Genomic DNA, 230,686 nt, shown 5'->3' on the forward strand with positions numbered 1-230,686 from the left:
GGAAACCTCACGAGCCGTACGGGAAGAGAGAGGGGCGTACGAGGCCCCTCAGGCCGGGAGCGCGGCGGGCGGCGTGGTCGGCCAGCACATCCTGATCAGCCCGCCGTCCTCCCCGGCGGAGACCTCGACGTCGTCGACCAGGCCGCTGATGACCGCGAGGCCCATCTGGTCCTCCTCGGCCTCGGCCTCGTCGGCGGCACCGATGGCCCCCGGCGCCTTGTGACCGGGCGCCACGTGCGGAGCCTCGTCGCCGACCTCGATGGAGAACTGTTTCTCCTCTTCGGTCAGCAGCACCCGTACCGGCGCCGAGATGCCATTGCTCTGATGCAGTCCGACGGCCCGGGTGCAGGCTTCGCCGACGGCGAGCCTGACCTCGTCGAGTACGGCCTCCTCCACTCCGGCCCTGCGCGCCACCGCTGCCGCCACCAGTCGGGCGGTCCTGACGTGCTCGGGCAGCGCGCTGAAGCGGAGTTCAACGGTGGCCATGCATCCCCCTTGGAACTCGGGCGTGCGATCAGGGGGCCGGGCCGCACGGCCCGGTCCCCCGCTCTTACTTCAGCCGTCCGGGCGCCAGGGCCCGGAAGCGGGGTCAGTCGGTGGCCGCCACCGCTTCCTCGACCGAGGTGTGGATCGGGAACACCTTGGTGAGGCCGGTGATGCGGAAGATCTTGAGAATGCGCTCCTGGTTACACACCAGGCGCAGGGAGCCCTCATGGGCCCGCACACGCTTCAAGCCTCCGACCAGCACGCCGAGCCCGGTGGAGTCGAGGAAGTCCACGCCCTCCATGTCGACGACGAGGTGGAAATTCCCGTCGTTCACCAGCTCGACCAGCTGCTCGCGCAGCTTGGGCGCGGTATATACGTCGATTTCGCCACCGACCTCGACGACCGTACGATCGCCGACGGTACGGGTCGACAGGGACAGGTCCACGGATCCTCCAGCACCTTGCTATCGAGCGGTCGCCCCATGGGACACCTCGGCAGAGCCCCGGGACGGTTCGCCAGCCGCGATGGCATTCAATCACTTACCGGCAGGCGTGCACGACGCCTTGGCCCCATTGTCCGTCACGCCAGTGACACACTCGGTGCCAATGGCCAAGAATCACCGATCCGATCGATCCCCGGCAGACGCCGTGTCCCGCCTCGCGCCGGGCACGGTGCTGGACCGACTCGCCTCCGGACCGAGCCGGGTTTCGCGCATCACTCATACGGAGCACTTGCCCCCGCGAGAGGGCCGCCATGCCGTCTGGCCGGACCGGATCCGTGCGGAGGTCGTCGCCGCCGTGCGGGACGCGGGCATCGAGCATCCCTGGGCCCACCAGGCGCTCGCCGCCGAGCACGCCCTGGACGGCGATTCGGTGGTCGTCGCCACGGGCACCGCGTCGGGCAAGTCGCTCGCCTATCTCGTCCCGGTGCTGTCCTGTCTGCTGGACGGCGCCGAGGCCCCGAACGGACGGGGGGCGACCGCCCTGTACCTGGCGCCCACGAAGGCCCTTGCGGCCGATCAGTGCCGGTCGGTGAAGGAACTTTCACAGCCCCTGGGCAAGGCAGTCCGCCCCGCCGTGTACGACGGCGACACACCGCCCGAGGAACGCGAGTGGGTACGCCAGTACGCCAACTACGTCCTCACCAATCCCGACATGCTGCACCTCGGCATATTGCCCTCACATCCGCGCTGGTCCTCCTTCCTGCGTGCCCTGAAGTACGTGGTCATCGACGAGTGCCACACCTACCGAGGCGTCTTCGGCTCCCACGTCGCCCAGGTCCTGCGCCGCCTGCGCCGCCTGTGCGCCCGCTACGGCTCCTCTCCCGTCTTCCTCCTGGCCTCCGCGACCGCCGCCGAGCCCTCGGTTGCCGCCCGCCGCCTCACCGGGCTCCCGGTGGTCGAGGTGGCGGACGACGCCTCCCCGCGCGGCGAGCTGGTCTTCGCCCTGTGGGAGCCACCGCTGACCGAGCTCCACGGTGAGAAAGGTGCACCCGTTCGGCGTACGGCGACCGCCGAGACCGCCGATCTGCTGACCGATCTGACCGTGCAGGGCGTGCGCTCGGTCGCGTTCGTCCGCTCCCGCCGCGGCGCCGAGCTGATCTCGGTGATCGCCCAGGAGCGGCTCGCCGAGGTCGACCGCTCCCTTGCCCGGCGCGTGGCCGCGTACCGCGGCGGTTACCTTCCCGAGGAACGCCGCGCCCTCGAAGGCGCCCTCCACTCCGGAGAGCTCCTCGGCCTCGCCGCCACCACCGCCCTCGAACTCGGTGTCGACATCTCCGGCCTGGACGCCGTCCTCATCGCCGGCTACCCGGGCACACGGGCGTCGCTGTGGCAGCAGGCGGGCCGCGCCGGCCGCGCCGGACAGGGCGCCCTCGCGGTCCTGGTCGCCCGCGACGACCCACTGGACACGTTCCTCGTCCACCATCCCGAAGCCCTCTTCGACCAGCCGGTGGAGTCCACCGTCCTCGACCCGGACAATCCATACGTCCTCGCCCCCCATCTGTGCGCGGCGGCCGCCGAGTCGCCGCTCACGGAGGAGGACCTGGAGCTGTTCGGACCCGCGTGCGAGGAGCTGCTGCCGCAGCTGGAGGCTGCGAAACTGCTGCGCCGCCGGACCACGGCCTGGCACTGGACACGCCGGGAGCGGGCCGCCGACCTCGCGGACCTCCGCGGCCAGGGCGGGCGCCCGGTCCAGGTCGTCGAGGCCGGCACCGGGCGGCTGCTCGGCACGGTCGACGCGGGCGCGGCGCACACGACGGTGCACGAGGGCGCGGTCCATCTGCATCAGGGCCGTACGTATCTGGTGCGGTCACTCGACCTGGAGGACTCCGTCGCCCTGGTCGAGGAGGCCGATCCGCCGTATTCGACGGTCGCCCGCGACACGACCTCCCTCTCCGTCCTGGAGACGGATCTCGAGGTGCCCTGGGGCGAGGGCCGGCTCTGCTACGGCTCCGTCGAGGTCACCAACCAGGTCGTCTCCTTTCTGCGCCGACGTCTCATCACCGGTGAGGTGCTGGGCGAGACGAAACTCGACCTCCCTCCTCGTACGCTGCGCACACGCGCCGTGTGGTGGACGGTCACCGAGGAACAGCTGGACGAGGCCCGGATCAGCCCGGAGATCCTCGGCGGCTCCCTGCACGCCGCCGAACACGCCTCGATCGGCATGCTCCCGCTCTTCGCCACCTGCGACCGCTGGGACATCGGGGGTGTCTCCGTCCCGCTCCACCCGGACACCCTTCTGCCCACGGTCTTCGTGTACGACGGCCATCCGGGTGGCGCGGGCTTCGCGGAGCGGGCCTTCCGCACGGCCCACGCCTGGCTGGCCGCCACCCGCCAGGCCATCGCGTCCTGCGAGTGCGAGGCGGGCTGCCCTTCCTGCATCCAGTCCCCCAAGTGCGGCAACGGCAACGACCCACTGCACAAGAGGGGCGCCGTAAGACTCCTCACGGTGCTGCTGCGCGGGGCGCCGGCGGTTCCGGCGGACCGGCCCTCGCCCTCACCTCGGCAGTGAAGGGGCCCGAGACCGACGCCACCGTGACATCGGAGACCTCCCCGGCGACGACGCACCGTACGAGCCGGTCACCCTGGGCCACCACCACCCGGCCCGCCCTGGTGCAGGCCGCATCGCCTCCCTCCATCCAGTGGTCGGCGGCCGCCAGCGCGGCCAGGTCGGCCGCAGCAGCCGCACGGTGACGGGCCAGCACGGCCTCCCCTTGCGCCAGCAGCACGGTGAAGACGGCGCAAAGCGCTCCGATCAGACAGACGACCCAGACGGTCGCCGAACCGCGGTCCGAGCGGACACCCGCTGCTCGGGCCGCCCGGACGCCCTGCGCACGGCCGTTCAGCGCCGAGATCAGCCCAAGCGGGGAGCGGACACCGCCGGACCGGCGCACCCCCGCCGACCCAGGCTCCACGGGCGACCCACGCTGGGAGACCATCCGCCGCCCGTCCGTCACCACCCGCCCGTCCGTCACCACCCGCTGGTCCGTCATCACCCGCTGGTCCGCCTGACCACGCGGGTCCCTCGCCGGGCGGTGGTCCATCGGCTCGCGCCCGAACGCCACCGCCCGCCGGCCCACCCCACGCCCGCCCTTCACCGCCCGTGGGTCCACCGACCAACGCCAGTTTTCAGTCCCCCGCTCGCCCACCGGCCCACGCACGTCTATCACCCCCTCATCCACCGGCCCGTCCATGTCCGTCACCCCTCCCCCACTCATCCATGGCCCCGCTCACACCACTTCATCGGTTCGCAACCGCCCACCGGTTCACGTCGCCTCACCGATTCACCCCCACGGTGTCCTCCGCCATCGCCACGGCCTCGTGACGCAGTTGGAGAGACAGCGCACCCGGGCCCGGTGGGTGGGCGACCACCACCACGCGCACCAGGTCGCCCTGTCGGCTCACCGTGACCTTCGCTCCGTCCGGCGCGGCCTGCCGGGCCACTCTGCGGACCACACCGGCCGGCTCCTGCCGTGCCGCGGCCCGGGCCCCCGCCCGGGCCGCGTCCACGCACTGGATCTGCGCGGACGCGGCCAGCAGAGCCCATAGGAGGGCCGCCGCGAAGAGGACCAGGGCGGGCAGCGCGACCGCGGCCTCCGCCGTCACAAACCCTCGGTCCCGACCGCGATCCCGTCCCCGGCGCGTCGAGGAGCCGTCACATCCGGACACCGAGGGCCCGCTTCACGATGTCCTGCAGTTCCGCGCTGACCTGCCCGCTCGTCAGCACCTTGTAGAGAACCGCCGCGAAGGCCACCGCGGCGATGATCCCCACCGCGTACTCGGACGTGACCATGCCCGAATCCCGCTGCACCGCCGACCGCACTCGGCGCACCAGCGCCCGCGTCCGAGCCCGTACTTCTGCCGCCTTGTTCATACCAACCCCCGTCAGTGGACGTTCCATTGCTGTGCCGTTGATCTGTTCGAATCGTTCGATCGCCGTTCGTCACATGTCCTCCGCCGTCAGTGGCCACCTCCTCCCAGAAGCCCGCCCGCGAGCCCGATCACCACGGGCAGCACCCCGACCGCGATGAACGCCGGCAGGAAGCACAGCCCCACCGGGGCGGTGACCATGACCCCCGCGCGGCGCGCACGCGCCGTCGCCGTACGGCCCCACTCGGCGCGGGCCTCCGCCGCAAGGCGACCGACCGACGCGGCCGCCGGTACACCGGAATCACCCGCACGTTCGAGGAGACGTGCCAGTGCCCCGGCGCCGGGCAGGGACGCGAGCCGCCGCCAGGCCTCGGCCGGTTCGCCACCGAGCCGCACCTCGGCCGCGCCCCGCGCCAGTCGCTCCCCGACCGGCCCCCGCAGCGCCTCGCCCACCGCCCGGGCGGCCGACACGGGGCTCGCGCCGGCCGCGATGCACGCGGCCAGCAGGTCGGCTGCCAGCGGCAGTTGGCGGGCGGCCACGGCGGCGTCGTACTCCTGCGCGAGGTGGGCTCGCTCCTGCCGTGCACGCCACCGCGCCACGCCGACTCCGACGGCCAGCCCGACCACCGCCCCACCCCACCCGCCGATCAGCACCCAACCGGCCCACGACGCCGCCAGGCCCGGCAGCCACCGCTGTGGGACGCTCCGCGGCAGTCGCAGTCCGGCGCGCCGCCCGGCAGCCGGCGTCTCGCCAAGCCACCGCACTCCGCCCGGCCTCCGACTCCGCCACCGCACTCCGCCCTGCGCCTCACCTCCCCACCGCGACCCGCGCCACCACCGCATCCCGTGCGGTGGCGCGCCCCGCAGCTCGGTCCGTGCACCGCCCGCCCCGACCCTTGACTCCACCGGCTCCTGGGGCGCGCCGCCGGACAGCAGCGCCGCCAGCCGCCACCGCACCCTCCGCTCGCGCCGTGCGACGGCGAGGATCCACGCCGACCACCACAGCGCCGGAATCCCGCACAAGACCCACAGCCTGTGGACAACCCCGGCGCTCATGCCGCCTCCGCCCCTCGCACGATCCGCAGGACCCACCACAGCCCCGCGCCCTCCAGCACGCCACCGGTCGCGAGGCAGGCCAGTCCGGCGCCCGTATGCAGCAGCACATGCAGCGGGTGGGCGCCGAGGGCGGTGCCCAAGAGCAGGCCGAGGACGGGCAGCCCCGCGAGCAGGACCGCCGTCGACCGGGCGCCCGCCAACTGGGCGCTCAGATCCGCTCGTTGGTCGCGCTCGGCGCGCAGGGCCGCCTCCAGCCGGTCGAGTCCGGCGGCCAGCCCCGCACCCCGGTCCACGGCCACCCGCCAGCAGGCCGCGAGCCCCGACAGGCCATCTGCCCCCGGCTGCCGTGCAGCGATCGCGAGCGCGCCCGGCACGTCCCCGCCGAACCGTGCCGCCGCCAGCACCGCCGCCTGGGCTTCGCCGAGTCCGTCGGAGTCGTGGGCGGCCCGCAGCAGCGCCTCCCCCGGCTGCCGTCCCGCGCGCACCTCCCCGGCGAGCGACGCGCACAGCGCGATCACCGCCTCACCGCGCCTCTCCCGTGCCTGCCGTGCCTCCCGCGCCAGCCGCACCCTGCGCAGCACGGGTACTCCCACGGACCCCATCAGGAGAGGCAGCAAGGACGCGCCGAGCACCGCGACGAGCACGCCCACGGCGAGCGACCACCATTCGGCCGTCAGCCGCCGCATCCGCCCGAGGATCCGTCCCCAGGGCGGCGGGCCGGCCCCAGCGGTCGCGCCGCGGCCCGCGAACAGCACCCGGGCGCGGTGCGGCCCCGTATGCGAGCCGCTCATCATCCAAGCCGCCGCGCCCGCGCACACCAACCCCGCAGCGACCGACATCTGACCGATCCCCGTCACAGCCATGCCCTCCCATCACCCTTCCGCCGCTTCCGGCGCCCGCCTGCATCGCTTCCGCGGCTTCCCTCGCCCGCCCGCGTCACTTCCGTTGCCTCCGCACTCGCTTGCGGCACCATCCGCGCTCGCTTCCGGCACCTCAGTACTCACTCGGATCGTCACGTGGGCGGTCACTCGGATCTCCTCCGCCGCTTCCGTTCCTCAGCAGCTCCCGCAGCCGCTCCCAGCCCCGCTCGCGCACGAACGCCTCCGTCCCCCAACGCAACGCCGGCACCGTCACCACCAGCCCCGACGCGTCCCGTTCCAGCACATGCACCTCGGCGATCCGGCGCCGCCCCGCCCGGTCGCGCACAAGGTGGAGAATCACCGACAGCGCGGCCGCCAGCTGGCTGTGCAGCGCGGCCCGGTCCAGGCCCGCGGCCGTGCCGAGCGCCTCGAGCCGGGCCGGCACCTGCGCGGCCGCGTTCGCGTGGAGGGTCCCGCAGCCGCCCTCGTGTCCGGTGTTCAGCGCGGCCAGCAGGGACACCACCTCCGGACCGCGCACCTCTCCGACCACGAGCCGGTCGGGTCTCATCCGCAGCGCCTGGCGCACCAGGTCCTGGAGCTCGACGAGGCCCACCCCCTCCTGGTTCGGGGGCCGTCCCTCCAGGCGCACCACATGCGGGTGGTCGGGGCGCAGCTCCGCCGAGTCCTCGGCCAGCACGATGCGCTCCGTCGGTCCCACCACGCCCAGCAGGGCGCTCAGCAGCGTGGTCTTGCCCGTTCCGGTGCCTCCGCTGATCACATAGGAGAGCCGGGCGGCGATCAGCGCCCTCAGCACACGGTCCCCGCCCGGGGGCACCGTCCCGGCCGCCACCAGTTCGTCCAGGGTGAACGCCCGCGGCCGTACGACGCGCAGGGACAGACAGGTGGAGCCGACCGCGACCGGCGGCAGCACCGCGTGCAGACGGGTACCGTCCGGAAGCCGGGCGTCGACCCATGGTCTGGCGTCGTCGAGCCGCCGCCCCGCCACGGCGGCCAGCCGCTGGGCGAGGCGTCGTACGGCCGCCGCGTCGGGAAAGGACACCCCCGTCAGCTCGAGTCCGCCGCCCCGGTCCACCCACACCCGGTCGGGTGCCGACACCAGGACGTCGGTCACGGACGGGTCGGCGAGCAGCGGCTCCAGGGGGCCGCTGCCGACCAGCTCGGAGCGCAGCTGCCGGGCCGCACCCAGCACTTCCGCGTCTCCGAGCACCCGTCCCTGCTCGCGCAAGGCCTGCGCCACGCGCGCGGGAGTCGGCTCCGCTCCGCTCTCCACCAGCCACTGCCGCACTCCGTCCAGCAGCCGTGCGCGTTCACTGCTTCCGGCCACGCGCTCGGGCTCCGCGCCCGTGCGCGGACCGGCCCCCGTGCCGCGGTCCGTCCACACCGCGGTGTCCCAGCCCGTGCTCAATGTCGGTCACCCGCCTCGGCCAGCGCTCGCTCCCAGAACGCCGCGCAGAACCGGGCGAGCGGCCCCCTCGCCGCTGCTCCCGGCGGTACGGAACCGTCCCTCGGCGGCGGCTCGTGCGGCACTTCGCCGAGCAGCGGCAGTCCCAGCAGCCGCGCCACCTCCCGGTCGTCGAGTCCCGGCGCGTACGGTCCCCGTACCGCGATCCTCAGGTCGCCCAGGACCATGCCGACGGCCGACGCCACCCGCCGCGCGGCCGCGATCGCTCGTAATTCGGCTGGAATCACCAGCACCCCGACGTCCACCTGGGCGAGGATTTCGGCGGCCCCCTCGTCGACGCGGCGCGGAAGGTCGACGACGACCGTGCCGCCTCGCCGCCGGCCGGCGGCGAGGACCGCCCTGACCGCCTGGGGCGGGACGGACACGGTGTCGCCGCGGTCCCAGCTAAGCACCCGTAGGGCGTGCAGTTCGGGCAGCGACTCCTCCAGGGCGCCACCGCCGACGCGTCCGCGGGAGGCGGCGAACGCCGGCCAGCGCAGCCCCGCCGTGGTCTCCCCACCGAGGAGTACATCGAGTCCGCCGCCCAGCGGATCCGCGTCCACGAGCAGCGTGCGCCTGCCCTCACGTGCCGAGGTGACGGCCAGGGCGCAGGCGAGCGTGGACGCACCGGACCCGCCGCGGCCGCCGATCACGCCGACCGTGAGCGCCGGGCGGCCGACCCCTTCGGCCACGTCGGCGATACGGTCGACGAGCCATTGCTCACCGTCGGGCAGCATCAGGACGTGGTCGGCGCCGATCTCCACAGCGCGCCGCCAGACCCCGGAATCGTCCTGATCCCGCCCAACCAGCACCACGCCGCGCCTGCGCGCGGCCCCGCGCAGGCGGCGCACGGCGTCGTCGCCGACGATGACGAGCGGTGCCGTCTCCCAGCCGCCCCGGCGCGCCGGAAGGCCCGGATGGACCTCCGGTCTGGCGCCCGCGGCCGCGCACAGCCGCAGCAGGTCGTCGAGGAGCTCGGCGTCCTCGGTGATGATCAGCGGTCCGCTCCGCCGCTCCTCGGCGGTGTCCGGCCCGTCGTGTGTGATGGCTCCCGCCACGATCTCCAGCCCCCTTCGCTGCTGCGTCCGCCCGGTCCGCGGGGTCACTGGAGCCCCGCGCTTCCCGCTCGTGTGAAGAACCGGCAACCGGCTTACATATGAACGGCCGATACGAACCGGCCATACACGCCAGACAAACCCGGACGGGCCATGAACTCGCCGCCGGTGCGACGCGTTGGAATCACGGTGCAGCGATCCCGGAAATCATGTGGATCTTGGCCCATAACTGTGGACAACTCAGTGATTGTGAATATCGCGTTCACTCCCGCCGGGATGGGCGGGGAGCTTCCACAGAGCAGCACGGCGACCACGGACAGTGACAGACTGGGGTGCGCCGAGGCCGGGACCACGAGAGGAAACAGCGGCTCGGGGGGCGCGCCGCACAGAGCCAGAAACCCACCCGGACATGCGACGACCCCCGCCGGGGGGGAGAGCGGGGGTCGTCCCCACGGCCGACTCGGGGGGGGAGGAGTCGGACCGGGTTAGCACGGTCGCGAACGATCCGTGACTTCCATGGTGTACCCGAGAGCCCTCTCAGGCAAACCCACGCGCCACACCTTACGCCGAATGGTGGGCGCATATGCTCACCCCCGTGGAAAACCACTCCTTGGCCCGCACGGCGGCCTTCTTTGATCTGGACAAGACGGTCATTGCGAAGTCGAGCACGCTCACCTTCGGCAAGTCCTTCTACCAAGGCGGCCTGATCAACCGCCGGGCCGCCTTGCGTACCGCATACACCCAGTTCGTGTTCCTGGCGGGCGGCGCCGACCACGACCAGATGGAGCGGATGCGCGAGTATCTGTCCGCACTGTGCCGTGGCTGGAACGTCCAGCAGGTCAAGGAGATCGTCGCCGAGACGCTCCACGAACTCATCGACCCGATCATCTACGACGAGGCGGCCTCCCTGATCGAGGAGCACCACACCGCCGGCCGCGACGTGGTGATCGTGTCCACCTCGGGCGCCGAGGTGGTCGAGCCGATCGGCGAGCTGCTCGGCGCGGACCGCGTGGTGGCCACCCGGATGGTCGTGGGGGACGACGGCTGCTTCACAGGCGAGGTGGAGTACTACGCCTACGGGCCGACGAAGGCAGAGGCGATCAAGGAGCTCGCCCAGTCCGAGGGATACGACCTCGCGCGCTGTTACGCCTACAGCGACTCCGCGACCGATCTGCCGATGCTGGAGTCCGTCGGCCACCCGCACGCCGTCAACCCGGACCGGGCCCTTCGGCGCGAGGCACTCGCGCGCGGATGGCCGATCCTGGACTTCCACCACCCGGTCCGGCTGAAGCAGCGGCTGGCCGTGCCGCCACGGCCGGCCCTGCTCGCGATGGCGGCGATAGGCGCGGCCGCGGCCACCGCGGGACTCGTCTGGTACACGAGCAGACGCCGCCCACCGGCCGTATGACGGCCCGGTACGCGCGCGGGGCGCACATGAGCGCCCGATTCGCACCTCTTTGCGCATAAAAGTAAAGAACTGCGCGAAGGGGGTTCCGCTCATCCCGGCCCAGGAGTACAAAGGGTTTAGCGGCCCGCGAGACCAAAGGAACACCCGAAGGGATTGCCTTTAAACACGCAATTGGCCCACGGACCCAGCATGAACGCCGAGCACCCACGCGACGTCGACCCGTCGATTACGGGCCAGCCGCACCAGGCGCGGGCAACAGTTCCCCGCCTGATGGGCACATATCGAGGACGCTTGGTAACCCGGTGAGCATGCCAGCGGCGGTACGAGCCCTCGTACCGCCGCAACCACGTGAAAGGCCCTCGGGGGAGGGCCTTTTCTCCTGCCTGGGGTCTCCTGCCTGGGGGACGCCGGCTACGCCGCCCCGCGCTGCAGCGCCTCGCAGACCGCGGTCGACTCGCGAACCCCCAGCTCGACCGCCTTTCCGCAGTGCGCGATCCATGCCGCCATGCCCTCGGGGGTGCCGGACGCATAGCCGTCGAGCGCGGCGGCATAGGCCGCGCGGCCCAGCTCCGCGTGGCCGACCTCGGCGGAACAGACCGCCTTCGGGTCGAGACCGCTGCCCACGAGGACGATGCGCTGAGCCGCACGCGCGACCAGGCCGTTGTGGGAGCCGAAGGGCCGCAGGGCGAGCAGCTCTCCGTGGACGACGGCAGCGGTCACCAGGGCGGGGGCCGTACCACCCGCGATGATCAGCTGGGAGAGCCCCTCCAGGCGGCCGGAGACCTCCGCTGCATCCGGCAGCGGCAGCTCCACCAGCGGCTCGTCGACCGGCTCCCCCTCCTGCCGAGGGCGCCCCACGCGGGGATCGGACTCCGCGGCGGCCACCAGATGCAGCCGCGCCAGCACCCGCAGGGGCGACTGCCGCCAGATGGACAGCAGCTGCCCCGCCTCGGCGGTCAGCCTGAGGGCGGCACCGACCGTCCGGGCCCCGTCGTCACCGCTGAAGTCGGTGCGCCGGCGCACCTCCTCCAGAGCCCAGTCGGCCCCGGACAGCGCCGCCGAGCCGCGTGCGCCGCGCAGCGCCGCCTCCGAGGTGATCTCGTTACTGCGGCGCCGCATGATCCGGTGCCCGTAGACCCTGTCCACGGCCTTGCGCACGGAATCCACGGACTCGGCCACGCCGGGCAGCCCCGCCAGCACGGCGAGCGGGTCGGCGGTCGCACCTGTCGTACTCATGAGTACGACATTACGCACCCGCGCGCCCCCTCCCTCGAAGGAGTGGCCTTCTTCACGTCGCTTGCAACGCACAGCCACCATGCGACTACGGTTGGTGAACATGAAAATTGCTTTCGTCGGGAAGGGCGGCAGCGGCAAGACGACCCTGTCGTCCCTGTTCATTCGTCATCTCGCGGCCACCGGAGCGCCCGTCGTCGCAATCGACGCGGACATCAACCAGCACCTCGCGACCGCCCTGGGACTGAGCGAGGACGAGGCCGCGGCGCTGCCGGCCATGGGGGAACGGCTGAGACTGATCAAGGACTACCTCCGGGGCTCCAACCCCCGGATCGCCTCCGCCGAGACGATGATCAAGACGACGCCGCCCGGCGAGGGCTCACGGCTGCTGCGGGTACGGGAGAACAACCCGGTCTACGACGCCTGCGCGCGCCCGGTGGAACTCGACGGCGACGTCGTCCGTTTGATGGTCACCGGCTCCTTCACGGACGCCGACCTGGGGGTCGCCTGCTACCACTCCAAGACGGGAGCGGTGGAGCTCTGCCTGAACCACCTGGTGGACGGCCGCGACGAGTACGTGGTGGTCGACATGACGGCCGGCTCGGATTCCTTCGCCTCCGGCATGTTCACCCGGTTCGACATCACGTTCCTCGTCGCCGAGCCGACCCGGAAGGGGGTCTCCGTCTATCGCCAGTACAAGGAGTACGCCCGGGACTTCGGGATCGTCCTGAAGGTCGTCGGCAACAAGGTGCAGGGTCAGGACGACATCGACTTCCTCCGCGCCGAGGTCGGTGACGACCTGCTCGTGACGGTCGGGCACTCCGACTGGGTGCGCTCCATGGAGAAGGGCCGCCCGCCACGGTTCGAGTTCCTGGAGGACGCGAACCGGCGCTCCCTGCGCGTCCTTCAGGTCGCCGCCGACACCACGTACGACCTACGGGACTGGGAGCGGTACATGCGCCAGATGGTGCACTTCCACCTGAGGAACGCCACCAGTTGGGGCAACGAACGCACCGGGGCCGACCTGGCCGCACAGATCGACCCAGGGTTCGTCCTCAGGGAGGGTCTGGTGGCCGCCGTGTAAGACGACGGCCGCCCCGCCTACGGCCTGATCGGCAGCGCCCCCGGGGCCCCTTTCGGTTCCGGGGCGGGGCGGGCCGCCAGGAAGGATTCCCAGCCCTCCTCGGGGGCCCGGCCCACCTTCAGCGTGCGCAGCTTCCGCAGGAGCTGCGGGTCCTGTGCGTCCAGCCAGTCCACGAGCTGGTGGAAGGAGACACACCGCACCTCGGACTGGGTGCAGAGCCGCTCGACGACCTCCTGGACGGCGCGCATGTACGTGCCGCCGTTCCAGGACTCGAAGTGGTTGCCGATGACCAGGGGGGCCCGGTTCCCGTCGTACGCGCGCTGGAAGCCCTGGAGCAGCCCATCGCGCAACTGGTCACCCCACTCGGCGAACTTGTCCGGATCACCCTGGGTCCGGGCGCCCGACTGGTCGGCCCTGAAGTTGTAGTCCATCGTCAACTGCTCGTAGGAGTGCCCGGGGAAGGGCACGAGCTGCATCGAAAGGTCCCAGAGACCCGCCTTCTTGCCGGGCCAGACCTGGTTGCCGACGCCGGAGGTGTCATAGCGGAAACCCAGGTCGCGGGCCGCCGTCACGAAGTTCTTCCGGCCCTCCAGACAGGGCGTACGGGCGCCGATGAGCTCCCTGTCGTAATCGAAGGGCAGCGAGGGCTCGTTCTGCAGACCCGCGTTGGTCTTCCAGGACTTCACGAACTGCTTCGCCTGGTTGATCTCGTCCTTCCACTCCTCGGCCGACCACTGGCCGACCCCTCCGTCGCTGCCACAGAAGTGGCCGTTGAAGTGCGTGCCGATCTCGTTGCCCTCCAGCCATGCGAGGCGCAGCTGGCGGGCGGTGTCCCTGATGCCCTGCTCGTCGTTGAAGCCGATGTCGGAGCGGCCCGCGGAGTGCCGGGGCGGCCGGTACAGGTCGCGTTTTTCCTCGGGCAGCATGTACACGCCGCTCAGGAAGTAGGTCATCGTCGCGTTGTTGGCCTTGGCGACCTTGCGGAAGTGTGAGAACAGCTTCCGGCCGTCCTCACCGGCCCCGTCCCAGGAGAAGACCACGAACTGCGGGGGCTTCCGGCCGGGCCTCAGCCGCTCGGGACGGGGAAGGTGCGGCTGCACACCGGTGTCCGCGGTAGAGCCGTCACCGATCAGGCGAACCGCGCTTCCCGGTCCCGGGGCACCGGGAGCCTTCATCGCGTCCTGACGGGAAGCGGTACTGCCGACCGAACCATCGGCGAAGACGGTGGCACAGGCCGCAACCAGTGCGGCGCCCGCGGCGATCCTCTGGGTGGCGGCCATCTTCCGCCCACCTTCTTCCTTCGGTCGGGGCCACGCAGCTCACGGGTCCTGCGCTGCGGCGGCAGTCCCCTCGCTGCGGCGGCAGCCCGCCTCAAGCGCAGCCCGCCCAAAGTCGCATGGGAGGTCGACAGAATCGGAATGACAAGCCGATAAAAATACCAATTCACTCCGAGGAGTGATTCTTTGCCCTGTTTGCTCCAATATCGGATACCTTTCCTTTACTTTGCATTACGCTCCATTTACCGAATGTTGAGTATCCCGCCGCTGTACGCCGTGACCCACGGCCGCGCCCCGCCCCCGGCCCGCCGGCCGGGACCCCCCATTCCGCGACCGCGCCGCCCCGGAGGAGACGGGAACATGCCCGCCTGCGTCCCCACTCGCGCCGCCGACTCGACTCGGACCAAGCGCGTACACCAGCCCCACAGTCCCCCGCCGTCCCGGCCGCCCCGCCGCTTCCGCGTCGCGAGCGCCGATCTGTCGGCCTCCATCGCGGTCTTCCTGATCGCCCTCCCCTTGTCCCTCGGCATCGCCCTCGCCACCGGTGCCCCGCTCCAGTCCGGCCTCGTCGCCGCGGCGGTCGGCGGACTCGTCGCCGGCCGGCTCGGCGGCTCCCCGCTCCAGGTCAGCGGCCCGGCCGCCGGTCTCACCGTGGTCACCGCCGACCTCATCGACCGCTACGGATGGCGTACGACCTGCGCCATCACCGTCCTCGCCGGCCTGGCCCAAGTGGGCCTCGGCTGCCTGCGCGTGGCACGCACGGCCCTCGCGGTCAGTCCCGCGATCGTGCACGGGATGCTCGCCGGCATCGGCGTCACCATCGCCGTCGCCCAGCTGCACATCGTGCTCGGGGGCACCCCGCACAGTGCCGTCCTGGACAACCTGCGGGCACTGCCCGCCCAGTTGGCCCACCTTCATCCGGCCGCCGTGACGGTCAGCGCACTGACCCTGGGCCTGCTGTTCGTCTGGCCGCGGCTGCCCGGACGGGCGGGACAGCTCCTGCGGAGGGTCCCGGCCGCGCTCGTCGCCGTCACCGGGGCCACCACCGCCGCCTCACTCGCCGGGCTCCCGCTGCCGAAGGTCGATCTGCCGTCCTGGCGCAGCCATGCGATGGCCGGGCTTCCCGAGGGCTCCGTGCCCGGCCTCGCCGCCGCCGTCCTGACCACCACCCTGGTGTGCAGTGTGCAGTCGCTGCTCGGTGCCGTCGCCGTGGACAGACTGGCAGCGGGGCGCCACGCTCACCCCGGCCGCTCGGACCTGGACCGCGAGCTGCTCGGGCAGGGTGCCGCGAACGTCGTCTCCGGAGCGCTCGGCGGACTGCCGCTCGCGGGCGTCGCCGTGAGAAGTTCCGCGAATGTCCGATCCGGCGCCGTCAGCCGGAACTCCACGATGCTGCACGGCGTTTGGGTAGTAGTGGCCGCGCTGCTGATGGCCCCGGTGCTCGAGCTGATCCCCCTCGCCTCACTCGCCGCGCTGGTGATGGCCGTCGGCATCCAGATGGTCTCCCTGCACCACATCCGCACGGTCACCCGCCACCGAGAGGCGCTGGTCTACGCAGTCACCACGCTCGGCGTCACGCTCCTCGGCGTCCTGCAGGGCGTGACCCTGGGCGTCGCCGTGGCAGTCGCCGTGGCCCTGCACCGCCTCACCCGCACCCGTATCACCCAGGAAGACAGGAAAGGAGTCCATCACGTACGAGTCCGAGGACAGCTGACCTTCCTCGCGGTGCCGCAGCTCAGCAGGGCGCTGCACCTGGTGCCCGCCGGGGCGGCCGCCGTCGTGGAGCTGGACGGATCGTTCATGGACCACGCGGCGTACGAGTCCCTGCAGGACTGGCAGCGGACGCACCTCGCGCAGGGCGGCACGGTGGCCCTCACCGGCCGCGCGGGAAACCCGGGGGCGGTGCCCGCCCCGGGTGCCCCCGCGCTCAAGGGACATCAGGAGCCCGTGGAGGCGTCAACGTGCCGGTGCCGGCCCTGGACGCCGTGGCGCAACCACCAGTGCGAGCGGCCGAGCGTGCCGCCCGCCGGCCATCCGGGCGGGTCGGCCGGCGGGTCCGGGCCGAGCGGGCTGCAACTCGCCCGCGGGATCAGCGCCTTCCAACGGCACACCGCGCCGCTGGTGCGCGGCGAGCTGGCCCGTCTGGCGCGGGAGGGCCAGCGACCGTCGCAGCTCTTCCTCACCTGCGCCGACTCACGGCTCGTGACATCGATGATCACCTCCAGTGGCCCCGGCGATCTGTTCGTCGTCCGCAACGTCGGCAACCTCGTGCCGCTGCCCGGCGCGGAGCGGGGGGACGACTCGGTGGCGGCCGCCATCGAGTACGCGGTGGACGTCCTGCAGGTGCACTCCATCACGGTGTGCGGGCACTCCGGCTGCGGCGCGATGCAGGCGCTGCTCGCCTCGGAGCCGGGCCATGCGCGGACCCCGCTCGAGCGGTGGCTGCGCCACGGGGTGCCCAGTCTGGAGCGGATGGCCGACGAGGAGCGGCCCTGGGCCCGTATCGCCGGACGGGAGCCGGCCGACACGGTGGAACAGCTGTGCCTGACCAATGTGGTGCAGCAGCTGGAGCACCTGAGGGTGCACGAGTCGGTGGCCCGGGCGCTCGACGAGGGCGCGCTCGAGCTGCACGGCATGTACTTCCACGTGGGCGAGGCACAGGCGTATCTGCTCTCCGAGCACCAGGACGGCGATGTCTTCGCACGGGTGGGAGCCGCGGAGGACGCACGCCGCCCGGCATGACAGCGGGGGAGGCGCGACCCCCGGGCCCGGATCGCCGGGCCCGGGGCCCCGCCGAGTGAACCGGGACGGCGAGGGCCGCGTGTCCTTGGACAGACCTGTCATGCACCCCACGCAGGCCCGACAGGTCTAAACCAATTTCCCTTCGGCCCTTGTCATCGAGCCCCCAGGTCTGGTGAGCTGTGGCCTGGGACACAACGGACACACCCTGGGAAGACACAACGGACACCCCGGGAAAGGGAGATGTCGTGAGCAACGAAAGCCTGGCCAACCTGCTCAAGGAAGAGCGCAGGTTCGCGCCCCCCGCCGACCTGGCGGCGGGCGCCAACGTCACGGCAGAGGCGTACGAACAGGCCAAGGCTGACCGGCTCGGCTTCTGGGCCGACCAGGCCCGGCGGCTGACCTGGGCGGTGGAGCCCACCGAGACCCTCGACTGGTCGAATCCGCCGTTCGCCAAGTGGTTCAAGGACGGCAAGCTCAACGTCGCGTACAACTGCGTCGACCGGCATGTCGAGGCGGGCCACGGCGACCGCGTCGCCATCCACTTCGAGGGCGAGCCCGGCGACAGCCGCGCCATCACCTACGCGGAGCTCAAGGACGAGGTCTCCAAGGCCGCGAACGCGCTGCTGGAGCTGGGGGTCCGGAAGGGCGACCGGGTCGCCGTCTACATGCCGATGATCCCGGAGACCGCGATCGCGATGCTGGCCTGCGCCCGTATCGGCGCCGCGCACTCCGTCGTCTTCGGCGGCTTCTCGGCGGATGCGCTCGCCACCCGCATCCAGGACGCCGACGCGCGCGTCGTCATCACCTCCGACGGCGGCTGGCGGCGCGGAAAGCCCTCCGCCCTGAAGCCGGCCGTCGACGAGGCGGTCGAGCGCGTGGACAACATCGAGCATGTGCTCGTCGTCCGCCGCACCGGCCAGGAGGTCGCCTGGACCGAGGGCAGGGACGTGTGGTGGCACGAGATCGTCGAACGGCAGTCCGCCGAGCACACGCCCGAGGCGTTCGACGCCGAGCACCCGCTGTTCATCCTGTACACCTCCGGTACGACGGGTAAGCCCAAGGGCATCCTGCACACCTCCGGCGGCTACCTCACCCAGGCGTCGTACACCCACTGGGCGGTCTTCGACCTCAAGCCGGAGAGCGACGTCTACTGGTGCACCGCGGACGTCGGCTGGGTGACCGGGCACTCCTACATCGTCTACGGGCCGCTGGCCAACGGCGCGACCCAGGTCATGTACGAGGGCACGCCCGACACGCCCCACCAGGGACGGTTCTGGGAGATCGTGCAGAAGTACGGGGTCACGATCCTGTACACGGCGCCCACGGCGATCCGCACGTTCATGAAGTGGGGCGACGACATCCCCGCCAAGTTCGACCTCGGCAGCCTCCGGGTTCTCGGGTCCGTCGGCGAGCCGATCAATCCCGAGGCGTGGATCTGGTACCGCAAGCACATCGGCGCCGATCGCACGCCGGTCGTGGACACCTGGTGGCAGACCGAGACCGGCGCGATGATGATCTCGCCGCTGCCGGGCGTGACCGAGGCCAAGCCGGGTTCGGCACAGCGGCCCCTGCCGGGCATCGCCGCGACCGTGGTCGACGACGAGGCGAACGAGGTGCCTAACGGGGGCGGCGGCTATCTGGTGCTCACCGAGCCGTGGCCGTCGATGCTGCGCACCATCTGGGGCGACGACCAGCGGTTCATCGACACGTACTGGTCGCGGTTCGAGGGCAAGTACTTCGCCGGGGACGGCGCGAAGAAGGACGACGACGGGGACATCTGGCTCCTCGGGCGCGTGGACGACGTGATGCTCGTGTCCGGGCACAACATCTCCACCACCGAGGTGGAGTCGGCGCTGGTGTCCCACCCCGCCGTCGCCGAGGCGGCCGTGGTCGGCGCGGCGGACGAGACGACCGGTCAGGCGATCGTCGCCTTCGTGATCCTGCGCGGCACGGCGTCCGAGGACGAGAACCTCGTGGGTGAGCTGCGCAACCACGTCGGCGCGACGCTCGGCCCTATCGCCAAGCCGAAGCGGATCCTGCCGGTGGCGGAGCTGCCGAAGACCCGCTCCGGGAAGATCATGCGGCGGCTGCTGCGCGACGTCGCGGAGAACCGTGAGCTCGGGGACGTCACGACGCTGACCGACTCGACGGTGATGCATCTGATCCAGGCGAAGCTGCCGGCGGCACCGAGCGAGGACTGAGCACCCTCACGACCCGACAGGGCGCCCGGCAGCGTGCCGGGCGCCCATGCTTTTCCCGCCTGGCGCTTTTCCCACCTGGCGCTTTCCCGCCTGACGCTTTCCCGGCCTTGGCACGGTTCCTCCCCTTGATCCGGAAGTTCCGCCGTTGATCCGTAGCGCGGGACCCCAGATCGTAATGATCAGGTAAAGTAATCAGCTCGAGGTGCGCCGGGAAGTCTGGTCGGCAAGCCGTCCGTGAGCTCGCGTGACGGCGGTCAGCTCGTCCCACCCGACCGGAGGCTTCCACCGTGGCCGCGCCCCGCGCCCGTAACCGCACGTTCCTCGGACGGCTCTCCCTGCCCGAGCGGACCTTTGTCGCAGATGCTCTGCGCACGGAGACCCTCGGCGGTGTGCTGCTCCTGCTGGCCGCGGTCGCCGCGCTGATCTGGGCGAACATACCCGCGCTGCACAGCGGCTACGAGAGCGTCGGCCGGTACCGCTTCGGGCCCGCCGCCCTCGGCCTCGACCTGTCCGTCCGGCACTGGGCCGCCGACGGCCTCCTCGCGATCTTCTTCTTCGTCGCCGGGGTCGAACTCAAGCGCGAACTGGTCGCCGGTGATCTGCGGGATCCGCGAGCCGCCGTACTGCCCGTCGTCGCCGCGCTCTGCGGCATGGCCGCACCCGCGGCCGTCTACGGCCTCACCAACGCCGCAGGCGGAGGATCGTTCGCCGGCTGGGCGGTCCCCACGGCCACCGACATCGCCTTCGCGCTCGCGGTCCTCGCGGTGATCGGCACCTCGCTGCCGTCGGCCCTGCGGGCCTTCCTGCTCACGCTCGCCGTCGTCGACGATCTGTTCGCCATCCTGATCGTCGCGATCTTCTTCACGGACCGTCTGAACCTCCCGGCCCTCGGCGGCGCTTTCGCCGGGCTCGCGGTCTTCTGGGTGCTGCTGCGCAAGGGTGTCCGCGGCTGGTACGTGTACGTTCCGCTCGCACTGGTCGTCTGGGGGCTGATGTACAACAGCGGCGTCCACGCCACCGTCGCGGGCGTCGCCATGGGGCTCATGCTGCGCTGCCACCGCCACGAGGGCGAGGAGCACTCCCCCGGCGAGCATATGGAACATCTCGTACGGCCCCTGTCGGCCGGTCTCGCGGTCCCGTTGTTCGCCCTGCTGAGCGCGGGTGTCGCGGTCTCGGGAGAGGCGCTCGGGGATGTGTTCGCCAAGCCGGAGACGCTTGGCGTCGTGCTGGGTCTGGTCGTCGGCAAGACGGCCGGCATCTTCGGCGGCACATGGCTCGCGGTCCGTTTCACCCGGGCCTCGCTCAGCAAGGGCCTCGCCTGGGCCGATGTGTTCGCCGTGGCTTCCCTGGCGGGTATCGGCTTCACCGTCTCGCTGCTCATCGGCGAACTCGCATTCGGCGGCGATCCGGCGCTCGCGGGCCGGATCAAGGCCGCCGTCCTCACCGGGTCGCTGATCGCGGCCCTGTGCGCGAGCACGCTGCTGAAGATCCGCAACGCCAAGTACCGCGCCCTGTGCGCGGAGGAGGAGCGCGACGAGGACCTGGACGGTGTTCCCGACGTCTACGCGCAGGACGCCCCCGCCCACCACCTGCGCATGGCCGAGATCCACGAGCGCAAGGCCGCCGAGCACCGCAGGCTCGCCTCACTCGCGACCGCCACGCTCGGTACGGCCGCGAGCGGGACACCGGCCGGGCCGGAGGCGGCTCACCGGGCCGACGCCCGCAACGACTGGCCGAGTTGAGGCCAGACCGGCACGCTTGCCGAAGTGGCGGGCGGGGCAAGCGGGGAGAACGGCCGTCCGGCATGATCTGACACATCCACAACTCCGTAGTGTCCGCGGAGTAGACACGCAGAGAGCAGGGAGACCGCGATGAGCGCACCCGACGGAAGCCCGGTCGGCGCCGAACGCAGCATCGGCCAGCTGTTCGCCTCGGCGACGACCGAATTGTCCGCGCTGGTGCACGACGAGATCGCGCTGGCCAAGGCCCAGCTCAAGCAGGACGTCAAGCGTGGCGCGACGAGCGGAGGCGCGTTCTCGGCAGCGGGCGCCGTGCTGCTGTTCTCCCTGCCCATGCTGAACTTCGCACTGGCCTACGGGATCCGGACCTGGAGTGGCTGGAACCTGGCCGTCTGCTTCCTGCTCTCCTTCGCCGCCAACGTGGTGGTCGCCGGACTCCTCGGGCTGACCGGCCTGGTGTTCGCCAAGAAGGCCAAGAAGGCCAAGGGACCGCAGAAGGTCGCCGCGTCGATGAAGGAGACGGCGGGCGTCCTGCAGCACGCCAAGCCGCACCCCCGCCGGTCCAACCCGACCGACACGGCGGCCGAAGCTGTGGCACGCTCGTCCTCATGACGGACCCGGCCCCCCATTCGGCGCAACCCATCTCGGTCGTACGGCTCGACGTTCCCGGCGGGAAAGAGGTGACGCACCGGGACGTCGCGGCCAACGGCGCGCGCTTTCACATCGCCGAGCTGGGCGACGGGCCCCTGGTGCTGCTTCTGCACGGCTTCCCGCAGTTCTGGTGGACCTGGCGGCACCAGTTGGTGGCGCTCGCCGAAGCAGGCTTCCGCGCCGTGGCGATGGACCTGCGCGGGGTCGGCGGCAGTGACCGCACCCCACGCGGCTACGACCCCGCGAACCTGGCGCTCGACATCACCGGCGTCGTCCGCTCCCTGGGCGAGCCCGACGCCGCGCTCGTCGGCCACGATCTGGGCGGGTACCTGGCCTGGACGGCGGCCGCCATGCGCCCCAAGCTCGTGAGGCGCCTCGTCGTCTCCTCGATGCCACATCCACGGCGCTGGCGTTCGGCGATGCTCGGCGACGTCAGGCAGACGGCCGCGAGCTCCTACATCTGGGGCTTCCAGCGGCCCTGGATCCCCGAGCGCCGGCTGACCGCCGACGGCGCCGCCCTGGTCGGCCGGCTGATCCGGGACTGGTCGGGGCCGCGGCTGCCGGACGACGAGGCCGTGGAGGCCTACCGGCGCGCCATGTGCATCCCCTCGACGGCGCACTGCTCCGTCGAGCCGTACCGCTGGATGGTGCGCTCGCTGGCCCGGCCCGACGGGATCCAGTTCAACCGGCGTATGAAGCGGCCCGTGCGGGTTCCGACCCTGCATCTGCACGGCTCGCTGGACCCCGTCATGCGCACGAGGAGCGCGGCGGGTTCGGGCCAGTACGTCGAGGCGCCGTACCGCTGGCGGCTGTTCGACGGGCTGGGGCACTTCCCGCACGAGGAGGACCCGGTGACGTTCTCCGCCGAGCTGGTCAACTGGCTCAAGGACCCCGAGCCCGACCGCTGACCGGCCGCTGCCGTGCGTCCGGCAGTGCCCCGAAGTCCCGCCTCCCGCGCCTCGAACCCGTTCGGTGACCGTGCGAATGCGCACGGTACCCGAAGGGGAACGGCTGTTCCACGACCGGCCACATGCCCGCCGCATAGGCCAATTGAGCGCCCGGAAGGCGGTTATCGACCATGGGGCGGGGGCAGACGTCGGGGTATGGGCTGGACGCACGACTACAGTGACGCAGCACGCGACCGCCGCTCGGCCACCGCGCCGGGCACCCACCAGCGGGGCGCCCCGCAGCTGCAGGACACGGACCCCCGGGTGGGGATCCACCACATTCTGCGCCGCCGGGCCCGTTGGGTCTCGGTACGACTGCGTCACTCGCGCGGTTGACCGTACGGGGCCCGGAAGCGGCCCGCCCGGTCCCCCGGCGTCACAGTGCGCAGCTGTCGCTGTCCACCTGCTGATTCGCCGTACGGCCCTTGGCGATGTCCGCCCGGACCTCGTCGGCGGTGAGCGCGTACCCCGTGTCGGCGTCGTCGAGGGACTTGGCGAAGACCACCCCGTAGACCCTGCCCTCGGGTGTCAGCAGCGGGCCGCCGGAGTTCCCCTGGCGGACGGTCGCGTACAGCGAGTACACATCGCGGCGGACCGTGCCCCGGTGGTAGATGTCCGGGCCGTTGGCCGTGATGCGGCCGCGGACGCGCGCGGGCTGGACGTTGTACGACCCGTTCTCCGGGAAGCCCGCGACGATCGCTCCGCTGCCGCCCGACGCGTCCGTGGAGGTGAACCGCAGCACCGGCGCCTTCAGGTTCGGGACGTCGAGTACGGCGATGTCGCGCCGCCAGTCGTAGAGCACGACCTTCGCGTCGTACTTCCTGCCCTCGCCGCCTATCTGGACGGTGGGCTCGTCGACGCCGCCGACCACGTGCGCGTTGGTCATGACACGGCGGTCGCCGAAGACGAAACCGGTCCCCTCGAGGACCTTGCCGCAGCCCTGCGCGGTACCCATGACCTTGACGATGGAGCGCTGCGCCCGGATGGCGACGGGACTGGCCGCGAGGGCCGGGTCGGGCGGCTGGACCTCGGTGATGGGTTCGTTCACGAACGGGCTGAAGACCTGCGGGAAGCCGTTCTGCGCGAGCACCGAGGAGAAGTCCGCGAACCAGGTGTCCGCCTGCGCGGGCAGGGCGCGGGAGACCCCGAGGAGCACCTTGGAGCCGCGCACCTCCTTGCCGAGCGTGGGCAGCGTCGTACCGGCGAGGGCGGATCCGATCAGCCAGGCGACCAGGAGCATCGCCACCACGTTCACGAGCGCACCGCCCGTGGCGTCCAGGGCGCGGGCCGGGGACCAGGTGATGTACCGGCGCAGCTTGTTGCCGAGGTGAGTGGTCAGGGCCTGGCCGACGGAGGCGCAGACGATCACCACGACGACGGCGACCACCGCGGCGGTCGTGCTCACCTTGGCGCCGTCGGTGGCGCTGTCCCAGATCACCGGGAGCAGGTAGACCGCGACGAGACCGCCGCCCAGGAAGCCGATCACCGAGAGGATGCCGACGACGAAGCCCTGGCGATAGCCCACGATCGCGAACCACACGGCGGCGACCAGCAACAGGATGTCCAGCACGTTCACTGCTTGTAGCCTCGCCTCGTCACTTTCCGGTCGCCGTCATCCGGCCGGAGGGCCGGCCCGTCGCGCAGTGGCAGCGGGGCACAGCATCCCCCGTAAGACCACAGCACGGAGGCCACCTTGTCATGAGCGCCAGTCGAGCGGGACCTGCTTGTCGCGGTCCCAGGGGCGCTCCCAGCCCGCGTAGTGCAGCAGGCGGTCGATGACTCCCGCGGTGAAGCCCCAGACGAGGGCGGATTCGACCAGGAATGCCGGGCCTCGGTGGCCGCTGGGGTGCAGCGCGGTGGCTCTGTTGGCCGGGTCCGTGAGATCCGCCACGGGGACGGTGAAGACGCGCGCCGTCTCGTTGGGATCGACGACTCCCACCGGGCTTCTCTCGCGCCACCAGCCGAGGACGGGCGTCACCACGAAGCCGCTCACCGGGATGTACAGCTTGGGCAGCACGCCGAAGAGCTGGACACCGCCCGGGTCGAGTCCCGTCTCCTCCTCGGCCTCGCGGAGGGCGGCCCGCAGCGGCCCCTCGGCCTTCGGGTCGCCGTCCTCGGGGTCGAGCGCGCCGCCGGGGAACGAGGGCTGCCCGGCGTGCGAGCGCAGCGAGCTGGCGCGCTCCATCAGCAGCAGCTCGGGGCCGCGGTCGCCCTCCCCGAAGAGGATCAGTACGGCCGACTGGCGCCCCGCCCCGTTCTCCGGCGGCAGGAAGCGGCTGAGCTGGAGCGGCTCGACGGTCCGGGTGACCTGCACTACCGGGTCGAGCCAGCCGGGCAGGCCCTCCGTGCTCAGCAGCAGTCGCTTGCTGTCGGTCTCGCTCATGTGGTCCGTATCACTCACGTGCGTCATCGCCACCCCCGTTCTGCCGATCCCAACGCCTTCGGCACGACCGATCGTTCCGCAGGTCCCTCGTGTGGGTGTCCGACCACCCGGTCCAGTGGACAGGGGCTCACCCGGTCCCCAGGACGACGTCCCTTTCCCGGGGCGCGGACCGGGCCGCCCACCGGGCCCCGCTCGGGCCTCACCCGGCCCCCAGCGGGGGCGCCGGGATGCCGCCCGCGTCCAGATACGCCTGCGGTGGTTTCAGGCGCTGGCCGGGGAAGCCGCCCTTCTCGTACTTCAGAAGCTTCTTCGCCTTCTCCGGGTCGGTCTCGCCCTCGCCGTACGCCGGGCAGAGCGGGGCGATCGGGCAGGCGCCACAGGCCGGCTTGCGGGCGTGGCAGATACGGCGGCCATGGAAGATCACATGGTGCGAGAGCATGGTCCAGTCGCTCTTCGGGAAGAGCGCGCCGACGGCCGCCTCGATCTTGTCCGGGTCCGTCTCGTCGGTCCACTGCCAGCGGCGGACGAGCCTCTGGAAGTGCGTGTCGACGGTGATACCCGGGCGGCCGAAGGCGTTGCCCAGCACCACGAAGGCGGTCTTGCGGCCGACGCCGGGCAGCTTGACGAGATCCTCCAGCCGGCCGGGGACCTCACCGCCGAACTCCTCCACCAGGGCCTTCGAGAGCCCTATCACCGACTTGGTCTTGGCCCGGAAGAAGCCCGTCGGACGCAGGATCTCCTCGACCTCCTCGGGGTTGGCCGCAGCGAGGTCCTCGGGAGTCGGGTACCTGGCGAAGAGCGCCGGGGTGGTCTGGTTCACCCGCAGGTCCGTGGTCTGGGCGGACAGCACGGTCGCCACGATCAGCTGGAAGGGGTTCTCGAAGTCCAGTTCCGGGTGGGCGTACGGGTACACCTCGGCGAGCTCGCGGTTGATCCGGCGGGCCCGGCGGACGAGGGCGGCCCGGGACTCGTTCCCGGGGGGCTCGGGGGTGACGGTCCTGGCAGGGGCGACGCTCTCGACGGCGACGGTGGCCCTCTTGGGGACGGCCTCGACGTGCGCCGCCTTCCTGGCCGACTTCTTCGCGGGGGCCGGCTTCGCGGGGGAGGTCTTCTTCGCGGGGGAGGTCTTCTTCGCCGTGGCCTTCGCGGGGGCCGCCTTCTTGGTGGCCGGCTTCTTGGCGACCGGCTTCTTGGCGACCGACTTCTTGGCGGTGGTCTTCTTGGCAGGCGTCCTCGCGGCGGCGGCCTTCTTGGCAGGCGCCTTCGCCGGCGCCTGCTCCGGCTTCTGCTCCACCGGCGCCGGCTTTTCCTGTTTTGCCGTTTTCTCTCCGCCTGCGGCGCCCTGTTCGCCCACAGCGGAATTGCGACGTACAACCACCCGCCCAGCCCCCTTGGCCTGTGCTCTCACCGGCGATTTGGACACCCGGCCAGCCTAAGGCCCGGCGCCGACATCCGCCGCGGAGCCCACGGATCGGGCCCCGATTGGACCCCTGCCGCGTACCCCGGCACATCCGTGCGGCATCCTTGTGACAGATCACACTGTTTGGACCGTCCGGCAAAATGGGGAACACGGTCCCCTGGTATCCAGGGGAGCAAGATCCCCTGAGCAGGTCGACAAGGAGAGAACTCGTGGACGACGTTCTGCGGCGCGCCCCGCTCTTCGCGGCGCTCGATGACGAGCAGGCCGCGGAGCTCCGCGCCTCCATGAGTGAGGTGACCCTCGCCCGCGGCGACTCGCTGTTCCACGAGGGCGACCCCGGCGACCGCCTGTACGTGGTCATGGAAGGCAAGGTCAAGCTTCACCGCACGTCCCCCGACGGCCGCGAGAACATGCTTGCGGTGCTGGGCCCCGGTGAGCTGATCGGCGAGCTGTCGCTGTTCGACCCGGGCCCGCGCACGGCGACGGCCACCGCGCTGACCGAGGTCAAACTGCTGGGCCTGGGCCACGGCGACCTCCAGCCGTGGCTGAACGCGCGGCCCGAGGTGGCCGCGGCACTGCTGCGCGCGGTGGCCCGGCGACTGCGCAAGACCAACGACCAGATGTCCGATCTGGTCTTCTCCGATGTGCCCGGCCGTGTGGCCCGCGCGCTGCTGGACCTGTCGCGCCGGTTCGGCGTGCAGTCCGAAGAGGGCATCCACGTGGTGCACGACCTCACCCAGGAGGAACTGGCCCAGCTGGTCGGCGCCTCGCGTGAGACCGTGAACAAGGCCCTGGCGGACTTCGCCCAGCGCGGCTGGCTCCGTCTGGAGGCGCGCGCGGTGATCCTGCTGGACGTGGAGCGGCTGGCCAAGCGTTCCCGCTGACGCCCGGTCCCGGCCGTCCGTACGACTGCGGGTCCCGTTCTCCGAGGAGGCGGGGCCCGTTTTCGTCACCGGGGACCGGCACAGTTGCCGCATGATCGTTTCACCGCATCGCCACGCTCGGGGCAAGGGCCTCGACTCACAGGGGTATATCCGGCGTGAGGGCGCCCTCGGACTCGTCCCGGACGCCTTCCGGCCCGTCGTCACCGCCGCCCGTGAGCGGCTGCCCGTCGTCTTCGGAGCGAGGATGACCAGCGCGTACCTCTACGGGTCGATTCCGCGCGGCACCGCGCGCGTGGGACGCAGCGACCTCGATCTGCTGGTCGCGCTGAGCGAGGAGCCCACCGAGGGGGATCGCGACAGCGCCCGGGACCTCGGGGACACGCTCGACGGGGAGTTCCCGCAGATCGACGGTGTCGGCACGCTCCTGTTCAGCCGTGCGCGCCTGGTGAGCGATCTGGAGAGGTACGACCTGGGCTGGTTCGTCGCCTGTCTGTGTACGCCGCTGCTGGGCGAGGACCTCGCGGACGGCCTGCCCCGCTACCGGCCCGACTCCCGCCTCGCCCGCGAGACGAACGGCGACCTCGCGCTGCATCTGCCGCGGTGGCGCTCACGGATCTCGGAGGCCCTCACCGAGGAGGCCCGTCGGGGCCTTGTGCGGGGTATCTCCCGCCATCTGGTGCGCACCGGCTTCACCCTCGTCATGCCCCGCTGGAACGGCTGGACCAGCGACCTCGGGGAGATGGCCGACGCGTTCGCCGCGTACTACCCGGAGCGGGCCGCCCGGATGCGCGCCGCGGCCGTGTGCGGTTACGAGCCGCACGGCGATCCGGCCGTCCTGCGGGCCTACGTCGACGACCTCGGGCCCTGGCTCGCCGAGGAGTACGCGCGCGTACACGGCGTCAAAGCGCCACGGCCCCAGCCGGGGCCCTAAGGGGTTCGTTCGGATCACCCCGGGGTCCGCGACCGCCCGGCGCCTGATCCGAACCGATCCGAACGAAACCCCCTGGCCGCCCCGGTCGCTCAGATCAGGCCGTGTTCCCTGAGGTAGTCCATCTGCGCCCGTACCGACAGCTCGGCCGCCGGCCACAGGGAGCGGTCCACGTCCGCGTACACATGGGCCACGACCTCGGCCGCCGTGCGGTGGCCGTCCTCGACCGCCGTCTCGACCTGTGCGAGACGGTGGGCCCGGTGGGCGAGGTAGTACTCGACGGCGCCCTGGGCGTCCTCGAGGACGGGCCCGTGGCCGGGGAGCACGGTGTGGACGCCGTCGTCGACCGTGAGCGACCTCAGACGGCGCAGGGAGTCCAGATAGTCCCCCAGGCGACCGTCGGGATGCGCCACGACCGTCGTGCCGCGGCCCAGGATGGTGTCACCGGTCAGGACCGCCCGGTCGGCCGGGAGGTGGAAGCACAGGGAGTCGGCGGTGTGACCCGGCGTCGGCACCACCCGCAGCTCGAGGCCACCCACGGTGACGACGTCCCCGGGGCCGAGCCCCTCGTCGCCGAGCCGGAGCGCCGGGTCCAGGGCGCGCACCTTGGTGCGCGTCAGCTCGGCGAACCGCGCGGCCCCCTCCGCATGGTCCGGATGGCCGTGCGTGAGCAGGGTGAGCGCGACCCGTCTGCCCGACTTCTCCACCGTTTCGATCACATGGCGCAGGTGCCCGTCGTCGAGCGGGCCCGGGTCGATGACCACCGCCAGCTCGGAGTCGGGCTCGGAGACTATCCAGGTGTTGGTGCCGTCGAGGGTCATCGCCGACGCGTTGGGGGCGAGGACGTTCACCGCGCGCGCGGTGGCGGGACCGCTGAGGACCCCGCCGCGCGGCTGGCCGGGGAGTGCTGCGGCGTCCGTCATGCGGGGGAGCCTTCCGTCGCGTAGGTCATGCGGGCGCTTCACCCGTCGGGATGTGCCTGGTGAACTCGTCGTGCCCGGGCCAGGCCAGGACGACCTGGCCGTCCTCCAGGTGGGCCCTGGCCAGCACCGGCGCCAGATCACGGCCGGGCGCGGCCTTGAGCGCGTCGGCGGCGGTGGCGTACGGCACCAGCTGGCGCAGGGTCGCGATGGTGGGCGGCATCATCAGCAGCTCGCCCTTGTCGTACGAGTCGGCCGCGTCGCGGGGGCGGATCCACACGGTCCGGTCGGCCTCCGTGGAGGCGTTGCGGGTGCGCTGCCCTTCGGGGAGGGCGGCCACGAAGAACCAGGTGTCGTAGCGGCGGGGCTCGAACTCGGGGGTGATCCAGCGGGTCCACGCGCCGAGCAGGTCGGAGCGCAGGACAAGTCCCCGGCGGTCGAGGAACTCGGCGAAGGAGAGGTCACGGGCGACCAGGGACGCGCGGTCCGCCTCCCAGTCCTCGCCGGTGGTGTCTCCGACGACCGTCTCGGGGGTGGGGCCGGCGAGCAGGACGCCGGCCTCCTCGTACGTCTCCCGTACGGCGGCGCAGACGATGGCCTGGGCGGATGTCTCGTCGACGCCCAGGCGGCCCGCCCACCACGCGCGCGTGGGGCCCGCCCAGCCGATGCGGCGGTCGTGGTCGCGCGGGTCGACACCGCCGCCCGGGTAGGCGTACGCGCCTCCGGCGAAGGCCATGGAGGCGCGTCTGCGCAGCATGTGCACGGCGGGGGCGCCGTCGGTGTCCCTCAGGAGCATCACGGTGGCCGCACGCTTGGGGGTGACCGGGGTGAGCGTGCCCTCCGCGAGCGCGCGGATCCGTGACGGCCACTCCGGTGGAAACCACTGCCCATTCGCCATGGGCGGAGGCTATCCCTTAGTGCGCGGATGTTCGAGAGGCAGTGATCGCCACACCCGGCGGGTCACCGGCCGCACCCGGCGGGTGCCCGCCGAACGGCGCCCCCCTGGAGGAGCCGTCCAGGGCCTGCGCCGGTCTTGCGGGGCCTGACGTCGGACGGACGCGATCACGCCTCCGTGAGCTCCACCTGGATCTCCACCTCGACCGGCGCGTCCAGCGGCAGCACCGCCACGCCGACCGCGCTGCGGGCGTGCACGCCCCGGTCACCGAGGACCTCGCCGAGCAGTTCGCTGGCGCCGTTGACGACGCCCGGCTGACCCGTGAAGTCCGCGGCCGACGCCACGAAGCCGACGACCTTCACCACGCGCGCGATGCGGTCCAGGTCACCCGTGACGGACTTGACGGCGGCGAGCGCGTTCAGCGCGCATGTGCGGGCCAGGTCCTTGGCCTCCTCCGCGGTGACCTCGGCGCCGACCTTGCCGGTCACCGGGAGCTTGCCGTCCACCATCGGAAGCTGCCCGGAGGTGTACACGTACACCCCGGACCGCACGGCCGGCTGGTAGGCGGCCAGCGGCGGCACGACCTCCGGGAGCGTCAGCCCGAGTTCGGCGATCCGGGACTCGACCGCGCTCATGCCTGCTTCTCCCGCTTCAGGTAGGCCACCAGCTGCTCGGGGTTGTTCGGCCCGGGCACCACCTGGACGAGCTCCCAGCCGTCCTCGCCCCAGGTGTCCAGAATCTGCTTCGTGGCGTGGACGAGCAGCGGCACGGTTGCGTATTCCCACTTGGTCATGGGCCGACTGTAGCCGCTGTCGCGGCCGGGGCATGCGGCCGACCACGGGCCCGTGCGCCCAAGGCCCGCGACCGGACGCGAGCCGGGCCGATCGGGAGGTGCGGGCCGAGGGCGACCCGGCAGACGACCGAGGATCCGGCCGGGCGGGCCCCTGCGCGGCCCGGCGTGGGCCGACTGTGACGGGCGTTGTCCACAGCCTCGCGCGTAGCCCGCGCGCGGACTGGTTAGGCTCGAAGACGTGAGCAGGCTCCAGGTCGTCAGCGGCAAGGGCGGGACCGGTAAGACGACGGTCGCCGCGACACTCGCGCTCTCCCTCGCGACCGAGGGCAAACGCACCCTTCTCGTCGAGGTCGAGGGCAGACAGGGCATCGCGCAACTCTTCGAGACGGAAGCGCTTCCGTACGAGGAGCGCAAGATCGCCGTGGCCCCGGACGGCGGCGAGGTGTACGCGCTGGCCATCGACCCCGAATTGGCCCTTCTGGACTACCTCCAGATGTTCTACAAACTGGGCGGCGCGGGACGGGCCCTGAAGAAGCTCGGAGCCATCGACTTCGCCACCACCATCGCGCCCGGCCTGAGGGACGTGCTCCTCACGGGCAAGGCGTGCGAGGCCGTCCGCCGGAAGGACAGAAGCGGCAGGTTCGCGTACGACTACGTGGTGATGGACGCACCCCCCACCGGACGCATCACCCGCTTCCTTAACGTGAACGACGAGGTGGCGGGCCTCGCCAAGATCGGCCCGATACACAATCAGGCCCAGGCGGTGATGCGGGTGCTGAAGTCCCCGGAGACGGCCGTGCACATGGTGACGCTTCTGGAGGAGATGCCCGTCCAGGAGACCGCGGACGGAATCACCGAACTGCGCTCCGCCGGCCTTCCGGTGGGCCGGATCATCGTGAACATGGTGCGGCCCACGATCCTGGACGAGCCCGAGCTGGACCTCGCGCACGCCGTGCCGCGGACGGCCCTCGCCAAGACCCTGTCGAATGCCGGGCTCGGCGGTGCGCGCCGCGGCGGGCTCGCGGAGCGGCTGGTGGACCCGCTGCTCCAGCAGGCCGACGAGTACGCGGAGCGGTTCGCCCTGGAGCGCGAGCAGCGCGCCGTGCTCACGGACCTCGGTCTGCCACTGCACGAACTGCCGCTGCTCGCCGAGGGCATGGACCTGGCGGGCCTGTACGAACTGGCCACGGAACTGCGTCAGCAAGGGATCTCATGAGTAGTCCGGACCCAGCCCCCACGCACGACGACAAGGCGTCCACGGACCACACGGACACGGGCTCTTCACGCGCGCTGAAGCACGTACCCGTCCTGGAGGTCGACCCGCTCCTCGACGACCCGAGCACCCGCATCGTGGTGTGCTGCGGCTCCGGTGGCGTCGGCAAGACGACCACGGCGGCGGCCCTGGGGCTGCGGGCCGCCGAGCGCGGCCGCAAGGTGGTCGTGCTCACCATCGACCCGGCCCGCAGGCTGGCTCAGTCGATGGGCATCGACGCGCTGGGCAACAGTCCCCGGCGGGTGAAGGGCATCGAGGACGCCGCGGGCGGCGAACTGCACGCCATGATGCTCGACATGAAGCGCACCTTCGACGAGATCGTCGAGGCGCACGCGGATCCCGACCGGGCGGCCGCCATTCTGGGCAACCCCTTCTACCAGTCGCTCTCGGCGGGCTTCGCGGGCACGCAGGAGTACATGGCGATGGAGAAGCTGGGGCAGCTGCGCGCACGGGACGAGTGGGACCTCATCGTCGTCGACACACCGCCCTCGCGCTCGGCGCTGGACTTCCTGGACGCCCCCAAACGGCTCGGGTCGTTCCTGGACGGCAAGCTGATCCGGGTGCTGATGGCCCCGGCGAAGGTGGGCGGCCGTGCGGGGATGAAGTTCCTGAACGTCGGGATGTCGATGATGACCGGCGTCCTGGGGAAGCTGCTCGGGGGTCAGCTCCTCAAAGACGTCCAGACGTTCGTGGCCGCCATGGACACCATGTTCGGCGGGTTCCGTACGCGCGCGGACGCCACGTACAAGCTGCTGCAGGCGCCGGGCACGGCGTTCCTGGTGGTGGCGGCTCCGGAGCGGGACGCGTTGCGCGAGGCCGCGTACTTCGTGGAGCGGCTGGCCGCCGAGGACATGCCGCTGGCCGGTCTCGTTCTCAACCGGGTGCACGGCAGCAGCGCCGCACAGCTGTCGGCCGAGCGGGCGCTCGCCGCCGCCGAAAATCTTGAAGACCCCCGCATTGTGGATCAGCAGGACGGGAAAGCTGGTCTTCGTAACTCTCCCGACACGTACGGAAGTTCAGAACCCCCCTCATCCGATGCATCTGTTCCCGACGCAGGCTCCCCCGCCTCCACGGACCAGGACCGGAGCATCGAGCAACTCACCGCGGGCCTGCTCCGGCTGCATGCCGAACGTATGCAGCTGCTCTCCCGCGAACAGCGCACACGTGACCGTTTCACCGCCCGCCACCCCGAGGTGGCCGTGGCGGAGGTGGCCGCGCTGCCCGGCGACGTCCACGACCTTGCGGGGCTACGGGACATCGGGGACCGCCTCGCGGCGAACGGACCGGAATACGCCGAGGAGCGTGAAGCGCGCGCGTAGGGGCTCCCGGGTGCCTGCCCTGCTCCCACGGCGCCTGCTACGGCGTCCGCGCTGCTAGTGGGCGTGACGTAGCGCATGTGTGAGGGCCTGAGTTGATGGCCCTTCTGGTCGATGCCGCATGCCCGGGCGGTGGGGGGGTGGCACATGCCCGCGAGGGCACGGCACAGCCGTACCTCGGGCACGCCTCTCAGACGCCGGCCGACGAGGAGATCGATCCCCCGGGCCATGCCACAACCGCTCAAGGACACACCGGAAACACCACTGGCCACAGTCCGACGGCCGACAGTCAACCCGCGGAAGTCCAACCGCAGACAGTGCAATCGCCCAAGGTTGAACGCCGAAAGTCAGGCAGCCCCGGAGCCGCGCCCGGCGGTGGCCGCGCTCAGCTCACCGCCGCGTAGCTCTCGTATGCCTCTTCCTCGTCGAGGGGCAGCAGGCCCGCTCCACGCTCATACTCCGTACGTGCGGTCTCCAGCAGGCGACGCCACGAGGTGACGGTCGGCCGCCTGCGCAGCAGTGCGCGACGCTCACGCTCCGTCATGCCACCCCACACGCCGAACTCGACGCGGTTGTCGAGTGCGTCGGCCAGACATTCGGTGCGTACCGGGCATCCGGTGCACACCGCCTTGGCCCTGTTCTGCGCTGCTCCCTGAACGAACAGTTCATCCGGATCGGTAGTGCGGCAGGCCGCCTGCGCACTCCAGTCGGTTACCCAGCCCATACCGGCGCCGTCCTCTCCCGAATCGAGGCTCCCCCACGGCGGCAGCGGCATATTCACCGCCGCCAGTTGAGGACGTTACGGAAGGTGGGCACAGCGCAACACCCCCTGCGGGCCCAATCTTGAATGGTCCGAACGGACTATGGGTAAGCGGCAGATCACCCGGGGGAGTGAGCTGACGACATACGTGACTTTGGGGGCGAACCAGCACACTTCAGTTGCGTCACAACGGACGCCCGGTGACACACGAGGCGGATTCGGACACGCACCCAACAAAAAAGTTGGAGGAACACCGGAACGATTCGGGGTCGCCGGACGTACTTGATACGTGGCCCTGCTGCTGTGACAGTTGTGAGCAGCTTAGGCCAAGGCCTAGACGCGTGTCCGGCGAATGAGAACGTAGGCTGCCCTCATGCCAAAGAAGCGCTCGGGCGGGGGGCTGTCCCCCGTGCAGCAGGCCGCCAAGTTCCTCGGGGTCAGTGTGCTCGCGGGGGCGGTGATGGCCGGCATCGCGCTGCCCGCAGCGGGTGCGCTCGGACTCGCGGCCAAGGGGTCGGTCCAGGGATTCGACGAGATCCCGTCCAACCTGAAGAGCCCGCAGCTGAGCCAGCGCACCACCATTCTGGACAGCCAGGGCGGCCAGATCGCCACGGTCTACTCCCGCGACCGCACGGTGGTGGACCTCAAGGACATCTCGCCGTATATGCAGAAGGCGATCGTCGCGATCGAGGACTCGCGGTTCTACGAGCACGGCGCGATCGACCTGAAGGGCGTTCTGCGTGCGCTGAACCAGAACGCGCAGAGCGGAGGGGTCGCCCAGGGCGCCTCCACGCTCACGCAGCAACTGGTGAAGAACTACTTCGTGGAGGAGGCCGGCGACGACCCGACGAAGGTCGCCCAGGCCACCCAGCAGACCCTCGGCCGCAAGGTCCGCGAGCTGAAGTACGCGATCCAGATCGAGGAGAAGCTCGGCAAGAAGAAGATCCTCGAGAACTATCTGAACATCACCTTCTTCGGCCAGCAGGCCTACGGCGTGGAGGCGGCCTCCGAACGCTATTTCTCCAAGCACGCCAAGGACCTCAAGCTCCAGGAGGCCGCGCTCCTCGCGGGCCTCGTCCAGTCCCCCACCCGGTACGACCCGGTGAACGACGAGGCGGAGGCCAAGAAGCGGCGCAATGTGGTGCTGCAGCGCATGGCCGATGTCCACGACATCACCCAGGCCGAGGCCGACAAGGCCAAGAAGACGGGCCTCGGGCTGAAGGTGAGCGAGCCGAAGAACGGCTGCATCACGGCGGTCAAGGGCGCGGGCTTCTTCTGCGACTACGTGCGCGAGGTGTTCCTGAACGACCCGATGTTCGGCAAGACCAAGGCCGACCGGGCGAAGATCTGGAACCGCGGCGGTCTGACGATCCACACGACGCTGGACCCACAGGCCCAGGAGTCGGTGCAGAAGTCGGTCAAGGGACACGTCAACAAGAGTGACGAGGTGGCCACCGCCGCGACCATCGTCGAGCCCGGCACCGGCAGGATCCTCGCGATGGGCCAGTCCCGTCCGTACGGCTTCGGCAAGAACGAGACGCAGATCAACCTCTCGGTCGACAAGGCCATGGGCGGCGGCGCGGGCTACCAGCCCGGTTCGACGTTCAAGCCGATCGTGGCCGCGGCCGCCATAGAGGGCGGCACGCCGGCGACCCAGGAGTACCCCTCGCCGTACGAGATGGAGTACCCGAGCCCGGTCGACGCCTGCGACGGCAAGAGGTGGATGAACTCGGAGAACGCCAAGCTCACCAACGAGAACGAGGAGGAGCACGGCCCGTACGGCATGAAGGAGGCGACCGCCAAGTCGGTCAACACCTACTACGTGCAGCTGATCAGCGACATCGGCATCTGCCCGGTGATCAACATGGCCGGGAAGATGGGCGTGCGCCGTGCGGACGGGCTGAGCATCGACCAGGCCCCGTCGATCGCCCTCGGCACCCAGGAGATGTCGCCGCTGACGATGGCGAGCGCGTACGCGACCTTCGCCGACCGTGGCACGTACTGCACTCCCGTCGCCATCGAGTCGATCACGCAGACCGTCGGCAACCAGAAGAAGTCGCTGGCCGTCCCTAAGTCGACGTGCTCACGCGCCATGTCGGAGACCACCGCGGACACGATCAACACGATCCTCAAGGGCGTGGTCGAGGACGGCACGGGTACGCAGGCCGGCCTCGGCAGCCGTCCCAGCGCGGGCAAGACCGGTACGACGGACTTCCGCTACGCGGCCTGGTTCGTCGGCTACACGCCGAACATGGCGGGCGCGGTCTGGGTGGGCGACCCGGCGCACAAGCGGCGCATGGTCAACATCACCATCGGTGGCACCCCCTACGCCAAGGTCTACGGCGGCCAGGTCCCGGGTCCGATCTGGCGCGACATGATGACGGGCGCGCTGGAGGGCAAGCCGGTCCAGGACTTCACCCTCGTCGACATCCCCGACAGCACCCACGACGAGGGGCAGGGCGACGAAGGGAACGACCAGGGGAACGGCAACGGCGGGCAGGGCGACGGCGGACTGATCGGCGGACTGATCGGCGGACTGGGCCACGGCGGCGCCCACGGCGGAACCAACGGGACGACGACCGGGGCGACCGGCGGCGGCCCGGCCCCGTCGCCCTCCTTCTCCATCCCGGAGGGGTGGTTCCAGGGCAACGGAAACGGCGGGAACGGTACCGGCGGGCCGCGGGGTTAGCTCCCGCTCAGGACGCCCCGGCCGGCGTCCGGTACGACGACGGGGGCGCCCCTCACCCGGAGGGGCGCCCCCGCTGCCATGAGCGCCGGGGCGACGGGTGGGCCGGTCAGCTCCCTGCGAGGAGCTGCTTGACCACGGCGGCGACGCGTCCGCCCTCCGCCTGGCCCGCGACCTTCGGGTTGACGATCTTCATGACCTGGCCCATGGCGCGCGGGCCCTCGGCGCCCGCCGCCTTCGCCTCCTCCACGGCCTGGGCGACGATCTGCCGCAGCTCGTCGTCGGACAGCTGCTTGGGCAGGTACGCGGCGAGCACCTCGCCCTCCGCCTTCTCCCGCTCGGCCTGCTCGGTGCGGCCGCCCTGGGCGAAGGCATCGGCGGCCTCCCGGCGCTTCTTCGCCTCGCGGGTGATCACCTTGGTGACCTCCTCGTCGGAGAGCTCGCGCTTCTCCTTGCCCGCGACCTCCTCCTTGGTGATCGCGGCGAGCGTCAGCCGGAGCGTCGAGGAGCGGAGCTCGTCGCGCTCCTTGATCGCGGCGTTGAGGTCTTCCTGCAGCTTCGACTTGAGCGTGGTCATGGCTCCGATTGTCGCAGGTGTGCCGGGGCGGCCGCCCCATGATTTCCGGTGGCGCGGAGGTGTTGCGACTCCCCAACTCGCCCACGCTGCCGCCCGGCCGCGGTTGTCCACAGGCGGGCGCGTGACGCGCCGGGATTCTGACACGATGGTCGTATGCGCGCGCGATACGGAGTGCCCCTGGGAATCACGGCGGTGGCCGCCGCCGGACTGCTGTACTCGGCCGGGTTCGAGGCCCGGTCCTTCCGGCTGCGCCGGGTGACGGTCCCGGTGCTGCCGCCGGGCATGCGCCCGGTGCGTGTGCTCCAGGTCTCCGACATCCACATGGTGGGCGGACAGCGCAAGAAGCAGCGCTGGCTGCGCTCCCTGGCGGGACTGCGCCCCGACATCGTGATCAACACCGGGGACAACCTCTCCGATCCCGAGGGCGTGCCGGAGGTGCTGGACGCGCTGGGCCCGCTGATGGATTTCCCCGGGGCGTACGTCTTCGGATCGAACGACTACTACGGCCCCAGGCTCCGCAACCCCGCCCGCTACTTGGTGGAGAAGGCAAGGGGCAGCCACGGTCTGAACGGCAATCCGCCCGTGGTCGGGGCCGTCCACAACCCCTGGGAGGACCTGCGGGACGGCTTCGACGCGGCGGGCTGGCTGAACCTGACGAACAAGCGGGGCACGCTGAAGGTCGAGGGCCTGGAGATCGAGCTGACGGGCCTGGACGACCCGCACATCAAGCGCGACCGGTACGCGCGGGTGGCGGGCGGCCCCTCGGCGTCGGCCGACTTCTCGATCGGTGTGGTCCACGCGCCGTACCTGCGTGCCCTCGACGCGTTCACCGCGGACGGCTACCCGCTGATCCTCGCGGGCCACACCCACGGCGGCCAGCTGTGCATCCCCTTCTACGGCGCGCTGGTCACCAACTGCGATCTGGACACCGACCGGGTGAAGGGTCTGTCCCGGCACACGGCGGAAGGCCTCACCTCCTATATGCACGTGTCGGCGGGCTGCGGGACGAACCGCTACACCCCGGTACGGTTCGCATGCCCGCCGGAGGCGACACTGCTGACGCTGGTGGGCAGGGGGTAGCGGAGCCACCGGCCCGGTGACTCACGCAGGGACGGCAGCCGACGCCGTAACCCGCTCGGACCACCCGTATCGCCCATTTCGCCCGGCCTGCTTAGCGTGAGGGCATGATCGGGCCGCTCCCCAAGGACATCCCGGACCTCCCTCCGGTGCCGGGCATGCCGGCGCTGCTGCCGTCCACCGTGCCCCCCACCGCCGTGTTGGCCGTCATACACCACCCGAAGGTGGCCGCCTACCGCCTGATGGTGGCCCTGACGGCCGCCGCCGCGGTGGCCGTCGACCTGCACCTCGGCAACCCGGCACGGGTGCTGAGCTACTTCACGATCCAGGTCGACGCACTGCTCGCGCTCGTCTTCATCCTGTCGGCGTGGCGGGCGTGGACGGCCCACCGCCCGCTCCCGCCCCTGATGGCCGGGGGCACGGTCTTCTACGCCCTGATCACCGGCCTCGTCTACCACGTACTGCTGGTGAACGAACCGGGCCCCTTCTCCATGACCGGCCAGACGGGGGCACCCACGGGCTGGGCAGCGCTCACCAACCAGATCCTGCACACCCTGATCCCGGTCGCGGCACTGCTCGACTGGCTGCTGCTGACGAGCCCGGTGCCCCTGGGCCTGCGCCAGGCGAGGACCTGGCTGCTGTACCCCCTGGCCTACCTGATCTTCTCCCTGATCCGCGGCGAGCGGCTCCCGCCGGGCACACCGGAGCGCTACCTGTATCCGTTCCTGGACGCGGGCCGGCTCGGCTACAAAAGCGTCCTCGCCAACGCACTCCTGCTCGGCCTGGCGTTCTTCGCCCTGGCCCTCCTCATGGTCGCCCTGGACCACGTCCGCCCGGACCCCACCCGCCGCCCGAAAACCGGATTTCGTCTCCAGCCGCCAGTGGGCTAAAGTAAACGTCGTCGCCGCGGCAAGCAGCGACATCGGGGTGTAGCGCAGCTTGGCAGCGCGCTTCGTTCGGGACGAAGAGGTCGTGGGTTCAAATCCCGCCACCCCGACAGTCAAGTAGCAGGTCAGAGGGCCCTTACCGTTTCGGTGAGGGCCCTCTGGCTTTGCTGCGTGTCTAACTGCGTGACTACCGGCACTCAGCCGGGTACCGCACAACGACGCCGCAGCCTCGAAGTGCTCGTACGCCGGCTTCCGGGCGCCGATTTCCTCCGAGATGCAGATCCCGTCAAAGAGCGACGCGAGTCCGGTCGCGACGAGCTTGGCCCGCTGGATGTCCCCCGCGCCGTTCCTCGCGACCCCGAGCGTCCACCCCCCTGTGCCCCGAAGTTCTTCGAGGCTCCTCCGAACCTCCGGGGCACAGCGCACCGACCGTGCGATGCCGTCGACGTACCCATGCCAGAGATCTTCAGGGTCGTCGCTGAGCCCTAGCGTCTCCCGCAGGTCCAGGAAATCCGAGGGGTATGCCCGCTCCCGGAGCCGATCGCAGATGACGGACTCCGCCTCTCGGGGCAGACGCCGCGAACGCACGAAGCCTCGTGCCCGGTCCTCCAGGCCCCCGCGCCGGTCGATCAGGGTGTTGTCCAGGTCGAAAAGTGCCAGCACAGAGCGACCGTACGCGACAGGCGCCCGACCCAGCTTCCGTACCGCTCGTTGTCCTGGTCTCTGTCCAGTGCCCCGACGGACGGCTCCCGGGGATCGCCGGTGTGCTGACTGATCACCCCCCGATGTCGGAGTCCTCCCGTGCCGCACCCAGCTGGTCCAAGAACCTGAGGATGGTCAGGGTGTTGGGGTGGTCTTCGCCCAGTACCCGCCGCCGTCGGGTCAGGGTGTCCTCGCCCAGGGTGCGGGCCTCCTCGGTCTGTCCCAGCGCCGCCAGATCGATGGCCAGGTTGGCGGCGGTGATCAGGGTGGCGGGGTGGTCTTCGCCTAGTACCCGGCGCCGTCGGGTCAGGGTGGCTTCGCCCAGGGTGCGGGCCTCCTCGGTCTGTCCCAGGTCCGCCAGCCGGATGGCGAGGTTGTGGGCGGTGCGTAGGGTGTCGGGGTGGTCTTCGCCCAGTACCCGCCGCTGCCGGGTCAGGGTGTCCTCGCCCAGGGTGCGGGCCTCCTCGGTCTGTCCCAGCGCCGCCAGCCGGATGGCCAGGTTGGAGGCGGTGGTCAGGGTCTCGGGGTGGTCTTCGCCTAGGAGTCGGCGGCGGCGCTGGAGGGTGTCCTCGTCCAGGGCGCGGGCACTGGCGTGGTCCTCGGTGTCGTCGAGAGCGCGGGCGAGGCAGTAGGCAGTCCACAGGGTGCCTTCGTGGTCCGGGCCGAGCCGCCGTAACCAGGTGTCGTACAGCTGCTGGAGGCGGTTCCGGGCGGTACGGGCCTGGCCGCGGTCCAGCAGATACCAGCAGGCATTGCGGACCACACCCCGTCCCGCTCCGCTGGTGATGAGGGCCGGGTCCACCGCGAGGAGATGGGGCAGCAGCACTCGCCAGGCGGGCCAGGTCGAGGCTGTCCGACGTCTCCGGGATAGGCCGCGGTCAGGAGGGCTTCGGCGTCCCGGCCCGCCTGCCGGCGTTGGTCAGGCGTGAGCTGATCACGCAGCACGGTCTGGGTCAGGCGGTGCAGCTGAAGGGTGCCGTCCTGTACCCTCGCCAGGCTGTGCCGGGTGATCGCGTGCAGCGCTGCGCTGCCGGCCAGGCGGGTGGCCAGGGCGTCGGCCAGGGGTGTGGAGACGTTGTCGGGGAGGTGGCCGGCGCAGGTGGTGACGGGAAAGGGTTCCGGGGCCAGCAGGGTCAGGGCGGACATGAGGGCGGCTGCGCCAGGGTGGTCGGATGCCAGGCGGGTGGTGGTCAGGCGGACCTGCGCGGCCAGGGAGACGGGGTAGCCAGCCGGGCGGCCCTCGGCCAGGACCTCGGCCGTGCTCCGAGCCAGTTCCGCGCTCAGGTCGGCAGCCGACAACAGGCCGTTGGTGAGGAGGGCGGCGGCCTGGGCGAGGGCGAGCGGGAGGTCATCCAGGGTCCGGGCGAGCTCGTCGGCATCAGTCTCACTTAGTGCGGCACCGTGGGCGTGGAGCAGGGCGACCGATTCGGCGCGAGTGAAGACGTCGACGTTCAGCGGGCTGGCGTGAGCCTGCCAGTCCGGACTGCGGGAGGTGATCAGCACGTGACCACCGCCCCCCGGGAGGTAGGGGGCCAGGATGGCGGGGTCTTCGATGTTGTCGAAGACCAGCAGCCAGCGAGAGCGGGTGCGCAGCTCACCCAACAGCACCTCCACGGCGTCGGCCGAGGGTGCGCCGGCAGGCGCCGCGCCGATACGGGTGGCGAGCTGGGCCAGCTGATCGGGGATCAGGGCGGGATCCTCGGCGGCGATCCACCAGGCCAGTTCGTACTCGCCGGCGAAGCGGTGCGCGTATTCGACGGCGAGCTGGGTCTTACCGACCCCGCCCCGTCCGTGCAGCGCCTGAACGGCGACACGACTGCTGGCCGCCAAGGTCTGACGTAACTGGACGAGGAGGGTGTCGCGGCCGGTGAAGGAAGCGTTGCGGGCGGGCAGGTTCCACACCCGCGGCAGCGACCCGGGCAGACGGGGCCCGCTGCCACCCAGCTGCCGCAACGCCCCCGGAAAGACCGGGGCAGCGGTCGGCCGACGCGGGCCGCTGACCGCCTCCAGCAGCACCCGCCGGGCGGCTTCCTCACCCAAATCGAACAACTTCGGGGCCAGCAGGGGGCGCAGGATCGGTGGTGAGACGACCTCGGCCACACAGACAGGAGTGATCTTCTCCTTCATCGCCACCATGGCGGTCCACTCTGGCGTGGTGAACCGCTCCGGCTCGAAGTAGGCCGGGGAGAACAACGCCAGAAACCGCCCCGCTTCCAAAGCGGCGTTCATCTTCAGGACGAAGTTGTCACCCGCACCCCAGTCCCAGTAATCCAACTCCACCTGGAAACCGGCATCGACCAACTGCCACGCCACCCACTCCGCCCAGGCCCGATCCGCCCCCGCATGACTGACGAACCACGCCCCGCCAGACACCCCAACGCCGCCCATCCCCATCCCCCGAAACCAGCCACCCCACTGAACCTCCGAGCCTAGAACCCCCCACCCCCAACCCGCCTGCGTTCACCCACACAAGCCAGGAATCGGGCACGATCCGGGACCACGCCGACCACGGATGACGACGGCAGGGGTTGTGTCGTTCGCGGCTCCACTCGTCTTGTGGCTCTGCTGACAGGGCCACACGGCGAGGCGGTGCCTGACGGGGAGTGCCCGCGGGCGGCCCAGTCTCAGTTGCGGTCTCAGTAGCCGCTCGTTCCAGGGTGTCCGCCATCGTCCATCGGGGTTGGGAAGCGCCTCTGACCAGGGGCGAACGTCGATTCGTGGACGCCTATGGACGCTCACGGAGCAAGATCGGACAACTCGTAATGCGTGTTTCCGACCTGCCGGCGGGGCACAGACGCCGACAGGAGTCGGCGGGCGCTCATGGGGGGCCAAACGGGGGGCCAAACGGCACAGCCGCGGCCAGACCGTCTTGGACGGTAATGGAGCTGTTCCCACGCTGAACGAGCAGCCCGACGGCCCCGAGGCGAGGTACCCGCCCCCCGTGATCGCGTTCGGGACGAAGAGGTCGTGGGTTCAAATCCCGCCCCCCCGACAGCCAAGTAGCAGGTCAGAGGGCTCTTACCGTTTCGGTGAGGGCCCTCTGGCTTTGCTGCGTGCCTAACTGCGTGACTATCGGTTCCTGAGTGTCTACGAGCGTCGCGGGTCGGCGCCGAAGATCCCGTCGATGACCACGGCGCCGGTCTGGATCACGGGCCGGATCCGCTTCCGGTACACCTCCTCGGTCACGGCGGTCCCCGAGTGCCCGACGAGCCGGGAGATCTCCTCCAGCGGGACACCACGGTCGGACAGCAGGTACACGAAGCTGTGCCGCAGCTCCCTCGGCGTCCACTCGTCGGCGTTGATCCCGTCGATGCCCTTGAGTGCCTGACGGAAGGCGCGCCGGACGTTGGCAGCGTCAAGCGGCTTGCCCACGGCCGAGGAGAGGACGAGGCCGTGCTCCTCCCAGTCGTCCCCAGCGGCGAGCCGATCCCACCCCTGTTCTTCGAACTGGTACCAGAGGGCTTCGACGCAGCGCGCCGGCAGAGCGGGCGTGCGCCGTGCTCGCGTGCCTAGAGCACCTGAGCTTCCCAAGCTGATGGCGTCGATGTGGCGGGCCTGAGGTCCGAGCGCTCGCTAGCCTGGCCGCGTGATCGTCTATCCCCTGTGGCACGTAGGCCACCAGAACGAGGCCGGGCCTGACGGGGCAACCGTGCACATCGACGAGGACGGCGTCTTCATCGATGAGCAGGACGGCGACGACGTCAAGTTGCTGGGCATCTACTCGACGGAAGAGAAGGCCGAGGAATGCATCGTTCGCGCCCGTCTGCTACCAGGCTTCCAGGACGAGCCCGAGTGCTTCGTCATCGTCCCCTACCTCCTGGACGATGACACTTGGGAGGACGGCTTCGTACGCATCCCCTCTGGGGAGTAGCGCATGGCTACGTTCGCCGTGCCATGGGCTACTCGGTCAGCACCGAACGGGCCACGGCTGTGCCGCTCCGTGCGATCAGTGAGTGAGTGTCCAACTGCGTGACAACGCCGACGAACAGCGGCGGACGAACGCGAACGTCTTCGGACCGTCAGTGCAGGTGAGTGCCACACCAGCCCGAGGCCAGGCGCGCACCCAAGTTGCTTCGGGACGAAGAGGTCGTGGGTTCAAATCCCGCCACCCCCAGTGAAGTACCAGGTCAGGGGCCTGATCCGCTTAGCGGGCCGGGCCCCTGAGTGGTTCCTGGAGATCGCTTGGGAGAAATCTGGGAGAAGGTCTTGGTCGGCTTCTCCCAGGAGCAGTCTCCGGTGCCGCAGGAAGAGCGGCGTTCACGCGCCCTCGGACTTGCGCGTTCGCTGGCTGCGGTGTGCGTCACGGACGAGGGGACCGGCTTCCCGCCGGAGTTCCTGTCCCGGGCGTTCGACCGCCTCGCCCGCGCCGAGGCCAGCCGCACCGGCGAGGGATCCGGTCTGGGGCTCGCCTTCGTCCAGGCGGTGGCCACCGTCCACGGCGGCACCGCCCACGCCGAGGACACCGGGCGCGGGGCCTGTGTCGTTCTCGTCCTGCCCTGTTGACCGGCACACGGGTCGGGTGGCCGCGTACGGCCGGGGGCGTGGCGCCGCCTCTTCCCGGCCCGCCGGCTCACCTGGCCCCGCTGTCTCCGCCCTGTACGACGAGATCAGCCGCTACCGGCTCTACGCACTCATCGCCCTCGGCGCCGGCGCCACCGCGGCGCCTCCACGGCCCGGCCCCGTCCCTGCGTGCCGCGCGCTCTGCGGCGGCGGCTGGGATCCTGGTTCCGTGGCAATCGATGTGACAGTGCGGCGGGTGATCCCGCTACCGCCCGAGCAGGTCGCCGCGTACGCCATGGACTGGCGTCACGACGCGGAATGGACCCAGGGCATCCGCACAGCGGAGCTGACCCGGGAGGCGGAGGGCGGCGGGTTCGGGTTGGGCGCCGAAGTCACCCGTACGGCCCGGTTTCTCGGCCGCCGCATCGACTACGTCCTCGGGGTGACCGCATACGACCCGCCGGGGCTGCTGGACATGGTCGCTTCGGCCGCACCCATGCCGATGCGCGTCACCTACTCGTTCGAGTCCCACCCACGCGGAACCCTGGCCGGTATCCGCGTTCGTGGCGGCCCCGGCGGCCTGCTCCGGCTGGCTGATCCTCTGACGTCCCGCCAGGTCCGCTCCTCTCTCACCAAGGACCTGCGCGATCTCGAACGCCGGCTCACCGATCGTGAAGGCGACATGTGATGGCGTACGACGAGGGACTGGCGGAGCGGATTCGGCAGCATCTGGGCCCCGACCCGGGCATCACCGAGAAACGCATGTTCGGCGGCCTCGCCTTCCTGCACAGGGGCAGCATGGCCGTGGGGGTGACCGGCGACGACCTCATGGTCCGAGTGGGTCCGAAGGCCACGGACGCGGCACTGGCCCGTCCGGGCGCTCGGATCTTCGACATGGCGGGCCGCCCGATGCGCGGCTGGGTCGTGGTCGCGGGCTCCGCCGTCGCGGAGGACGAGGCCCTCGGCGAATGGATCGACGAGGGGTACGCGTTCGCGGCCGGCCTGCCACCCAAGTGAGTCTTCACTGTCTCGGCGAGGCTTCCGGACGGACGACCGGCCGGCCATCGGAGCCCGTCAGCGGATTACTCGGCGGTCCGGCTGGTGAGTGATCGGAGCGCGGCGCCGACGGTCGCGCGCAGCGAACCGGCGTCGGCGCCGGTGCGGGAGCGCAGGTTCACGCCGTAGGCGAGCAGCGCCAGCAGGTCTGCCGTCACGCCCGGCTCGGTGCCGGCCGCCAGCTGGCCTTGGGCCTCGGCCCGGACGAGCGCCGCGCACAGCGCGTCCCGCAGCTCCTCGTGGTGCCGGTGGAGGAAGGCGCGCACCTCCGCGTCGCCGTTCTCCGCGCCGGCCTGCGCATTCGAGACCATGCAGCCCCAGCGGGCGTACTCGCCCGAGCACCGGACCTCGATCAGCGCGTCGAAGAACTCGGCGACGGCCGGCAGTCCGCGGCGGTCATCGGCGAGCCCACGGAACGCCGGCCTGGACCACTGCTCCTGGTAGCGGCGCAGCGCGGCGAGATAGAGCTCCTGCTTGCCGCCGAACGTGGCGTACAGGCTGGAGCGGTTGAGGCCGGTCGCGGTCACGACGTCCTGGATCCCGGTCATGGCGACGCCCTGTCTCCAGAACAGTCGGACGACGGTGTCCAGGGCCGCGTCCGGATCGAAGTGCTTGATGTCCGGCATGAGTCACCCCACCAACTTGAAACAACAGTTCCAAGATACCTGGCGCGTACCGGGGCGGCCCGCTATCTTGAAACGGTCGTTCCAAGTACCAGGTATCGTCCGAGCACGGGGAGACCGCCATGACCAGCCTCAACGCAGAACTGCGCGCGCTCAACGAAGCCCGACACCGCCACATCCCCGCCGAGATGCGGCAGGTCATGGACCGCGCGAACCATGAGCTCGCCGACTCCGGACAGGCCGGCCGCGCCCTCGCCGCCGGCGACCGGGCACCGCACTTCACCCTGCCCTCGGCGACCGGCGCGACGGTGGCCCTGGACCAGCTGCTCGCCCACGGCCCCGTCGTCCTCACCTTCTACCGCGGCGCCTGGTGCCCGTACTGCAACCTTGCCCTGCGCGCCCTCCAGCGGCACCACACCGACATCACCGCACGCGGAGCCCGCCTGGTCGCCGTCTCCCCGCAGATCCCCGATGAATCCCTCACTCTCACCGAGAAGCACGGCCTCGCCTTCGACGTCCTCAGCGACCTCGGCTCCGACACCGCGAAGCAGTACGGCCTCGCCTTCGACCTCCCCGAGGACCTCGCCGCCGCCTACGACAAGCTCGGCTTCGACCTGCAACGCGTCAACGACGGCCACCCGCGCACCCTTCCGTTGCCCGCCACCTACGTCATCGACCGCGACGGCGTGATCCGCTGGGCCTTCGTCGACACCGACTACACGGCTCGGGCCGAACCCGCCGACGTCCTCGCCGCGTTGGACGGCCTCGGCTGAACCGGCCAGGCCCTGAAACAACAGGAGCGCCCGGCAGCGGAGCGCCGTCGGCATCGTCAGCCGCCTCTCGTCGTCCCGGAGCGCCGCCACGACCGGGTGCGCCGAGCGTGGTTGCCCGGGGACACCGACCCGCGACGCTTCGAGAGACCTGGGAGAAGATCTTGGAACCCAGCTCGCAGACGCCCACGGACGCGGTCGCGGTCGCCCAGGCAGCAGGTGCTGCAGCACAGCTGCCGGAGCGTACAGAGTCACCGCAGTGTCACCGCAGTCAGACGATCGTTTAACCCCAGGTCAGCGGCATGAAGCCGTCGCCCCCGTCCGGATCTGTGCCGATGGCCACAGCGAACAGGACGCACGTGGGGTCATACTGAGTCATGACAAAGCCTCGTGCACCGAAGCGCCATCTGCCTACCAGCCCCTTCAAGGCCCCGGTCACACCGGTTCCCAAGCACTTCGCCGTCGGCGACCAGGTCACACACGACATGTACGGCCTCGGCCGAGTAGTCGGCATCGAGACCGGAGTCGCGGCGCTGGTGGATTTCGGCTCGGCGCAAATGCGGATCTTGAGCCCCTACGCCAAGATGACCAAGCTGTAGGACCGCTGTGCCCGGTCACGGCACACCAGGCCCCTTTTTTGAGGGGTCTGTAACGAAAGAGAGTTCTCCCATCGATCTGACGTCGCTGTTCTCCGCCCCGGAAGGGCAACCCCGCTGCTCCACTGCAGCATCACCGCCTCCGGCGACCAACCCATTCCAGGCCCCCGACTTCGGGGAAGACGAGACCTTGCCGCTCGAGGACGCACAGGAGCCTGCCTCGGGCCTACGTGCGGCGCGCCCCAAGGCAGCTTGGCCCCACGAATGACGGTGGCTCCGGCAACCGGCCGCGGGCCGTCGACGACCCGACGACACCGAGGCCCCACCTCACTCGTCCCCCCAGGTGAGCCCCCGGCCCGCCCCCAAATGATCGGAGCTTCGACCTGTTCGGGCCGTGTGTCGATCTGCGTGGCCAACGGCCCGGACCCCGCTTGAAGACGCCGTCCATGACCACAGCGCCGGTGGATCACGGGGTGGATCTGCTTCCGGTAGGCATCCTCGGTCACGGCCGTACCCGAGTGGCCGACGAGCCGGGGCGCAGGTGACCAGGCAACTGGCCTAAACGTGTGATATCGCCCACACTCACCCCACCGACCCTGAGCTCCTCCGCGGTCACAGTGAGTGGTCCTCGGCCTGTCGACGACCCCATCGGCGTGGCCGGCGGCCGCTCCGATGGGAAGTACGGACTCCGACCGCGGCCATGGGCGCGCCTGCGGGCCCGCATCGCCGGGCTGGTCGTGCTGGCGGGAGTTGCCTTGCCGGTCACTGGCCTCTGGTCGTACGCGTGACCCACGCTTCGGGGCCTGTGGTGGCCGTACCACACGAGGACGTCGCCGGTATGGGTCCTACCATTCGCTCAAGTACAGCAGTCGGCCGAGCTCTTGCCCGCGCGGATTGTGACCCCCGGTTTTTCTAGGCACGGGCGTTGCGCGCGAGCCACGGAGTGAGGGTCGTGTGCGGGATCAGTTCCCTGTAGGTCTCGTCCCCGGGCAGGGGGACGATCAGCCAGTGACCGGGCGGAAAGGCTCTTCCCTTCACACGGGCCAGACCGCCGTAGACGGACCGCAGGAACGCCGGGACCGAGTCTCGGGGGAGGTCCTCGAAGTCCACGTCGTCGACGGTGACTTTCGCGTCGTCCTCCGGGAAGAGCCGGACGGTCACGGCCGGGGAGCCCCCCAACTCGACGAAAGCCTCGTGCGGCAGCGAGCCGTCCGGGTCGAGGACGGTGAATGCCCCGGCCGCGGTGCGGCGGGACGTCTGGTCCGCGCCGATGTCGTGGGTCACGGCGAACTCCAGGCCGAACTCCCGCGCGATCTCGTGTATCGCCGTGACCGCGGCCTCGGTGGTCGGCAGATGTGGATGCTTCATGGTCCGATCCTGCCCGTGGGGCGTGGGAACGCGGACGCCGGTCCCCAGCGGCATGGTTGCGGTCCCCACCGGCATGGTCGCGGGGGCGTTGCGGCTGCACTTGGCCCACCGTGTGCGCTCGGCGTACCGCGGTGCTCGGCACCGGTCCCTCCCCTCGTGGGGACCGGTGCCGAACGGCGCGGATCGGCGGACGACCTGATCCCTGGTCGCCGCGACGGCGGCCCGGGGAAACCCCGGTTCCACGGATCGCTCCGGCTCCGGCTCCGGCGGCGAGAGCATCGCCCTGCTCCGTCGCGGTGGTGGAGACGACCGGCAACATATGCCGTGCGTTCCCGGTACGACGCCGGGCCGGTGGTCCGTCCGGTCGATGCGCACTGCTGCGCTTTCGGCCATGATCCTGCCAGCCAGGGGGTCCTCCCGAGGAGCTTCCGGTGTCGAACCGGAACCTTCGCCGCAGGTCAGGCGTATAGAGTGAGTTTTCCGGTCCGGATGTCCAACTGCGGGGGAAGTAAGGGGTGGAGGCCTTGAGTTCCGACTCAGGGGCACGCACAGCCTTCGCGGAACGTCTCGCGCTGCTCTACAAGGAGGCCGGCAACCCTCCCCTCAAGCGCGTGGCCGAGGCGGTCGACCGCCTCCAGCGGGTCGACGAACGAGGGCGGCCCGTACGGGTGTCGGCTCAGCGGATCAGCGACTGGCGACGTGCCAGAAACGTGCCCGCTCAGTTTGCCGCCCTCGCGGCGGTGCTGCACATACTGATCCCCCAGGCGCGGCGCGCGCGAGCCGCTCCGGTGTCCAAGGGCCTGTACGACGTGGCTCAGTGGCAGCGCCTGTGGGAGCGGGCGGTGGCCGATCCGGTCGGCGACCGCCCCGAGACGGCCGCCGAGGAGGAGGAACGGCCTCCGGCCGAGGACCCGGCCGTGGCCGGGGTGTGCCCGTACCGGGGGCTGGCTCCGTACCGGCGGCAGGACGCCGGGTGGTTCTTCGGCCGGGAGCGGAGCACGGACGCGCTCGTCGCCCAGCTCAGCGCGGCGGAGGAGACGGGCGGGCTGGTCATGCTCGTGGGTGCCTCGGGTGCCGGGAAATCGTCCCTGCTGAACGCGGGCCTGGTGCCCGCGTTGCAGAGGGGCGCGCTGAGCGACGAGAGCGGCCGGACGCGGGAGGTGCTGCACCTCGTACCGGGAGGGGATCCCCTGGGGGAGTTGATCCGCCACATCCCCGGACTCGCGCCCGTGGTCTCCGCCGCGAGAGAAGCCGTCGAGCGGCAAACCGTCTCTCCCAAGGAACTCAAAGAGGCCAAGGAGCTCAAAGAGCTCAAAGAGCCAAAGCAGTTCAAGGAGTTCAAGGAGTTCAAGGAGTCCAAGAATCCTGCCGTCAAGGGCTTCGCGCCCAAGGATCCCGGCACCCCGGGTTTCGCGCACGCGGTGCGGGAGGCCTTTGCGGGCTGGGCGCGTCGCGAGAAGTCCTCGGCCGCACGCCCGGTCGTCATCGTCGACCAGTTCGAGGAGGCGTTCACCCTCTGCTCCGACGAGGCGGACAGGCGCACCTTCATCCAGCTCCTCCACGCCGCCTGCTCACCGGCCGGCCTGGGCGATCGGGCCCCGGTGCTGGTGCTCCTGGGCATACGCGCCGACTTCTACGAGCAGTGCCTCGGCTATCCGGAACTGGCCGACGCGTTGCAGCACCGGCACATGGTGCTCGGGCCGCTGACCACCGCGGAGTTGCGCGAAGCGGTCACGGGCCCGGCCAAGGCCGTAGGACTGGAACTCGAGCCGGGCCTCGGGGAGCTGATCGTCCGAGAGGTGAGCGCCGACGGACCGCGCGGGGCCCACAACGCGGGCGTGCTGCCACTGCTGTCCCACGCCCTGCTCGCCACCTGGCAGCGCCGGAAGGCGGGCCGGCTGACGCTGGCCGGTTACCGCGCGGCGGGCGGGATCCAGGGAGCCGTGGCGGCGACCGCCGAGCGGGCCTGGTCCAGCCTCGACCCGGCGGCGCGCACGGCCGCCCGGCTGCTTCTGCTCAGGCTGGTCCGGCTGGGGGAGGACACCCAGGCCACCCGCCGCCGGGGGACGCGGCGCCAGCTGGCGGATGAGTCGACGGATCCCGGCAAGACGGAGGAGTCCCTCGAGGCGCTGGTGCGCGCCCGGCTGGTGACACTCGACGCGGAGACCGTGGAGATCACCCATGAGGCGCTGCTCCACGCCTGGCCACGTCTGCGCGACTGGATAGACGAGGACAGGAACGGCAACCTGCTGCGCCAGCGGCTGGAGGAGGACAGCCGGGCCTGGGAGGGCTCGGAACGCGACACGTCGCTGCTCTACCGGGGCTCACGCCTGGAACAGGCCCACACCTGGGCGAAGTCCGCCGGTGGCACCTATCTGACCCGCAGCGCCGTGCAGTTCCTGGCCGCCTCGGTCAGGCTGCGCAGGCGTTCGGTCCTGATCAGCCGCGCCGCCGTGGCGGCGCTGGTGGTGCTCGCCGTGTTCGCGGCCGGAGCGGCGGTGGTCGCGTGGCAGCAGCGAGACGACGCAGTGTTCGAACAGGTGCTCGCCGAAGCGGACCGGGTCCAGCACACGGACCCTTCGCTGGCCGCCCAGCTGGACCTGGTGGCCCACGACCTGCGGCCGGGCGACGAGGGAACGTACAGCAGGCTGATCTCGATCGTGAACGCTCCCCTGGCCACTCCTCTGCTCGGCCATCGCGGCGCCGTCTACCTCACCACGTTCAGCCCCGACGGCAAGACCATGGCGACGGCCTCCTACGACCGGACCGTCCGCCTGTGGAACGTGGCCGACCGCAGCCGCCCCGAGCCGCTGGGCAAACCCCTGACCGGACATACGAGCTGGGTGAGCAGTGCCGTCTTCAGCCCGGACGGACGAACCCTCGCCAGTGCCGGGGACGACGGCACGATCCGGCTGTGGGACGTGACCGATCCGGCCCGTCCCACCTCCCTCGGCAAGCCACTGACAGGCCACCAGGGCACGATCTACCTGGTCGCCTTCAGCCCGGACGGACACACGCTGGCCTCCGCCGGCGAGAATCACACCGCACGTCTGTGGAACGTGGCCGACCCGCGCCGGCCGAAACCGCTCGGCTCGCTGGGCGGCCACACGGCCGCGGTGCGCTGCGTGGCGTTCAGCCCCGACGGGCGCACGCTCGCGGCGGGAGGCGACGACCACACGATCCAGCTGTGGAACACGGCCGATCCACGCCACCCCGAGCTGCTGGCGAAACTCACCGGCCACACGGAACTGGTGCACTCGGTGGCGTTCAGCCCGGACGGGCGCACGCTCGCCAGCGGCAGCGCCGACGACACCATCCGGCTGTGGAACGTCTCCGACCCGGGGCGTGCGGCACCGATCGGTTCGCCGCTCACCGGCCACACGGGCCCCATCTGGTCCGTGGCCTTCAGCCCCGACGGAAGGCATCTCGCCGCCGCGAGCGCGGACAGCACGGCGAGTCTGTGGAACGTCAGTGATCCCGGCTCGCCCTCCCAGGTCGGCGAGCCGCTTGCGGGCGGCAGCGGCGAGATGTACGCCCTGGGGTTCAGCCCGGACGGCCGTACCCTCGCCACCGGCAGCGGTGACAGCAAGGTCCGCCTGTGGTCGATCCCGACGTCGGACATGACCGGCCGTAACGGGGTGTTCCGCCCGGACGGCAAGCTGCTCGCCACGGTCGCGAGCGACGGCAGGGTGCGGCTGTGGGACGTGGCGGCTCCCGGTCGGCCCACGCTCGTGGGCAAGCCCTTCATGCCCGCCGACGGCGGCCAGCGTTCGCTGGTGTTCTCCCCCGACGGCCGCACGCTCGTGGTGCTGACCGACGACGAGTCGGTGTACCTGTGGAACGTCGCCGATCCGGCCCACCCGGTCCTCACCGGGCCGCGCCTAGCCCTGCGGACCCGGTTCATGGGTTCGTATGCGCTGGCGTACAGCCCCGACGGGCGGATCCTGGCCACCGCCTACGACCAGCGCACCATCCAGCTGTGGGACGTCGGCGACCTCTCCCATGCCGTCGCGCTCGGCAAGCCGCTCACCGGCCACCGGGGCTTCATCAACGCCCTCGCCTTCAGCCCGGACGGACGCACGCTCGCCAGCGGCAGCGCGGACGGCGACATCCGGCTGTGGGACATGACCGACCCCGCTCACGTGGCCCCGTTCGGGCGGCCCCTCACGGAGCACTCCGGGCCCGTCAACGCGCTCGCCTACAGCCCCGACGGCCATACGCTGGCCAGCGGCAGCGACGACGACACCGTACGGCTGTGGAACGTCACCGACCCGCGCACGGCGACCGGGCTGGGCCCCCCGCTCACCGGGCACACCGAGGCGGTCACGTCGCTGACGTTCAGCAGGTCCGGCCAGACCCTGGCCAGCGGCGGCAACGACAACACGGTACGGCTCTGGGACGTCACCCGGCCGTCGTCGGCCACCCCCATCGGCCAGTCGATGAGCCCCTACGCCAAGACGGGCAACTTCCTGTCCTTCAGCCCCAACAGCCATGTGCTCGGGGTGTCGAGCGGTGCGGACACGGTCCGTCTGTGGCCCCTGGACGCCGACGAGGCCATACGCCACATCTGTTCGGTCACCCGGGGCGTGCTGACCCCGCAGCGATGGCACGAGTACCTCCCCCGGCTCTCGTACGACCCGCCGTGCGGGCGGTGAGAGAGCCGGGGCGGACCACGGTGGATTCCACGTGATCCCGCTCACAACTTCCCGCCGGGGCCGGGCACTCGCCTCCCGTCGCCCGAGCGGCGTTGTTACGCTGGACCACAGCCCGGTCGCTGGTGCATCCCCCGTCGCCAGCGGTCGGGCGCTTCCATGCCCGGGTGCGGGCGCCGTCGGGGACGCGGTTCCGGGGGCGGGGCGTGCCGGAAGTGCCGTTTCCCGCCCGGCGGCCCGCCGGGCAATGGGGTCCCGGCGGCCCGCGGGCTCCACTGCGCACCTCGTGCGTGAGGGCGCCAGGAGCCGTGAGGTCACCGGTCGAAGGGCAGCTCCAGCATCCGGATGGCGTTGCCGCGCAGCAGCTTGTACGTCACGTCGTCGGAAAGGCCGGCCACGTGCTCCGCGGCCACCTTCTTCGTGTGCGGCCACGTCGAGTCGACGTGCGGGTAGTCGGTCTCGAAGGTCGCGTTGTCCACGCCGACGGTCTCGATCGCCTCGATGCCGTGCCTGTCGCGGAAGAAGCAGCAGAAGATCTGCCGGTAGTAGTACGTCGACGGCGGCTCCGGTATCAGGCCCCTGACCCCGCCCCAGGCCCGGTGCTCCTCCCAGACGTCGTCGGCACGCTCCAGTGCGTAGGGAATCCAGCCCATCTGCCCTTCGCTGTAGGCGAGCTTGAGCCGGGGGAACTTCACGAGGACCCCGGAGAAGAGGAAGTCCATCATCGACGCCATCGCGTTGTTGAAGCTGAGCGACGCCTGGACGGCGGGCGGGGCGTCGGGGGACGCCGCCGGCATCTGCGACGAGGACCCGATGTGCATGTTGACCACCGTCCCGGTGTCCTCACACGCCGCGAAGAACGGGTCCCAGTAGCCGGAGTGGATCGACGGAAGCCCCAGGTAGGTGGGGATCTCGCTGAAGGTCACGGCCCGTACGCCCCGTGCGGCGTTCCGCCGGATCTCCGCGACCGCCAGTCCGACGTCCCACAACGGGATGAGGCACAGCGGTACGAGCCGCCCTTGGCTGTCGCCGCACCACTCCTCGACCATCCAGTCGTTGTAGGCACGGACACAGGCGAGTGCGACCTCCTTGTCGCCGGCCTCCGCGAAGGTCTGCCCGCAGAAGCGCGGAAAGGTGGGGAAGCAGAGCGATGCCTCGACGTGGTTGAGGTCCATGTCCTCGAGCCGGGCCTTCGGATCCCAGCAGCCGCGGCGCATCTGCTCACGCGTGATGCCGTCGAGGGTCATCTCGTCCCGGGAGAAGCCGACGGCCGCGATGATGCGCTTGTACGGGAACAGCTCGCCCTCGTACTCCCACCAGTCGGTGATCTGGCCCTCCGGGTCGGTGCTGAACCGGTACTTGCCGCCGACGTACCGAAGATCGCCGATGCCGGCGGTGAGGGGCTTCGGCCCCCTGTCCCGGTACTTGGCGGGGAGCCACGTCCGGAAGAGGTGCGCGGGCTCGATCACATGGTCGTCCACGCTGATGACCTTGGGCAGATCCCTGGTGCTTCCTTCCGTCCCCACTGCGTTCCCTCACAATCTGACGAGGCGTCAGATTCAAGGTAGACGGCCCCCACGGTGACGGCAAGGGGCCGCAGTCCCACCTCCACCGCTCCACCGTGCGGACGGGAGGATCGGCGGGAGCCCGGAAGAGTGGCACCGGCGGCACCGGAGTGCGACCCCCTGGGCCGCCCTTCCCGGCCGGCGTCGACGCGGGACCGACGGCGCCCGGCCGACGGGGCCCGGACGGTCGGAAATCGGGCGTATTGTCCGGTTATACACATTCCCGTTATGAACCATGCAGGTCGGGAACCCGCCAAGCGCCGCGTCCGCACGGGCGTGCCGCGGGCACCGCTCCCGGGTGGCGGTCGCGGGCGAGCGGCCCCCTCGGGGGCCTGTTGTGACACCTGGCCGGAGGATGTGATGTCCGGGATCGACGAGGCACCGGGTGGCCCCTGGTCAACGGACGACGCCCTCACGCAGGGCCTGGCGGACACCGTGCGGCGGACCGGGGCCTCCATCGGCGCCATCTATCTGGTCGAGGAGGGGGAGCCGGCGCTGCGCCTGGTGGCCATGTGCGGTCTGCCGCTCGAGTTCTCGGCCCCCTGGCGGCGTCTGCCGCTCACCGCCCCGGTGCCGGTCGCCGACGCGATCCGCGAGGACCGGCTGGTCTGGGTCGGGGGCCAGGAGGACATGGCCCGCCGCTATCCGCGCGTCACCGCCGTCCTGCCCTATCGGTTCTCCCTCGCGGCGATCGCCCTGACGGGGGCCCGCCGCTGCTGGGGAGGACTGGTGCTGATGTGGCCCGCGGACCACCCGCGCAGGGCCACACCCCGCGAACGCAGCCACATCGCCGGCAGCGCCGGCCGCCTGGCCAGGCTCCTGGACGAGGCTCCCCGCCCGCCTACCCTGCCCGACCAGCCCCGCACCGTCTCCGTCGACACCGAACCCGCGCGCCGGTCCGCCCGGACCACCCCGGCCGCCCCGACCGCCCTGGCCGCCGCCGACTACGCCGAACGTCTTCCCGAGGGCGCCGCGGCCCTCGACCTGGAGGGCAGGATCACCTTCATCACCGGCACCGCCGCCCGCCTCCTCGGCAGCAGCGCCGACCGGCTGCTGGGAACCCGGCCCTGGCAGTCGCTGCCCTGGCTCGACAACCCGGTGTACGAGGACCACTACCGCACCGCGGTGATCAGCCGCGCGCCCCTGTCCTACGACGCCCTGCGCCCGCCCGATCACTGGCTGACCTTCCAGCTCTACCCGGACGCCAGCGGCATCAGCGTCCGTATCACCCCCTCCGGGAAGCAGCCGGTGCCCCATGCCGCGCCCCGGCCCACAGCGGTGACCGCGACCGGCCGTCTGTACCAGCTGGTCCATCTGGCCGCCGCGCTCACCGAGACGGTGAGCGTGCGCGACCTCGTCGACCTGCTCGCCGGCCAGATCCTGCCCGCGTTCCGCGCCCAGGGCCTGGTCCTGTCCGTCGCGGACGCGGGCCGGCTGAGGATCACCGGCCACTACGGCTACCCGGCCGAGGCCGTGGAACGTCTCGACGGGCTGCCGCTGGACACCGGCCTCACCCCGGTCGGGCATAGCCTGGTCACCGGCACCTCCGCGTTCTTCTCCGGCCCCGAAGAACTGGCGCGCAGCTATCCCCGGGCGCCCTGGATGAGCGGCAAGGAGGCCTGGGCCTTCCTTCCCCTGGTCATCACGGGACGGCCGGTGGGCTGCTGCGTCGTGTCCTACGACCGCCCCCATGTCTTCACCGCCGACGAGCGGGCCGTCCTCACCTCACTGGCCGGTCTCATCGCCCAGGCGCTGGACCGTGCCCGGCTCTACGACGCCCAGCATCAGCTGGTGCACGGCCTGCAAGAGGCGCTGCTGCCCCGGGCCCTGCCCGCCGTCGCCGGCCTCGACGTGGCCGCCCGCTATCTGCCCGCCAGCCACGGCATCGACGTCGGCGGCGACTTCTACGACCTGCTGCGTCTCGACGGCACCACCGCGGCCGCGGTCATCGGCGATGTCGAGGGGCACAGCATCGCCGCGGCCGCGCTGATGGGCCAGGTCCGCACCGCCATCCATGCGCACGCGACCGCGGGCGGGTCACCGGACCAGGTGCTGGCCCGCACCAACCGGCTGCTGTCCGACCTGGATTCGGACCTGCTCGTCACCTGTCTCTACGTCCATCTCGACCTGGCCCGCCGGGAAGTCGCCCTGGCCAGCGCCGGCCACGTTCCGCCGCTGCTGTGCCGGGGCCTCCGGCGCGCCGAGGTCCTGGAGGTCGATCCCGGGCCGCTGCTCGGCATCGACGTGGGCGCCCGCTACCCCGTCGCCCGTGTGCCGCTTGACCCGGGCGCCGTCCTGGCCCTCTACACCGACGGCCTCGTGGAAGTCCCCGGCAACAACATCGACCACAGCACCGGGGAACTCGTCGAGTACCTGGCCTCCGCCCACGACCACGATCTGGAGGACCTGATCGAAGGTCTCGTGCACTGCACCTGGCCCACCGGCCGGCACACCGACGACATCGCCGTTCTGCTGCTGCGCACCCTGCGGGAGGCCCCTGCTCCGGGCTGACGCGTCCTGCCCGCCCGGCCTCCGGCGCGGCGGCTGCCGGCCGATGGCGGGCTCACTCCTCGTCCGTGTCCACCTCCGGGCGGGTCCGGCCGGCCTCGGGGAGTTCGGCGAGCTGCGACCGGACGTGCAGGACGTCGCCGATGAACAGGTCGTAGACGAGCACCCCGACCACTCCGCCGACGAGGGGGCCGACGATGGGGATCCAGAAGTAGTCACTGAACGTCCCCGCGAGGGTGCCGGGCAGCGCGAGGTCCTGCCAGCCGGCGAGCCAGGTGAACAGGCGGGGGCCGAAGTCCCGGGCGGGGTTGACGGCGTAGCCCGCGTTCGCACCGTACGACATGCCGATGGCGGCGACGGCGAGGCCGACCATCAGGGGGCCGAGGTTGGCCTTCACCGCCGTGTTGCGCATATCGACGAGCGCCACGATGAACATGACCAGGAAGGCCGTGCCGACGATCTGGTCCACGAGCGGGCCCCAGGTGCCGCCGTGGAAGTACGGCGCGGGGAACGTTCCGAAGACGGAGAAGGTGGCGAGGGTGTGCCCGTTCGTCTTCGGGCCCGTCATGGCCCGGTCGAAGGTGTTGATCGCGTCGTGGTAGACGGCGTACACGAGCGCCGCCCCGGCGAAGGCGCCGGCCAGCTGAGACACCATGAACGGAACCACCTTGGGCCAGGGGAATCCGCGGCGCACCGCGAAGGCGAGCGTCACCGCCGGATTGAGGTGTGCCCCGCTGACGCCGCCGGCCACATAGACGCCGAAGGTCACGGCGAACGCCCAGCCCCAGGCGATGAGGAGCCAGTCACCGGCGCCCAGGAAGAAGGTGGTGGGGCCGACCGTACGGCCCGATCCCGGCAGCGCGGCCACCGCCATGGCGACCACACCGCATCCGAAGGAGATGAGGACACACGTCCCCAGGAATTCCGCGAGGCATTCGCCGAAGAGACCCCCACGGCTCCTGAGCCGGGAGGGTTTTACCAAGGGCGGAATTTCCACGGCCATGATGGGCCCCCTCAGGGAATGGTCCGGCCCGTGGAGCCCGATGCCACCCGTCCGGGCCTGCGTATTCGAATGTGACGGCCTCCGCGTTCACGGAACGCGTGCATACAGCGGGAACACACCGAGTATGACTCACTGATTCATGAATTGCCGCCCTGTCCAGCACGATGACCCGTTCGGATGACAGCGGATTGCGTGCGCGGCGGATTCTCCCCAGGGCGCCTGCTTTTCCGGGGTGGCTGCTTTCCGGTCCGGCTTCGGTTTCGGGGTGGCTTCGGTTCCAGGGCGGCTGCTTTCCGGGGCGGCTGCTTTCCGGGGCGGCTTCCTTCCGGGGCGGCTTCCTTCCGGGGCGGCTTCCTTCCGGGGCGGCTTCCTTCCGCAAATGGGACGCGGGATCCCCCTGCCGGGAGATCCCCGTCGGCCGGGTCGGCGTCGCATCCCCTTCGGCCCCCGCCCCTTCGGCACCCCCGCCCTGTGGAACCGGCTCGCGCGTGAGGCAGTCTTTCTCCCCGTGGCTAGCGTTCCGCAACACAACGGGCCGGGTGACACGGTCGCGCACATGGTGGTGTGCGGGGATGACGGGCTCGCGCACCGGCTGGCCGCCGAGTTGCGCGGGGTGTACGACGAGCAGGTGACTCTCGTCGTGCCACCCGCCACCCGGGTCGCCCGGCAGCCGGTGGTGGGACGCGCCCGCGCCTCCGCGCTGCTCGACCGGGTCTCCGCCGCCGTCACGCGCGCGGCGGGCAACGGCAACGGCAACGGCGCGGAGGGGCGCGGCACCGGCGCCACCGGCACCCGTATCGCCCGAACACCGGGCGCCGTACGGACGTTGGAGGCCCCGGAAGCCTCCGAGGCCGTGCTCGCCGAGGCCGGAGTGGAGCGGGCCGCGGCCCTCGCGCTCGTCTATGACGACGACGAGACCAACATCCGCGCCGCGCTCACCGCCCGCCGCCTCAACCCGCGTCTGCCGCTCGTGCTGCGGCTGTACAACCGGCGGCTGGGGCAGCACATCGAGGCACTTCTCGACCAGGCGGCGGCCCTGGCCTCCGGCGGAGGCGATCCGGAGGCCGAGGCGTTCGACGCGTCCACGACCGTCCTGTCCGATGCCGACACCGCCGCGCCCGCGCTGGCGGCGACCGCCGTGGCCGGCACCACCAAGGTCGTCCAGACCGACGGACTGATGCTGCGGGCCGTGGAACGCCCGCCGCCGGGCCCCGGCGAGGTCGCCGACCCCGGACTGTGCACCCTGGCCCTGCTGTCGGCGACGGCGAGCGACCCCGCCGGCGCCGACGGCTCCGAAGGCAGCGGAGCGCAGGGGCCACAACTCCTGCCCGACGAAAGCGCGGTCGCCGCGGCCACCGGACGTGGCACGGTCGTCCTGGAGACCGTCTCGTACGCGGGTCCCCCACTGCCCGCCGGGCGCAGTGTCGTCCCCCTGGGCTCGTTGCTGTCGCGACGGCTGCGCTGGTCCTTCGCGGGACTCGTGGGCTGTGTCGTCGCACTGGCGGTCGCGTCGATGGCGGTCACCGGGGAACACCCCCTGCGTGCCACGTACTTGACGCTGCTCGACCTGTTCGCGATCAACAACCCGGCCATCGGGGAGCCCGCCGGGCGGCAGATCCTGCAACTGCTGTCCGGTCTCTTGGGGTTGCTGCTGCTGCCCGTGCTGCTGGCGGCCGTCCTCGAGGCGCTCGGCACCTTCCGCAGCGGGACCGCGCTGCGCAAGCCGCCGCGCGGGCTGTCCGGCCATGTGGTGCTGCTCGGCGTCGGCAAGATCGGCACCCGGGTGCTCACGCGGCTGCGGGAGCTGAAGATCCCCGTGGTGTGCGTGGAGGGCGATCCGGAGGCGCGCGGCCTCGCGACGGCCCGGCGGCTGCGGGTGCCGGTCGTGCTCGGCGACGTGACGCAGGAAGGCGTCCTGGAGGCCGCCAAGATCCACCGGGCGCATGCGCTGCTCGCGCTCACCAGCGCCGACACCACGAACCTCGAAGCCGTCCTGTACGCGCGCTCCGTACGGCCCGATCTGCGGGTCGTGCTGCGCCTGTACGACGACGACTTCGCGACCGCCGTCTACCGCACCCTGCGCGCCGCGCACCCGCACGCTCTGACCCGCAGCCGCAGCGTGTCGCACCTGGCCGCGCCCGCGTTCGCCGGAGCCATGCTGGGGCGGCAGATCCTGGGGGCGATCCCCGTCGAGCGGCGGGTGCTGCTCTTCGCCGCCGTGGACGTGGCCGGGCATCCGCAACTGGAGGGGCGGACGGTCGCCCAGGCCTTCCGCGCGGGGGCCTGGCGCGTGCTCGCCCTGGACACCGCGACGCCCGGCGAACGGGCTCAGGCGCCGGACCCCGGGACGGGCGGTCCGGGCCGCGCCTCGGGGCTGGTCTGGGACCTGCCGCCCACCTATGTCCTGCGCTCCGAGGACCGGGTGGTCCTGGCCGCGACGCGCCGCGGCCTGGCGGAGCTCCTGGGGCGCAGGCGCGGCGAGGGGGCGGGGGCGTAGCCGCCCACGAAGGGAGGCTTCGGCCGACGTGGTCGTGCCTGGTCAGAAGGTTGCCCCGAAGAGTTTTCCACAGGCTGGGGGCCTCGCCCACGCGAGGGGGCGCGGGCCAGGCACTATGGGGCCATGACTGAGAGCAACGGGTCCACCTCGCCCGAGCGCGGCGAGGACATGCCGGACTGGGAAAAGCGCTTCCGGGCGCCGCGGGTGTCACTGCCGGACTGGGCGGAGGACGCGCCGCACCGCGCGTTGTTCGTCTCCAACGCCACGGGGACGTACGAGCTGTACGCGTGGGACCGCACCACGGGCGAGCAGCGCCAGGTCACGGACCGGCCGAACGGCACGACGGACGGGCTGCTCTCACCGGACGGCGAGTGGATCTGGTGGTTCGACGACACCGACGGCGACGAGTTCGGCATCTGGAGACGCCAGCGGTTCACGCCCGGCGCCTCCGGCGCCGGCCCGGGGAGTTCCGGCGCGGGTCCCGGAACCGACGAGCCGGCGGCTTTCGGCCTCGAGCCCTCGTACCCGGCCGGGCTCGCGATCGGGCGGGACGGGCGGACGGCGGTCGTGGGCCGCTCCACCGACGAGGACGGTTCCACGATCCATCTCGTACGGGCCGGTCAGGAACCGGTGGAGATCTACCGGCACCGCGAGTCGGCCGGGGTGGGCGGCCTCTCGCACGACAGTGCGCTGATCGCCGTCGAGCACACCGAGCACGGCGACGCGATGCACTCGGCCCTGCGCGTGCTGCGGCCGGACGGCTCGACGGTGGCGGAGCTGGACGACACGAAGGGCGGCAGGGTCGAGCTGGGCCTGGAGGCGCTGGGCTTCGCACCGGTCGACGGGGACACCCGCCTGCTGGTCGGGCACCAGCGGCGCGGCCGGTGGGAGCCGCTGGTGTGGGACGTCGCCTCGGGCGAGGAGACGGACCTGGCGCTGGAGCTGCCGGGCGACGTGGCCGCGGAGTGGTATCCGGACGGCTCCGCGCTGCTGATCGTGCACAGCTTCGAAGCGCGCAGCGAGCTGCTGCGCTACGACCTGGCGACGCGCGAGCTGGTGCGGGTGCCGACACCGCCGGGCTCGGTGTCCGGAGCGACGGCGCGCCCCGACGGGACCGTGGAGTACCTGTGGTCCTCGGCGGCCGAGCCACCGGTGGTGCGGTCGACGTCGGGCAGGGTCGTGCTGGATCCGCCCGGGATGAAGTCGCCGGGGTCGGTGCCGGTCGAGGACGTGTGGGTGGAGGGCCCGGGCGGCCGCATCCACGCACTGGTGCAGAAGCCGGCCGGAGCGACCGGGCCACTGCCGACGGTGTTCGACATCCACGGCGGCCCCACCTGGCACGACAGCGACTCGTTCGCGGCGGGCCCGGCCGCCTGGGTGGACCACGGGTACGCCGTGGTGCGGGTCAACTACCGGGGTTCGACGGGGTACGGACGCGAGTGGACGGACGCCCTCAAGCACCGTGTCGGTCTGATCGAGCTGGAGGACATCGCGGCGGTACGGGAGTGGGCGGTGTCGTCCGGGCTGGCCGACCCGCAGCGGCTGATCCTGACCGGCGGCTCCTGGGGCGGGTATCTGACCCTGCTCGGGCTCGGCACCCAGCCGGACGCATGGACCATCGGGATCGCGGCGGTGCCGGTAGCGGACTACGTGACGGCGTACCACGACGAGATGGAGACGCTGAAGGCCATGGACCGGACCCTGCTCGGGGGCACGCCCGAGGAGGTGCCGGAGCGGTTCGAGGCGTCGTCGCCGCTGACCTACGTCGACGCGGTGAAGGCCCCGGTGTACATCTCGGCGGGGGTGAACGACCCGCGCTGCCCGATCCGTCAGGTCGAGAACTATGTGGACCGGCTTGCCGCGCGGGGGGCGGTGCACGAGGTGTACCGGTACGACGCGGGGCACGGCTCCCTGGTGGTGGACGAGCGGATCAAGCAGGTGCGGCTCGAGCTGGACTTCGCGGAGCGTCATCTGGGGAGGTGAGCGAAGCCCGCGTACGGCGGGCGGGGCGGTCCGCCGGGTGCGCCCGGCACCCGGGCGGTCAGCCCGCCCGGGCCTCCGGGCACAGCGATCGGCTCGCGGCGGTCAGCTCGCGGCGGTGGGCTCGGGGTGGTGGGCTCGCGGCGGTCAGCTCGCGGCGGCCCCGGACTCGCTCGCCGCGGCGGCCTTCTCGTTCCGGGCCGCCTCCGCCGGGGCCTGGGCGACCAGGCCCAGTTCCGCGTCCCGCGCGTACTCCACCTCGCGCCGCAGCAGACGGAACCACATGAAGACGGTGAAGCCCGCGAAGACGAACCACTCGCCCGTGTAACCCAGGTTCTGGAACGCCTTCAGATCCAGCCCGGTCCCCTGAGGGGCCGTCGCCGGTACCGCCTTCATCCCGCTGTCGGCCTTGTCGAGCGTGACCCAGGCGTCGTACACGCGGTACGGCACCAGGTTCACCAGCGATGCGGAGCTGATCGCCGCGGTCTGATCGGGCGCGAGCCCCCCGCTCGCTCCCGCCCCCGGGTTCTCCGACGCCTGCAGCGCGCCGGTGACCGTGACGTCGCCGGCCGGCGCGGCCGGCGCCTTCGCGGTATCCGCGTCACCCGGCAGCCAGCCCCGCACGACCGGCAGGGCCTTGCCCTCGTCGGTCCGCAGCATGGTGAGCACGTAGAACCCGCGTTTGCCGTCCAGTTCCCGGTCCGGCACCAGCAACTGCTTCCCGTACCGTCCGGTGGCCGTGGCCCGCCTCCCGGACGTGTTCTTGTCGACCGGCAGCAGCTCCCGAAGCGGCCGGGCCGCCTCCTTGCGGTCCGCCGTGGCCTGCTCGCGCACCGCCTGCTGCTCGTGCAACCGGGACTCGAACCGGCTCAGCTGCCATGACCCCATGAAGACGCAGAAGGGGATGGCCAGCAGCACGAAGACGTTGATCCCCCACCAGCGGGGCGTCAGCAGAAACCGGTACACGCCCTCAACGGTACGGTGCCGCCCCCGCGGACCCGCCCGTGGGGCCCGGCGGAAGGTGGGGGTGCGCACCCCCACCTTCCGGAGGGCGGGCGGCCACGGCCTCCCCGTGCGAAGCGCGGACAGGTGCGCCCGCCGCAACGCGAGCCGGGAGCACGGTTCAGGTCGCCGGGAGCATGCCCGTGCGGTAGACCGTGCCGGCGCAGGCGTTGGAGACCGTCGCGGTGGTGGTTCCGGAGCCGGTCACGGGTGTGTGGGAGACGACCACGCTTCCGTCGGCCACCCCGTCCTCCCGCATCAGCTGCGGTGCCGCCCCGCCGCCCTGCGAAGTGGTGCCGCCGCTTGTGGCGAGGCTCTCCGAGGGGCTCGGGTCCGGGGAGGGTCCGCCGGTGCCGCCGCCCGTGGTGGGGCAGGTCTCCGACGGAACCCAGGCGAACTTGACCTGGTACGCCGCGCCCGGCTTGAGCACCAGCGAGGTGACTTCCTGGGACGGGTCGGGCAGCCCGGTGGCCGCGTCGCCCGCGACATGGTTCACCACGTTGATCTTGGATGGGTCCGCCGCGCCCTGGGGTGCCGTGGCCACGGTGCCGGCGCCCGGGACGGTACAGCTCGTGGTGGAGACGTTGGCCACGCGGAACGTGCCGTAGACCGTGCCGGCGGAGTCCGGTGCGCCCTCGGTGGCGGTGGCGCCACCGAGCTGGGCCGCCGTGCACGCGGGGGCGCTCTGCGCGGAAGCCGTCGGGTCCGCCCCGCCGGTGGCTCCGCCGGTCGCGCCCTTGCCCTTGTCCTCCTTGCCCTTCTGGCCGCCCTGGCCCTTGCCCTTGGACGTGCCGCCGGAGCCTGCCGCGCCGTTGGAGCCGCCGTCCGGGCCCTTGACCTGGCCCGTTCCGCCCTGGGCCTGTGAGGCCTGGCCGGCGATGGAGGGATCGGCGTCGGAGCCGGTGGCGTCGGCGACATGGACGAAGGCCGGGATCGCCGTGCCCATGAACAGCGCGGCGGCCGCCATGCCCACCAGGGCCTGCCGCTTACGGGCCCGCCGGGCGGGCACCGCGCGCCGCAGATGCTCCAGGGTGCCTTCGCGCGGCTCGATCTCGTCCACCGCCCGGCGCAGCATCCGCCGCAGCGCCAGCTCGTCCGGGGCGAGGCCCTCGGGGTCCCTCGCGGGCTCCTCCTCGTCGCCGGTCCGCCCCGAGCCCAGGCCCGCGCCGCCGGTTCCGGCCCCGCCGGACCCGAGACCGCCCCGGCCGGGGTCCCCGAGCGCCGCCATGAGCCGGTCCCGCCCGGTCCCGAACCCGTCGGCGGCCGCGCGGCCCTCGAAGCCGTCGCTGCACCGCGCGGAACGGTCGGCGGCGGAGGCGTCGGGAGCGGCCTGGTCCGGCCGGGCCTCCTGTCGGCCCTGGTCGTCGGGGCGGTGGTTCACAGTTCCGTTCCCAGCATGCTGCTCGTGGTCGTCCTCGTGGGGCGCGGGCCGGTCCGTCGGCTCGTGCCACACATCGGGCTCATGTCGTTCGTGGGAGTCGTGTCCCCGGACGTCGGGGCGCCGCTCCTCGTACTCGCTCATGCCGACGCCCCCATGGCGGTGCGCAGCGCCGCGATGCCGCGTGACCCGTACGCCTTCACCGAGCCCAGCGATATCCCCAGCGTCTCGGCGACCTGGGCCTCGGTCATGTCCGCGAAGTAGCGCAGCACCAGCACCTCACGCTGCCGGCGTTGCAGGCCCTTCATGGCCCGGATCAGCGAGTCGCGCTCCAGCTGGTCGTACGCGCCCTCTTCCGCGCTCGCCATGTCCGGCATCGGCTTGGACAGCAGCTTGAGGCCGAGGATGCGGCGGCGCAGCGCCGAACGCGACAGGTTGACGACCGTCTGGCGGAGGTAGGCGAGCGTCTTCTCCGGGTCGCGGACGCGCTTGCGCGCGGAGTGGACGCGGATGAACGCCTCCTGGACGACGTCCTCGCAGGACGCGGTGTCGTCGAGGAGGAGTGCCGCGAGGCCGAGGAGGGAGCGGTAGTGGGCACGGTAGGTCTCGGTCAGATGGTCCACCGTGGTGCCGGCGGCCGTCGTCTCCTCGGCGTCCTCGCGCTGGCCGGGTATGCGGGCGGACCGCGCAGCGGGCATGGGGGCGATCACCGGCATGCCCGGCGCGCCGGGCGTGCGGGGGCGACGGGGCGGGCGGAGGGCCGTGCCCCTCGGCCGTACCGCGGTGAATTCGAGTACCTCTGCCACGCCAGTTGGACACGTCTGCCCGCGCCAGGGTTGTACGCGACGGGCATCCCCTTTGCGCCAGGCAGCACGTCCGTCGGCACGTCCCCTCGTGCGCCCCCCAGCGCAGCGGACCGTGCGTCTAGTGCCCTCATCCGAACCAGCTCTTCCCCTATGCCCCATGTGTGATGGTGCCCGCCCCCCGGAGGGCGACCGCAAAGACGCTCCCCGCTCCGCAAGCGGTTGCGGGACGGGGAGGGAAATCTTCGAACGCCCGAAGGCTTCCATTCAAGTGGTCCGGACCATGACAGTCGATGGAACCTACACAGATCCTACAAACGTTCCGGCGGATGGCCAGCCGGGTGTGCCCACCAGGTAAGACGGGAAGGCCAGGTAAGACGGGAAGGCGAGCCTACGAGGCCGCCCACTCCGCCGCGACCAGCTCCGCGATCTGTGCGGTGTTCAGCGCCGAGCCCTTGCGCAGGTTGTCCCCGCACACGAACAGTTCGAGCGCGGTCGGGTCGTCGAGGCAACGGCGCACCCGGCCCACCCAGGTCGGGTCCGTGCCGACCACGTCGGCGGGCGTGGGGAACTCGCCGGCGGCGGGGTCGTCGAAGAGGACGACGCCGGGTGCGGTGGCGAGGATGTCCCGGGCGCGGTCGACCGTGACCTCGTCCTCGAAGCGGGCGTGAACGGTCAGGGAGTGCGCGGTGACCACGGGCACGCGCACACAGGTCACCGCGACCCGCAGCCGGGGCAGTCCGAGGATCTTGCGGGACTCGTCGCGGATCTTCATCTCCTCCGAGGACCAGCCGTCCTCGCGGAGCGACCCGGCCCAGGGGACGACGTTCAGCGCCACCGGCTCCGGGAACGGGCCCGTCTTGTCACCGACCGCCCGCCGTACGTCACCAGGGCTGGTGCCCAGCTCCGTCCCCGCGACCAGCGACAGCTGCTGGCGCAGGGTGTCGATGCCGGCGCGTCCCGCGCCGCTGACGGCCTGGTAGGAGGAGACCACCAGCTCGCTCAGCCCGAACTCGGCGTGCAGCGCGCCGAGCGGCACGATCATCGACAGGGTGGTGCAGTGGGGGTTGGCGATGATGCCGCGGGGACGCACCCGGGCGGCGTGCGGGTTGACCTCCGGTACGACCAGCGGGACCTCGGGGTCCATCTGGAACGCACCCGAGTTGTCCACGACGACCGCGCCGCGGGCGGCGGCGACCGGCGCCCACTGGAGCGCGACCTCGTCCGGCACGTCGAACATCGCCACGTCGACGCCGGACAGTGCCTGCTCGTCGAGCGCGACGACCTCGACCTCCTCGCCGCGCACGGACAGCTTGCGGCCGGCCGAGCGGGGCGAGGCGATCAGGCGGATCTCGCCCCAGATGTCCGCGTGCTGGGAAAGGATCTGGAGCATGACCGAGCCGACGGCCCCGGTCGCTCCCACGACCGCGAGCGTGGGCCGGCCGGTCCGCGCCGTCATCGGTGCTCCGTACGGTGTGCTCGCCGGACCGTCGCGCGGACGGCCCGTGCCCGGCCCGCGAGGGCGCCCATGGACGCCCTGCGGTCCTCGCCCCCGCGGGGGAGGCCGGTCATCGCCCGGTGCCTCCGTAGACGACGGCCTCGTCGCTCTCGGAGTCGAGGCCGAACGCGCTGTGCACCGCGCGCACCGCCTCCGGGACGTCGTCCGCGCGCGTGACCACCGAGATACGGATCTCGGAGGTCGAGATCAGCTCGATGTTCACGCCGGCGTCGCTGAGCGCCTCGAAGAAGGACGCCGTGACGCCCGGGTTCGTCTTCATACCCGCGCCGACCAGGGAGATCTTGCCGATCTGGTCGTCGTAGCGCAGCGAGTCGTAGCCGATCGCGGTCTTGCCCTTCTCCAGGGCGTCGATCGCCTTGCGTCCCTCGGTCTTCGGGAGGGTGAAGGAGATGTCCGTGAGCCCGGTCGACGCGGCCGAGACGTTCTGGACGACCATGTCGATGTTGATCTGGGCGTCGGCGATGGCACGGAAGATCGAGGCGGCCTCGCCCGGCTTGTCCGGCACGCCGACGACCGTGATCTTGGCCTCGGAGGTGTCGTGCGCGACACCGGAGATGATGGCCTGCTCCACCTTCTTGTCCCCTTGCTCGATCGGCTCGCTGCTGACCCACGTGCCCTGAAGCCCGCTGAAGGAGGAGCGGACGTGGATCGGGATGTTGTAGCGGCGCGCGTACTCCACACAGCGGTGGAGCAGCACCTTGGACCCGGACGAGGCCAGCTCCAGCATGTCCTCGAAGGAGATCCAGTCGATCTTCCGGGCCTTCTTCACGACGCGCGGGTCGGCGGTGAACACGCCGTCGACGTCGGTGTAGATCTCGCACACCTCGGCGTCGAGGGCGGCGGCCAGCGCCACGGCGGTCGTGTCGGAGCCACCGCGACCCAGGGTCGTGATGTCCTTCTTGTCCTGGCTGACACCCTGGAAACCGGCGACGATGGCGATGTTGCCCTCGTCCAGCGCGGTGCGGATGCGGCCCGGCGTCACATCGATGATCCGGGCTTTGTTGTGGACCGAGTCGGTGATGACGCCTGCCTGGCTGCCGGTGAAGCTCTGGGCCTCGTGACCCAGGTTTTTGATCGCCATGGCCAGCAGGGCCATGGAGATCCGCTCTCCGGCGGTCAGCAGCATGTCGAACTCACGCCCGGCAGGCATCGGGGAAACCTGCTCGGCGAGATCGATCAGCTCGTCCGTCGTGTCGCCCATCGCGGAAACCACGACAACCACCTGGTTGCCGTTCTTCTTCGCTTCCACGATCCGCTTGGCGACGCGCTTGATGCCCTCGGCATCGGCTACGGAGGAGCCTCCGTACTTCTGCACGACAAGGCCCACGTGCGCTCCTCGCTCAATCCGTCTCTTTCCGCACCTGCGCAGTGCCTGTGCGGTCGGCTCAGTCTATCGAGCGACCGAATTTCCCTTCCGGGGTACCGCATGGTGAGATGTCCCGCTCACGTCGGGATCATCCCGGTTTTCTTCAGGTCCGGGACGGACGCACGACGGTTTTCACCGCCGCCTTCCGCAGGGAAATCGGGCCGCTCCGCACGGCACCTGCCCCCGCCGCGCGCGCCGTACTCGAAAACGTGCCGCGTGTCACAGCGGCCCGCCGCGGAGACCACGGCCGGGTGGACCGTGGTCCCGGTGCCCAGCGGCTACTTGACCGGCCGCAGCCCCAGCGGCCTCGCGATCTCCCGGGCCATGACCCGGCCCGCCTCCTCCGCGAGGATCTCGTCGCCGAGGTCCTGGTCGGTGTCGAGGCCGTCGAGCTCCGCCAGGGGCTGGTTCAGCCGCACATGCGCGACCACGGACTGCAGTGCGCGCAGGGTCGCGGAGGCCGTCGAGCCCCAGTTGGAGAAGTAGGAGAACTGCCACCACCACAGCGCCTCCGTGGTGCGGCCCGCGCGGTAGTGCGCCATGCCGTGGCGCAGGTCCGTGATGATGTCCGCCAGGTCGTCCGAGATACGGGCCGGGACCGGGGCCCTGCGCGGCTCGTACGGGTCGAAGACCTCCGAGTAGACGTCGATCGGGTCCAGCATGGTGGCGAAGCGTTCGCGCAGCTCGTCCGCGTCCGCGTCCGGGCCGGTGTCCGGCTCGTAGCGCTCCTCCGGCACGATGTCCTCGTGTGCGCCCAGGCGGCCGCCCGCGAGCAGCAGCTGGGAGACCTCAAGCAGGAGGAAGGGGACGGCCGAGTCCGGCTCGTCGCCCTTCGCGACCTCCGTGACGGCGACCAGGAAACTCTCGATCTGATCCGCGATCTGAACGGCGAAGTCGTCCGGGTCCTGCGTCGTGGAGTGCAGCGTGGCGTCAGACATCTAGGAGTCGTCTCCCCTCGAAGGCGCGGCCGAGGGTGACCTCGTCCGCGTATTCCAGGTCGCCACCCACCGGGAGGCCGCTGGCCAGGCGGGTGACCTTGAGGCCCATGGGTTTGATCATCCGGGCGAGATACGTGGCCGTGGCCTCGCCCTCCAGGTTGGGATCCGTGGCCAGGATCAGCTCGGTGACCGTGCCGTCGGCCAGTCTGGCGAGCAGTTCCCTGATGCGCAGGTCGTCCGGGCCCACGCCCTCGATCGGGCTGATCGCGCCGCCCAGGACGTGGTAGCGGCCCCGGAACTCCCGGGTGCGCTCGATCGCGACGACGTCCTTCGGCTCCTCCACCACGCAGATCACCGACAGGTCGCGGCGGGCGTCACGGCAGATGCCGCACAGTTCCTCCTGCGCCACGTTGCCGCAGGTCGCGCAGAAGCGGACCTTCGCCTTCACCTCGAGTAGCGCCTGGGCGAGCCGGCGGACGTCCGTCGGCTCGGCCTGCAGGATGTGGAAGGCGATCCGCTGCGCGCTCTTGGGACCGACGCCGGGCAGCCGCCCCAGTTCGTCGATGAGGTCCTGAACCACGCCTTCGTACAACGGACTGCCTTTCCTGGAGAGCTTCGGTACGTACCGTAGCCGGGCTCGGTTTCTTGGTACGTACGGTAGTTGGCCCTCGCCTTGCGCAGAAGGGACGGGCCGGTGGACTCAGAACGGCAGGCCGGGGATGCCGCCGCCCAGGCCCTGGGCCAGCGGGCCGAGCTTCTGCTGCTGGAGCGCCTGTGCGCTCTCGTTGGCCGCCTGGACGGCCGCGACGATCAGATCGGCGAGGGTCTCGGTGTCCTCGGGGTCGACGGCCTTCGGGTCGATCACCAGGCCGCGCAGTTCACCGGCGCCGGTGACCGTGGCCTTCACCAGGCCGCCGCCCGCCTGGCCGTCCACCTCCGTATGCGCCAGCTCCTCCTGGGCCCGCGCGAGGTCCTGCTGCATCTTCTGGGCCTGCTGGAGCAACTGCTGCATGTTGGGCTGGCCACCACCGGGAATCACGATCAGCTCCTGGTCTCGTACGGTACGGCTGGCAGGTGCGTACGGCTGTCAGGGCGGGGTTTGCCGCCTGGCACGAGCCTACGTGGTCACCGGGACGAGCGCTCCGGTAGTCCGTCCGGAGTCGGACCGGGCACACCACCGCACTCTTTCGAGTGGGTTTGCGGAGCGGCCTCCCCCCGCCCGGGGCCCACTTCCGGGCGGAAAAGGGAGGAAACCCGGGTCTTCGCCGTCCGGGGGACGGTAGGAAGGGTCCGGCGCTTCAGCACCATGCGTCACGAGCACATCGCGGAGCGTGCGCAGAGTGGGCGGGCGCGCGGCGCGAAGGCGCCATCGCGGAACGTCAGAGCCGTACGTAGGGAGTGCCGGGTGAGTCAGCCGGAGATGCAGCCCGAGGGTCCGCTCCAGGACGGGCGGGGCGACGGCGCGGCGGGGCTTCGGCCGGGCGACCTCGGGGGGCGGCCGTTTCCGCACGGCGACTGGGGGGAGCCCGCGGAGCGGCTGGACGAGCTGTACCGGTGGGTGGAGCGCCGGGCACTGGAGACGGCGGCCTGGTACTTCGCGAACCGGGTGTGGAAACGGCGGGCCGCGCGGGCACTGCGCGTCGGCACGGCGGTGGGCGTGGTGTGCGGGGCCTCGCTTCCGCTGCTCGATATGACCGGGGTGGCGGACGGCGCCGTGCCGTGGGCGTATCTGTCACTGCTGCTGGGGATGGCGTGCGTCGCAGCGGACCGGTTCTTCGGGGTGACCTCCGGGTGGATGAGGGACGTGGCGACCGCCCAGGCCCTGCAACGGCGGCTCCAGACGCTCCAGTTCGACTGGGCGACCGAGAGCGTGCGGGAGGTGCTCGGGCCGGCGGAGGGGACCGCGGGCGAGGCGGCGGAGCGGTGCCTTTCGGTGTTGCGGCGGTTCTGCGAGGACGTCACGGAGCTGGTGCGGGCGGAGACCGCGGACTGGATGGTGGAGTTCCGCCGGGGGTCCGCGCCACTGGTGCTCCAGTCGGTGGGGGCGGTCGCGCCGCGGGCCGAAGGGGCGGTGCCGGGGAGGTTCGCGCCGCACGCGGGTGCCCGCCCGAACATGCCGAGGCAGCGGCCGCCGGACCCACGGTGAGCCGCCCGGGCCCACTGTGAACCGCCCGGGCCCGCAGTGAGCCGCCCGGACCCACGGTGAGCCGCGCGCATCCCCTGCGGCGGAACCCCGTGCGGCGCGGCGGGGGCCGCGGGACCGCGAACGGGTGGCGGCCTCAGCCGTCGTCGTCCGCGCAGAGCGGCAGCACCGCCGCCGCGGAGCACGGCAGATGGCCATGCGTCCGGATGACGTTCTCCCCGGTGCTCTGGCTGACGTAGGCGAGGAATCCGGCGGTGAGAGAGCCGGTGGGCGGGCGGCGGTAGGTGTAGGCGTACTCGACACCGCGGTAGGGGTAGTCGCTTCTGCGGTACTCGATGTCCTCGATGGAGGCCGAGGCGCCGTCCAGGGGCACCCTGCGCACACCCTTGTGACGGGCGAGGTTGAGCTCGCTGTAGCCGATGGCGCCGGGGATCCTGGCCACCTCGTCCAGCACCTTCTGGGTGGAGTCGAGTTCGCAGCGCATGACGGACGCGGACGTGTCGTCCTGGTGCACGCAGTCCAGCGACGTACTGGGGGCCCGCTCCCAGGTGCCGAGCACCCGCCGCTGGAAGATCTGCCGGGTGCCGGAGTCGGCGTTCCGGCTGACCAGCACCACGGGCAGGTCGGGCAGGCGGGGGTCCAGCTGCTTCCAGCGGGTGATCTGCCCGCGGTAGATACGGCGTACGTCCGCCAGGGAGAGCCCGCGCCCCGGGTCGATGCCCTCGTTGACGACCAGGGTGAAGGCGGACACGGCGACCCGGGTCCCGAGGAGATCGGGGGCCCCGCCGGCCGTGGGGGTGGGGCCGTCGGAGAACGCGATCATGGCGGGGGCACGCTTCGACTGGGAACCCAGAGCGGCGAGTTCCCCGACCCCCGCCTCGCTGCCGCGCGCGTCCACCGTGATGTCGGAGCCCGGGCACTTGCCCTTGTACTCCTTCGCCAGCTCCCGCACCACGGGCGCGAAGGCCGTCGATCCGGTGACCGTCAGGGTGCCGCGGGCGCAGCCGATGGGGAGCGGGTGGTCGTCGCGGGCGATGACGATGCCGGCGAGGGTGAGAACGCTGAGCGTGAGCGTGATGCTGATCATCCGGGCGGCCCGGCTGAACAGGGGCGGCTTGTCGTCCGGGGTGGCACTGCGGTTGGGGTGCACCTCGCCGTCGCGGATGCCCCCGACGAGCCGTATGTCGCGGCCCACGTCGCCGCCGGACAGCAGCACGAGCAGCTTGAAGTGGTCGCCCCGGTTGAGCGGGACCCGCGGGATGTGGAGCCGGTTGCCCTCGTAGCCGAAGCCGCGCTCCGCGGTGAAGTGGTCCATGAGGTGATCGGTGTCGGTCGGTTGCGTGACCGACACACCGCGGACGGTGCGATCGGTGAACAGCGCGGTCAGACCGTGGCGTTCCGGGCCGGTGTAGTCGTCGCGGTCGATGCCCTGCGAGCCGTCGTTCTCGATGCGCAGCAGCACGAGAGTCGCGTCCACCATGCCCGGTGTCTCGTCGAAGAGACCGAGGCGTCTGTTGGCGCGGCCGGAACGGACGTCGTCGCCTATCGGGTTGTCCATCTGGACGCGGTAGCCGATGCGTTTGCGGCGCGGCACCCGGCGTTCGTACCAGACCATGACACCGGACGCGACGATACCGAGGACCGCGGTCCCCACGGCCACGACGTTCTCTGGGCTCAGCCACTGCACCGTGGGTCCCCCGCCACTCCCCCGAGCCGATCGTGGGGTCACCGTACGGCCCGTCCGCGGTGGTGCGCAGGGGACGGTCGCCGAAGTCCGGGTGACGTTCAACCGGCCGAAGGGTGAAGGGACTTCAGTTCTGCCTGGTGTAGGTGAGGGACTCGCCGCTGCTCCGGTTCACGCGGCGCAGACTGCCGTCCGGCAGGATCGTCAGCTCCGTGGTGGCGCCCGGGGTGCAGGAGGAGGCGGGGCGGCCCGCCGTGACCGTGGAGGGGCCGATGTCCAGCGGGCCGCTCGGACCGGGCGATCCGGCCAGCCCGGCTCGGAAGACGCAGTGGTACGTGCCACTGCCGGCCGGACCGTCCGCGGTCAGCGAGAGCACCGGGTCGCCCACGCCGCCCTGCCGGATGACCAGACGGCGGGTGTGGTGTCCGCCCGCGGTGTCGATGGCGGCCGTCCAGGTGCCGAGGAAGGCGACGGGTACGGCACCGGCCGCGGACGGCTGCGCGGTGGGGCTCGCGGTGGCCGGGGCGGAGGGCGCGGGTGTGTGCGGGGCGGAGGCGGGCGCGGTGGTGCGGCCGCCGCCGCTCGTCGCGGTCCCGCCACCGCGCATCAGCGCGTACACCGAGCCGCCCGCGCCGAGCGCCACAACCAGGGCGGCGACCAGCAGCGCGGCGGTGGAGCGGCCGCTCCTGCGCCGCGGCTCCTGCCGGTCCGGCTCGGCGTAGAGGTACGGGCCGTACGGCTGGTCCGGGCCGTATGGCCGGGTAGGGCCGAAGCCGCCGTGGCCGGAAGGCTGGGGATGCTGCTGCGGGTAGCCGTACACGGCGGGCGGCGGCGTCCCGGCGGGGCCGGCACCCTGGCTGGGCAGCCGGTCGGGGGAGGCTGCCCGGCCGGGCGGCGGCGGGGCGGCACGGTACGGCGGCTCGGACGCGGACGCGTGCTCGGGCGGAACCTCGGACACGGGAGCCGCCGGGAGCCGCTCGGCGAGGTCCGCGGACGCCTGCGGGGCACCGGCGCCGGGCGTCCCGGCAGCCCCGGAAGCCCCGGAAGCCCCGGAAGCTCCCGAAGCCCCTGCGGATCCCTGCGCGCCACCGCTTCCGCCGGTGGGGTCCGCCACGCCGCCGGGCGCGTCCGGCGAAGTCCCGTCCGGAACCGTCGGCGTCCCGTCCACGCCCCCCGGCCTCCCCGAGGCCGCGCCCGCCGAGGACTCGGCGGGCGAAGAGGAAGGTGCGGTCGAAGGAGCCGGGGCGGGCGAAGGGGAAGGTGCGGCCGAAGAGGCCGGGGCGGCCGAGGAGGCCCCCCGGTCCTGGGGGCCCGCCCCATCGCCCGAGTCCGCCGTGCCCACCGCGTGACCGGGTCCGTCCGGCCGGGTCACCACCGCCGTGGCCTCCTCGGGGTCCTCCGTGTCCAGCAGCCGCACGGCGTGGCGGCCGAGCTGGGCCACCAGTGCGGCGGGCAGCCAGGGGTCCCGGGTGCGGCCGCCGGAGACGGTGTCCTCGGCGCCGGTCCGCTCCAGGATCTCCGCCGGGGTGGGCCGGGCCGCCGGGTCCTTGCGCAGGCAGTCGCGGACGAGATCCAGCAGGCTCTCGGGCACGCCCGCAAGGTCGGGGGCCTCCTGCGCGATACGGAACATCAGGGCGTGCACCCCGCTGCCCCCGCCGCCGAAGGGAAGGGCGCCCGTGGCGGCGTAGGCGAGCACGGATCCCAGGCAGAAGACGTCGCACGCGGGCGTGACGCGGTCTCCGCGCACCTGCTCGGGCGCCATGAACCCGGGCGACCCGACCAGCGCGCCGGCGTGAGTCAGCCCCGCGCCGGTGCGGGTCTCCAGGGCGCGGGCGATGCCGAAGTCGATGACGCGGGGCCCGTCGATGGTCACCAGCACGTTGGACGGCTTGAGGTCGCGGTGGATGAGCCCGGCGGCGTGGATGTCCTGGAGGGCGTGGGCGAGCCCGGCGGCCAGAACGCGGACGGACCGTTCCGGCAGGGCGCCGTGGTCGCGCGAGACCACGGTCTGCAGGGCGGGGCCCGCGACATAGCCGGTGGCGACCCAGGGGATGTCGGCCTCGGTGTCGGCGTCGAGGACGGGCGCCGTCCAGTACCCGCCGACCCGCCGTGCGGCCCGCACCTCCTGCCGGAAGCGCGCCCGGAACTCCTCCTGCGCGGCCAGCTCCCGCCGGACGAGTTTCACGGCGACGGTACGCCCGCGGTCGGAGCGGGCCAGATACACGTTGCCCATGCCGCCCGCCCCGAGCCGTGCCAGCAGCCGATAGGCCCCGGCACTCCCCTGGAGCCTCAAGCCCGGGGGGATCCCCAGCGGATCCCCGCCCCCCAGCTTCTCCATCGCCTCACCTGCCCCCTGCCGCGACAGCCAGAGAATAGCCAGAGAACGACGCCGCCCACGCCGTCGCGGGGGCCCGCTGTCGACAGACTGTCGCGTTCCCGGCGCTACCGCAGACAGGACGCCGGTGTCACGGCCGGGTGCCCGGCTCCTACGCTCGGGCGCATGACGCCTCAGACCGACCCCCAGGCCGGCGCCGCCGTCAAGGCCGCGGACCGTGCGCATGTCTTCCACTCCTGGTCAGCGCAGGAGCTCATCGACCCGCTCGCCGTCGCCGGTGCCGAGGGGTCGTACTTCTGGGACTTCGACGGCAACCGCTACCTCGACTTCACGAGCGGACTCGTCTTCACCAACATCGGCTACCAGCACCCCAAGGTCGTCGCCGCGATCCAGGAGCAGGCCGCCGCGATGACCACGTTCGCGCCCGCCTTCGCCGTGGAGGCGCGCTCGGAGGCCGCCCGGCTGATAGCCGAGCGCACCCCCGGAGACCTCGACAAGATCTTCTTCACCAACGGCGGCGCCGACGCGGTGGAGCACGCCGTGCGCATGGCGCGCATCCACACCGGCCGCCCCAAGGTGCTGTCCGCCTACCGCTCGTACCACGGCGGCACCCAGCAGGCCGTGAACATCACCGGTGATCCGCGCCGGTGGGCCTCCGACAGCGGTGCCGCGGGCGTGGTGCACTTCTGGGCGCCGTTCCTGTACCGCTCCCGTTTCTACGCGGAGACGGAACAGCAGGAGTGCGAGCGGGCCCTGGAGCACCTGGAGACGACCATCGCCTTCGAGGGGCCGGGGACGATCGCCGCAATCGTCCTGGAGACCATCCCCGGCACCGCCGGCATCATGGTCCCGCCGCCCGGCTATCTCGCGGGCGTCCGCGAGCTGTGCGACAAGTACGGGATCGTCTTCGTCCTCGACGAGGTGATGGCCGGGTTCGGGCGCACCGGCGAGTGGTTCGCGGCGGACCTGTTCGACGTCGTACCGGACCTGATGACCTTCGCCAAGGGCGTGAACTCCGGTTACGTGCCACTCGGCGGCGTCGCCATCTCCGGGCGGATCGCGGAGACCTTCGGGAAGCGGGCCTACCCGGGCGGACTGACGTACTCGGGGCATCCGCTGGCGTGCGCGGCGGCCGTCGCGACGATCCAGGTGATGGCCGAGGAGGGCGTCGTCGAGAACGCGGCGGAGCTGGGCGCGTCCGTCGTGGAGCCGGGTCTGCGCCGGCTGGCCGAGCGTCACCCCAGCGTCGGCGAGGTGCGCGGGGTCGGCATGTTCTGGGCCCTGGATCTGGTCAGGAACCGGGAGACCCGGGAGCCGCTGGTGCCCTACAACGCGGCCGGGGAGGCGGCGGCGCCGATGGCCGCGTTCGCGGCCGCCGCGAAGGCGAACGGCGTGTGGCCGTTCGTGAACATGAACCGCACGCATGTCGTGCCGCCGTGCAATGTGACGGAGGCCGAGCTGAAGGAAGGACTCGCGGCCCTCGACGCGGCGCTCTCCGTGGCGGACGAGTACACCGAGTAGGGCGAGATCCCCGGGATCCCGAACGCGTAAGGTGGCGTGCTCGTAGACGTACATGTGGACGTCCACGAGCACGCCACCCGCACGTGACGAGGGAGAGGCCCCGCCCATGCCCGGCAGCACCGGCAACGGCGCCGTGACCCGCAGCACCCTGCGGCAGCAGGTCGCCGACGCGCTCCGCGACGAGGTGCTGGCCTGCCGGTTGCAACCCGGGCAGGAGTTCACGGTGAAGGAGATCGCCGAACAGTACGGCGTCTCCGCCACCCCGGTCCGCGAGGCCCTGGTGGACCTGTCGGCCCAGGGCCTGCTGGACGCCGTGCAGCACCGCGGTTTCGAGGTGCACGCCTACTCCCTCGAGGACTACCGCGGCATGATCGAGGCCCGGGGCCTCGTCACCGACGGGATCTTCCGCCTCCTCATCGCCAACGGCGGCGAGGCCGTGCTCCAGGGCGCCCCGCTCGCCGCCGCCCTGGCCGCGGTGCGCCGCCGCGGGGAGGAGGCCCAGCGCGCCGCCGCCGCGGGGGAGCTGAACGTCCTCATCGGCTACGACCTGCGCTTCTGGCGCGAGCTGAGCGCCCTGTACAGCAACCCCTACCTCGCCGACTTCCTGCACCGGCTGCGGGTGCAGTCCTGGGTGTGCGCGGTCCAGCATCTGCGCAGGGTCACCGAGCTCAAGGGCCGTCTGTGGTGCGGGTACACCGACGTCGTCGACGCGCTCGCCCGCCGCGACCCCGCCGCGGCGCAGGTCATGGTCGCCGCGTACAACGCGCACTCCCTGGCCCTTCTCGAGCGGGTGGCCGCGGAATGAGCGAGACCGGGACCGCGCACGTCGAAGAGGACATGCCGGCCGTCACCGTCGACCTGTCCGTCGTCGTCCCCGCCTACAACGAGGAGGAGCGGCTCGGCCCCACCCTCGACGCGATCGCCGGGTATCTGCGCGACAACGAGAGCCGCGTCGGCACATGGGAGGTCGTCGTCGTCGACGACGGGTCCACCGACGGCACCCGGGACGTCGCCACCGCCGCCTCGGCCCGCGACCGGCGTGTTCAGCTCGTCACCAGCCCCCGCAACCGCGGCAAGGGCCACGCCCTGCGCCTCGGCGTCCTCGCCTCCTCGGGCCGCCGGGTCCTGGTCACCGACGCCGACCTGGCCGCCCCGATCGAACAGCTGGAGGCGCTCGACAAGGCGCTGGCCGAGGGGTACTCGGCGGCGCTCGGCTCCCGCTCGGCGCCGGGCGCCACGATCGAGCGGCACCAGGGCCCCGTGCGAGAGCTGCTCGGGCGGGCCGGGAGCGTCCTGATACGCCGGGTCGCCGTGCCCGGCGTACGCGACACCCAGTGCGGCTTCAAACTCTTCGACGGCGACCGGGCCCGTGAGGCGTTCGCCGCGTCCCGGCTCACCGGCTGGGGCATCGACGTGGAGATACTCCAGCACTTCCGCCGCTCGGGCTGGCCCGTCACCGAGGTGCCGGTGCGCTGGGCGCACCAGCCCGGCTCGAAGGTCCGCCCGCTGGACTACGCCCGCGTCCTCGCCGAGCTGACCGCCCTCAAGCTCCGCTCGGCCCGCCGCGCCGATCTGCTCGCGGCCGCCGCGTTCCTGCTGATGGCGGTGGGCCTGTACGCGGGGCGCTGGGCGGACCCGAACCACCGCTATCTGCCGGACTCGATGCAGGACCAGAACCAGTGGGAGTGGTTCTTCGCGGTGACGGCCGACAACGTGGCCCATCTCCGCACTCCCCTGTTCACCACCCTCCAGGGGTTCCCCGACGGCGTGAACCTCATGGCCAACACGGTCATGCTCGGCCTGTCCGTCCCCTTCACACCGGTCACCCTCGCCTTCGGGCCCGCGATCTCCCTCGCCCTGGTGATGACGCTCGGTCTGGCCGCCACCGCCACGGCCTGGTACGCGCTGATCGTCCGGCGCGTGGTACGGCACCGGGGCGCGGCCTTCACCGGCGCGGCGCTCGCCGCCTTCGCGCCGCCGATGGTCAGCCACGCCAACGCGCACCCGAACTTCGTGGTGCTGTTCATGATCCCGCTGATCATCGAGCGGGCGCTGCGGCTGTGCACGGGCGCGCGGGTGGTGCGGGACGGCGTGGTCCTCGGGCTGATGGCGGCGTACCAGATCTTCCTGGGCGAGGAGCCGCTGCTGCTGGCGTCCCTCGGCATGGTGCTGTTCGCGGGCGCCTACGCGGCGGTGCGCCCGGAGGTGGCGAAGGCGGCCGTGCGCCCGCTGCCGAAGGGGCTGGCGATCGCCGCCGCGGTGTGCCTGCCGCTCGTCGCGCTGCCGCTGTACTGGCAGTTCTTCGGCCCGCAGAGCTATACGAAGGTGCTGCACGCCGAGAACATGGGGAACAGCCCCCGGTCCCTGCTGTCCTTCGCCGAGCGCTCACTGGTCGTGGGCGACGCGACGTCGGCGGGCGCGCTCTCCCCGAACCCGACCGAGCAGAACGCCTTCTACGGCTGGCCGCTGGCGCTGCTGGCCTTCGCGATCGTCGTACGGCTGTGGGAGCAGGCGCTGGTCAAGGCGCTGGCCTTCACGGCGGCGACCGGGGCTCTCCTCTCCCTGGGTCCGCGATTCCGGATCCCCCTGACGAACATGACGGTCCCCGGTCCCTGGGCGCTGCTCGCACACCAGCCCCTGTTCGAGTCGGTGATCGAGGGCCGGGTGGCGATGGTGTGCGCGCCCGCGCTCGGCATGCTGCTGGCGGTGGCTGTGGAGCGACTGGCGCGGGAACCGCGCATCGGCCGCCAGTTCGTGGGCCTGACGGCGGTCGCGACGGCGCTCGTCCCGATCCTTCCCGCCCCGCTGAAGGCGGTGGAGCGGCCGACGGTGCCGGCCTTCATCGCGGACGGCATGTGGAAGACGTACGTCGGCAAGGACGAGACGCTGGTGCCGATCCCGCTGCCCGACTCGGGCAACGCGGAGGCGCTGCACTGGCAGACGGCTGCGGGCCTGGAGTTCAGGCTGCCCGGCGGTTACTTCAACGGCCCCTACGGCAGCGAGCGCGTCGGCATCTACGGCGCCTCACCCCGCTACACCTCCAGCATGCTGCGGGACATCAGCTTCACCGGGGTGGCGCCCTTGATCGGCAAGAACTGGCGGGCGCAGGCGCGGGCCGACTTCGCGTACTGGAAGGCGGGGGCGCTGGTGCTGTCCCCGCAGCAGTACCAGGACCGGTTGCGTGAGACCGTGGACAAGCTGGTGGGGCGTCCCGGTAAGTGGGTCGGCGGGGTGTGGGTATGGGACCTGCACGACGAGAGTCACCCGGCTTCCGCGCGCACTACGCTGCCTGCACCACACCGATGACCGAGGAGCTTACTGTTGGCCTGTGACCTGTGGCTGGTCCCGCTCGTCGACGTGCTGTGCCACACGCCCGACAACCCGTTCGCCGATGAACTCGCCCTCTACGACAAGGCGCTGGGCGAGGCGGGACTGCCGCCGGTGCCGGTGTACCAGTACATGCCGGGGCTGACCGGTGAGGTCGCTCCGGTGGCGGGTTTCGACTACGACGCGCTGCATTTCCTGCGCCGCGCCTATCTGCTCCAGGTGTGCGGGCTCGCCGTGACCCCGGTCGACGAACTGGGCGGCGACTACGAGCAGCTCCTGGAGATGTTCGAGTCGACCGCCCAGCAGTCGCATCTGGTGTGGCACTACGACCACGCGGGTGCCTATGTCCCGGTGGACTTCCCGCACCCCCTGTCCAACGACGAACTCCTCGCCGGGGGCGGTCCTCTGGGATCCTCGCAGGCACTGCTGCGGGAACTGGAGTTCGTGGCGCCGTCGATCGGCATCGACCCGGCGAACCCGCCGGTCGCCCCGGAAGCGCCGCTCGCGCCCACGGCGTTGGAGGAGCCGGCGCTGCCCGCCCCGTACGACCCGAGCCCCTTCGCCCGTGAACGGCACGTCTGGCTGGGGCTGCACGCGGCGGCGACGCGGAGCCTCGCCCAGGGCTCGATGATCGTCTTCAGCTGAGGCCGGAGGCAGGACCTCCTGGGGCTCCCCCGGACCTCCTGGGGGCCCCGGTCTCTCGTCAGCCGTGCCCGCGTCTGCCCCGTACCGGGGCAGACGCGGACGGCCCGGGTGCGTAACCCGGGCCGTCGCAGGGGAACTCCCGCAGGAGACGCCCTGTCGCGGCGACGTCGTGTCAGCCGCGGTGGCTCGCCCGGGCGAGGGCGGGCACGAAGCGCAGGGCGTCCACGGTGCCCACGCCGGTGGCCATGTCGTAGCCGCGGACGGCCTTGTAGCCGGTGACGCCTTCGTAGCTGTTGTCGGTACCGTCCTTGACGTCGACGATGCCGGTGCCCTTGCGCTTGGACAGGGCGTACAGCGCCGCGTTGATGTTGCCCACCCGGTGACCCGCCACCTGGTCGGCGAGGGCGATGATGCCCGAGAAGAGCGGGGAGGCCTCACTGGTACCGCCGGTGACGTCCCAGCCGGTGGCGGTCGGGTCGAAGCTGGAGTAGATCCAGGCGCCACCGTTGACCGCGGCGGCCATCGACACGTCCGGGGTGCCTCGGCGGGTGCCGACGACGCTCTTCACGCCCTTCTGGAAGGCCGGGCGGGTGAAGACGTGGGACTGGCCGCCGCCGCCCGCGCCGTAGTCGTTGTAGACGCTGTCCGGCTTGACGCGCCCGCCCTTGTCGTTCAGGTGGAGCTGGGTGCCGCCGATGGAGGTGACCAGCGGGTCCGAGGAGGGCCAGGAGTTGACGCGCTTCTTGTAGTACGTCTTGCCGTCCGCCTTGAGGTCCGTGGCGCCGCCGTCACCGGAGGAGGCGAGGACGGTCACATGCTTGCGCTTCGCGTCCTCGAAGGCGTACCGCAGCTTCTTGATGCTGGAGAAGTCGCCCTTGTCGAAGCCCGGGAAGGTGTTCTCCGTGGCGCCGAAGCTCTGGGTGATGACGTCGCCGACCCCGTGGTCGATCAGGTACTTCTCGGCGCTCATCATCTCCGGCAGACCGGTGGTGCCCTCGGTCTCCGAGACCGCCGTCTCCACCAGCACGATCTTCGCGCCGGGTGCCACGGCGTGGGCCATCTCGACGTCGAGGGTGCTCTCGCCGGCCCAGCCGGTCATGTCGCGGTTCTTGGGGTCGAAGGCGGGGACATGACCCCACTTGACCACCTTGACCTTGGTGCTGGGCAGGCCGAACTGCTTGCTGTAGACGTCGAGGTCGTGCTGGATGGTCGGGGAGCCGAACGAGTCGACGATGACGATGGTGCGGCCCTTGCCCGTGATGCCCTTCCGGTACAGCGGGTTGAGGTTGTACGCGGTGCGGTACTGGAGCGGGTTGTAACAGGCGATGTGCCACTTGGCCTGGCACTGCTCGATGGGGAGCGGACTGGCCACGCCGTGGACCAGGGTGTGCCCGGCGATGGCCGGAACCGCCTTGGTGTGCGGTACGGCGGCGGGCGCGGCGGTGGTGACGCCGGCCAGTGGGGCGCTCCCCAGCGCGGCGACGGCGAGCGCGGCGGTGACGGCCGTGGAAGCCGCGACGCCCCGCGCCGAACGGGCTATGTGCATGTATCCCCCTGATTGATCTCGAGTCAGGAAATGGTCTCCGCGCATCCCATCGAGTGAGTCATGCACAGATCAAGAGCATTGGTCCGTCGATGTCGATCTCTTTACCCAAACAACACCTCACGGCAAGAACGCCGCCAGACCGGGGCCGACCGGCTCAGAAGACCGGCGTACCGGCCTGCGTCAGCCTCCAGTTGGTGACCGCGAAGTCGGCCGGGTCGAGGGTGCCCTTCGCCGTCACGTAGTCGATCATCAGCTGGCGGATCTCGTTGGTGGAGCTGTAGGCGCTGCCGGCCGAGGCGATGTGCGGATAGCCGCTGCCGCCGTTGGCGCGGTAGTTGTTGACGGCGACGACGAAGACCTGGTCATCGGTGACCGCGGCGCCCTTGTAGGTGAGGTTCTTGATCCGCGATCCCTCGGGCTGCGCGATGTCGATCTCGTAGTCGACGCCGGCGGCGGTGTCGTACATGTAGTCCCAGAAGCCGTTGGCGTTGGTGAGGGTCGCCGTGTCGACCTTGGTGCCGGCCGGGACCTGGTGGTAGTACTTCGCCGCGTACTCCAGGTAGTCCTTGAGCTGGGCGCCCGTGAGCTTCTTTCCGTACAGCGTGTTGTCGTAGATGTAGAGCCCGGCGATGTCCTTGATCGTCACACTGCCCGCGGGGATGTCGGCGGTCCGGCTGAAGGGCGCGGCGACCGAGATGAGCGGCAGGGCGGCGTCGGCGGTGGACAGACCGGTGGCCACGGTCGCCATCTGGACCTGGTGGATGAAGTCCATGATCGGGACGTCCTTCCAGCAGGACTCGGCCGCCGAGAGGTCCTGGGTGCAGGTGCCGACGGGCGTGTTGACGTAGTTCACGACGAGGTCGTGGTCGGCCTTGAGGAGCCGGGTGATCTCCGGGTCCTCCTCGACGTCCTTGGGGTCGAGGGTCTGGGCCTTCTTGCCGGTGACCCTCCACTGCCCGTGGTGCAGTTCGACCTCGAAGTCGAAGACGGACAGCCGCATGCCCCAGCAGTACGGCTCGGAGAGGAGGACGTCCTCACCGGTCTGCTCGTTCTTGACGGTGTAGGAGGGCACCTCGACATGGGTGTGGCCGACGAGGATGGCGTCGATGCCGGGGACCTGCTGGGCGACGAGGTTGGAGGCGTTCTCGACGTAGGGCAGTTCGTCGCCGTAGGAGGAGGAGCCGTCGAGGCCGGAGTGGTCGGTCAGGAAGACGACGTCGCAGCCGAGGGCACGCAGTCGCGGCACGTACTTCCTCGCCTGCTCGACGAGCCCGGGAAAGACCATCTTCCCGCTGACGTTGTCCTTGTCCCACAGGGCGATACCGGGGTTGGTGAGCCCGAGGATGCCGACCTTGATGTCGGGAGCCCCCGGCACCCGGATCCGCTTCACCGTGTACGGCCGGAAGGCCGGCCGCAGAGTCTTCGCGTCCAGCGCGTTGGCGCCGAGCAGCGGGAAGTGACACTGGCTCTCGAACTTCCGCAGCACGTCGATGCCGTAGTTGAACTCGTGGTTGCCGAGTGCGGCGGCGTCGTAGCGCATGTGGTTCATGGCGACGGCCATGGGGTGCCTGGGGCCGCGTCGTCCGCCGCTGCCGGTGATGGGGTCGACGCGCGCGTAGTAGTACGCCAGTGACGTGCCCTGGATGATGTCGCCGGCGTCGACGAGCAGGACGCGGCCCTCGCCCTTCGCCTCCCGCTGCTGTCTGATGAGGGTGGCGACGCGCGCGACGCCGACGGAGTTGCCGGCCTTGTCCCTGTAGGCGGCGTCCTTGTAGTAGTCCCAGTCGAAGACGTGGCTGTGCAGGTCGGTGGTGCCCAGGATGGAGAACGACCAGGTGCGGGGCGTGTGTTCGGGCTTGCGGTCGGCCGCCTGCGCCGTACCGGTGCCGACGGCACCCGCCGCGGCCACGGCCGCACCGGTGACGGCCGACTTCTGCATGAACTCGCGGCGGTTCATGGGGGTCACGGGCATTCGGGGCTCCTGGAACTCGACGGCGATCAGGGACGGCACTACCCGCGTAGATAGTTCCGGCCCCTCCTTCCGGGCGGAACCAGGAGCAGCCCATGGGCCGGTCAAGGATGTCCATGACCGGCCCAACCGGACGGCATCAAAAGGGACTTACAGGAACGAGTTGATCTCGATCGTCTCGTCGCGGCCCGGGCCGACGCCGATGGCCGAGATCGGGGCGCCCGACATCTCCTCCAGGGCCTTGACGTAACCCTGGGCGTTCTTGGGGAGGTCGGCGAAGGTCTTGGCCTTCGTGATGTCCTCCTGCCAGCCCGGGAGGTACTCGTAGACCGGCTTGGCGTGGTGGAAGTCCGTCTGGGAGTAGGGGAGTTCCTCCACGCGCTCGCCGTCGATCTCGTACGCGACGCACACCGGGATCCGCTCCCAGCCGGTCAGCACGTCGAGCTTGGTGAGGAAGAAGTCCGTCAGACCGTTGACCCGGGTCGCGTAGCGGGCGATCACCGCGTCGAACCAGCCGCAGCGGCGGTCACGGCCGGTGGTGACACCGCGCTCGCCGCCGATGCGGCGCAGCGCCTCGCCGTCCTCGTCGAACAGCTCGGTCGGGAAGGGGCCGGAGCCGACGCGGGTCGTGTAGGCCTTCAGGATGCCGATGACGCGGCCGATCTTGGTCGGGCCGACGCCGGCGCCCGTGCAGGCGCCGCCCGCGGTCGGGTTCGACGAGGTCACGAAGGGATACGTGCCGTGGTCGATGTCCAGCAGGGTGCCCTGGCCGCCCTCGAACAGGACCACCTTGTCGTCGTCGAGCGCCTGGTTGAGGATCAGGACCGTGTCGGCGACATACGGCTTGATCTTGTCGGCGTAGCCCAGCAGCTCCTCGACCACCTGGTCCACGGCGATCGCGCGCCGGTTATACAGCTTGGTGAGGATCTGGTTCTTGACGTCGAGGGCCGCCTCGACCTTCTGGGTGAGGATCGACTGGTCGTACAGGTCCTGGACACGGATGCCGACGCGGTTGATCTTGTCGGCGTAGGTCGGGCCGATGCCCCGGCCGGTCGTGCCGATCTTGCGCTTGCCGAGGAAGCGCTCCGTCACCTTGTCCACGGTGACGTTGTACGGCGTGATGATGTGCGCGTTACCGCTGAGCAGGAGCTTGGACGTGTCGACGCCACGCTCGTTCAGACCGCTCAGCTCGGAGAGCAGGACCGACGGGTCGACGACGACGCCGTTGCCGATGACGGGCGTACATCCGGGCGACAGAATGCCGGAAGGGAGAAGGTGCAGCGCGTACTTCTGGTCGCCTACGACCACCGTGTGGCCGGCGTTGTTGCCGCCCTGGTAGCGCACTACATAATCCACCGAGCCACCGAGCAGGTCGGTGGCCTTTCCCTTGCCTTCGTCACCCCACTGAGCACCGAGCAGCACAAGTGCGGGCACGCGCGTACACCCCTTCCGGGCGGGGCATGTCCAAGGTCAGGGGCGTACGCGTAGGGTTCACCGCCGCGTGCACCGCGACCGCCATTGGCCGCAACCGTCGGACCGGATGCCCCGGAATAGACGAAGCCCCTGGCGCAATAGCGCAAGGGGCTCTTGCACAAAGATGCTACCCGAGGAAGCGAGGCAGGACCGAGGTGGCGACTTCCGACCAGCTCCTCGTGGTCATCGACCCGGTCGCCCGTCACAGCGACGGTGAGTCGGTACGGATCGCGAAAGACGTGCTCAGCGCGGGTGCGGCGACCAAGGTGTGCCTCCCGGACGGCCCGGAGGAATTCGCCCGGGCACTGGTCCGCCGAGGGTCTCGGCGGCCGGTGGTCGTGGGCGACGACCGGGCGCTGCTGCGCGCGGTGACCCTGCTGCACCGGCGGCGGGAACTGAGCGCCACGGCACTGTCCCTGGTGCCGGTCGGGGCCGTGCAGTCGCTGGCGCGGACGCTGGGGGTGCCGACGGGGGCGGTGGCGGCGGCCCGGGCCGTCCTGGACGGGGTGGAGCGGCGGCTGGACCTGCTGGTGGACGACAGCGACGGGGTGGTGCTCGGGGATCTGCGGATACCGTCCGTGCCGTCCGTTCCGTCCCAGCGCGACGGGGCGCCCGTCGGCGAGGAGGTCCCCTCCGCGCGACCGTGGCTGCGCATGCGCCAGTCGCTGGTACGGACGCTGGCGGCACGCCCGCCCCGGCTCGCCTCCCTGCCCGTACCCGGGCCCTCCCGGCTGCGGGTGGAGGTCGACGGGGTGACGCTGGTGGATCTGGACCGGCCGGTGGAGGGCGTGTCGGTGACGCCGGACTCCTCCGGGGCGGCGGTCGTGGAGGTGCGGCCCATGTCGGTGGGCGCGGAGGCTGCGCCCCTCGGGGCGCGGGGGCGGACGGTGACGGTGTCCGGCGCGGACTTCCGCTACCGGGCGGACGCGGTGGTGGCGGGGCCGGTGCGGAGTCGGACGTGGACGGTCCGGGAGGGGGCCTGGGGGCTCACGGTGCCGGCTTCGCCGTAGCTCGGCTCTCGGGGGCATGAAAGCCGGCCGGGTCGAGGATGCACCCGAACGGAGCCGGGATGGTGGGCTTCTCTTCGAACGGCTTCGTGCAGTGCGATTCGTAGCCCTTGGCCGAGGGCGTCCAGAAGACGGTCGCCTGTTCCTCCTGCATGTCGAGGAGCAGGTAAACGGGGATACCGGCCCTCCCGTAGACCACGACCTTGTCCGTCAGGTCGTCATCCCGGGTGGAAGAGGATGTCAGTTCGGCGGCCAGGGAGAGCGCGGTGGCGACGGCCATGGGGTGCCTGGGGCCGCGTCCGCCGCTGCCAAAGGTATCGTTGACAAACATTTAACGCCCCGACACCCTGGACCGACTCATTCGGGCAACAGAGTTCCACGCCGGCAGCAGTGCGCGACGCGCTCACGGCACCAGGGAAGGGGCCACCCGATGGCAGTACAAGAGGGCACCGCCCCGGACGCGAGGACAGACGGCGACGGACCGTTTCACCGGCTGAAACCCAACGCCGTGGGGCTGCTCGGCGTGGTCTTCATGGCCGTCGCCACGGCCGCGCCGATCACCGCCATGACGGGCAACGTGCCCTTCATGGTCTCGTCGGGCAACGGCATCGGCGCTCCCGCGAGCTATCTCGTGGCAATGGTCGTCCTGGCAATCTTTTCCGTGGGCTTCACCTCGATGGCGAAGCACATCACCTCGACCGGCGCCTTCTACGGCTTCATCTCCTACGGCCTCGGCCGCACCGTCGGCCTCGCGGCGGGACTGCTCGCGACCTTCGCGTACATCGTGTTCGAACCTGCCCTGATCGGCATCTTCTCCACCTTCGCCACCACGACGCTCAAGGACCAGACGGGAGTTGACGTTCCGTGGTGGGCCTTCGCGGTGCTGATGCTCGCGATCAACGCCACGGGCACGTGGTTCGGCGTCGACGTCGCCGAGAAGCTGCTCGTCGCCCTGCTGGCCACCGAGGTCACCGTGCTCGCGGCGATGGCGGTGTCGGTCGCCCTGCACGGCGGGGGCCCGCACGGCTTCAGCCTCGACCCGGTCAACCCCGTCAACGCCTTCAAGGGCACCAGCGCGGGACTCGGCCTCTTCTTCGCCTTCTGGTCCTGGGTCGGCTTCGAGTCGACGGCCATGTACGGCGAGGAGTCCCGCGACCCGAAGAGAATCATCCCCAAGGCGACCCTGATATCGGTCCTCGGCGTCGGCGTCTTCTACGTCCTCGTCTCCTGGATGGCGATCACGGGCAACGGCGAGGCGGAGGCCGTGAAAGCGGCCTCGTCGGCGAACCCGCTCGCCCTCTTCTTCGACCCCACCGAGCACTACGTCGGCCACTGGGCGGTCGTCGTCATGCAGTGGCTGATGATCACGGGTTCCCTGGCGTGCGGAATGGCCTTCCACAACTGCGCCGCGCGCTATATGTACGCACTGGGGCGTGAGGGCGTGCTGCCGTCGCTGCGGCGGACCGTCGGACGCACGCACCCCGAGCACGGCTCGCCGCACATCGCGGGACTGGCGCAGACGGTGGTCAGCGCGGTGCTGCTCGGGGCGTTCTGGCTCGCGGGCAAGGACCCGTACACCGGCACCTACGTCCTGCTCGCCATCCTCGGCACGATGGCGATCCTCGTCGTGCAGGCCGTGTGCTCCTTCGCGGTGCTCGTCTACTTCCGCTCCCACCACCCCGAGACCCGGCACTGGTTCAGGACCTTCGCCGCGCCGCTCATCGGCGGCGTCGCGATGCTCGCGGTGGTGGTGCTGCTGGTGTCCAACATGGGGGTCGCGGCCGGTCCCGAGTCCGGCTCCCTCGTCCTGAAGGCGACCCCGTGGCTGGTGGCGCTGATCGCCGCGGCGGGCGTCGGGTTCGCGCGGTACCTGAAGCGGGTCTCGCCCGAGCGGTACGCGCTGCTGGGCCGGACGGTCCTGGAGGAGACCAGGGAGCGCTGAACGACAGGCGGCCGAGGAGCCGTACGGTGACAGGCGGTTGCGGTGCCGTCGGCGAGGTGCCGTTCGTCAGCCCCGGCCGAACGTCCTGTCCCGGTGCACGCGCCAGCGCTCCATCATCGCCTCCATCTCCCCCTCGACGAACTCGAAGAAGGCGAGGGTCTCCGCGAGCCGCATGCCCGCCGGGGTGTCGGCGCCCAGGCTCGTGACGCCCTCCCGCAGGGCCTCCTCCCAGCGCTTGACGATCGCCTCGCGGTTGGTGAGCGCCTCGTACCACTGGTTGCTGTGCACCCGGTACCGCTCCCGGCGCGAGCCCGGCTCCCGCTCCCGCGACACCAGGTGCACCTGCGCCAGGTAGCGCCCCGCCCCGGACACCGCGGCGGGGCTGATCCGCAGCTGTTCACCCAGTTCTGCCGAGGTGAGGGTGCCGGTGTCGGAGGCGAGCAGCGCACCGAAGACCCGGGTCGGCATACGCGGCACACCCGCCTCGACGAGCTGGGCCGCGAAGTGCTCCACGAACCGGGAGACCGCCTCGGGATCCCGTTCGACCGGCTTGTTCGTCCTCACGGGCGATGAATTCGGCGATGCGCTCGAACAAGTCCACCGGCATCTGAGACGACGCGTGCTCTGCCACAACCGTCATGGTGCCTCCCTTCGCAGGCAGGCACCAGCTCGTCGCGCCGCCGGTGGCCATCGACCCCGATTCCCGCGCGATCAGCCGAACGGATGATCAGCCGATCTCCACGCTCAGCCCCTCCAGGCCGCGGATCACGAAGTTCGGCTTGCGCCGCGGCTCCGCGGCGAGCCGCAGCGTGGGCGCCTTCTGCAGCAGGGCCGTCATGGACGCCGCCAGCTCGAGACGGGCGAGGGGCGCGCCGATGCAGTAGTGGATGCCGGCGCTGAAGGAGATGTGCGGGTTCTCCCGGCGGGTCAGATCGAGCTTCTCGGGAGCGGCGAAGACCACAGGGTCGTGGTTGGCCGAACCGAACAGCATCGCGATCTCCGCGCCCCGCGGGACGGTCGTGCCGTCGATCTCGATATCGTCCAGCACCCAGCGCTCGAAGAGCTGGAGCGGGGTGTCGTAGCGCATCAGCTCCTCGACCGCCGACGGGACGAGGGAGTGGTCGGCGCGCAGGGCCGCCAGCTGGTCCGGGTGGCGGAACAGCGCCCACCAGCCGTTCACCGTCGCGTTCACCGTCGCCTCGTGCCCCGCGTTCAGCAGCAGCACACAGGTCGAGATCATCTCCTGTTCGGTGAGCCGGTCCCCCTCGTCGTGCGCCGCGATCAGACCCGAGATCAGGTCCTCCCCCGGCTCCTTGCGGCGCCGCGCGATCAGCTCACGCAGATACGCGGAGAACTCGACCGACGCCCGCACCGCCTTGCGCGCCGTCTCCGGCGACGGGTTCAGCTCGTACATTCCGCAGATGTCCGCCGACCAGGGCCGCAGCTGCGCGCGGTCCCCCTCCGGGATGCCCAGCATCTCGGCGATCACCGCGACCGGCAGCGGCTCGGCGACATCCCTCAGCAGGTCGCCGCCGCCCGCCTCCACCAGCCGGGACACCAGCTCACCGGCCAGCTCGCGCACATACGGCACCAGCTGCTCCACCGTCCGCGGGGTGAACGCCTTCGACACCAGCCGCCGGATGCGGGTGTGGTCCGGCGGCTCCAGGTCGAGCATGCCGTGGTCGTTGAGCGTGTGGAACGGCTCGTGCTCGGGCGGCGGCGCCGTCCGGCCGAAGTCCTCATGGGTGAACCTGTGCTGGTACGTCCGGCCCAGGCGCCGATCGCGCAGCAGCGCCGACACGTCCGCGTGGTGCGGCACCAGCCATTGGTCGGTGGGCTCGTAGTGGAGCACACGGCCGAGCGCGCGCAGCTCGGCGTAGGCGGGATACGGGTCGGCGACGAACGCCGGGTCCCACGGGTCGAACGCGAGGTCGGATGGAGCGGCCATGCCCGGACGCTAGCCCGGTCCGCCCCCGCCTGACCAGAGGTGTCCCACCGCCGCGGCCCCCGGCGGGGTCACCCCGGGGTCACCAGTCTCGCCTCGTAGGCGAACACCGCCGCCTGGGTGCGGTCCCGCAGGCCCAGCTTCACGAGGATGCGGCTCACATGGGTCTTGACCGTCGACTCCGCGACCACCAGGCGCTCGGCGATCTCCGCGTTCGACAGGCCCTGCGCGATCAGCACCAGCACCTCCGTCTCCCGGTCGGTCAGGTCCCCGTACGCCGCCTGCGCGGTGGGGGCCAGGCGCGGTTTCTCGGACAGCTTCGAGAACTCCGCGATCAGCCGCTTGGTCACCGAGGGCGCCAGCAGAGCCTCACCGGAGGCCACCACCCGCACACCGTCGGCGAGTTGGCGCGCCGAGGCGTCCTTCAGCAGAAAGCCGGAGGCTCCCGCCCGCAGTGCCTGGTACACGTACTCGTCCAGGTCGAACGTCGTCAGCACCAGCACCTTCGCCGAGCCGTCCGCGGCGACGATCTGCCGGGTCGCCTCGATGCCGTTCAGCTCCGGCATGCGGATGTCCATCAGCACGACGTCCGGGGACAGTTCACGGACCCGCTCGACCGCCTCCCGGCCGTTGACCGCCTCCCCGACGACCTCGATGTCCGGCATCGCCCCGAGCAATACCGAGAAACCCTCCCGGACCATCATCTGGTCGTCGGCGATCAGTACGCGGATGGTGCCTCCGCTCACGCGGCGCCCTCCGCCGTGGTCACCGGCAGGAACACCGTCACCTCATACCCTCCCTCGGCCGTCTCCCCCGCCGTCATCTCGCCGTTCAGCATCGTGACCCGCTCGCGCATGCCCGTGATGCCGTGCCCGGCGCCGTGCGCCGACTTCTTCGGCGGGAAGTGCGCCGCCGGGCCGTTCACCACGCGCAGGCCCAGCCCGCCGAGCACATAGCCGAGCTCCACGCGGGCCGCGGCGCCGGGCGCGTGCCGCAGGGAGTTGCTGAGGGCCTCCTGGACGATGCGGTACGCCGACAGCTCGACGCCCTGCGGGAGCTCCCGCACCGCGCCCGTGATCACCTTCTCCACGGTCAGGCCGGCCTCCCGCACGTTCGCCAGCAGGGCGTCCAGATCGGCCAGGGTGGGTTGCGGGGCGTCCGGGGCCTCGTAGTCCTCCGCCCGTACGACGCCCAGCACACGGCGCAGCTCGGTGAGGGCCGCCACCGCGTTCTCCCGGATGGTGGCGAAGGCCTTCTCCAGCTCCGGCGGCGGGTTCTCGACCCGGTAGGGCGCGGCCTCCGCCTGGATGGCGACCACCGACATATGGTGGGCGACCACGTCGTGCAGCTCGCGGGCGATCGTCGTGCGCTCCTCCAGCAGGGTGCGGCGGGAGCGCTCGTGCGCGGTCTCGGTCTGCTGTGCGGTCACCTCCTGCGCGGCGTCCCTGCGGATGTGCCAGACGGTGACGGCCAGCAGGGCGAAGGCGGAGACGACCAGCATGGCCGGGGTGTCGCCGCCGTAGTCGTTCCAGCCGAACGCGCTCTGGGCGACGAAGGCGTAGGCCGCGGTGAGCAGCCACATCCATGCCGCCGTGCGCGGCCGGGTGCGTATCGCCACCACCGTCAGCACGGTCAGATGGGAGACGAAGCTGCCGGGCGCCCAGGGCCAGGCGCTCCAGTAGGAGCCCACGACGGCCGAGGCGGTGGTCGCCGCCAGGGACACCCAGAACGCCCCGACCGGGCGGACCAGCGTCAGCAGCACGGGGACCAGGGCGAGCAGACCGCACAGCGGCCCGGTCACGCCCCCTTCGCCGCCTGCCAGGGCAGCCAGCATCGCCACCGCTCCGGCACCCGCCACCACGGTGTGCCGGCTCCAGGCCGCGTATCCCCGCATACGGCCGGACAGCCGCCCGCGCAGCGGCCCGTCGACCCTCTTCGGGGGCAGCGGGCGGTAGGCGAACGCGTCGTGGAACAGGTCCTGGCGCAGCCCGCGCAGGGCCTCCACGGCCGCCCGGTACTCGGGGCTGCGCGGCGTGTAGGGGCGGAACGCGTCGTCCGGCGTCGTCTGCGTCTGGGTCGTCTCGGTCACGTGAAGAAGGTAGGCCCGGAAGCGGGGCGCGGTCGTCACCAGTGAGAGGGGTCATCGGGGATCCGTCTCAAGTACTACGGGCCCGATCCGCGGATCGGGCCCCGCTCCCGTCCGAGCGGCCGCATCAGTAGCCCGACGGCCGGACCAGCCCCGACTCGTAGGCGAACACCGCCGCCTGGGTCCGGTCCCGCAGCCCCAGCTTCACCAGGATGCGGCCCACATGGGTCTTCACGGTCTGCCCCGCCACGACGAGGCGTTCGGCGATCTCCGCGTTCGACAGGCCCTGGGCGATGAGGGCGAGGACCTCCGTCTCCCGCTCGGTGAGATCGCCGACCCGGTCCTTCAGCGGCGCCCGGGGCGCGCCGTCGAGGCGGGAGAACTCCGCGATCAGACGCCGGGTGATCCCCGGCGCGAGCAGCGCGTCGCCTGCGGCCACCACGCGTACCGCCTCGGCGAGTTGGTCGGCGGAGGCGTCCTTCAGCAGGAAGCCGGAGGCCCCCGCCCGCAGTGCGTCGTACACATACTCGTCGAGGTCGAAGGTGGTGAGCACCAGCACCTTGGGATGAGGGGTGTCCCCGGTGATGCTGCGGGTCGCCTCGATGCCGCCCAGCTCCGGCATGCGGATGTCCATCAGGACGACGTCCGGGTCGAGTTCGGCGGCCTTCACGATGGCGTCCCTGCCGTGGACGGCCTGCCCGACGACCTCGATGTCGGGCTGAGCGTTGAGCAGCACGGTGAAGCCCTGCCGCACCACCGTCTGGTCGTCGGCGATCAGTACGCGGATGGCGCTGCTCGTCATCGGTCCTCTTCTCCTGTCGGGCCGGGGGATTCGCCGTCCGGCCGGGGATCCTTGGGGCTGGGCAGAAAGCACGCCACGGCGAACCCGCCGCTCGAGGTCTCCGACGTGACGAGGGTGCCGCCGAGCATCACGGCTCGTTCCCGCATGCCGAGCAGTCCGTGGCCCGCCCCGGGAGACGGCGGGGCCGGCCGGGTGGGCCGGGAGTTGATGACGCGGACCTGCAGGCCCTGCGGGAAGTAGGCCAGTTCGACGCGGACGGTGGCGCCGGGGGCGTGCCGCAGGGCGTTGCTGAGGGCCTCCTGGACGATCCGGTACGCGGACAGCTCCACGCCGGGCGGCAGCGGACGCACGTCCCCGGTGATCTCCGTCAGCACGTCGAGTCCCGCGGCCCGGGTGTTCTCCACCAGGGAGGCGAGCCGGTCGAGGGTGGGTTGCGGGGAGTCGGGGGCCGTGCCGGTGCCGCTGCCTATGCCGTACGGGTCGGCGGGGTTCTCCGAACGCAGGACGCCGAGGACGCGGCGCAGCTCGGTCAGGGCCTCCAGGGCGTTCTCGCGGATGCCGTCCAGGTTTTCCTTCAGCTCGTCGGAGGGGTCCGCGACGAGATGCGGGGCGACCTGGGCCTGGATGGAGATGACCGACATGTGGTGGGCGACCACGTCGTGCAGTTCGCGGGCGATGCGGCTGCGCTCCTCCAGCAGGGTGCGGCGGGCCCGCTCCTCCGCGGTGAGCGTCGTCTGCTGCGCCAGCTCCGCGCGGGCCTCACGGCGGCCGCGCAGGGCGGTGCCCAGCACCACCACGACGGTGGAAAGGACCATCGTGACCACGCCGGTGGACTGGTAGTTCGCCGCGCCCCACAGGCCCTGCAGGACGTAGGTGACCAGCAGGGTCAGCACCAGCGCCTCCGCGGTGACGCGGGTGCGGACCCTCAGCGCGAGCAGCAGCAGTACGAACAGATGGGCGACGATCCCGGCCGAGGTCCACGGCCAGGTGAAGTCGTCCGCCTGTCCCGCGACCAACGGGCCGTGCAGCGCGACCGCCCCGAGCACGGTCGCCGCCGTCGACAGCCACCACGCCGGGATCGGCCGCCACAGGGCCAGCACCACCGCTCCGCTCTGGCCGAGCCCGAAGAGGAAGGCGTATCCGAAGGCCAGATGGCCGTTGTCCTGGAGCTGGGGCACAGCACCGACCAGGACGCCGAACGCGGCCAGCCACACGATTCCGTGCGGCAGCCAGCGCAGCCAGACGGATGGGGGCAGCGGATCCGCCCGCGCGGTCCACAGGTCGTCACGCAGCACCCGCAGCCCCCGCTGGACGCGGTTCCCCCTTCGCATCACGCGTCCACCCTAGGACCCGGGGTACGAGCCGCCTCGGGGCGGTGGGAGCGGACCAGCCGGGGAGGGCGCCGGTCGCGGCCCTGCTCGAGGACGCGGAAGGCCGCCGCGCAGACGGTCAGGGCGAGAGCGAAGACCGGGAGCCAGGCCAGGCGGGCGGCCGCCCAGCCCAGGTCGTCGGGGAGGGTGTGCAGCCCCGGCAGCCGGCCCGCGAAGAGGCCCGTCGCGGTGGTCGCCATCAGGGCCGTCTGGTGCCACAGGAAGATCGTCAGCGCGGCGAGGTTCACGAGGGCGACCGCCGCCCAGACCGACGGGCGGCGCAGCGCGCGGCGCAGCGGTGCCCGCAGCAGCAGCGCCAGTCCGCACTGGGCCAGGCCGAAGGTGACCGCGGCCAGGGTCGGCGGGTCGAGGTTGGAGACCGGGGCGCCCGGGACGCCGACCATCGACGCCGGGTATCCCGCCCACGCCACCAGACCCGCCGTCGCGGCGGCACCGCCCGCCAGCAGCACCCGGCCCGCGCGGCGGCCGTCCAGCTCACCCCGCGTCCAGGCCGCGCCCAGCGTGTACGGCACGAGCCAGCCCGCCGGCAGGTTCAGCCAGCCGAGCCAGGCGGGGCCGCCGAGTCCGAAGCGTATGAGGTCCACATGGAGGACGACGGCCAGCGGCCACAGCGGGTTGAGGCGGCTCAGCAACGGGGTCGCCGCGGTCAGGGCCGCGAAGACCAGCAGAAACCACAGCGGTGACAGCGCCAGCTTCACCAGGGTGTGGACGGTGCCGGTGTCGGCGCCGGCCGCGAGCAGGGAGCAGGCCGCGACCGTCCACAGCGTCACCAGGGCCGCGACGGGCCTGAACAGCCGGTCCAGCCGGGCGCGCAGCCACTGCCCGTACGGGGCGCCCCGCGCGCGTGCCGACGCCAGGCCCTTCGTCGCCACATGACCGCCCACCAGGAAGAACACCGCGAGCGTCTGGAAGACCCAGGAGACCGGGGCGAGCCAGGGCATGAAGCGCAGCGGGCTCGCGGTGCGCAGGGCACCGCCGTCAGCGACCAGGGCCGTCACGAGCCAGTGGCCCAGGACGACACCGAGGATCGCGAAGGCCCGCAGCGCGTCGACCGCACGGTCCCGCTCCGCCTGCGTGGCGGCGGCGACCCGGTGTGCGGCGGTGCGCAGACGGCTCGGGGTCGGCGCCTTCCACGCCGTCCGGTCACGCATGGGTCACCTCCGGCATCCGGCCGAGCACGATCCGGGCCAGGTTGGCCAGGGAGACCGAGCCCGGCGCGAAGTAGCCGCTGTGGCCGCCGCCGCCCGCGGCGAAGACACGTGCGCCGTAGGCCGGGGAGACCGGGTCGGTACCGAAGCCGACGTCCGTGCCGAACACGTCCACGCGCACATGGGGAACGTCCGCGATCCAGTCGTCACCGCCCCGGGCCGCCCAGACGCGGGCACGGGTGTGCAGGTCGGCGGCGCAGTCCACGCCCGTGCCGGGACTGCCGACGAGGGCGATGTCCTGGACGTCCGCGGCGGCGGCCGCCCGGGCGCAGACCACGGTGCCGTAGGAGTGGCAGAGGAGGGAGACGCCCGGCAACGGGCCCACCGCCGCCCGGAGTTCGGCCACGAACCGCTCCAGCCCGCGCGCGCCCTGCTCGGCACGGCTCGCGGTGAGCGCGGCCGTGCCGAGCATCCGCGGCGTGTCGTAGCCGAGCCAGGCGACGACCGCGGCGCGCGGACCCGTGCGGCGGTGCAGGGCGAGCGCGCCCGCGCGGAAGCGGGCGTAGGTGTCCAGTGTCGTGTCGGAACCGGGGACCAGGACCGCGATGTGCCGCGCCGTGGCCAGGTCGCCGAAGACCTCGGTCACGCGGCCCGGACCCCGGCCGTCGAAGGCCAGCAGGTGATGGGACGGGGAGGCCAGGGCGCGGTCCGCCGTGGCGCGTCCGCGGTCGCCGTGCGCCGCGGCCATGCGGAAGGCCTCGGCGGCGTCGGCGCGGTTCGCCTCGTACGTCCCGGCGAGCGTGACCGCCGACAGCGGGGGGAGCTTCGCCGGCGGCGGGGCCGGGATCCGGGGGCGCGCGGCGGCCGACAGGGGCACCACAAGGGCCCCCGTGATCAGCACGGCGAACACGGCGCGCCGGAGACGACCCCCGTACCGGCTCCTGCCACTGCCCCGGACACCCATGACGTCCCTCCCCTTCCGCCGGCCCGCTCATCAGGCCGTCACGCAAGGGAAGTTACGGAGCGTGACACGTCGTCGGCGTCACGCCGGAGAGCCCATCCCGGAACTGGCTCCCAGGTATGACGGGTATGACGGGACGGAGCCCGGCGGCTACCACGCCAGCTGTGCGATCTCCTCCGCCACCACCGCGCACGCGTCCGCCGCGGGGTCGATCAGCGGGAAGTGGCCGACGTCCTCGAGCAGCGTGAGGCCCACGACCTCGCCCGCCCTCGCCGCCGCCTCCGCGTACGACTCGGCGACCGCCTGCGGGACCACGTCGTCCCTGCGGCCCTGGACGAGGGTCGTGGCGATGCCGGTGGGCAGCAGGAGAGCGGGGTCCGCGTACGGCCGGCGCTCGGCGAACGAGCCGGTCCCGCCGAGGAGTTGGGCCGCGGCTCCGCCGCACACCCCAAGCTTCTCGGCGATGTGGAAGTCCGCGATCGGGGCGAGTGCGACGACGCCGCGCAGCGGAGCCGGGCGGTCCGTGCGCCAGGGGGCGTCCCGCGGCAGCACATGGCGGGCCGCCGCCCACAGCGCGAGGTGGCCGCCCGCGGAGTGCCCGGTGATCACGGTGCGGCGCTGGTCGGCCTGCGGCAGCGCCTCGCGTACGAGCGCCGGAAGCGCGTCGAGCGCGGCCGCGACGTCGTCGAAGGTGTCCGGCCAGCGGCCCGCCACCGGCTCCGTACCGCCACCCCGGCCCTCGGTGCCGCTGGCCTGGGACGGGATGAGCGCGCCCCTGCGGTACTCCACGTTGGCCACGGCGAAGCCACGGCGGGCCAGGAAATCCGCGAACGGGGTGATGTGCCGGCGGTCGTACGGCGCCCGCCATGCGCCACCGTGCAGGACGACGACCAGGGGGGCGGCGCCCCCGGCGCCCGCCGCCTGGCCGGCCGGATCCGCCTGCCGGGGAGCATAGAAGTCGATCACCTGGTCGGGATGGTCGCCGTAGGCGGCTGTCCCGTCGGGCTCCACCGGCGGGTGCGAGAAGGCGGACGCCTCCTCCGCGGCGGACGCGTCGTCCGGCTCTGCGGGATCGCGGGGGGCGTCGTCCGGCATGCTCGAACCTCTCAGCGGCGAAACGGGATGCGTGCGCGGTGACCGGAAGATGATCGGCCGTTGGCGGGGACGGTATCAGGCGGGTGACATGCGTCGGCACCGGGTGGTGACGCTCGGTGAGGACGGGGGGATCGCCGTCCGGGGCCGCCGGATGGCCCCGGACGTGCCGCCGTGGTCACCCGGGGCTCAGGACACCACCTCCGCCAGCACCCGAGCCGCCCGCTCCGCGTCCGCGAAGCCCACATACAGCGGGGTGAACCCGAAGCGCAGGACGTCCGGCGGACGGAAGTCGCCGACCACACCGCTCTCGATCAGCCGCTTCATGACGTCGCCGGCCCCCTCGCATCGCAGTGCGACCTGGCTGCCACGCTCCGCGTGGGCCGCCGGAGTCAGCGACTCCACCCGGCCCTCGGGGACATACGCCGCCACACACTCCAGGAAGAAGTCCGTGAGCGCGAGGGACTTGGCGCGCACCGCGTCGATCGACACGCCGTCCCACACCTCCAGCGCCGCCTCCAGGGCCAGCATGGACAGGATGTCCGGGGTGCCGACGCGGCCGCGCGGCGCACCCTGTGCCGGTTCGTACTCGCTTCGCATGCCGAACGGCTCCGCATGCGAGTTCCAGCCCGGCAGCGGGGAGTCGAAGCGGTCCTGCACCTCCCGCCGCACATACAGGTACGCGGGTGCGCCCGGGCCGCCGTTCAGGTACTTGTAGGTGCAGCCGACCGCCAGGTCGACGCCGTGCGCGTCCAGGCCGACGGGCAGCGCGCCCGCGCTGTGGCACAGGTCCCACACCGCCACCGCGCCCACCGCGTGCACCGCCGCCGTCAGGCCGGGCAGGTCGTGCAGCCGTCCCGTGCGGTAGTCGACGTGGTTCAGCAGCACCGCCGCCGTACGGCCGGACAGGGCGCCCGGTACCTCGGCCGGGGCCACCGGGCGCAGGGTGCACCCGGTCATCCGCGCGGCCGATGCGGCGATATAGCCGTCCGTCGGGAACGTCGTCGCGTCGACCAGGATCTCGTCCCGGCCGTCCCCGTCCCGGGCGGCCATGCGCACGGCCGCCACCAGCGCCTTGAAGACGTTGACGCTGGTGGAGTCGCCCACCACGATCTGCCCGGGCGCCGCTCCGACCAGCGGGGCGATCCGGTCGCCGATCCGTTCCGGTGCGCTCCACCAGCCGCTCTCGTCCCAGGAGCGGATCCGCAGCGCCCCCCACTGTCTGCGGACCACGTCCTCCATCCGGCCCGGCACGGCCGCCGGCAGCGCGCCCAGCGAGTTCCCGTCCAGGTACACGGCCTCGTCGAGGACGAACCTCGTCCGCAGCGCGGCCAGGTCGTCGGCCGCGTCCAGCTCCCTCGCCTTCTCGGTCAGGTCAGACATGGGACCGCGCCGTCCACAGCTCGGGGAACACGCTCTTCTGCGCGCGCTTCTCCAGCCAGGCCACCCCGGCGGAGCCGCCCGTGCCGGGCTTGGCGCCCATCGCGCGCCGGGTGGCGACCAGATGGTCGTTGCGCCAGCGCCACACGAGCTCGGCCACATCGGTCAGCACCTCGCCCAGCCGGGCGAGTTCGTCCGCCGGGTCGCCGGAGTACAGGGCGGCCCATACCGCCTCCACCTCGTCCGAGGGCTCGTAGCGCAGGGAGACGTCACGGCGCAGCACCGCGTCCGGGACCGCATGCCCGCGCCGCGCGAGGAGCCGCAGCACCTCGTCGTACAGGCTCGGCTCGTGCAGCGCCTTCTCCAGTTCGGCGTGCGCGCGCGGCGCTCCCCGGTGCGGGACCAGCATGGACGCGGACTTCTCGCCGAGCAGGAACTCCAAGCGGCGGTACATCGCCGACTGGAAGCCGGAGCCCTCCCCGAGGGCCGAGCGGTAGGAGTTGAACTGCGCGGGCGTCAGGTGCGCGAGGGGCCGCCAGGACTCGTTCAGCGCGTGCAGCTCGCGAACGGACCTCTTCAGTGCGTCGATCGCCACCGGCACCCGGTCGCCGCGCAGGGCGCGCGCCGCGGTCTCCCACTCGTGGACGATCACCGTGAACCACAGTTCCATCACCTGGGTGGTGACCAGGAAGACCATCTCTCCGGGGTCGTCGGAGAGGGTGTGCTGGAGGTGGGTGAGCACGTCCGCCTTGACGTAGTCCTCGTACGGCGTCGTGCCTTGGAAGTCGAGATGCGGGGTCTCGGGCTCCTGAGTCTGGTGGGACTGATGAGCCTGGTGGGACATCGCTGTCTCCTGTGATGTGCTCTGGGTAGCGGTCCGCCCCTGCCGATGCCGGCACGGGGGCCCCGGTCCCCACCCCGCATCCTGCGCGAGCCACCCGGGCCTCGCAAGGGCCGCCTGGTCACAGGCGGGCCTCGACCACTCGTTCGCCACCGGACCGTGCCGCCGAACGACGGGACCCAGGGGTTTCGTCTGGATCGGTCCGGATCAGGCCGCGGCGTCCGGCGCGGTGCGTCGCAAGGCGGAGGGCGGCCCGTGTACCGGATGTACTCGGGTGGTCCGACAAGGCGGCGAGGTGCCGTGCCGGGCGTCGCGGACCCGGGCCGATCCAGACCGAACCCCTAGCCCAGGGTCTGGGCCGCGGTCGGCGAGGAGTCCTTCAGAAACTGCGTGCAGCGCTCGTATTCCTCCTGCTCGCCGATGGCGTGCGCGGCGCGGGCGAGGGCGTGCAGGGCGCGCAGGAAGCCGCGGTTCGGCTCGTGCTCCCAGGGGACGGGCCCGTGGCCCTTCCAGCCGTTGCGGCGCAGGGCGTCCAGGCCACGGTGGTAGCCCGTACGGGCGTAGGCGTACGACTCGACGACCGAGTCCCGCTCGAAGGCGTCGTCGGCCAGCTGGGCCCAGGCCAGCGAGGAGACCGGATGCCGGGCCGCGACCTCCGCGGGCGCCACGCCGTTCGCGAGGAGTTCGCGCGGCTCCGGGTCGTCGGGCAGATGGGTCGGGGGCGGGCCCCCGAGGAGGTTCTCGTGAAGGGTCATGGGTCCCAGTGTGAGGCATCGCCCCTGATCGACAACGGCCGTGCCCGGCACACCGTCACGGCGTCCGATCGGGGCCGGCAGTCCCGGTTCCGGTTTCGCGCCGCGGTTCCAGGGGCGGGGCCGTCAGGCTGCCGTGTGTGCGGCATTCGGGGTGCGGGCAGCCCGCCCTCGGCCGGCGCACGGTCGCGAAGGCGAGCACCGCCCCGGCCACCAGGACGCCCGCGCACAGCGGCATCGCACGGCGGAAGGCGGCGTCGAACGCGTCCGCCGAGCGGTACGCCTCCGGGCCCATCCCGGTCAGCAGCGGCAGCGCGGCCACGGCGACCAGTCCGGCCGCGCGGGCCGCCGCGTTGTTGATACCGCTGGCCAGGCCCGCCCGGGCGGTGTCCACCGAGGCGAGCACGGTCGCGGTCAGCGGGGCGACCAGGGCGACTATCCCCGCTCCCATCACCAGCACGGCGGGCAGGACGTCGGCCACGTACGAGGCGTTCTTGCCCACCCGCAGCATCAGCAGCATGCCCGCCGCACACAGCAACGGGCCGACGGTGAGCGGGATGCGCGGCCCGATGCGCTCGGCCAGGGCCCCGGACCGGGCCGACAACAGGAGCATGAGGACGGTGGTGGGCAGCAGCGCCGTGCCGGCCCGGAGCGGCGAGTAGCCCGCCACCACCTGGAGCTGGAGGGCGGTGAGGAAGAAGAAGCCGCCGAAGGCCGCGTACACGCAGAGGGTGACCAGGTTGACCGCCGTGAACTGGCGGGAGGCGAAGATGTCGAGCGGCATCATCGGGTCGGGGCGGTGCTTTTCGACGTAGACGAAGGCGATCCCCGCGCCCACGCCCGCGACCGCCGTGACGGGTACGGCCGGGGAGCCGGAGGTGGCCTCGATGAGGGCGTATGTCACCAGGGCGAGGGCCAGGGCCCCGAGCACGGCACCGAGGACGTCGAAGCGGCGGTGCCCCCCTCCGCCGGCGGACTCGGGGACGTGCCGCAGGGCGATGGGCGCGCAGAGCAGCGCCAGCGGGACGTTGAGGAGGAAGACCCAGCGCCAGCCCGGACCGTCCACCAGCCAGCCGCCGAGGAACGGGCCGACGGCGGCGCCGATGCCGCCGAAGCCGGACCACAGGCCGACCGCCCGGGCCCGGTCGTCCGGGTGGAACGACGCCTGGATGAGCGCGAGGGAGCCGGGGGTCAGCAGGGCGCCGCCGATGCCCTGCAGGGCGCGGGCGGCGATGAGGACGCCCGGGCTGGGTGCGAGGCCGCACAGCAGGGAGGCGGCCGCGAACCACACCACTCCGATCACGAAGACCTTGCGGCGGCCGAGGTGGTCGCCGAGGGCGCCGCCGAGGAGGATCAGTCCGGCCAGCGTGACCAGGTACGCGTTGACGGTCCACTGGAGGGCGGACAGGCTCGCGTCGAGGTCGCGGCCGATGCGGGGAAGGGCGACATTGACGACGGTGGAGTCCAGCAGCGCCATGCTGGAGCCGAGCACGGTCGTCACAAGGAGCCACTTACCCTGCGGGGAACCCACCCGGACGGCGGGGGTCTGCCGCGCGGTGACAGCCATGCACGGATCATCCCGCGTCGGCAGTCCTGGGGCCAGAGGGGCGACGGGCCCGGCACCGCGCCGGTGCCGGGCCCTCGGAAAGCGGCGGAGCGCCGGTTACTTGATCCTGTTGCCGCCCGACCGGAGGTGGCCGCAGGCCTCGATGACGCGCTTGGCCATCGACGCCTCGGCCAGCTTGCCCCAGGTGCGCGGGTCGTAGGTCTTCTTGGAGCCGACCTCGCCGTCGACCTTCAGGACGCCGTCGTAGTTCTTGAACATGTGGTCGGCGACCGGACGCGTGAAGGCGTACTGCGTGTCGGTGTCGATGTTCATCTTGACCACGCCGTTCTCCAGCGCCGTCAGGATCTCCTGCTCGCTGGAGCCGGACCCGCCGTGGAAGACGAAGTCGAACGGCTTGCTGCCGGCGGGGCGGCCGTACTTGGCGGCGACGCCCTCGTTCAGGTCCTTCAGCAGCTCGGGGCGCAGGACGACGTTGCCCGGCTTGTACACGCCGTGCACATTGCCGAAGGACGCGGCCAGCAGGTAGCGGCCCTTCTCGCCGAGGCCGAGCGCCTCGGCCGTGCGGATCGCGTCGTCGACCGTCGTGTAGAGGGAGTCGTTGATCTCGTGGGAGACGCCGTCCTCCTCACCGCCGGTGGGGGTGATCTCCACCTCGAGGACGATCTTCGCGGCGCGGGCGCGCTCGAGCAGCTCCTGCGCGATCTTCAGGTTGTCGGCGAGGGTCTCCGCCGAACCGTCCCACATATGCGACTGGAACAGCGGGTTCCGGCCCGCCTTGACCCGCTCCTCGGAGAGCGCCAGCAGCGGGCGTACATACCCGTCGAGCTTGTCCTTGGGGCAGTGGTCGGTGTGCAGCGCGATGTTGACCGGGTACTTCTCGGCGACGATGTGAGCGAACTCGGCCAGGGCCACGGCGCCGGTGACCATGTCCTTCTGGTACTGACCGCCCAGGAACTCGGCGCCGCCCGTCGAGATCTGGACGATGCCGTCGCTCTCCGCCTCCGCGAAACCACGCAGGGCCGCGTGCAGGGTCTGGGAGGACGTCACGTTGATGGCCGGGTAGGCGAACTTGCCTTCCTTCGCCCGGTCGAGCATCTCGTTGTAGACCTCGGGGGTTGCGATGGGCATCTGTCCGCTCCTTGTATGTGCGGGTGCGTTCTACGTGCTTACGGCCCTGACCTAGGGAGTGACGTCATCGTCGGCCCCATCTTCCCAGACGGGACGGGATGCTTCGCTCACCCCGTCCAGCCTGTGGATAACCCCGTGTCTCAGTCCAGACCCAGGTCGTCCTTCGAGTACGCGAACAGGTAGGGCACGCCTGCCTTTTCGGCGATCGCCTCGGCGGCGCCGGTCGCCCGGTCCACGATCGTGGCGACCGCGACGACCTCGGCACCGGCCTCCCGCAGCGCCTCGACGGCGGTCAGCACCGAACCACCCGTGGTCGAGGTGTCCTCCACGGCCAGGACGCGGCGGCCCGCGACCTCGGCGCCCTCGATACGCCGCTGGAGGCCGTGGGCCTTGCCGGCCTTGCGGACGACGAACGCGTCGAGCGTCCGTCCGCGCGAGGCGGAGGCGTGCAGCATGGCGGTGGCCACCGGGTCGGCGCCCAGGGTCAGGCCGCCGACCGCCTCGTAGTCCAGGTCGGCGGTCAGATCGAGCATGACCTGACCCACCAGCGGGGCGGCGACGCCGTCGAGGGTGATGCGGCGGAGGTCGATGTAGTAGTCGGCCTCCTTGCCCGACGACAGGGTCACCTTGCCGTGCACCACGGCCTTGTCCTTGATCTGCTGCAGCAGCTCACCGCGAACGTCACTCATGCCAGCCAGCTTAAGGGCGGCGCCAGGCCCAGGTCGTCGTGGCCTCCAGCGGGTCGATGGGCGTGACCAGGCGCGGAAGGGTGTTCAGGCCGTTCGGCGGGCCGGTCTGCGGCTCCACGCACACCGCCTCCGGCTGCTCGTCGTACACCACGGCCCACTCCTCGCGGCTGGTGACCCGCAGTTCCAGCTGCCCCGGCCAGATGAGGGTGACGTCGACGCCGCCGGGCATGCCGAAGCAGTCGTCCCAGGGGCCGGGCTTGGGGTCGATGCGGTGGCCGGTGGGCAGGTGGTCCTCGCCGCGCTCCTCCTGCCAGGCGGGGGTGAAGTCGAGGCGTGCGTCCTCGCCGCCGATGTTGCGGTTGAACCACGGGTGCCAGCCGACCTGGGCCGGGAACGAGGAGTCGTACGTCTCCACCGACATGGTGAGCGTGAGGGAGTCGGCGGTGAGCGAGGCGATCTGGGTGACCCGGCCGGCGTAGGGCCAGGGAGCGGCCAGGTCGTAGGTGAGGACGGCCTCGGCCGGCTCGGCGCGGGCCACCCGCCAGACGCCGTCCCGCGCGGTGCCGTGGATGGCGTGCGGCGGGGCGTTCAGGGGCATCCGGTGGACCGTGCCGCCGTCGCGGAACATGCCGTCCCGGATGCGTCCGCACCAGGGGACCATCGGGAAACACCCGTACCGCTCGCCCTGCCGCAGCAGCTCCGCACCGCCGACGCGCAGGCTCCGCACCCGCCCGCCGTTCGCCGGCGCCAGCACGACCTCCGCGTCTCCCGCGGCCAACGTGATCTCGTCGTTACTCACGAGGCCGACCCTACTTCCCCGATCAAGAGGGCGTTGCCCACGGACGCCGCCGGGCCGTGGTCAGCGGCGGCGGCGCAGAAGGCGGCCCGCCACGATGGCCGAGGCCACGAGCAGGGCTGCCGCCGGGGCGGCCCAGCGGAGGGTGGCGGTGGTCGTCACGGTCTCCGGGGCCGGAACGGGCGCATAGCGGCCGCGCGGGGGCGCGTGGTCGACTTCCTCGGCGCTGCGGCCGATCATCGTGCGCCGCGCGTGTGCCGCCTCGGCCGGAGGCTCGTCGTCGCCCGCGAAGCCCTCCTCGTCGTCCTCGAAAGGGTCGAGGGACGACGGGGGGATCTCGGCGTCGAAAAGCGAGGGAACCGTGGGCTCCGCCACCGCTTCTGGGGTGGGCCCGTCGGCCGTCTCCTCGGCCGTCTCCTCGAACACCTCGGTGCCGGGCCCCGCGGAGGCCGCCTCGGCCAGGGTCTCCGCGGCACTCTCCGCCCCGGCGCCGCCGGTCGGCTCGGCCGCCCCCAGGTTCTCCGCACACCTGCCGAGCAGCCGCGCCCCCGCCGACGCCACCGCGTCCGAGGGGAGTTCGGTGATCCGCCCGTCCCCCGTGGCCGTTCCCGTGAACGCGACCGTGGTGCCGCCCTCGGCCGGGCGCAGGCGCACGGACAGGGACAGCTTCACCGCGCCGGTGCCGCGGGCCTCCGCGGCCTCGCCCTCCACCAGATACGAGCCGTCGTCCCGCCCGGCGATCCGCAGGGTGCCGCGGTAGGTGATCGTGTGGCCGCCGATCCGCACCTTCAGACGGCCGGCGACGGGCTCTGTACCGGCGTCCTGCTGCAGGCCGGGGATCGCACGGGCCACCCGTGCGGGGTCGGCCAGCGCCCGGCCGAGCCGATCGGCGGGAACCGGAACGAACACCTCATGCTCCATGTCTGCCGAGCCTACCCAGCATGGCCCGAACCGCACCCGTACCTCCCGGGATTCACACGGCCGGGCAGAGGGGCGACTCAGCGCGTGTACCTCGGGTGCACAAGCGTCGACGGCGGCAGACCGGGCATCCGGGTGCGCGCCGCCGCGCGCGCGTCCGCCCGCAGGGACGCCCGGGTCATTGCCGGCAGGTACGGCACGCCCGGGTCCAGGGTCAGGGCCGGGCGGGTACGACCGGCGAGCACGAAACCCCAGTCGCGCGGGCCCAGGGACAGGCCCGCGGGGCGAGGGGACGGGCCGCCCACGGTGTCCGCGGAGCCGGCGGTGACCCGGTACGGGACGGTGCGCAGGCCGGCGGCCCGGATCGTCGCCTCGACCGTCCAGAAGACACGCGGACGGGAGGTCACCGGGCCCCCGTGCACCACCAGGCGGCCGGCCGGCGCCAGAACGCGGCGGGCCAGGCCGTAGAACTCCTGTGAGTACAGCTTCGTGCTCGCCGTGATGCCCGGGTCCGGGAGGTCCGAGATCAGCACGTCGTAGGTCCCCCGGAGGTGCCTGAGCCGGCAGAGCACGTCCCCCGTCCACACCCGGACGCGCGGGTCCGCGAAGGCGTGGCCGTTCAGCGCGGACAGGGCGCGGTCGCGGCGGGCCAGCAGGACCAACGCCGGGTCCGGTTCGACCACGTCGACCCGGCGCACCCCCGGCCGGCGCAGCACCTCGCGCGCCGCGAGTCCGTCCCCGCCGCCGAGGACGAGCACGCGCCCGTGCGGTCCGTCGCTCATCGCGGGGTGCACGAGCGCCTCGTGGAAGAGGCGCTCGTCGCTGCCGCCGACCCGCAGCCGGCCGTCGACGAAGAGATCCAGGGGGTGGCCGCGGGTGCCGCCGGTGAGCACCTCCTCCTGGACGCCGCTGCGCAGTGCGATCCGGACATGGTCCCCGTAGACCGCCTGGCGTGCGGCCCGCTCGAAGTCGTCCACCAGGGCGGCCGCCGTGCCGAGCAGCACCAGCACGACCAGGTTGGCGGCCAGCAGCAGCCGGCGGCCGCGGCGGCTCAGGTCCCGCCGGAACAGGCCGAGGACCAGGGCGCCGCCCGCGACCGCGTTGACCGCGCCGGTGAGCAGGGCGCCCGTGACCTGGCCGAGCTGCGGCAGCAGGAGGAAGGGGAAGGCGAGGCCGCCGACCAGAGCGCCCACGTAGTCGGCGGCGAAGAGGTCCGCGACCGCGCCGCCCGCGTCCTGGCGTCGGATGCGCTGGATCAGCTCCATCAGCAGGGGCACCTCGGCGCCGATGAGCAGGCCGATCGCGAGCGAGAAGCCGACCAGCAGACAGCGCGGGCCGCCGGACCAGAGGCCGCCCCAGTCACCGGTCCAGGCGAAGACCGCGTACAGGGCCATGGCGCTCGAGCCGCCGACCAGCGCGAGCGCCGCCTCCACCGCGCCGAAACCGGCGGCGGCTCGGCAGCGGAGACGTTTGGCGGCGAGCGAGCCGACGCCCATGGCGAAGACCATCACCGCGAGCACGACGGAGGTCTGGGTGACCGAGTCGCCGATCAAATAGGAGGCCAGGGCGACGAGTTCGAGCTCGTACACGAGTCCGCAGGCCGCGCAGACGAACACCCCGACGAGGACGAGGAACCGTCCGGTGCCGGGGCGTACGGGCAGCCGCGCGTGGCTCTGGCCGCCCTCACGCCAGGGGTGCGGCGCGCCGGGTGGTGCGGGCGCGTGCGGTTCGATCACGGTGGGAACGCTACGTCAGGCGCGCGGCGGGCTTTGTCACCCACACGTGTGGAACTGCCATGCCCCCACCCGCCGGTGGCGCTGAGCCGGGACCGGTCGCCGTCGGACCTCGCCGCCGGCGTCTTCACCCCGACCCGGGTCCGGGTCGCCACCAACTGGCCGTCCTGCGGGTAGGCGTGCCAGGTACGCCAGTGGATCTGGCCCTCGTGGCGCCGGGCCAGCATCGCCGTGAACGCGTGCGGGCTGCCGGGGAAGACGCCGGCCAGGCCGTGGGGATGGTCGGAGACCAGGGCCAGCAACTCCTGGGCGCGGCCCGCGAAGGAGCCGGGGGACAGGACCTCGACCCGGGCCGCGAACTCGTACTCCCAGTCGCCCATCCGTTTGGCGACGGCCAGCGGCAGCGGGGTGCTGGAGCCCGCGATGCACGCCACCGTCTCCGAGCAGACGCCCCGCTCCTCCTCGAGAAGCACCTGGTGAGACGCGCCCAGGAGTCTCAACTGCAGTGCAGTGCCGGACAGTTCGAGGTCGAGGGTGGCAAGTGCGGGCAGCGGCTCACGGCCCAGGGTCCAGGCGAGGTCGGCCGCACGCGTGTCGGTGTAGGAGGTGTTCAGGGTCGTGAGCATGGATCGGCTCCGCAAGCACGCAAAGTGAGGTGGGGACCGGCGCACCCCGGTCGTGGCGCCGACGGACGAGGCCGGCCTGGCCAGTCGGGTGGTACGTCCGGTTGGCCCGGTGGGGAAGGACGCCTGCAGGACAGGTGTCCGAAGGGCGTCCGCGGGCTGCTTCGATGGCTGAAAGGGAATCATGAACTGTGGCGTCGCCACAGCGTTTTTACCCAAGACCACCCGGTTTCCATCCCCCCGAGGGCTCCACAGCGCAACTGTTCAACTACGGCGTGCGCCAGGGGCATTGGCACGGCCGCGATATGCGCCTCTGCGGCTCTCGGCCGGGCGCGCGGCCGCACACGGCATCGACGGCACACATCCGGGCGCTCCCCCGATCGGGTGAGCCTCCCGACTCACATCGTCACGGCCACTGCGCGCGTGCCCGCCGGGAGAAGATCCCGGCGGGCACGCGCCCCGGATGTGTGGCCCCCCGGTGGAGCCCGGCCACCCTCGGTCGGCCGCCCCCTGGCAGCCGCCCCCCCGTCAGCCGTCCTCCCCGGCCACTCGCCCCCGTCAGCCGCCCTTCCCGGCCACTGGCCCCCACCGCCGGCCGTCCCCCCGTCACTCGCCCCTCAGCCGCCCCCTTGTCAGCTGCCCCCGCCGCAACCGCCCCCGCCGCACGACGACCCGCAGGACGAGTGGCCGCCGCAGGAGTGGCCCCCGCCGCAGGAGTGGTGTCCCCCGGAGTGGTGGCCGCCGGACGAGGAGTCGCCCGCGGACCCCCCGGCCCACCAGCTCGCGCCGCTGTCGCTGCTGCCGCTCCGGGAAAGCCCCCGCGTCCGCGCTCCTCGGGCCGCCGGCCGGGGCGCCGCCTTACGGCCGCGCCTGCGGGCGGACACCACCAGGCACACCGCGAGACCGATGCAGATGATCGCCAGACCGATACCGAGGATCATGGCCTCGTCCCCCTTTCGAAATCCCCCGGGCGGCCCCCGTGGGCCCCTCCGTGTTCCCGGGTGCACGGGGGATGCCCTCGCGCTGCGCCGGCCAAAGCAGAGTTGAGGAACTCCAGAGCTTCGGCGCAGGATGGCGGCCATGACCTCCAGCGCGCGCCCCTTCCTCAACCGTCGGCTCGCCGAGTTCGGGACGACGATCTTCGCCGAGATGTCCGCCCTCGCCCTGAGCACCGGATCCATCAACCTCGGCCAGGGCTTCCCCGACACCGACGGGCCGGAACAGGTCCGCGAGGCCGCCGTGCGGGCGCTGCGCGACGGACGCGGCAATCAGTACCCGCCGGGTCCCGGCGTCCCCGAGCTGCGCACCGCCATCGCCGAGCACCAGCGGCGACGGTACGGCCTCGGATGCAACCCCGACACCGAGGTGCTGGTCACCGCGGGCGCGACCGAGGCGATCGCCGCGGCCCTGCTGGCGCTGCTGGAGCCCGGCGACGAGGTGATCGCGCTCGAGCCGTACTACGACTCGTACGCCGCCTGTATCGCCATGGCGGGCGGCGTGCGCGTGCCGGTCACGCTGCGGCCGCACCACGACGGGGGTGCGAGCTTCCGCCTCGACCTGGACGAGCTGCGCGACGCGGTCACCGAGCGCACCCGGCTGCTGCTGATCAACACCCCCCACAACCCGACCGGCACCGTGCTCACCCGTGAGGAGCTGGCCGCGATCGCCGAGCTGGCCGTAGAGCGGGATCTGCTCGTCGTCACGGACGAGGTGTACGAGCACCTGGTGTTCGACGACGCCGAGCACGTGCCGCTCGCGACCTTCCCGGGCATGCGCGAGCGGACCGTCACCATCTCGTCGGCGGGGAAGACGTTCTCCTTCACGGGGTGGAAGGTCGGCTGGGTGACGGCGGCACCCGGACTCGTCACGGCGGTGCGCTCGGCCAAGCAGTTCCTGACGTATGTGTCGTCCGGGCCGTTCCAGTACGCCGTCGCCGAGGCGCTCGCGCTTCCGGACACGTACTTCGAGGCGCTGCGCGCGGAACTGCGCGCCAAGCGCGACCTGCTGGCGACCGGGCTCGCGGAGGCGGGGTTCGCGGTGTTCCGGCCCGCGGGCACGTACTTCGTCACCACCGACATCCGTCCCCTCGGCGAGAGCGACGGCCTGGCCTTCTGCCGGGCCCTGCCCGAACGCGCGGGAGTCGTCGCCATCCCGAACACGGTCTTCTACGACCACCGCGAGTCCGGCGCCCCCTTCGTACGCTTCGCCTTCTGCAAACGCACCGAGGTCCTGGAGGAGGCCGTCCGGCGGCTGAAGTCCCTGGCAGGCTGACCGGGCTCGCACCGGACGGGCCTCACCCGGGCCCCTGCGCGGGCGGGCGTCCCGCGACCGGCGTCCGGGGCGCCGTACGCGGGAATTTTCGTGCCCGCATTGCCGCGCAAGGTTCGCAAATCGGGCGTGATCGACGCATGGTTCCGGTGTGACCGACGCCAGGACCATCCCGGCCGCCACCACTCGAGGCCCGCGGAACAGCGACCGTGCCCGTCCGGCCGGGGCCGGGTGGCGGCTGCCGGCGACGGCCACGACGGCCCTCGGGCTGTTCTTCACCGCCCGGCTGTGCGGCGGCCTCGTGCTCGCCCTCGTCGCCCGATCCGCGGGCAAGCAACCGCTGCTCCTGCTGGGCCGCTCCTGGGACTCCGTCTGGTACTTGGGGATCGCGGCGCACGGCTACGGACTCACCCAGCGCAACCGCACCGGCATCCACAGCGACCTGGCGTTCTTCCCCCTCTACCCGGGGCTGGTCCGCACGGTCACCACCCTCACCCCGCTCGACGGCGTCAGGGCGGGCCTTCTGGTGTCGTGGACGGCCGCCGTGGCCGCCGCCTACGGGATCTATCTGCTCGGCGTGTGGCTGCACGGCCCCGCCGTGGCCACCGTCCTGGTCGTGCTGTGGGGCCTGCTGCCGCACTCCGTCGTGCTGTCGATGGCCTACACCGAGCCGGTGCTGACGGCGTGCGCCGCCTGGTCGCTGTACGCGGTCCTGAGCGGGCGCTGGGTGTGGGCGGGGGTGCTGGCGGCGCTCGCGGGCCTGTCCCGTCCCAACGGTGTCGCGGTCGCGGCGGCGGTGCTCTCGGCGGCGGCGCAGGAGGTGTGGCGGGCGCGCGGGCGCGGGGTTTCCCCCAGGCTGTGGACGGGCGCGGTGCTCGCGCCCCTCGGGTGGAGCGGCTATGTGCTGTGGGTCGGCAGCTGCAGGGGCGATCCGCTCGGCGGCTACTTCACCGTGCAGCGGCTGTGGGGCTCACGCTTCGACTTCGGGCGCGGGTCGGTGCGCTTCACGGAGCACATGCTGCTGCACGGCACCCGGCTGCTGTTCCCGATGGCCCTGGTGATCGTCATGGTGAGCGGTGTGCTCTTCGCGCTGCTGATCGCGGACCGCGCCCCGCTCCCGCTCGTCGTCTACAGCGGCGTACTGCTGGTGATCGCCCTCGGCGGCTCCGGCTTCTTCGAGTCCAAGCCGCGCTTTCTGCTGCCGGCGTTCCCGCTGCTGATCGTGGTGGCACGGGCGCTGGTACGGACGGCGCGAGCCCGGCCGTGGCACGCCGCCGTCGTGGCGAGCGCCCTGGCCGGGCTCTCGTTCGTCTATGGGGCGTATGTGGTGGTGCTGGCCCGGTCGCCCCTCTAGCCGGGTCTACTCTTCGTCGTCCTCGGGCTTCTCCGCGTCGTCGACTTCCTCCGTGAGACCGAGCTGCTCGACGAGCCACCGGTCGAACTCGATGGCGGCCCGCACCCAGCTGACGGTCGACGAGACGAAGTGCTCCAGGCTCACACCGGTGCCGATCAGCATCTGCGCCTCACCGATGAGGCGGACGGTGCCGTCGTCGTGCGTGTGCGTGTAGACCTTGGGCCACAGGGTGCGCCGGTTCCAGTCGTCGATGGACTCCAGCAGCTGCGGCTTCTCGCCGATCTGGTGGGGACGGTCGTAGAACGTCCGCACGGAGAAGACCGCCTGGTCGGCCTCGCCGCGGAACATGAAGTACGTACGGAACTGCTCCCACGGCGCGACGAGGTCTCCCTCTTCGTCGACGAGGTGCTTGAGCTCCATCTGGTCCAGGAGCTGCTTCACGAGGTCCTGATCCGGAACCACGGGGCCGGCCGGCGGCTGCGGCTCGGGCTGGCCCCCGAAGTTCGGAATCGAGGACGGGTCGATGCTCACCGTGTTCTTCCCTTCGTACGGATTCCGCCATCCTCCCTCATCCGGGGAGGGGGGTGGCAACCCCCGGCGGATCGTGTCAGCCGTCGGCTGACACGATCCGGTCACCCGGGTGGACGGCGCGTCCGCACCCGGGCGGGGCACACCCTCGAGTACCCGCGCGACGACGCCTGGAGCACCGGGGAGCGGTCCGGACGAGCGGGCCCCCTCTCCCGGTCACCCGGAGGGAGGGGGCCGACGGACGGGTGCCGCGTGCGCGGCGCCCTCTACAGCGTCTTGCCGGTCGCCGGACCGACCAGCAGGCCCTCGCCGAAGCGGTCCACGCGGACCGTGTCGCCGTCCTTGACCTCGCCGGCCAGGATCTCCCGGGCGAGGCGGTCGCCGATGGCGGTCTGGACGAGACGGCGCAGCGGGCGCGCGCCGTAGGCCGGGTCCATGCCCTCGTCGGCGAGCCACTCCAGGGCCTCGGGGGTCACCTCCAGGGTGAGCCGGCGCTCCGCCAGGCGCCGCGACAGCCGGTCGATCTGGAGCCGGGCGATCCGGCTCAGCTCGTCCTTCGTCAGCGACGAGAAGACCACCAGGTCGTCGAGCCGGTTCAGGAACTCCGGCTTGAAGGAGGCCCGGACCACCTCCAGGACCTGCTCCCTCTTCTCCTCCTCGCTGGTGGTCGGGTCGACCAGGAACTGGCTGCCCAGGTTCGAGGTCATCACGAGGATCACGTTGCGGAAGTCGACGGTGCGCCCCTGACCGTCCGTCAGGCGGCCGTCGTCCAGCACCTGCAGGAGGATGTCGAAGACCTCCGGGTGGGCCTTCTCCACCTCGTCGAGCAGGATGACGCTGTACGGGCGACGGCGCACCGCCTCCGTGAGCTGGCCGCCCTCCTCGTAACCGACGTAGCCGGGCGGGGCGCCGACCAGCCGGGCGACGCTGTGCTTCTCGCCGTACTCCGACATGTCGATGCGGACCATCGCCCGCTCGTCGTCGAAGAGGAAGTCGGCGAGCGCCTTGGCCAGTTCGGTCTTGCCGACGCCCGTCGGGCCGAGGAAGAGGAACGAGCCGGTCGGGCGGTCGGGGTCGGCGATGCCGGCCCGGCTGCGGCGTACGGCGTCGGAGACGGCCCGTACGGCCTCGGTCTGGCCGATGAGCCGCCGGCCCAGCTCCTCCTCCATGCGCAGCAGCTTCTGCGTCTCGCCCTCCAGGAGGCGTCCGGCGGGGATGCCGGTCCAGGAGGCGACGACGTCCGCGATGTCGTCGGGACCGACCTCCTCCTTGACCATGGTGTCCCTGGCGGCCTCCTCCTCGGCCTGCGAGGCGGCCTCCAGTTCCTTCTCCAGGCCCGGGATCTCGCCGTACAGCAGCTTGGAGGCGGTGTCGAAGTCGCCGTCGCGCTGAGCCCGTTCGGCCTGGCCGCGCAGGTCGTCGAGCTTCTCCTTCAGCTCGCCGACGCGGTTGAGGGACTGCTTCTCCTTCTCCCAGCGGGCGGTCAGGCCGCGCAGCTCCTCCTCCTTGTCGGCGAGGTCGCGGCGCAGCTTCTCCAGCCGCTCCTTGGACGCCTGGTCGGTCTCCTTGCCGATCGCCAGCTCCTCCATGCGCAGCCGGTCCACGGCACGCTGGAGCTCGTCGATCTCGACGGGGGACGAGTCGATCTCCATGCGCAGCCGGGAGGCGGACTCGTCGACCAGGTCGATGGCCTTGTCGGGCAGGAAGCGGGAGGTGATGTACCGGTCGGAGAGGGTGGCCGCGGCCACCAGCGCGCTGTCCGCGATCTGCACCTTGTGGTGGGCCTCGTAGCGGCCCTTGAGGCCGCGCAGGATGGCGATGGTGTCCTCGACGGTCGGCTCGGCCACCAGTACCTGCTGGAAGCGGCGCTCCAGGGCCGCATCCTTCTCGATCCGCTCCCGGTACTCGTCGAGGGTCGTCGCGCCGACCATGCGCAGCTCGCCGCGGGCCAGCATCGGCTTGAGCATGTTGCCCGCGTCCATGGCGGAGTCGCCTCCGGCGCCCGCGCCCACGACGGTGTGCAGCTCGTCGATGAACGTGATGATCTGGCCCTCGGAGTCCTTGATCTCGGCGAGGACGGTCTTCAGCCGCTCCTCGAACTCGCCGCGGTACTTGGCGCCCGCGACCATGGCGCCGAGGTCCAGCGCGACCAGCCGCTTGTCCTTGAGGGACTCGGGCACGTCGCCCTTCACGATCCGCTGGGCGAGCCCCTCGACGACGGCGGTCTTGCCGACGCCGGGCTCACCGATGAGCACCGGGTTGTTCTTCGTACGGCGGGAGAGCACCTGCACCACGCGGCGGATCTCCTGGTCCCGGCCGATGACCGGGTCGAGCTTGCCGTCGCGCGCGGCGGCGGTGAAGTCGGTGCCGAACTTCTCCAGGGCCTTGTACTGGCCCTCCGGGTCCGGGGTCGTCACCCGGCGTCCTCCCCTCGTCCTCTGGAACGCCTCCAGGAGCTTCTTGGCGTCCGCGCCCTCGCGGGACAGGACCTCTCCCGCGGCGCCGCCCTTGCCGGCGATGCCGATGAGCAGATGCTCGGTGGAGAGGTACTCGTCGCCGAGGTCCTTGGCGCGCTTGCCCGCGTCGGCGATCACGGCGAGCAACTCGCGGTTGGGCTGGGGCGGCGCGACGGTCGACCCGGTGACGCTGGGCAGACCGGCGAGCACGCGCTCGGCGCCGGACCGCACGGAGGCCTGGTCGGCGTCCACGGCGGCCAGCAGGTCGATGATGTTCTCGTTGTCCTGCCCCTCGAGCAGCGCGAGGAGCAGGTGGGCGGGGGTCAGGTCCGGGTGGCCCTCCGACACGGCCCGGCTGGTGGCCGCGTTGATCGCGTCCCGGCTCCTGTTGGTCAGCTCGGCGTCCACGTTCCCGATCTCCTCCTTGCGTCGGCCGCGCTCAGCTGTCGTCTTCCTTCACTCTGACGAGAGCAACGTACACAAAGTTGAGTCTATTCCACTCAAGGAGTGGAGCGGGAGAGGCAAGCGGCGTGTACCCGAGTGCCCGAAAGGCCGAGCGGACACACCGACGGCCCTGCCGCGGGCATCCGCGGCAGGGCCGTCACCGGCTGTGACCGTCGTGACTGCATGGGTCACGGGGAGATGGGAGGAAGGACTGCTTCAAGCCACCATACTCACGGGACGTACCCGGAGTTCCCGCACAAAACTGCAGCGGCGTCACCGTGTTCAGGTCACGGTGACGCCGCTGCGGGGGGAAGCACCTGAGCGATTTGTTACGACGGGGGAATCGCGTCAGGCACTGCGGGGGGTGGCTGAGATGGTCCTGATTTCCGGGGTGTCCGGTTCGACCAGGCGGTGGTCGCGCTGGTCGAGGTTCACAAAGATCATTCCGTACCTTATGGCGCACCGGACCGGCTGCGGCGCCCCCCGAGGCCGCCGCAGAAGCCGGTAGGCCCGCACGTCCTCGTCCTCGTCCCGGGTGACGACGACGGGCTCCCCGAACACGGTCACCATCAACGAGTCACCGCTGTGGGGGATGGCGGTGACCAAGTCGATGAAGTGCCAGCCGGAGCGGTAGGCCGTGGCCATCTCGCGACGGAAGGTGCGGTCGTCCGGAGGAGTGGTCACATCAGCTCCACACGCTGTCATCTGTGCCGACGGGTGTGTCACTGCCGGCCACGGAAGAAGCGGGCACCAACGACCAGACACTGTCCGCTCGCACGTCCTCCTTCGTGCCGGAGAGGCCACTCAGCGTTCCGAAGGCCACAACGGCGGAGAAGGTGGCGACAAGCACCGAGCGAAGCATTCTCTTACCCATAGTCGGCTTCGTCCTCACTTGAAGGTCCCCTCTTCCCCCGTCGACTAAGACGATGGCTCATTCGGGCACGTCATGGCCACACAATCGGTGCATCATGTTCCTGCATGTTCAGGACCCTGGGGGGTGGAGGTTTGACAACCAATCGGGCTAAAGCGACACATCCCCATGCCTTGACCGAACTGTGCGAGGAGGGTGGCCGCCTGTATGCGAACGCCCTGCGCACAGGGCGTATCGCCCGCGCCGACGCGGAAGAGGCTCCTTGTCTGATGGAGTTCGCCCTCCTCCATCCCGATCCGGACGACGCGAACTGGCTGCGTCCCGTGCCCCCTTCGGTCGCCCTGGCCCAGCGGCTCCACCCGCTCGAGCGGGAGATCTCCGAGCGCAGGCGGCTGTCGACCAGTCTGGCCGAAATCTTCGAGCCGTTCATGGCCCTCAGCGCCCAGGCGACCGCGCCCACGCACTCGATCACGGTGCTGGAGGGACTCGACCGAATCAACGCGGCACTCGACCTGGCCACGGCCCAGTGCCAGAACGAGATGCTCACGGTCCAGCCGAGCGGCCACCGCCCCGAGCGCCGGCTCATCGAGGGACTGGAGCGTGACAGGCCGCTGATCGAACGCGGGGTGCGCATCCGGACCCTGTACCAGCACACGGCCCGGTACAGCCCGGAACGGCTGGCCTACGTGGACCAGTTCGCCGACGGCAAGGCCGAGTACCGCACCATCGACGAGCTCGTCGAGCGGCTCATCATCTGCGACGAGGCCGTCGCGTTCATCCCCATCAGCGACGACCGCCAGGTCGCCCTGGAGCTGCGTCACCCGGGCCTGGTCCGCTACCTGGTCAAGGTCTTCGAGTTCATGTGGGGCCGGGCGGTGCCGCTGAGAGCGGGCACCCCCTACGAGACCGACCCGGACGGCATCACGGACATCCAGCACTCCATCGCCAAACTGCTCGTGGAGGGCCATGTCGACGAGGCCATCGCCCGCCGCCTCGGCATGAACGTGCGCACCTGCCGCGCCCACATAGCCAAGCTGGCCACGGCCCTCGGCAGCGGCAGCCGCGCCCAACTCGGCTACCTCATCGCCCAGTCGGGGATCCTGAGCCAGAACCAAGGCCTTCCGGGGGAGGGCCGGCCGCAGTGACGAAGGCGCCCGGGCGAGGGCGCGCTCGTCGCGCGGAGCGGAGCCGTGCCGCCCGGCACGGCGGCCGGCCCCCTCACAGACCGGCCGGGGGTTCCTGCGCACAGGGAGCGGTGGCGGGCAGCAGTTCGGGCGCGTGCGGGGGGCCGTCCAGGCCCGCCTGGGCGATGCGCACGCCCAGCTGTGTACGGCTCGCCGCGCCCAGGGTCTCGGAGAGCCGGGCGATGTGCGCCCGGCAGGTGCGCACGCTGATGCCGAGACGTTCGGCGACCACGGCGTCCTGGTGGCCCTCCGCCAGCAGCGCCGCGATCGAGCGTTCCCGGTGGGTGATGCCGTCGATACCGGTCTCCGGCAGCGGGGACGTCAGCGGGATCGCCAGGCGCCACAGGCGCTCGAAGACGGTCACCAGATAGTCGATCAGGGCCGGATGGCGCAGCTCCAGCGCGATGGTGCGGTCGGTGTTCGCCGGGATGAAGGCGACCGTGCGGTCGAAGAGGATCAGACGCTCGGGCACCTCGTCCAGGGTGCGTGCCTCGGCCGCCTCGCCCATCAGCTCCATGTAGGTGTGCAGCCCCTGGCCGTGCCGGGCGACATGCGTGTACAGATCGCGCATGCGAACGCCCCTGCGGCGCATCTCCATCGCCCGGTGCAGGCCCTCGGAGAGCTCGTCCTCACGGCGGATGCCACCCGGCTGCACCGTCAGCACCTCGCGCGTGCACTGTTCCGTCGCCTCGTCCATGGCGGCACGGATCCGCGGCAGCCCGTCCAGGACACGGATCGCCACGCCCTCCGCGGGGCCCTGCTCACGGCCGCCGAGCCCGGCGTACCACTCGACCGCGGCCACCGCCGCCCCCACCCGCGTCTGGCTCGTGCTGACCTCCTCGTGCACCCCGCGCAGCAACCGGGTCATGACCTCCTGCGGGGAGGTCGGCACCAGCCAGTCCATGTCGTCGGGGTCCGGGTGCAGCAGCGCGAGTTCCAGCAGACAGGGCACCGCCGCGGCGTCGGCTCGGGGCACCCGGCCCCGGCGCACGGCCCGGGAGTACACGCGGTTCCCTGCCTCGCAGAGCCGGTCAGCGCCGTGCGGATGCGCGTCCGTCCCGTGCCCGGCCATCTTCCACCCCTGGCTCCCACTCCCGGCTCCAGCGTCCTGCATCGCCTTCGCAGCGCAACTATGCGCGGACCCGCCCGCCTCCGCAACACGGCTCCGCCGCCCCAACGCCCGTACTTGCCCGGGAAGGTCCTGGATTCTCCCACCCTCCGGAAGTTCCGATTGCACCCAGGTGACGGGGGCGCGGGCCGCGTCGGACGGAGTGGCCGGGTCCATCGAAAACAGCCGTGGCGGGCGAGCATCGCTGCCCGCCCACCACGGCTGCTTCGGTCCGCTTGCGTCTGCTCGGGTCCGGCTGCCTCCGTCCTGCCGTCCCCGCCCGCTACTTCAGGCCGACCGCCGCACAGGCCGCCTTGTACCTGGGGGTGCAGATCTCCTCGACGGTGTAGATGCCGTCCTCGAGCACGGTGTCCTTGATGTTGTCCTTCTTGAGCGAGACCACCGGCACCAGCATCGACGGGATCTTCTTCTCCGTCGGGCTGTCGACCTTGTCGCGGGTCAGCGCGTCGAACTCGATCGAGCGGCCCTGGACCTTGGCCACCGCCATCTCGGCGGCGTTGTTGGCCTCCTGCGGGTACGACTTGTACACGCTCATGTACTGCTCACCCGCGATGACCCGCTGCACGGCGTCCAGCGACGCGTCCTGTCCGGTCACCGGCGGGACCTTGGTGACGCCCGCCGCCTTCAGCGCCTCGATGACGGCGCCTGCCATGCCGTCGTTGGCCGAGTAGACGCCCGCGATGTTGCCCAGACCGACGGACCGGATCGCCTCCGTCATGTTCGCCTTGGCGTTCTCCGGCTTCCAGTCCTTCGTGTCGTAGGACTTGACGATGTTGACCTTGCCCTGGAGCTCGCTGAGCGCGCCCTCCTTGAACTGCGCCGCGTTCGGGTCGGTGATCGAACCGTTCATCATGACGATCTTGCCGCCGTCAGCCCTGGTGCCGAGCGCCTCGATGAGCTCACGGCCCTGCACCTGGCCGACCAGCTCGTTGTCGAAGGAGATGTACGCGTCGATCGGGCCCTGGGCGAGCCGGTCGTAGGCGATGACCGGAATGCCCGCGTCCTTGGCCTTCTGCACGCCCGGCGCGATGGCCTTGGCGTCCACCGCGTCCACCAGCAGCACATCCACCTTGTCGGCGATCATCTGGTCGAGCTGCTCGTTCTGCTTGGCCGGCTGGGCGTCTGCGTTGGCGTAGACGACCTTGCCCTTGTTGTGGGTGAGGGAGGCCACCTGGTCCCGGATGATCGGGTAGTCGAACTTGTCGTACCGCGGATTCTCCTTCTCCGGCAGAAGGAGACCCACTGTGATGTCGTCGCCCTTCTTCGGAGTCGCGGAGCTGCTGCCCCCGCCGGCTCCGCCGATGACGCCGCACGCGGCAAGAGAGGCGGCCGCCGTGGAGACGGCCAGGGCCATGGCGGTTCGACGCACAGCAGTCCTACGGGTGGTACGAGCGTTCACATCAGATGCCTTCCGAGCACGGGAGCAGCATTGCTACCCAGGTGGCTGAAAGCCAACGCGGCGACGGTATGCAGCGTCAAGAAGTACGGGTTAACGAGATGGCAACAGGATCTCTGTGGAAGTCAAGTGAAAACAAAGAGGCCCTCCTGCGCCGACCGACTTCGAACCCCCGTCCGATGAAGCCTCCACCCACGACCTGCACAGGTTCTGCACCCGACGTCCCGTCAACTGCCCTGGTGAGGCGCCGCGTTCAGTTCCGGCAGGCAAACGTGATCTCCGTCACGTACGTTCGCGGCGAGGCATCCGCACGCCGTCAGGCACGCTCCCGCAAACGGCAGTTCTTCGTGAACTGCGCAATACCGGGCACAAGGCCCAACCCGCCGGTAGCGCGCTCCGCCGGCACCCGGAACCGGACCACGCGAAAGGGGCCCGGAGGCCACTTCCGGCCTCCGGACCCCTTCGTGTCCGCGTGCGCGCGTCAGTCCGCCTGCTGCTGTCGCTTCGGCCGCCACACCACCAGCGCGCTGGTCTGCTGCACCTCCTGGTACGGCACCAGGTCGCGGCGGTACGAGGCGTGCACCGCGGCCTCGCGCTGGCGCATGGTCGCCGCCGCGCCGTCCAGCGCGGCCTGGAGCTCCGCCACGCGGGACTGCAGCGCGGCCACCTGGTTCTCCAGTTCGATGATGCGCTTGATGCCGGCCAGATTGATGCCCTCGTCCTGCGACAGCTGCTGCACCTGGCGGAGCAGTTCGATGTCACGGGCCGAGTAACGCCGGCCCCGGCCCGCGGTGCGGTCCGGGGACACGAGTCCCAGGCGGTCGTACTGGCGCAATGTCTGCGGGTGCAGTCCGGAGAGCTGGGCCGCCACCGAGATGACGTAGACCGGGGTGTCCTCGGTCAGTTCGTACGGGTTCCGTCGACGGCCGTCCATCTCCTCATGCTCCCTTCGCGGCCTGGAACAGCTCCGCCCGCGGGTCCTCGCCCGCGGTCGCCTCGCGATACGCCTCCAGCGCGTCACGAGCCTTCCCCGAGACGTCCTTGGGGACACTCACCTCGACGGTGACCAGCAGGTCCCCACGGGTGCCGTCCTTGCGGACCGCGCCCTTGCCACGGGCACGCAAGGTGCGCCCGTTGGGCGTGCCCGGAGGCAGCTTCAGCGTCACCGGTGGTCCGCCGAGGGTGGGCACCCGGATGTCGGCGCCCAGCGCCGCCTCCGCGAACGTCACCGGCACGGTCACCGTCAGGTTGTCGTCCTTGCGGCCGAAGACCGCGTGCGCGTTCACGTGCACGACGACGTACAGGTCGCCGGCCGGACCGCCCCGCTCACCGGGCGCGCCCTTGCCGCGCAGCCGGATGCGCTGCCCGTCGAAGACGCCCGCGGGGATGCGGACCTGCATCGTCCGGGAGGACTTCGCCCGGCCGCTGCCGTGACAGACCTCGCAGGGGTTCTCCGCGATCAGACCGCGGCCCTTGCAGTCCGGGCAGGGGTCGGTCAGCGAGAAGCCGCCGCCCGAGCCGCGCGCGACCTGCCCGGTGCCGACGCAGGTCGGGCACACACGCGGCGTGCCGTTCTTGTCGCCGGTGCCCGAGCAGGCCTTGCAGGGCGCCTGGGAGGACATGCGCAGCGGTACGGTCGCGCCGTCCACCGCCTCCATGAAGCTCAGCGTGACCTCGGACTCGATGTCCTGGCCGCGCCTCGGCTGCGTACGCGTGCCCGCGCCGCCGCCACCACGGTTGAACAGGCCCCCGAAGACGTCACCGAGACCACCGCCGAAAGACCCTCCGGCGCCGCCCTGGCCGCCGAAGAGGTCGCCGAGGTCGAAGTTGAACGAGCCGCCCGCCCCGGGGCCGGGGCGGAAGCCGCCGTTGCCGAACAGGGCGCGGGCCTCGTCGTACTCCTTGCGCTTCTTGGGGTCGCCGAGGACGTCGTTCGCCTCGGAGATCTCCTTGAAACGTTCCTCCGCCTTGGCGTTGCCCTTGTTGGCGTCCGGATGGAACTCGCGGGCGAGCTTCCGGTACGCCTTCTTGATCTCGGCCTCGGTGGCGTCCTTGGGGACGCCGAGGACCTTGTAGTAGTCCTTCTCGATGAAGTCCTTGGTGCTCATCCCCGACGTCCCTCCTTCCCTACGCGTCGGTGGTGTACGTCAGCCCTCGTCCGGGCCACCGTTCTCCTTGTCGTCGCCCGCCTCGGTCGTCTCCTCGGCCTTGACCGTCTGCGCTCCCGGCTGCGGCTCGGCGACGGCCACCCGCGCGGGACGGATGGTGCGCTCGCCGAAGCGATACCCGGGCTGCAGAATCGCCACGCACGTCGTCTCGGTGACGTCCGGCGCGTAGCTGTGCATCAGGGCTTCGTGGATCGTCGGGTCGAAGGGCTCGCCCTCCTTGCCGAACTGCTGCAGACCCATCTTCGCCGCGACGGTCTCCAGCGACTCGGCGACGGACTTGAAGCCGCCGACCAGTTCGCCGTGTTCCCGCGCGCGGCCGATGTCGTCGAGCACGGGCAGGAGCTCGGTCAGGAGGTTCGCGATGGCGATCTCCTTGACCGCGATCCGGTCGCGCTCGACGCGGCGGCGGTAGTTCTGGAACTCGGCCTGGAGACGCTGGAGGTCCGCCGTACGCTCACCGAGCGCCGTGCGTACCTGGTCCAGCTGGGCCACCAGACCGGCGTTCTGTGCGCTTGCGTCCCCCGCCGGGGCCGCCGCCTCCTCCGAAGAGGGGGAGGCGGCCTGCGGCTCGGCGTCCTCAGGGGTGGCGCCGGAGGGGACGTCGGGCTTCTCCTCGAAGCCCGGGGTCTCCTCCGTCACGCGGCACCGTCCTTGCGCTCGTCGTCCACGATCTCGGCGTCGACCACGTCGTCGTCGGCCTTGGCCTCGGAGGCACCCGCACCGGCGGACGCCTGGGCGGCCTGGGCGTCGGCGTACATGGCCTGGCCGAGCTTCTGCGAGACCGCCGCGACCTTCTCCGTGGCGCTGCGGATCTCGGCGGTGTCCTCGCCCTTGAGCGTCTCCTTCAGCTCGGCGACGGCGGACTCGACCTCGGTCTTGATCTCGGCCGGGACCTTGTCCTCGTTGTCCTTGAGGAACTTCTCCGTCTGGTAGACGAGCTGCTCGCCCTGGTTGCGGGTCTCGGCGGCCTCGCGGCGGCGGTGGTCCTCCTCCGCGTACTGCTCGGCCTCCTGGCGCATCCGGTCGACCTCGTCCTTCGGCAGCGAGGAGCCGCCGGTGACGGTCATCTTCTGCTCCTTGCCGGTGCCGAGGTCCTTCGCCGTGACGTGCATGATGCCGTTGGCGTCGATGTCGAAGGACACCTCGATCTGCGGGACGCCGCGCGGCGCCGGCGGCAGACCGGTCAGCTCGAACATGCCGAGCTTCTTGTTGTACGCGGCGATCTCGCGCTCGCCCTGGTAGACCTGGATCTGCACCGACGGCTGGTTGTCCTCGGCCGTGGTGAAGATCTCCGAGCGCTTGGTCGGGATCGTGGTGTTGCGCTCGATCAGCTTGGTCATGATGCCGCCCTTGGTCTCGATACCGAGGGACAGCGGGGTCACGTCGAGGAGCAGGACGTCCTTGACCTCACCCTTGAGGACACCGGCCTGGAGCGAGGCGCCGATGGCGACGACCTCGTCCGGGTTCACGCCCTTGTTCGCCTCCTTGCCGCCGGTCAGCTCCTTGACGAGCTCGGCGACGGCGGGCATACGGGTCGAGCCACCCACGAGGACGACGTGGTCGATCTCGTTGATGGAGATGCCGGCGTCCTTGATGACGTTGTGGAAGGGCGTCTTGCAGCGCTCGAGCAGGTCGGCCGTCAGCTGCTGGAACTGAGCCCGGGTGAGCTTCTCGTCCAGGTGCAGCGGGCCCTCGGCGGACGCGGTGATGTACGGCAGGTTGATCGAGGTCTCGGTGGACGAGGACAGCTCGATCTTGGCCTTCTCCGCGGCCTCACGGAGGCGCTGGAGGGCCATCTTGTCCTTGCCGAGGTCCACACCGTGGCCGGCGGCGAACTGCTTGACCAGGTAGTCGACGACGCGCTGGTCCCAGTCGTCACCACCGAGGTGGTTGTCACCGTTGGTGGCCTTCACCTCGACGACACCGTCGCCGATCTCCAGCAGGGACACGTCGAAGGTGCCGCCGCCGAGGTCGAAGACGAGGATGGTCTGGTCGTCCTTGTCGAGGCCGTAGGCCAGCGCGGCCGCGGTCGGCTCGTTGACGATGCGCAGGACGTTCAGTCCGGCGATCTCGCCGGCCTCCTTGGTGGCCTGACGCTCGGAGTCGTTGAAGTACGCCGGGACGGTGATGACCGCGTCGGTCACCTTCTCGCCCAGGTACGCCTCGGCATCCCGCTTCAGCTTCTGCAGGATGAACGCGGAGATCTGCTGCGGGTTGAAGTCCTTCCCGTCGAGCGCGATCTTCCAGTCGGTGCCCATGTGGCGCTTCACGGACCGGATGGTCCGGTCGACGTTGGTGACCGCCTGACGCTTGGCCACCTCACCGACCAGCACCTCGCCGTTCTTGGCGAAGGCGACGACGGACGGCGTGGTCCTGGCACCCTCGGCGTTGGTGATGACGGTGGGCTCGCCGCCCTCCAGAACGCTGACGACGGAGTTAGTCGTGCCCAGGTCGATGCCGACCGCACGTGCCATTTCGATTCCTCCAGCTGACTTGAGTGGAACAGGCTCAAGGATGCATGAGGGATCGCAAGGCGTCAACAGACCTGAGTCGTGCTGACTCAAGTTTCATCTGGCGACATGCGGCAATCACAGAAAAGGCGCAGGTGAGAGCCTCGATGGCGGACGGAAAGGCACCGTGCTCAGGCGCCTGCACCCCCGCCCTCCAGCAGCCGGGCGAGTCTGCTCACCTGCCCGTCGATCTGCCGGGCACACCCGTACAGCTCATGGTGCGGCCTCCCCCAGGGATCCGCGATGTCGTCCTCGTCCGGGGCGACCGGGGCCACGCCGCCCCGCCGGGCGGCCACGGCCGCCACCACCTCGCCGACCCCGGAGGCGCCCGCCGGCACCGCCGCCCCGGCGGCCAGCCGTACGAACTCCTTCAGGGTGAAGCAGCGCCGCAGCGCCGCCGGGACGAGCCGCACGGCCGCCTCCCGGTGCTCGCGGGCCAGCCCGAGGACCAGTGCCGCGTCCGCCACCAGCCGCGTGGTGAGCGGCCGGGCCGCGAAGCCGGAGCCGTCACCGCCCAGCTCCTCCAGCACGGCGCGGGTGGAGCTCTCCATGCCGGGCCGGGGCCACGCCCCGGTGCCCGCGCTCCCCGGCCGTACGGCCGAGCCGGGCCCGAGCCGCGCGACCAGCAGCCGCTCGGCGAGCGCCGAGCGGTGCACATTGCCCGTGCAGACGAACAGGACCCGGGTCATACCGCGCCGCCCCGGGATCACTGTCCGCCCGCGCCCCGGGCCACCGGGGGCGCGCCGGCCCCGCCCCGGGAGGGCGACGTGCGGGGAGCGGGCAGCTCGCCGTACCGGCCGTAGGCGCCGTAGCGGTCGCCCTTCGGGGCCGGGGCCATGTTGAAGACGGTGCCGAGGACGCGGACTCCCACCCGCGCCAACGACTCGGTCGCGGTGCGCACCTGTTCCCGGCTGGTTTTCCCCGCGCGGACGACGAGCAGCGCACCCTGGGCGAGCGAGGCGAGTCCGACCGTGTCGGCGACCGGCAGCAGCGGGGCGGTGTCCACGATCACCACCTCGTAGAGGCCCGCCAGCTCGTGCAGCACCTCCTCCATGCGTGCCGAGGCGAGCAGTTCGGTGGGGTTCGGCGGTACGGCACCGCTGGCGAGCACCGAGAGCCGGCCGCCCGCCTGCTGCATCACGTCCTCGATCCGGGCCTGCCCGATGAGGACCGTGGTCAGACCGGCGTCCTGGACGAGGCCGAAGGCCGAGGCCACGCAGGGACGGCGCAGGTCGCCGTCCACCAGGCAGGTGGAGATGCCCGCCTCGGCGAGCGAAAGGGCGAGGTTCACCGCGGTGTTGGTCTTGCCCTCGCCGGGCAACGAACTCGTCACCACGATGATCCGCGGCCGGTCGTCGACCTGCGCGAACTGCAGATTGGTGCGCAGCTTGCGGAAGGCCTCCGCACGCTTGGAGTGCACATCGGCGCTGACCAGCGGCTGCCGGGGCGCGTTCTTGTCGTACGGGATGCTGCCGAGGCCCGGCAGCGCGGTGAACTCGCCCAGCGCCTCACTCGTCTTGAGCGTGGTGTCGAGAGTCTCGCGCACGGCGACGAGCCCGGCGCCGAGCAGCAGACCGCCCAGCACCCCCACGGCCAGGTTGAGCAGCGGGCGGGGCGAGACCGGGACGGACGGGGGGACGGCTTCCTGGGTCACGCCCAGCGTGACGGGGGAGGCGGGCAGGGGACCGCTGCGCGAGAAGTAGCCGCGCACCCGCTCGGAACCGGCCGTGCGCCTGGGCGTCTCCAGCCGCTCGACGACCGCGCCGAACCGCTCGGCGACCGCGTTGGCGATGCGTGCCGCCCGCCGGGGCGCGGTGTCCCGTACCGTGATGTCGATGAGCACGGTGTTGAGCGGGGCGCTGGCGGTGATCCGGGACGCCAGTTCCTCGGGCGTCGTGTGCAGCCGCAGCCTCTTCACCACCGGCCCGATCACCTGACGCGTCGTCACAATCTCTGCGTACGACTGGACACGCGCCTGCGAGAAGCTCTGACCCTGGTTCAGCTGGGTGGTGTCGTCCGCGGTGCGGGTGGCGACGAAGAGCTGGGCCCGGGCCTCGTAGACGGGGGTACTCAAGCCCGTTGCGGCGAGTGCCGCCCCGATCGCGAGCACGAGACAGACCACGACGGTCGGCCAGCGTCTGGCAAGAGCCTTCAGGAATCCGTGGAGATCCAAGCTGCACCCCTCATAGAAGCAAGGAAACCACCCCAATTGGGATGTTCTGTTCCCTATGTGCACAGCCGAACATAGGGACTCGCGCACGCCGATCGGGGGAGCCACCCCATGTCGGCCCGACGAACGACCCTGGTGAAGCACATCCCCCCGTCACTCCATCGGCACGATCGCGTGGGCCATCGCGGAGCGAGTGCTCCCCCATCCGGTGCCTTCTGGTAGGGCCTGGCCAGTCGGGCGCAAGATGTCCGATTTATTCGATGTATCCAGATCTTGACGACGGCCGACGCAGCAGCCGCCTAACCCGTACCGAAGCCGAGGAGAGTGAAGAAGATGACGTCATCGCCCAGATGGCGGTGCGCCCTGGCATCTGCAGCAGCGGCTGCCGTGCTCGTGGCAGCACCGCTGGTGGGGGCGCAGACCGCCTTCGCGCAGTACCCGCCGACAGCGCCCACCCTGACCCTCTCTGTGACCACCGTGGCCCCAGGACAGCCGTTGACCTTCACCGCCAGGGGCTTCGTGTCCGGGCGAACCGTCAGGGTGCAGCTGGGGACCCACCACCCGATCGTCCTCGGCACCTTCGTGGTCGACGGCACCGGAACGGTGACGGGGACCGTCACCATCCCGCCGCACATCCACCATGGCTGGTACGTCCTCCGGATCACCGAGACCGACCTCGCTCGCAGTGTCGCCACGCGTATCCGGATTCTGGGTGCCGTCGGCGGGCCGGGAGGGCCCGGGCACCCCGGGCATCCCGGTGACCACGGCCACCAGGCCCTTCCGGGAGCTCACACCGTTCCGGGAACTCACGCCGTTCCTGGAACTCACGCCGTTACGGGAGCTTCCGGGCACGGTGCGGGCCTCGCGGCCACCGGCAGCGGGAAGGCCCTGGCCGTCGGCGGCACCGCGGCGGGGCTGATCGCGGCGGGCGGCGGCACGATGCTGGCGGTACGCCGTCGCCGCAGTTCATGACGGAGCGGGACACCCGCACCGCGGTACCACGGCGTCCCGGCTCCCGCCGGGGCGCCGTCGGCGTGCCCGGATCCGGCCCCGGCAGGGGCGCCCGGATCCGCCGGCGCGCGCTGAGGACCGCTCTGCTGACCGTCGCCGCACTCCCGGTGGCCGCCGCCGTCTGGATCGCGATCACCGGGGTGTTCGCCCGCTCCGAGCTGCTCGCCGCCCAGCGGGACCTGGACGCGCTGCGGCAGTCGGCGGCCCCCGCGCAGGCGCCGGGTTCCCCGGTGGGCTCCGCCACGAAGCGGCTGGCGGCGGTGCGTTCCGCGACCGCGCACGCCGCCCGGGCGCATCGCCTGACCAGCGGTGCGGTCTGGTACACGGCGGCCCTGCTGCCGTGGGCCGGGGACCCGGTCGCCACCGTGCGGGGAGCCGCGGACGCGGCGGACCGGCTGACCGGCGAGGTGCTCTCCCCGCTGGCGAGCGCGCTTCCGGCGGCCGCCCCGGACGGCCGCGGCGGCGGGATGGCCGCGGCGCTCATGGCGTTGCGGCAGCATGCGCCGCAGCTCGCCTCGGCGGCGCGCGTCACGGCCGAGGTACGGGCCGATGTGCACCGGCTGCCCGGGACCACCTGGCTGCCCGCCGCCGACCGGGCCCGGGCCGGGCTCGCCCGGCAGCTGGACCGTCTCGCGCCCATGACGACCGATGTCTCCGTGGCGGCCCGGGTCCTGCCGCCCATGCTCGGCGTGGACGGGGAGCGGCGCTATTTCCTCGCCTTCCAGAACATCGCCGAGGCACGCGGCACCGGAGGGGTGCCCGGAGCCTTCGCCGTGCTGCGGGCCGACCGGGGCCGGCTGTCCTTCGAACGGTTCGGCAACAACACCGAGATGGAGGCGGCGAAGGCGGACCTCGACCGCAGGGACCTCCAAGCCCTCGGGGCCGAGTTCACGGCCCGCTACCGGGACGCCGCGCCCACCCGGGTGTGGGCCAACTCCAACATCAGCCCGCACTTCCCCTACGCGGGGCGCATCTGGGCGGCGGCATGGCGGAAGCGCACCGGGGAGCGGGTGGACGGCGCGATCGCCGTCGACCCGGTCACCCTGAGCCGTTTCCTTGAGGTCACGGGGCCGGTCCGGATGACCGACGGCACCGAGCTGACCGCGGCCAACGTGGTGGACCTCACCGAGCGGACCAGCTACGCGCGCTTCGGCGACGTCACCAGGCGCAAGGCGTTCTTCGTGGAGGCCGCCCGTGCCGCCGCAGGGCGGCTGATGGCCGCGGCCGACGACAGCCGGATGCTGCCGCGGCTGCTCGTCGCCGTGTACCACGCACAGCGGGACGGACGGCTCAAGGTCTGGAGCGCCCACCCGCAGGAGCAGCGGATCCTCGAGCCGCGCCCGTACGCCGGCGCGCTCCCGGACGCCCCGGGCCCCTTCGCCGGGCTGGTGGTGAACAACGCGGCGGGCGGCAAGCTGGACTACTACCTCGACCGGAGCCTGGTCTGGGAGGCGGAGGGCGACGGCTGCTCCGGCGGCGGCCGTCCGGTCACCGTCACCGTCACCCTCGCCAACCGGGCCCCGGCCTCCGGCCTGCCCGGCTATGTCACGCTGCGGGCGGACGCCCCGCCCTACCGCACCCGGCCGGGCGACAACCGGCTCCTGGTCTCGTACTACGCCGGTGCCGACGCCTCCCTCACCGGCGCCACACTGGACGGCCGCTCCGCCCAGGTCGCCGCCGACGTGGAACGCGGCCACTCGGTGTTCACGCTGGACCTGGAGCTGCCCGCCGGCTCCCGGCGCACCCTGGTCCTGCACCTGCTCGAGCCCCACGCCGACCGCACCCCCACGCTGCTGCGCCAGCCCCTGGTGACACCCCTGCGGGCGGTCCTGAAACCGGGAGGCACCTGCCATGCGTGACCGCGCGACATCCGTCCTGTCCTGTGTGGCCCTGCTGGTGGGGGCGGTCCTGGTGGTGTCGTGCGCCGTGGGGGAGCATGCCGCCGGCCGTCCCGCGCATCCGGCCGGGGGCGCGCCGGCCGGGCACCGGGCCGAGCGTCTGCGGGTCAAGGTGCTGGAGGTCCTTCCGCACGACCCGGGGGCGTTCACCGAGGGCCTCGAGATGGCCGGCCGCACGCTCTACGAGGGCACCGGCCTCTCCGGCGGCTCCTGGGTGCAGGCGGGACCCCCGGGCCGGCGACCCACGGTGCGGGCGGCGCTGCCCGGGCCCCTGTTCGGGGAGGGGATCACCGTGCTCGGCCGGACCCTGTGGCAGCTGACCTGGCGGGACCGGATCGCCGTCGAGCGCGACGCCGCCACCCTGAAGGAGCTGCGCCGGATCCGCTACCCGGACGAGGGCTGGGGGGTGTGCTTCCAGGAGTCCCGGCACCGGCTGGTGACGAGCGACGGCTCGGCCCGGCTGACGTTCCGGGATCCGGGCACGCTCGCGGCGACGGGCGGGGTCCCGGTCACCGAGGACGGCGGCCCGCTGTCGCGGCTGAACGAGCTGGAGTGCGTCGGCGCCGCCGTGTACGCCAATGTGTTCGGCACCGATCGCATCGTGCGGATCGACCCGGCCGACGGCGTGGTGACCGCGGACATCGACGCCTCGGGGCTGGTGCGCCCGGACGGACTGGCCCCCGGGGCCGTGCTCAACGGCATCGCGGCCGTTCCCGGAACGGACCAGTTCCTCATCACCGGGAAGTTCTGGCCCAGAATGTTCCGTGTGGTCTTCGTCCCGGCCGGCGGAACGGGCAGCTCCGGCGGCTGAGCGGGCAGCAAGGCCCACAGCGACGCAGATCACCGTTTGCGCCACTACAGTGCGGCGGCATAAGTGGGTAGTCTCAAACGGACTGCATAAGTTACCGCTTAGTAATCGCGCCTTCGGAGTACACGGGAAGTACATCGGAGGAGACCCCCTCGCAGGCCCGAGGAGCCCCCAAATGCAACTCGCCGCGATCATCGTGTCGCTGGTTCTGATCGTGGTCGGCGTGGCCCTGTTCGCCCGCGCCGTCCTGCAGATCTACAACTTCATGCGGCTCGGCCAGAGCGTGCCCGCGGGCACCCGCACCGACGAGCCCGTCCAGCGCACCCTCACCGTGGCCAGGGAGTTCCTCGGCCACACCAGGATGAACCGCTGGGGCATCGTCGGCGTCGCGCACTGGTTCGTGGCGGTGGGCTTCTTCACCCTGCTGCTGACGATCGTCAACGCCATCGGCGAGCTGTTCCAGGCCGACTGGATCCTGCCGGTCATCGGCGAGTGGGCGCCGTACAACGTCTATGTCGAGTTCATCGGCACGATGACGGTGCTCGGCATCGCCGTCCTGATCGTGATCCGTCAGCTGAGCAAGCCGGGCAAGCCGGGCCGCAAGTCCCGCTTCGCCGGCTCCAACTTCGGCCAGGCGTACTTCGTCGAGGCGGTCATCCTGATCGTCGGCGTCTGCATCTTCATGCTGCACGCCCTGGAGGGCGCCCAGCACCACGTGGACGGCTACGAGGCCTCGTTCTTCATCTCCTACCCCGTGGTGTCGTGGCTGGAGGGCATGGACGTCTCCACGCTCCAGAACCTCACCTACTTCTTCGCGGGCCTGAAGATCGCGACCTCCTTCATCTGGATGATCACGGTCGCCCTGAAGACCGACATGGGTGTGGCCTGGCACCGCTTCCTGGCGTTCCCGAACATCTGGTTCAAGCGCAACGCCCGCGGCGAGACCTCCCTGGGCGCCCTGCTCCCGATGACCTCCGGCGGCAAGCCGATCAACTTCGAGGACCCGGGCGAGGACGACGTCTTCGGCGTCTCCCAGGTCGAGCAGTTCTCCTGGAAGGGCCTGCTGGACTTCTCCACCTGCACGGAGTGCGGCCGCTGCCAGTCGCAGTGCCCGGCCTGGAACACCGGCAAGCCGCTCTCCCCGAAGCTGCTCATCATGTCGCTGCGTGACCACGCGCACGCCAAGGCCCCCTACCTGCTGGCCGGCGGCGGCAAGACCATGGAGGGCGAGGAGAAGGCGTCCGCCGAGCAGCTGAAGGACGTGCCCGCCGCCGCTCTCGCCGAGGCCGAGCGCCCGCTGATCGGCACCGCCGAGGAGAACGGCGTCATCGACCCGGACGTCCTGTGGTCCTGCACCACCTGCGGCGCCTGCGTCGAGCAGTGCCCGGTCGACATCGAGCACGTCGACCACATCGTCGACATGCGCCGCTACCAGGTGATGATCGAGTCCTCGTTCCCGTCCGAGGCGGGCACGATGCTCAAGAACCTGGAGAAGAAGGGCAACCCCTGGGGCCTGGCCAAGAAGCAGCGCCTGGAGTGGACCAAGGAGGTCGACTTCGAGGTGCCGGTCGTCGGCCGGGACATCGAGGACCTCACCGAGGTCGAGTACCTCTACTGGGTCGGCTGCGCCGGCGCCCTGGAGGACCGCGCCAAGAAGACGACGAAGGCCTTCGCGGAGCTGCTGCACATCGCGGGCGTCAAGTTCGCGATCATGGGCGGCGACGAGAAGTGCACCGGTGACTCCGCCCGCCGTCTCGGCAACGAGCCCCTGTTCCAGGAACTCGGCATGGAGAACGTCGCCGCGCTGAACATGGCGTTCGGCGAGGACGACGAGGACCCGGCGACCAAGAAGCCGAAGTCGGCGAAGAAGATCGTCGCGACCTGCCCGCACTGCCTCAACACGATCGGCAACGAGTACCCGCAGCTCGGCGGCGACTACGAGGTCATCCACCACACCCAGCTGCTCCAGCACCTGGTCGACGAGGGCAAGCTGGTCCCGGTCACCCCGGTCGAGGGCATCATCACCTACCACGACCCGTGCTACCTGGGCCGCCACAACAAGATCTACACGCCTCCGCGCGAGATCATCGGCAAGGTCCCGGGCCTGCGCAACGAGGAGATGCACCGCCACAAGGAGCGCGGCTTCTGCTGCGGCGCCGGCGGCGCGCGGATGTGGATGGAGGAGCGGATCGGCAAGCGCATCAACAACGAGCGTGTCGACGAGGCCCTCTCCCTCAACCCCGACATCATCTCCACCGCCTGCCCGTTCTGCCTCGTCATGCTGACCGACTCGGTCAACGGCAAGAAGAACGAGGGCAAGGCCAAGGAGGCCGTCCAGGTCGTCGACGTGGCGCAGCTGCTGCTCGACTCCGTCAAGACGCCGGTCGACCCGGCGGGCGCGGCGGAGGCGGAGAGCGAGCCGGAGCCCGAGCCCGTGAAGTAGCCGGCTTCCATACGCCGTTCCCGCGCCGTTCGCAGGCCGACGAGGGGCCGGGGTCGCCATCGAGCGACCCCGGCCCCTCGCGCGTGTACCGGCATCCCCCGCCCACCGGACTCGGCGGCGCGTCATACGGGTGCGCATATGTAGCGGGCATAACGCTCTGCTCATCGGGTGAGAGTTCCCTCTCCCCCAGCGTCGTGCCCCGCTCTCCCACAGACCGCCGGAGACACTCGATTCGTCCTTTCCGATCCTCTTGGAGGGCGCATGTGGCTGTTCGGGGAGACAATGCCCCACGCACCGATGACGAGACCGGCACGGACGCAGGTCATCCGGGAGCAGCCACCCGTCGGGCGCCGCGGCGGCAAGCCCGCCTGGTACGCGCCCGCGGCCGTCCTCGGCGACGCGGCCGCCGCCGGTGCCCCGGTGTGCGCGGCCTTCGCGCGGGCCGAGGGCAGGAACGCGGTGGCATACGCGACGGTGGCGGCCCTGTCCTGGCTGCTGGTGCGCACCGCACGGGACCGCTACGCCGGCCGCCGGCTCGGCGAGCGCGACAACCTCGGCTCCGCGCTGCCGGACTGGCTGGTGCTGATCGGACTGCTCGCGGTGGTGCGGGCGGCGACCGGCGAGGAGTCCCCCTTCCTCCTCGCCCTGGCCGCCCTTGTCCCGTGCGTCCCGGCGAGCGCCGCCGTGCACGCGCTGCTCCACCGTCATCTGCTCGCGCAGCGCCGCACCGGCCGGGCCGTCCGCCGGGCCCTGGTCATCGGGGAGGCGCAGGCCGTGGACGGTCTGGTGAGCCACCTCGCGAAACGGACCGACCACGAGTTCGTCGTCGTCGGGGTGTGCCCCATCGGCGACGAGGATCCGCACGACCTGGCCCCGGTCGCCGCCCGCCTGGGACGGCAGGCGCCGTCGCGCATGTCGGCCGACTCCGCGCCGGTGCTCGAGGCGGCCCGGCGGCTCGGCGTGGACGTGGTCGTGGTCGTCCCCGGACCGCATCTGAACGGCGCCCGGCTGCGGCGGCTGTCGTGGGCGCTGCACGGCGCCCAGTGCCCGCTCATGGTCGTACCGGGCCTGACCGAGGTGGCCGGACGCCGGGTGGGCGTCCTCTCCATCGCCGGGCTCACGATGCTGAACGTGGCTCCGCCCCTGAAACGGGGGTTCGCCGCGCTGCTGAAGTCGGTGACCGACCGGCTGGGCGCCGCACTGCTGATCGTGCTGCTCGCCCCGGTGTTCGCGGCGGTCGCCCTCGCCGTACGCCTGGACTCACCGGGCCCGGTCGTGCACCGGCAGACGCGCATCGGCCGCGGCGGAGCGCCCTTCACCATGGCGAAGTTCCGCACGATGGTCGCGGACGCGGAACGGCTGCGGCACCAGCTGGCCGGCACCAACGAGAAGGACGGCCGGATGTTCAAGATGCGGCGCGACCCCAGGGTCACCCGCGTCGGCCGGGTGCTGCGCCGCTACTCCCTGGACGAACTGCCCCAGCTGTTCAACGTCGTCCGCGGCGACATGTCCCTGGTCGGCCCCCGGCCTCCGCTGCCCGACGAAGTGGCCGGCTACGACGAGATGGAACGGCGCCGACTGGCCGTCAAACCCGGACTCACCGGCCTGTGGCAGGTCAGCGGACGCTCCGACCTGTCCTGGGACGAGACCGTCGCCCTGGACCTCGGATACGTGGACAACTGGTCCCTGTCCGTGGACATCGGGGTGCTGGTGCGGACGGTGCGCGCCGTGCTGGCCGGTACCGGCGCCTACTGAGCCGCCCCGGAGCAGTCACCCCATCGCAGCACTGACGAACATCCCGGGAGGGCCCATGCCGTCGGTCACCACCTCCGCCGACTCCGACAGCGCGTCCGTGCCCGGCTCCACCCGCACGTCCCTGCCTCCGTACGACAGCACCGACGTGGCCGCCCTCGCGGAGCGCCTCTTCACCTGGGCCGACACACGGGGCTGGGCGGGCCCCGACCCCTACGACGGGCTGACCGGTCCGCTGGGACGGGCGGCCGCGCACCGCGTGCTCCGGCAGGTTCTCCTCCAGTCCGTCAAACGCAGCCCGCTCGACCTCCGCCCCGTCCTCGGCATCCGCGCCCTGCGCACCGCGACGGCCACCGGAACCGCCGCAAGCGCCTGCGCCCGGCTCTCCGCCTCTCCCGTCTGGCGCGAGCGTGCCCTCCGGCTGGGCCGGCGGACGGCCGCCGAGCAGCTGGCCGGGCGCTACGCAGGGCTGTGGCGCTACGAGTTCGACGTGCAGACCCGGTGGGCCTACTACCCCTCCCGGATCCCCAACCTGGTCGCCACCACCTTCTGCGCGGACGGCTGCCTGGACACCGGGACGCTCGGCGACCAGGCCGTGCGGTCCCTCGGCCACGCCCTGCTGGAACACCTGCACAACGGCGAGTTCTTCACCTACACGCCCACCAGCGACGTCCTGGTCCACAACGCCAACCTCATGGGCGCCGCGCTCGCCGCACGTCTGTCCTGCGCCGGTACCCTGCGGGGGGACCTGGCGAACCGCCTGGCCACCGCCGCCCGCGACGCGGTCGAGGTGAGCCTCGCAGGTCAGTGCCCCGACGGCTCGTGGCCGTACGGCCGGGGCCCGAACCTGGGCTGGGTTGACGGCTTCCACACCGGATACGTGCTGCTGCGCCTGGACCAGGCGGGGACCCGGCTCGGCATGGACGTCCGGGCCCCCCTCGAAAAGGGCGCGGAGCACTACCTGCGGAACCTGTTCGATGGGCCCTTGCCCCGCTACTTCGCGGGCGGCCGCCCCCGCCGGGATCCCAACAACGACGCGACGGCCGTACGGGTGATGGCGTGGGCGGCCGACCGCGGCCTGGCCACCCCCGGGTTCGCGTGCGCGGTGCTGGCCGCCGTCGTCGGCCGCTACCCCGGCCTCGGCCCCGCCCGGCGGACCGGGCGCCTCAGGGTGAACCGGGCCCTCTGGGAGTCGCCCCGTTGGGGCGCCGCACCCCTGCTGGACGCGCTGACCGCCCTGCACGCAGCCCTGCGGGGCGGTCAGCACCCGTCGGCTCCCGCCGCTCAGAGCGATCAGCCGACGGCGGCCGCCTCGTAGCCCGACAGAACGTCCGTGATCCGTCCCGCGCCCGCCATCACGTTCCGCTCCCACCACGCGGCCGCGCACAGCAGGCCGAACACCGCGAGCCCCCGGTCACGCCGCCCTTGGACGTGCTCGGCGACGAGACGGTCCGCGGTCCGCCGGTCGAAGACGTCGTCGAACAGCGGGGAGCGCCGCACCTCGCGCCACAGGCGGACACCGTGCTCACGCAACAGCGACCGCACCGGCGCCCCGAACCCCGTCTTGGGGCGCCGGGCGACGAACTGCGGCACCCCGGACGCCACTGCGGCCGCGCGGAAACGCGCCTTTCCGTCGCCCAGCCGCACCTGCTCCTCGGCGACCGCGCCGAGCGCGGCGGCCACCACCGGCTCGCCCAGGAACGGCACCCGGAGCTCCACGCTCGCCCGCATCGATGCCCGGTCGGCGTACAGCAGGTTCAGCCCCGGCAGAAACAGCCGCCGGTCGCACTCCGCCAGCGCCGCGAGCGGTGTGCCGCCCGCGTTCAGGACAGTGCCCGCCACCTCTCGGTGCCGCTCGGTGACCGCGTCAAGACCGACGAGCGGCGACAGTGCCGCCCACTCCCGCCCGGAGTAGTACGCCTGCGTCGCCCAGGACCAGTCGAGGGCGCCGAGCTGCAGCAACCGCCCGAACTTGTCCACGCGGCCCCGGTAGCGCCGGGCCGCGGGCACCGCGCTGGTCGCACCGAGGGCGGGGCGCGCCCACGCGGGGAATCGTTGCAACAGCCATACAGCCTGGTAACGCTCGTACCCGAGGAACAGCTCCTCCACCCCCAGTCCCGACAGCAGCACGGTCGCCTTTCCGCGTGCGGCGCGGGCGAGCTGCAGCAGGACAACCGCGGCGGGGTCCCCGAAGGGGACCTCGGTGGCCACGACCAGCTCTGGGATCCGGCGCAGCACGTCGACATCCAGGTCCACCCACGTCAGCGGCAGACTCAGCCGACGCGCGACCCGGGCCGCGTAGGGAGCGTCGTCCTCGAACGGCTCCCCGCCGACCGCCGGGGTGCTGGGCCGCGCGGCGAAGGAGGGCCCGGAAAAGCCGTGCCTGGCCATCTCCACGCCCAGCCAGGTGCTGTCGAGGCCCCCGCTGAGCAGCAGACCGACCCTCACGTCCGCACGCAACTGCCGGGCGACCGAGACGCGGACCGCGGTTCCGATGTCCTCGGCGGGGCCGGTGGGACCCGCACGCCATCGCGGTGACACCTCGTCATACCGGGGGGCCCTGGTGGCGAGCATCGTCCCGGTCGGTACGGCACGGATGCGCTGCCAGCCGGTACGCGGCGGCGGTGTCCACAGGAACATGGCGCCCTGGGCAACCGCGACCGGGTCGGCCTCGCCGGCCAGTCCGGCGGCCCGCAGCGGTTCGATCTCACTGGCGAGCGCGACCAGGCGCCCCGCCGCGTCCGACGCCGTGTACAGCGGTTTGACGCCCAGCCGGTCGCGCCCGTAGCGGACCTCTCCGTCGGGCAGGACGAGAGCAAAGGCGAACATGCCGTCGACCTCGTCGAGCAGCCGTGGGGCGTCCGGCTGCAACAGGAGTTCGTAGAGAACCTCCGTGTCGCCCTCGGTGGTGAACGCCACCCGCCGCCCGCGCAGCAGCTCCCGCAGCTGCGGCGCGTTGTAGATCTCACCGTTGTAGACCAGCACCCCCCGCTCGGGGGTGCCGAAGGGCTGGTTGCTGCGCGAGGCGAGGTCCACCACGGCCAGGCGGCGGAAGTGCAGCTCCGCATGCCAGCTGCCCCCGTCGAGGTCGAGGTGGCCGTCGGCGTCGGGCCCGCGGTGCGCGAGCGCCACGCACGGATCCGGATGCGAGGGCGGCCGGTGCCGCGCGGTCCGGTTCAGCAGGAGGACGAAGCCGCACATCAGAAGGCCGCCGTGGTCGCAGCGGCTCCACCGGCCGGCGGGCCGGGTTTCGGCACCGCGGCTGCCGCACCGGTACCGGGCGCGGAACAGCCCAGCGCCCGGACCAGAGCGGGCGTGACGGGGGCCGTCTCGACGACCCGGTCCTCGGTGAGCGAGTGGACCGCTCGACAGGCCACCAGCGAACTCCACAGCGCCGAGGAGAAGTCGGCGGCGGCCGCCGCACCGCCCAAGGGCTCGCCTCGCACCACCCGAACGAGGCCGCGCATCTCGGCCGCGTGTCCTTTGGGCCCCCCACGGTAGGCCGTAGTGGCCGCCCTGCCGCCCTTCCACACGGTCAGCGAACGGAAGTCGTCGATCCTGGCCGCCACCCCGTCGGTGGCAATCTCCAGAAGCTCCTTGGGCGCGCCGGGTGGGGTCAGCCCCCCGTACACGATGGAGGCGGCCGAGCCGTCGTCGTACGTCAGTTGGACAGTGACGCTCTGAGCGGTGGCCCCGTCCCTCGAGTCCACCCCGACGGCCCGAACCCGGACCGGCTTTCCGGACACCAGGAAGCCCGCCATGTCGATGAAGTGGCAGACCTCGCCGAGCAGCCGTCCACCCTGCCGGGGGTCGAAGTACCAGTGGTCGGCGGGGAGCCGCCCCCCGAACACCCGGTAGACCAGTTGGAGGGGCGCCCCCGCGGGGAGCGCGGCGCGCAGGTCGCGTACCGCGGGCGCGAACCGCCGATTGAAGCCGGCCATCGCCGGCGCTCCCGAGTGCAGCCAGGCGTCGGCCACGTCCTCCAGTTCCGTCTCGGTCAGACCGAGCGGCTTCTCGCAGTACAGGGCGGTACCACCGCGCAGCACCCGTGCCGCGTACGAGCCGTGGCTGTCGTGGCGGCTGAGCACCATGACGCAGTCGGCGTCACCGGAGGCGAGACCGCTGTCCACGTTCTCGGCAACGGTACGGAAGCCCCACCGCTGCCCCTGGTGCGCGGCGGACAGTCCCCGTCCGCCGGCGACCCACGAGAAGGTGACGCCGGGTACCCGCTTCAGCTCCGGAAAGAGTGTACGGGTGGCGAAGTTGCCCGCACCGATCGCCGCGACGCGCAGCACGCCCTGCGGAGCGGTCCAGGTGCCGGAGCCGGCCGGGACAGTGGGCGGGGACGGCAGCTGAGCGGTCCCGGGGTAGCGCAGGAGCAGGGCGACACTGCGTCCGCCGGGCGACGGCCTCAGCGCCTCGTACGCGTCGGCCGCATCCTCGACGGGGAAGACCCGCGGGTTCAGTCCGGCCAGGTCCAGCGCTCCCGTCGCCGTCAGCCGGAGCACTTCGGCGAGGTTGCGGCGTTCCGTCCACGGGACGTAGCCCTCGGGGTAGGGATGGCCGCCCTCCTCGAAGCGGGGGTCGTAGCGGCCGGGGCCGTAGGAGCGGGCGTAACGGATCGACAGTTCCTTGCGGTAGTACGAGGACCGCGGCGGCGCGACGCCCACGTCTCCGACGACGACCACGGTGGCACGGTCCCGGGCGAGGTGACCGGCGAACTCCACGGGGTCGGAGCTGGGCGTGGCGGCGGTGATGAGCACAGCGTCCGCGCCGGCGCCCGCCCAGTGCCGCAGGACGGCACCGGCCAGACCGTCCGCGCCGCGCGGAAAGGCCACGAGACCCGCCGACTCGGCGAGCGCCACCATGACGGGGTCGGGGTCGATGCCCACCGCGTCGTAGCCGTAGGCACGCAGCAGTTGAAGCGTCAGCTGGCCGACCAGCCCGAGGCCGATGACCGCGATCCGGGACCCCGGCACCGCCTCCGCCTGGTGGATGCCCTGGAGAGCGATGGCGCCGACCGTGGCGAATGCGGCCCACTGTGTGTCCACCCCTTCCGGTACGGGGACCACGAGATTGCGGGGCACGGCGACGATCTCCGCGTGCGACGCATAGCGGGCCCCGGCCGCGGCCACCCGCATCCCGGGACGGATGTCCTCGACGCCCTCTCCCACCCGCAGGACGATGCCCGCGCAGGAGTACCCGAGCTGTACCGGGCGGTCAAGGCGGTCCTTCACGGTTCTGTAGGTCTCGGCGAGGCCGGTGCGCCGCACGCTGTCGATCACCTGCGCCACCTGGTCCGGACGCTGCCGGGCCTTGCCGATCAGGCTCTGCGCGCCCGTGGAGACCGTGGCCCGCTCCGTACCCGCGCTGATGAGCGACCACTCGTTGCGGATCACCACCGTCCCGGCGTTGGCGTCGGGGGCGGGAATGTCTGCCACCGTGATGGCGCCGGTGCGCGGGGACAGGAGAACTGTTTTCATATCCTGCCTTTACGGAAGGGGAAAAGGCCGCCACGGCAGCAGAAAGCGCGGACCACGCGCACTGTAGGGACGGCGGTGTGACAGGCCGTGCCCGTGTCCCGCCGAACGGACCGGACGGCCGAACATGTTCATTCCGGCGGGGGAACACACACCCTGCAATGGCGGTCACGGCCCCGGAACAACGATTCGCTGGTGCCCGAAGAGCGCTTCTTCCAGAGGAGACTCGGGTGAAACGACTGATGGTCGTCTATGGAACAAGACCAGAGGCCATCAAAATGGCCCCCGTCATCGAGGCGCTCGACCGGTCCCCGCTCTTCCGGCCGACCGTGACGGTGACCGCCCAGCACCGCGGTCTGCTCGACCAGGTGCACACGCTGTTCGGCATCCGTACCGACCACGACCTCGACATCCTCAGCGAGCGCCAGTCCCTCACCGACATCACCGTGCGCGTCCTCGACGGGCTGTGCCCCCTGCTCCGGCGGGAACGGCCGGACGCGGTGCTCGTCCAGGGGGACACCACGACCGCGTTCGCCGGGGCACTGGCCGCCTTCTACAGCCGGGTGCCCGTGGTGCACCTCGAAGCGGGACTGCGCACCGGCGACCGGTACGCGCCCTTCCCCGAGGAGATCAACCGCCGGCTCGCGACGCAGCTCGCGTCCCTCCACCTGGCGCCCACCGCTCACGCACGGGACAACCTGCTGCACGACGGTGTCCCCCCGTCGTCGGTCGTCGTCACCGGGAACACGGTCATCGACGCCCTGCGCTGGGCGGTCGGGCGCACGGCGCACTACGGGGACCCGGCCCTCGCCGACCTTGACGACTCCCCCCGCCGGGTCCTGTTGGTGACGGCCCACCGCCGGGAGTCGTGGGGCGGCGCCATGGAGTCCATCGGCGGTGCCCTCGCCGATCTCGCCCGCAGTGAGCCCGGGCTGCTCATCGTGGTGCCGCTGCACCCCAATCCGGTGGTGCGGGCCGCGATCCTGCCGCAGGTGGCGGGCCTCGACGGCGTACGACTCACCGAGCCGCTGCCCTACGGCGCCTTCGCCCGGCTGATGAACCGCGCGCACCTCATCCTGACCGACAGCGGCGGCATCCAGGAGGAGGGTCCGGGGCTGGGCAAGCCGGTGCTGGTCATGCGGGACACCACCGAACGCCCCGAGGCCCTGCGGGCCGGCACCTCCCGGCTGGTGGGCACCGACCGCGAGCACATCGTGAAGGAGGTGCGCCGGCTGCTGCACGACCGGGCGGCTTACGCCGTGATGGCGACGGCGGCCAACCCGTACGGCGACGGACACGCCGCGGACCGTACCGTACGAGCCGTAGGTCACTGGCTGGGGCTGTGCCCGCCCGCCGCGGAGTTCCACCCGGAACCGGATACCCCGGGGTCCGGTCCCGCGCCGGACCCCGCGGAGTGCGGCAGCCGGACGTCAGCGCCAGAAGCCGCGGGTGTCGAACACAGCCTTGCCGCGCAGCGCGGTGCGCCTGACACCGTGGAAGGCGTCATGGTCCACGAGCAGCACCACGACGTCCGCGTCCCGTACGGCGGTGGTGACGTCGACGAGGCCGACCACGCCCGTGCGTGCCAGTGAGTCCGGCAGGTCCCTGATGTGCGGCTCGGCGACAAGCAGCCGGCCGACCTGGCGTTCTGCCAACCGCGTGACGATGTGCAGGGCGGGGCTCTCCCTCAGGTCGTCGATGTTCGCCTTGAAGGCCAGTCCGAGACAGGCGATCACGGGATCCTTGAACCGGGCGGCCGTCCGCAGAACCTCACCGAGCACATAGTCGGGCCGGCCGTCATTGACCTCCCGGGCCAGCCGGATGAGCCGGGACTGCCGGGGCGCGGTACCGACGATGAACCAGGGGTCCACGGCGATGCAGTGCCCGCCGACGCCGGGCCCCGGACGCAGGATGTCGACGCGGGGGTGGCGGTTGGCCAGGGCGATGACGTCGCTGACGTCGACGCCGAGGTGGTCGCAGACCATGGACAGCTCGTTGGCGAAGGCGATGTTGACATCCCGGAAGGCGTTCTCACTGAGCTTGGCCATCTCCGCCGTCGTCGCGTCCGTGAGCAGACACTCTCCCTTGGTGAACACCTGGTAGAGCGCCCGCGCCCGCTCGGCACAGCCCTCCCCCACACCGCCGACGACCCGGTCGTTGGTGACGATCTCGATCATCGTGCGGCCGGGCAGGACACGTTCGGGGCAGTGGGCGACCCGCACATCGGGCACGTCACCCGATTCGTGCGGGAACGACAGATCGGGCCGGTGCTTGCCGAGCCACCGGGACAGCTCCACCGTTGTGCCGGGCGGCGAGGTGGACTCGAGGATCACGAGGTCGCCCGCCTTGAGCACGGTCGCCACCGAGGCCGCGGCCGCCCGTACGTATGACAGGTCCGCCGTGCGGTCGTCCTGCAGAGGGGTGGGTACGGCGATGATGAAGGCGTCCGCGGGCTCGGGCGTCTCCGTCGCACGCAGCCGCCCCATGGCCACGGCTCCGCTGACGGCCACGGCCAGGTCCGGTTCGACGAACGGGGCACGGCCGGCGTTGATGAGGTCGACGGTGGCCGGATTGACGTCGACACCGACGACGTCGATCCCGTTCGTCGCGAGCGCCGCGGCGGTGGGCAGTCCGATGTAACCGAGACCGATGACGCAAACAGTGGAGAACACCTGAAGGAATTCCTTTCGGTCGGCAATCCCAAACGTCATCGTGTCAGAGTCGTTTACGCCCACAATTCAAAAGACCGGTATGTCGCCTAGCGGCCGCAACCGGGCCGAGTTCCCGCTACGCCGAAAGCGTGAATCGAATGCTTCGACCTATCCGTCTCCGGCGGCCGTCATTGCAGCGATGGATACGTTGCGCATATGAGTCGGACAGAGGCGGGCATCCGGGAAAACGACGCATGCGATGCGACGGAATGCCGGGCGCTCCACAGGAGAATGGGCAGGGTCAAGGTCCACGGGGGCACTGGCGCCCGTTTCCAGGCCGCCGCCGTCGGACTGCTGGCCCGAGCCGCCAGGCCGGTCGGTCACCGGGGTGTCCAGCGCCTGACGTGGATGCTGGGCCGGCACTTCGCCACGGACAACCACGTCACCCTCCGGATCGGCGACGGCTCACGGCTGCGGGTGTACCTCGACGACGGCTACTGGGTGAAGTTGCTGGATCCCGCGTTCGTCTATGAGCCCGAGATCCGGGAGATGCTCGGCAGGGTGCTCACCTCCGAGGCGGTCTTCCTGGACTGCGGCGCCAACATCGGCTACTGGTCCGTGCTGGCCCGTCACCGGGCCCGGTGCGTCGTCGCGGTCGAAGCAAGCCCCGAAACCTTCCGCCGCCTGACGGACAACATCGCCCTCAACGACGGGGACGTCGAGGTCGTGCACGCGGCCCTGTGGGAGCAGGACGAGGCCACGCTCTCGATCGTCGGCCACCATCTGGCCCATGCGGCGGCGTCAGTGTGTGAGAGGAACGGCGACCTCGGCCGCGACGGCTGGCAGGCCTTCTCCGTCCCCTCGGTGACCGTCGACACGCTCCTGCAGCGGCACTGTGCGGGACCGGCCGGCCCCGTCGTGGTCAAGCTGGATGTGGAGGGCGCGGAGATCCCCGCCGTGAAGGGCGCGGCCAACGCCCTGCGGGAACGCGACGTGATCTTCCTGTTCGAGGACCACGGAAACGACCCCACCTGCAAGGTCAGCCGGCACTTCATGGAGATGGGACTGGTCGTCATGTCACCTGGCAGGCGCAGCCCGCTGACGATCCGGGAGATCGCCGCGGTCAAAACGGATCCCACGCGGGGTTACAACTTCGCCGCCTGCCGGCCCGACGCACCGTTCGTGGAGTCCTTGGCCCGGCCATGGCACCAGGCCCGACCGTAGAGCTTCCGCGGCTGCACTCGAGTGGGAGAGTCCCACGACACCCGAGGCCCGCCTGGTTCGGCCCACGGGAGGTCCGACGACGGGACTGCGTGGGCCACTCGCCGGTGGCGGCTCGAGGCCCGTTTCAGTCCCTCAGGCCGTCGGCAGTACGCCGCTCCGGTGCGTTGCCCGGGGCCGGAACGGTGTCCAGCAGAGGCCGTGGGCCGAGGGAACCCGTGCTGCGGGAGAGCATGATCCACACGGTGAAGACGGCATAGCCCGAGGCACAGGCGAAAGCGGCGGCCACCGGCTTCCCGCCGCCGAACAGGTACACGGCAGTGAACTCCCCCGCCGCGGCCGTCACGGCGATCACCGCAAGGTTCCCGCGCCGTCTGGTGTCACGGAGTTCGACGCCCTGGAACAGCCGCCCCACCGCCAGCACACCGGTCGCCGGCACCAGGAGCAGGACGGCGGGCTGAGCGGCCCGATAGACCTCGCCGTACACAAGGGGCAGGGCGACGTAGGCCAGCGGTGTGCAGGTCCCGACGCAGAGGGCGAGCAGCAGCAGAATCCTTCGCAGCTCGACCGGGTTGCCCGGCCGTCCCCGCGAGACGAGGGGGAAGAGAGCGGCGGGAACATAGCCGACGATCTCCGAGACGTTGATGGCGATTGCGTAGAGGCCGAGGGTCCTGTCCGCCCCGAGGAGGGAGAGCGCCATCTGGTCCGACCGCTGCAGGACGTACGTGGAGCCGTTGAGCACATGGAGATGCACGTTTCCCCGGCACCAGACGAGAGCGATGTTCCGGTGCCACCCGCCGCTGCCCGGTCGCGGGACGGTGCGGAGGAGCGGCTCCCCAGCCCGCCCGAGGCGGAGCAGCAGAACGGAGTTCATCACCGCCTGGGCGACGAACGACAGTGTGGCCACTTCCAGGGCCGAGGTGAGCCCGAAGTGGACGCAGAGCAGGCAGCCGAGGACCGGTCCGCAGTTGCCCAGGGTACGCGCCGCGATCAGCCGGCCCAGCCGGCCACTGCTCACCAGCGTGCCGGTCGTCAGCCGGAACACCAAGCCGCCGTAGACCGCGGCGGTGGCGCAGGGCGGAAGCAGCCAGACCGGTCGCATCCAGGGCGGCGCCCAGGCACCCGCCGCGGATCCGGCGACGGCCACCGACGTGGAGGCGAGCACCGTCCAGGCAAGGTAACCGGCGGGGAACGACCTTCCCGCTCTCCGCACGTCCGCGAGGCCCCTGACGACCCCCACCTCACCGCCCATCTCGAGACACGTCAGAGCGAGTGTCGCGAACACCACGATGGACGCGTAGTGCCCCCGTTCGGCCGGTTCGAGGTACCGGGCCACGACGAGGGACCCGGCCAGCGCGGTGACCGCCCCGCCCGCCACGCCGAGAACGGCCAACGCGGCCTCTCCACGCAGGGCCGCCATCAGTGGCGGCCTGAGGGTGGCCTCCGTCTCCTTGCGTGTCACGGGCGCTCCGGTCTCTCGGAGCCGGCACGCCGCCGGACACGCGAACACCGGCCGGCGCCACACTGCCCGGCCGCTGCCGCAGGAGGCGAGCAGCGTCCCCCGCAAGCCGGATTCGGGCCGCAGTGCGCGACAGGGGATGGCCCAGGGTCTTCCCTTCGGTATGCCTCCAGGAGGCGGATCACGGCCGCACCCGGAAAACCATGGACGGACGCAAGGGCCAAGAGAGCGACACAGGTGCGGTATCCGCGCAGTCAAGCCCGTGGAGCCCGGGACGGGCCGCCGGCGGGCAGTGCGAGGACGACCCGGCCATCCACCCGGGCCGCCCTCTGCCTGCATACGGGAAAGAGCAACAGGACGTCGGCGCAGCCGACGGCGATGAAAAGCCGGAGCAGTACGAGCCCGTCCCGAACATACCTATGGCGTCTCCTTCCCGGCTTTGCGTTCTGTCCTACCACGCGGACAGCAGCGGACCTTTGCACCGCCGTCACGATTTCTCGTGGCTTCGCGTCCGGGAATACTCATACGAGAAATGGACGCCCTCATGCGCGACCAAGACGCCGGTGAAGTCGACACACCCGGGTCAGGAAGAGACGGGCACCTCCGCGGAAGCCGACCGCGGCAGTCCCGTGCCGGAGGGCAGGCGACACGCCGGGGCACCGCGGCTGACCGGGACCGTGCCCCGGGAACCGCCGACAGCCTCCCCGTCCTCGCGCGGGACACCGACCAGCGCAAAGGCGCAGGCGAGCACCAGCCACGAGGGCAGGCCGATGTACGTGGTCTCGAAGGCGACGTTGGTGAACGCGGTAACGGCGACGCCCACCGTCGCCCCGAACCAGGACGCGGCCGCGGGGTGTTGCCGGGCCCGCCAGGTCCGGCGGAGGGTCCCGGCGACCAGCAGGACGACTGCGATACCCGCGGGCCAGCCCAGGTAGAAGACATATCCGACGAACGAGTTGTGCGGGCCCGCCCCGGAGGCGTTCAGGTGCTCGCCGTGTCGGACCACGTCGATGGGATGTCCGGCCCCGGTGCCCAGCAGCGGATCCTCCTGAACCGACCGGAAGGCCTCCCGCCACATCTCCAGCCTCAGTTCGACGTTCGCGCCCGCCTCGGTACTCGTGTCATGGGAGCGCAACACCCGGCCCGCGAGACCCCCTACCACGGGCATGTCGGAGACGTCCTGCCCAAAGAGGGTGAAGCCGAGCACGCCGAGCACCCCCATTGTGGCGATGCTCCACGACAGCATCGGGAGGCGGATGACGCGCCGACGGCGGTCCCAGCCGGCCAGCGTTGTGGCGGTCACGGCCGCCACCACTGCCAAGAGAGGGCCGCGCTTGCTCGCGACGGCGGTCATCAGGGCCGCTCCGACCAGCGTCCACAGCAGCAACCGACTCTTTCCCCGCAGCCTGAGCTGCGCGCCGAAGGCACCGGCGATCGCCAGATAGAGGCCCGAGGCCGCGGTCTGCAGCGGGATGTTGAGGGCCCAGGTCAGGAAGAGCCCCCCGGTCGGCACGTACAGCACCCACCGCCACCGCACGGCCTCTGCCACCGGCCGGGTGAGGAACCAGGTCGCGGCACACCACCCGAGTACCGGGTAAAGCCCCAGGATCAGGCCCTTGAGGGCCCCCGGGTAGCCTGCGGCGATCCCTCGGTACACCGCCTGGCAAGCCATCACCGCCAGGCCCACGGCCGCGACCCGGAACCAGCGCAACCGCTTCTCCGAGAACACCCGAGGCCCCCACTGGTGCAGGGTCGAGAGCAGCGCGAAGGCGGCCAGGACGTCCATCGCGTAGAACGGGGCGCGGCCCACCGTCGCGTAAGTCTTGCCCAGCAGGAGGAGCGGTACCAGGCAGGCCGCCCAGGGCAGCCAGCCCGCCCCGCGAAGGCATACGGCCAGCACCAGAGCGGAGACGACACATACGACGGCGCACACCACGACGAAGGCGAAGTAATACTGCGGAGCGGAATTGAAAAAGTTCACAGCCCTCTTCTTTCGCCAACTCCGTCGATTCATATCACGCCCAGTCTGAATACCGAATCCACACCGTGGCGCGCCCCTTGGGCACGACCCTGTATACCGTATGAAAAGATCGGTTCGACGTGTTGCACTGGACTTCTCCGCCGACCAGATGCTTCTGTTGTTTCACGGCCTTTTCGCCCGAACTCTGCAATGACAACCCCATGGCTGGAGACAGGCAATGTTTCCCGTCCGTCCACGTTCTACGCGGAAATCCGCCGGGCCGACCGTGCTTGTTTTCCGACACAGTCCGCGTCTCGGTGGAATGGGCCGGGCGGCCGAGTTCTTCACACCCGTTCTCACCAGCCGCTGCAACGTGCGGGCGGTCATCTCGCTCTCCGCCAGCCGGGCCGGCTCCGACCGGCTCGCGGCCTCCTGGCCCGCAAAGGCCACGGCCACTTTGACAGCCCTCGCCAAGGCCACCTACATGCTGATCCGGACGGCACCGAACGCCGTCTACCTGCCCGTCTCCCAGTGGGGCCTGCCCTTGCTGCGCGATGTGCTTCTGATCCTGCTCGCCAAGGCGGCCGGCGCGACCCCGGTCCTGCACCTCCACGGCGCGCAACTGCCCACCCGGCTCGCCGCGAGCCGTGTGCTGCGCGCGTCGCTGGGCGGCTGCCACTGGGTCGTGCTCAGTGAGACGGTGGCGGAACAACTGGGGGCCACCGGCTGCCGTTCGGCGTCCGTCACCGTGCTGCGCAACCCCGCGCCACCGGCCACCCCGTCCTCGCGGGAGTCCGCCCCCTCCCGGGCGCTGCGCGTCGGCTGGATTGGCACGATGAGCCGCGTCAAGGGGTTCGACCTCGTCTGCGGCGCGGTCGATGTGCTGAAGAGACAGGGGCTCGAGGTCGAGTTCCGGGTGGCCGGGATACGGCACGACGTACCGCCGAGCCATATGGCGTGCGTGGACGAGGACCTCGGGGTGCTGGACCTGTCGGAGGCGCTGTCGTTCTGGACGAAGGTCGACGTGTTCGTCCTGCCGGCCCGCTGGGTCGAAGGGCTTCCCTTCGCCCTGCTCGAAGGGCTCCAGGCGGGCTGCACCGTGGCGGCGACCCCCTCACCGGGGAGCGCCGAATTGTTCGGCCAGGGCTGCGTGGAGCCGGTGGAGGCGACGGTGGAGTCCGTGGCCGGCTTCCTCAAGGCGTGCGAGGAGGACATCGAGGACATCCGACAGCGCCAGCAGAAGGCCTGGAAGGAACTGCGGCCGCGGTATGAACGCGACTGCATCACAGAGGAGTTCGTGCGCTTCTGGCAGAACATGGGTCTGGCCAGGCACCTTTGACGGAACGGAGACACGGCGTGCCGACCACCCCGCCGGCGAACGAGAACGCGCCGATCCGGCCGCGCAGCCCGGGCCGGCCGGTGACGGTGTGCGGACTGCCCGTTCACCCGCTCACCCTGTCGGAGTCCGTGGCGGCCGCCGAGGCACTGATCGCGGACGGCGGCCCCCACCAGCACGTCGTACTCAACGCGGCCAAGATCGTGCGGGCGCACGACGAACCGGAACTCGCGGGAATCATCCGCTCCTGCTCCCTCGTCAACGCCGACGGCCAGTCGGTCGTCTGGGCGGCCCGTCTCCTCGGCAGCCCCCTGCCCGAGCGGGTCGCAGGCATCGACTTCATGCTGGCCATGTGGCGCAGCGCCGCCCGCAACGGATACCGGGTCTACCTCCTCGGAGCGGAGCGGGAGGTGGTTCGGGAAACCGCCCGCATCGCCACCCGGCAGGGCGTCGACGTCGTCGGACACCGCGACGGCTACTGGGACGAGGCCCGGGAGCCCGAGGTGGTGGCGGCCGTCCGGGAGGCACGCCCGGACCTGCTGTTCCTCGCCGTGCCGAGCCCGCGCAAGGAGTACTTCCTCGCCCGCCGGCAAAAGGAGATGGGCTGCGCCCTGGTCGTCGGCGTCGGCGGCTCCTTCGACGTGGTGGCGGGGCTGCGCAGCAGGGCACCGCGGTGGATGCAGCGGGCCGGCCTCGAGTGGTTCCACCGCCTGGCCCAGGAGCCACGCCGCATGTTCCTGCGCTACGCGGTGGGCAACACACGCTTCGTCGCCCTCACCGCCGCGCACTGGTCACGACGGCGGACCGGGCAAGACGCGTGCGCCCGTCACCGAGACGCCCCCAACCCCCCGCTCGAGCCCCCCGCGAGGATCCCCTAGGGGATGTCACAGCTCCGCAGCAAAGCCGGGCCCGGAGCCCCGGGCCCGGCACGTCACCCTCCGGGACCAGGTACGTTCGAAGACGTGGCTGGATTCAGGATCGGACGCGGCCGGGACAACCGCACTCAAGCGCGATCGCAACAACCCCCGTACGGACGGCAGGCACCGCAGGGCCCACCGTACGGCTACCCCTCCGCGCCCCAGCAGCACGGAGGCGCGCAGCCCTACGGAGGCGCACAGCCTCACGGCGGTCATCCGCAGTGGCGTGCGCACGGCCAGGGCGAGCCGGAGTACTTCGGGGACGGCGGCGGTCAGGGCCATCCCCCGACCGCGGACCCGTACGCGGCCAACAACCCGGGCCACACCCAGGCGTTCTCCGTCGGCGAGGACCCGTACAGCCAGGGTGAGACCTACCGCGCGGGCCAGTCCGCGGCGCCGCCCATCGGCCCGCGTCTGCACTGGAAGGACCTGCTGCGGGGCATCGTGCTGTCCCCGGCCCAGACGTTCCTCCAGATGCGCGACTACACGCTCTGGGCCCCGGCCCTGACCGTGACCTTCCTCTACGGCCTGCTGGCGGTCTTCGGCTTCGACGGCGCACGCCAGGACGCGATCAACGCCACGCTGTCGAGCGCGATCCCGATCGTGCTGACGACGGCCGTGGCGTTCGTCGTCAGCTCCTTCGTCCTGGGCGTGGTCACCCACACTCTGGCTCGCCAGCTCGGCGGCGACGGCGCGTGGCAGCCCACGGTGGGCCTCTCCATGCTGATCATGTCCATCACGGACGCGCCGCGCCTGGTCGTCGCGATGTTCTTCGGCGGCGACGCCCTCTTCGTGCAGTTCCTGGGCTGGGCGACCTGGGTGGCGGCGGGCGCGCTGCTCACCCTGATGGTCTCCAGGTCCCACGACCTGCCGTGGCCGAAGGCGCTGGGCGCGTCGGCGATCCAGTTGATCGCGATCCTCTCGATCGTGAAGCTCGGCACGTTCTAGCGGTCGCCGGGCGCCGAGGACCACCACGTCCCGCGCACCGCTCACCAGGGAGAGGCCCCGGCGCCACACGCGCCGGGGTCTCGCGCGTGACGCCTCTCGGTCATCCTCCCCGGGACCTCACCGCCGCCGACATATCAGCTGGACTGGGCGCAGATGGCGTAGGCAGTGATCGGGAAGGTGATGTTGGTGCGGTTGCGGTAGGTGCCCTCCCAGGCGGTGGTGCCGATGGGCTTGGTCTCGTAGAGCCAGACATCGTTGCTGATGAACGTGTTGGTGCCGATGCCCCCGCCTACGACCACCGTCCCGGGCGGACAGTTCGCCGTGGACGAGCAGAAGGTGTCGGGCCCGCATTGCTCGGTGTGGGAAACCTGAACGAATGTGGTGGTGGCGCCGCATTTCTTCCGGCCGTCCAGCACGTGCGAAAGACGGTCGCTGTAGAGACTTTTTTTGTCGCACCGGCCGCTCTCCGGGGCCGGTGCCACGGTCATCCGGGATGCCTTGTGATGAGCCGGAGTGGCCGCCGCAGCGGGGGTGACCAGGCCCAGGCCGAACAGGGCCAGCAGGGCCATGAGGCTGCCTGCCAGCACACTCGTCGAGCGGGAAGGACGTTCCCCACGGGATTCAGCACGCATGACCGACCTGCTTTCTGCCTCAGCCTGTGCCCTGCTCGCGGCGAGCCGGGGGCCCTCCGAGGGGATGGCCTCCCTCATGATGCGATCGCCTCGAAAGCGGCCTGGACAGGACATGCCGAATCATCATCTCAATGGCCCAAGCGCCGACGACGGGACAGCTCGGGCGCGGTGCGCCATCGCCACGACGAGTGCCCGAAGCACCCGGCCCTGCTCGCCGCCGCCTGCGCCCCCGCCGCCTGCCGAGCCCCGGCAGGACGCCGGCCGTCGCGCCGCCCGGCCCCCGCACCGGGGATCACGGGGGCCCGAACAGTCCCGTCACGCGTCCAGGATCTGACCCTCGCGACGGACCACGGGCGGTTCGACCGACCAGGGGAAGTCGATCCAGTCGTCCGTGCGCTTCCAGACGTACTCGCACTTCACGAGCGACTGGGACTTCTCATAGATCACCGCGGAGCGGACCTCGGCGACGGTTTCGAGGCAGAAGTCGTGGACCAGCTTCAGGGTCTTGCCGGTGTCGGCCACGTCATCGGCGATCAGCACCTTCTTGTCGGTGAAGTCGATCGCATTGGGCACGGGGGCGAGCATGACCGGCATCTCGAGGGTGGTGCCCACACCCGTATAGAACTCGACGTTGACCAGATGGATGTTCTTGCAGTCCAGGGCGTATGCGAGCCCACCGGCCACGAAAACGCCGCCGCGCGCGATGCTGAGCACGACGTCCGGCTCGTAGCCGTCGTCGGCGATGGTCTGGGCGAGCTTGCGGACGGCACGCCCGAACGCCTCGTAGGTCAGGTTCTCCCGTACGTCGGCCATGTTCGCGCTCACACCTGGGTCCGATGGAAGTTCACGAAGGAGCGGGAGGCGGTGGGCCCGCGCTGCCCCTGGTAGCGGGAGCCGTAGCGCTCACTGCCGTACGGGAACTCGGCCGGCGAGCTGAGCCGGAACATGCACAGCTGCCCGATCTTCATGCCCGGCCAGAGCTTGATCGGGAGGGTGGCGAGGTTGGACAACTCGAGCGTGACATGCCCGGAGAACCCGGGGTCGATGAACCCGGCGGTGGAGTGGGTCACCAGTCCGAGCCGCCCGAGGGAGCTCTTCCCCTCGAGACGTGACGCAAGATCGTCGGGCAGCGTGATGACCTCGTACGTCGAGGCGAGCACGAACTCCCCGGGATGCAGGATGAAGGGCTCGTCGCCCTCGGGCTCGACGAGCCGCGTCAGGTCGGCCTGCTCGATGGAGGGGTCGATATGGGGGTATTTGTGGTTCTCGAACACCCGGAAGTAGCGGTCGAGCCGCACGTCGATGCTCGAGGGCTGCACCATGGTCGGATCGTACGGGTCGATGACGACCCGCCCCTTGTCGATCTCGGTCCGGATGTCCTTGTCTGAGAGAAGCACGTCCCGAGAATACGCAAGGCGCGTGGAGTCGCCCCAATCGTGACGACTCCACGCGCCTGTGACGCCTACCGCTACCGCTTCTCCAAGATCACCGGCACCGCACTGCGGAGCCGGGCACAGCGTGGGCACCGGACGAGCCGGCCAGGCCCGAGGCGCTCGGCCTGCTGCATCGGGAACGAAGCGGTACTGAACACGTGCCCCTCGGCACATCGGACGACGGTGCGCTCCATCAAGTCCTCTGAGTCCCTTCCCCAAGAGCCTTCGTCATCGCATCCACGACGGACGACGAAAGCCACATTACGGGATCAAAGGGACGGCCCTCCAGGCGGCACTCCGACCGCACCGGACCCCTCTCCACTCCCCTCACCGTACGCCCCAACTCCTGCCCCCCGCAGCCGGATCCACACCCCGAAACGACGGCGGACCCCGCGGCTGCGACGCCGGGGGTCCGACATGAGGTAGAGTGAGCGGGCGTTCGGACACCGGGCTGAACCGGCGTCTTACGCGGGTGTAGTTTAATGGTAGAACATCAGCTTCCCAAGCTGAGAGCGCGAGTTCGATTCTCGTCACCCGCTCCATGCGAAACCCCCAGGTCAGGGACCCGGGGGTTTCTTTGTTGTCTAGACCGGTGGGCGCCTACGGTCCAATGCGCCCCCAGGAGCCGGCCGGCCTCCGCCGCCGGGACCTTCATGTTGTGTCCGGTGATCACTCGTCGTGTGCCGGATTCGTGCCGGAACGCTTCTCGACGGCCTTCCGGACTGCGGCAGCGCCAGCCTTCCGCACGGTGGCGTCCAGGCCCGCGGCGACCTCTCCCGGAAGCCATCCGGCATGCCGACGACCTCACGCACCTTGCGCCACTTCCGCCCGAAGCTACCGCGCCGAAAGGGCGCCCCCTCCTCTCCCACGAAGACCAGCCCATCGGGGCCCGGCTCCGCATACGACTCAGGTGCCGGCGGGGCTCCCGGCGCAGGAACGCGGGAAGAATCACAGCACAGACAACCGCCACGGCAGCTTGTCCGGGCCACCACGACTCCCCACGCCCCGGAGTACGGTGCGCGCCCTGAATCCTGGTGATCTGGCGTCAACTCTTGTCGTGTTCTTGGAAGAACGGCCCGGAAAGGCACTGGTGAGACTTCCCGACGGCTCCCAGACCAGCCTGCCCCACGAGTGCCTTGACCTCGGTGAAGTCGCAGAGAACCTGCCCGATCACCTGTCTCGTGACGACCTCGCCTTTGACCGGCTCAGTACCGAAGATCGACACCGGCTCGCAGACCTCTTCAACGAAGCCGCCGTGAGGGAACCGGAGGGACCATGGCGCGACGCCCTGCCGGAGGTCGCGGACGGCTTCGGCCTCAACGAAGACGAGGGCCGAGCGCCAAGGAGCCGCTGCCATGAATCCTGGTGACCTGGCCTCAACGCTTCTTGAGTTCAGTGCGCGGCGGCCGGTTCCGGTGCGGCGGCGGGCTCGTGCACGCGCTGGACGTCGGCCTTGGTCACCGCCAAGTAGGAGACCAGCAGCATGATCAGGGCAAGCAGGACCAGCGCCACCGGCCCGTCGCCGAGGCCGAGACCTCCGACGGAGCGAGGCTTGCCCAGGCCGTCGGCGATCGACGCGCCGAGCGGACGGGTGATCACGTAGGCGGCCCAGAAGCAGAACACCGGATTCCAGCGCAGCCGGCGGTACCCCACCGCCGGAATGAGGATCAGCACCGCGAACACGGATGCGGAGGTGAAGTAGCCCAGGTGCAGGGTGAAGGCGGTGAAGTCGCCCAGCGCCGTGCCCATGGCGAAGGTGGCGACCACTGTCGCCCAGTAGAACGCCTCACGGCGCGGGGAGTCGATGGTGTGGATCGACAGGGTGCCCTCGGTGCGCCGCCACAGCCAGAACACGGCCAGCAGGAGCACTGCGTACAGCAGGCTGGAAATCGTGTAGGGCACGCCGAGGGCCACGTGCATCACGTCGGCGGCCATCGTCCCGAAGATGCCGACCATGGCGACGGCGAACCAGTACGTCCACGCCCGGTAGCGAGCCTGGCGGAACTGGACCACAAGTGCGACGAGGAAGGCGACGAATCCGAGCACCACGGCGAGCTGCGGCACCATGGCCTGGACGAGATAGTCCGAGGCCCCCTCCCCCAGCGCCGTCGACAACCCCTTTGCTATCCAAAAGGCGGTGACGATTCCGGGAACGCGAACCGCGCCTCGGAATACGTCTGCGGCAGTGCTGCCCGAACGGGCATGACGAGCTATCGAAGTCACCCGGCGATCCTAGGGATCCGGGGCTGCGCTTGTCTACACGCTTGTAGACGGTCTAGCGTGGCGCGGACGGGAGGGGCACCCCCTCCGTGCCGCTACCCGTCATAGGTGAGGGGTTACATGACTACCACGACGACGCCCGAGAGTTTTCGGACGCCCGCCCGGGAGCTGCCGAACAAGGTCCCCGAGGTCACGGTCTGGTTTTGGGTCATCAAAATCTTGTGCACCACGGTCGGCGAGAGCTTCGCAGACTGGATCGACATGAACCTCGGTGTCGGTCTGATCAACACCGCATTGATCTTCACCGTCGTTCTGGCCGGCGTCCTGGGCTGGCAACTCGGCACCGGACGCTACATCCCGTTCGTGTACTGGCTCACCGTGGTGGTGGTGAGCGTGACCGGCACCCTTTACACCGACATCCTCACCGACAGCCAGGGCGTTCCGCTCGCGCTGAGCAGCAGCGTGTTCGCGGGCGTCCTCGCCGTTGTCTTCGGGATCTGGTACGCCCGCGAGCGGACCCTGTCAGTCCACAGCATCACCACCCGTCCCCGCGAACTCTTCTACTGGCTCGCGGTCCTGGTCACTTTTGCCCTCGGCACCGCGACCGGCGACTGGACCCTGGACCTGACCGGCTGGACCCCGGGCGTCTCCGTGCTCCTACCCCTCGGATTGATCGTCGCGATCGTTCTCGCATGGCGCCTCGGCGCCAACGCGGTGCTCTCCTTCTGGCTGGCCTACATCCTCACCCGCCCGCTCGGCGCCAACCTCGGCGACTGGCTCGGCTCGCCCGGCGGCGACGGCGGCCTGGGCCTCGGCACCGCGGTGACCAGCGTGATCTTCCTGGCCGCGATCCTCGCTACGGTCCTGTACCTCACGCTCAGCCGTAGCGATGTCATCGAGACCTCCGGCCTGACCCATACCCCACGAGCGCTGAACCCGGCGCGTGAGCGGATCATGCTCGGCTACTACGCCGTCGTAGCGGCCGCAACGGCGGCGCTTCTCGTCTGGGCACATCAGCAGCCCCACGCGGCGGCGGCAAGCGAGAACGAAAGCCCCGCACCCACGACCGTCCATCTCACCCCGAAGCAGGCAACGTCGCAGTTCCCTCCGGCCGAGATCGCGAAATTCCGCACGATCGCAGCCGACACCCTGGCGAAGCTCAACTCGGGCGATCAGGCAGCCGCGACCACCCGGGTGACCGGCCTCGAGACCGCGTGGGACGACGACCAGCCCACCCTCGAGCCCAAGAACGAGCAGGCCTGGCACTTCCTCGACAGTGAAATCGACCAGGTCCTGACCGCGCTGCGCGCTCCGAACCCGGACAAGACCACCGAGGTCAAGGCACTCAACACCCTCCTCACCTCGCTCGGCTGACCCACCACAACGACCGACTGCCCCGACGCCGGCCTCCGGCCCCGGGGCAGTTGACGTCAAAACCGTTGCGCTCGGCCGGTCGTTGCTTCATCAAGCGGCTGATGACAGAGAACGGGGCCTCCGCCGAACGGGCGGTACGGGCTGCGCAGCGCTTCCTCGGTGGCCGGCGACGACGAACGGCGGCTCGTCGGGCTGTGCGCGGAGGAAATCTGTCACGGCGAGGCCACATGTCCCTGCCTGCCGGAGTCAGGGTTGCCGCACGAGGCACATGGCGCCGACTCTCTCGGAGCACGGCTGTCACGCGCACCCGGGTCCCTCGCCGCGTCCCCGAAACGAAGGTGCCATGCCCGCTGAGAACGCCCCCGTCGCCGGCAACCTCGATGACGACGACCATCCCTCCTACACCATGGGGCGGGCCGCCGACGTTCTCGGCACCACCGCCGCCTTCCTCCGGGCCGTAGGCGAAGCGGGGCTGATCACTCCCCTGCGTTCGGAAGGCGGCCATCGCCGCTACTCGCGCCGCCAGTTGCGCATCGCCGCCCGCGCCCGTGAGATGGTCGACCAGGGCACCCCCATCGAGGCCGCGTGCCGCATCATCTCCCTGGAGAACCAGCTCGACGACGCCCTGCACCTGAAACGGGAAATGCGCCGGAAGCTGGACCAGTACGGCGCGGATACCTAGTCTCGCCGGTACAGAAATACGGACCACACGATATAAGAATTACCGGGAGATCCCGAAAAAACCGTGCCGGCTCCACCTGACCTGTGTTAACGTGACAGCAGTTGCGGTTTTGGTTACCGGAGATTTTTTCTTTGCAGAGCTTTCCGGATCCTTCCGGAGGGGTGATCATCGCGGCGACTCGGCTCCGTAAAGTGCGGAGTCCGGCACTGCCCCCCAAGGGAGATTCAATATGGCATCTGGCACCGTGAAGTGGTTCAACGCGGAAAAGGGATTCGGCTTCATCGAGCAGGACGGCGGCGGCGCTGACGTGTTCGCCCACTACTCGAACATCGCCACCTCCGGCTTCCGCGAGCTTCAGGAAGGCCAGAAGGTTACCTTCGACGTCACGCAGGGCCAGAAGGGCCCGCAGGCCGAGAACATCGTTCCCGCCTGACACTGACGCGAATCGTCGCGAGCCAGTGGCTCGCGCATCATGTGGCTGGGGCCCGCGCTCTTGGGGTGCGGGCCCCAGCCCATTGATTTTCACGCTTTCCGGATTTCCCGGACCGCCGGCCGCCCCGGCTTCATCGCCACGAGGCACGGCTCTTCTTTTTTCTTCGGCTCATTCTTGCGAATCCTCATGCGGCCGTCGCCGCTGGACGGAATTCCTCGATACGCCGCATCGAGGAAGGTTCCTCCATGAACCGCACCCGTCGCACCGGCGACACTCCTGGCAGCCGCTCCCGTACGCAGGGGACGGGCCGCCGGGCTCCCCGTCCGGGCACCGGACGAAGGAGCGGCCAGGGCGCACGCCCTTCCCCGCGCCGACAGGAGTTCGCCCTGCCGGTCACCCACACCGAGCCGCTGCCGGCGGTCGAGACGTTCGGCGAACTGGACATGCCCCCGCGGCTGCTGGCCGCGCTCGGCGCCGAGGGCTTGACCGTGCCCTTCCCGATCCAGGCGGCCACGCTGCCGAACGCGCTGGCCGGCCGGGACGTCCTGGGCCGGGGCCGTACGGGCTCGGGCAAGACGCTTGCCTACGGCCTGCCGCTGCTCGCCCGCCTGGACGGGCAGCGGGCCCAGCCCCGGCAGCCGCTCGCCCTCGTCCTCGTACCCACCCGGGAACTGGCCCAGCAGGTCACCGACGCGCTCACCCCCTACGCCCGCGCCCTACGGCTGCGACTCGCCACCGTGGTGGGCGGCATGTCGATAGGCCGTCAGACGAGTGCGCTGCGCGGCGGCGCCGAGGTCGTCGTCGCGACGCCCGGCCGTCTCAAGGACCTCATCGAGCGGCGAGGCTGCCGGCTGGAACAGGTAGCCGTCACCGTCCTGGACGAGGCCGACCAGATGGCCGACATGGGCTTCATGCCCCAGGTGACCGAGCTGCTCGACCAAGTCCCGGCCCGCGGCCAGCGGTTGCTGTTCTCGGCCACCCTGGACCGCAACATCGACCTCCTGGTGCGCCGCTACCTTCACGACCCCGTCGTGCACTCGGTCGACCCGTCCGCGGGAGCGGTCACCACCATGGAGCACCATCTGCTGCACGTGCGCGACGCCGACAAGGACACCGCCGCGACCGAGATCGCCGCTCGCGACGGACGGGTGCTGATGTTCCGGGATACCAAGCACGCGGTGGACCGGCTGGCCGACCACCTGCTGTCCGTCGGGGTGCGTGCCTCGGCCCTGCACGGCGGCAAGTCCCAGACGGAGCGCAACCGGACGCTCGCCCAGTTCAAGGACGGCCACGTCACGGTCCTGGTGGCCACCAACGTCGCCGCCCGCGGAATCCACATCGCGGGCCTCGACCTCGTCGTGAACGTCGACCCTCCCGGCGACCACAAGGACTACCTCCACCGCGGCGGCCGTACGGCACGCGCCGGCGAGTCCGGCACCGTCGTCACCCTCGTCCTGCCACACCAGCGACGCGCGGTGGACCGCCTGATGGCCGACGCCGGCATCGCTCCGAGTACCGTCCGGGTCCGTCCGGGCGAGGTCGAACTGCATCGCATCACCGGCGCCCGGACCCCCTCCGGCGTGCCCGTCACCCTCGCCGCACCGGTCGACGGACCACGAGAGGGCAAGGGATCCGCCGGCCGGAATCGCAGGGGCCGGGCCGCCGGCCGTGGCGAGAGCGGCCGGGCCGCCGGCCGAGCCCGTCGGCCTGTCCCGAGGAACAACCCATAGCCCGAACACGGGGATGCGCTCCCTGCGGTCAGTACCAGCCCTCGCCCGTCCTGCCCGCCCCGACGAAGAGGAGAGGCCCTTGACACCGTTTCCGCCCCTGACACGGCAGACCGACAGCACCGACGGCACCGGTCTGACCGCCCGCGACGCCATGCACGCCCCCGGGCCGCAGGTCGACGACCATATGGCGGTCGACGTGGCCCTGTCCGTGCTCATCGGTGCGCGCGTCCCGCACCTGCTCCTCCGGGACGAGGACGGGCGGTGCGCGGGCCTGGTCACCCGGGCCCAGCTCGCCGCGCACCGCGGCGGCTCGTGGTACAGCGACCGGACCCGGCTGCGGGACATCCCGCTCGACCGCGGACCGTTCACCTCGTCCATGGCCGCACTCGGCGAGGCGGAAGCCGCCATGCGGGACCGGACCCTGGACGTGTCCCCCGTGATCGACGAACACGGATACGCCCTCGGCGTCCTCGCTCTCATGCCCTGACCGCAGTTCGACCGCCGTCCGACAGCCGCGGCGCGGTCGGCGTCTCCGCCTGTTCTTCCCCACCCCTGTGGAGGCATCCATGCGCTGTGTCATCGCCCGTTACCCCTTCGACCTGACCAAGATCGAGGTCGAGCAGTCGATGAGTGGCATCACGCCCGAACCCGTCACCGGCGTGTCCGTGACCATCGACCGCCGTGTCTACCCCGTGATGCAGGTCGGGGAAGTGATCACCAGGCAGAACCGCCGGGACTTCACGACGGGTGAGATGCGCCGGGCACTGACCCGGCTCGGCTTCACCTGCCACGACGCGCGCCCGGTCATGCCCGCCCGAGACACGCGAGCCGACGGGGATGCGCTCGGTTGGTGACGTTTTCCACGGCAACCGCAGGTCGCTCATGCGCCGTTTCGGGTTGGAAGACCGAGGATGTGGCACTCGGCCAGTGAGAGGGCCGGACGCGCGAACCGGGTCCCGTAGGGCCGACGGTTCGGCAATGAGCCGCAAGCCGCACGAGACCGATATGGCCCGCTCCGCCCGGTTGTCGCCGCCGGGCGGCCCGGCGGCGACAACCGGTGTGACCTGCCCGAGCCGCACCGTCACCCGCTCCAGCACGAAGGCCCAGGTCAGAGACCTGGGCCTTGTTGTGTTGTGCGGTGATCAGCGGCCGCGTGCCGGATTCGCGCCGGAAAGCTTGCCGGCTGCCTTCTTCGCCGCCTCCGCCGCGGCCTTCTCAAAGGACTGCCGGGCCGGCGACCAACGAGCCGCCGCCACGCGCCGGAATCGAAGCGCGCCGTGGCGCAGCGAGATCAGTCGGCCAGCCGGTTGACGGCAGCGGCAGCGATGCCTTCCATGTAGCCGGGGTCGTCGCTGGGCTGACCGGACAGTTCGACGATCCCGAACCTGTGACCACTGCGGATGACCGCGACACCGCCGGTGACCCCGCCGTTGCCGCCGAAGGCGGGGTACCACCTGGCCTCGCCGGCCCTGACGGTGATCGTGTGCCCCTTGCCGTAGTACCAGTGTCCATCCGGCTCGTCCTGGCAGCTGCGCACCAGCCCGTTGAGCTGCTTCTCGTACGAGGCCGCCGCCGCGTTGGTGGAACTGTCTGCGACGGACTCGGTCAGCAAGGTGTCCTTGGTGTCGAAGGTCCAGGTCACGTCGGCATAGGCGCGGGCCTTCCCCTTGGTCAGCGCTCGCATCGTCTCCTCGCCGGAGCACGCCGAGAGAGCTTGCTTCCCGGTCATGTTCACGGTCGCGCCGACCGGGGACAGGCCCTGCTGGAAGAAGTCGTCGCGCTGGATCAGGTTGCCGGAGCCGAGGCCGGACTCGGCAAGAGTGGCGGCAGGCGCGGCTGCCGGCCGGCTCGGAGAACCCGTGTCCGCACTGGCGGCGGCGGGATGCGCGGCAATGCCGACCGCGAGCAGCGCGGCTCCGAGGGAGGCTGCTACTCCTGCGGTACGACCGCGGCGCGAGAACTTCTTGCCGGCTGCTTGGTTGTCGAACATCTCATCCCCTGTGTGGTCACGACGCGGTTTGCGTTCTCGTACACCCGGGGAGATGCGGGACGTCCGGAAGATGTTGGATGGCTGTTCGCCGTGATCGGTGTGATCCACCTCACCTCTGTCGGCGAGGGCAGGGCCCCTCAGAGCTGTGTCACGGCGGCACGGACGATACGCGTCATCGCAGCCGTGTCCAGGCAGGCATCAACCTCCAGCACCCCGTAGTGAGAGCCGTTCCGGAGTATGGCGATGCCTCCGCACGGCTCCTTGCCTCGTGGTGCGGTCCCTGTGGTGTTCAGGTCGCCGTCGTAAGACCCCATCCAGCTGGCACCGATACCCGGAGCGACATCGATCGTGTGCGTCGGCCCGTAGACCCAGTGGGTGGCCGGTTCCTCCTGGCACGGCACTTCCTCCAGCAGGAGGCGCTGGGTGAAGTTCTGCGCCAATGCCGGGCTTCCGGCGTCGGCGGCGACTTCACGCGCGACCTGACCCTGGATGTCCACCGCCAGCGTGGGGTCGCTGACGTCGGCGTCCCTGGTTGTCACGAAGCCGCGGAAGTGTGAGTCCGACCTTCCCAAGGTCTCGCCGAGGGTCTTCTCTCCGGCGCAGGCCGCGTTGGCGTACCTGCCGTCTCCGACACGGTCCCGTACGTAGATGTGCTTGCGGAACCCGACCTTCCTGAACGCAGCCGCTGCCAACAGGTGCCCGTCCGTCATAGGTCCGCCGGCGGGCTTCGGCACCGGGGAGCCGTTTCCCGGCGAGGACGGCCCAGCGCCCGGCGTCACTGTCGGAGCAGAGCGAGCGGGCAGGAGGAAACGGCCGGTCAACAGGCCGAGCCCGACGGCTACCGCCAGGATGACGACGATCGTCCGAGCTCGCACGGCAGCACCTCCCGGCTCCTACTCAAGCTGAAAATGCCGGTTGACACCGGAAGGTCGGAATGCCTCAGAAGCCGCCGCCGAGGCGGTCCCGCATGAAGCGGCGAGCCTGATGGATGCGGTCCTTGACCGTGCCCAGGGGAGCGCCGGTGATCTCGGCGACCTGAAGATAGGTCAGGTCCCCGAGATCGCGAAGCACGAAGGACTCCACCAGGGCCGGATGGCGCTCCTCGAGCGCGGCCAGCGATTCCATGAGGTCCAGGCGGGTACCTGCGATGACGCTTGTCGTTCGAGGGTCGACACCCTCGGGAACGACCGCATGACTGTCCTCCGCGCGCCGGCGCATCGAGCGATACGTGGACCTGGCGGCGTTCGAGGCGATCACTGTCACCCACCCGAGGAACGAGCCCCGCCCGCTGTACTCGTGCAGATGTGTGCTGATGGACAGCAGAGCATCCTGCGCGGCCTCTTCGGCGTCGGCGTGGTGCGGAAGGAACCTGGAGCAGCGGCGCATGACCGTGGGGCGAAGCCTGACAAGGAGGCGGTCCAAGGACGCCCGGTCACCTGCCTGGGCAGAGGCCACGAGCCGCGCCAGCTCGTCCTCGTCGATCACCTGCTGTCCCCCGTTCCCGTCCGACCCGAATTCCGCCTGGCCACACCGCAGTTCCCGGCCTCGACGACTCGGGCAGAATGTTGCCACATGCGGAAGCTAGGTCGTTATCTCCTCGAGGGCAGACTGGGAGCCGGTTCGTTCGCCACCGTCTGGAAGGCATACGATCCCGAGCTCGACACGGACGTCGCGGTCAAGGTGCTGGCCGACAACTGGGCCTCGAACGCCGATGTACGAGAACGATTCCTGGCGGAGGCGAGGCTGCTTCGCAGGATCTCCAGCCCACGTGTCGTACGCGTTCACGACGTCGGCGTCCAGGACGACCGGCCCTACTTCGTCATGGACTACGTCCCGGGCGGCACGCTGGCCGAGAAGATCGGGCACTGCCGGCCTGCGGAGGCACTCCATCTGGCAGCCGAGGCCGGATACGCGGTTCAGGTGCTCCATGACACAGGCGTCGTCCACCGCGACATCAAGCCGTCGAACCTCCTGCTCGACGCCGGCCGCACGCCCACTGCCGTACTTGTCGCGGACCTCGGCAGCGCGAAGCAACTCGCTGACGCGTCGGGGTTGACCGTGACCACCGGCACTCCCGCGTACATGGCGCCCGAGCAGGCCTTCCAGACCGGGGGATTCGATGGTCGAGCCGACGTGTACGCCCTCGGTGTCGTGACGTTCGAACTGCTGACTGGGCGCAAGCCGTTCGGTTCGGGCGGTCGCGCGACCCTCACGACAGAGCAGGCGTCGACGTCTTCGCCGCCGGCCATCCCCAGCGACCTGGGGGTTCCGAACGGCATCGACAGACTTCTCCGTGCTGCGCTGTCCGTCGATCCCGGGGACCGGCCCCAGACCGCTCAGGCGTTCGCGGATGCGCTGCTGTCACAGGGAGGAGGGGAGTGGGCTCCGGCCAGGTCCTCGCGGCCGACACGCCTTGTGGTCTGGCTCGCGGCGATCGTCGTGTACCTGGTGACAGCGGTACTGACCTGGTTGGTCCGCTGAACCGGATTCCCCGTCGTCGTTCGGTGAGGCAGCGAGTTCCTCGCGGAGCGACCCGGGCCCGACCCAGTGCACGCCACCACGTCCCTCGCACAGGGTGCCGCCCGTGACACCGAGGGTCCCGGCGAACCGGCCGAGCGCTAGGCCGAGCTGCCGGAGTGCATCGCGGATGCCGATACCGGTCACCGGCACGCTCACGAGGCCGCCCGCGACCGGTCCAGACGCATACGGCCCGGCCGAGACCTGCTGCGGACGTGCGGCCCCGGCCTTGCACACGACCCTGCCGTCCGGGCGCCTCCGCATCGGGGGCGCCCGAACGCCGTGCGCGTCAGGCCGGCGCCTTGACCGCCGAGACCGCCTGGGCCGGGTTCCGCACGACGCGGCGGCGCCGGGTCGGCATCCCCAGTGTCGGGTGGGCGACGCCCCAGGCCGCGCCCTTGCAGACCAGCTCCTTGTAGACGGCGGCGAGCCGTCCTGTCAGGGCCGTCCGGACGGAGCGGTCGTCGGCGGTGACGTACTGGATCAGGCCCTCGTTGCGGCCCAGCGAGATGCACTGGTTGAAGTAGCGGAGCGGCACGGACGGGAGTTTGCCGCCGGTCAGGCGCGCCGCGATGGCGTCGGCGGCCTGCCAGGCGGTGGGGACGCCCGAGGCGCACGACATCCGCAGCGGCTTGTCGCCGGGGCCCATCACCATGGCCGCGTCGCCGATGGCGTACACGTCCGGGTGGGAGAGCGAGCGCATGGTCCGGTCGACCACGATCCGGCCCGTGCCGGTGACTTCCAGGGTGGTGGCCTGCGCGATCGGGTGGACGGCGAAGCCGGTGGTCCACACGGTGACCGCAGCCGGGACGGATGTGCCGTCGGCGGTGGTGATGCGGTCGGCCTCCACGGCGGTGACGGTGGCGTGCTCGTGCACGGTGATGCCGAGCTTGCCGAAGACCTTCCGCAGGTGCCGGCGGCCCTTGGGCGAGAGCCAGTCGCCCAGGCCGCCGCGGGCGGCGAGGGCGATGTCGAGGTCCGGGCGGGCCTCGGCGATCTCGGTCGCGAACTCCACACCGGTGAGGCCGCCGCCGACCACGACCACGGGCTGTCCGGCGTCCAGGGCCGCCAGGCGCTCGCGCAGGCGGAGAGCTCCGGGGCGGCCGGCGATCTCGTGAGCGTACTCGGCGGTGCCGGGGACGCCCTGGTCGTTCCAGCCGCTGCCGAGGGCGTAGACGAGGGTGTCGTACTCCAGCTCCTCGGCGCCGCCGGCGTCGGTGACGGCGACGGTCCTGCGGTCGGCGTCGACACCGGTGACCTTCGCGAGCTTCAGTTCGACGCCGGTTCCCGCGAACATCTCGCCGAAGGGTCGGGACCTGAGGTCCTGGCCTGCCGCAAGCTGGTGCATCCGGACGCGCTCGACGAAGTCGGGTTCGGCGTTGACGAGGGTGATGGCGAGGTCGTCACGGTGCAGCCGCCTGGCGATGCGCCCGGCGGCGATGGCCCCGGCGTATCCGGCTCCGAGGACGATGATGCGGTGCTGCATTTCCTGGCTCCTGTCGTCGGCGGGTTCGCCCCTTGAGCCGGGCGGCCCGCCGTTTCCTGACAGAAGTGCGATGTGAAGCACCTCACATCGGGTCAGAAGGCGTTGAGCAGGGGTTCGCCGTGGTCGGTGGCCGCCCATCGCCTGGTCGCGCGTTCGAGCTTGTCGGGGTTGGCCTGGCTGCGGAACGCGGCGATGCCCTCGTCGGTGACCTCCAGGCACATGACGCCGATGACCCGGCCGTCGAGGACCGCCACGACGGCGGGGTCGCCGTTGGCGGTCGTGGCATGGACCTCGGGTGAGCCGCCGGCCAGTGCGCGCTTGGCCCTGCTGGGCTTGAACAGGCCCCGCATGAACTTCGCGACCGCCAGGGCGCCCTCGAACGGCTTGGTGCGGGCCGGGACCTTACCGCCCCCGTCGCCGATCGAGATGGCGTCCTGGGTGAGCAGCCGTACCAGCGGCTCGGTCCTGCCGGTGGTGGCGGCCGCGAGGAACTCGTCGATGATCCGCCGGGCGGCGGCCTCGTCGATCTCGGTGCGGGCCTTGCCGTCCGCGACGTGCTTCTTGGCACGGTGGAAGATCTGCTGGCTGGCGGCCTCGGTGATGTCGAGGATCTCGGCGATCTCCCGGTGCGGGTAGTCGAAGGCCTCCCGCAGGACGTACACCGCCCGCTCGCCCGGGGACAGGCGCTCCAGCAGGGCGAGCACCGCGTACGAGACCGATTCGCGTTGTTCGGCGGTGTCGGCCGGGCCGAGCATCGGGTCCCCGGCGAGCAGCGGCTCGGGGAGCCATTGGCCCACATAGGTCTCGCGCCGTGCGCGGGCCGAGGTGAGCTGGTTGAGGCACAGGTTGGTGAGAACCTTCGTCAGCCAGGCCTCGGGGACCTCGATGCGGCCGACGTCGGCGGCCTGCCAGCGCAGGAACGTCTCCTGTACGGCGTCCTCGGCCTCGCTCGCGGAGCCGAGGAGCCGGTAGGCGATGGCCTCCAGGCGGGGCCTGAAGGCCTCGAACCGGTCGACGTCGTTCATCGTCAGCGCCATGGCCCGGATCCTAGCTCTCGCGGCGCACGACGGCCGCTGCATTACGGCCCCGCGCTGCCCGGCACGGCACGCCTCCCTCGACCTGAAATTCCGTCCGGCCGCGACGGAATCTGCCGCGCCGTCCCCACATGTGCCACCGCGCCGGAACATTTGGGTAAGTGCCCGAACAGGCAGCCATATATGGGGCGTCGCGAATTCAGGTGTAACGCGGCCGCGACGGCACGGCGCAGAAGAAGAGGAGCGGGTAAACGCCCCGGGCGACCGCGCCGAAACGACCTCTCGTCAGATCGGATTTCCTTGTGAGCAACACAGACCCGGTTTCCGGGTATCCCACGTACAACCAGCCCTCGGGCCCGGACCGCTCCGTGCGCCACCAGTCCGCCGGACGGCGAACGGCGCTCACGCTCTGCACGATCGCCGACATCGCGGCAGGTCTGCTGGCCCTGTGGATCCTGTTGTTCCTGCTGGACGCGAACCGGGCGAACGTGTTCGTCAAGTTCGTGCGGGGAGTGGCGGACTGGCTGGCCTGGTGGTCGCAGGACATTTTCACAATGGACACAGAGGGACTACGGGTCATCCTTGATTATGGACTCCCTGCGGTTATGTATTTGCTGATCGGTCACGGAATCGCCGCCCGGCTCAACCGGGCCTGACAACACCGCGAGTTCGTTGCCGAATCTCCGGCACAGACCGCGCAGAAGCACGACACCGCGAGGACCGACTGTGATATTCAGCCCCACTGAAAAAGTCCAACTGCCGATCTACGAGGATCTTGTACGCGAACGCGGTGACGTCGTGGCGGAGGCTCAGCAGGCGGCAGAACACATGCGGCACCAGGCGGCGGAGCTGCTCGGCGGACGGAACGGGGCCCGGGGCGGTCCGCCACGGACAGGGCACTGAGGACCCTCTGCCGTCAGCCGCCGTGGGTGGCCCGCACCTCGGCGAATGCGCCCCGATCCGGCGAACCGGGGCCGCCGCGCTCTACCGTGGGCAGGAGTTCGCAGCCGCCGCCGACGGGCGCCTCGGCAGCGGGGTGAGAGGCGTGCAGACCGGAGCGGCGACGCCGATGAGCTCCACCAGTCCCACGCCGCCGGTGGGCGGGAGGATCTTCGACCAGTTGTTGGCCACCCAGGCGTTGCCGGAGGGGTCGATCTGCACCGCGGTGAGGTGCTGGATCGCCTTGTTCCGGAAGCCCTGCTCGGGGGACATGACGGTACCGGTGGTGGTGCCGGGAGGGCAGGCCGTGGTGTCTGCGCCGCACAGAAGCGACACGGAGGAGTTGCCGAAACCGGCGACCCACACACGGTCCCGGCCGTCGACGGCGACCGACCAGGGGAAGACCGTTTTGGGCAGCCGGTAGGTGCCCGCGACCGTTCCGTCGGGCCGGATCCGCGTGACCGCGCGGCTGAAGAAGCCGACCACCCAGGCGTTGCCCCGGGAGTCCAGAGCGAGCCCGAGGGGCGCCTGGAGAGAGCTGCCGCTGGTGGACATGATCGGCTTGAAGTCGGGGCCGACGACGGTGACGCTTCCGCCGACCTGCTCCGGGCGCTTGGTCTCCATGACTGCGGCGAAGGAGAGATGACTGTTGGTGACCCAGGCCCGGCCCTGGCCGTCGATCTGGATGGCGAACGGGTGGTTGAAGCTCTTGTCCTCGATGGTGAAGGCCTTCGAGGGATCACCGTGCGGGTAGACGACGACGCTGCCCGCACCCGGCGCGCCCTTAAGACCGTAGGAGTTGGCGATCCACACATTGCCGCGCTGGTCGACGGCGACGCCCTGGGGTTTGACGAGCCCGCCGTTCTTCCACCCCGTGGGGGGCGACAGCGGGATGCCGGCGGACGAGTATTTCGACATCGCGTCGCCGCCGTAGCTGGGTGCCCAGACGGAGCCGTCGTGATCGATCGCGAGGCCCCACGCTCCGCCCTTCATACCACCGCCGCCGATGGGGCTGCCAAGGGTCGGCCGGCCGGTCGGATCGAGCACGGTGACGAAGGGACTGGGCGAACGCGTACCCGGGAGCCAATTGTTGCTCGCCCACACGTTGCCTTTCGCGTCGAACGCGATACGGCCCGGAGCGTAGAGGTCGGCCGCGGTGTGGCGCAGCGCGAGCACCCATGCCGTGGGGGCCGCGGTGAGCGCGGGGGCGAACACCCTCGCGGTGCGCGACAGGGCGTACAGAACTCCGGGGGACAGCGTCGGACGGTGGACAAGGCCGAGCACGGCCTGCACCGTGTCGGCAGGCATGGTGCCGCCCCGCGGTGTCGCCAGTCGCAGCAGGTCCTCGCAGCGCGGGGAGTCCGCAACACAGAGGGACACGAGGTTGGCCAGAGTGTTCAGCGTGGCGAGGGTCTCGCTGTTGGCGCTGTCGGCCCTGACCGCCTCTCCCGGCCTGGCTGTCACCGGATCGGCAAGGCCGAAGGAGGTCGCCGCGGCATTCTGCAGTCCCGGGCTGGGCCCGGTGATGCCGCGCCCGTCGCTGAACTGAGCGAGGGCGTACGTGGTGGCGACGGTGGTCAGCTCGTCGACCGTCACGGTGCTCTCGGTCCGCCGGGGTACGCCGCCTCCCGCGCCGAACCCGACGACCGAGCGCAGCCGGAGCCTGCGTCCCTGAGCCGGCGTGGCCTCCACGTACAGCACCCCGTCGGCGGGCTCGGCGTAGGGGATCCGGAAGGAACCGTGCGCGTCGGTCGTGGTCCGGCCCAGCTCCCTCACCCCTGAACGCGTCCCGGTGAAGAGCGTGACCCGGGCTTCGCCCAGCGGCTTGCCCGCCCCGGTGACCGTCCCGTGCACGGCGTCCGTTCCGGCACCGGCCGCCGATGCCGGGGCCGGGACGTCCACCGTTGTGAGGGCGACGGCGGCCGAGGCCGCCGCGGCGATGAACGAAGCCCACGACAGGCGTTCGGCCCACGTTCGTGCATGGCGCCTCTTCGGTCGGGCCGCGCACGTGGCCGGTCTGGAAGCGCGTATGTCTGAGCTGGTCATGGCTTTTTGACCCTTCACTGTGCACAGTCGGACCGGAGCGAACGGGTGAGGAACCTGCGCGGTGTGAGCGACCGGGGGCCGGTCAGCCCGGCTGCCGGGCTGTGGCTTCCCCCGCCTCGACCGGACCGCCCGGGCCTTCGGGAATCCTGAGCGTGAACCAGCCGACCCTGACGCCGAACAGCCAGACCACGCCCAGATAGAGTCCCGGCCGGACCTCACGCATCTCGTCGCGAACCCCACGTGCGACCAGAGAGATCCTGGAGTAGTCGATGACGATGCAGTCCCGGTCGTCCATCAGGCTCTTCCCGATGTAGACCTGGGCCACGATGGCGAGCACGTCGAACGCGGTCATCCGATTGCTCAGATATCCCTCGTGGTCGAAGACCTTCCCCCGCCACACGCCCAGGCGTACCAGCCGGGCGAGCAGCTGGGCCAGCCGGCTCCCTCCCCACCGCACGATGCCCGTGCCCTCCAGCGGACCCTTCGGGATGTCACCGGGCGGACTGTCGCGGAACAGCTCCACCAGCCCCCCATCGCCGGCCCTGAGCAGCTCCTTCTCGCTGAGTGCCACGCTCGTCCTCCTGGCGATCGTCAGCGCCGTCGCTCGGCAGCGCGATGCGGCCGGCAAGACCCACCCTCGGTGCTCGAGACCCACCCTCGGTTGCTCAAGACCCACCCTCGATGCCGCCGAACGGAGCCGCCACCACTGCTGGGCCGAATGGCTGTCCGGCCTGCGCGTCGAAGGCCGGCCGGCGGCCGGTGCGTCGACGGGGCACCGGGCCGCAATCGGCCGGGCTCACGCCTCCGGCTCGCGGCCGGTGAAGACCAGCAGGCGGCGGTGGGCAGGTGCGCCACCGGCCCCCTGATCCCCGGCTATGTCGACTCACTCGTCGACCGGCTCCTGTCACACGAGGACGGCAGCCCGGCCTGAGCCAGGTCCGCTCCGCCGGGCACGGTCACACGCAGGAGCGCCCTCCCGGGCCGCGTGGGGCCGTGGGAGGGCGCTCCGTGGTGGGCGACGACGGCAACGCCTGCCGGATGTCCGGCAGCGGGAGGTTGCCGGTCAGAAGGAGACGAAGACGCCTGCCTGGTGGTACTGGCCTGCGGTGCCCAGGGCCTCGTTCTTGACGGCGTCGACCTGAGACAGGACGTCCGAGTTGCTGAGCGCCGTGGGTCCGGCGACGACGCCGACGTGCGGGCTCAGACCGCCGGAGACGTTGTCCAGCTCGGCGTCGGAGATCTCGGCGGTCTGCACCTGGGGAGCGGAGTTCATGGTGGGACTTCCCTTCGGGTGAATGTCGTGCAAGGGGGGCGGCCCATGTGGGGACAGGCGGCGAGCCGCGGCCGCGGACGCGCGAGGTCCGGTTCGGGGAATCTGTGCCGAACCCGGCGGCGCGAAGGATCAAATCACGGAGCACGCCGAGCATCCAGTCAAACGCTGCTGCGACCAGGACAGTTGGGCGTGCGGGCTGCGCATTCGTGCAGACACGGGCACGAATTGGGGCCGGCTTCTCCACAAGCTTCGCGGGCCGGAGGGCGGCTGGCGTCCTCTCCGCGCTTCCCCCGCCCGGCACTTCGCGCCGAGCGGGCGTCGTCCGGCGTGTTCTTGTGCAGATCCGGCGCCCCCCGTGTTGCGGTTGCGCATTCGATGTGCAGATTCATCAGCCGGATCCCGGGCCCGGACCAGCAAGCGGTGAGGCCCGCCCTTCGGTCACAGGACACCCACGAACGCGCAGAGGATCCCCCCAGGAGCGCCACACAGGCCGCACACAGTCTTCCGAAAGTCTCGTTAGCGTTGCAGGCCGCTCGATTCCACGTGCGAACGTGGCCAGGCCGCGGCCCAGGCCGTCGGCGCAGTCGACTCAGGAAGACCGTAAATGGACTACTGCTCCTCGTGCCGTCGGCATCTGAACGGCGCCTTGGTGTGCCCCGGATGCGGTGCCTACGCCCCGGACATCGCTCCCCCCACGGCGATGAGGCCCTCCGCACCGGCCACGGGCACGGCGGCGGCCAGGACGGCGGCGCGGCAGTTCGGCTCCCCCGGCAGGCGGCACGACGGCGGTCTCCGTGACGAGCACATGCGCGGTCTACGTGACGAGCACATGCGTGGTCCCGATGGCGAGCACATGCGTGGCCTCCACGGCGAGCACATCGGCGGTCCCCCCGGCGAGACGGCGGCCCTCGCCGGCAAGGACGAGGCCCCGCGTTCCGGCCCGTCCGGTGATGTGGACGGCGCTCCTCCCGCTTCGCAGGGCCGGGCGGCTCGGCGCCGGCAGCTGGCCCGCTGGAAGAAGAACAAGCGGCGGGCCGCGGTCGCGACGGCCGTCGCGCTCGTGGGTGGCGGTCTGACCATGACCGCGCTGGACCGGCACTCCGCCGACCGGGCCCAGGCGGCCACGGCGCCGGACAACCGGCCCATGGGCGTCACGGGGGAGCAGACCGGCGAGGAAGGCCGCCCGAACGACCCGGCGACGGCACCCCCCGGTGCGCGTCGGTCCTCGCCGGCGCCGCGGTCCACGTCCCCCAAGTCCCCCGCCCAGCGGGCCGCGACCGGCGTCACGCACCGGCAGAGCACCGTCACCACACCCCGTACCGTGACGCCGGACACCCGGCCGGACGCCGCGGCCACTTCCCTTCCCGTGAAGACCTCGATCGCGGGGGATCAGGCCGCCGCTCCCGCTTCGGGCGGTACGAACGGCAGCGGCACCGGTACGACGGCACAGCAGCCGTCCACGCCCCCGCCCTCGTCCGCTCCCGCGAACACCGGCGGGTCGAACTCGGGAACGTCCCAGACGAACCCCGCACCGGCGGCGACCTCCCCGGCGCACCTGTGCCTGCTCGTGGTGTGCCTCGGCTGACCGTTCACAGCGCCGCGCCCGTCGACGCCCGGGGAGTACGACGGAAGACGGGCCGGACCGGTCACCGTCGTGGGTGTCCGGGCCGGCCGTCGTCGAGGTGGCTCAGGTCCTGACCGTGAGGTAGAGCCAGCCGCTCCAGGTGCTCAGGTTGGTGTTGCCCTTCGCGCTGTGCACGTACTCGGAGCGCACCCGGAACCTCTGATCGACCGCGTGGGTCAGGATCAGCTGCGTCGCCGCGGTGCTCTTCGGGTCGAGGGTGAAGCAGCCCGAGGTGCTGAGTGTGCCAGGCGCCGCTGTAGTACTCCTGGACCTGGAAGTGCTCGCACTGGCCGGACTTGTGCGGCGTCACGGTCGCGGTGACCCGCGGGTTCACCGTGTGGTGGTAGACGCGGTAGGTGGTGCCGCCGTAGGTGGTGCTCGTGTAGTAGCCGCCCAGCGTCTCGGCGACCTTCACCTGGTCGTAGGCGGTGCGGCTCGCCGTGGCCGGGGCGTAGTGGTAGTCCCCTCGGCCCGACAGGTCTCAGCGGAAGCGGTCTCTGATCCAGGCGGCTGCGCCCAACAGGCCCACCATGACGAGGACTCCCCCCTTGACGGACAGCTTCATCTTCAGCAGCCAGAAACCGGGGAGGTACCGGCCCAGCCCCCACCACACGACGGCCCACGACAGCCCGGCGGTCAGCAGGGCACCCGCCACGGCCACGGCGATCGGCCCGGCTCGGGGAGGGCGCGGTTCCTCGTCGTTCCTCTCGTTCACGGGCTGACTATAGGAGCCACTGCCGCCGGCTCCCCTCCGCGCCTGCCCCGGCACCGCGGCCGTGCGGGCGCGTCAGTCCGCGTGGGCAGGGATGCGCATCCGTACCCGGTAGCCCCTGTCGCCGGTGGGGCCGGACTCGAAGGTGCCGTGCAGGATCTCCGCGCGTTCCCTCAGGCCCACCAGGCCCTGGTGCGCGCTCGGGAGAGGGAGAGCCGGGCGGGTCGGCGCGGTATTGGTGATGGTCACGCCGACGTCCGTGCCGTCGTGCCACAGCTCGACGGTCGCCCTGGCCCCGGGGGCGTGCTTGCGGACGTTGGTCAGAGCCTCCTGCACGGTGCGGTAGAGCGCCCGCTGCGCGGGTGTGCCCACGGTGGGCGACAGCTCGCCCTTCAGCTCCGCCTCGATCCCGCTGGACGCCACCAGCCTGTGCAGGTCGGCCAGGGTGGGTTGCGGGGTCAGCTCGGTCGCATCGCCGCCGGAGGCGCGCAGCAGCGTGACCATGGTGCGCAGTTCGTCGAGCGTGCCGACGCTCAGCGAACGGATGACGCGCGCGGCCTCCCGAGTCTCCGCGTCCTTGGCTCCGACCTGGACGGCCCCGGCCTGGACGGCGATCAGGCTGACCTGGTGGGACACGACGTCGTGCATCTCGCGGGCCAGCTGGGCCCGCTCGCGGGTGAGGACGGCCTGCGCGTGCAGGGCGCGTTCGTGCTCCTTCGCCTCCTCGATCTCCACCAGACGCTGCGAAAGATCCCGCCGGGCCTGCACGAGCTGGCCGAGCAGCACGGGGGCGGCGGCGGTCGCCAGGGTGTAGACGAAGTCGACCAGGGTCCAGGTCCGGCCGAACCCGGCGCCGTGGTCCGGCGGCCAGGGGATCGCGGTGGCGAGCGCGTACAGGGTCGCGCACAGGGCGAGCAGACGGCGGTTCCTGGACCGCTCGGCCAGGGTGTACAGGGCCGCGATCGGGGCGACGAGGGTGTCCTGGATCAGGGTGGCCGGCAGGGTGAGCAGAAAGACGGCCAGTGGGAACCGCCGGCGCACGGCCAGTGCGCCGCAGGCGAGGGCGGCCAGCGCCAGGCCGCGCGGCGTGCGGTCCGAGAGGTTGAGCCACAGGTCGAGCGCGGCGAGGGCGACCAGACCGGCGTCGACGAGGGGCGCGGGCACGCGTTCCCAGAGCTGCTTCCCCTCGAGCCACCCGGTCGTCCCGGAGGTCCGGGTGGCACCCCTGGTCCCGGTGGCCCCAGTGGTTCCGGTCATCTCGATCACCGCCCTTCCCCGTCGGTGTCCAGCAGACCGGCCCGCTGGGCGAGCAGAGCGGCCTGGACCCGGCCGGCCACGCGCAGCTTGGTGAGGATGGCGCTGACGTGATCCTTGACCGTGCCGGTGCCCAGGTGCAAGCGGGCGCCGATCTCGGCGTTGGACAGGCCCTCCGCCAGCAGCACGAGCACGTTCCGCTCCCGGTCGGTCAGCAGCTCGACGCGGGTCGCCTCCTCGTCGACCGGGGCCGGTTCGGTGCCGCGGTAGGTGTGCAGCAGGGTCCGGGACGCCTTCGGGGACATCACCACCCCGCCCGCGGCCAGCGTGCGCACCAGCTGGGACAGCTGGTCGGGTTCGGTGTCCTTGAGCAGGAATCCGGCCGCCCCCGAGTGCAGGGCCGTCAGGACGTACTCGTCGGTGTCGAAGGTCGTGAGCATCGCCACGACGGGCGGATCCGGCAGCGCGCGCAGCTGCCGCAGAAGGGTGAGGCCGTCCACGTCCGGCATCCGGATGTCGAGCAGGACGACGTCCGGCCGGTGCTCCCGGACGGCGGCGAGGGCCTCCGACCCGGAAGCCGTCGCGACGACCTCGATGTCGTCCGCCGCGTTCAGGATGAGGCTGAAGCCGGACCGGACCAGTGCCTCGTCGTCCACCACCGCCACACGGATCACGTGCGCACCACCCTGCCGCTCGAATCCTCTCCTACCGACCCTAGAGTCCGCCGCCGCCCGCCGCGGTGTCGTGCGCTCCGGGTCCAGCCGGTCGGGGGGCCGGTTGCCGCCGGTCGGCGGGGATGGCGCGGACTCCTGCCGGGTACCCCCGCTGACCAGTACTTTTCCAGTCTGGATGCATGACACACGACGCAGTTCTCGTTGTGCCCCGGCCCCGAGCGGCTCAGAGCACGACCGGAATTCTGGAGAGCGCCCACGGACCCGCCGACGGAGTCCGGCAGAGCGGGGCGCGGGAGAGCGCCCGGCCCTCGACGGGTCGCCTGGTCGGTGTGGACCTGGCCCGGGGCCTGGCGGTCTTCGGCATGTTCGCGGCCCATGTCGGCCCCGACCCGAGCCGGGGCGGTGTCGTGGGCTTTCTGATGGAGCTGGCGCACGGCCGTTCCTCCGCCCTGTTCGCCCTCCTGGCCGGTTTCGCGGTCGTTCTCATCACCGGTCGCCAGGTCCCGAAGACCGGGCGGGCCGGCCGTCAGGCCGTCGCCAAGGTGATCATCCGGGCCGTCATCCTGCTGGCCGTGGGCAGCGCCCTGACCATGTCCGGCACGCCGGTCGACGTGATCCTGGCCTTCTACGGGTTGTACTTCCTGCTCGTGCTGCCGCTGTACCGGCTCGGCGCGGGGCCGCTGGCGGCGCTCGCGGCCGGTACGGCCCTGGTGTTCCCGCAGCTGCTGTACGTGCTGACGCCGCTGGTCGGCGGGGCGCCCCGCGCCGCCGGTGAGCCCGACGGTCTGGTGTCGCTGCTGTTCACGGGCAGTTACCCGGCACTGACCTGGATCCCGTTCGTGCTGGCCGGCATGGCCGTCGCCCGCCTCGACCTGGCCTCGGCCGCCGTCCGCGCGCGTATCGCCGTGACCGGCGTCGTGCTCGCGGTCGTCGGCTACGCAGGCTCGTGGCTGGCGCTGCACCTGGTGCCCGGCGCCCTCGACGCGATCGCGGCCTCCGGGTCGGACGGGGCCGCTCTGTCCGCCTGGTGGTCCGACAGGGCCGGCTACCCGACCGGCGACACCGCGGCGTGGCTGCTGGCCGCCTCCCCGCACAGCGAGACGACCCTGTCGATCGTCGCCAACACGGGTGTGGCGATCACCGTCCTGGCCGCCTGCCTGGCCGCCATGGACGTGCTGCCCCGCCTGCGCCGGGCGGCCACGCCCGTCATCGCGGTCGGCTCGATGTCGCTGTCGGCGTACGTCGCCCACCTCGTCGCCATCCGGCTCCTGGACATCGAGGAACTGCCCGGCTCACCGCTGCACGTCCTGCTCGGGTTCATCGTGGCCGTCGGTGTCTTCGCCACCGTCTGGTCCCGCTTCTTCCGGCGCGGGCCCCTCGAGTGGCTGATGAGCGGGGCGACCGGGATCGGCCGGCACATTCCGTGACCGCCGGGCGCCCGCGAGGCTACTCGCCGCGTCCGCTGCCGTAGCCGTTCGCGGGCGCCCTGTGCGGCGTCCGCGCCGCCGGGTCACCTCGGTCCCGGCCGGCGCACACGTCCCGCATACCGAGCGGCGAGGATCCCGACGTCCCGTACGGACCCGTCCGCCGGCTCCTCTCGAGCCTGCGGACGGGTCCGGCCGTACGGCGCCGGGACGTCACACGCGGGAGCCGACCGTCAGGGCGATCGGCACCGGCACGGGTCCCGTCGCTGTCGGCCGGGAGGCTGCCGCTGCCCGATGGCCGGTCGGGGTCGGGTCGACACGGACCGTCACCGGGCCGTCGAACAGGGCGCCCCGGGCCGGGTTCCGGTGTGGGAACCCGGCCCCGGAGCGCGGGACGGGGGCGGTCAGTCCCGGTCGTTCTCCCTGACCCGGTCGGCATCGCAGTAGTCCTGGTGCCAGTAGGGGTACGGCAGCGGCGGCCTGCTGACCGCGTCCAGGGCGGCGCGCTCCTCGGGCGCGAGCGACCAGCCCGTCGCGGCCAGGTTGTCGGACAGCTGCCGCTCGTTGCGGGCGCCGATGACGACCGAGGTGACACCGCGCCCCTCCAGCACCCAGCGCAGCGCCACCTGGGCGGGGGACACCCGCCGCTCGTCCGCGATCTTCCGCAGGACATCGATGGTGTCGAACGTACGCTCGGGGTCGACCGGTTCGAACCATCCCACCGCCCGCCGCGTGCCCGGCGGCGGCTGGGCGCCCCGCTCCTGGTGGCCGCTGAGCAGGCCGCCCGCCAGCGGGCTCCACACCATCACGCCCACGCCCTCGGCCTCGGCCATGGGCAGCAGCTCCCATTCGACCTCGCGAGCGGCCAGGCTGTACTGGATCTGGTGCGAGGCGAACCGTTCCAGGCCCTGTCGCTCGCTGGTGGCCAGCGCCCGGGTGAGCTGCCAGGACGTCAGGTTCGACGCACCCACGTAGCGGACCTTGCCGGCCCGTACGAGGTCGTCCAGCGCCCGCAGCGTCTCCTCCCACGGCGTGCGGCCGTCCCAGCCGTGCGTCTGGTAGAGGTCGATGTAGTCGGTGCCCAGGCGGCGCAGACTTGCCTCGACCGAGCGCACGATGTGGTGCCGTGATAGCCCCCGGTCGTTCGGGCCGCTGCTGCCGTCCGGCATCTGCCAGCGCACCTTCGTCGCGATGATCGCGTCGTCGCGCCGGCCGGCGAGGGCCCCGCCGAGGACCTCCTCCGCCTGTCCGGCGGAGTACATGTCGGCCGTGTCGAAGAAGTTGACGCCCGCGTCCATGCTCAGGTGGACGAGCCGTCGTGCCTCGATGGTGGTGAGCTGGCCCATGTGCTGGAAGCCGTGCCGGCCGCCGAACGTCATGGTGCCGAGACAGATCTCGGAGACCTGGAGGCCGGTGCGGCCCAGATAGCGCATACGCATGGGGATCGTCGTCCTCCCGGTCTCAGTGGGCGTCGGCCGTGACGGGCTCGTCGACCACCGGCGCCCCGTTCGCCGCGGCCTGCCGGGGCCGCAGGAACGCGATGGCCACGAGGGCGGCGGCGAGCAGCGCGGCGGCCGCGGTCAGCAGGCCGTTCTGCACACCGTGGAGGACCGCGGCGGGCCCGCTGCCGCCGGAGGAGGTGATCCCGGCCGCGGCGACCGTGGCCAGCACCGGGGTGCCGACGGTGACGCCGAGCTGCTGGCCCGTGTAGGCGAGACCGGTGGCCAGTCCCTGCTCGTGGTCCGGCAGGCCCGAGGTGGCGGTGATCATGTAGCCGACGACCGCGAGGAGGTGGCCGAAGCCGCCCGTGGCGGTGGCCACGAGAAGCAGCGGCATGCCGCCGTTCGTGTCGAGGAGGAACAGCACGGCCGTGCTCGCCGCCTGGAGGAGCAGACCGTAGACAAGCGCCCGGTGCACGCCGATCTTCCCGATGATCCGGGCCGCGAACGCGCCGCCGAGGACGGCCGCGACGCCCAGCGCGGAGAAGGTGAACCCGGCGTTCAGCGGGGTCATCCCGCGCACCCGCTGCATGTACAGCGTGAGCAGGAAGACCATGCCGGTCATCATCGCGAAGGTGACCAGACCGGTGGTGTTGCCCCAGCTGACGGTACGACGGCGCAGCACCCGCAGGTCGACGAGCGGCGAGGCGACGCGCGACTCGACGGCGAAGAAGGCGATCAGCAGCACCAGGCCGGCCGCGAGCGCGATCAGGGTCGTGCCGGAGCTCCAGCCGTTGCGCTCGGCCGAGGTGATGCCGTAGATGACCGACAGCAGGCCGCCGGTGACGGTGACCGCGCCGAGCACGTCCAGCCTCGGGGTGTTCTCGCTGCGGCTCTCCTTGATCAGGACCGGGGCCGCGAAGGAGGCGACGAGGCCGACCGGGACGCTGATGAACAGGGTCACCCGCCAGCTGGTCAGATCGGTGATGACACCGCCCAGCACCACGCCGGACAGGAAGCCGAGCGACAGCAGGGCGCCGTTGATGCCCAGCGCGCGGTCCCGCTGAGCGCCCTCGGCGAAGTTGGTGGTCAGCAGGGACATCGCCGCCGGGGTCAGCATGGCGGCCGCGACGCCCTGGGCCGCGCGCGCCGCGAGCAGGAAGCCGGGGCTCGGGGCGAGTCCGCCGGCCAGGGAGGCGACGGTGAACAGGGCCATGCCGACGATGAACCAGTTGCGCCGGCCGTAGAGGTCGGCGGCCCGGCCGAACAGCAGCAGAAGACCGCCGGACGGCAGGGCGAACGCGGTGACGACCCACTGGAGGTCGCTCAGCGCGAAGCCGAGGTCCTTGCCGATGACGGGGAGCGCGACGCTGAGGATGGAGAAGTCCAGGGCGAGCATGAACTGCGCGCCGCACAGAAGGGCGATGATGAGCCACTGGCGCGTGGTGAAACGCGCCTTGGCGGACGAGTCGACGGGATCGGAAGTCATGTCGCCAAGCTGGCAGTTGGCGCCGTACGACGGGGAGCCTGAACTTATCCTGGGTTTATGACACCCAGCCTCAACGCAGTGCGGGACTCCCGTCGACGCGAGGAGCTCAAGCACTTCCTGCGCACGCGCCGGGAGCGACTGACCCCGGAGGACGTGGGCCTTCCCCCGGGAACGCGCAGGCGCACACCCGGTCTTCGCCGGGAGGAGGTCGCGATGCTGGCCGGTATCGGGGCCTCCTGGTACACGTGGCTCGAACAGGGCCGGGACATCAAGGTGTCCGGGCAGGTCCTGGACGCCATCAGCAGGACGCTGCTGCTGGATCCGGTGGAACGGGACCACCTCTACCAGCTGGTGGGCATGAACCCGCCGCAGCGCGCGGCGGACGACGTGTCCGACACCGCCCAGCTGACGGCCCTGCTGGAAGGCTGGATGCCGAGTCCGGCGTACGTCATCGACCGGTGCTGGAACATCGCGGGGGCCAACCGGGCGGCCCGGCTGGTCTTCGGGTTCCGCGAGGGGGACACCAACTGCCTGGTGGCCTTCTTCACCAACCCGGCGTTCCGGGCGCGCCACCGCTACTGGGCGGAGATCGCACCGGGTCTGGTGTCCGAGTTCCGCAGGGATGCCGCGCGCTACCCCGACGACGAGGAGTTCACCCGGATCTCTCGCCGACTGGCGCAGGAGAGCGCGGAGTTCGCGGAGCTGTGGGCGCGGTACGAGATCACGGCGACCAACCAGGGCGTGAAGGCGATCGACCACCCGAGGGCGGGATGCCTGATCTTCGACCACTCGGTGCTGGAGATCCCGGACCGTCCGGGTGTCCGGCTGATGCTGCACACGGCGCGCACCGGCACGGACACACGCGAGAAGGTCATGGAGCTGCTGGGGCGGGACGAGCGGAAGGGGCGGATGTCGCTGGTCGAGGCGGGCTGAGGAGTCGGCTCGAGAACGACTGAAGACCGGCAAGAGACAGAACCTGAGCTCACGACAGGCATCGCTTGAATGACAATGCTCTGATACATATGGCCTACGGACGGGACGCTGGCCGTGTCCCCGTGTCCGCCGCTCACCCAGTTCCCGCGAGCAGAGGAAGATCCGTGGTCCACAAGAGCAAGGTCGCAGTAGCCGGAGCCGTCGCCGCGGTGACGCTCGGCGTCGTGTTCACCACCCCGCCCCTCGCCTCGGCCGAGGTCGCCCCGGTGAGCTCGGTCATGCTGACCCAGGGCGTCACCTCGGCCCCCTTCAAGATCAAGGCGAACGGCAACCGCAAGGTCCTCTACCGCAAGGCGGTGGTGCAGCCGGGCGCGTCCACGGGCTGGCACTACCACGTGGGCGAGGAGATCGCGGTCATCAACTCCGGCACGTTCACCCGCATCGACGGCTCCGACTGCTCGGTGAAGAAGTACGGCCCGGGCGATGCGCTCGTGGAGCCCGTCGGCCCCGACACCGTCCACATGGGCATCAACAACGGCACCGAGCCGGTCGAGCTGTACGTCGTCGACATCCTGCCCACGGACGCCACCGCGCCGAGTGTGCCCGTACCCGACCCGGGGTGCGACACGAAGGGGCTCACGGCGGGCGGCCGGGGCAAGTGATGCGGCTCCCGCACCCCCTGGGCATCTCCGGCCCCTCCCTCTGGCTGCCCGCCGGGCGGCAGAGCTCACAGGAGGCCGTCGAGCGAGGGCTGGTCGACCGCGAGACCGCCGGGGAACTGGGCTACGACCAGCTGCCGGTGGCCGACCTCGCCCCACCCGAGATGGCGGTCGAGGCGGGCCGCCGGGCGCTGACGGCGGCCGGCGTGGACGCCCACGCCGTCGGCCTGGTCCTGCACGCGTGGATCCACTACCAGGGCCATGACCTGTGGTCCCCGGCCCACTTCATCGCCGACCGGCTGGGCGCCGGCACCGCCGTGCCGGTCGGGATCCAGCAGGTGTGCAACGGCGGTGCGGCGGCCGTGGAGCTGGCCGCCGCCCGGCTGTTCGTCGAACCGGGCCTCGGGCACGCCCTGGTGACCACCTCCGACGCGTTCCTCGAGCCGGGTTTCGACCGCTGGAGCGGGGACTACGGCATCGCGTACGGCGACGGGGCCACCGCGCTCGTACTGCACCGGCTGGACGAGGGCGAGGGCGGACGGCCCGCCGACCTGGTGCTGCACTCCCTCTCCACGGTGGCCGCTCCGCGGCTGGAGCGGATGCACCGCGGGGACGACCCCTTCAGCCCGGCCGCCCGCTCGCTCGGACCGCGGGTCGACATCCGCCGCACCAAGAAGGCGTTCCTCGAGGCGGAAGGAATGGAGGCGTTCACCGCGGCCAGTGCCGCGGCACTGCGGTCGGCGGTGGAGTCGTGCCTCCAGGGCGCGGGACTGGCGGCCACGGGCGATCTGCCGCTGCGCTGTGTGGTGGCGCCGCGGCTCGGCCGCAAGACCGTCGACCTGGCCTATGCGCCGCTGCTGGAGAAGCTCACCGGTGCCGAGCTGCTGCGGCCCGGCGCCGACACCGGGCACCTCGGCGCCGGGGATGCGGCGGCCAGCCTGGCGGAGCTGCACAGCCGGCGGATGCTGGGGCCCGGCGAGTACGCGCTGGTGGTGAGCGCCGGTGCCGGGTTCACCTGGTCCTGCCTGCTGGTGAGCGGAGGCTGACCCCTGTACGACGGGTCCGCGGGGCGCCGTGCCCCCGCGGACCCGTGGACGTGCCCCGCGAGCTGCCGGGGCGGACGGCTCAGCCGGTCGGCTGCATCGCCGGCCTGGGCAGCCGGTGCACCAGGCTCTGCACGGCGGTCCTCTCCCGGGACCGTCCCGCACACCGGTCGGCCGCCCCGAGCCGCGGCCCGTCCAAAGACGGCTCGCCGCGCAGGATGTCCTGCTCCATCTGGACCAGGAACGGCGAGGGTTCCAGGCCCAGCTCCTCCACCAGCCGCGAGCGCAGCCGCCGCATGACGGCGAGCGACTCGGCCCGCCGGCCGCTGCGGTACAGCGCGAGCATGAGATGCCGGTGGAAGTTCTCGTGCAGCGGGTGGCGGGCGGTCAGCTCGGTCAGCTCGGGCACCAGCGTGTGGTGCGCACCGCGCTGGAGGTCGGCGTAGACCCGCTGCTCCTCCGCGCACAGCTTGGACTCGTCCAGATGGACGATGCGGGCTCCGAGCAGCTCACCGGCCTCCACGTTGACGAGCGCCGGGCCCCGCCACAGGGCCACCGCCTGGCGGAGAAGATCGGATCCCTGTACGAATTCACCGCGCTGGACCGCCGCGCTGCCCGCCGCGGCCAGCCTCTCGTACTCCGTGATGTCGAGCGCGACCCGCGCGGTCGACAGTAAATAACTGCCGCCCTCGGTCACGAGGATTTCCTCGGCCACTTCTGCGACGCTCACCCTGAGTGCCTCTGCGAGGGTGCGCCGAACATGGCCGATATATGTCTGGATCGTGGCGGTGGCCGTCCGGGGCGGATTACTCCCCCACAACTCCTGCATGAGCGAATTGACGGATACTGCACGGTCCGCGTTGACCGCCAGCAATGCGAGAAGCCGACGTGGCTTCGGTGCCAGGACGACCGGCTCCAACTGTTCGTCGAAGACCGTCATCGGGCCGAGGACATGAATCTGCACCATTCCCCCTTATTGGTACATCCATCCCACCCTGCGGCGGAATGGCCGAACCTCTGCCCTCAGAGTGGACACATGAGCCTCACCCTGAGTGACCAGCCAACCATATCAGGGTCCTGGCTCGAAACCATTCATATGTTTACGCCGGTCGCCAATGTTTACCTGCGAGAACGATCCGTGTTACCAATCTCACGGCACGAAAAAAGAAAGCCACGGCGAGCCGCCCCATGGGCGTATTTCACCGTGACTTTCCCAGTGTGCGGACTGTTTCCTAATTACGAAAACCGCCCGGATGTTCAGTGCAACGACCCCAGAACCGCGATCGCTCGCTCGAGATAGTCCTCGAAGCGGGCCCGCTCTTCCGGTGTGAATTCATCACTCAATGAGCCCTCGACGAACAGGGCCGCCTTGTCGGCCTTCTTCGCGACGGCGCGGCCCGCGCGGGTCGCCCGGTTGACCACGACCTTCTGGTGCAGCTCCGAGGGCTCGCGCACCACCAGGCCGGCCTTTTCCAGGTTGGTCAGCACCGTGGCCATCGTCTGCGGCGTGACCATGCACTCCCGTGCAAGCTGCGCCGCGGACATGCCGTCGGAGACCGACAGCAGCAGAAGGACCGAGTACTGGGGCACCGTCAGGTCGAATTCCCGCAGCACATGGGTCTTCCGTGCGATGAGGGCCTGCTCCGCCCTCTTGATCGTGTGCCCGAGCCGGCCTGCGGCGACCGTCTCCGTCGTGTTCGCCATATCAATAGTCTCGCATACGACAGAGGACGAAGCAGTAGACGTGCAGTGACGTCGGCGCACCGGCCGCCGCCGGCCCCCGCCGGGAGGCCGTCACCGGGTCTTCCGGCGCCGGCTCGACGGGATGGCGCACGTCAGCCTGGCCGTACACGTACGCCGGTCCTGCTCGTCGCTGATGACGATCTCGTAGGTCGCGGTGTGGGTGCCCAGATGCAGCGGGCGGCAGACGCCGGTGACCTTCCCCGAGCGCGCCCCGGCGTGGTGGGTGCAGGACAGTTCCTGGCCGACGATGATCCGGTCCGCACCCGCGTGCACCCAGGCCGCGAGCGACCCGAGCGTCTCGGCGAGGACCGCGTTGGCCCCGCCGTGCAGCAGGCCGATGGGCTGCCGGTTGCCGTCCACCGGCATGCTGCCGACGACCAGGTCGGGCTCGCAGACGGCGATCTCGATGCCGAGGCGCTCCACCAGCTGCTGGTCGACGTAGGGGGGCAGGACCTCGATGGGTCCGAGGGCGGTCTGAGTCACGGCCGGCCCCTCAGTGCGCGGAGACGGGCTCGGGCGACGCCGCGGCGGTGTCGCCGGGGGCTTCGGCGGACGGCTTCCGGCCGGAGAGCAGGCTGCCGACGACGACCGCGCTGACCACGCACGCCGCCGCGACGATCCACATCGTGGTGTGCAGGCCGGTGGCGTACGCGTCCGCCATCGCGTGCACGACCCGGTCCCGCACCGTGCCGGCCGGCAGCGTCCTGGCGGCCTCGGGCAGGCCGCCCTGCAGCGCCCGCGAGGTCAGCGCGTCGGCACCGCCCGGGTAGACGGAGACCGCGCCCTTGTCGAGGGCGCTCTTGGTGATCGCCGTGACCAGGGTGCCCAGACCGGCCATGGAGACCGCGTCGGAGGCCAGGCGGACCGTGTTGAACATGCCGGCGGCCATGCCCATCCGCTCCGGCTCGACGGCCGAGACCGCCGCGCCGTCCAGGATGCCCAGCGAGATGCCGTAGCCGATGCCCAGGAAGAGCAGCGGGCCGACCAGCGCGGCCGTCGAGGCGCCCGGGTCCACCAGGGTCAGCCAGGCGGCGCCGACGGCGGAGAAGCTCAGCAGCACGAGGAACAGGGCGCGCTGCGAGACCTTCTGCGCGACCATGCCGGTGAGCGCGGGCATCACCAGCGAGGGGCCGGTCAGCAGCAGCAGGACCAGGCCGATACGGAAGGCCGACATGCCGCTGGTGGAGGTCAGGTACGGGGGCAGCACGATGACCAGCGCGACGAAGCTGAAGGCCAGCACCAGGGGGACCAGGCAGACGGCCAGGAACTGCGGGCGGGCGAACAGGCCGAGGTCGAACATCGGGTGCTCGGTACGGCGTTCCACCGCGACGAACGCCACCATCAGCACCACGCAGCCGACTGCGGAGGCGAGCACGATCGGGTCGGTCCAGCCGCGGCCCGGGCCCTCCACCAGCGCCAGGACGAACAGGGCGACACCGAAGCCGAAGGCGAAGGTCCCGGACCAGTCGAAGCGCGGCCCCCGGTTGGGTTCCGTGCGGGGCAGCAGCGGTGTGCTCAACAGGACGAGCGCGGAGACCGCCGCCAGCACCAGGAAGACCGAGCGCCAGCCCCACAGGTTGACCAGGACGCCGCCGAACATGGGGCCGAAGGCCAGACCCGCGCCCAGGAACGTGCCGAAGAGACCGAACGCCTTGGCACGAGCCGTGCCGTCGAAGGCCTGCGCGAGGATCGCGGTGATGGAGGCGAGCGCCGCGCCGCTGCCGAAGCCGGCGATCGCGCGCGCCAGGTCGAGCAGCAGGATGCTGTTGGCCAGACCCGACACCGCCATCCAGAAGGCGAAGAAGGCCATGCCCCAGGTGAACATCCGGCGGTGGCCGACGCGGTCGGCGAGCGAGCCCATGGCCGCGAGGCTGCTCGAGGCGGTCAGCATGTAGCCGTCGACCACCCACTGAGCGGCGGCGAGTGAGCTGTGCAGATCGGCGCCGATGTCGGGAACGGCCACAGACGGGCCGGTCACCACCAGGGTCATGAGGGGGCCGACGACGCACGCCGCGGCGAGCGTGGCCCGCGGGTTGCCGGTGGACACGGAGGATCACCTCTGTCTATTCGTAGTCAGCTATGAATCAGGGTTCTGTCATAGAGTAGTGACCTGCATGCAGTCGATGTCAATGTCGTATGGCAGAGTTCTGTGTGAAGTTGACGGCCTGTCATTCGGCGGCAGGCGCGGTACACAGCGAAGCGGGAAAGGCGGTGCGCACGGCGATGCGCAGGATCCAACTGGGCGGCTCGCAGCGGACCTTCGCGGCCGTCGGTCTCGGCTGCATGGGGATGTCGTGGGGCTACGACGAGCTGGGCCGGGACGACAACGAGTCCGTCGCGGTCATCCGGCACGCCGTCGAACTCGGCGTCGACCTGATCGACACGGCCGACCAGTACGGCCCGTTCACCAACGAACTGCTGGTCGGCAAGGCGCTGAAGGGGTACCGCGACAGGGTGCTGCTGGCCACCAAGGGCGGACTCGTCGTGGACGACCCGGCCACCTACCGCAGCCACCGGGACGGCCGGCCGGAGTATCTGCGCGCCGCCGTGGACGCGAGCCTGAAGCGGCTCGGGGTGGACCACGTGGACCTCTATCAGCTGCACCGCATCGACCCCGCCGTGCCCGTCGAGGAGAGCTGGGGCGCGCTCGCGGAGCTGGTGAAGGAGGGCAAGCTCGGCGCGCTGGGGCTGTCGGAGGCATCGGCCCAGGAGATCGGCCGGGCCCATGCGATCCACCCGGTCGCCTCCGTGCAGAGTGAACTGTCGCTGTGGAGCCGCGAGGCCCTGACGGACGGGGTGGTGGAGTACTGCGCGCGCGAGAGCATCGCGTTCATCGCGTTCGCGCCGCTCGGCCGGGGCTTTCTGTCCGGGCTGATCGGCAGCCCGCAGGATCTGCCGAAGGCGGACGGCCGGCACCGGATTCCGCGGTTCCAGCCCGAGGCCATCGCCGCCAACGCGGCCATCGTCGACCGGGTGCGGGCCGTGGCCGACGGGCTCGGCGCGACCGTGGCGCAGGTGGCGATCGCATGGGTGCTGGCCCAGGGCGAGCACGTGGGGGTCATCCCCGGCACGAAGACCCGCCGCTACCTTCGGGACAACGTCGCGGCCGGATCGCTGACGCTGCCCCCTCAGGCGCTGGCGGAACTGGCCGCGCTGCCGGAGGCGGTCGGCGCGCGCTGAGGCCGTGAACGGCGATGGGCGGCCTTCCCGAAGCGGGGAGGCCGCCCATCGCCGTCTGTCAGGACGTCACACCGGCTGGCGCTGGGTGCCGGCCATGAGCGTCGCCGGGAGGACGGGCCAGCCGTGCTCGGCGGCGTACGCCGTCATCCTCTCGTTCGCACCGACCACCGTAGGACGGCCCACCATGCGCAGCATGGTCAGGTCGCCGGGATCGTCCCCGTAGGCGTAGCAGTCGGCCGGATCCGCGCCGAACTTGTCCAGCGCCAGCCGGACTGCCTCGGCCTTCGCGGGACCGAACATCGCGTGCCGGATCCCCCCGGTCATATACCGGTCCGCGTCCAGCTCCGGCTCGGTGCACAGGACCAGGTCCACACCCAGGTCGTCGGTGATCGGGTGCAGCGTCGCGGGCCACGAGCCGGAGATGACCACCGTGTGGTGGCCCGCCTCCTGGTGGCGGCGCAGCCGGGCGACCGTCGGCTCGATGAACGGCGCCCCGCGCTCGCGCAGTTCGGCGTACCACGCGCGGGCCTCCGCGACCAGGTCGTCCCACCGGAGGCCGGCGTGCAGCTCGTAGAACTTGGACACCACCTCGACCGGTGTGACGCCCATCGACGCCAGTCGCCGCAGCGGCTCCACCGTCCGTTCGTACGCGGCGCCCGTGACGTCCCCCTGTCGGCGCAGCCGGTAACGCAGCAGCGAGAACGGGCTCTTCATGGCGATGAGCGTCTCGTCGGCGTCGAAGAAGGCCACCACCGGTCGGTTGTGGTCGGTCGTGACGAGCTCGGGTGCGGGGGTCGTGGTCATGGCCGGCTCCTCGTGTGTGCCGCTCGGGCGAGCAGATGCGCGGCCTCCTGTGGCCGCCCGGGGTCGAGCCGGGCCAGCAGGTGGCCGTCCGGGCGGACCACCGCCAGGGCGGGCCCCGGGCCCAGCGCCCTGGCCAGCCCCTGCGGAACCGCACGGGTCAGATCGAGCACGGGGGTGCCCTCGGGCAGCGCCCGGCGGGCCCGCTCGCGCGTGCGCCGCCAGTCGGCCGGCGGCGTGCGCGTGCCGGGCCACAGCAGCACGCTGTGCCGGTCCCGGTCGATCACCGGCCAGCTCCCGCCGCCCAGGTAGGGGGACGCGTCGGGCGCACCCCGTGTGCCCGACACCCTCAGCGGCAGCCGGGGGTGGCTGCCCCCGCCGTAGGCGACGGCCGTCTGGCCGAGCTGCGGGGCCACCTTGCGCTGGAACAGTCCCGTCCGGTCCGCCGCCATGAACGCCGCGTCGCGCAGCGCCACCTTGGCGGGCGTGTTGACCAGGCCCGCCTTGGTGAGCAGTTCGGTCGAGCGCGCCACATCGTGGGAGACGGCCCGGCGCTCGGTGTCGTACGAGTCGAGGATCCCCTCCCCGAACTCCCCGCGGATGACCCCGGACAGCTTCCATGCCAGGTTGAACGCGTCCTGCATGCCGGTGTTCATGCCCTGGCCGCCGGCCGGGCTGATCACGTGCGCGGCGTCACCCGCCAGGAAGCAGCGGCCGCTGCGGAAGGCCGACGCGATCCTCACCCGCACCCGGAAGGAACCGCTCCACAGCAGCTCCTCGACCCGGCTGCGACCGGCCGCCCGGTCGTCGACGACCTGCTGGAACATCTCCCGCGGGGGCGGGTTGTGCTCGTCGTACGCGTCGTGCGGCACGTTCAGGGCGATGCGGTGCACACCGTCGCCCATCGGGCCGAGCACGATGGCGCCGCTCGGCGCGTAGCAGTAGTGCGACAGGTCCTCGGAGAGGCTGGTGGTCAGCCGGGCGTCGGTGATGGCGAACGACACGTCGACCGGCGGGCCGTCGTACGCGATGCCCAGTTCCTTGCGTACGGTGCTGTGCGCCCCGTCCGCGCCGACCAGCCAGCCTGGTTCGAGCTCCTCGACCCTGCCGCCCTCGTGCTCCAGCTTGACGGACGGCCCGCCCGCCGCGTTGTCCAGGGACGACAGCCGCACCCCTTCCTCGACGGTGCCGCCGAGGGTCTCCAGACGCCGGCGGAGCACCCGCTCGGTGTCGTTCTGCGAGATCGTGAGCGCGAACGGGTACGGCGAGTCCGCCAGCTTGCTCATCCAGGCGGTGGCCAGCCGGCGGCCGCCCGAGTACCAGGCGGTACCGGCCAGGCGGTGGCCGATGCCCAGCAGGTCGTCGGTCACCCCGATCCGGTCGAGCAGTTCGAGGTTGCGCGGCCAGACGACGTTCGCCCGGGAGTGCGCCGAGTGGCCGCGCCCCGCGTCCACGACCCGTACCTCGACACCGCGCTGGAGCAGCTCGCACGCGACGACCAGACCGACCGGCCCGGCCCCGACCACCAGCACGGACGACTGCGGCCGGTGCTCGGTCACGCCGCCCACATCAGGCCCCCGTTGACCTCGACCACGCTGCCGTTGACGTAGGAGCTGTCGCGCGAGGCGAGGAACACGGCGGTGGCACCGACCTCCTCGGGCCGGCCGAGCCGCCCGGACAGCAGCCGGCTGCGGTAGCTCTCCCAGGCGCGCTCGTTGGCGGCCAGCTCCTTGCCCATGCCCTCGTCGATGTAGCCGGGCGAGAGGCAGTTGACGGTGATGCCCTTCTGCGCCAGTTCGGCCGCCGAGGTGCGGGTGAACATCTCCACGGCCGCCTTGCTCGCGCTGTACGCGGCCGCACCGATCGCGGCCCGGCCGGCCACGCACGACGACACGTTGATGATGCGGCCGCCGGGGCCCGTCGTCTTGTCCGGGGCGGTCATCGGGGCGATGACGGCGCGCGTGCACAGGAAGACACCGGTCAGGTTGGTGGCCAGCGTGGTGTTCCAGTCGGCCACCGAGAGCCGGGCGATCTTGCCGTCCCGGCTGACGCCCGCGTTGTTGACCAGGACGTCGATGCCCCCGTACGCCTCGACGGCGGCGGCCATCAGTCCCTCCACCGACCTCTCGTCGGTGACGTCCGTGTGGTGGTAGAGCAGCCGGTCGCCGTGGTCGTCGGCCAGCTCCTTGATGTCGTACGGGTTGCGCGCGGCGACCACGACCGAGGCGCCCTCCGCGAGGTAGGCCTCGGCGATCGCCCGGCCGAGGCCCCGCGTGCCGCCGGTGATGACGGCGGTCTGTCCGTCGAGCCTCATGGCTCCTCCATCTGCTGCGTGTGGTGTACGTGTCCAGTCGGCGGGCCGGCCGGGAAGCGGGCGGGAGCGGTGTGTCACGGGCCGTCAGTACCAGGTCAGCAGGGCCGCACCGGCCGTCATGCCGCCGCCCACCGACGCCAGCAGCACGCGCTCGCCGCGCCGCAGCGGCTCCGCCCGGTGCGTCGCGTGCAGGGTGAGCGGCACGGACGCGGCGACGGTGTTGCCCAGACGAGGCGCGGTGTAGGCCACGCGCTCCGGATCGATTCCCGCCTCTTTCACGAAGGTCTCCAGGAGCCTGGTGTTCGCCTGGTGGAAGACGAACCGGTCGACGTCCTCCAGGGCCAGCCCGCAGTCGTCGAGCGTCGCGGCGGTCAGCTTGGCCAGCACCGCCAGCGCGTAGTCGCGCACCGAGCGCCCGTCCATCCGGAAGAAGTGCTCCCCCGCCTCCCGAGCCCGCGCGTCCAGCGGCGTCCGGGTGCCGCCGGCCTCCACACCGACGTAGTGGTGGAACTCCCCGTCCGTGACCAGGTGCACCGACTGCAGGCCGTAGCCCTCGGGCACCTCGCCCAGGACGACGGCGCCCGCGCCGTCACCGAACAGGCTCACCGTGCGCCGGTCGGACCTGTTCATGATCGTCGAGAACATGTCGGCGCCGACCAGCAGCACATGGTCGCCGTGGCGGCCGGCCCGCAGGAGCCCTTCGGCGACCGCGAGGCCGTACAGGAAGCCGCTGCAGACGGCGTTGATGTCGAAGGCGGGCAGGGTGGAGAGCCCCAGCTTGTGCTGGAGGATCGCGGCCGTGGACGGCTGCGGCACGTCCGGGGTGCTCGTCGCCACGATCAGCGCGCCGAGCCGTCTGCGCGCTTCCTCGGCGACACCCTCCAGGGCCTCGCGGGCCGCGGGGACGGCGAGGTCGGACGTCGCGGTGCCCGGCTCGGCGTACCTCCGCTCGAGCACCCCCGTTCGTTCGGTCACCCAGGACTCGGGCATACCCGTCCAGGCACTGATCTGCTGGTTGTCGACAACCTTGTCCGGGGTGTACGAGCCGATCGACAGGACACCGACTGGCATGGCTTCCCTTTCCTGCTGTGTGCGTGGTGGTGGGGGCGGCAGGAGGCGTCAGTGACCCATGCCGAGCCCACCGCTGACCGGCAGCACGGCGCCGGTGATGTACGAGGCCTGCTCGCTGGTGAGGAACCGGACGGCCGCGGCCACCTCGTCGGCGGTGCCGGCCCGGCCGAGCGGCGTCATCGCCAGGTACTGGTCCAGGCGGGCGGGGCGCACCTCGCGCAGCATGTCCGTCTCCACGAGACCGGGGGCCACGACGTTGACGGTGATGCCGCGGCTGCCGAGCTCCCAGGCGAGGGAGCGGGCCAGCCCGACCAGGCCGGCCTTGGCGGCGGTGTAGTTGGTCTGGCCGGGCGAGCCGGAGAACGCCACGGCCGACGAGATCAGCACCATCCGGCCCCAGCGCCCGCCCAGCATGGCCCGTGAGGCGTGCCGGGCGACCCGGATGACCGACCGGAGGTTGGTGTCGAGCACGGCGTCGACCGCGTCGTCGTCGAGGGACAGCAGCAACCCGTCCCGGGTGATCCCCGCGTTGGCGACCAGCACCTCGACCTCGCCCTGCGCGGCCGCGACCTCCTTGAAGGCGCGCTCCACCTGCGCTTCGTCGGTGACGTCGCAGCGCACGGAGAGCAGCCCCGCCGGGGGTTCGCCGGTGCGGTAGGTGACCGCCACCCGGTCACCCCGGGCGGCGAGCGAGCGGGCGACGGCCAGACCGATGCCGCGGTTGCCGCCGGTGACGAGGACGGAACGTCCCCCGGGGTCACCGGCGGGGCTGCCGGTGGGGGCGTGGGTGGTGCCCTGGTTCGGTGTCACGCCGGGGTCACCACGATCACCGCGTTCTGGCCGCCGAAGCCGAAGGAGTTGTTCACGGCCGCGCCGATCTCCATCGGCCGGGCCTCCTTGGCAACGACGTCCACTCCGATGCCCGGGTCCAGGCTGGTGAGGTTGGCGGTCGGCGGGACGAGGCGCCGCTCGACGGCGAGCACCGTGTACACCGCCTCGGCCGCTCCGGCCGCGCCCAGCAGATGGCCGACGACGCCCTTGGTGGAGGTGACGGCGGGCTTCTCGCCGAAGACCCGGCGGACGACCCCTGCCTCGGTGATGTCGTTGAGCGGCGTGGAGGTGCCGTGCGCGTTGACGTGATCCACCTCGAAGGGGTCGATCACCGCGTCGGCCAGTGCCGCCCGGATGGCCCGCTCGGCCCCGCCGCCCGTCGGATCGGGCGCCGAGGCGTGGTGGCCGTCGGCGGACGCCCCGAAGCCGGACACGCGGGCCCGGATGCGGGCGCCGCGCGCCGTGGCGTCCTCGACCCGCTCCAGCACCAGCATCGCCGCTCCCTCGCCCGCGACGAAGCCGTCCCGGTCGGCGTCGAACGGGCGCGAGGCGGACGCCGGGTCGTCGGTGCGCGCGGACAGCGCGCCGGCCCGGGCGAGGCTCGCCATCGCGGTCGGGGACATGGCCGCCTCCGCACCGCCCGCGAGGACGATGTCGCAGACCCCTGCCTCCAGCAGCGCGCGGGCGTACCCGATCGCGGTGTTGCCGGACGCGCAGGCCGTCGACACCACCTGGTTGGGGCCCAGCGCCTTGAGGTCCATGGCGATATAGCCGGCGGTCATGTTGACCGGCCCCATCACCATCAGCAGCGGCGAGACGAAGCCCGGGCCGTCGGCCAGATGCTTGCCGTGCTCCCGCTCGACCGTGGACCAGCCGCCCAGCGAGGTACCGACGACCACACCGACCCGGGGCCCGTCCCAGGACGCCGGGTCGAGCCCGGCGTCCTCGACCGCCTGCCGGGCCGCCACCACGCCGAAGTGGCTGACGGGGTCCATGCGTACGGCGGCGCGGCGCCCGAGCAGCGCTCCGGCGTCGAAGCCGGGGACGCGGCAGGCGAAGTCGACGGGCAGCCCCGCGAGGTCCGGATCGGCGGCCGCCGTGGACACACCCGACCAGACCCGCTCGACGTTGGCCTCGACGCCCAGACCGGCCGGGGTGACCAGGCCGACGCCGGTGACGGCGACGTCGAAACGTTTCGTGCGCCCTTGGCGGCGCTCGGTCCGTATGGCCGTCATCAGGCCACCGGGGCCTTGGCGTCGATCGTGGCGAGGACGTCGCCGAGGGTGTTGTCGGGGGTCAGCGCCGTCTCGTCGATCTGGACGCCGAACTCCTTCTGCACGATGACGCTCAGCTCGATCAGGGCGAGCGAGTCCAGGTCGAGGCTGTCGAAGGTGGCGGTGGTGTTCAGCTCCTCGGGCAGAACGCCGAGCTTGTCGGTGACGAGGGCGAAGAGACGGTCCTGGTGTGCGGACATGAGGGTTTCTCCTTGGGTGAGAGGGAGTCGGGAGGATCGGTCGAGAGGTGCGGGCCACCGTGCGGGACGGTGGCGGCCGTGGCGCGGTCAGCTGCGGCTGACCACCACCGCGGTGAACGTGAACCCGCCGCCGCCGTTGAGCACGAGCGCGTAGCTCCCGGGCTCCAGCAGGTCCGTGCGGGCCAGGTCGGCGAGGGAGGCGTTGAGGTCGCCGGCCCCCACGTGCCCGGTGGCGCGGCCGAGGTCGAGCACCTCCGCGGGGGTGACCTCGGTCAGCGGCGGGATGTACGCCTCCGCCATCGCCTTGCTCCCCAGCCGGGGAATCACGGCATAGCGCAGCCGCGGGTCGTCGGCGGCGAGCCCGGCACCGGCCAGGCACTCCTCGACGACGGCACGGATACGGTCGGCCGCGGTCTTGAGGAAGAAGTCGACGCCGTACGTCTTGATGAAGGCGCGCTTGGTGCGCCGCACGTCGATCATCGGACTGTGGCCCATGGGCGTCGCGTTCAGCTCGTCGTCGCCCCGGTGCATCACCTCGAGTTCGGCGGCGACCCTGGTCGCCAGGGAGTGCAGCAGCAGGTCCGGCGCGAGCGCGTGGTCCGCCGCCGCTCCCCCGGACGGCCCGGTGACGCGGTGGACGAGGACCGCCGTGGCCGCGTCCCCGGCCGCCATGCCGTAGTCGCTGCGCCAGCGGTGCCAGCTCGGCATCAGGAACCGGTCGGCGGTCGTCACCAGCGCGGGCCCGGCGGCCGGGTCGCCCTGGAGGCGGCTCGCGGCCAGCTCGATCCCGACGGCACCGCCGTTGCACTGCTGGAGCAGTCCGATCGGCACGGCGCGGTGGGCGCCGATCCGCCGGGCCACGTAGTGCGGGGCCGACCAGGCGTCATGCCCCTGGTGGTGGACGCTCGCGTGCAGCACCAGCGAGAGTTCGTCGGGCCGGGCTCCGGAGAGCGTCAGCGCCTGCGTGGCGGCCTCGACTGCCATGTCCGGCGGTGCGGTGTGCTCGCTGACGGGCAGTGCCGTGTAGCCGAGCTCGCGGGCGGTCCTGGCATCGATGTCACCGGCGGCCACGGCCTCCTCGACCGTCTGCCGCCGCTCCGGATACCAGGCGGTGGCGGTCAGTCCGAGCGGTGAGTCCAGTCGCACGGCCGTCACCTGCCGTCCGCATCCGGGGCCGGCGGCGCCGGAAGTTCGGCGACGCCGACCGTGGCCGTGCAGAGGGAGGCGCCGTCCTGGAGGAAATCGACGGTGAAGCCGTCGCCGCCTGCGGACGTGACGGAGACCGTCACCGGGCTGTCCAGCTCCACGAAACGGCGGAACGTGGCGCCGAAGGCGTACGCGTACCGTCGCTGCGCGGGCGCCCCCGAGGCCAGGACCGCGGCCTGGCGCGCCGCCTCCATGAGCGCCATCGCGGGCACGTGGTCCAGGGGGTGGTCGTACATCGCCGGGTGCCGCACCGGAACGTCGAGCACGGCACGCAGCGCCAGCCCGTCCCCGGGGTGCTCCACGTCGACCAGCACCACGTTCGCGGACCGCTCCCGGCCCACCAGCGCGGGCTGCACGGGGGTGCCCGCGCGTGCGGCCGGCATGTCGGAGGAGAGCGGAGGAACGTCGCCCCGGCTCTTCGCGCGGTGCGCCCCGTAGCCGTCGCGGCTGAGGTATCCGGCCACGATGGTGCTCGTCCCGGCCCGCCGCCCGTCGACGGCGAACACGCACTCCAGCGTGGCGGCCAGCAGCCTGCTGCCGCGCCGCTTGAGGTCACGGGCGGTGACCTCGACCACCAGCTCGTCCGGTGCGTCGCCACGGGCCCGCAGCGCCCGCAGATCCGTGAACTCGGTCGTCCAGTCGCTGATCAGGAACGACGTGTCGTACGAGACGCCAAGCCACTGGTGCGCCACGACGGTCACCGCCTGACGGGCGGCCTCCAGCAGGAACAGCGGGTCCAGCAGCTCGGGCCGCTGCGTGTGGTCGTTGTAGTAGCTGTGCGCGCGGGGTGCCTGGACGGCGACGGCGAACGTCTCCTCGCCGAGCCGTGCCGCGTCCGTGACGAAGACCTCCATGAGGGCCCGGCGGTGCACCAGTACCCGGTCCATCGAACGCTGGTAGGCGAGTTCGGCCGCGGCCGGAGCGGTCTCCGGCCGCTCCTGCTCAGCAATGGTCATGCCCGATTCCGTTCGTCGGTGGGTTCGTCAGGGCAGCCCCATGGGGGCGGGAAAGCGGCGTCACAGCCGCCTGAAAAGAGCCTCGCAGCCGCCTCTGTGGGTTCGGCTGAGAACGCCGAGGGGTTCGCCCGACGGCTACGGCGCGTCCGGATCGAGAGCCGCTCGAGTTTCACTGGAGAGGCGGACGGGACCCACCGCACATGCCGAAAAGGGCCGTCCCCCGAAGGGGACGGCCCTTGTTCGTGTTCCGCGCTGCCGTGCGCCGGGTCAGGAGGGTGCGACCGCCAGGACGACCTTGCCCCGCACATGGCCGGCGCGCACGAGTTCATGGGCCTCTGCGGCGTCGGCCAGCGGGAACTCCGCGCTGACGTGCACCCGTACCTCTCCGCGGTCCGCCATCGCCACCAGTTCGGCGAGGTCGGCCGGGTCGGGGCGGACGAACACATAGCGCCCGCCCAGCCGCGTCACATCGCCGGAGATGGACGCGAGACGGCCTCCCGGCCGCAGCAGCGCGGGCGAGCCGAGCAGGGTGTCACCGCCCATGAGGTCGAAGACGGCGTCGACACCCCCCGGAGCCAGGGCGTGCACCCGGTCGGCGAGCCCGGGGCCGTAGGTCACCGGCTCGGCCCCGAGCGAGCGCAGGAACGCGTGGTTGCGCTCGCTCGCCGTGCCGATGACACGCGCGCCGAGCGCACGGCCGATCTGCACCGCGAGCGAGCCGACCCCGCCGGCCGCCGCGTGCACGAGCAGCACCTCACCGGGGCCGATCCGCAGATGACGGCGGAGCGCCTGGTACGCGGTGAGTCCGGCGGCCGGCAGTCCGGCCGCGGCGCGCCAGTCGAGGGCGCGCGGCTTGTGCGCCAGGGTCCGCACGGGGGCCGCCACCAGTTCGCCGTACGTGCCGCGCTGCATGTGGTCGGCGCGGACGTAGCCGACGACCTCGTCGCCCGGGGCGAACTCGGTGACACCGAGGCCGGTGCGCTCGACCACACCGGACAGGTCGCAGCCCATCACCATGGGGAAGTGCGACTCGAACCAGTCGTCGATGAAGCCTTCCCGGATCTTCCAGTCCGCCGGGTTGACGCCCGCGTACCGCACCCGGACGAGCACGACGTCGGGTCCGAGCCGTGGCTCGGGGAGATCCATGAGTTCCAGGACCTCCGGCCCTCCGTAGCGCTGGATGGCGATGGCCTTCACGGACAAACCCCCTGCTGGAGCAACGACGGTACGCACACCGGGCGATGGCACTCGCCACTATAGGCCAGAGATGAGCCAGAGTTCTGCTTCAGAGACGGGAATTGACATATGACTGAGGACTCGGAGAGAGTCGCGTCATGCTCGTACTGTCCGCCGCAACCGGCAAGTTCGGCACGAACGTTCACCTCGTCGCCGCGGGACCCGGCAATCCGTGTCTGATCATCGATCCGGGGCACGACTCCGCCGACGCGGTCGCCGAGGCCGTCCGCTCCCACCGGCTGGAGCCCGAGGCCATCCTGATCACGCACGGCCATATGGACCACACCTGGGACGCCGTGCCGCTCGCCCGGCGCTACGGCATCCCGGCGTGGATCCATCCGGCCGACCGCTACCAGTTCGGCGCCCCGGCCAAGGGGCTGCCGGACACCTTCCCCCGCGAGTTGCTCGTCGGCCATCCCGACCGGGAACCCGACGAGGTGCGCGACCTTCCGGACGGCGGCGGCGAACTGGACTTCGCGGCGGGCCCGGTCACCGTGCTGCACACGCCCGGCCACACCGGCGGCTCCGTCATGTTCCGCTTCGGCGGCGGCACGGACCCGCTGCTGGCGACCGGGGACACCCTGCTCGCCGACGGCCGGGGACGCGCGGACGCGCCCGGCGCCAGCCCGGCGAGCCTGGACGCCTCCCTGCGCCTGGTCGCCACCACCTGCCCGGACGGCACACGGCTGCTGACCGGACACGGCCCCACCGCCACCCTCAGCGAGACAGGAATCCGATGACGAACACCTCTGAGACCCCCGCGCCCTCCACACCGTCCGGGAGCCGTATGCGTACCGTCCGGTTCGAGTCCTTCGGCGACCCGTCCGTCCTGGCCGTCGCGGAGGTCCCGACGCCGGAGCCGGGGCCCGGGCAGATCACGGTCGACGTCCGGTACGCGGGCGTGAACTTCGCGGAAGTGATGTTCCGGCGCGGCCAGTTCCCGGTGGATCTGCCGCACTTCCCCGGTCTGGAGGCGGTCGGCACGGTACGCGCCGTCGGCGAGGGCGTCACCGGCCTCGAGCCCGGCCAGCGGGTCGCCGCACTCACCCTGGGCGGCGGCGGCAACGCCGAGGTGGTCGCCGTGGGAGCGGAGCACACGGTACGGCTGGACGGCGACCTCGCGGGGCTGGACGGCGCCCTGGCGGCGGGCGCCCTGTGCAACGTGACCACCGCACTCGGCGTGCTCACCTCCGCCGGGCACCTCGCGCAGGGCGAGACCGTGGTCGTCCTCGCCGCCGCGGGCGGGGTCGGTACGGCCGCCGCACAGCTGGCCCGGACGCTGGGCGCGAGCACGGTGATCGGAGTGACCAGCTCCCCGGCCAAGGCGGAGTACGCGCGCGGCTACGGCTACGACAGCGTGGTGTCGTACGACGAGATCGAGCGGGAGGTGGCCGAACGCACCGGCGGAGCGGGCGCGGACCTGGTCCTGGACTCCGTGGGCGGCGCGTTCCGGTCGTCCGTGACCGGTCTGCTCGCGGCGTTCGGGCGCCACGTCGTCTTCGGCAACGCCGCGGCGGAGGACGTCACCTTCGAGGGCAACCACCCCTGGTACACCAACAGCTCGCTGGCCGGCTACAACCTCGGCGGCGTCGCGGGCCGCGCCCCGCACCTGCTCCGCGCCCATCTGGAGCAGGCCCTGGCGGAGGTCGCCAGGGGCACCGTCCGCGTCGACGTGAAGGTGCTGCCACTGAAGGACGTGGCACACGCGCACGAACTGCTGGAGACGCGGGCGTCCACGGGCAAGTACGTCCTGGACGTCCGGGCCTGACCACGTCCGGGACCGACCACGGCGGGGCGGCGGAGCACCCGGCCCGCCGCCTCCCGTACCGACGGACGGAACGTCAGAAGCGCCGCAGACGCGGGGATTGTGAGGCCGGATCGTCACGCCTCCGCCACCACAAGGGGGAGACCGTGATCAAATCGGGGGGGGGCGTGCCGATAGGCTGTGATCCGCTACGGCTCCCCACCATCACCCGCCCCGGCGGAGTCATGGCCGGCGGCGGCCGAGCGGTCTCACGGCATTCGTCTCACGGCATGAGGATGTAACAACAGGTGCTGATCGCGGGCCGGTACGAGCTGAACACCACCATCGGTCGCGGCGCCATGGGGGAGGTCTGGCGGGCATACGACCAGATGCTCGGCCGGCCCGTCGCCGTCAAGGTCCTGCTCGCGCAGAACGCCGACCCCACCGCCGACTCCCGCTTCCGGCTGGAGGCGCAGACCGCGGGACGGCTCCACCACCCGCATGTGGTCGGTGTTCTCGACTTCGGCGAGCACGAAGGCCGGCTGTACCTGGTGATGGAACTGGTGGAGGGCGACAGCCTCTCCCGGCTGCTCGCCGACGACGGCCCCCTGCCCGCGGAGCGCGTCGCGCACATCGCCGCGCAGGCCGCGGCCGGACTCGCCGTGGCACACGAACAGGGCATCGTGCACCGGGACATCAAGCCCGGCAATCTGCTTCTCGACGCGGACGGAACGGTGAAGATCGGCGACTTCGGCATCGCCCGCTTCATGGACGACCCGTCGGGCGCGCTCACGGCGACCGGGCAGATCGTCGGCACGAGTCTGTACATCGCGCCGGAGCGAGCCCTCGGCAAGCCCGCGGGACCGGCCAGCGACGTGTACTCGCTGGGCTGTGTGCTCTACCAACTCCTCACCGGGCAGCCCCCGTTCCGGGCCGACTCCGCGATCGGGATCCTCCACCACCACCTGGACACCGCGCCCGTACCGCCCCGGGAGCTGGGCGTCTCGCTGCCGCCCGCCTTCGAGAACTACCTGCTGGGCCTGCTCGCCAAGCGGCTCGAGGACCGGCCCACCGCACGGCAGGCGGCCGACTGGTTCGCCACCGGCGCCTGGCGGGGCCACCCCAAACCGCTCCCGGCCATCGCCCCGGAACCACGGCACGTCCAGGCGGCCCCGGTACCGCCGCCCGCGCTCCCCCGTACGCAGGCCCGCCCGGCGACGACGTACAAACTTCCGTCCGCCACCCCGGCCCCGGGCCACCGGGCGGCCCACCGCCAGCGCCCGGGGGCCGGGCACCACCGGGAGCGCCCCGGCACGGCGGGCCACCGGGAGCGCCCGTCCGGTGCGGACCACCGGGAACGTCCCGCGACGACGGGTCACCGCGACCGGCCGGCGACCGGCGGCCGGCGCGGGCGGCCCTCGGCGCGTGCGTTCGTCGCGCGGCGGCCGGGCACCGTGGGTCTGATCGCCGCGGCGGCACTGTTCCTCACGGCGATGTTCGTGGGCATGGCGATGTTCTCGCCGGACAGCAGCTCCGCGGAGACCCCCCGGGAGACGCAGTCGAGCCCGGACACGTCGACGCCGTGACCCCGGCCCGGTTCCGGGCCCGGCCCGGGCCCGGAAACTGCAACGCCCTTGCGCACCACGGTGATTACGTTGACTGAACGTTGACCGTTCGAAAAGAAACGGCGGCGGGCGACGACTGTAGGTTCACGCACATGCCCCCACAGCCTCCACGCCTCCCCGTGCTCCCGTACCGCAAGCCCACCCGCGGCCGGGACTACTGGATCCTCGACGACGTCCTGCCGAACGTGGACGAGGTCCGGGCCCGGTGTCTGGCCAAGGGCGAGGACGAATGGACCAAGGGGTACCCCTACACACAGGAGAGCTGGCCGGGGCTGCGGACGATGCCCGGGCTCGAACCGGGCGAACTCGCACGGGTCGAGCGGCTCGTGCGCAAGGAGACCGGCGCGCCGAAGCTGTGGCTCGAGACCGCGCCCGGCGGGGGCACCCTCAACCACAACTGCGTCCAGGTCGTCGGCAAGGACGAGGGCGAGCCGCGTCCGCACACCGACTCACGGGCGCTGTGCCGCTACGCCGCGGTGCTCTATCTCAGCCCGAACATCCCCAAGGACTGCGGCACGAGTTTCTACCGGCAGAGCCTGCCGGGTGGCGTCCTCGGCGGCAACATGGTGCAGGCCCCGCACACCAACCTGGTCGAGGCGCTGGGCACGCGCTATGTCGCCCCGGACGCGTTCACCGAGGACGTGCGCGTGCCGCAGCGCTACAACCGGCTGCTGCTCTACAAGGCCAACATCATGCACAGCGCCACGGGCTACTGGGGAAGCGACCTGGAGGACAAGCGCATGACGGCCGTCTTCTTCTGGATGGCCTGAGCGCCCTGCGGTCGGCCGTCAGCGGGACGGGGCCAGCGGCAGGTCGTCCGTGTACGCGTTCACCGGCCGGACGATCCGCTCGACGGTACGCGCGTCGAGCGCGGCGGGCGCGGAACGCGTGCCCAGGGTGCCGCCGGGGTGCCAGGTGCCCGTGACGGCCACCCAGGTGTCGGCGGGCAGGGCCGGCTTCCCGTACACCCGCACCTTCACGGACTGGGCGTCCGCGGCGCAGCACGAGAAGATGATCCGGGTCAGGTACCAGCCGCCGCCCCGCTTGTCGGGCGTGACGAAGCCGGTCATCCGGATGCTGCGGCCCTTGACGGCCTGCTCGCGGTCCTGCTGCACCCGGGTGGTGAAGTCCGTGAGCGTCATCGGCAGGGGCGAGGTCCGGGGCAGCGGATCGAAGTGCTCCTGCTCCTTGACGGCCTTGGGCGCCTCCCGGGCGGCGGTGTACGCGCCGAGGGCCGGTGGGGCGTAGAAGAGCAGGCTCAGCACGGGCAGGAACAGAAGCCAGGCGATCCGAGGAGTGCGGGAGTGGTCGTGGCCACTGTGAGCATGACCGCCGTGGCCACTGTCACCGTGACCGCCGTGGCCGTGGCCACTGTCGCCGTGACCGTCATGGCCGTGGCCCTGATCGCCGCGCCCCCGGCCCGACGCCGCGTCCAGCAGGCCCAGTACGAGCAGCAGCGCCCCCGACGCGATCAGCATCGGCCGGAGCCCTTCCTTGACGTACCTGAGGCACAGGTCGGTGAAGAGCGAGGCATGCAGCAGGCCGAGGCCGCCGAGGACGAGCAGGGTCACCTGGACGGGCCGTTTCACAGCAGAACCCCTCCTATCAGCGAGCTGCACAGGACCGCGACGACGGTCGTCGCGGCGGAGAAACGGGCCGCGAAGGCCCGGCCGAACGTGCCCGCCTGAAGCGCGATCAGCTTCAGGTCGACCATCGGCCCGACGACCATGAACGCCAGCCGCGCGGTCGGCGAGAACCCGCTCAGCGAGGCGGCCACGAACGCGTCGGCCTCGGAGCACACCGCGAGAACGATGGCGAGCCCGGCCAGGAAGAGCACCGACAGCCAGGGGGAGCCGGAGAAGGTGTCGAGCACGGAGCGCGGCACGGCCACGTTGAAGGTGGCCGCCGCCATGGCCCCGACCACCAGGAAGCCGCCCGCGTGCAGGAAATCGTGCTGGAAGCCGAGCCGGAACTCCGTCCAGCGGCTGTTTCCCGGCTGGTGTCCGGTGTGCCGCACGGCCGGCCTCAGCCATTCCTCGCGGCCCAGCCAGAGCCAGAGCCAGCCCATCACGGCGGCGGTGGCCAGCGAGGCGAGCAGCCGGGCCAGCACCATGGCGGGGCTGCCGGGGAAGGCGACCGCGGTCGCCGTCAGGACGACCGGGTTGATGGCGGGGGCCGACAGCAGAAACGTGAAGGCGGCGGCCGGAGTCACCCCACGGCGGATCAGGCTGTTCGCGACCGGCACCGACGCACACTCACAGCCGGGGAGCACGGCACCGGCGACACCGGCGACCGGGACGGCGAGCACGGGCCGGCGGGGCAGCACCCTGCTGAACACCCGTGCCGGCACGAACGCGTTGATCGCGCCGGACAGGGCGGTGCCGAGCAGCAGAAAGGGCAAAGCCTGCACGACGATGGCGAGGCAGACGGTCCGCCAGGCCTGCATGGCCGGCTCGTCCAGCCACCGCACGAGGAGGAGCAGCACGGGACCGGCGAGGACGGCCGGCCCGAACAGAAGCGGCCAGGGCAACGGCCGCCGGCCGCCCGCGGGGCCGTCGGCGGTCGCCGCGGGGACCGCGACGCCCGGCTCCGCCTCCGCGGCCCGTGTGTCTGTCTTCTGCATGCCGACCCCGAATGTGCGATGTCCGGATCGAACATACCGGGTCCCGAGCCACACCCCCGCACCGCCACGCCTCCTCGTGTTCGCGGCGGGATCCGGCGGCGCGGGGCCCGTCCGGTGTGACGGCCCCCACAGTGCGAGGGCGCGGATTTTGCCTGTCGAAAAGGTTCCGGGCCCCGTTCGCGCGCGTATCCCTGGGCGTTCGAACAATCAGGAGGTGCCATGCGCATTTCACGGAACGCGGCGGGAACCCTCTTTGTGGCGGGGGCCCTCACGCTGACGCTGACGGCTCTCGTCTATCCCTCGATGCTGGGCGTGCAGACCGTGTCGAGTGCCCCCTCGCGTGTGATCGCCAACACCTCGTGGGGACCGCTGACCGACGCGGACCGCGACTTCGTCGTCAAGGTGCGGGCCGCCGGTCTGTGGGAGTTCCCCTCCGGGGAACTGGCCGTGAAAAAGGGCACGATCCCGGCCGTGCGCACCGCCGGACAGCACCTGATCAACGGACACTCCAACCTCGACGACACCTGCCGGAAGGTGGCCACGCAGCTGGGCATCACGCTGCCGAACCAGCCGAGCCCGCAGCAGCAGGGCTTCGTGGCCACGCTGACCTCGGACCAGGGCAAGCAGTTCGACCAGGACCTGGCGAACATCCTGCGCGTGACGCACGGCCAGATCTTCCCGGTCATCGCCAACATCCGGGCCACCACGAAGAACACGCTGGTCCGCCAGCTGGCCGACCAGGCGAACGACACCGTTCTGGACCACATCACGGTGATGGAGCAGACGGGCCTGGTGAACTTCGACTCCGTGCTGTTCCAGGAGACGACGCCGCCGAAGCTCCCGAAGAGCAGCATGACCCCACCGGCCCCCGCGCCCGGTGAGCCCACGGTCATCCTCTCCCCGCCCCCGGGCTTCACCCCGCCGCCGTCGACCACCCCGTCCCCGGCCCCGACGACGGGCTGACCTCAGGGACTCCCGACGGCCCGGACACCCGGGCCGTCGGCTCTCCGGTTCTCCGGCTCTCGGGGCAAGAAGTGGGCCCGGCGCTCATCGGGGGAATTGAGCGCCGGGCCCGTGGAGGATGGTCAAAGGGACGCCGGAGGCGTCATGTGCGGGTGCGCGAGGTACGGCGCCGGGTGGCGACCGCGATGCCCGCCCCGGCCGCCACGAAGGCCGTGACACCCGCCGCGAACGGCAGAGCGTCGCCGCCTGCCGTCCCGAGCAGGCGGCGTACGGTGACGCCTTGCGCACTGGACATGCGTTCCCCCAGCTTCGTGGGCTCCGGCCCGGACCAGGGAAGCGGGCAGCGCGAAACCGCCGGGACCGTGGCCGGGAAAGAGTGGTCGAAGAAAAACACCGGGCTCACTGGTTACTTGAGCCACATTTCGAGCACATAGTCGATCACCCCGCTCTGGCTGTCAACCTCGTTGAAACAGCGACGAGTTCGTCGACCCGTCACGTTTCGGCCACATCGGGAACGAGACCATCCGGTCTTGTGGTGACGGCCGCCACCCTCGAACCGCGGCCCGAGCACATGACTCCATACGGGTGACTTCCGGACTCGGCCGGTGAGTTTGGGAACTTCTTTACCTTTACGGTCGGTTCAACGGGCAGCGGGGCGGCGCACGGCGCGAGCGGGCGTCGGCCGGTGCGGACGGACGACGAAGGCGATCAGTGAAGGAGCGGCACCGGCATGGTGTTCAAACGGCTGCTGGGGGCGATCGGTGTGACAGGCCCCTCGGTGGACACGGTCCTGGGCGATGGCGCGGCACAGCCCGGCGGGGCGCTGACCGGGCAGGTGCATCTGCGTGGCGGCGGTTCGGCGGTGGAGATCGAGCACATCGGGCTCGAGCTGGTCGCGCGCGTGGAGGCGGAGCACGAGGGGGGCCAGAGCGAGGGGGCGATCCCCTTCGCGCGGTTCACGGTCGGCGGTGGATTCCGGGTCGGCGAGGAGGAGCAGCGCAGCGTCCCGTTCAGCGTGACCCTGCCGTGGGAGACACCGGTCACCGAGCTGTACGGGCAGCGACTGGGCATCGTCCTCGGCGTGCGCACGGAGCTGGCGGTGGCCGGCGCCAGGGACAAGGGCGACCTGGACCAGCTGGCGGTGCGCCCGCTGCCGGTCCAGGAGGCGGTGCTGGAGGCCCTCGGGCAGCTCGGCTTCGGCTTCCGCTCGGCCGACCTGGAGTACGGCCGCATCGCCGGCACCGGACAGCAGCTTCCCTTCTACCAGGAGATCGAGCTGACCCCGGCCCCGCGGTACGCGCACATGGTGAGCGAGGTCGAGCTGACCTTCCTCGCCTCCGCTGAGGGCGTGGAGATCGTCCTCGAGGCCGACAGGCGCGGCGGCCCGTTCTCCTCGGGCCACGACACCCTGGCCCGCTTCACGGTCCACCACCACGAGGTCCACACCCGCGACTGGAACGCGGAAGTCGACGGCTGGGTCGGACAGTTGGTGCAACACCGGGCCGCCTACGGAGCGCAGACGCCGTACGCGGCCCACACCCCCCACACCGGCGACCACGGCGGGCACCACGCAAGCCACTACGGCGACCACCACGCAAGCCACTACGGCGGGCACCACGGCGACCATCACGGCGGGCACCGCTCCGGACCCGGCATCGGCACGGCGGTCGCCGCGGGTGCGGCGGGGCTGGCGGTCGGGGTCGTCGGCGGGATGGTGGCGGCCGAAGTGGTGGACGAGATCGGGGACTTCTTCGAGGGAGAGGAGGACGAGGGCGGGGAGGGCTGACCCGTCCGCCACGCCCCCACGGCACCCGGGGAGTTGCTCACTCCCCGAGGAAGGCGTCGATCAGGGCGAACGTGGCCTCCGGCTGTTCGATGTGGGGCAGATGACCCGCCTCGGCGACGGACTGGAAGCGGCCGTCACCGAACGCGGCGGCGTAGGCCGCGCCGTACCCGGGCGTGACGATGCGGTCGCTCTCGCCCCACAGCACCAGCGCGGGGATCCGGACGCGCCCCAGGCGGCCCAGCAGCTTCGGGTCGTGCATGTACGGGTCGCCCGCGACGGTGCGCAGCGCCGCCATGTCGGCCTTGCGCCGGGCGAGTTGCGCGGCCGGGACTTCTGCCGGGTCGACGTAGAAGCGCTCGGAGTCGTGGTAGGCGTACTCGGCGACGCCGCGGGCGTCGAGGGCGAAGAAGTCCCGGATCGGTTCGCCCTCGACCGCGACTCCGACGGCGTCGATCAGTACCAGCCGGCCGAGGAGCCCCGCCTGGTCGCGGACGGCCATCTCGGCGGCGATCCAGCCGCCGAGCGAGGAGCCCACGACCAGTACGTCGCGCAGCCCCCGGTCGTGGAGGAGGTGCAGATAGGCCAGGGCGAGATCGTCGACGCCGGTGAACCGGTCGGGACGGGGTGTGCCGTTCCAGCCGGGATGGGTGGGGGTGACGACGTGCGCGGTGCGTGCCAGGTGGGCGGCGAGTCCGGTGACGGTGTCCGGCCCTCCACCGCCGTGCAGGAGCAGCACCGGGCGCCCGGTCCCCGATTCGGCGAGGGTGAGGCCCGGTTCGGACCGGACGGCGTGCGTGTGGGATGCAGTCATGCCCCGAGACTAACTAAGCATCTTTATATAAGCAAGCTTAGTTACAGTGCTACCCTGGCCCCATGGCCCCTGAACTGCAGTCCCTCGGAAGAGCCGTCAAACAAGCCCAGTACCGTCAGCACCGGGCCCTCGACGGCCGGCTCGCCGGTGTCGGGACGACGCTCGCGCAGTGGGACGCGCTGCGTGCGATCAGCCGTTCCCCCGGGGCGCACGCGCGGTCCCTGGCGGCGGCGACGTTCCAGAGCGAGCAGGCGTTCGGCACGCTGGCCGGCCGGCTGGTGGCCCAGGGCCTGGTCGAACGGCGGCCGGGACAGGGCCGCCGTATCGAGCACCACCTCACACCGGCCGGGGAGGAGATCCTGAAAGCGGGGCACCGGATCGCCGACGAGGTTCTGGCCGAGTGCTTCGCGCCGCTGTCCGAGGCCGAACGGACGACCCTGCTCGGCCTGCTGCACCGGCTCACGGAGGAGCGGCCCGAGGACTAGCCGGAGCCGCCTGTTCCAGTGCTGCCGTGCCGGGAGGACACCACCGAGGGGTTGCCCGCGGCGCCCCCGGACCCGCCGTCGTCCGGTGGCGGCGTCCGCCCCGGCACCGGCGTGCCCCGGCCGTCCTCGACGACGACCACATCCCCCACGCTCAAGCGCTCGTACACCCACTTGGCGTCCTCGACACCCAGTCCGATCCAGCCGTTCGTCGTGTCGTAGTTGCCGGGCGCCTTGCTGTCGTAGGTCAGACCGCCGAGAAAGGTGCTCGTGCCGTCGTCCGCGCTCAGTTCGACCACCCAGGGGACCTTGACGCTGTAACTGCCCTTGAAACCCACGGCCTTGCCCGGCTGCGTCATGATCTCCCGTCGGGCGGTGACCGTCATCCGGCCCGTCGGGGTGCGGGTGTCGAACGTGCCCGCGGACACGCGCAGTACGCGGTCACCGATGACGAGAACCCGCCGGGCCAGGTACACCGTGGCGGAGGGCGCGGCATGCGTGCTCGGTGTGCCGGTCGAGGCCGGGGAAGGCCTCTCGTGCGGACCGGGACCGGTGAGGTTGAGCAGCAGCGCGACACCGAGGGCGGCCACGGCGGACACACCGGCTGCCGCGACGGCCGCACGGCGACGGCGGCGTACGCCCGCCCGCCGGCGGACCTCCGCGCCGGGCACGCGGGGCGGCATCTGCCCGGACTCGGCCAGTTCGCGCAGCCCGGTGGTGAGGTCATCGGACACGGTCGTCCTCCCTCTCCCCGTCGACGGTGGCCATTTCCCGCGCCAGTGCCGCCCGGCCCCGGGACAGCCGCGCCTTGACCGTGCCCACCGGAGCACCGGTTTCGGAGGCTACCTGCTCCACACTCAGGTCGCACAGATGGTGCAGAACCAGGGCCATCCGCTGCGCCTCGGGCAGTTTGCGCAGAGCGGCCACGAGCGCGGTCCGCTCGGGATCCGGACCGGGCGTGTGCTCCGGGGGCGGAGTACGCCGCACCAGTTCCAGCCAGCGTCGCGTCCGCCGCCAGCGGCTGACCGCGAGCCGCATCGCCACGGTGCGTATCCAGGCTTCGGGCGCGCCCTCGGCGAGGAACTCCCGCCGCCGGTCCCAGGCGCGGACGAACGCCTCCTGCACGACGTCCTGCGCCTCTCCGTGGTCCCCGGTGAACGCATAGAGCTGGCCGGTCAGCCGGGGAAAGGCGGCGGCGTAGAAAGCATCGAACTCTTCCTCGGTCATGCCCCCGCCCCGTGCTCGCTCATGGCCCCGCCCCGTGCTCGCTCATGGCCCGTCACGGGGGTCTTCCGAACTCCCGGGCCTCCCGTGCAACCCGCCCGGCTCCCCCGTGCGTACAGGTCCCGTACGCCGCACATCGAAACACACCACAGGGGGAACAGGATGACCACCAGAGCCAGGAGCCGGCGCCGAGCGTCCGCCCGGACGGCCGCGATCGCGTGCTCGCTGACAGCGCTCACGGCACTCGCGGCGCTCACGGGCTGCGCCCGGACGCAGGTACCCGCCACGGACACCGGGGCCGCAGCGGCCGGCCGGCCGAACGCGACGGCGACGGCCACCGCCCGGCCGAAGCCCGCGCCCGAGCCGCTGAAGAAGCTGGCCGGCGCACACATCAACATCGCCGAAGGGCAGACGGTCGGCGTCGGCATGCCGGTGTCCGTCACCTTCGGCCACCCCGTACCCCGCGCGGAACGCGCCGATGTCGAAAGGCAGTTGAAAGTCGTCGCCACGGTCGAGGGCTCCTGGAGCTGGGTCGCGGATCGCAATCTCTCCGACGGACGGCGCGTGGACTTCCGTCCCCGTACCTACTGGAAACCCGGCACGCAGGTCACCGTGCACGCCGGCTCCGGCATCACCCGGCACTTCACCGTCGGCCGCTCCCTCGTCGCCACGGTGGACGTGCGCACGCACACCATGAGGATCGTCAAGGACGGCACGGCGCGGACCGTGCCGATCACCGCAGGCGCACCCGGCATGGACACCTGGAACGGCACCATGGTCGTCTCCGACAAGGCGCCCAGGGTCTACATGGACTCGCGGACGGTCGGCTACGGCGACGCCTACGCGGGCTACTACGCCTACGCCGTCCACCTCACCGCCTCGGGCACCTACCTCCACCAGAACCCGAAGGCGGACACGTACGCCGGCCGCCGCAACGTCACCCACGGCTGCGTGGGTCTGGCCACGGACGGCACGGCGAAACGGTTCTACGACGAGGTCGTACCCGGGGACGTGGTGCGGGTGGTCGGCTCGAGGGAGACCGTCGCGCCGGGCAACGGCTACGGCGACTGGAACGTCGGCTGGGCCGACTGGCGGGCCGGTAGCGCCCTCGCGTGAATCGAACGCCGGCCTGCGGTCAAGGCCGTTCGGCGTGACGCTCCTTGCCCGGACGCCTCCGACCGGCAGCGCGGCCCGGCCCACGACCACTCCGGGCGAGCCCGCGCTGTCGGTGGCGGCTGAGAGGCTGGACGGATGGACCGTGATGACGAGCAACTGCTGCGCGGCCGGATCTACGGCCGCGACCACGACGATCCCGACCCGGGCCCACGCCCGGGACGCCGCTACGCCGAACTGGTCGGCGGACCGCTGGACGGCCTGCTCCTCGACATCACCGGCTGGACCCGGGACGAGATCGGCACCGGGGTCGCCCTCCCCACCGAGCTGGGCCGGTTCGGCGCCGGCGGCCGGGCCGTGTACGACCCGCGCCCCGGCGACCAGCGCCGCTTCGACTGGTCCGGCGACATTCCCTGACCGCACACCGCAGGGCGGCGGGGTGGCGAACGGGTCGCGGGTGAGGATCCGCAGCCTCGAACGGCCCCCACCGCTGGCCTCCGGCACCGCGCGCCCCGAAGCTGGCTCCATGGACGCCGCGCCCCGTGACGGACTGCCGCCCTTCGAGGACCTGACCGACTTCGAGAACGCCGACCGCGGGTTCGTCGCCGCTCTCGTCCCCGCGGTGGTGACGGACGGGGACGGGCGGGTGGTGTGGGACGGGGACGCGTACGGGTTCCTCGACGGGGACTGTCCGGGCACCGCGCACCCGAGCCTGTGGCGTCAGTCGCAGCTGTGCGCGCGGCAGGGGCTGTACGAGGTGACCGAGGGCGTGTACCAGGTGCGTGGACTCGGTCTGGCCAATATGACGCTCGTCGAGGGTACGAGGGGCGTCGTAGTCGTCGATCCGCTCGTCTCCGCCGAGTGCGCCGCGGCGGCCCTCGCCCTGTACCGGAGCCACCGCGGGGAGCGGCCCGTCACCGGGCTCGTCTACACCCACTCCCACGTCGACCACTTCGGGGGCGCCCGGGGTGTGCTGCCGCGCGAGGCGGAGGCCGGGGTGCCGGTGCTGGCGCCCGCCGGGTTCCTGGAACACGCGGTCAGCGAGAACGTGCACGCGGGGCCCGCGATGTCCCGCCGCGCCGCGTTCATGCACGGCACCCGGCTGCCGAAGGCGCCCGACGCGCACATCGGAACGGGTCTCGGCACGACCCTGTCCACCGGTACGGTCACCCTCGTCCCGCCGACCCTCGACATCACGCACACCGGGCAGCGGGAGACCGTCGACGGCGTGCCGATCCTGTTCCAGCCGACCCCGGGCACCGAGGCGCCGGCCGAGATGAACTTCCTCTTCCCCGAGCGGCGCGCCCTGTGCCTGGCCGAGAACGTCACGCACACCCTGCACAACATCCTGACCCTGCGCGGCGCCCCCGTCCGCGACGCCCGTGCGTGGTCCCGCTACCTCGACGAGGCCATCGACCTCTTCGGTGACGCCTACGACGTGGCCTTCGCCTCGCACCACTGGCCGACCTGGGGGCACGAGAACGTGGTCCGGCTGCTGGCCGAGCAGCGGGATCTGTACGCGTATCTGCACGACCAGACCCTGCGGCTGCTGAACGACGGTCTGACGGGCGCGGAGATCGCGGAGGAGCTGCGGCTGCCGCCCGCGCTGGAGGGCGCCTGGCACGCGCGCGGCTACTACGGGTCCCTGAACCACAACGTCAAGGGCGTCTACCAGCGGTACCTGGGCTGGTACGACGGCAACCCCGCGCACCTGTGGGAGCATCCGCCGGCCGCCCTCGCCAGGCGGTACGTGGAGGTGGCGGGCGGCCCGGAGGCGATGCTCGCGGCGGCCCGCCGCTACGCCGACGCCGGTGACCTGCGCTTCGCCGCGACGCTCCTCAACCACCTCGTCTTCGCCGACCCGGACGACGAGCAGGCGAAGGAGGCGCTGGCGGGTGTGTACGAGCGGCTCGGGCACGGCGCCGAGAACGGGCCCTGGCGCAACATCTACCTGACCGGCGCGCTGGAACTGCGCGAGGGGACGGGCGGCTCCGCCGTCATCGGCGACACCGCCGGAATGACATCGGCGCTCACCGTGAGCATGCTGCTCGACGCCATCGCGGTCCGCATCGACGGGCCCCGCGCGGCGCAGGAGCCACGCCTGGTCATCGACCTGGTCGTGATCGACGAGCAGTGCCGGCACCGCATCAATCTGGAACACGGCGCGCTCACGCACCGCAGCCTGCCGCTGCACCGCACACCGAAGCCGCACGCGGGCCTGACCCTCACCCTGACCCGTCCCGAACTGCTGGGTCTGCTGGCGGGCAGCGGACTCGCGGGCATCGAAACGGACGGCGACCGGGACCTGCTGAAACGGCTGTTCTCGTATGTGACGCGGCCGGAGAAGGACTTCGCGATCGTCACGCCGTGAGAGGGGGCGGACCGTCGCCGCCGGTCGGCGGCCGCACGCCACCGGGACAGCCGGTCTGACGATCAGTCGATCGGGGCGTATGCAGTTTGCGCCCAACGGCCTGTCCCGGTGGGCGGGGTCAGAGCGGCGGCTGTGCCGGAGCCGGGCCCAGGGTCGTGGTGCCCGGGGCGGTGCGGTGGCCGAGGCCCGTGCGGTAGGCGTCCAGGGCCGCCTCCATCCGGCCGGTGCGCCGCAGCAGATCGCCCAGCAGCCGGCACAGGTCCGCCAGGTCACCCGCCGCGCCCGCCCGCTCCAGCAGGCTGAGCGCCCTGACGTAGTGCTCCTCCGCGGTCTCCGTATCCCTGGCGTCCTCGGCGATGATGCCGAGGAGGCGGTGCGCGGCCGCCGAGTGCACCGCGCCCCGCTCGGGGCCGATGTCGCCGAGGACGCCGTGCAGCAGCTCCGCGGCCTCCTCGGACTTCCCGCGCCGGTGCAGCACGTCCGCGAGCTCCACCGCGACCTGGCTGCTGTAGAGGGCGGCCCGCTTCTCGGCGAGGGTGGCGAGCGCCTCGCGCAACTCGTCCTCCGCTCGCCTCAGTTCGCCGTTCTGGGCGTGGAGATAGCCGCGCATCCAGTGGCATTTGGCCAGCTCGGTGCGGATCTGCAACTGCCGGTACAGCTCGGCCGCCTTGGCGAGGTTGGTGTCCGCCTCGGCGACGCGTCCCTCCGCGAGGAGCGTGCGGGCGACCGAGCGGTGCATACGGGCCACCAGCGCGGGATCCCGCACCTGGGGCGCGAGTGCCAGCGCGTACTCGGCCGCCTGGGCCGCCCTCACCTGGGCGCCCATGTCCATGTACGGGCCGATGGCGCTCGCGTAGAGCAGCAGCAGAGCGTCCGGATCGTGCAGTCCGGAGCGGTTCAGCTCGTCGAGGGTGGACTCCAGCAGATAGCAGGCGTAGCGGAGTTCACCCGCGAGGTAGTGGGAGACGGCGCGCCCGCGCAGCGCCGGGGCCCGGCTTGGCAGCGGGGCGTCGGCCAGGCACCTCTCGGCCCGCTCGAAGTACTGCCGGCCCGTCGCGAGGTCGCCCAGCTCCAGGGCGCACTCGCCGAGCCCGAGCAGCGCGGCGGCCTGCTCGGCCTCCAGCGCGTGGGCCTCCGCCTCGGCCAGCAGCGCGCCGTACTGGTCGGCCGCGACCTCGGCCTCCCCCGTGGCGAGGGTGCGCTGGGCGTCGGTCAGCCGGAGCCGCAGCGCGGTGGCGAGATGGGCCGGACGGCCGGTCACCAGTTCCTCGTACGCGATGCCGAGCCGCTCGGCGATGTGCCGCAGCGCCTCGTCGGAGGGGCGGACCCGGCCGGCCTCCAGGGTGGAGATGTAGGCGGGCGTGTAAGCGGGTTCGGCCAACTGCCGCTGGGTCAGTCCCCGTTCGCGCCGGAGCTGCTGCACCCTGCGCCCGATGGTCTCCGGGTCGTCCCGCTTCACCATGCGATCAATCATGCCAGTAAGCACAGTTGAGGAGGCCGGTTTCTGACTTTTCGTCAACAAGGGGGGCTTCCGTCGTGCCCGCCGAGCCCCTAGGTTGGGAACCACGTTAAACGTGCTTAATACGTCGCTGTAATTGCGAGGTCGGTTGCCGTGCCCGGACGCCCTTCCGTGCTCCATGGACGCATATCCGCGCGTTACGTCAGAGGATTCGGCGCAGCCGTCGTCGCCGTGGCCGCCCTGGTCACCGCGGCCAACGCGGGCCCTGCGCGGGCCGCCCAGCCGGAGCCGGTCCGGCACGTCCACGGCGTCTCCCCTCAGGACCTCTCCGCGCGGGACGGGTCCACCCGATAGCCGGGTCGCCCGGCGGCGCGCCCCATACCCTGGCCCCGTGACCTCTCCCGCCGCCCGCACCGCGCTGGACCTCACCGCCGACCTGCCCGTGGCCGACCTGGAGGACTGCTACCGGGACCTGCACCGCCACCCGGAGCTGTCCCTGGGCGAGCACCGGACCGCGGGAAGGCTCGCGGAGCGGCTGCGCACGGCCGGGTACGAGACCACCGAGGGCGTCGGCGGCACCGGTGTCGTCGGGGTGCTGCGCAACGGCGACGGGCCCACCGTCCTGCTCCGCGCCGACCTGGACGCCCTGCCGGTCGCCGAGGAGACGGGCCTGCCGTACGCCTCCGAGGTGCCGGGCGTGATGCACGCCTGCGGGCACGATCTGCACGTCACCTGGCTGGCGGGCGCGGCGGGTGCGCTGGCCGCCGGGCGCGACACATGGTCGGGCACGCTGCTGGTGGTGGGCCAGCCCGCCGAGGAGACCGGCGAGGGCGCGCGGGCGATGGTCGCGGACGGGCTGTACGAGCGCTTCCCGCGCCCCGGCGTCCTGCTCGCCCAGCACGCGGCACCGGGCCCGGCCGGGCTCTACGCGCACCGCCCGGGGCTGATCCTGTCGGCCTCGACGGACGTGGACATCGTCGTGCACGGCCGGGGCGGCCACGGCTCGCGCCCGGAGTCGACCGTGGACCCCGTGGTGACGGCCGCGTACCTCGTCACCCGGCTGCAGACCGTCGTCGGCCGGGAGATCGCGCCGCGCGACTCCGCGGTGCTGACGGTGGGCCGGATCGAGGCGGGCACCCGGCACAACATCATCCCGTCGACGGCGCACATCGCGCTGAACCTGCGCACACAGTCGGCCGACGTGCGCGACCGGATGATCGCAGCGGTTCGGCGGATCGCGGCGGGCGAGTGCCTGGCCGCGGGCTGCCCGCGCGAACCGGAGGTGACCGTCGGCGCGGACTTCCCGGTCACGGTCAACGACGCCGCCGCCCACCGTCGCGTGGCCACCGCGCACGAGGAGGTGTTCGGTGCCGCCACGGTCTTCGACCCGGGCCCGGCGATGGGCAGCGAGGACTTCCCGCACCTCGCGGCGGACGGGACACCGTACGCCTACTGGTTCGTCACGAGCACCCCTGCCGACGTCTGGGAGGCGGCACCGGGCGCGGACCTCATGGAGAAGTTCGCGGAGGTCCCGAGCAACCACAGCCCCCGCTTCGCACCCGACCTGTCCACACTCGTCCCCGGCATCCGGGCGCTGGTGACGGGGGCGGTGGCCCACTTGTCCCTGGCGTGACCCAGTCGTGTGGACCCTGTCTGGTCCGCACGCACCGACGCCCCACGAGGGCGTGTCCCCGCCCCGTCACGGCTGGGTCTGAAGCCCGCCCTGAAGACGGCGGAGGTGCGTGTACACGTGGTTCAGGGCGCCCTCGCGGCTCCCCGGGACCCGTTCCCGCAACCGGGCGAGGCCCGGGCCCAGTTCGCGCGCCCGGGCCCTGTCCGTCATGCGGCCCCACTGGTGGTGGGCACGGTCGGCGGCCGCCTCCACCGCCGGGTCCCCGGGGGCCTGCCCGGCGGCGAGGCGGGCGGCGGCGACCGCCAGCCAGGTCTCACAGCTGCGGCCGGGGTCGCCCGCGAGCATCGCGAGATCTGCCCGGACCTCCATCCAGTGCAGTACCTCCGGGGAACCGGCACCGTGCTCCCGCAGCGCGGCCTGCTCCCACCCCGCGGCGAGCGCATCGGCCTCCGCGTGCCTGCCCTCCTGCACGGCGGCCGTGAGCGCGGCGTGCGGGTCCGGGGGCGACGACGGGACGGCGGCCCGGGGCCCTCGGGCGGGCGGGAGCACGACGACGGGCTGGGGGGCCTGCGGCACACCGGCGGCCTGCGGCACACCGGCGGGCTGGGGCACACCCGCAGGCTGCGGCGGCGCGGGGACGGGCGGGACTCCGGTGCTCCGAGGGACGTCGGCGGTGTGGCCGGGGGGCGCGGGGTGCGCGGCGTGGGCGCCGGCCGGGACGTACCCGGCGGGAGGGGTGCGCCAAGGCCGATGAGGCAGCGAGGAGTTGACGGCCGGTGCCAGGATGACGTCTCCCGCCGCGTCCGTCGGTGCGCCCGTCTCGGCGAGCGCCCGGGCGAGGGCCTGGTGGTGGAGGGTCTCGGGGTCCGGGCGGTGGCCGCTGCGCAGGATCGTCGCCACGGTCTTCATGTACGCGGGAACCGCCAGCGCACGGCGCGGGGGCGGCGGGGCGACACGGCCGTAGAGGAGAACGGACGGACCGCAGTCCAGGGGCCGGGTGCGCAACTGCTGCCAGGTCTCGGCATCGGCGTGCAGATCCGCGAACACCGTCGTCGCGCCGGGCGGCCGCAGACGCAGCTCCTCGCGGATCCAGTGCCAGGGGAAGCCGGTGTAGCGCACGGTCGCCGGGGTGGTACGGGCCAGCGCCAGGTGGGGCAGCCGCTCGCGGCGGTCGAGCTGGAGCTGTCCGGTGAGGAAGACCGTCAGCGGGCCGGGCGCGGCCGCGGCGGCCCGCAGCCGGGTGAGGACCGCCTGCGGCTCCAGCGGGTCGGCGAGTTCGACCACGTTGGCCGTGTCCGTGCCGGACAGCACCGGGGGTGCGACGGCCGCGAGCACCGGGAGCACGGAGGCCGCGTCCACCAGGCACCCCCGGCCCGCCGGCGAGGCCGCGAGCAACAGCACGGTTCCGGGCATCGTTCCCTCCCCGATCGATCACGTACGGCAGCACGGTAACCGCTGCGCCTGCAAAGCTGCGACGAAGGACGGACAAACGCCGGTTGCCCGGCCCGTGTTGTGCGGCAGGGGGGTGAGGCGGCGGCTCACCGGCCGCCGGGCGGATGCGGTCGTCGTACCGCGAAGATCGTCGTGTCGTCGGCGAGGCGGCCCCCGCAGTGGCGCAGCGTGCCATCGCGGACGAGGCGCACCAGACGGCCGGGCTCGGCGGCACGGGGGTCCTCGGCCACCGCACGCGCCACCCGGTCGCCCAGCGGGAAGAAGCGCCCGTTGGTGTCCCGCGCCTCCGACACCCCGTCCGTGACCAGCAGCAGCGTCTCGCCGGGGGCGAGCGGTACACGCAGCGGGCCCTGGTGGCCGGAGGCGGCGAGGTCGCCGAGACCCAGCGGCAAGCGCCCGCCGGGCGGCAGCCGCCGTACCTCGCCGGGCCTGACCACCAGCGGCGGCTCGTGCCCGAAGTTGATGTACTCCATGTGCCCGGGGTCGGCCGGCGGGAAGCCGATCAGCAGGGCGGTCGCGAAGCGATCGCTCTCGTCCCGGCCGATGGCCGCGCCGTAGCGGACGTGCCGCCGCATCCCGGTCTCCAGCCGGTCGGCGACCTTGCCGAGACACGGCTCGTGGTAGGCCGCCTCGCGGAAGGTGCCGAGCAGCGCCGACGCGGCCGCGACCGCGCCGAGCCCCTTGCCCTGGACGTCACCGATCAGGACGCGGGTGCCCCGGGGGCCCGGCTGGATGTCGTAGAAGTCGCCGCCGACACGGGCCACGCTGTCGGCGGCGAGGTACACCGCCGCGTGGTCGAGGCCGCCCCAGCCGGCCGGCAGCGGGCGCAGCACCGTGCGCCGGGTGGCCTCGGCGATGTCCTGCATGTGCAGCATGCGCCGCTCCCCGCGCAGCCGCACCGCACAGGCCAGCACGGCCATCAGGCCGCCCAGGACGACGAGGATGAAGTCGGGCAAACCGCTCTGGAACTGGTGCGGCCAGCCGTTGTCCTCCAGCTTGTAGGTGAGGACGGCGAGTACCGCGACGGCGACCGTGCCCCGCAGCCCGCAGATCGCGGCCGCGACACCGGGCACCAGCACGACCCAGGAGATCGTCCGGAAATTGCCGCTGGTGGCCCAGTCGAAGGCGACGACGCCGAGGAGCAGCACCAGCGGCGGTATCCAGGCGACACTGCGCCCGCGCACGCGCAGCAGCTGCGACCGCACGCTCAGGGCATCGGCCCCCGTGGGCTGCGGAAGCCGCTCCCGGAGAAACTCCACAGGGCCGCCGGGGCCGCCGGGACCGATGGCTTCGGGAGCGGGCGCCCCGTCGTGGGATGGTCGCCTGGTGGGCACCGCACCGCCCTTCCGCCTCGTCCTTCAGTACGCGACCGACATGCGGGCGCGCACATGGGCGCCCCGCTCCAGTTCGTCGACGAACGCGACCGCGTAGTCCTCGGCGCTGATCCGGCTGGCGCCGTACGCGTCGGTGAGCAGCTGGTCACCGCCCACCCGGTAATGGCCGGTGCGCTCGCCGGGCGCGATCTCGGCGGGGGGCGAGATATACGTCCAGTCCACGTCGTCGACGGTGCGGAAGTACTCCAGGGCCGAGCGGTGGGCGAGCGCCTCGGGCCGGACCGCCTCGGGGAAGCCGGGCCGGTCGCAGAGTTCCTCGCCGGGGGCGACCTCCAGGCTGCCCGCGCCGCCCACCACGACGAGCCGTCGCACCTTGGCATCCCTTACCCCCTGCACGAGGGCGCGGTTCAGGGAGAGGAACGGTTCCTCGGGATCCGAGCCGTCCCGCGGCGGTGCGCACGCGCTGGCCACCACGTCCGCCCCGGCCGACAGCGAGGCCGCCTTCACGGGATCGGAGGCATCCGCCGCGGCGGCGGTCACCCCCGGCACGGGCGACTGGCCGGAGCGGCTCACTGCCGTGACCCGGTGGCCGCGCTGCGTCGCCTCCGCTGCGATCCGGCTGCCCACCATGCCCGTGGCGCCGAACAGCACGATCCTCATGAGCCCCAGCGAAACACGGTGCGGGAACCCACGCATCCCGACTTGCCGCCCGCCCTGGCCCGGTGTGCCCTGGAGTACGGGGCGAGGAGAGAGGAGTGCTCCCATGGTTCACGCGACACCCGCGTCAGGGACTCCGCGCACGCCTGCCACCCCATCCGGCGGGCCGGTCATGCGGTACCGCCCGCCCGACCTCTTCGACCGGCGCACACACGCGGTGGGGAGGCTGGCGGTGCCCGTCGCCCTCGGGCTCCTCTACGGCTACTGGGCCGCCGCCATCCGCCGTGACGCCGGTCCCATCACCGGCTGGAACCTTCTGTTCGGCTTCGTGAGCGCGATCGTGTTCGCGGCGGTGTGCATGGGGCTGTTCACCGTGGCTCCCCGGCTGCGGCGCGAGATGCACGCGCTGCTGTGGGCGGTGTTCGCGGGCATCGCGTTCGGCTTCCTGTACAGCCAGACGGGCGAGACCGTGCTGCTCTCGACCGGCCTCGCACTCGCGGTCGCCGTGGCCGTGTTCGCGTTCAACTTCTACCGCTACTACACGCACGAGGACGCGGCGGGCCGCAGAATCGCCTGACCTCCGGCGAGCCGCGCCTCCGGCAGGCGCTGGTTGGCGCGGTTGACGGGAACTCGCGCGGTTGACGGCAGCTCGCACGGTGGTCGGCAGCTCGCGCGGTGGTCGGTGGCCCGCACGGCTGTCCGCGTTCGGCGTTCGGCGGTCGGCGTTCGGCGTTCGGCGTTCGGCGCACGAGACCCCGGTGTGATGGCCCACGCTCGCTGGGCGCCGGGGCCTCGTGCGTCTCCCTCACTCACCCGCCACCCGGGCCGTCGATCCGATCCGGTCCCGGGCGCCGGTCGAGGAGCCCTGGAAACGGGAGAGGACACGGCGGGCCGACCCACAGACTTCTCCCCATCGAAGGCCGTCCGTTCCTCTCCCTCTCCACCAGGTAACACCCGTTCGGGCGAACGCTCCACCGGAGAGCGCCCGGCCCGGACGACGCCCCGCCCCCACCGCTCACCCATCGGCTTGTCATATCCACCCATTTGCAGGCATATCGCTCGCGCAGTGCGCGGAGGCACGGTTCGCTGGTGGCGTGTCCCAACGTGTCCGGAGCCTTCTCTCCGCCGTGCTGGTCGGGCTCGCGTGCCTGCTCGTACCGCTCGGCGCGCTCGCCATGTGGGCGAAGTACGGCATCCAGGACAGCGCCCGCTACGCCGCCACCACCGCCCCGCTCGCCTCCGACGCCCAGGTGCAGGACGCCATCGCCAGCGCCGTCACCGACGGCATCATGCGCGAAGTGCACGTCGGCCCGCCCCTGGAGGGATCCGTACAGGCCTTCGTCCACGAGGCGGTCCGCTCGTTCACCGCCACCGAGGCCTTCCGCAGCGCCTGGGACACCGCGAACCTCAGCGCCCACGACGCCGTGATGCGCGCCCTGCGCGAGGACGACGACAGCCCCGTGATCCTCGACCTCGCCCCCGCCACCGAGCGCATGAAGCGGCAACTCGCCGATGACCACGTGCCGTTCGCGGGCCGCATCCCGGTGGCCCACACGGAGATCACCCTGCTGCAGTCCAAGGACCTGACGAAGCTCCGGAAGGGGTTCCACGTGCTCGAAGTCGCCGGTTTCTGGCTTCCAGTCGCCTCGGCCTGCTTCGCCCTGACCGGCATCCTCGTCTCCGTCTCGCGCCGCCGGGCCGTCCTCGCCACCGGCCTCGGCACCGCCCTGGGCGCCGCGCTGCTGGCCGTGGCTATCGCGGTGGGCCGCCGGATGACGCTGGCGGACCTCCCGCCGGGCGTCTCGCATCCGGCGGCCGGAGCGGTCTACGACGCCCTCACCGAAACGCTTCGCCTGGTCTCCTGGGTGTTGATGGGCGTCGGCCTCGCGGTCGCCCTGGGCGCCTGGCTCACGGGCCTGTACGTGCGACGTCGGCGAGCGTCCGCAGCGCCCGCGCCAGTTCCGGCAGAGGAGCCGACGCAAGTCCGAGCCTGACGCAGTGCGCGGCGGCGCCCTCCGCCCCCGGCCCACCGGCCGCGAAGACGGGCCCCGGTGTCACCGCGATGCCCCGCTCGGCCGCGGCCGCCGCGAACGCCTCCGCACGCCAGGGCCGGGGCAGCCGCCACCAGGCGAAGTACGCCCGGGGATCGGACCGTACGCCGAGGCCGCCGAGGTGCTCGGCGACCAGCCGCTGCCGCGCCGCCGCGTCCGCCCGCTTGGCCTCCACCAGCCGCGCCACGACGCCGTCCTCGATCCACCGGACCGCCGCCTCCAGCGCGAACCGCCCCGCCGTCCACCCGCCCGACCGCAGTGCTCCGGCCGCCTCCTCGCCGTGCCCCTCGGGCACCACGAGGAACCCGACGGTGAGCCCCGGAGCGACCCGCTTGGACAGTCCGTCCACGACGTAGGTGCGTTCCGGCGCGTATGCGGCGAGCGGCACACCGCCCTCCGCCCCGCACAGGAACGCCCAGATGCGGTCCTCGACGACCGGCAGTCGCAGCGCGTTCGCGGTGGCGGCCAGTCGGCGTCTGCGTTCCTGCCCCGTGGTCATCGATGTCGGATGATGCAGCGTCGGCTGCACATAGACCGCGGACAGGGGAGTGGAGCGGTGCGCGGCCGCCAGGGCGTCCGGGCGCAGGCCCTGCTCGTCCGTGGCGAGCGGCACCAGGACGATACCCAGACGCGCCGCGACCTCCTTGACCAGCGGATACGTCAGCCGCTCCACCCCGACGCGGCCCCCGGGCCGTACCAGGGCGGCGAGGGCTCCCGCGACGGCCTGACGTGCGTCGCCCGCGAACAGCAGCCGGTCCGGGGCCGGGTGCCAGCCGGCCGTGGCCAGGAGCCCCGCGGCGGCCTGGCGGGCGGCGGGCGTGCCCGCGGCCGGGGCCGTGCGGGTCGCCTCCGTGAGGACGTCGGGCCGCAGCAGCGGCGCGATCCCGGCCGCCAGCAGCTCCGACTGACCCGGCGCGGGCGGGTGGTCGACGTCCGGGCCGACGGGCGCCCGCGTCACCGGTTCGGCGAGCGCCCGGCCCGGCGGCAACGGGGAGGCCCGTACGAAGGTTCCCCGCCCGACCTCGCCCACCACGAGCCCACGCCGCGCGAGTTCGCCGTACACCCGCCCCGCCGTGGACGCCGCGATGCCGCGGCGCCGTGCGAACAGCCGTTGCGGCGGCAGCCGTTGGCCCTGCTTCAGCCGGCCCGCGGTGATGTCCGCGGCGATCCGGTCGGCGATGCTCCGGTAGTCCTCCACCATCCCCCCTGCGATTGCACTGAGGGCAATGACCTTATTGCGCCGTGTAGTTGACGGCCCAGGGCCCCCTGACCACCCGCTCCCCGCCTGCGACGACCGGGGCCCCGACGGCGGCTGCGGCCCGCTGCCACCCGTCCCGGTCCACGGTCCCCCGGCTGCACGAGGCGGGCCCCGTGGCGCACCGGGTTCCCCGTACCCGGCGGGTCATCGCGAAAAGGGACGCCGCCACCCGTTCGGCCTAGACCACCCTGCGCACCCCCGCCGCCGGGGCGAACCTGCGGGTGAAGCCCCGAGGTCCCGAGGAGGCGACCCCCCATGGTCCAGCACGCACGCGGCACCACCACCCCACACCCGAAGCACACGGCCTGGGCCACCGGCGGCACGGCGTTCGCCGGTGTCCTGATGCTGGTCAGCGGCATCCTGGGCGTGCTGAACGGCATCGCGGGCATCGCCACGAACGACGTCTACGCCCGTGTCGGCAACTATGTGTACGGGTTCAGCCTCACCGCCTGGGGCTGGATCCACGTGGTCATCGGTGCTCTCGTCGCGGTCACGGGCTGGGGTGTGCTCCAGGGCAGGGACTGGGCGCGCGCGGTCGGCGTGGGCCTGGCGGCCCTGTACATGGTCGAGTACTTCATGTTCCTGCCGTACGCCCCGGTCTGGTCGTTCATCGCCATCGCGATCGGGGCCTTCGTGATCTGGTCCCTGGTCACGGCGAGCCGCACGGAACAGACTCCGGGGCCCTCCCGGAGGTAACCGCGAGACCCTGTGACGGCTGCTCCGGCTCCACCCGTCCCGCACGGGCGCCGAGCGGGTAATCCGGCGGATTCCTCCCCCTCGCCCCCGCCCTTGCGGGAGGATTCCGGCATCCAGCCCATCGAGGGGAAGGCGGCCGGTCCGTGGAGACTGCGACCGTGGAGTCGACCGGGCCGGACCGCACCGGGCGCCGGCCCCGCAGGCGGGCCGCCGGCACCTGGTGTGCCGGGGTGCTGCTCGCCGGGGTCAGTGTCGTCGTCGGCTGCCGTGCCGCGGACACCGACGCCGTCACTCCGGTGCCCCAACTGCTCGCCTTCCTGCCCTGGCTGCTCGCCCCCGCCGCGCTCGCCCTCCTCCTAGCCCTGCTCGTCCGCTGGCGCACCGGACTGGTCTGGGGCGTTGCCGTACTCGCCGCCCTCGCCTGGCTCACGGAGCCCTACGGCGGCGGCGGACAGCCCACCGGCGCCGCGCTCGCCGGGTTCCGGGTGCTCACCTCCAATGTGGAGTTCGGGCGCGGCACCGCCTCCCTGGTGCCGGCCATCCGACGGGAGCATCCCGACGTGGTGTTCGTGGAGGAGTGCGAGTACCGCTGCTCCGCCCTCCTGGAGCGCGCCTTCGGCGGCACGGACGGCCGCTATCCCTACCGCCGGGCCGTCGACGGCGCCGGCTCCGACGGATCGGTCATCCTCAGCCGGTTCCCGCTGACGGTCGCCCCCGGCGTGCCCGGCACCATGGGGATGCCCGGCGCGGTCGCCGACGTCCACGGCCACCGCGTGCGCCTCCAACTCGCCCACCCCATGCCCCCGCTGCCCGGGCAGCTCTCCGTCTGGCGCCGCGAACTGGGCGAGTTGCGTGCCTATGCGGCGGACGGCGGCGACGCCCCCACGATCCTCGCGGGGGACTTCAACGCCTCCCAGGACCACGCCGCCTTCCGCCGCATCCTCGCCACCGGCCTGCGCGACGGCGCCCGCCTCGCCGACGAGGCCCGTACGCCTTCCTGGCCCGCGCGGACCGCACCGCTGGTCGGCGCCCAGATCGACCACGTCCTGCTCTCCCGGGACTTCTCCGCGCGCTCCGCGCACTTTCTCGCCCTCGCGGACACCGACCACCGGGCCCTGGTCCTCGACGTCACCCTCCACCGGCACACCTAGGAACCGGGGCCGCCCCGGGCCCCGTGGGCGCCCCTCCCCGCGCCGCACACCACCCCCACCCCGGCCACTTTACCCTTCCTATACTCTCCCTATAGCATCCCTTGATGCCGGCGTAAGGCCAGGCGTATGGACGCGCGAGAGCGGGGCAGACGGGTGAACTGGTCGGTGAACCGGGCCCGGGTGTACGGCGTTTGGGGCGCAAGGAGGGATACCGGAGGAGATCATGGTTCCGGGGGCCGGGCGCCGGGCGGGTAACGGCGAGATCGCGGTATTGACAACGGTGGATCCGATGGCCGGACCCTGCCCAAGATCGGCGTCTTCGGCGGCTAACCTTACGTGTCCGTCCTGGCCAGGGATTGACGGGCATCAACTCACGCGAAGGGTTGCGCACATGGGCATTCTCACTCTCCTGCGGAATGCGTTCGGCCGCTCACGCAAGGGTCGCACCGCCGAGGGGGAGCCCTCGCGGGAGACGGCGGCGGCCTCGGAAACCGCGGCGGTCGCCACGGACACCGCCGAGCCGCCGGCGTCGGCGGAGGTCCCCGCTCAGCAGTCGGGCCGGGACGACGATCACGATCTGGTGTCGGCGGCGTTCGACAACGTGACGGTACCGAGGCAGGCGAGCCCGAAGGAGGAAGCCGCCCCCACGGCCGAGCAGAAGCCGGAACGGTCGGCTGCGGAGGACAAGCCCGAGCCGGTCGCGGAGGACAAGCCCCAGCCGGAGGTCGCAGCCCAGCCGGAACCGGTCGCGGAGGGGAAGCCCGAGCCGGAGACCGCAACCGAAGCCGAGCCGACGGCCGACAAGGAGCCCGAGCCCGAGGCTACGGCCGAGCCCCAGCCGGTCGCGGAGGAGAAGCCCCAGCCGCAGACCGCAACCGAAGCCGAGCCGACGGCCGACAAGGAGCCCGAGCCCGAGGCTACGGCCGAGCCCCAGCCGGAGCACGCGCCGGAGGCCGAGCCGGCGGCAGAGGCCGAGCCGGCGGAGGAGGAGAAGCCCGAGGGTGCGAAGCCCGAAGGCGAGGCTGTCACCGAGGTGACCACCGAGACCGCGGAGCCGGAGGCTGCCGCGGAGCCGGAAGCTACCCATGAGCCGGAAGCTGCCGCGGAGCCCCAGCCGGCCGCGGAAGTGGAACCGGAGGCCGCCCCGGAACCGGAGGCCGCCCCGCAGCCGAAGGCCGCGGACCCCGAGGCCGAGACCGAGGCGCCCGCCGAGGTCACGTCGGAGGCGGAGCCGACGGCCACGGACCCCGCGCCCGCGAAGGAATCCGAGCCCAGGCCGGAAGCGGTCGCCGAGACCACCCCCGAGCCCGTCGCCGAGACGGTCCCCGAGCCGAGCCCCGAGCCCGTCGCCGAGACGGTCCCCGAGCCCGTCGCCGAGACCACCCCCGAGCCGAGCCCGGAGCCCGAGGCCGCCGAGGAGCCGGAGGCGGCGACCACCGCCCCCGCCCCCGAGCCGGTCGCCGCCGCCGACGACGCGGCCGAGGCCCCGGCGGACACCGACGGCGCAGCCGATGCGAAGCCCGCTCTGAGCCTCGCTCGCGTGAAGTCCCGCGCCCCCGGTCTCGTCACCGCCTACAAGGCCGCCGCCACCGTCCTCGACACGCACGGCCTCACCGGCACCCGGGCCAAGGTCTACCTCGTGCTGGACCGTTCCGCCTCCATGCGCCCGTACTACAAGGACGGCTCCGCGCAGGCGCTCGGCGAGCAGGCCCTCGCCCTCGCCGCCCACCTCGACCCCGAGGCCACGGTGCACGTGGTCTTCTTCTCCACCGAGCTGGACGGCACCGGAGAGCTGACCCTCGCGGAGTACGAGAACAAGGTCGACGACCTCCACGCGGGCCTCGGCCGCATGGGCCGTACGAGCTACCACGCGGCGGTGGAGGCCGTCACGGGCCACCACGACAAGTCAGCGGACCCCGCCCTCCCCGCCCTGGTGATCTTCCAGACGGACGGCGCCCCGGACGCGAAGACCCCCGCCACCCAGTCCCTCACGGACGCCGCGAAGAGCCACCCCGCCGTCTTCTTCTCCTTCATCGCGTTCGGCGACCCGGAGAACAAGGCCTTCGACTACCTCCGCAAGCTCAAGACGGACAACACGGCCCATTTCCTGGCCGGCGAGACCCCGCGCGAACTCACGGACACGGAGGTCTACGAGGGCGTACTGGCGAACTGGCGCCCGTAAGAGTCCGGCATCCCTGCCGCACGGCAACCGCGGCAACCGACGCCGCCCGCTTCTCACCCCGCAAAACGAGAAGCGGGCGGCGTACCCATGTCGGCTACGATTTCAAGGTTCGTAGACGATGACAGACGGTCCGGAAACCGACGATCATCACCCCACGTAGCGACTTGGGAGCAGCCCGCGATGGCTCGACACCTCATCACCAGCGCCCTTCCGTACATCAACGGGATCAAGCACCTGGGCAACATGGTGGGGTCCATGCTCCCGGCGGACGTGTACTCCCGTTATCTGCGCCAGCGCGGCCACGACGTCCTCTTCATCTGCGCGACCGACGAGCACGGCACCCCTGCCGAGCTGGCGGCCAAGGAGCTGGGCCTGCCGGTCGACGAGTTCTGCGCCGAGGCGCACGACGCGCAGAAGGCGGTGTACGACGGTTTCAACCTGGCGTTCGACTACTTCGGCCGCAGCTCGTCCCCGCAGAACCGCGAGATCACGCAGGAGATCGCCCGCGAGCTCAAGGCGAACGGGTTCATCGAGGAGCGGGCCATCCGCCAGGTGTACTCGAACGCCGACGGCCGCTTCCTGCCCGACCGGTACATCATCGGCACCTGCCCGCACTGCGGATACGACAAGGCCCGCGGCGACCAGTGCGAGAACTGCACCCGCGTCCTCGACCCCACGGACCTGATCGACCCGCGCTCGGCCATCAGCGGCAGCAGCGACCTCGAGGTCCGCGAGACCAAGCACCTCTTCCTCCTCCAGTCCGCGCTGGCCGGAGAGGTCGAGGCATGGGTCGACGAGCGCGCCGACAACTGGCCGGTGCTGGCCTCCTCGATCGCCCGCAAGTGGCTCACCGAGGGCCTGCACGACCGTGCCATCACCCGTGACCTGGACTGGGGTGTCCCCGTCCCGGCCGACACCTGGCCCGAACTGGCCGCCGAGGGCAAGGTCTTCTACGTCTGGTTCGACGCCCCGATCGAGTACATCGGCGCGACGAAGGAGTGGGCGGACCAGGACCCGGAGAACCGGGACTGGCGTTCGTGGTGGTGGGAGTCGGAGGCCGACGTCCGCTACACCCAGTTCATGGGCAAGGACAACGTGCCCTTCCACAGCGTGATGTTCCCGGCGACCCTGCTGGGCACCCGCTCGCCGTGGAAGAAGGTCGACGTCATCAAGGCCTTCAACTGGCTCAACTACTACGGCGGCAAGTTCTCCACCTCGCAGAAGCGCGGTGTCTTCACGCACGACGCGCTGGAGATCCTGCCCGCCGACTACTGGCGTTACTTCATGATGGCGAACGCGCCGGAGTCGGACGACACGTCCTTCACCTGGGAGCACTTCACGGCCACGGTGAACAAGGACCTCGCGGACACCCTGGGCAACTTCGTCAACCGGGTGCTGTCCTTCTCCCGCAAGCGCTTCGGCGACGCGGTACCGGAGGGCGGCGAGCCGGGCGAGGCGGAGGCGCGGCTCGGTGAGGAGATCGCACGCCTCCTCGCGGAGTACGAGGAGCACATGGAGGCCATCCAGTTCCGCAAGGCGGCGGCCGCGCTGCGCGCCCTGTGGTCGGCCGGCAACTCCTATCTGGAGGAGAAGGCCCCCTGGCTGGAGATCAAGACCAACAAGGAGGGGGCGGCCCTCACCCTGCGCACGGCGATGAACCTGATCCACCTCTACGCGGTGGTCTCGGAACCGTTCATCCCGACGTCCTCGGCGGCCATGCGCGCGGCCTTCGACCTGAAGGACGACACGGCCACGTGGGTGACGCAGGAGAAGGCGAAGTCCCTCACCACGGTCGCGGCCGGCACGCCCTTCACGGTTCCCCCGGTGCTGTTCGCGAAGCTGACGGACGACGACCTGACCGGGTACAAGGAGCGCTTCGGCGGCGAGTCGGAGTAACTCGACGCAAGGAGCACCGCCCGCACACGGCACAGGCCCGGGAAGCGTCCGGCTTCCCGGGCCCCGGCGCCGCTACAGGTCCTCGAGCCCTCCGACGGGCGCGACGGTCTCCCCGCTCCTCGGGCATGTCCAGACGGCCTCGTCCCGTACCACCGTCGCGGTCAGCGGATGCGCGTCCGGGTGCGCCGGGCAGTGCGGCCAGACCGCCGGGACGCCCTCGGTGCACAGAGCCCCCACCTCCCAGTCCTGCACCTGGTCCGCGAGGTAGGCCGGACGCTCCGCCGGGGTGTCACCGGGACCTCCGCTCACCCCCTCGGCGTCGATCACCTCCGGCTTCAGGACCAGGGGGACGCCGGTCGTGCGTCACCGGCCTGCGGCGCGTCGGATTGCCGTGAAGCCCGGGTCCCGCGGCAGACGCGAAAGTGGCCCGGAACCGATCACCGGTCCCGAGCCACCGTACCCGCGGCGCTCACCGCACCGCGCGGCCCCGCTCCTACTTCGGCTGCGGCTTCCGCACCGACAGGTGCAGCTCCCTCAGCCGCTCCTCCGGCAGCTCCGTCGGCGCGCCCATCATCAGGTCCTGCGCGTTGCCGTTGAGCGGGAACGCGATGGTCTCGCGGATGTTCGGCTCGTCGGCCAGCAGCATCACGATGCGGTCGACACCCGGCGCGATACCGCCGTGCGGCGGGGCGCCGAAGCGGAACGCGCGGAGCATTCCGGCGAACTGCTCCTCGACGGTCTCACGGTCGTAGCCCGCGATCTCGAAGGCCTTGAGCATGATCTCCGGCTCGTGGTTCCGGATGGCGCCGGAGGACAGCTCGACACCGTTGCAGACGATGTCGTACTGCCAGCCCAGGATGTCCAGCGGGTCCTGGGTCTCAAGCGCCTCCAGGCCGCCCTGCGGCATCGAGAACGGGTTGTGCGAGAAGTCGATCTTGCCGGTCTCCTCGTCCTTCTCGTACATCGGGAAGTCGACGATCCAGCAGAAGCGGAAGACGCCCTCCTCGAAGTGGCCGGCCCGCTTGGCGGCCTCCACCCGCACCGCGCCCATGATCTTCGAGACCTCGTCGAACTCGCCGGCCCCGAAGAAGACGGCGTGCCCGGCGGCCAGCTGGAGCCGCTTCGTCAGCTCCGCGACGTTCTCCTCGGTCAGGAACTTCGCGATTGGGCCGGTCAGCGAACCGTCCTCGGTGACGCGCACCCAGGCCAGGCCCTTGGCGCCCAGCGAGACGGCGTACTCACCGAGCTGGTCGAAGAACTTCCGGGGCTGGTCCTGCACGGCCGGCACCGGCAGTGCACGCACGTGCCTGCCCGCGAAGGCCTTGAACTCCGAGCCCTCGAAGACATCGGTGATGTCGACGAGCTCCAGCTTGGCGCGCAGGTCCGGCTTGTCGGAGCCGTACTTGAGCATCGCCTCGCGGAACGGGATCCGCGGGAAGGGCGAGGTGACGTGACGGCCTCGGCCGAACTCCTCGAAGATCTCGGTCATGAGCTTCTCGATCGGCTGGAAGACGTCCTCCTGCTCGACGAAGCTCATCTCGACGTCGAGCTGGTAGAACTCGCCCGGCGAGCGGTCCGCGCGGGCGTCCTCGTCACGGAAGCAGGGCGCGATCTGGAAGTAGCGGTCGAAGCCGGAGATCATCAGCAGCTGCTTGAACTGCTGCGGCGCCTGCGGCAGCGCGTAGAACTTGCCCGGGTTCAGACGGGAGGGGACGACGAAGTCGCGGGCGCCCTCGGGAGAGGTGGCGCTGAGGATCGGGGTCGCCATCTCGTTGAAGCCCATCGCCGCCATCTTGTGGCGGATGGCCGAGATCACCGAGGTACGCAGCAGGATGTTGCGGTGCATGCGCTCGCGGCGCAGGTCCAGGAAGCGGTACTCCAGTCGCCGCTCCTCGTTCACCCCGTCCTCGGTGTTGATCGTGAAGGGGAGCGGGGCCGCGGCGCCCAGCACCTCGACCTCGCCGACCTCGATCTCGATCTCGCCGGTCGGCAGGTCCGGGTTCACGTTCTCCGTGCCGCGGGAGACGACCGTGCCGTCGACACGGACGACCGTCTCCTTGGAGAGCTTGTCGAGCGCCTCGTACGCGGGCGTGCCGGGGCGGGCGACGAGCTGCGTGATGCCGTAGTGGTCGCGCAGATCGATGAAGAGGATGCCGCCCAGGTCGCGCCGATTGTGCAGCCAGCCGCTCAGCCGGACGTCGCTGCCGACGTCAGAGGCGCGGAGCTCGCCGCAGGTGTGGGACCTGTACCGATGCATCGTCGTTCATCCAGTCTTCGCGGGTCGGGTCTTCCCGGGGTCGCTCGCCCCGGCGCCTCCGGGCG

The 230,686-nt window shown here is 71.6% G+C and carries 198 protein-coding genes, 2 tRNA genes and 7 pseudogenes; 82 read left to right on the top strand and 125 right to left on the bottom strand.

What is annotated here, in order from left to right; translation table 11 throughout:
- Positions 1-48 precede the first annotated feature (48 nt).
- Together LZ604_RS02585 and bldG are read right to left on the bottom strand one after the other, a co-directional pair.
- Positions 49-486 (bottom strand): ATP-binding protein, encoded by a 438-nt coding sequence (locus LZ604_RS02585; protein ID WP_234512147.1) that lies wholly within the window; start codon positions 484-486, stop codon positions 49-51.
- A 103-nt stretch (positions 487-589) separates the two neighbouring features.
- Positions 590-931, bottom strand: coding sequence for an anti-sigma factor antagonist BldG (gene bldG, locus LZ604_RS02590; protein WP_010986038.1), 342 nt, complete (start codon positions 929-931; stop codon positions 590-592).
- 79 nt (positions 932-1,010) lie between these two features.
- On the opposite strand from bldG, the gene sftH reads away from it, so the two are divergent.
- Entirely contained in the window at positions 1,011-3,497 is a 2,487-nt protein-coding gene (gene sftH / locus LZ604_RS02595) for a DEAD/DEAH box helicase (RefSeq protein WP_234512149.1), read from the top strand.
- Here sftH and LZ604_RS02600 read toward each other — a convergent pair.
- From LZ604_RS02600 to ssd, 7 genes are all read right to left on the bottom strand, one after another.
- Positions 3,430-3,924 carry an Rv3654c family TadE-like protein gene (locus tag LZ604_RS02600; RefSeq protein WP_372482084.1) on the bottom strand — a complete coding sequence of 165 codons (495 nt, stop codon included), beginning with the start codon at positions 3,922-3,924 and terminating at the stop codon, positions 3,430-3,432. The two genes, sftH and LZ604_RS02600, sit on opposite strands and share 68 nt — an antisense overlap.
- A 337-nt stretch (positions 3,925-4,261) precedes the next feature.
- A complete protein-coding gene (locus LZ604_RS02605; protein ID WP_372482078.1) occupies positions 4,262-4,591 on the bottom strand; it encodes a TadE family type IV pilus minor pilin in 330 nt (109 codons plus the stop codon).
- 49 nt (positions 4,592-4,640) lie between these two features.
- On the bottom strand, positions 4,641-4,859 hold the full coding sequence (locus LZ604_RS02610) for a DUF4244 domain-containing protein (protein ID WP_234512153.1): 219 nt from the start codon (positions 4,857-4,859) through the stop codon (positions 4,641-4,643).
- Positions 4,860-4,945: 86 nt separating this feature from the next.
- The gene (locus tag LZ604_RS02615; protein ID WP_425577887.1) at positions 4,946-5,698 is read right to left on the bottom strand and encodes a type II secretion system F family protein; all 753 of its coding nucleotides are present in this window, start codon (positions 5,696-5,698) and stop codon (positions 4,946-4,948) included.
- A 209-nt stretch (positions 5,699-5,907) separates the two neighbouring features.
- On the bottom strand, positions 5,908-6,774 hold the full coding sequence (locus tag LZ604_RS02620) for a type II secretion system F family protein (RefSeq protein ID WP_234512157.1): 867 nt from the start codon (positions 6,772-6,774) through the stop codon (positions 5,908-5,910).
- A gap of 130 nt (positions 6,775-6,904) precedes the next feature.
- The gene (locus LZ604_RS02625; protein WP_234512621.1) at positions 6,905-8,116 is read right to left on the bottom strand and encodes a TadA family conjugal transfer-associated ATPase; all 1,212 of its coding nucleotides are present in this window, start codon (positions 8,114-8,116) and stop codon (positions 6,905-6,907) included.
- Between the two features lie 77 nt (positions 8,117-8,193).
- Positions 8,194-9,291: a septum site-determining protein Ssd gene (gene ssd, locus LZ604_RS02630; protein ID WP_234512159.1), complete on the bottom strand. Its 1,098-nt coding sequence runs from the start codon at positions 9,289-9,291 to the stop codon at positions 8,194-8,196.
- Between the two features lie 580 nt (positions 9,292-9,871).
- Here ssd and LZ604_RS02635 point away from each other — a divergent pair.
- On the top strand, positions 9,872-10,696 hold the full coding sequence (locus LZ604_RS02635) for an HAD family hydrolase (protein WP_234512161.1): 825 nt from the start codon (positions 9,872-9,874) through the stop codon (positions 10,694-10,696).
- 411 nt (positions 10,697-11,107) lie between these two features.
- Here the strand turns inward: LZ604_RS02635 and LZ604_RS02640 are convergent, their stop codons facing one another.
- The gene (locus LZ604_RS02640; RefSeq protein WP_234512163.1) at positions 11,108-11,932 is read right to left on the bottom strand and encodes a Fic family protein; all 825 of its coding nucleotides are present in this window, start codon (positions 11,930-11,932) and stop codon (positions 11,108-11,110) included.
- A gap of 100 nt (positions 11,933-12,032) precedes the next feature.
- Between LZ604_RS02640 and LZ604_RS02645 the strand changes: the two genes are divergently transcribed.
- Positions 12,033-13,013, top strand: coding sequence for an ATP-binding protein (locus LZ604_RS02645; protein ID WP_234512165.1), 981 nt, complete (start codon positions 12,033-12,035; stop codon positions 13,011-13,013).
- A gap of 17 nt (positions 13,014-13,030) precedes the next feature.
- Here the strand turns inward: LZ604_RS02645 and LZ604_RS02650 are convergent, their stop codons facing one another.
- On the bottom strand, positions 13,031-14,293 hold the full coding sequence (locus LZ604_RS02650; protein WP_234512167.1) for a polysaccharide deacetylase family protein: 1,263 nt from the start codon (positions 14,291-14,293) through the stop codon (positions 13,031-13,033).
- Between the two features lie 357 nt (positions 14,294-14,650).
- On the opposite strand from LZ604_RS02650, the gene LZ604_RS02655 reads away from it, so the two are divergent.
- The 6 genes from LZ604_RS02655 (at position 14,651) to LZ604_RS02680 (ending at position 22,906) form a co-directional block, all read left to right on the top strand.
- On the top strand, positions 14,651-17,032 hold the full coding sequence (locus LZ604_RS02655; protein ID WP_234512169.1) for a bifunctional SulP family inorganic anion transporter/carbonic anhydrase: 2,382 nt from the start codon (positions 14,651-14,653) through the stop codon (positions 17,030-17,032).
- A 245-nt stretch (positions 17,033-17,277) separates the two neighbouring features.
- On the top strand, positions 17,278-19,233 hold the full coding sequence (gene acs, locus LZ604_RS02660) for an acetate--CoA ligase (RefSeq protein WP_234512172.1): 1,956 nt from the start codon (positions 17,278-17,280) through the stop codon (positions 19,231-19,233).
- A 287-nt stretch (positions 19,234-19,520) separates the two neighbouring features.
- Positions 19,521-20,975: a Na+/H+ antiporter NhaA gene (gene nhaA, locus LZ604_RS02665; protein ID WP_234512174.1), complete on the top strand. Its 1,455-nt coding sequence runs from the start codon at positions 19,521-19,523 to the stop codon at positions 20,973-20,975.
- Between the two features lie 129 nt (positions 20,976-21,104).
- Positions 21,105-21,584 (top strand): phage holin family protein, encoded by a 480-nt coding sequence (locus LZ604_RS02670; protein ID WP_234512177.1) that lies wholly within the window; start codon positions 21,105-21,107, stop codon positions 21,582-21,584.
- On the top strand, positions 21,581-22,531 hold the full coding sequence (locus tag LZ604_RS02675; RefSeq protein ID WP_234512179.1) for an alpha/beta fold hydrolase: 951 nt from the start codon (positions 21,581-21,583) through the stop codon (positions 22,529-22,531). The genes LZ604_RS02670 and LZ604_RS02675 overlap by 4 nt, the downstream gene beginning before the upstream one ends.
- A 195-nt stretch (positions 22,532-22,726) precedes the next feature.
- Complete coding sequence (locus LZ604_RS02680; RefSeq protein WP_234512181.1) at positions 22,727-22,906, top strand: hypothetical protein; 180 nt, start codon at positions 22,727-22,729, stop codon at positions 22,904-22,906.
- A 40-nt stretch (positions 22,907-22,946) separates the two neighbouring features.
- Here the strand turns inward: LZ604_RS02680 and LZ604_RS02685 are convergent, their stop codons facing one another.
- From LZ604_RS02685 to nth, 3 genes are all read right to left on the bottom strand, one after another.
- Entirely contained in the window at positions 22,947-24,146 is a 1,200-nt protein-coding gene (locus LZ604_RS02685; protein ID WP_234512183.1) for a MarP family serine protease, read from the bottom strand.
- Between the two features lie 120 nt (positions 24,147-24,266).
- Positions 24,267-24,953 (bottom strand): NUDIX hydrolase, encoded by a 687-nt coding sequence (locus LZ604_RS02690; protein WP_234512185.1) that lies wholly within the window; start codon positions 24,951-24,953, stop codon positions 24,267-24,269.
- Positions 24,954-25,152: 199 nt separating this feature from the next.
- Positions 25,153-26,247 (bottom strand): endonuclease III, encoded by a 1,095-nt coding sequence (gene nth / locus LZ604_RS02695; RefSeq protein ID WP_234512188.1) that lies wholly within the window; start codon positions 26,245-26,247, stop codon positions 25,153-25,155.
- Positions 26,248-26,582: 335 nt separating this feature from the next.
- On the opposite strand from nth, the gene LZ604_RS02700 reads away from it, so the two are divergent.
- Both LZ604_RS02700 and LZ604_RS02705 read left to right on the top strand, forming a co-directional pair.
- Positions 26,583-27,257: a Crp/Fnr family transcriptional regulator gene (locus LZ604_RS02700; protein WP_103837943.1), complete on the top strand. Its 675-nt coding sequence runs from the start codon at positions 26,583-26,585 to the stop codon at positions 27,255-27,257.
- Positions 27,258-27,348: 91 nt separating this feature from the next.
- On the top strand, positions 27,349-28,188 hold the full coding sequence (locus tag LZ604_RS02705) for a nucleotidyltransferase domain-containing protein (protein WP_234512190.1): 840 nt from the start codon (positions 27,349-27,351) through the stop codon (positions 28,186-28,188).
- An 89-nt stretch (positions 28,189-28,277) separates the two neighbouring features.
- Here the strand turns inward: LZ604_RS02705 and LZ604_RS02710 are convergent, their stop codons facing one another.
- The 4 genes from LZ604_RS02710 to sp36 form a co-directional block, all read right to left on the bottom strand.
- Positions 28,278-29,108 (bottom strand): MBL fold metallo-hydrolase, encoded by an 831-nt coding sequence (locus LZ604_RS02710; protein ID WP_234512192.1) that lies wholly within the window; start codon positions 29,106-29,108, stop codon positions 28,278-28,280.
- Positions 29,109-29,133: 25 nt separating this feature from the next.
- Positions 29,134-30,003 carry an NUDIX hydrolase gene (locus LZ604_RS02715; RefSeq protein ID WP_234512194.1) on the bottom strand — a complete coding sequence of 290 codons (870 nt, stop codon included), beginning with the start codon at positions 30,001-30,003 and terminating at the stop codon, positions 29,134-29,136.
- A 164-nt stretch (positions 30,004-30,167) separates the two neighbouring features.
- Complete coding sequence (locus LZ604_RS02720; RefSeq protein WP_234512196.1) at positions 30,168-30,635, bottom strand: RidA family protein; 468 nt, start codon at positions 30,633-30,635, stop codon at positions 30,168-30,170.
- On the bottom strand, positions 30,632-30,793 hold the full coding sequence (gene sp36 / locus LZ604_RS02725; RefSeq protein WP_003975360.1) for a Sp36 family protein: 162 nt from the start codon (positions 30,791-30,793) through the stop codon (positions 30,632-30,634). The genes LZ604_RS02720 and sp36 overlap by 4 nt, the downstream gene beginning before the upstream one ends.
- 238 nt (positions 30,794-31,031) lie before the next feature.
- On the opposite strand from sp36, the gene bagA reads away from it, so the two are divergent.
- Entirely contained in the window at positions 31,032-32,009 is a 978-nt protein-coding gene (bagA, locus tag LZ604_RS02730; protein ID WP_234512198.1) for an ATPase BagA, read from the top strand.
- Positions 32,006-33,385 (top strand): ATPase BagB, encoded by a 1,380-nt coding sequence (bagB, locus tag LZ604_RS02735; RefSeq protein ID WP_234512200.1) that lies wholly within the window; start codon positions 32,006-32,008, stop codon positions 33,383-33,385. The genes bagA and bagB overlap by 4 nt, the downstream gene beginning before the upstream one ends.
- 382 nt (positions 33,386-33,767) lie before the next feature.
- On the opposite strand, the gene LZ604_RS02740 is transcribed toward bagB, so the two are convergent.
- Positions 33,768-34,106 carry a WhiB family transcriptional regulator gene (locus LZ604_RS02740; protein ID WP_234512202.1) on the bottom strand — a complete coding sequence of 113 codons (339 nt, stop codon included), beginning with the start codon at positions 34,104-34,106 and terminating at the stop codon, positions 33,768-33,770.
- A 409-nt stretch (positions 34,107-34,515) separates the two neighbouring features.
- On the opposite strand from LZ604_RS02740, the gene LZ604_RS02745 reads away from it, so the two are divergent.
- Positions 34,516-36,831 (top strand): transglycosylase domain-containing protein, encoded by a 2,316-nt coding sequence (locus LZ604_RS02745; protein ID WP_234512204.1) that lies wholly within the window; start codon positions 34,516-34,518, stop codon positions 36,829-36,831.
- 106 nt (positions 36,832-36,937) lie between these two features.
- Here the strand turns inward: LZ604_RS02745 and LZ604_RS02750 are convergent, their stop codons facing one another.
- The gene (locus tag LZ604_RS02750; RefSeq protein WP_234512206.1) at positions 36,938-37,405 is read right to left on the bottom strand and encodes a GatB/YqeY domain-containing protein; all 468 of its coding nucleotides are present in this window, start codon (positions 37,403-37,405) and stop codon (positions 36,938-36,940) included.
- A 153-nt stretch (positions 37,406-37,558) separates the two neighbouring features.
- Here LZ604_RS02750 and LZ604_RS02755 point away from each other — a divergent pair, with 153 nt between their 5' ends.
- The 3 genes from LZ604_RS02755 to LZ604_RS02765 all read left to right on the top strand — a co-directional run bounded on the left by LZ604_RS02755 (position 37,559) and on the right by LZ604_RS02765 (position 39,479).
- On the top strand, positions 37,559-38,485 hold the full coding sequence (locus tag LZ604_RS02755; protein WP_234512208.1) for a metallophosphoesterase: 927 nt from the start codon (positions 37,559-37,561) through the stop codon (positions 38,483-38,485).
- Positions 38,486-38,589: 104 nt separating this feature from the next.
- A complete protein-coding gene (locus LZ604_RS02760) occupies positions 38,590-39,372 on the top strand; it encodes a Pr6Pr family membrane protein (RefSeq protein WP_234512210.1) in 783 nt (260 codons plus the stop codon).
- 33 nt (positions 39,373-39,405) lie between these two features.
- Positions 39,406-39,479, top strand: a tRNA-Pro gene (locus LZ604_RS02765).
- Positions 39,480-39,603: 124 nt separating this feature from the next.
- On the opposite strand, the pseudogene LZ604_RS02770 reads toward LZ604_RS02765, so the two are convergent.
- The 4 genes and pseudogenes from LZ604_RS02770 to LZ604_RS02785 form a co-directional block, all read right to left on the bottom strand.
- A pseudogene (locus LZ604_RS02770) lies at positions 39,604-40,179 on the bottom strand (HAD family hydrolase); the annotation flags it as partial.
- On the bottom strand, positions 40,145-40,834 hold the full coding sequence (locus tag LZ604_RS02775) for a tetratricopeptide repeat protein (RefSeq protein WP_234512212.1): 690 nt from the start codon (positions 40,832-40,834) through the stop codon (positions 40,145-40,147). The pseudogene LZ604_RS02770 and the gene LZ604_RS02775, both read right to left, overlap by 35 nt.
- Positions 40,835-40,929: 95 nt before the next feature.
- A pseudogene (gene fxsT, locus LZ604_RS02780) lies at positions 40,930-42,465 on the bottom strand (FxSxx-COOH system tetratricopeptide repeat protein); the annotation flags it as partial.
- Between the two features lie 693 nt (positions 42,466-43,158).
- A pseudogene (locus tag LZ604_RS02785) lies at positions 43,159-43,578 on the bottom strand (tyrosine-type recombinase/integrase); the annotation flags it as partial.
- A gap of 79 nt (positions 43,579-43,657) precedes the next feature.
- On the opposite strand from LZ604_RS02785, the gene LZ604_RS02790 reads away from it, so the two are divergent.
- The 4 genes from LZ604_RS02790 to LZ604_RS02805 all read left to right on the top strand — a co-directional run bounded on the left by LZ604_RS02790 (position 43,658) and on the right by LZ604_RS02805 (position 45,588).
- The gene (locus LZ604_RS02790; RefSeq protein WP_234512215.1) at positions 43,658-43,942 is read left to right on the top strand and encodes a DUF7336 domain-containing protein; all 285 of its coding nucleotides are present in this window, start codon (positions 43,658-43,660) and stop codon (positions 43,940-43,942) included.
- A gap of 311 nt (positions 43,943-44,253) precedes the next feature.
- Entirely contained in the window at positions 44,254-44,574 is a 321-nt protein-coding gene (locus tag LZ604_RS35975) for a sensor histidine kinase (protein WP_308283554.1), read from the top strand.
- Positions 44,575-44,800: 226 nt separating this feature from the next.
- Positions 44,801-45,259, top strand: coding sequence for an SRPBCC family protein (locus LZ604_RS02800; protein WP_234512218.1), 459 nt, complete (start codon positions 44,801-44,803; stop codon positions 45,257-45,259).
- Positions 45,259-45,588 (top strand): TfoX/Sxy family protein, encoded by a 330-nt coding sequence (locus LZ604_RS02805; protein ID WP_234512220.1) that lies wholly within the window; start codon positions 45,259-45,261, stop codon positions 45,586-45,588. Before LZ604_RS02800 ends, LZ604_RS02805 begins: the two co-directional genes overlap by 1 nt.
- A gap of 65 nt (positions 45,589-45,653) precedes the next feature.
- Here LZ604_RS02805 and LZ604_RS02810 read toward each other — a convergent pair whose 3' ends face one another.
- Complete coding sequence (locus LZ604_RS02810; protein ID WP_234512223.1) at positions 45,654-46,253, bottom strand: TetR/AcrR family transcriptional regulator; 600 nt, start codon at positions 46,251-46,253, stop codon at positions 45,654-45,656.
- A 119-nt stretch (positions 46,254-46,372) separates the two neighbouring features.
- Between LZ604_RS02810 and LZ604_RS02815 the strand changes: the two genes are divergently transcribed.
- Both LZ604_RS02815 and LZ604_RS02820 read left to right on the top strand, forming a co-directional pair.
- Complete coding sequence (locus tag LZ604_RS02815; RefSeq protein WP_234512225.1) at positions 46,373-47,023, top strand: peroxiredoxin-like family protein; 651 nt, start codon at positions 46,373-46,375, stop codon at positions 47,021-47,023.
- 374 nt (positions 47,024-47,397) lie between these two features.
- On the top strand, positions 47,398-47,619 hold the full coding sequence (locus LZ604_RS02820) for a CarD family transcriptional regulator (RefSeq protein ID WP_234512227.1): 222 nt from the start codon (positions 47,398-47,400) through the stop codon (positions 47,617-47,619).
- A 412-nt stretch (positions 47,620-48,031) separates the two neighbouring features.
- Here LZ604_RS02820 and LZ604_RS02825 read toward each other — a convergent pair.
- Together LZ604_RS02825 and LZ604_RS02830 are read right to left on the bottom strand one after the other, a co-directional pair.
- Positions 48,032-48,152, bottom strand: a pseudogene (locus LZ604_RS02825) (site-specific integrase); the annotation flags it as partial.
- A 376-nt stretch (positions 48,153-48,528) separates the two neighbouring features.
- Positions 48,529-48,984, bottom strand: coding sequence for a hypothetical protein (locus LZ604_RS02830; RefSeq protein WP_234512230.1), 456 nt, complete (start codon positions 48,982-48,984; stop codon positions 48,529-48,531).
- A 515-nt stretch (positions 48,985-49,499) separates the two neighbouring features.
- Here LZ604_RS02830 and LZ604_RS02835 point away from each other — a divergent pair.
- Positions 49,500-53,639, top strand: a complete 4,140-nt coding sequence (locus tag LZ604_RS02835; protein WP_234512232.1) for an nSTAND1 domain-containing NTPase — start codon at positions 49,500-49,502, stop codon at positions 53,637-53,639.
- Between the two features lie 311 nt (positions 53,640-53,950).
- On the opposite strand, the gene LZ604_RS02840 is transcribed toward LZ604_RS02835, so the two are convergent.
- Positions 53,951-55,162 (bottom strand): amidohydrolase family protein, encoded by a 1,212-nt coding sequence (locus LZ604_RS02840; RefSeq protein WP_234512234.1) that lies wholly within the window; start codon positions 55,160-55,162, stop codon positions 53,951-53,953.
- 399 nt (positions 55,163-55,561) lie between these two features.
- On the opposite strand from LZ604_RS02840, the gene LZ604_RS02845 reads away from it, so the two are divergent.
- Complete coding sequence (locus LZ604_RS02845; protein WP_234512236.1) at positions 55,562-57,712, top strand: SpoIIE family protein phosphatase; 2,151 nt, start codon at positions 55,562-55,564, stop codon at positions 57,710-57,712.
- A gap of 52 nt (positions 57,713-57,764) precedes the next feature.
- On the opposite strand, the gene LZ604_RS02850 is transcribed toward LZ604_RS02845, so the two are convergent.
- A complete protein-coding gene (locus LZ604_RS02850) occupies positions 57,765-58,712 on the bottom strand; it encodes an MIP/aquaporin family protein (protein ID WP_234512238.1) in 948 nt (315 codons plus the stop codon).
- Between the two features lie 556 nt (positions 58,713-59,268).
- Here LZ604_RS02850 and LZ604_RS02855 point away from each other — a divergent pair.
- Together LZ604_RS02855 and LZ604_RS02860 are read left to right on the top strand one after the other, a co-directional pair.
- Positions 59,269-61,209: an NAD-binding protein gene (locus LZ604_RS02855; RefSeq protein ID WP_234512624.1), complete on the top strand. Its 1,941-nt coding sequence runs from the start codon at positions 59,269-59,271 to the stop codon at positions 61,207-61,209.
- Positions 61,210-61,332: 123 nt separating this feature from the next.
- Positions 61,333-63,192 (top strand): S9 family peptidase, encoded by a 1,860-nt coding sequence (locus LZ604_RS02860; RefSeq protein ID WP_234512240.1) that lies wholly within the window; start codon positions 61,333-61,335, stop codon positions 63,190-63,192.
- A 144-nt stretch (positions 63,193-63,336) separates the two neighbouring features.
- Here the strand turns inward: LZ604_RS02860 and LZ604_RS02865 are convergent, their stop codons facing one another.
- The 8 genes from LZ604_RS02865 to LZ604_RS02900 form a co-directional block, all read right to left on the bottom strand.
- Positions 63,337-64,155, bottom strand: a complete 819-nt coding sequence (locus tag LZ604_RS02865) for an SURF1 family protein (protein WP_234512243.1) — start codon at positions 64,153-64,155, stop codon at positions 63,337-63,339.
- Positions 64,156-64,312: 157 nt separating this feature from the next.
- On the bottom strand, positions 64,313-65,713 hold the full coding sequence (locus tag LZ604_RS02870) for a hypothetical protein (protein ID WP_234512245.1): 1,401 nt from the start codon (positions 65,711-65,713) through the stop codon (positions 64,313-64,315).
- Complete coding sequence (locus tag LZ604_RS02875) at positions 65,710-66,375, bottom strand: SigE family RNA polymerase sigma factor (RefSeq protein ID WP_234512247.1); 666 nt, start codon at positions 66,373-66,375, stop codon at positions 65,710-65,712. The genes LZ604_RS02870 and LZ604_RS02875 overlap by 4 nt, the downstream gene beginning before the upstream one ends.
- 388 nt (positions 66,376-66,763) lie before the next feature.
- A complete protein-coding gene (locus tag LZ604_RS02880) occupies positions 66,764-67,831 on the bottom strand; it encodes an aspartate-semialdehyde dehydrogenase (protein ID WP_234512251.1) in 1,068 nt (355 codons plus the stop codon).
- A gap of 109 nt (positions 67,832-67,940) precedes the next feature.
- Positions 67,941-69,218 carry an aspartate kinase gene (locus LZ604_RS02885; protein WP_234512253.1) on the bottom strand — a complete coding sequence of 426 codons (1,278 nt, stop codon included), beginning with the start codon at positions 69,216-69,218 and terminating at the stop codon, positions 67,941-67,943.
- 317 nt (positions 69,219-69,535) lie between these two features.
- Positions 69,536-70,195, bottom strand: a complete 660-nt coding sequence (locus LZ604_RS02890; protein WP_234512255.1) for a DUF5063 domain-containing protein — start codon at positions 70,193-70,195, stop codon at positions 69,536-69,538.
- On the bottom strand, positions 70,188-70,787 hold the full coding sequence (recR, locus tag LZ604_RS02895) for a recombination mediator RecR (protein WP_234512258.1): 600 nt from the start codon (positions 70,785-70,787) through the stop codon (positions 70,188-70,190). The genes LZ604_RS02890 and recR overlap by 8 nt, the downstream gene beginning before the upstream one ends.
- Positions 70,788-70,895: 108 nt before the next feature.
- Positions 70,896-71,234, bottom strand: coding sequence for a YbaB/EbfC family nucleoid-associated protein (locus LZ604_RS02900; protein WP_234512260.1), 339 nt, complete (start codon positions 71,232-71,234; stop codon positions 70,896-70,898).
- Positions 71,235-71,600: 366 nt separating this feature from the next.
- On the opposite strand from LZ604_RS02900, the gene LZ604_RS02905 reads away from it, so the two are divergent.
- Positions 71,601-72,341 carry an SLATT domain-containing protein gene (locus tag LZ604_RS02905; protein ID WP_234512263.1) on the top strand — a complete coding sequence of 247 codons (741 nt, stop codon included), beginning with the start codon at positions 71,601-71,603 and terminating at the stop codon, positions 72,339-72,341.
- Positions 72,342-72,474: 133 nt separating this feature from the next.
- On the opposite strand, the gene LZ604_RS02910 is transcribed toward LZ604_RS02905, so the two are convergent.
- Both LZ604_RS02910 and LZ604_RS02915 read right to left on the bottom strand, forming a co-directional pair.
- Positions 72,475-74,025 (bottom strand): PstS family phosphate ABC transporter substrate-binding protein, encoded by a 1,551-nt coding sequence (locus LZ604_RS02910; protein WP_234512265.1) that lies wholly within the window; start codon positions 74,023-74,025, stop codon positions 72,475-72,477.
- Positions 74,026-74,149: 124 nt separating this feature from the next.
- Positions 74,150-76,360: a serine/threonine-protein kinase gene (locus tag LZ604_RS02915; RefSeq protein ID WP_234512267.1), complete on the bottom strand. Its 2,211-nt coding sequence runs from the start codon at positions 76,358-76,360 to the stop codon at positions 74,150-74,152.
- A gap of 162 nt (positions 76,361-76,522) precedes the next feature.
- On the opposite strand from LZ604_RS02915, the gene LZ604_RS02920 reads away from it, so the two are divergent.
- From LZ604_RS02920 to LZ604_RS02935, 4 genes are all read left to right on the top strand, one after another.
- Positions 76,523-77,878 carry an aspartate aminotransferase family protein gene (locus LZ604_RS02920; protein ID WP_234512269.1) on the top strand — a complete coding sequence of 452 codons (1,356 nt, stop codon included), beginning with the start codon at positions 76,523-76,525 and terminating at the stop codon, positions 77,876-77,878.
- A gap of 106 nt (positions 77,879-77,984) precedes the next feature.
- Entirely contained in the window at positions 77,985-78,683 is a 699-nt protein-coding gene (locus LZ604_RS02925; RefSeq protein WP_234512271.1) for a GntR family transcriptional regulator, read from the top strand.
- Complete coding sequence (locus LZ604_RS02930; RefSeq protein ID WP_234512273.1) at positions 78,680-81,184, top strand: dolichyl-phosphate beta-glucosyltransferase; 2,505 nt, start codon at positions 78,680-78,682, stop codon at positions 81,182-81,184. Before LZ604_RS02925 ends, LZ604_RS02930 begins: the two co-directional genes overlap by 4 nt.
- A 15-nt stretch (positions 81,185-81,199) precedes the next feature.
- Positions 81,200-81,850: a putative DNA-mimic protein gene (locus LZ604_RS02935; RefSeq protein WP_234512275.1), complete on the top strand. Its 651-nt coding sequence runs from the start codon at positions 81,200-81,202 to the stop codon at positions 81,848-81,850.
- Positions 81,851-82,022: 172 nt separating this feature from the next.
- Here LZ604_RS02935 and LZ604_RS02940 read toward each other — a convergent pair whose 3' ends face one another.
- From LZ604_RS02940 to LZ604_RS02950, 3 genes are all read right to left on the bottom strand, one after another.
- The gene (locus tag LZ604_RS02940; protein WP_234512278.1) at positions 82,023-83,396 is read right to left on the bottom strand and encodes a S53 family peptidase; all 1,374 of its coding nucleotides are present in this window, start codon (positions 83,394-83,396) and stop codon (positions 82,023-82,025) included.
- A gap of 154 nt (positions 83,397-83,550) precedes the next feature.
- On the bottom strand, positions 83,551-85,368 hold the full coding sequence (locus tag LZ604_RS02945; protein WP_234512280.1) for a bifunctional metallophosphatase/5'-nucleotidase: 1,818 nt from the start codon (positions 85,366-85,368) through the stop codon (positions 83,551-83,553).
- A gap of 147 nt (positions 85,369-85,515) precedes the next feature.
- Positions 85,516-86,799, bottom strand: coding sequence for an adenylosuccinate synthase (locus LZ604_RS02950; protein WP_234512282.1), 1,284 nt, complete (start codon positions 86,797-86,799; stop codon positions 85,516-85,518).
- Between the two features lie 194 nt (positions 86,800-86,993).
- On the opposite strand from LZ604_RS02950, the gene LZ604_RS02955 reads away from it, so the two are divergent.
- Positions 86,994-87,848: a diacylglycerol kinase family protein gene (locus tag LZ604_RS02955; RefSeq protein WP_234512284.1), complete on the top strand. Its 855-nt coding sequence runs from the start codon at positions 86,994-86,996 to the stop codon at positions 87,846-87,848.
- On the opposite strand, the pseudogene LZ604_RS02960 reads toward LZ604_RS02955, so the two are convergent.
- Positions 87,826-88,110 (bottom strand): annotated as a pseudogene (locus LZ604_RS02960) (Uma2 family endonuclease); the annotation flags it as partial. The gene LZ604_RS02955 and the pseudogene LZ604_RS02960 overlap by 23 nt on opposite strands.
- A 165-nt stretch (positions 88,111-88,275) precedes the next feature.
- Here LZ604_RS02960 and LZ604_RS02965 point away from each other — a divergent pair.
- Positions 88,276-89,787, top strand: a complete 1,512-nt coding sequence (locus LZ604_RS02965) for an APC family permease (RefSeq protein WP_234512286.1) — start codon at positions 88,276-88,278, stop codon at positions 89,785-89,787.
- Positions 89,788-89,853: 66 nt separating this feature from the next.
- Here LZ604_RS02965 and LZ604_RS02970 read toward each other — a convergent pair whose 3' ends face one another.
- The 19 genes from LZ604_RS02970 to LZ604_RS03060 all read right to left on the bottom strand — a co-directional run bounded on the left by LZ604_RS02970 (position 89,854) and on the right by LZ604_RS03060 (position 109,642).
- The gene (locus LZ604_RS02970) at positions 89,854-90,351 is read right to left on the bottom strand and encodes a GbsR/MarR family transcriptional regulator (RefSeq protein WP_234512289.1); all 498 of its coding nucleotides are present in this window, start codon (positions 90,349-90,351) and stop codon (positions 89,854-89,856) included.
- A gap of 163 nt (positions 90,352-90,514) precedes the next feature.
- On the bottom strand, positions 90,515-91,735 hold the full coding sequence (locus tag LZ604_RS02975) for a cytochrome P450 (protein WP_234512292.1): 1,221 nt from the start codon (positions 91,733-91,735) through the stop codon (positions 90,515-90,517).
- A gap of 68 nt (positions 91,736-91,803) precedes the next feature.
- On the bottom strand, positions 91,804-92,478 hold the full coding sequence (locus LZ604_RS02980; RefSeq protein ID WP_308283555.1) for a response regulator: 675 nt from the start codon (positions 92,476-92,478) through the stop codon (positions 91,804-91,806).
- A complete protein-coding gene (locus LZ604_RS02985) occupies positions 92,475-93,821 on the bottom strand; it encodes a sensor histidine kinase (protein ID WP_234512294.1) in 1,347 nt (448 codons plus the stop codon). The genes LZ604_RS02980 and LZ604_RS02985 overlap by 4 nt, the downstream gene beginning before the upstream one ends.
- 124 nt (positions 93,822-93,945) lie before the next feature.
- Positions 93,946-94,620, bottom strand: a complete 675-nt coding sequence (locus tag LZ604_RS02990; RefSeq protein ID WP_234512296.1) for a response regulator — start codon at positions 94,618-94,620, stop codon at positions 93,946-93,948.
- Positions 94,617-95,951, bottom strand: coding sequence for a sensor histidine kinase (locus LZ604_RS02995; protein WP_234512627.1), 1,335 nt, complete (start codon positions 95,949-95,951; stop codon positions 94,617-94,619). The genes LZ604_RS02990 and LZ604_RS02995 overlap by 4 nt, the downstream gene beginning before the upstream one ends.
- Complete coding sequence (locus LZ604_RS03000) at positions 95,951-97,162, bottom strand: acyltransferase family protein (RefSeq protein ID WP_234512298.1); 1,212 nt, start codon at positions 97,160-97,162, stop codon at positions 95,951-95,953. Before LZ604_RS03000 ends, LZ604_RS02995 begins: the two co-directional genes overlap by 1 nt.
- Positions 97,155-98,123 (bottom strand): alpha/beta hydrolase, encoded by a 969-nt coding sequence (locus tag LZ604_RS03005; protein WP_234512300.1) that lies wholly within the window; start codon positions 98,121-98,123, stop codon positions 97,155-97,157. The genes LZ604_RS03000 and LZ604_RS03005 overlap by 8 nt, the downstream gene beginning before the upstream one ends.
- Positions 98,124-98,270: 147 nt before the next feature.
- Positions 98,271-99,215, bottom strand: a complete 945-nt coding sequence (locus tag LZ604_RS03010) for an alpha/beta hydrolase family protein (RefSeq protein WP_234512302.1) — start codon at positions 99,213-99,215, stop codon at positions 98,271-98,273.
- A gap of 186 nt (positions 99,216-99,401) precedes the next feature.
- Complete coding sequence (kynU, locus tag LZ604_RS03015) at positions 99,402-100,595, bottom strand: kynureninase (RefSeq protein ID WP_234512304.1); 1,194 nt, start codon at positions 100,593-100,595, stop codon at positions 99,402-99,404.
- Positions 100,588-101,436 (bottom strand): tryptophan 2,3-dioxygenase family protein, encoded by an 849-nt coding sequence (locus tag LZ604_RS03020; RefSeq protein WP_234512306.1) that lies wholly within the window; start codon positions 101,434-101,436, stop codon positions 100,588-100,590. The genes kynU and LZ604_RS03020 overlap by 8 nt, the downstream gene beginning before the upstream one ends.
- A gap of 338 nt (positions 101,437-101,774) precedes the next feature.
- Positions 101,775-102,188, bottom strand: a complete 414-nt coding sequence (locus LZ604_RS03025) for a DUF3151 domain-containing protein (protein ID WP_234512308.1) — start codon at positions 102,186-102,188, stop codon at positions 101,775-101,777.
- A gap of 55 nt (positions 102,189-102,243) precedes the next feature.
- Positions 102,244-103,752 carry an MFS transporter gene (locus LZ604_RS03030; protein WP_234512310.1) on the bottom strand — a complete coding sequence of 503 codons (1,509 nt, stop codon included), beginning with the start codon at positions 103,750-103,752 and terminating at the stop codon, positions 102,244-102,246.
- A gap of 96 nt (positions 103,753-103,848) precedes the next feature.
- On the bottom strand, positions 103,849-104,880 hold the full coding sequence (gene fbaA / locus LZ604_RS03035; RefSeq protein ID WP_234512312.1) for a class II fructose-bisphosphate aldolase: 1,032 nt from the start codon (positions 104,878-104,880) through the stop codon (positions 103,849-103,851).
- Positions 104,881-105,020: 140 nt separating this feature from the next.
- Positions 105,021-105,569 carry an orotate phosphoribosyltransferase gene (gene pyrE, locus LZ604_RS03040; RefSeq protein WP_234512315.1) on the bottom strand — a complete coding sequence of 183 codons (549 nt, stop codon included), beginning with the start codon at positions 105,567-105,569 and terminating at the stop codon, positions 105,021-105,023.
- A gap of 10 nt (positions 105,570-105,579) precedes the next feature.
- Complete coding sequence (locus LZ604_RS03045; protein WP_234512317.1) at positions 105,580-106,368, bottom strand: aldose epimerase family protein; 789 nt, start codon at positions 106,366-106,368, stop codon at positions 105,580-105,582.
- A 60-nt stretch (positions 106,369-106,428) separates the two neighbouring features.
- On the bottom strand, positions 106,429-107,286 hold the full coding sequence (locus LZ604_RS03050; RefSeq protein WP_234512319.1) for an SRPBCC family protein: 858 nt from the start codon (positions 107,284-107,286) through the stop codon (positions 106,429-106,431).
- 77 nt (positions 107,287-107,363) lie between these two features.
- Complete coding sequence (locus LZ604_RS03055) at positions 107,364-109,019, bottom strand: polyamine aminopropyltransferase (protein WP_234512322.1); 1,656 nt, start codon at positions 109,017-109,019, stop codon at positions 107,364-107,366.
- Positions 109,016-109,642 carry a DUF2617 family protein gene (locus tag LZ604_RS03060; RefSeq protein ID WP_234512324.1) on the bottom strand — a complete coding sequence of 209 codons (627 nt, stop codon included), beginning with the start codon at positions 109,640-109,642 and terminating at the stop codon, positions 109,016-109,018. The genes LZ604_RS03055 and LZ604_RS03060 overlap by 4 nt, the downstream gene beginning before the upstream one ends.
- A 1,068-nt stretch (positions 109,643-110,710) precedes the next feature.
- Here LZ604_RS03060 and LZ604_RS03065 point away from each other — a divergent pair.
- Both LZ604_RS03065 and LZ604_RS03070 read left to right on the top strand, forming a co-directional pair.
- The gene (locus LZ604_RS03065) at positions 110,711-111,910 is read left to right on the top strand and encodes a pyridoxal phosphate-dependent aminotransferase (RefSeq protein ID WP_234512326.1); all 1,200 of its coding nucleotides are present in this window, start codon (positions 110,711-110,713) and stop codon (positions 111,908-111,910) included.
- A gap of 148 nt (positions 111,911-112,058) precedes the next feature.
- The gene (locus LZ604_RS03070) at positions 112,059-113,261 is read left to right on the top strand and encodes a mannosyltransferase family protein (protein ID WP_372482079.1); all 1,203 of its coding nucleotides are present in this window, start codon (positions 112,059-112,061) and stop codon (positions 113,259-113,261) included.
- 6 nt (positions 113,262-113,267) lie between these two features.
- Here LZ604_RS03070 and LZ604_RS03075 read toward each other — a convergent pair whose 3' ends face one another.
- The 3 genes from LZ604_RS03075 to LZ604_RS03085 all read right to left on the bottom strand — a co-directional run bounded on the left by LZ604_RS03075 (position 113,268) and on the right by LZ604_RS03085 (position 117,334).
- Complete coding sequence (locus LZ604_RS03075; protein ID WP_234512328.1) at positions 113,268-113,792, bottom strand: YbjN domain-containing protein; 525 nt, start codon at positions 113,790-113,792, stop codon at positions 113,268-113,270.
- A 263-nt stretch (positions 113,793-114,055) separates the two neighbouring features.
- Entirely contained in the window at positions 114,056-116,653 is a 2,598-nt protein-coding gene (gene clpB, locus LZ604_RS03080) for an ATP-dependent chaperone ClpB (protein ID WP_234512330.1), read from the bottom strand.
- Positions 116,654-117,037: 384 nt separating this feature from the next.
- Complete coding sequence (locus LZ604_RS03085) at positions 117,038-117,334, bottom strand: Rieske (2Fe-2S) protein (protein WP_234512629.1); 297 nt, start codon at positions 117,332-117,334, stop codon at positions 117,038-117,040.
- Between the two features lie 333 nt (positions 117,335-117,667).
- Here LZ604_RS03085 and LZ604_RS03090 point away from each other — a divergent pair, with 333 nt between their 5' ends.
- Positions 117,668-118,705: a helix-turn-helix transcriptional regulator gene (locus LZ604_RS03090; RefSeq protein ID WP_372482080.1), complete on the top strand. Its 1,038-nt coding sequence runs from the start codon at positions 117,668-117,670 to the stop codon at positions 118,703-118,705.
- Between the two features lie 73 nt (positions 118,706-118,778).
- Here the strand turns inward: LZ604_RS03090 and LZ604_RS03095 are convergent, their stop codons facing one another.
- The 8 genes from LZ604_RS03095 to LZ604_RS03130 form a co-directional block, all read right to left on the bottom strand.
- Positions 118,779-119,816, bottom strand: a complete 1,038-nt coding sequence (locus LZ604_RS03095; RefSeq protein WP_234512336.1) for a helix-turn-helix transcriptional regulator — start codon at positions 119,814-119,816, stop codon at positions 118,779-118,781.
- A 319-nt stretch (positions 119,817-120,135) separates the two neighbouring features.
- Entirely contained in the window at positions 120,136-121,242 is a 1,107-nt protein-coding gene (locus LZ604_RS03100; protein ID WP_234512338.1) for a sugar ABC transporter substrate-binding protein, read from the bottom strand.
- 508 nt (positions 121,243-121,750) lie between these two features.
- Positions 121,751-122,203, bottom strand: a complete 453-nt coding sequence (locus LZ604_RS03105; RefSeq protein WP_234512340.1) for a heat shock protein transcriptional repressor HspR — start codon at positions 122,201-122,203, stop codon at positions 121,751-121,753.
- Positions 122,204-122,207: 4 nt separating this feature from the next.
- Positions 122,208-123,377 carry a molecular chaperone DnaJ gene (gene dnaJ, locus LZ604_RS03110; RefSeq protein WP_234512342.1) on the bottom strand — a complete coding sequence of 390 codons (1,170 nt, stop codon included), beginning with the start codon at positions 123,375-123,377 and terminating at the stop codon, positions 122,208-122,210.
- Between the two features lie 39 nt (positions 123,378-123,416).
- The gene (gene grpE / locus LZ604_RS03115) at positions 123,417-124,076 is read right to left on the bottom strand and encodes a nucleotide exchange factor GrpE (RefSeq protein WP_234512344.1); all 660 of its coding nucleotides are present in this window, start codon (positions 124,074-124,076) and stop codon (positions 123,417-123,419) included.
- Positions 124,073-125,911 (bottom strand): molecular chaperone DnaK, encoded by a 1,839-nt coding sequence (gene dnaK / locus LZ604_RS03120; RefSeq protein WP_234512347.1) that lies wholly within the window; start codon positions 125,909-125,911, stop codon positions 124,073-124,075. Before dnaK ends, grpE begins: the two co-directional genes overlap by 4 nt.
- 167 nt (positions 125,912-126,078) lie before the next feature.
- Positions 126,079-126,636 (bottom strand): arsenate reductase/protein-tyrosine-phosphatase family protein, encoded by a 558-nt coding sequence (locus LZ604_RS03125; protein ID WP_234512350.1) that lies wholly within the window; start codon positions 126,634-126,636, stop codon positions 126,079-126,081.
- Positions 126,637-126,653: 17 nt separating this feature from the next.
- Positions 126,654-128,120 carry a tyrosine-protein kinase domain-containing protein gene (locus LZ604_RS03130; protein ID WP_234512352.1) on the bottom strand — a complete coding sequence of 489 codons (1,467 nt, stop codon included), beginning with the start codon at positions 128,118-128,120 and terminating at the stop codon, positions 126,654-126,656.
- Between the two features lie 384 nt (positions 128,121-128,504).
- Between LZ604_RS03130 and LZ604_RS03135 the strand changes: the two genes are divergently transcribed.
- The 6 genes from LZ604_RS03135 to LZ604_RS03160 all read left to right on the top strand — a co-directional run bounded on the left by LZ604_RS03135 (position 128,505) and on the right by LZ604_RS03160 (position 137,347).
- Positions 128,505-129,089 (top strand): hypothetical protein, encoded by a 585-nt coding sequence (locus LZ604_RS03135; RefSeq protein WP_234512354.1) that lies wholly within the window; start codon positions 128,505-128,507, stop codon positions 129,087-129,089.
- Positions 129,086-130,987: a DUF4012 domain-containing protein gene (locus LZ604_RS03140; RefSeq protein ID WP_234512357.1), complete on the top strand. Its 1,902-nt coding sequence runs from the start codon at positions 129,086-129,088 to the stop codon at positions 130,985-130,987. The genes LZ604_RS03135 and LZ604_RS03140 overlap by 4 nt, the downstream gene beginning before the upstream one ends.
- The gene (locus tag LZ604_RS03145) at positions 130,980-131,837 is read left to right on the top strand and encodes a glutaminyl-peptide cyclotransferase (RefSeq protein ID WP_234512359.1); all 858 of its coding nucleotides are present in this window, start codon (positions 130,980-130,982) and stop codon (positions 131,835-131,837) included. Before LZ604_RS03140 ends, LZ604_RS03145 begins: the two co-directional genes overlap by 8 nt.
- 172 nt (positions 131,838-132,009) lie before the next feature.
- Complete coding sequence (locus tag LZ604_RS03150) at positions 132,010-134,277, top strand: (Fe-S)-binding protein (RefSeq protein WP_234512361.1); 2,268 nt, start codon at positions 132,010-132,012, stop codon at positions 134,275-134,277.
- Positions 134,278-134,574: 297 nt separating this feature from the next.
- Positions 134,575-136,032, top strand: a complete 1,458-nt coding sequence (locus tag LZ604_RS03155) for a sugar transferase (RefSeq protein ID WP_234512365.1) — start codon at positions 134,575-134,577, stop codon at positions 136,030-136,032.
- Between the two features lie 55 nt (positions 136,033-136,087).
- A complete protein-coding gene (locus LZ604_RS03160) occupies positions 136,088-137,347 on the top strand; it encodes a hypothetical protein (RefSeq protein ID WP_234512367.1) in 1,260 nt (419 codons plus the stop codon).
- Here LZ604_RS03160 and LZ604_RS03165 read toward each other — a convergent pair.
- Positions 137,323-139,230, bottom strand: a complete 1,908-nt coding sequence (locus LZ604_RS03165) for an asparagine synthetase B family protein (protein WP_267970875.1) — start codon at positions 139,228-139,230, stop codon at positions 137,323-137,325. The two genes, LZ604_RS03160 and LZ604_RS03165, sit on opposite strands and share 25 nt — an antisense overlap.
- On the bottom strand, positions 139,230-141,512 hold the full coding sequence (locus tag LZ604_RS03170) for a bi-domain-containing oxidoreductase (protein ID WP_234512371.1): 2,283 nt from the start codon (positions 141,510-141,512) through the stop codon (positions 139,230-139,232). The genes LZ604_RS03165 and LZ604_RS03170 overlap by 1 nt, the downstream gene beginning before the upstream one ends.
- A gap of 227 nt (positions 141,513-141,739) precedes the next feature.
- On the opposite strand from LZ604_RS03170, the gene wecB reads away from it, so the two are divergent.
- Positions 141,740-143,101, top strand: a complete 1,362-nt coding sequence (wecB, locus tag LZ604_RS03175) for a non-hydrolyzing UDP-N-acetylglucosamine 2-epimerase (protein WP_372482081.1) — start codon at positions 141,740-141,742, stop codon at positions 143,099-143,101.
- Here wecB and wecC read toward each other — a convergent pair.
- Positions 143,003-144,220 (bottom strand): annotated as a pseudogene (gene wecC, locus LZ604_RS03180) (UDP-N-acetyl-D-mannosamine dehydrogenase); the annotation flags it as partial. The gene wecB and the pseudogene wecC sit on opposite strands and share 99 nt — an antisense overlap.
- A gap of 231 nt (positions 144,221-144,451) precedes the next feature.
- Between wecC and LZ604_RS03185 the strand changes: the two are divergent.
- Positions 144,452-145,384: an FkbM family methyltransferase gene (locus LZ604_RS03185; RefSeq protein WP_234512375.1), complete on the top strand. Its 933-nt coding sequence runs from the start codon at positions 144,452-144,454 to the stop codon at positions 145,382-145,384.
- 124 nt (positions 145,385-145,508) lie between these two features.
- On the opposite strand, the gene LZ604_RS03190 is transcribed toward LZ604_RS03185, so the two are convergent.
- Positions 145,509-146,843 carry a lipopolysaccharide biosynthesis protein gene (locus LZ604_RS03190; RefSeq protein WP_234512378.1) on the bottom strand — a complete coding sequence of 445 codons (1,335 nt, stop codon included), beginning with the start codon at positions 146,841-146,843 and terminating at the stop codon, positions 145,509-145,511.
- Positions 146,844-147,423: 580 nt separating this feature from the next.
- Entirely contained in the window at positions 147,424-148,821 is a 1,398-nt protein-coding gene (locus tag LZ604_RS35980) for an O-antigen ligase family protein (protein ID WP_234512380.1), read from the bottom strand.
- Positions 148,822-149,122: 301 nt separating this feature from the next.
- Between LZ604_RS35980 and LZ604_RS03200 the strand changes: the two genes are divergently transcribed.
- The 3 genes from LZ604_RS03200 to LZ604_RS03210 are packed head-to-tail and all read left to right on the top strand — an operon-like array spanning position 149,123 to position 152,001.
- The gene (locus tag LZ604_RS03200; RefSeq protein WP_234512383.1) at positions 149,123-150,139 is read left to right on the top strand and encodes a glycosyltransferase family 4 protein; all 1,017 of its coding nucleotides are present in this window, start codon (positions 149,123-149,125) and stop codon (positions 150,137-150,139) included.
- 17 nt (positions 150,140-150,156) lie between these two features.
- A complete protein-coding gene (locus LZ604_RS03205; RefSeq protein ID WP_234512385.1) occupies positions 150,157-151,014 on the top strand; it encodes a WecB/TagA/CpsF family glycosyltransferase in 858 nt (285 codons plus the stop codon).
- Between the two features lie 3 nt (positions 151,015-151,017).
- Positions 151,018-152,001 carry a Yip1 family protein gene (locus LZ604_RS03210; protein WP_234512387.1) on the top strand — a complete coding sequence of 328 codons (984 nt, stop codon included), beginning with the start codon at positions 151,018-151,020 and terminating at the stop codon, positions 151,999-152,001.
- Between the two features lie 134 nt (positions 152,002-152,135).
- Here the strand turns inward: LZ604_RS03210 and LZ604_RS03215 are convergent, their stop codons facing one another.
- The 3 genes from LZ604_RS03215 to dcd all read right to left on the bottom strand — a co-directional run bounded on the left by LZ604_RS03215 (position 152,136) and on the right by dcd (position 154,030).
- Positions 152,136-152,633 carry a tRNA wybutosine-synthesizing protein 4 beta-propeller domain-containing protein gene (locus tag LZ604_RS03215; protein WP_234512390.1) on the bottom strand — a complete coding sequence of 166 codons (498 nt, stop codon included), beginning with the start codon at positions 152,631-152,633 and terminating at the stop codon, positions 152,136-152,138.
- Between the two features lie 315 nt (positions 152,634-152,948).
- Positions 152,949-153,446: a phosphoribosyltransferase gene (locus tag LZ604_RS03220; RefSeq protein ID WP_234512392.1), complete on the bottom strand. Its 498-nt coding sequence runs from the start codon at positions 153,444-153,446 to the stop codon at positions 152,949-152,951.
- A gap of 8 nt (positions 153,447-153,454) precedes the next feature.
- Positions 153,455-154,030 (bottom strand): dCTP deaminase, encoded by a 576-nt coding sequence (gene dcd, locus LZ604_RS03225; protein WP_234512394.1) that lies wholly within the window; start codon positions 154,028-154,030, stop codon positions 153,455-153,457.
- Between the two features lie 504 nt (positions 154,031-154,534).
- Between dcd and LZ604_RS03230 the strand changes: the two genes are divergently transcribed.
- Positions 154,535-154,608 (top strand) — tRNA-Gly (locus LZ604_RS03230).
- Between the two features lie 234 nt (positions 154,609-154,842).
- On the opposite strand, the pseudogene LZ604_RS03235 reads toward LZ604_RS03230, so the two are convergent.
- The 3 genes and pseudogenes from LZ604_RS03235 to LZ604_RS03245 all read right to left on the bottom strand — a co-directional run.
- A pseudogene (locus LZ604_RS03235) lies at positions 154,843-155,018 on the bottom strand (tyrosine-type recombinase/integrase); the annotation flags it as partial.
- Positions 155,019-155,111: 93 nt separating this feature from the next.
- On the bottom strand, positions 155,112-155,423 hold the full coding sequence (locus LZ604_RS03240; protein ID WP_234512396.1) for a hypothetical protein: 312 nt from the start codon (positions 155,421-155,423) through the stop codon (positions 155,112-155,114).
- Positions 155,424-155,458: 35 nt separating this feature from the next.
- Positions 155,459-156,289 carry a COG4705 family protein gene (locus LZ604_RS03245; protein ID WP_344413803.1) on the bottom strand — a complete coding sequence of 277 codons (831 nt, stop codon included), beginning with the start codon at positions 156,287-156,289 and terminating at the stop codon, positions 155,459-155,461.
- Between the two features lie 117 nt (positions 156,290-156,406).
- Here LZ604_RS03245 and LZ604_RS03250 point away from each other — a divergent pair, with 117 nt between their 5' ends.
- The 7 genes from LZ604_RS03250 (at position 156,407) to LZ604_RS03280 (ending at position 161,816) form a co-directional block, all read left to right on the top strand.
- Complete coding sequence (locus LZ604_RS03250; protein ID WP_234512400.1) at positions 156,407-157,660, top strand: COG4705 family protein; 1,254 nt, start codon at positions 156,407-156,409, stop codon at positions 157,658-157,660.
- Positions 157,661-158,003: 343 nt separating this feature from the next.
- Positions 158,004-158,342 (top strand): helix-turn-helix domain-containing protein, encoded by a 339-nt coding sequence (locus tag LZ604_RS03255; RefSeq protein WP_234512402.1) that lies wholly within the window; start codon positions 158,004-158,006, stop codon positions 158,340-158,342.
- Positions 158,343-158,571: 229 nt separating this feature from the next.
- The gene (locus tag LZ604_RS03260) at positions 158,572-158,775 is read left to right on the top strand and encodes a cold-shock protein (RefSeq protein ID WP_007383480.1); all 204 of its coding nucleotides are present in this window, start codon (positions 158,572-158,574) and stop codon (positions 158,773-158,775) included.
- Between the two features lie 245 nt (positions 158,776-159,020).
- Positions 159,021-160,505, top strand: a complete 1,485-nt coding sequence (locus LZ604_RS03265) for a DEAD/DEAH box helicase (RefSeq protein ID WP_234512404.1) — start codon at positions 159,021-159,023, stop codon at positions 160,503-160,505.
- Positions 160,506-160,584: 79 nt separating this feature from the next.
- On the top strand, positions 160,585-160,992 hold the full coding sequence (locus LZ604_RS03270; RefSeq protein WP_372482082.1) for a CBS domain-containing protein: 408 nt from the start codon (positions 160,585-160,587) through the stop codon (positions 160,990-160,992).
- 79 nt (positions 160,993-161,071) lie between these two features.
- Complete coding sequence (locus tag LZ604_RS03275) at positions 161,072-161,359, top strand: SCO5918 family protein (protein WP_234512406.1); 288 nt, start codon at positions 161,072-161,074, stop codon at positions 161,357-161,359.
- Between the two features lie 124 nt (positions 161,360-161,483).
- Positions 161,484-161,816, top strand: coding sequence for a hypothetical protein (locus tag LZ604_RS03280; RefSeq protein WP_234512408.1), 333 nt, complete (start codon positions 161,484-161,486; stop codon positions 161,814-161,816).
- Here LZ604_RS03280 and LZ604_RS03285 read toward each other — a convergent pair.
- From LZ604_RS03285 to LZ604_RS03295, 3 genes are all read right to left on the bottom strand, one after another.
- Positions 161,797-162,495, bottom strand: a complete 699-nt coding sequence (locus LZ604_RS03285; protein WP_234512411.1) for a hypothetical protein — start codon at positions 162,493-162,495, stop codon at positions 161,797-161,799. The two genes, LZ604_RS03280 and LZ604_RS03285, sit on opposite strands and share 20 nt — an antisense overlap.
- A 137-nt stretch (positions 162,496-162,632) precedes the next feature.
- A complete protein-coding gene (locus LZ604_RS03290; RefSeq protein ID WP_234512413.1) occupies positions 162,633-163,034 on the bottom strand; it encodes a hypothetical protein in 402 nt (133 codons plus the stop codon).
- A 400-nt stretch (positions 163,035-163,434) separates the two neighbouring features.
- Complete coding sequence (locus LZ604_RS03295) at positions 163,435-163,980, bottom strand: RNA polymerase sigma factor (protein WP_234512415.1); 546 nt, start codon at positions 163,978-163,980, stop codon at positions 163,435-163,437.
- A gap of 87 nt (positions 163,981-164,067) precedes the next feature.
- Between LZ604_RS03295 and LZ604_RS03300 the strand changes: the two genes are divergently transcribed.
- Complete coding sequence (locus LZ604_RS03300) at positions 164,068-164,976, top strand: serine/threonine-protein kinase (RefSeq protein WP_234512417.1); 909 nt, start codon at positions 164,068-164,070, stop codon at positions 164,974-164,976.
- A 325-nt stretch (positions 164,977-165,301) separates the two neighbouring features.
- Here the strand turns inward: LZ604_RS03300 and LZ604_RS03305 are convergent, their stop codons facing one another.
- Both LZ604_RS03305 and LZ604_RS03310 read right to left on the bottom strand, forming a co-directional pair.
- Complete coding sequence (locus tag LZ604_RS03305; RefSeq protein WP_234512419.1) at positions 165,302-166,498, bottom strand: NAD(P)/FAD-dependent oxidoreductase; 1,197 nt, start codon at positions 166,496-166,498, stop codon at positions 165,302-165,304.
- Positions 166,499-166,590: 92 nt separating this feature from the next.
- Positions 166,591-167,535, bottom strand: coding sequence for an RNA polymerase sigma-70 factor (locus tag LZ604_RS03310; protein ID WP_234512421.1), 945 nt, complete (start codon positions 167,533-167,535; stop codon positions 166,591-166,593).
- Positions 167,536-167,834: 299 nt separating this feature from the next.
- On the opposite strand from LZ604_RS03310, the gene LZ604_RS03315 reads away from it, so the two are divergent.
- On the top strand, positions 167,835-168,188 hold the full coding sequence (locus tag LZ604_RS03315) for a hypothetical protein (protein WP_234512424.1): 354 nt from the start codon (positions 167,835-167,837) through the stop codon (positions 168,186-168,188).
- A gap of 328 nt (positions 168,189-168,516) precedes the next feature.
- Here the strand turns inward: LZ604_RS03315 and LZ604_RS03320 are convergent, their stop codons facing one another.
- From LZ604_RS03320 to LZ604_RS03330, 3 genes are all read right to left on the bottom strand, one after another.
- Complete coding sequence (locus LZ604_RS03320) at positions 168,517-170,373, bottom strand: hypothetical protein (protein ID WP_234512426.1); 1,857 nt, start codon at positions 170,371-170,373, stop codon at positions 168,517-168,519.
- 226 nt (positions 170,374-170,599) lie between these two features.
- A complete protein-coding gene (locus LZ604_RS03325; RefSeq protein ID WP_234512428.1) occupies positions 170,600-171,088 on the bottom strand; it encodes a hypothetical protein in 489 nt (162 codons plus the stop codon).
- Between the two features lie 492 nt (positions 171,089-171,580).
- Positions 171,581-171,790 (bottom strand): hypothetical protein, encoded by a 210-nt coding sequence (locus LZ604_RS03330; protein ID WP_234512430.1) that lies wholly within the window; start codon positions 171,788-171,790, stop codon positions 171,581-171,583.
- Between the two features lie 604 nt (positions 171,791-172,394).
- On the opposite strand from LZ604_RS03330, the gene LZ604_RS03335 reads away from it, so the two are divergent.
- Positions 172,395-173,375, top strand: a complete 981-nt coding sequence (locus LZ604_RS03335) for an SCO2400 family protein (protein WP_234512432.1) — start codon at positions 172,395-172,397, stop codon at positions 173,373-173,375.
- Between the two features lie 61 nt (positions 173,376-173,436).
- Here LZ604_RS03335 and LZ604_RS03340 read toward each other — a convergent pair whose 3' ends face one another.
- The 4 genes from LZ604_RS03340 to LZ604_RS03355 form a co-directional block, all read right to left on the bottom strand.
- Entirely contained in the window at positions 173,437-173,829 is a 393-nt protein-coding gene (locus tag LZ604_RS03340; RefSeq protein ID WP_234512434.1) for a hypothetical protein, read from the bottom strand.
- 66 nt (positions 173,830-173,895) lie between these two features.
- Entirely contained in the window at positions 173,896-174,129 is a 234-nt protein-coding gene (locus LZ604_RS03345) for a hypothetical protein (RefSeq protein WP_234512436.1), read from the bottom strand.
- 72 nt (positions 174,130-174,201) lie between these two features.
- Positions 174,202-175,290: a sensor histidine kinase gene (locus LZ604_RS03350; protein WP_234512631.1), complete on the bottom strand. Its 1,089-nt coding sequence runs from the start codon at positions 175,288-175,290 to the stop codon at positions 174,202-174,204.
- A 98-nt stretch (positions 175,291-175,388) separates the two neighbouring features.
- Positions 175,389-176,054 (bottom strand): response regulator, encoded by a 666-nt coding sequence (locus LZ604_RS03355; RefSeq protein WP_234512438.1) that lies wholly within the window; start codon positions 176,052-176,054, stop codon positions 175,389-175,391.
- Positions 176,055-176,233: 179 nt separating this feature from the next.
- Here LZ604_RS03355 and LZ604_RS03360 point away from each other — a divergent pair, with 179 nt between their 5' ends.
- The gene (locus LZ604_RS03360) at positions 176,234-177,481 is read left to right on the top strand and encodes a DUF418 domain-containing protein (protein WP_234512441.1); all 1,248 of its coding nucleotides are present in this window, start codon (positions 176,234-176,236) and stop codon (positions 177,479-177,481) included.
- Positions 177,482-177,882: 401 nt separating this feature from the next.
- Here the strand turns inward: LZ604_RS03360 and LZ604_RS03365 are convergent, their stop codons facing one another.
- A complete protein-coding gene (locus tag LZ604_RS03365) occupies positions 177,883-178,917 on the bottom strand; it encodes an aldo/keto reductase (protein WP_234512443.1) in 1,035 nt (344 codons plus the stop codon).
- Between the two features lie 22 nt (positions 178,918-178,939).
- Positions 178,940-180,406 carry an MFS transporter gene (locus tag LZ604_RS03370; RefSeq protein ID WP_234512446.1) on the bottom strand — a complete coding sequence of 489 codons (1,467 nt, stop codon included), beginning with the start codon at positions 180,404-180,406 and terminating at the stop codon, positions 178,940-178,942.
- A gap of 57 nt (positions 180,407-180,463) precedes the next feature.
- Here LZ604_RS03370 and LZ604_RS03375 point away from each other — a divergent pair, with 57 nt between their 5' ends.
- From LZ604_RS03375 to LZ604_RS03385, 3 genes are all read left to right on the top strand, one after another.
- Positions 180,464-181,339, top strand: coding sequence for a helix-turn-helix transcriptional regulator (locus LZ604_RS03375; RefSeq protein ID WP_234512449.1), 876 nt, complete (start codon positions 180,464-180,466; stop codon positions 181,337-181,339).
- 164 nt (positions 181,340-181,503) lie between these two features.
- A complete protein-coding gene (locus LZ604_RS03380; protein WP_234512451.1) occupies positions 181,504-182,001 on the top strand; it encodes a cupin domain-containing protein in 498 nt (165 codons plus the stop codon).
- Positions 182,001-183,044 (top strand): 3-oxoacyl-[acyl-carrier-protein] synthase III C-terminal domain-containing protein, encoded by a 1,044-nt coding sequence (locus LZ604_RS03385; RefSeq protein WP_234512454.1) that lies wholly within the window; start codon positions 182,001-182,003, stop codon positions 183,042-183,044. Before LZ604_RS03380 ends, LZ604_RS03385 begins: the two co-directional genes overlap by 1 nt.
- Positions 183,045-183,123: 79 nt before the next feature.
- Here LZ604_RS03385 and LZ604_RS03390 read toward each other — a convergent pair whose 3' ends face one another.
- The 4 genes from LZ604_RS03390 to LZ604_RS03405 all read right to left on the bottom strand — a co-directional run bounded on the left by LZ604_RS03390 (position 183,124) and on the right by LZ604_RS03405 (position 186,831).
- The gene (locus tag LZ604_RS03390) at positions 183,124-184,008 is read right to left on the bottom strand and encodes an AfsR/SARP family transcriptional regulator (protein ID WP_234512456.1); all 885 of its coding nucleotides are present in this window, start codon (positions 184,006-184,008) and stop codon (positions 183,124-183,126) included.
- 290 nt (positions 184,009-184,298) lie between these two features.
- Complete coding sequence (locus tag LZ604_RS03395; protein WP_234512458.1) at positions 184,299-184,745, bottom strand: MarR family winged helix-turn-helix transcriptional regulator; 447 nt, start codon at positions 184,743-184,745, stop codon at positions 184,299-184,301.
- A 90-nt stretch (positions 184,746-184,835) separates the two neighbouring features.
- The gene (locus LZ604_RS03400) at positions 184,836-185,267 is read right to left on the bottom strand and encodes a hotdog fold thioesterase (RefSeq protein WP_234512460.1); all 432 of its coding nucleotides are present in this window, start codon (positions 185,265-185,267) and stop codon (positions 184,836-184,838) included.
- A gap of 10 nt (positions 185,268-185,277) precedes the next feature.
- The gene (locus LZ604_RS03405) at positions 185,278-186,831 is read right to left on the bottom strand and encodes an MFS transporter (RefSeq protein WP_234512462.1); all 1,554 of its coding nucleotides are present in this window, start codon (positions 186,829-186,831) and stop codon (positions 185,278-185,280) included.
- A gap of 176 nt (positions 186,832-187,007) precedes the next feature.
- On the opposite strand from LZ604_RS03405, the gene LZ604_RS03410 reads away from it, so the two are divergent.
- Positions 187,008-187,964 (top strand): aldo/keto reductase, encoded by a 957-nt coding sequence (locus tag LZ604_RS03410; protein ID WP_234512465.1) that lies wholly within the window; start codon positions 187,008-187,010, stop codon positions 187,962-187,964.
- A 66-nt stretch (positions 187,965-188,030) separates the two neighbouring features.
- On the opposite strand, the gene LZ604_RS03415 is transcribed toward LZ604_RS03410, so the two are convergent.
- The 10 genes from LZ604_RS03415 to LZ604_RS03460 form a co-directional block, all read right to left on the bottom strand.
- Positions 188,031-188,768, bottom strand: coding sequence for an HAD family hydrolase (locus LZ604_RS03415; protein WP_234512467.1), 738 nt, complete (start codon positions 188,766-188,768; stop codon positions 188,031-188,033).
- Positions 188,765-190,324 (bottom strand): FAD-dependent monooxygenase, encoded by a 1,560-nt coding sequence (locus tag LZ604_RS03420; protein WP_234512470.1) that lies wholly within the window; start codon positions 190,322-190,324, stop codon positions 188,765-188,767. Before LZ604_RS03420 ends, LZ604_RS03415 begins: the two co-directional genes overlap by 4 nt.
- Positions 190,321-191,079 (bottom strand): SDR family NAD(P)-dependent oxidoreductase, encoded by a 759-nt coding sequence (locus LZ604_RS03425; RefSeq protein ID WP_234512472.1) that lies wholly within the window; start codon positions 191,077-191,079, stop codon positions 190,321-190,323. The genes LZ604_RS03420 and LZ604_RS03425 overlap by 4 nt, the downstream gene beginning before the upstream one ends.
- Before the next feature lie 84 nt (positions 191,080-191,163).
- Positions 191,164-192,150, bottom strand: coding sequence for a 3-oxoacyl-ACP synthase III family protein (locus tag LZ604_RS03430; RefSeq protein WP_234512474.1), 987 nt, complete (start codon positions 192,148-192,150; stop codon positions 191,164-191,166).
- A 48-nt stretch (positions 192,151-192,198) separates the two neighbouring features.
- Positions 192,199-192,960 (bottom strand): 3-oxoacyl-ACP reductase FabG, encoded by a 762-nt coding sequence (gene fabG, locus LZ604_RS03435; RefSeq protein ID WP_308283557.1) that lies wholly within the window; start codon positions 192,958-192,960, stop codon positions 192,199-192,201.
- Positions 192,957-194,216 (bottom strand): beta-ketoacyl-[acyl-carrier-protein] synthase family protein, encoded by a 1,260-nt coding sequence (locus LZ604_RS03440; protein ID WP_234512476.1) that lies wholly within the window; start codon positions 194,214-194,216, stop codon positions 192,957-192,959. Before LZ604_RS03440 ends, fabG begins: the two co-directional genes overlap by 4 nt.
- On the bottom strand, positions 194,216-194,455 hold the full coding sequence (locus LZ604_RS03445) for an acyl carrier protein (protein ID WP_234512479.1): 240 nt from the start codon (positions 194,453-194,455) through the stop codon (positions 194,216-194,218). The genes LZ604_RS03440 and LZ604_RS03445 overlap by 1 nt, the downstream gene beginning before the upstream one ends.
- A gap of 87 nt (positions 194,456-194,542) precedes the next feature.
- Entirely contained in the window at positions 194,543-195,601 is a 1,059-nt protein-coding gene (locus LZ604_RS03450) for a ketoacyl-ACP synthase III family protein (RefSeq protein ID WP_234512481.1), read from the bottom strand.
- Positions 195,602-195,606: 5 nt separating this feature from the next.
- The gene (locus tag LZ604_RS03455) at positions 195,607-196,617 is read right to left on the bottom strand and encodes a ScbA/BarX family gamma-butyrolactone biosynthesis protein (RefSeq protein WP_234512483.1); all 1,011 of its coding nucleotides are present in this window, start codon (positions 196,615-196,617) and stop codon (positions 195,607-195,609) included.
- 267 nt (positions 196,618-196,884) lie between these two features.
- Positions 196,885-197,814, bottom strand: coding sequence for an NADP-dependent oxidoreductase (locus LZ604_RS03460; RefSeq protein ID WP_234512485.1), 930 nt, complete (start codon positions 197,812-197,814; stop codon positions 196,885-196,887).
- 137 nt (positions 197,815-197,951) lie between these two features.
- On the opposite strand from LZ604_RS03460, the gene LZ604_RS03465 reads away from it, so the two are divergent.
- The 4 genes from LZ604_RS03465 to LZ604_RS03480 all read left to right on the top strand — a co-directional run bounded on the left by LZ604_RS03465 (position 197,952) and on the right by LZ604_RS03480 (position 201,992).
- A complete protein-coding gene (locus tag LZ604_RS03465) occupies positions 197,952-198,593 on the top strand; it encodes an MBL fold metallo-hydrolase (protein ID WP_234512487.1) in 642 nt (213 codons plus the stop codon).
- The gene (locus LZ604_RS03470) at positions 198,590-199,621 is read left to right on the top strand and encodes a quinone oxidoreductase family protein (RefSeq protein WP_234512489.1); all 1,032 of its coding nucleotides are present in this window, start codon (positions 198,590-198,592) and stop codon (positions 199,619-199,621) included. The genes LZ604_RS03465 and LZ604_RS03470 overlap by 4 nt, the downstream gene beginning before the upstream one ends.
- Before the next feature lie 284 nt (positions 199,622-199,905).
- Entirely contained in the window at positions 199,906-201,183 is a 1,278-nt protein-coding gene (locus LZ604_RS03475; RefSeq protein WP_234512491.1) for a serine/threonine-protein kinase, read from the top strand.
- 131 nt (positions 201,184-201,314) lie between these two features.
- Entirely contained in the window at positions 201,315-201,992 is a 678-nt protein-coding gene (locus LZ604_RS03480) for a DUF6445 family protein (protein WP_234512493.1), read from the top strand.
- 18 nt (positions 201,993-202,010) lie between these two features.
- Here LZ604_RS03480 and LZ604_RS03485 read toward each other — a convergent pair whose 3' ends face one another.
- The gene (locus LZ604_RS03485) at positions 202,011-202,811 is read right to left on the bottom strand and encodes a TIGR03943 family putative permease subunit (protein ID WP_234512495.1); all 801 of its coding nucleotides are present in this window, start codon (positions 202,809-202,811) and stop codon (positions 202,011-202,013) included.
- The gene (locus LZ604_RS03490; protein ID WP_234512497.1) at positions 202,808-203,845 is read right to left on the bottom strand and encodes a permease; all 1,038 of its coding nucleotides are present in this window, start codon (positions 203,843-203,845) and stop codon (positions 202,808-202,810) included. The genes LZ604_RS03485 and LZ604_RS03490 overlap by 4 nt, the downstream gene beginning before the upstream one ends.
- Before the next feature lie 219 nt (positions 203,846-204,064).
- Between LZ604_RS03490 and LZ604_RS03495 the strand changes: the two genes are divergently transcribed.
- Entirely contained in the window at positions 204,065-204,808 is a 744-nt protein-coding gene (locus LZ604_RS03495; RefSeq protein ID WP_234512499.1) for a DUF4142 domain-containing protein, read from the top strand.
- Between the two features lie 142 nt (positions 204,809-204,950).
- On the opposite strand, the gene LZ604_RS03500 is transcribed toward LZ604_RS03495, so the two are convergent.
- Complete coding sequence (locus LZ604_RS03500; RefSeq protein ID WP_234512501.1) at positions 204,951-205,103, bottom strand: hypothetical protein; 153 nt, start codon at positions 205,101-205,103, stop codon at positions 204,951-204,953.
- A gap of 435 nt (positions 205,104-205,538) precedes the next feature.
- On the opposite strand from LZ604_RS03500, the gene LZ604_RS03505 reads away from it, so the two are divergent.
- The gene (locus LZ604_RS03505) at positions 205,539-206,594 is read left to right on the top strand and encodes a sporulation protein (RefSeq protein ID WP_234512503.1); all 1,056 of its coding nucleotides are present in this window, start codon (positions 205,539-205,541) and stop codon (positions 206,592-206,594) included.
- Positions 206,595-206,631: 37 nt separating this feature from the next.
- Here the strand turns inward: LZ604_RS03505 and LZ604_RS03510 are convergent, their stop codons facing one another.
- Positions 206,632-207,405, bottom strand: a complete 774-nt coding sequence (locus LZ604_RS03510; RefSeq protein ID WP_234512506.1) for an alpha/beta fold hydrolase — start codon at positions 207,403-207,405, stop codon at positions 206,632-206,634.
- A 62-nt stretch (positions 207,406-207,467) separates the two neighbouring features.
- Between LZ604_RS03510 and LZ604_RS03515 the strand changes: the two genes are divergently transcribed.
- Complete coding sequence (locus tag LZ604_RS03515) at positions 207,468-207,890, top strand: MarR family winged helix-turn-helix transcriptional regulator (RefSeq protein WP_234512508.1); 423 nt, start codon at positions 207,468-207,470, stop codon at positions 207,888-207,890.
- On the opposite strand, the gene LZ604_RS03520 is transcribed toward LZ604_RS03515, so the two are convergent.
- Together LZ604_RS03520 and LZ604_RS03525 are read right to left on the bottom strand one after the other, a co-directional pair.
- Positions 207,887-208,621: a L,D-transpeptidase gene (locus LZ604_RS03520; protein ID WP_234512510.1), complete on the bottom strand. Its 735-nt coding sequence runs from the start codon at positions 208,619-208,621 to the stop codon at positions 207,887-207,889. The genes LZ604_RS03515 and LZ604_RS03520 overlap by 4 nt on opposite strands.
- On the bottom strand, positions 208,611-209,114 hold the full coding sequence (locus tag LZ604_RS03525; protein ID WP_234512512.1) for a SigE family RNA polymerase sigma factor: 504 nt from the start codon (positions 209,112-209,114) through the stop codon (positions 208,611-208,613). The genes LZ604_RS03520 and LZ604_RS03525 overlap by 11 nt, the downstream gene beginning before the upstream one ends.
- 159 nt (positions 209,115-209,273) lie before the next feature.
- On the opposite strand from LZ604_RS03525, the gene LZ604_RS03530 reads away from it, so the two are divergent.
- From LZ604_RS03530 to LZ604_RS03540, 3 genes are all read left to right on the top strand, one after another.
- Positions 209,274-210,227, top strand: a complete 954-nt coding sequence (locus LZ604_RS03530) for a L,D-transpeptidase (protein WP_234512515.1) — start codon at positions 209,274-209,276, stop codon at positions 210,225-210,227.
- A 135-nt stretch (positions 210,228-210,362) separates the two neighbouring features.
- Positions 210,363-210,641 carry an MDR/zinc-dependent alcohol dehydrogenase-like family protein gene (locus tag LZ604_RS03535; protein WP_234512517.1) on the top strand — a complete coding sequence of 93 codons (279 nt, stop codon included), beginning with the start codon at positions 210,363-210,365 and terminating at the stop codon, positions 210,639-210,641.
- A 109-nt stretch (positions 210,642-210,750) separates the two neighbouring features.
- Positions 210,751-212,595 carry an alkyl/aryl-sulfatase gene (locus tag LZ604_RS03540; RefSeq protein ID WP_234512520.1) on the top strand — a complete coding sequence of 615 codons (1,845 nt, stop codon included), beginning with the start codon at positions 210,751-210,753 and terminating at the stop codon, positions 212,593-212,595.
- A gap of 118 nt (positions 212,596-212,713) precedes the next feature.
- Here LZ604_RS03540 and LZ604_RS03545 read toward each other — a convergent pair whose 3' ends face one another.
- Positions 212,714-214,057: a helix-turn-helix domain-containing protein gene (locus LZ604_RS03545; RefSeq protein WP_234512633.1), complete on the bottom strand. Its 1,344-nt coding sequence runs from the start codon at positions 214,055-214,057 to the stop codon at positions 212,714-212,716.
- A gap of 150 nt (positions 214,058-214,207) precedes the next feature.
- Here LZ604_RS03545 and LZ604_RS03550 point away from each other — a divergent pair, with 150 nt between their 5' ends.
- Both LZ604_RS03550 and LZ604_RS03555 read left to right on the top strand, forming a co-directional pair.
- Entirely contained in the window at positions 214,208-214,408 is a 201-nt protein-coding gene (locus LZ604_RS03550; RefSeq protein WP_234512645.1) for a hypothetical protein, read from the top strand.
- 37 nt (positions 214,409-214,445) lie between these two features.
- On the top strand, positions 214,446-215,687 hold the full coding sequence (locus tag LZ604_RS03555) for an amidohydrolase (protein WP_234512523.1): 1,242 nt from the start codon (positions 214,446-214,448) through the stop codon (positions 215,685-215,687).
- 66 nt (positions 215,688-215,753) lie between these two features.
- Here LZ604_RS03555 and LZ604_RS03560 read toward each other — a convergent pair whose 3' ends face one another.
- From LZ604_RS03560 to LZ604_RS03570, 3 genes are all read right to left on the bottom strand, one after another.
- Positions 215,754-217,100: a serine/threonine-protein kinase gene (locus LZ604_RS03560; protein WP_234512525.1), complete on the bottom strand. Its 1,347-nt coding sequence runs from the start codon at positions 217,098-217,100 to the stop codon at positions 215,754-215,756.
- A gap of 125 nt (positions 217,101-217,225) precedes the next feature.
- Positions 217,226-218,344 carry a PP2C family protein-serine/threonine phosphatase gene (locus LZ604_RS03565; protein ID WP_308283558.1) on the bottom strand — a complete coding sequence of 373 codons (1,119 nt, stop codon included), beginning with the start codon at positions 218,342-218,344 and terminating at the stop codon, positions 217,226-217,228.
- Positions 218,345-218,497: 153 nt separating this feature from the next.
- Positions 218,498-219,133, bottom strand: a complete 636-nt coding sequence (locus LZ604_RS03570; RefSeq protein WP_234512527.1) for an NAD(P)-dependent oxidoreductase — start codon at positions 219,131-219,133, stop codon at positions 218,498-218,500.
- Between the two features lie 103 nt (positions 219,134-219,236).
- Here LZ604_RS03570 and LZ604_RS03575 point away from each other — a divergent pair, with 103 nt between their 5' ends.
- Together LZ604_RS03575 and LZ604_RS03580 are read left to right on the top strand one after the other, a co-directional pair.
- Positions 219,237-219,707 (top strand): hypothetical protein, encoded by a 471-nt coding sequence (locus LZ604_RS03575; protein WP_234512529.1) that lies wholly within the window; start codon positions 219,237-219,239, stop codon positions 219,705-219,707.
- 517 nt (positions 219,708-220,224) lie between these two features.
- On the top strand, positions 220,225-221,124 hold the full coding sequence (locus tag LZ604_RS03580; protein ID WP_234512532.1) for a hypothetical protein: 900 nt from the start codon (positions 220,225-220,227) through the stop codon (positions 221,122-221,124).
- On the opposite strand, the gene LZ604_RS03585 is transcribed toward LZ604_RS03580, so the two are convergent.
- On the bottom strand, positions 221,039-222,379 hold the full coding sequence (locus tag LZ604_RS03585; RefSeq protein WP_234512636.1) for an aminotransferase-like domain-containing protein: 1,341 nt from the start codon (positions 222,377-222,379) through the stop codon (positions 221,039-221,041). The genes LZ604_RS03580 and LZ604_RS03585 overlap by 86 nt on opposite strands.
- A 315-nt stretch (positions 222,380-222,694) precedes the next feature.
- Here LZ604_RS03585 and LZ604_RS03590 point away from each other — a divergent pair, with 315 nt between their 5' ends.
- From LZ604_RS03590 to metG, 4 genes are all read left to right on the top strand, one after another.
- A complete protein-coding gene (locus LZ604_RS03590; RefSeq protein ID WP_234512534.1) occupies positions 222,695-223,135 on the top strand; it encodes a DUF7144 family membrane protein in 441 nt (146 codons plus the stop codon).
- 143 nt (positions 223,136-223,278) lie between these two features.
- Entirely contained in the window at positions 223,279-224,286 is a 1,008-nt protein-coding gene (locus LZ604_RS03595; protein WP_372482083.1) for an endonuclease/exonuclease/phosphatase family protein, read from the top strand.
- Positions 224,287-224,677: 391 nt separating this feature from the next.
- Positions 224,678-226,468, top strand: coding sequence for a VWA domain-containing protein (locus tag LZ604_RS03600; RefSeq protein ID WP_234512536.1), 1,791 nt, complete (start codon positions 224,678-224,680; stop codon positions 226,466-226,468).
- 180 nt (positions 226,469-226,648) lie between these two features.
- The gene (metG, locus tag LZ604_RS03605) at positions 226,649-228,364 is read left to right on the top strand and encodes a methionine--tRNA ligase (RefSeq protein ID WP_234512538.1); all 1,716 of its coding nucleotides are present in this window, start codon (positions 226,649-226,651) and stop codon (positions 228,362-228,364) included.
- A gap of 72 nt (positions 228,365-228,436) precedes the next feature.
- Here metG and LZ604_RS03610 read toward each other — a convergent pair whose 3' ends face one another.
- Positions 228,437-228,691, bottom strand: a complete 255-nt coding sequence (locus LZ604_RS03610) for a hypothetical protein (protein WP_234512541.1) — start codon at positions 228,689-228,691, stop codon at positions 228,437-228,439.
- 166 nt (positions 228,692-228,857) lie between these two features.
- Positions 228,858-230,621, bottom strand: coding sequence for an aspartate--tRNA ligase (gene aspS, locus LZ604_RS03615; RefSeq protein ID WP_234512543.1), 1,764 nt, complete (start codon positions 230,619-230,621; stop codon positions 228,858-228,860).
- Between the last annotated feature and the right edge of the window lie 65 nt (positions 230,622-230,686).

The organism is Streptomyces glomeratus, from assembly GCF_021462825.1.
Lineage (GTDB): Bacteria > Actinomycetota > Actinomycetes > Streptomycetales > Streptomycetaceae > Streptomyces > Streptomyces glomeratus.

Bases quoted from the DNA above. Each gene is read 5' to 3' on its own strand.
- LZ604_RS02975 (WP_234512292.1), bottom strand. From the start codon at position 91,735: ATGGCCGCTCCATCCGACCTCGCGTTCGACCCGTGGGACCCGGCGTTC.
- sftH (WP_234512149.1), top strand. From the start codon at position 1,011: ATGGCATTCAATCACTTACCGGCAGGCGTGCACGACGCCTTGGCCCCA.
- LZ604_RS03430 (WP_234512474.1), bottom strand. From the start codon at position 192,150: ATGCCAGTCGGTGTCCTGTCGATCGGCTCGTACACCCCGGACAAGGTT.
- LZ604_RS03530 (WP_234512515.1), top strand. From the start codon at position 209,274: ATGACCACCAGAGCCAGGAGCCGGCGCCGAGCGTCCGCCCGGACGGCC.
- LZ604_RS02680 (WP_234512181.1), top strand. From the start codon at position 22,727: ATGGGCTGGACGCACGACTACAGTGACGCAGCACGCGACCGCCGCTCG.
- LZ604_RS03065 (WP_234512326.1), top strand. From the start codon at position 110,711: ATGGCGGCCATGACCTCCAGCGCGCGCCCCTTCCTCAACCGTCGGCTC.
- LZ604_RS03425 (WP_234512472.1), bottom strand. From the start codon at position 191,079: ATGAGGCTCGACGGACAGACCGCCGTCATCACCGGCGGCACGCGGGGC.
- LZ604_RS03375 (WP_234512449.1), top strand. From the start codon at position 180,464: ATGACACCCAGCCTCAACGCAGTGCGGGACTCCCGTCGACGCGAGGAG.
- aspS (WP_234512543.1), bottom strand. From the start codon at position 230,621: ATGCATCGGTACAGGTCCCACACCTGCGGCGAGCTCCGCGCCTCTGAC.
- LZ604_RS03020 (WP_234512306.1), bottom strand. From the start codon at position 101,436: ATGTCCCACCAGGCTCATCAGTCCCACCAGACTCAGGAGCCCGAGACC.
- LZ604_RS03545 (WP_234512633.1), bottom strand. From the start codon at position 214,057: ATGGTGAAGCGGGACGACCCGGAGACCATCGGGCGCAGGGTGCAGCAG.
- LZ604_RS03155 (WP_234512365.1), top strand. From the start codon at position 134,575: ATGACGAGACCGGCACGGACGCAGGTCATCCGGGAGCAGCCACCCGTC.
- LZ604_RS02610 (WP_234512153.1), bottom strand. From the start codon at position 4,859: ATGAACAAGGCGGCAGAAGTACGGGCTCGGACGCGGGCGCTGGTGCGC.
- LZ604_RS03560 (WP_234512525.1), bottom strand. From the start codon at position 217,100: ATGCCCGGAACCGTGCTGTTGCTCGCGGCCTCGCCGGCGGGCCGGGGG.
- LZ604_RS03335 (WP_234512432.1), top strand. From the start codon at position 172,395: ATGGACTACTGCTCCTCGTGCCGTCGGCATCTGAACGGCGCCTTGGTG.
- LZ604_RS03145 (WP_234512359.1), top strand. From the start codon at position 130,980: ATGCGTGACCGCGCGACATCCGTCCTGTCCTGTGTGGCCCTGCTGGTG.
- LZ604_RS03275 (WP_234512406.1), top strand. From the start codon at position 161,072: ATGCGCTGTGTCATCGCCCGTTACCCCTTCGACCTGACCAAGATCGAG.
- bagB (WP_234512200.1), top strand. From the start codon at position 32,006: ATGAGTAGTCCGGACCCAGCCCCCACGCACGACGACAAGGCGTCCACG.
- LZ604_RS03455 (WP_234512483.1), bottom strand. From the start codon at position 196,617: ATGACCATTGCTGAGCAGGAGCGGCCGGAGACCGCTCCGGCCGCGGCC.
- LZ604_RS02845 (WP_234512236.1), top strand. From the start codon at position 55,562: ATGTCCGGGATCGACGAGGCACCGGGTGGCCCCTGGTCAACGGACGAC.
- LZ604_RS03365 (WP_234512443.1), bottom strand. From the start codon at position 178,917: ATGCGTATGCGCTATCTGGGCCGCACCGGCCTCCAGGTCTCCGAGATC.
- LZ604_RS03105 (WP_234512340.1), bottom strand. From the start codon at position 122,203: ATGGACGGCCGTCGACGGAACCCGTACGAACTGACCGAGGACACCCCG.
- LZ604_RS02815 (WP_234512225.1), top strand. From the start codon at position 46,373: ATGACCAGCCTCAACGCAGAACTGCGCGCGCTCAACGAAGCCCGACAC.
- LZ604_RS02585 (WP_234512147.1), bottom strand. From the start codon at position 486: ATGGCCACCGTTGAACTCCGCTTCAGCGCGCTGCCCGAGCACGTCAGG.
- fbaA (WP_234512312.1), bottom strand. From the start codon at position 104,880: ATGCCCATCGCAACCCCCGAGGTCTACAACGAGATGCTCGACCGGGCG.
- LZ604_RS03160 (WP_234512367.1), top strand. From the start codon at position 136,088: ATGCCGTCGGTCACCACCTCCGCCGACTCCGACAGCGCGTCCGTGCCC.
- LZ604_RS02925 (WP_234512271.1), top strand. From the start codon at position 77,985: ATGCCCGGCAGCACCGGCAACGGCGCCGTGACCCGCAGCACCCTGCGG.
- LZ604_RS03590 (WP_234512534.1), top strand. From the start codon at position 222,695: ATGGTCCAGCACGCACGCGGCACCACCACCCCACACCCGAAGCACACG.
- LZ604_RS03385 (WP_234512454.1), top strand. From the start codon at position 182,001: ATGCGGCTCCCGCACCCCCTGGGCATCTCCGGCCCCTCCCTCTGGCTG.
- LZ604_RS03285 (WP_234512411.1), bottom strand. From the start codon at position 162,495: ATGTTCGACAACCAAGCAGCCGGCAAGAAGTTCTCGCGCCGCGGTCGT.
- LZ604_RS02745 (WP_234512204.1), top strand. From the start codon at position 34,516: ATGCCAAAGAAGCGCTCGGGCGGGGGGCTGTCCCCCGTGCAGCAGGCC.
- LZ604_RS03140 (WP_234512357.1), top strand. From the start codon at position 129,086: ATGACGGAGCGGGACACCCGCACCGCGGTACCACGGCGTCCCGGCTCC.
- LZ604_RS03025 (WP_234512308.1), bottom strand. From the start codon at position 102,188: ATGACCCTTCACGAGAACCTCCTCGGGGGCCCGCCCCCGACCCATCTG.
- LZ604_RS02940 (WP_234512278.1), bottom strand. From the start codon at position 83,396: ATGCACATAGCCCGTTCGGCGCGGGGCGTCGCGGCTTCCACGGCCGTC.
- LZ604_RS02740 (WP_234512202.1), bottom strand. From the start codon at position 34,106: ATGGGCTGGGTAACCGACTGGAGTGCGCAGGCGGCCTGCCGCACTACC.
- LZ604_RS02675 (WP_234512179.1), top strand. From the start codon at position 21,581: ATGACGGACCCGGCCCCCCATTCGGCGCAACCCATCTCGGTCGTACGG.
- LZ604_RS03255 (WP_234512402.1), top strand. From the start codon at position 158,004: ATGCCCGCTGAGAACGCCCCCGTCGCCGGCAACCTCGATGACGACGAC.
- LZ604_RS03535 (WP_234512517.1), top strand. From the start codon at position 210,363: ATGGACCGTGATGACGAGCAACTGCTGCGCGGCCGGATCTACGGCCGC.
- LZ604_RS03490 (WP_234512497.1), bottom strand. From the start codon at position 203,845: ATGCAGAAGACAGACACACGGGCCGCGGAGGCGGAGCCGGGCGTCGCG.
- LZ604_RS03500 (WP_234512501.1), bottom strand. From the start codon at position 205,103: ATGTCCAGTGCGCAAGGCGTCACCGTACGCCGCCTGCTCGGGACGGCA.
- LZ604_RS02995 (WP_234512627.1), bottom strand. From the start codon at position 95,951: ATGCGAAGGGGGAACCGCGTCCAGCGGGGGCTGCGGGTGCTGCGTGAC.
- LZ604_RS02945 (WP_234512280.1), bottom strand. From the start codon at position 85,368: ATGCCCGTGACCCCCATGAACCGCCGCGAGTTCATGCAGAAGTCGGCC.
- metG (WP_234512538.1), top strand. From the start codon at position 226,649: ATGGCTCGACACCTCATCACCAGCGCCCTTCCGTACATCAACGGGATC.
- LZ604_RS03525 (WP_234512512.1), bottom strand. From the start codon at position 209,114: ATGACCGAGGAAGAGTTCGATGCTTTCTACGCCGCCGCCTTTCCCCGG.
- pyrE (WP_234512315.1), bottom strand. From the start codon at position 105,569: ATGAGTGACGTTCGCGGTGAGCTGCTGCAGCAGATCAAGGACAAGGCC.
- LZ604_RS03005 (WP_234512300.1), bottom strand. From the start codon at position 98,123: ATGGGTGTCCGGGGCAGTGGCAGGAGCCGGTACGGGGGTCGTCTCCGG.
- LZ604_RS03370 (WP_234512446.1), bottom strand. From the start codon at position 180,406: ATGACTTCCGATCCCGTCGACTCGTCCGCCAAGGCGCGTTTCACCACG.
- LZ604_RS02715 (WP_234512194.1), bottom strand. From the start codon at position 30,003: ATGGCGAATGGGCAGTGGTTTCCACCGGAGTGGCCGTCACGGATCCGC.
- LZ604_RS03305 (WP_234512419.1), bottom strand. From the start codon at position 166,498: ATGCAGCACCGCATCATCGTCCTCGGAGCCGGATACGCCGGGGCCATC.
- LZ604_RS03510 (WP_234512506.1), bottom strand. From the start codon at position 207,405: ATGACTGCATCCCACACGCACGCCGTCCGGTCCGAACCGGGCCTCACC.
- LZ604_RS03260 (WP_007383480.1), top strand. From the start codon at position 158,572: ATGGCATCTGGCACCGTGAAGTGGTTCAACGCGGAAAAGGGATTCGGC.
- LZ604_RS03505 (WP_234512503.1), top strand. From the start codon at position 205,539: ATGGTGTTCAAACGGCTGCTGGGGGCGATCGGTGTGACAGGCCCCTCG.
- LZ604_RS03440 (WP_234512476.1), bottom strand. From the start codon at position 194,216: ATGACGGCCATACGGACCGAGCGCCGCCAAGGGCGCACGAAACGTTTC.
- LZ604_RS03480 (WP_234512493.1), top strand. From the start codon at position 201,315: ATGCCCCCACAGCCTCCACGCCTCCCCGTGCTCCCGTACCGCAAGCCC.
- LZ604_RS02805 (WP_234512220.1), top strand. From the start codon at position 45,259: ATGGCGTACGACGAGGGACTGGCGGAGCGGATTCGGCAGCATCTGGGC.
- LZ604_RS03540 (WP_234512520.1), top strand. From the start codon at position 210,751: ATGGACGCCGCGCCCCGTGACGGACTGCCGCCCTTCGAGGACCTGACC.
- LZ604_RS02600 (WP_372482084.1), bottom strand. From the start codon at position 3,924: ATGGTCTCCCAGCGTGGGTCGCCCGTGGAGCCTGGGTCGGCGGGGGTG.
- LZ604_RS03125 (WP_234512350.1), bottom strand. From the start codon at position 126,636: ATGACCCGGGTCCTGTTCGTCTGCACGGGCAATGTGCACCGCTCGGCG.
- LZ604_RS02615 (WP_425577887.1), bottom strand. From the start codon at position 5,698: ATGCGGTGGTGGCGCGGGTCGCGGTGGGGAGGTGAGGCGCAGGGCGGA.
- LZ604_RS03570 (WP_234512527.1), bottom strand. From the start codon at position 219,133: ATGAGGATCGTGCTGTTCGGCGCCACGGGCATGGTGGGCAGCCGGATC.
- LZ604_RS02860 (WP_234512240.1), top strand. From the start codon at position 61,333: ATGACTGAGAGCAACGGGTCCACCTCGCCCGAGCGCGGCGAGGACATG.
- LZ604_RS02705 (WP_234512190.1), top strand. From the start codon at position 27,349: ATGATCGTTTCACCGCATCGCCACGCTCGGGGCAAGGGCCTCGACTCA.
- LZ604_RS03395 (WP_234512458.1), bottom strand. From the start codon at position 184,745: ATGGCGAACACGACGGAGACGGTCGCCGCAGGCCGGCTCGGGCACACG.
- LZ604_RS02965 (WP_234512286.1), top strand. From the start codon at position 88,276: ATGGCAGTACAAGAGGGCACCGCCCCGGACGCGAGGACAGACGGCGAC.
- dnaJ (WP_234512342.1), bottom strand. From the start codon at position 123,377: ATGAGCACCAAGGACTTCATCGAGAAGGACTACTACAAGGTCCTCGGC.
- LZ604_RS03300 (WP_234512417.1), top strand. From the start codon at position 164,068: ATGCGGAAGCTAGGTCGTTATCTCCTCGAGGGCAGACTGGGAGCCGGT.
- kynU (WP_234512304.1), bottom strand. From the start codon at position 100,595: ATGTCTGACCTGACCGAGAAGGCGAGGGAGCTGGACGCGGCCGACGAC.
- LZ604_RS02655 (WP_234512169.1), top strand. From the start codon at position 14,651: ATGCCCGCCTGCGTCCCCACTCGCGCCGCCGACTCGACTCGGACCAAG.
- LZ604_RS02850 (WP_234512238.1), bottom strand. From the start codon at position 58,712: ATGGCCGTGGAAATTCCGCCCTTGGTAAAACCCTCCCGGCTCAGGAGC.
- LZ604_RS03410 (WP_234512465.1), top strand. From the start codon at position 187,008: ATGCGCAGGATCCAACTGGGCGGCTCGCAGCGGACCTTCGCGGCCGTC.
- LZ604_RS03330 (WP_234512430.1), bottom strand. From the start codon at position 171,790: ATGAACTCCGCTCCCCAGGTGCAGACCGCCGAGATCTCCGACGCCGAG.
- LZ604_RS03280 (WP_234512408.1), top strand. From the start codon at position 161,484: ATGAGCCGCAAGCCGCACGAGACCGATATGGCCCGCTCCGCCCGGTTG.
- LZ604_RS02670 (WP_234512177.1), top strand. From the start codon at position 21,105: ATGAGCGCACCCGACGGAAGCCCGGTCGGCGCCGAACGCAGCATCGGC.
- LZ604_RS03465 (WP_234512487.1), top strand. From the start codon at position 197,952: ATGCTCGTACTGTCCGCCGCAACCGGCAAGTTCGGCACGAACGTTCAC.
- LZ604_RS03060 (WP_234512324.1), bottom strand. From the start codon at position 109,642: ATGCTCACGACCCTGAACACCTCCTACACCGACACGCGTGCGGCCGAC.
- LZ604_RS03415 (WP_234512467.1), bottom strand. From the start codon at position 188,768: ATGACCACGACCCCCGCACCCGAGCTCGTCACGACCGACCACAACCGA.
- LZ604_RS03200 (WP_234512383.1), top strand. From the start codon at position 149,123: ATGGGCCGGGCGGCCGAGTTCTTCACACCCGTTCTCACCAGCCGCTGC.
- LZ604_RS02830 (WP_234512230.1), bottom strand. From the start codon at position 48,984: ATGAAGCATCCACATCTGCCGACCACCGAGGCCGCGGTCACGGCGATA.
- LZ604_RS03250 (WP_234512400.1), top strand. From the start codon at position 156,407: ATGACTACCACGACGACGCCCGAGAGTTTTCGGACGCCCGCCCGGGAG.
- LZ604_RS03170 (WP_234512371.1), bottom strand. From the start codon at position 141,512: ATGAAAACAGTTCTCCTGTCCCCGCGCACCGGCGCCATCACGGTGGCA.
- LZ604_RS02820 (WP_234512227.1), top strand. From the start codon at position 47,398: ATGACAAAGCCTCGTGCACCGAAGCGCCATCTGCCTACCAGCCCCTTC.
- LZ604_RS03360 (WP_234512441.1), top strand. From the start codon at position 176,234: ATGACACACGACGCAGTTCTCGTTGTGCCCCGGCCCCGAGCGGCTCAG.
- LZ604_RS02645 (WP_234512165.1), top strand. From the start codon at position 12,033: ATGAAAATTGCTTTCGTCGGGAAGGGCGGCAGCGGCAAGACGACCCTG.
- LZ604_RS02635 (WP_234512161.1), top strand. From the start codon at position 9,872: ATGCTCACCCCCGTGGAAAACCACTCCTTGGCCCGCACGGCGGCCTTC.
- LZ604_RS02690 (WP_234512185.1), bottom strand. From the start codon at position 24,953: ATGAGCGAGACCGACAGCAAGCGACTGCTGCTGAGCACGGAGGGCCTG.
- LZ604_RS02640 (WP_234512163.1), bottom strand. From the start codon at position 11,932: ATGAGTACGACAGGTGCGACCGCCGACCCGCTCGCCGTGCTGGCGGGG.
- LZ604_RS02710 (WP_234512192.1), bottom strand. From the start codon at position 29,108: ATGACGGACGCCGCAGCACTCCCCGGCCAGCCGCGCGGCGGGGTCCTC.
- LZ604_RS03050 (WP_234512319.1), bottom strand. From the start codon at position 107,286: ATGGAGCATGAGGTGTTCGTTCCGGTTCCCGCCGATCGGCTCGGCCGG.
- LZ604_RS03165 (WP_267970875.1), bottom strand. From the start codon at position 139,230: ATGTGCGGCTTCGTCCTCCTGCTGAACCGGACCGCGCGGCACCGGCCG.
- LZ604_RS03000 (WP_234512298.1), bottom strand. From the start codon at position 97,162: ATGCGTGACCGGACGGCGTGGAAGGCGCCGACCCCGAGCCGTCTGCGC.
- LZ604_RS03515 (WP_234512508.1), top strand. From the start codon at position 207,468: ATGGCCCCTGAACTGCAGTCCCTCGGAAGAGCCGTCAAACAAGCCCAG.
- LZ604_RS02915 (WP_234512267.1), bottom strand. From the start codon at position 76,360: ATGGAGAAGCTGGGGGGCGGGGATCCGCTGGGGATCCCCCCGGGCTTG.
- sp36 (WP_003975360.1), bottom strand. From the start codon at position 30,793: ATGACCAAGTGGGAATACGCAACCGTGCCGCTGCTCGTCCACGCCACG.
- LZ604_RS02760 (WP_234512210.1), top strand. From the start codon at position 38,590: ATGATCGGGCCGCTCCCCAAGGACATCCCGGACCTCCCTCCGGTGCCG.
- LZ604_RS03265 (WP_234512404.1), top strand. From the start codon at position 159,021: ATGAACCGCACCCGTCGCACCGGCGACACTCCTGGCAGCCGCTCCCGT.
- LZ604_RS02930 (WP_234512273.1), top strand. From the start codon at position 78,680: ATGAGCGAGACCGGGACCGCGCACGTCGAAGAGGACATGCCGGCCGTC.
- LZ604_RS02750 (WP_234512206.1), bottom strand. From the start codon at position 37,405: ATGACCACGCTCAAGTCGAAGCTGCAGGAAGACCTCAACGCCGCGATC.
- LZ604_RS02755 (WP_234512208.1), top strand. From the start codon at position 37,559: ATGCGCGCGCGATACGGAGTGCCCCTGGGAATCACGGCGGTGGCCGCC.
- LZ604_RS02620 (WP_234512157.1), bottom strand. From the start codon at position 6,774: ATGGCTGTGACGGGGATCGGTCAGATGTCGGTCGCTGCGGGGTTGGTG.
- LZ604_RS03470 (WP_234512489.1), top strand. From the start codon at position 198,590: ATGACGAACACCTCTGAGACCCCCGCGCCCTCCACACCGTCCGGGAGC.
- LZ604_RS02870 (WP_234512245.1), bottom strand. From the start codon at position 65,713: ATGAGCGAGTACGAGGAGCGGCGCCCCGACGTCCGGGGACACGACTCC.
- LZ604_RS03445 (WP_234512479.1), bottom strand. From the start codon at position 194,455: ATGTCCGCACACCAGGACCGTCTCTTCGCCCTCGTCACCGACAAGCTC.
- LZ604_RS03215 (WP_234512390.1), bottom strand. From the start codon at position 152,633: ATGCGTGCTGAATCCCGTGGGGAACGTCCTTCCCGCTCGACGAGTGTG.
- LZ604_RS03085 (WP_234512629.1), bottom strand. From the start codon at position 117,334: ATGGCCACGGCCTACCGCTCCGGCTGGCACTTCATCGACTTGGTCACC.
- LZ604_RS03010 (WP_234512302.1), bottom strand. From the start codon at position 99,215: ATGCCGGACGACGCCCCCCGCGATCCCGCAGAGCCGGACGACGCGTCC.
- LZ604_RS02920 (WP_234512269.1), top strand. From the start codon at position 76,523: ATGACGCCTCAGACCGACCCCCAGGCCGGCGCCGCCGTCAAGGCCGCG.
- LZ604_RS03310 (WP_234512421.1), bottom strand. From the start codon at position 167,535: ATGGCGCTGACGATGAACGACGTCGACCGGTTCGAGGCCTTCAGGCCC.
- LZ604_RS02810 (WP_234512223.1), bottom strand. From the start codon at position 46,253: ATGCCGGACATCAAGCACTTCGATCCGGACGCGGCCCTGGACACCGTC.
- LZ604_RS03495 (WP_234512499.1), top strand. From the start codon at position 204,065: ATGCGCATTTCACGGAACGCGGCGGGAACCCTCTTTGTGGCGGGGGCC.
- LZ604_RS03600 (WP_234512536.1), top strand. From the start codon at position 224,678: ATGGGCATTCTCACTCTCCTGCGGAATGCGTTCGGCCGCTCACGCAAG.
- LZ604_RS03150 (WP_234512361.1), top strand. From the start codon at position 132,010: ATGCAACTCGCCGCGATCATCGTGTCGCTGGTTCTGATCGTGGTCGGC.
- LZ604_RS03240 (WP_234512396.1), bottom strand. From the start codon at position 155,423: ATGGCAGCGGCTCCTTGGCGCTCGGCCCTCGTCTTCGTTGAGGCCGAA.
- LZ604_RS02890 (WP_234512255.1), bottom strand. From the start codon at position 70,195: ATGTCTGACGCCACGCTGCACTCCACGACGCAGGACCCGGACGACTTC.
- LZ604_RS03390 (WP_234512456.1), bottom strand. From the start codon at position 184,008: ATGGTGCAGATTCATGTCCTCGGCCCGATGACGGTCTTCGACGAACAG.
- LZ604_RS02990 (WP_234512296.1), bottom strand. From the start codon at position 94,620: ATGACGAGCAGCGCCATCCGCGTACTGATCGCCGACGACCAGACGGTG.
- LZ604_RS03090 (WP_372482080.1), top strand. From the start codon at position 117,668: ATGTTCAGGACCCTGGGGGGTGGAGGTTTGACAACCAATCGGGCTAAA.
- LZ604_RS03095 (WP_234512336.1), bottom strand. From the start codon at position 119,816: ATGGCCGGGCACGGGACGGACGCGCATCCGCACGGCGCTGACCGGCTC.
- LZ604_RS02855 (WP_234512624.1), top strand. From the start codon at position 59,269: ATGGTGGTGTGCGGGGATGACGGGCTCGCGCACCGGCTGGCCGCCGAG.
- LZ604_RS03210 (WP_234512387.1), top strand. From the start codon at position 151,018: ATGTCACAGCTCCGCAGCAAAGCCGGGCCCGGAGCCCCGGGCCCGGCA.
- LZ604_RS02880 (WP_234512251.1), bottom strand. From the start codon at position 67,831: ATGACGGCGCGGACCGGCCGGCCCACGCTCGCGGTCGTGGGAGCGACC.
- LZ604_RS03185 (WP_234512375.1), top strand. From the start codon at position 144,452: ATGGGCAGGGTCAAGGTCCACGGGGGCACTGGCGCCCGTTTCCAGGCC.
- LZ604_RS03220 (WP_234512392.1), bottom strand. From the start codon at position 153,446: ATGGCCGACGTACGGGAGAACCTGACCTACGAGGCGTTCGGGCGTGCC.
- LZ604_RS03030 (WP_234512310.1), bottom strand. From the start codon at position 103,752: ATGGCTGTCACCGCGCGGCAGACCCCCGCCGTCCGGGTGGGTTCCCCG.
- LZ604_RS03575 (WP_234512529.1), top strand. From the start codon at position 219,237: ATGGTTCACGCGACACCCGCGTCAGGGACTCCGCGCACGCCTGCCACC.
- LZ604_RS02650 (WP_234512167.1), bottom strand. From the start codon at position 14,293: ATGGCCGCCACCCAGAGGATCGCCGCGGGCGCCGCACTGGTTGCGGCC.
- LZ604_RS02720 (WP_234512196.1), bottom strand. From the start codon at position 30,635: ATGAGCGCGGTCGAGTCCCGGATCGCCGAACTCGGGCTGACGCTCCCG.
- dnaK (WP_234512347.1), bottom strand. From the start codon at position 125,911: ATGGCACGTGCGGTCGGCATCGACCTGGGCACGACTAACTCCGTCGTC.